The 225,739-nt window shown below is 64.4% G+C and carries 218 protein-coding genes, 3 tRNA genes and 3 pseudogenes (2 of these 224 cut by a window edge); 106 read left to right on the forward strand and 118 right to left on the reverse strand.

Annotated features, from left to right (window positions below; genetic code table 11):
- On the reverse strand, window positions 1–470 hold the 5' end (the start) of the coding sequence (locus ALTAJ2_RS18570; protein WP_160163688.1) for an O-antigen ligase family protein. 1,228 nt of this gene lie to the left of the window's left edge; only the first 470 of its 1,698 coding nucleotides appear in the window; its start codon is at window positions 468–470; its stop codon lies beyond the left edge, outside the window.
- A 152-nt stretch (window positions 471–622) separates the two neighbouring features.
- Here ALTAJ2_RS18570 and ALTAJ2_RS07945 point away from each other — a divergent pair, with 152 nt between their 5' ends.
- The 3 genes from ALTAJ2_RS07945 to ALTAJ2_RS07955 all read left to right on the forward strand — a co-directional run bounded on the left by ALTAJ2_RS07945 (window position 623) and on the right by ALTAJ2_RS07955 (window position 3,964).
- Entirely contained in the window at window positions 623–1,822 is a 1,200-nt protein-coding gene (locus tag ALTAJ2_RS07945) for a glycosyltransferase (RefSeq protein ID WP_007109143.1), read from the forward strand.
- 60 nt (window positions 1,823–1,882) lie between these two features.
- Complete coding sequence (locus ALTAJ2_RS07950; RefSeq protein ID WP_081603349.1) at window positions 1,883–3,331, forward strand: oligosaccharide flippase family protein; 1,449 nt, start codon at window positions 1,883–1,885, stop codon at window positions 3,329–3,331.
- Window positions 3,332–3,706: 375 nt separating this feature from the next.
- Window positions 3,707–3,964 (forward strand): hypothetical protein, encoded by a 258-nt coding sequence (locus tag ALTAJ2_RS07955; RefSeq protein ID WP_239647713.1) that lies wholly within the window; start codon window positions 3,707–3,709, stop codon window positions 3,962–3,964.
- A 12-nt stretch (window positions 3,965–3,976) separates the two neighbouring features.
- Here the strand turns inward: ALTAJ2_RS07955 and ALTAJ2_RS07960 are convergent, their stop codons facing one another.
- From ALTAJ2_RS07960 to ALTAJ2_RS07995, 8 genes are all read right to left on the reverse strand, one after another.
- Window positions 3,977–6,433 carry a hypothetical protein gene (locus ALTAJ2_RS07960; protein ID WP_007109140.1) on the reverse strand — a complete coding sequence of 819 codons (2,457 nt, stop codon included), beginning with the start codon at window positions 6,431–6,433 and terminating at the stop codon, window positions 3,977–3,979.
- Between the two features lie 104 nt (window positions 6,434–6,537).
- Entirely contained in the window at window positions 6,538–7,365 is an 828-nt protein-coding gene (locus ALTAJ2_RS07965; protein ID WP_007109139.1) for an undecaprenyl-diphosphate phosphatase, read from the reverse strand.
- Between the two features lie 77 nt (window positions 7,366–7,442).
- Window positions 7,443–9,245 carry a glutamine--fructose-6-phosphate transaminase (isomerizing) gene (gene glmS / locus ALTAJ2_RS07970; RefSeq protein ID WP_007109138.1) on the reverse strand — a complete coding sequence of 601 codons (1,803 nt, stop codon included), beginning with the start codon at window positions 9,243–9,245 and terminating at the stop codon, window positions 7,443–7,445.
- Between the two features lie 2 nt (window positions 9,246–9,247).
- Window positions 9,248–10,426, reverse strand: a complete 1,179-nt coding sequence (locus ALTAJ2_RS07975) for a sugar phosphate nucleotidyltransferase (RefSeq protein WP_007109137.1) — start codon at window positions 10,424–10,426, stop codon at window positions 9,248–9,250.
- 116 nt (window positions 10,427–10,542) lie between these two features.
- Complete coding sequence (locus ALTAJ2_RS07980) at window positions 10,543–10,959, reverse strand: hypothetical protein (RefSeq protein WP_007109136.1); 417 nt, start codon at window positions 10,957–10,959, stop codon at window positions 10,543–10,545.
- A 116-nt stretch (window positions 10,960–11,075) separates the two neighbouring features.
- Window positions 11,076–12,104, reverse strand: coding sequence for an NAD(P)H-dependent flavin oxidoreductase (locus tag ALTAJ2_RS07985; RefSeq protein ID WP_007109135.1), 1,029 nt, complete (start codon window positions 12,102–12,104; stop codon window positions 11,076–11,078).
- A complete protein-coding gene (moaC, locus tag ALTAJ2_RS07990; RefSeq protein ID WP_144240225.1) occupies window positions 12,101–12,622 on the reverse strand; it encodes a cyclic pyranopterin monophosphate synthase MoaC in 522 nt (173 codons plus the stop codon). The genes ALTAJ2_RS07985 and moaC overlap by 4 nt, the downstream gene beginning before the upstream one ends.
- Complete coding sequence (locus ALTAJ2_RS07995) at window positions 12,615–14,042, reverse strand: bifunctional ADP-dependent NAD(P)H-hydrate dehydratase/NAD(P)H-hydrate epimerase (protein ID WP_007109133.1); 1,428 nt, start codon at window positions 14,040–14,042, stop codon at window positions 12,615–12,617. The genes moaC and ALTAJ2_RS07995 overlap by 8 nt, the downstream gene beginning before the upstream one ends.
- Before the next feature lie 98 nt (window positions 14,043–14,140).
- Here ALTAJ2_RS07995 and ALTAJ2_RS08000 point away from each other — a divergent pair, with 98 nt between their 5' ends.
- A complete protein-coding gene (locus ALTAJ2_RS08000; protein ID WP_007109132.1) occupies window positions 14,141–14,638 on the forward strand; it encodes a hypothetical protein in 498 nt (165 codons plus the stop codon).
- Between the two features lie 107 nt (window positions 14,639–14,745).
- Here ALTAJ2_RS08000 and ALTAJ2_RS08005 read toward each other — a convergent pair whose 3' ends face one another.
- Window positions 14,746–15,024 (reverse strand): acylphosphatase, encoded by a 279-nt coding sequence (locus tag ALTAJ2_RS08005; RefSeq protein ID WP_007109131.1) that lies wholly within the window; start codon window positions 15,022–15,024, stop codon window positions 14,746–14,748.
- A 311-nt stretch (window positions 15,025–15,335) separates the two neighbouring features.
- Here ALTAJ2_RS08005 and ALTAJ2_RS08010 point away from each other — a divergent pair, with 311 nt between their 5' ends.
- Window positions 15,336–16,553, forward strand: coding sequence for a COG1361 family protein (locus tag ALTAJ2_RS08010; RefSeq protein ID WP_049900204.1), 1,218 nt, complete (start codon window positions 15,336–15,338; stop codon window positions 16,551–16,553).
- 34 nt (window positions 16,554–16,587) lie between these two features.
- Here ALTAJ2_RS08010 and ALTAJ2_RS08015 read toward each other — a convergent pair whose 3' ends face one another.
- Window positions 16,588–17,469: a DNA-3-methyladenine glycosylase family protein gene (locus tag ALTAJ2_RS08015; protein ID WP_007109129.1), complete on the reverse strand. Its 882-nt coding sequence runs from the start codon at window positions 17,467–17,469 to the stop codon at window positions 16,588–16,590.
- 142 nt (window positions 17,470–17,611) lie between these two features.
- Here ALTAJ2_RS08015 and ALTAJ2_RS08020 point away from each other — a divergent pair, with 142 nt between their 5' ends.
- Entirely contained in the window at window positions 17,612–18,100 is a 489-nt protein-coding gene (locus ALTAJ2_RS08020) for a DUF555 domain-containing protein (protein WP_007109128.1), read from the forward strand.
- Window positions 18,101–18,316: 216 nt separating this feature from the next.
- On the opposite strand, the gene ALTAJ2_RS08025 is transcribed toward ALTAJ2_RS08020, so the two are convergent.
- The 4 genes from ALTAJ2_RS08025 to ALTAJ2_RS08040 form a co-directional block, all read right to left on the reverse strand.
- On the reverse strand, window positions 18,317–18,553 hold the full coding sequence (locus tag ALTAJ2_RS08025; RefSeq protein ID WP_008453476.1) for a UPF0058 family protein: 237 nt from the start codon (window positions 18,551–18,553) through the stop codon (window positions 18,317–18,319).
- Between the two features lie 287 nt (window positions 18,554–18,840).
- The gene (locus tag ALTAJ2_RS08030; RefSeq protein WP_007109126.1) at window positions 18,841–19,020 is read right to left on the reverse strand and encodes a DUF7836 family putative zinc-binding protein; all 180 of its coding nucleotides are present in this window, start codon (window positions 19,018–19,020) and stop codon (window positions 18,841–18,843) included.
- A gap of 110 nt (window positions 19,021–19,130) precedes the next feature.
- Window positions 19,131–20,111, reverse strand: coding sequence for a transcription initiation factor IIB (locus tag ALTAJ2_RS08035; RefSeq protein ID WP_007109125.1), 981 nt, complete (start codon window positions 20,109–20,111; stop codon window positions 19,131–19,133).
- 214 nt (window positions 20,112–20,325) lie between these two features.
- Window positions 20,326–20,613, reverse strand: coding sequence for a DUF357 domain-containing protein (locus ALTAJ2_RS08040; RefSeq protein ID WP_007109124.1), 288 nt, complete (start codon window positions 20,611–20,613; stop codon window positions 20,326–20,328).
- A gap of 123 nt (window positions 20,614–20,736) precedes the next feature.
- On the opposite strand from ALTAJ2_RS08040, the gene ALTAJ2_RS08045 reads away from it, so the two are divergent.
- The 3 genes from ALTAJ2_RS08045 to ALTAJ2_RS08055 all read left to right on the forward strand — a co-directional run bounded on the left by ALTAJ2_RS08045 (window position 20,737) and on the right by ALTAJ2_RS08055 (window position 26,488).
- Window positions 20,737–22,062 (forward strand): FAD-dependent oxidoreductase, encoded by a 1,326-nt coding sequence (locus ALTAJ2_RS08045; protein ID WP_007109123.1) that lies wholly within the window; start codon window positions 20,737–20,739, stop codon window positions 22,060–22,062.
- Between the two features lie 316 nt (window positions 22,063–22,378).
- The gene (locus ALTAJ2_RS08050) at window positions 22,379–24,001 is read left to right on the forward strand and encodes a COG1361 S-layer family protein (RefSeq protein WP_007109122.1); all 1,623 of its coding nucleotides are present in this window, start codon (window positions 22,379–22,381) and stop codon (window positions 23,999–24,001) included.
- Between the two features lie 3 nt (window positions 24,002–24,004).
- Window positions 24,005–26,488 carry an efflux RND transporter permease subunit gene (locus ALTAJ2_RS08055; RefSeq protein WP_007109121.1) on the forward strand — a complete coding sequence of 828 codons (2,484 nt, stop codon included), beginning with the start codon at window positions 24,005–24,007 and terminating at the stop codon, window positions 26,486–26,488.
- 609 nt (window positions 26,489–27,097) lie between these two features.
- Here ALTAJ2_RS08055 and ALTAJ2_RS08060 read toward each other — a convergent pair.
- The 3 genes from ALTAJ2_RS08060 to ALTAJ2_RS08070 form a co-directional block, all read right to left on the reverse strand.
- A complete protein-coding gene (locus ALTAJ2_RS08060) occupies window positions 27,098–28,654 on the reverse strand; it encodes a DUF7827 domain-containing protein (RefSeq protein WP_007109120.1) in 1,557 nt (518 codons plus the stop codon).
- Between the two features lie 511 nt (window positions 28,655–29,165).
- Window positions 29,166–31,655, reverse strand: coding sequence for an HVO_2072 family ArtA-dependent S-layer glycoprotein (csg, locus tag ALTAJ2_RS19430; RefSeq protein ID WP_050031447.1), 2,490 nt, complete (start codon window positions 31,653–31,655; stop codon window positions 29,166–29,168).
- A gap of 477 nt (window positions 31,656–32,132) precedes the next feature.
- Window positions 32,133–32,738, reverse strand: coding sequence for a TetR/AcrR family transcriptional regulator (locus ALTAJ2_RS08070; RefSeq protein ID WP_007109118.1), 606 nt, complete (start codon window positions 32,736–32,738; stop codon window positions 32,133–32,135).
- Window positions 32,739–33,002: 264 nt separating this feature from the next.
- Between ALTAJ2_RS08070 and ALTAJ2_RS08075 the strand changes: the two genes are divergently transcribed.
- Window positions 33,003–34,613: a COG1361 S-layer family protein gene (locus ALTAJ2_RS08075; RefSeq protein WP_007109117.1), complete on the forward strand. Its 1,611-nt coding sequence runs from the start codon at window positions 33,003–33,005 to the stop codon at window positions 34,611–34,613.
- Window positions 34,614–34,616: 3 nt separating this feature from the next.
- On the forward strand, window positions 34,617–37,154 hold the full coding sequence (locus tag ALTAJ2_RS08080; protein ID WP_007109116.1) for an efflux RND transporter permease subunit: 2,538 nt from the start codon (window positions 34,617–34,619) through the stop codon (window positions 37,152–37,154).
- Between the two features lie 170 nt (window positions 37,155–37,324).
- On the opposite strand, the gene ALTAJ2_RS08085 is transcribed toward ALTAJ2_RS08080, so the two are convergent.
- Window positions 37,325–38,182: a hypothetical protein gene (locus ALTAJ2_RS08085; RefSeq protein WP_007109115.1), complete on the reverse strand. Its 858-nt coding sequence runs from the start codon at window positions 38,180–38,182 to the stop codon at window positions 37,325–37,327.
- Between the two features lie 106 nt (window positions 38,183–38,288).
- On the opposite strand from ALTAJ2_RS08085, the gene ALTAJ2_RS08090 reads away from it, so the two are divergent.
- Window positions 38,289–38,684, forward strand: coding sequence for a CopG family ribbon-helix-helix protein (locus tag ALTAJ2_RS08090; RefSeq protein WP_007109114.1), 396 nt, complete (start codon window positions 38,289–38,291; stop codon window positions 38,682–38,684).
- Window positions 38,685–38,783: 99 nt separating this feature from the next.
- On the opposite strand, the gene ALTAJ2_RS08095 is transcribed toward ALTAJ2_RS08090, so the two are convergent.
- A complete protein-coding gene (locus ALTAJ2_RS08095) occupies window positions 38,784–39,695 on the reverse strand; it encodes a helix-turn-helix transcriptional regulator (protein ID WP_049900194.1) in 912 nt (303 codons plus the stop codon).
- Between the two features lie 149 nt (window positions 39,696–39,844).
- On the opposite strand from ALTAJ2_RS08095, the gene ALTAJ2_RS08100 reads away from it, so the two are divergent.
- Entirely contained in the window at window positions 39,845–41,281 is a 1,437-nt protein-coding gene (locus ALTAJ2_RS08100) for an FAD-binding oxidoreductase (protein WP_007109112.1), read from the forward strand.
- Between the two features lie 729 nt (window positions 41,282–42,010).
- Here ALTAJ2_RS08100 and ALTAJ2_RS08110 read toward each other — a convergent pair.
- Window positions 42,011–42,751: a TlpA family protein disulfide reductase gene (locus ALTAJ2_RS08110; RefSeq protein WP_007109110.1), complete on the reverse strand. Its 741-nt coding sequence runs from the start codon at window positions 42,749–42,751 to the stop codon at window positions 42,011–42,013.
- 131 nt (window positions 42,752–42,882) lie between these two features.
- Here ALTAJ2_RS08110 and ALTAJ2_RS08115 point away from each other — a divergent pair, with 131 nt between their 5' ends.
- On the forward strand, window positions 42,883–43,536 hold the full coding sequence (locus ALTAJ2_RS08115) for a helix-turn-helix domain-containing protein (protein ID WP_007109109.1): 654 nt from the start codon (window positions 42,883–42,885) through the stop codon (window positions 43,534–43,536).
- Between the two features lie 238 nt (window positions 43,537–43,774).
- Here ALTAJ2_RS08115 and ALTAJ2_RS08120 read toward each other — a convergent pair whose 3' ends face one another.
- Both ALTAJ2_RS08120 and ALTAJ2_RS08125 read right to left on the reverse strand, forming a co-directional pair.
- Window positions 43,775–44,110, reverse strand: coding sequence for a chorismate mutase (locus tag ALTAJ2_RS08120; RefSeq protein WP_007109108.1), 336 nt, complete (start codon window positions 44,108–44,110; stop codon window positions 43,775–43,777).
- Window positions 44,107–44,979, reverse strand: coding sequence for a shikimate kinase (locus ALTAJ2_RS08125; RefSeq protein WP_007109107.1), 873 nt, complete (start codon window positions 44,977–44,979; stop codon window positions 44,107–44,109). The genes ALTAJ2_RS08120 and ALTAJ2_RS08125 overlap by 4 nt, the downstream gene beginning before the upstream one ends.
- A gap of 336 nt (window positions 44,980–45,315) precedes the next feature.
- Here ALTAJ2_RS08125 and ALTAJ2_RS08130 point away from each other — a divergent pair, with 336 nt between their 5' ends.
- Together ALTAJ2_RS08130 and ALTAJ2_RS08135 are read left to right on the forward strand one after the other, a co-directional pair.
- Window positions 45,316–45,747, forward strand: coding sequence for a DUF5796 family protein (locus tag ALTAJ2_RS08130; protein WP_007109106.1), 432 nt, complete (start codon window positions 45,316–45,318; stop codon window positions 45,745–45,747).
- Window positions 45,747–45,992: a DUF7508 domain-containing protein gene (locus ALTAJ2_RS08135; protein WP_007109105.1), complete on the forward strand. Its 246-nt coding sequence runs from the start codon at window positions 45,747–45,749 to the stop codon at window positions 45,990–45,992. The genes ALTAJ2_RS08130 and ALTAJ2_RS08135 overlap by 1 nt, the downstream gene beginning before the upstream one ends.
- Window positions 45,993–45,995: 3 nt before the next feature.
- On the opposite strand, the gene ALTAJ2_RS20255 is transcribed toward ALTAJ2_RS08135, so the two are convergent.
- Complete coding sequence (locus ALTAJ2_RS20255) at window positions 45,996–46,130, reverse strand: DUF7128 family protein (protein ID WP_007109104.1); 135 nt, start codon at window positions 46,128–46,130, stop codon at window positions 45,996–45,998.
- Between the two features lie 85 nt (window positions 46,131–46,215).
- Window positions 46,216–47,118: a ribonucleotide-diphosphate reductase subunit beta gene (locus ALTAJ2_RS08145; RefSeq protein WP_007109103.1), complete on the reverse strand. Its 903-nt coding sequence runs from the start codon at window positions 47,116–47,118 to the stop codon at window positions 46,216–46,218.
- 86 nt (window positions 47,119–47,204) lie between these two features.
- On the opposite strand from ALTAJ2_RS08145, the gene ALTAJ2_RS08150 reads away from it, so the two are divergent.
- Together ALTAJ2_RS08150 and ALTAJ2_RS08155 are read left to right on the forward strand one after the other, a co-directional pair.
- Window positions 47,205–47,843, forward strand: coding sequence for a helix-turn-helix domain-containing protein (locus tag ALTAJ2_RS08150; protein WP_007109102.1), 639 nt, complete (start codon window positions 47,205–47,207; stop codon window positions 47,841–47,843).
- Window positions 47,844–47,927: 84 nt separating this feature from the next.
- The gene (locus tag ALTAJ2_RS08155; RefSeq protein ID WP_007109101.1) at window positions 47,928–50,162 is read left to right on the forward strand and encodes an AAA family ATPase; all 2,235 of its coding nucleotides are present in this window, start codon (window positions 47,928–47,930) and stop codon (window positions 50,160–50,162) included.
- Window positions 50,163–50,441: 279 nt separating this feature from the next.
- On the opposite strand, the gene ALTAJ2_RS08160 is transcribed toward ALTAJ2_RS08155, so the two are convergent.
- The gene (locus ALTAJ2_RS08160; RefSeq protein ID WP_006184308.1) at window positions 50,442–52,670 is read right to left on the reverse strand and encodes a CDC48 family AAA ATPase; all 2,229 of its coding nucleotides are present in this window, start codon (window positions 52,668–52,670) and stop codon (window positions 50,442–50,444) included.
- A gap of 210 nt (window positions 52,671–52,880) precedes the next feature.
- Here ALTAJ2_RS08160 and larC point away from each other — a divergent pair.
- Window positions 52,881–52,982: pseudogene (gene larC, locus ALTAJ2_RS20425) on the forward strand (nickel insertion protein); the annotation flags it as partial.
- A gap of 114 nt (window positions 52,983–53,096) precedes the next feature.
- Here larC and ALTAJ2_RS20430 read toward each other — a convergent pair.
- The 4 genes from ALTAJ2_RS20430 to ALTAJ2_RS08185 all read right to left on the reverse strand — a co-directional run bounded on the left by ALTAJ2_RS20430 (window position 53,097) and on the right by ALTAJ2_RS08185 (window position 57,129).
- Window positions 53,097–53,708 carry a hypothetical protein gene (locus tag ALTAJ2_RS20430; RefSeq protein WP_007109100.1) on the reverse strand — a complete coding sequence of 204 codons (612 nt, stop codon included), beginning with the start codon at window positions 53,706–53,708 and terminating at the stop codon, window positions 53,097–53,099.
- A 1,011-nt stretch (window positions 53,709–54,719) separates the two neighbouring features.
- Window positions 54,720–54,938, reverse strand: coding sequence for a hypothetical protein (locus ALTAJ2_RS08175; RefSeq protein WP_007109098.1), 219 nt, complete (start codon window positions 54,936–54,938; stop codon window positions 54,720–54,722).
- A gap of 427 nt (window positions 54,939–55,365) precedes the next feature.
- Window positions 55,366–56,133, reverse strand: coding sequence for a hypothetical protein (locus ALTAJ2_RS08180; protein WP_007109097.1), 768 nt, complete (start codon window positions 56,131–56,133; stop codon window positions 55,366–55,368).
- A gap of 543 nt (window positions 56,134–56,676) precedes the next feature.
- On the reverse strand, window positions 56,677–57,129 hold the full coding sequence (locus tag ALTAJ2_RS08185) for a hypothetical protein (protein WP_007109096.1): 453 nt from the start codon (window positions 57,127–57,129) through the stop codon (window positions 56,677–56,679).
- A gap of 743 nt (window positions 57,130–57,872) precedes the next feature.
- Here ALTAJ2_RS08185 and ALTAJ2_RS08190 point away from each other — a divergent pair.
- The gene (locus tag ALTAJ2_RS08190) at window positions 57,873–59,390 is read left to right on the forward strand and encodes a hypothetical protein (protein WP_007109095.1); all 1,518 of its coding nucleotides are present in this window, start codon (window positions 57,873–57,875) and stop codon (window positions 59,388–59,390) included.
- A 160-nt stretch (window positions 59,391–59,550) separates the two neighbouring features.
- Here ALTAJ2_RS08190 and ALTAJ2_RS08195 read toward each other — a convergent pair whose 3' ends face one another.
- Window positions 59,551–60,318: a hypothetical protein gene (locus ALTAJ2_RS08195; protein ID WP_007109094.1), complete on the reverse strand. Its 768-nt coding sequence runs from the start codon at window positions 60,316–60,318 to the stop codon at window positions 59,551–59,553.
- Between the two features lie 96 nt (window positions 60,319–60,414).
- Here ALTAJ2_RS08195 and radB point away from each other — a divergent pair, with 96 nt between their 5' ends.
- Window positions 60,415–61,146: a DNA repair and recombination protein RadB gene (radB, locus tag ALTAJ2_RS08200; RefSeq protein WP_007109093.1), complete on the forward strand. Its 732-nt coding sequence runs from the start codon at window positions 60,415–60,417 to the stop codon at window positions 61,144–61,146.
- Window positions 61,147–61,290: 144 nt separating this feature from the next.
- Here radB and ALTAJ2_RS08205 read toward each other — a convergent pair whose 3' ends face one another.
- Window positions 61,291–62,448, reverse strand: coding sequence for a CBS domain-containing protein (locus tag ALTAJ2_RS08205; RefSeq protein WP_007109092.1), 1,158 nt, complete (start codon window positions 62,446–62,448; stop codon window positions 61,291–61,293).
- Window positions 62,449–62,553: 105 nt separating this feature from the next.
- Between ALTAJ2_RS08205 and ALTAJ2_RS08210 the strand changes: the two genes are divergently transcribed.
- The 3 genes from ALTAJ2_RS08210 (at window position 62,554) to ALTAJ2_RS08220 (ending at window position 64,624) form a co-directional block, all read left to right on the forward strand.
- Window positions 62,554–62,865, forward strand: a complete 312-nt coding sequence (locus ALTAJ2_RS08210) for a lycopene cyclase domain-containing protein (protein WP_007109091.1) — start codon at window positions 62,554–62,556, stop codon at window positions 62,863–62,865.
- A 114-nt stretch (window positions 62,866–62,979) separates the two neighbouring features.
- Complete coding sequence (locus ALTAJ2_RS08215) at window positions 62,980–63,723, forward strand: CAP domain-containing protein (protein WP_007109090.1); 744 nt, start codon at window positions 62,980–62,982, stop codon at window positions 63,721–63,723.
- Window positions 63,724–63,841: 118 nt separating this feature from the next.
- Entirely contained in the window at window positions 63,842–64,624 is a 783-nt protein-coding gene (locus ALTAJ2_RS08220) for a YihY/virulence factor BrkB family protein (protein WP_007109089.1), read from the forward strand.
- A gap of 115 nt (window positions 64,625–64,739) precedes the next feature.
- On the opposite strand, the gene ALTAJ2_RS08225 is transcribed toward ALTAJ2_RS08220, so the two are convergent.
- Both ALTAJ2_RS08225 and ALTAJ2_RS08230 read right to left on the reverse strand, forming a co-directional pair.
- Window positions 64,740–65,654, reverse strand: a complete 915-nt coding sequence (locus ALTAJ2_RS08225) for a hypothetical protein (RefSeq protein WP_049900186.1) — start codon at window positions 65,652–65,654, stop codon at window positions 64,740–64,742.
- Between the two features lie 2 nt (window positions 65,655–65,656).
- On the reverse strand, window positions 65,657–66,736 hold the full coding sequence (locus ALTAJ2_RS08230; RefSeq protein WP_081603356.1) for an eCIS core domain-containing protein: 1,080 nt from the start codon (window positions 66,734–66,736) through the stop codon (window positions 65,657–65,659).
- 726 nt (window positions 66,737–67,462) lie between these two features.
- Here ALTAJ2_RS08230 and ALTAJ2_RS08235 point away from each other — a divergent pair.
- A complete protein-coding gene (locus tag ALTAJ2_RS08235; RefSeq protein ID WP_007109086.1) occupies window positions 67,463–68,164 on the forward strand; it encodes a prolipoprotein diacylglyceryl transferase in 702 nt (233 codons plus the stop codon).
- A 114-nt stretch (window positions 68,165–68,278) separates the two neighbouring features.
- A complete protein-coding gene (locus ALTAJ2_RS08240) occupies window positions 68,279–68,488 on the forward strand; it encodes a hypothetical protein (RefSeq protein WP_007109085.1) in 210 nt (69 codons plus the stop codon).
- Window positions 68,489–68,637: 149 nt separating this feature from the next.
- Here the strand turns inward: ALTAJ2_RS08240 and ALTAJ2_RS08245 are convergent.
- Window positions 68,638–68,712, reverse strand: a tRNA-Val gene (locus ALTAJ2_RS08245).
- 188 nt (window positions 68,713–68,900) lie between these two features.
- Between ALTAJ2_RS08245 and trpD the strand changes: the two genes are divergently transcribed.
- Genes trpD through trpG form a run of 4 tightly spaced genes read left to right on the forward strand, consistent with a single transcriptional unit; the run spans window position 68,901 to window position 72,899 of the window.
- A complete protein-coding gene (gene trpD, locus ALTAJ2_RS08250) occupies window positions 68,901–69,917 on the forward strand; it encodes an anthranilate phosphoribosyltransferase (protein WP_007109084.1) in 1,017 nt (338 codons plus the stop codon).
- A complete protein-coding gene (locus ALTAJ2_RS08255) occupies window positions 69,914–70,564 on the forward strand; it encodes a phosphoribosylanthranilate isomerase (RefSeq protein ID WP_007109083.1) in 651 nt (216 codons plus the stop codon). Before trpD ends, ALTAJ2_RS08255 begins: the two co-directional genes overlap by 4 nt.
- A 2-nt stretch (window positions 70,565–70,566) precedes the next feature.
- Window positions 70,567–72,255, forward strand: a complete 1,689-nt coding sequence (gene trpE / locus ALTAJ2_RS08260) for an anthranilate synthase component I (protein WP_007109082.1) — start codon at window positions 70,567–70,569, stop codon at window positions 72,253–72,255.
- A complete protein-coding gene (trpG, locus tag ALTAJ2_RS08265) occupies window positions 72,252–72,899 on the forward strand; it encodes an anthranilate synthase component II (RefSeq protein WP_007109081.1) in 648 nt (215 codons plus the stop codon). Before trpE ends, trpG begins: the two co-directional genes overlap by 4 nt.
- A 106-nt stretch (window positions 72,900–73,005) precedes the next feature.
- Here the strand turns inward: trpG and ALTAJ2_RS08270 are convergent, their stop codons facing one another.
- On the reverse strand, window positions 73,006–73,191 hold the full coding sequence (locus ALTAJ2_RS08270; protein ID WP_049900182.1) for a hypothetical protein: 186 nt from the start codon (window positions 73,189–73,191) through the stop codon (window positions 73,006–73,008).
- A gap of 415 nt (window positions 73,192–73,606) precedes the next feature.
- On the opposite strand from ALTAJ2_RS08270, the gene ALTAJ2_RS08275 reads away from it, so the two are divergent.
- Together ALTAJ2_RS08275 and ALTAJ2_RS19655 are read left to right on the forward strand one after the other, a co-directional pair.
- On the forward strand, window positions 73,607–76,774 hold the full coding sequence (locus tag ALTAJ2_RS08275) for an adenosylcobalamin-dependent ribonucleoside-diphosphate reductase (RefSeq protein ID WP_007109080.1): 3,168 nt from the start codon (window positions 73,607–73,609) through the stop codon (window positions 76,772–76,774).
- 114 nt (window positions 76,775–76,888) lie between these two features.
- Entirely contained in the window at window positions 76,889–77,065 is a 177-nt protein-coding gene (locus tag ALTAJ2_RS19655; RefSeq protein WP_007109079.1) for an HVO_2523 family zinc finger protein, read from the forward strand.
- A gap of 54 nt (window positions 77,066–77,119) precedes the next feature.
- On the opposite strand, the gene ALTAJ2_RS08280 is transcribed toward ALTAJ2_RS19655, so the two are convergent.
- Window positions 77,120–77,833 (reverse strand): TVP38/TMEM64 family protein, encoded by a 714-nt coding sequence (locus tag ALTAJ2_RS08280; protein WP_007109078.1) that lies wholly within the window; start codon window positions 77,831–77,833, stop codon window positions 77,120–77,122.
- A gap of 237 nt (window positions 77,834–78,070) precedes the next feature.
- Between ALTAJ2_RS08280 and ALTAJ2_RS08285 the strand changes: the two genes are divergently transcribed.
- A tRNA-Leu gene (locus ALTAJ2_RS08285) sits at window positions 78,071–78,155 on the forward strand.
- A gap of 168 nt (window positions 78,156–78,323) precedes the next feature.
- On the opposite strand, the gene ALTAJ2_RS08290 is transcribed toward ALTAJ2_RS08285, so the two are convergent.
- Entirely contained in the window at window positions 78,324–78,800 is a 477-nt protein-coding gene (locus tag ALTAJ2_RS08290) for a GNAT family N-acetyltransferase (protein ID WP_049900179.1), read from the reverse strand.
- Window positions 78,801–78,975: 175 nt separating this feature from the next.
- Between ALTAJ2_RS08290 and ALTAJ2_RS08295 the strand changes: the two genes are divergently transcribed.
- Window positions 78,976–79,539, forward strand: coding sequence for a DUF420 domain-containing protein (locus ALTAJ2_RS08295; RefSeq protein ID WP_007109076.1), 564 nt, complete (start codon window positions 78,976–78,978; stop codon window positions 79,537–79,539).
- Window positions 79,540–79,590: 51 nt separating this feature from the next.
- Here the strand turns inward: ALTAJ2_RS08295 and ALTAJ2_RS08300 are convergent, their stop codons facing one another.
- Window positions 79,591–79,788, reverse strand: coding sequence for a DUF5800 family protein (locus ALTAJ2_RS08300; RefSeq protein WP_007109075.1), 198 nt, complete (start codon window positions 79,786–79,788; stop codon window positions 79,591–79,593).
- Window positions 79,789–79,935: 147 nt separating this feature from the next.
- On the opposite strand from ALTAJ2_RS08300, the gene ALTAJ2_RS08305 reads away from it, so the two are divergent.
- From ALTAJ2_RS08305 to ALTAJ2_RS08330, 6 genes are all read left to right on the forward strand, one after another.
- Window positions 79,936–80,793, forward strand: coding sequence for a polymer-forming cytoskeletal protein (locus tag ALTAJ2_RS08305; RefSeq protein WP_007109074.1), 858 nt, complete (start codon window positions 79,936–79,938; stop codon window positions 80,791–80,793).
- Between the two features lie 254 nt (window positions 80,794–81,047).
- On the forward strand, window positions 81,048–81,914 hold the full coding sequence (locus ALTAJ2_RS08310; RefSeq protein ID WP_007109073.1) for an electron transfer flavoprotein subunit beta/FixA family protein: 867 nt from the start codon (window positions 81,048–81,050) through the stop codon (window positions 81,912–81,914).
- A gap of 1 nt (window position 81,915) precedes the next feature.
- Window positions 81,916–83,427 (forward strand): electron transfer flavoprotein subunit alpha/FixB family protein, encoded by a 1,512-nt coding sequence (locus tag ALTAJ2_RS08315; protein WP_007109072.1) that lies wholly within the window; start codon window positions 81,916–81,918, stop codon window positions 83,425–83,427.
- Complete coding sequence (locus tag ALTAJ2_RS08320) at window positions 83,420–85,093, forward strand: FAD-dependent monooxygenase (protein WP_007109071.1); 1,674 nt, start codon at window positions 83,420–83,422, stop codon at window positions 85,091–85,093. The genes ALTAJ2_RS08315 and ALTAJ2_RS08320 overlap by 8 nt, the downstream gene beginning before the upstream one ends.
- A gap of 1 nt (window position 85,094) precedes the next feature.
- Window positions 85,095–85,496, forward strand: coding sequence for a hypothetical protein (locus ALTAJ2_RS08325; protein ID WP_007109070.1), 402 nt, complete (start codon window positions 85,095–85,097; stop codon window positions 85,494–85,496).
- Window positions 85,497–85,668: 172 nt separating this feature from the next.
- The gene (locus ALTAJ2_RS08330; RefSeq protein ID WP_007109069.1) at window positions 85,669–86,274 is read left to right on the forward strand and encodes a plastocyanin/azurin family copper-binding protein; all 606 of its coding nucleotides are present in this window, start codon (window positions 85,669–85,671) and stop codon (window positions 86,272–86,274) included.
- 39 nt (window positions 86,275–86,313) lie between these two features.
- Here the strand turns inward: ALTAJ2_RS08330 and phoU (ALTAJ2_RS08335) are convergent, their stop codons facing one another.
- The 11 genes from phoU (ALTAJ2_RS08335) to ALTAJ2_RS08385 all read right to left on the reverse strand — a co-directional run bounded on the left by phoU (ALTAJ2_RS08335) (window position 86,314) and on the right by ALTAJ2_RS08385 (window position 97,212).
- Window positions 86,314–86,985: a phosphate signaling complex protein PhoU gene (gene phoU / locus ALTAJ2_RS08335; protein ID WP_007109068.1), complete on the reverse strand. Its 672-nt coding sequence runs from the start codon at window positions 86,983–86,985 to the stop codon at window positions 86,314–86,316.
- Between the two features lie 128 nt (window positions 86,986–87,113).
- A complete protein-coding gene (locus ALTAJ2_RS08340; RefSeq protein ID WP_007109067.1) occupies window positions 87,114–87,605 on the reverse strand; it encodes a metal-dependent hydrolase in 492 nt (163 codons plus the stop codon).
- A 155-nt stretch (window positions 87,606–87,760) separates the two neighbouring features.
- The gene (gene pstB / locus ALTAJ2_RS08345) at window positions 87,761–88,630 is read right to left on the reverse strand and encodes a phosphate ABC transporter ATP-binding protein PstB (RefSeq protein ID WP_050031448.1); all 870 of its coding nucleotides are present in this window, start codon (window positions 88,628–88,630) and stop codon (window positions 87,761–87,763) included.
- A gap of 2 nt (window positions 88,631–88,632) precedes the next feature.
- Complete coding sequence (gene pstA / locus ALTAJ2_RS08350) at window positions 88,633–89,520, reverse strand: phosphate ABC transporter permease PstA (RefSeq protein ID WP_007109065.1); 888 nt, start codon at window positions 89,518–89,520, stop codon at window positions 88,633–88,635.
- Window positions 89,520–90,449: a phosphate ABC transporter permease subunit PstC gene (gene pstC, locus ALTAJ2_RS08355; protein ID WP_007109064.1), complete on the reverse strand. Its 930-nt coding sequence runs from the start codon at window positions 90,447–90,449 to the stop codon at window positions 89,520–89,522. Before pstC (ALTAJ2_RS08355) ends, pstA (ALTAJ2_RS08350) begins: the two co-directional genes overlap by 1 nt.
- Window positions 90,446–91,420: a PstS family phosphate ABC transporter substrate-binding protein gene (locus ALTAJ2_RS08360; RefSeq protein ID WP_049900170.1), complete on the reverse strand. Its 975-nt coding sequence runs from the start codon at window positions 91,418–91,420 to the stop codon at window positions 90,446–90,448. The genes pstC (ALTAJ2_RS08355) and ALTAJ2_RS08360 overlap by 4 nt, the downstream gene beginning before the upstream one ends.
- 517 nt (window positions 91,421–91,937) lie before the next feature.
- Complete coding sequence (gene phoU, locus ALTAJ2_RS08365; protein WP_007109062.1) at window positions 91,938–92,654, reverse strand: phosphate signaling complex protein PhoU; 717 nt, start codon at window positions 92,652–92,654, stop codon at window positions 91,938–91,940.
- Complete coding sequence (gene pstB / locus ALTAJ2_RS08370) at window positions 92,654–93,565, reverse strand: phosphate ABC transporter ATP-binding protein PstB (RefSeq protein ID WP_081904732.1); 912 nt, start codon at window positions 93,563–93,565, stop codon at window positions 92,654–92,656. Before pstB (ALTAJ2_RS08370) ends, phoU (ALTAJ2_RS08365) begins: the two co-directional genes overlap by 1 nt.
- A gap of 1 nt (window position 93,566) precedes the next feature.
- Window positions 93,567–95,204, reverse strand: a complete 1,638-nt coding sequence (gene pstA / locus ALTAJ2_RS08375) for a phosphate ABC transporter permease PstA (RefSeq protein ID WP_007109061.1) — start codon at window positions 95,202–95,204, stop codon at window positions 93,567–93,569.
- A 46-nt stretch (window positions 95,205–95,250) separates the two neighbouring features.
- Window positions 95,251–96,192, reverse strand: a complete 942-nt coding sequence (pstC, locus tag ALTAJ2_RS08380; RefSeq protein WP_007109060.1) for a phosphate ABC transporter permease subunit PstC — start codon at window positions 96,190–96,192, stop codon at window positions 95,251–95,253.
- A gap of 42 nt (window positions 96,193–96,234) precedes the next feature.
- Complete coding sequence (locus ALTAJ2_RS08385; protein ID WP_007109059.1) at window positions 96,235–97,212, reverse strand: PstS family phosphate ABC transporter substrate-binding protein; 978 nt, start codon at window positions 97,210–97,212, stop codon at window positions 96,235–96,237.
- 533 nt (window positions 97,213–97,745) lie between these two features.
- Between ALTAJ2_RS08385 and ALTAJ2_RS08390 the strand changes: the two genes are divergently transcribed.
- The 3 genes from ALTAJ2_RS08390 to ALTAJ2_RS08400 all read left to right on the forward strand — a co-directional run bounded on the left by ALTAJ2_RS08390 (window position 97,746) and on the right by ALTAJ2_RS08400 (window position 100,248).
- A complete protein-coding gene (locus ALTAJ2_RS08390; RefSeq protein WP_007109058.1) occupies window positions 97,746–98,741 on the forward strand; it encodes a PhoU domain-containing protein in 996 nt (331 codons plus the stop codon).
- Window positions 98,742–98,851: 110 nt separating this feature from the next.
- Window positions 98,852–99,514 (forward strand): class I SAM-dependent methyltransferase, encoded by a 663-nt coding sequence (locus ALTAJ2_RS08395; protein ID WP_007109057.1) that lies wholly within the window; start codon window positions 98,852–98,854, stop codon window positions 99,512–99,514.
- A gap of 104 nt (window positions 99,515–99,618) precedes the next feature.
- Entirely contained in the window at window positions 99,619–100,248 is a 630-nt protein-coding gene (locus ALTAJ2_RS08400; RefSeq protein WP_007109056.1) for a phosphoribosyltransferase, read from the forward strand.
- A 52-nt stretch (window positions 100,249–100,300) separates the two neighbouring features.
- Here ALTAJ2_RS08400 and gdhB read toward each other — a convergent pair whose 3' ends face one another.
- The 7 genes from gdhB to ALTAJ2_RS19665 form a co-directional block, all read right to left on the reverse strand.
- Window positions 100,301–101,620, reverse strand: coding sequence for a glutamate dehydrogenase GdhB (gene gdhB, locus ALTAJ2_RS08405; protein WP_050031449.1), 1,320 nt, complete (start codon window positions 101,618–101,620; stop codon window positions 100,301–100,303).
- A 2-nt stretch (window positions 101,621–101,622) separates the two neighbouring features.
- The gene (locus tag ALTAJ2_RS19140; RefSeq protein ID WP_007109054.1) at window positions 101,623–101,769 is read right to left on the reverse strand and encodes a rubrerythrin-like domain-containing protein; all 147 of its coding nucleotides are present in this window, start codon (window positions 101,767–101,769) and stop codon (window positions 101,623–101,625) included.
- A gap of 112 nt (window positions 101,770–101,881) precedes the next feature.
- Window positions 101,882–104,878, reverse strand: a complete 2,997-nt coding sequence (locus ALTAJ2_RS08410; protein WP_007109053.1) for a bacterio-opsin activator domain-containing protein — start codon at window positions 104,876–104,878, stop codon at window positions 101,882–101,884.
- Window positions 104,879–105,154: 276 nt separating this feature from the next.
- The gene (locus ALTAJ2_RS19660) at window positions 105,155–105,328 is read right to left on the reverse strand and encodes a DUF7556 family protein (protein ID WP_007109052.1); all 174 of its coding nucleotides are present in this window, start codon (window positions 105,326–105,328) and stop codon (window positions 105,155–105,157) included.
- A 134-nt stretch (window positions 105,329–105,462) separates the two neighbouring features.
- Entirely contained in the window at window positions 105,463–105,669 is a 207-nt protein-coding gene (locus ALTAJ2_RS08415) for a DUF2196 domain-containing protein (RefSeq protein ID WP_007109051.1), read from the reverse strand.
- Window positions 105,670–105,768: 99 nt separating this feature from the next.
- Entirely contained in the window at window positions 105,769–106,167 is a 399-nt protein-coding gene (msrB, locus tag ALTAJ2_RS08420; RefSeq protein WP_007109050.1) for a peptide-methionine (R)-S-oxide reductase MsrB, read from the reverse strand.
- Between the two features lie 106 nt (window positions 106,168–106,273).
- Window positions 106,274–106,435 (reverse strand): hypothetical protein, encoded by a 162-nt coding sequence (locus ALTAJ2_RS19665; RefSeq protein ID WP_162831893.1) that lies wholly within the window; start codon window positions 106,433–106,435, stop codon window positions 106,274–106,276.
- A 211-nt stretch (window positions 106,436–106,646) separates the two neighbouring features.
- Here ALTAJ2_RS19665 and ALTAJ2_RS08425 point away from each other — a divergent pair, with 211 nt between their 5' ends.
- The 3 genes from ALTAJ2_RS08425 (at window position 106,647) to ALTAJ2_RS19670 (ending at window position 109,535) form a co-directional block, all read left to right on the forward strand.
- Window positions 106,647–108,242 (forward strand): bacterio-opsin activator domain-containing protein, encoded by a 1,596-nt coding sequence (locus ALTAJ2_RS08425; RefSeq protein WP_007109049.1) that lies wholly within the window; start codon window positions 106,647–106,649, stop codon window positions 108,240–108,242.
- 117 nt (window positions 108,243–108,359) lie between these two features.
- On the forward strand, window positions 108,360–109,313 hold the full coding sequence (locus ALTAJ2_RS08430) for a phytoene/squalene synthase family protein (protein WP_007109048.1): 954 nt from the start codon (window positions 108,360–108,362) through the stop codon (window positions 109,311–109,313).
- Window positions 109,314–109,382: 69 nt separating this feature from the next.
- Window positions 109,383–109,535 (forward strand): hypothetical protein, encoded by a 153-nt coding sequence (locus ALTAJ2_RS19670; protein WP_007109047.1) that lies wholly within the window; start codon window positions 109,383–109,385, stop codon window positions 109,533–109,535.
- Between the two features lie 32 nt (window positions 109,536–109,567).
- On the opposite strand, the gene ALTAJ2_RS19675 is transcribed toward ALTAJ2_RS19670, so the two are convergent.
- The 4 genes from ALTAJ2_RS19675 to ALTAJ2_RS08445 form a co-directional block, all read right to left on the reverse strand.
- Entirely contained in the window at window positions 109,568–109,729 is a 162-nt protein-coding gene (locus ALTAJ2_RS19675; RefSeq protein WP_007109046.1) for a hypothetical protein, read from the reverse strand.
- 82 nt (window positions 109,730–109,811) lie between these two features.
- Window positions 109,812–110,714, reverse strand: coding sequence for a bisanhydrobacterioruberin hydratase (gene cruF / locus ALTAJ2_RS08435; protein ID WP_007109045.1), 903 nt, complete (start codon window positions 110,712–110,714; stop codon window positions 109,812–109,814).
- Window positions 110,707–111,579, reverse strand: coding sequence for a prenyltransferase (locus ALTAJ2_RS08440; RefSeq protein ID WP_007109044.1), 873 nt, complete (start codon window positions 111,577–111,579; stop codon window positions 110,707–110,709). The genes cruF and ALTAJ2_RS08440 overlap by 8 nt, the downstream gene beginning before the upstream one ends.
- 109 nt (window positions 111,580–111,688) lie before the next feature.
- Window positions 111,689–113,179, reverse strand: a complete 1,491-nt coding sequence (locus ALTAJ2_RS08445) for a phytoene desaturase family protein (RefSeq protein ID WP_007109043.1) — start codon at window positions 113,177–113,179, stop codon at window positions 111,689–111,691.
- 158 nt (window positions 113,180–113,337) lie between these two features.
- On the opposite strand from ALTAJ2_RS08445, the gene ALTAJ2_RS08450 reads away from it, so the two are divergent.
- Window positions 113,338–114,036, forward strand: coding sequence for an SDR family NAD(P)-dependent oxidoreductase (locus ALTAJ2_RS08450; protein ID WP_007109042.1), 699 nt, complete (start codon window positions 113,338–113,340; stop codon window positions 114,034–114,036).
- A gap of 290 nt (window positions 114,037–114,326) precedes the next feature.
- Here ALTAJ2_RS08450 and ALTAJ2_RS08455 read toward each other — a convergent pair whose 3' ends face one another.
- From ALTAJ2_RS08455 to ALTAJ2_RS08505, 11 genes are all read right to left on the reverse strand, one after another.
- Window positions 114,327–114,611 (reverse strand): translation initiation factor eIF-1A, encoded by a 285-nt coding sequence (locus ALTAJ2_RS08455; protein WP_081603348.1) that lies wholly within the window; start codon window positions 114,609–114,611, stop codon window positions 114,327–114,329.
- Between the two features lie 131 nt (window positions 114,612–114,742).
- Entirely contained in the window at window positions 114,743–115,252 is a 510-nt protein-coding gene (locus ALTAJ2_RS08460; protein ID WP_007109041.1) for a YkgJ family cysteine cluster protein, read from the reverse strand.
- Window positions 115,253–115,390: 138 nt separating this feature from the next.
- Complete coding sequence (locus ALTAJ2_RS08465) at window positions 115,391–116,152, reverse strand: fumarylacetoacetate hydrolase family protein (RefSeq protein WP_007109040.1); 762 nt, start codon at window positions 116,150–116,152, stop codon at window positions 115,391–115,393.
- A gap of 125 nt (window positions 116,153–116,277) precedes the next feature.
- The gene (locus tag ALTAJ2_RS08470) at window positions 116,278–116,718 is read right to left on the reverse strand and encodes a hypothetical protein (protein WP_007109039.1); all 441 of its coding nucleotides are present in this window, start codon (window positions 116,716–116,718) and stop codon (window positions 116,278–116,280) included.
- 26 nt (window positions 116,719–116,744) lie between these two features.
- Complete coding sequence (locus tag ALTAJ2_RS08475; protein ID WP_007109038.1) at window positions 116,745–117,533, reverse strand: adenosylcobinamide amidohydrolase; 789 nt, start codon at window positions 117,531–117,533, stop codon at window positions 116,745–116,747.
- Window positions 117,530–118,588, reverse strand: coding sequence for a pyridoxal phosphate-dependent aminotransferase (locus ALTAJ2_RS08480; protein ID WP_081603355.1), 1,059 nt, complete (start codon window positions 118,586–118,588; stop codon window positions 117,530–117,532). Before ALTAJ2_RS08480 ends, ALTAJ2_RS08475 begins: the two co-directional genes overlap by 4 nt.
- Window positions 118,578–119,630, reverse strand: coding sequence for a nicotinate mononucleotide-dependent phosphoribosyltransferase CobT (cobT, locus tag ALTAJ2_RS08485; RefSeq protein WP_007109036.1), 1,053 nt, complete (start codon window positions 119,628–119,630; stop codon window positions 118,578–118,580). The genes ALTAJ2_RS08480 and cobT overlap by 11 nt, the downstream gene beginning before the upstream one ends.
- A 1-nt stretch (window position 119,631) precedes the next feature.
- Window positions 119,632–120,219 carry a GTP--adenosylcobinamide-phosphateguanylyl transferase gene (locus ALTAJ2_RS08490; RefSeq protein WP_007109035.1) on the reverse strand — a complete coding sequence of 196 codons (588 nt, stop codon included), beginning with the start codon at window positions 120,217–120,219 and terminating at the stop codon, window positions 119,632–119,634.
- A complete protein-coding gene (cobS, locus tag ALTAJ2_RS08495) occupies window positions 120,219–120,977 on the reverse strand; it encodes an adenosylcobinamide-GDP ribazoletransferase (protein ID WP_007109034.1) in 759 nt (252 codons plus the stop codon). The genes ALTAJ2_RS08490 and cobS overlap by 1 nt, the downstream gene beginning before the upstream one ends.
- Window positions 120,974–121,975 (reverse strand): adenosylcobinamide-phosphate synthase CbiB, encoded by a 1,002-nt coding sequence (gene cbiB / locus ALTAJ2_RS08500; protein WP_007109033.1) that lies wholly within the window; start codon window positions 121,973–121,975, stop codon window positions 120,974–120,976. Before cbiB ends, cobS begins: the two co-directional genes overlap by 4 nt.
- Before the next feature lie 39 nt (window positions 121,976–122,014).
- Window positions 122,015–122,662 (reverse strand): HAD family hydrolase, encoded by a 648-nt coding sequence (locus ALTAJ2_RS08505; RefSeq protein WP_049900165.1) that lies wholly within the window; start codon window positions 122,660–122,662, stop codon window positions 122,015–122,017.
- A gap of 188 nt (window positions 122,663–122,850) precedes the next feature.
- Here ALTAJ2_RS08505 and ALTAJ2_RS08510 point away from each other — a divergent pair, with 188 nt between their 5' ends.
- Window positions 122,851–123,285, forward strand: coding sequence for a helix-turn-helix transcriptional regulator (locus ALTAJ2_RS08510; RefSeq protein ID WP_007109031.1), 435 nt, complete (start codon window positions 122,851–122,853; stop codon window positions 123,283–123,285).
- Window positions 123,286–123,345: 60 nt separating this feature from the next.
- Here ALTAJ2_RS08510 and ALTAJ2_RS08515 read toward each other — a convergent pair whose 3' ends face one another.
- Window positions 123,346–123,957, reverse strand: a complete 612-nt coding sequence (locus ALTAJ2_RS08515; RefSeq protein WP_007109030.1) for a translation initiation factor IF-2 subunit beta — start codon at window positions 123,955–123,957, stop codon at window positions 123,346–123,348.
- A 493-nt stretch (window positions 123,958–124,450) separates the two neighbouring features.
- Between ALTAJ2_RS08515 and ALTAJ2_RS08520 the strand changes: the two genes are divergently transcribed.
- Entirely contained in the window at window positions 124,451–125,407 is a 957-nt protein-coding gene (locus ALTAJ2_RS08520) for a PGF-CTERM sorting domain-containing protein (RefSeq protein ID WP_007109029.1), read from the forward strand.
- A gap of 408 nt (window positions 125,408–125,815) precedes the next feature.
- Window positions 125,816–126,043, forward strand: a complete 228-nt coding sequence (locus ALTAJ2_RS08525; protein WP_007109028.1) for a hypothetical protein — start codon at window positions 125,816–125,818, stop codon at window positions 126,041–126,043.
- Between the two features lie 111 nt (window positions 126,044–126,154).
- On the opposite strand, the gene ALTAJ2_RS20270 is transcribed toward ALTAJ2_RS08525, so the two are convergent.
- Window positions 126,155–126,286 (reverse strand): hypothetical protein, encoded by a 132-nt coding sequence (locus ALTAJ2_RS20270; protein ID WP_275039504.1) that lies wholly within the window; start codon window positions 126,284–126,286, stop codon window positions 126,155–126,157.
- 210 nt (window positions 126,287–126,496) lie between these two features.
- On the opposite strand from ALTAJ2_RS20270, the gene ALTAJ2_RS08535 reads away from it, so the two are divergent.
- A complete protein-coding gene (locus ALTAJ2_RS08535; protein ID WP_007109027.1) occupies window positions 126,497–126,931 on the forward strand; it encodes a hypothetical protein in 435 nt (144 codons plus the stop codon).
- A 124-nt stretch (window positions 126,932–127,055) separates the two neighbouring features.
- Window positions 127,056–127,466 carry a hypothetical protein gene (locus ALTAJ2_RS08540; RefSeq protein ID WP_007109026.1) on the forward strand — a complete coding sequence of 137 codons (411 nt, stop codon included), beginning with the start codon at window positions 127,056–127,058 and terminating at the stop codon, window positions 127,464–127,466.
- Between the two features lie 157 nt (window positions 127,467–127,623).
- Here the strand turns inward: ALTAJ2_RS08540 and ALTAJ2_RS08545 are convergent, their stop codons facing one another.
- Entirely contained in the window at window positions 127,624–127,974 is a 351-nt protein-coding gene (locus ALTAJ2_RS08545; RefSeq protein WP_007109025.1) for a thioredoxin family protein, read from the reverse strand.
- A 222-nt stretch (window positions 127,975–128,196) separates the two neighbouring features.
- Here ALTAJ2_RS08545 and ALTAJ2_RS08550 point away from each other — a divergent pair, with 222 nt between their 5' ends.
- Together ALTAJ2_RS08550 and glnA are read left to right on the forward strand one after the other, a co-directional pair.
- A complete protein-coding gene (locus tag ALTAJ2_RS08550) occupies window positions 128,197–128,550 on the forward strand; it encodes a hypothetical protein (protein ID WP_007109024.1) in 354 nt (117 codons plus the stop codon).
- 231 nt (window positions 128,551–128,781) lie between these two features.
- Window positions 128,782–130,137 carry a type I glutamate--ammonia ligase gene (gene glnA, locus ALTAJ2_RS08555; RefSeq protein ID WP_007109023.1) on the forward strand — a complete coding sequence of 452 codons (1,356 nt, stop codon included), beginning with the start codon at window positions 128,782–128,784 and terminating at the stop codon, window positions 130,135–130,137.
- A gap of 48 nt (window positions 130,138–130,185) precedes the next feature.
- Here glnA and ALTAJ2_RS08560 read toward each other — a convergent pair whose 3' ends face one another.
- Window positions 130,186–130,416 (reverse strand): helix-turn-helix domain-containing protein, encoded by a 231-nt coding sequence (locus ALTAJ2_RS08560; RefSeq protein WP_007109022.1) that lies wholly within the window; start codon window positions 130,414–130,416, stop codon window positions 130,186–130,188.
- Between the two features lie 168 nt (window positions 130,417–130,584).
- On the opposite strand from ALTAJ2_RS08560, the gene ALTAJ2_RS08565 reads away from it, so the two are divergent.
- Window positions 130,585–130,893, forward strand: a complete 309-nt coding sequence (locus ALTAJ2_RS08565; RefSeq protein ID WP_007109021.1) for a hypothetical protein — start codon at window positions 130,585–130,587, stop codon at window positions 130,891–130,893.
- A 31-nt stretch (window positions 130,894–130,924) separates the two neighbouring features.
- Here the strand turns inward: ALTAJ2_RS08565 and ALTAJ2_RS08570 are convergent, their stop codons facing one another.
- The 4 genes from ALTAJ2_RS08570 to ALTAJ2_RS08585 form a co-directional block, all read right to left on the reverse strand.
- Window positions 130,925–131,752 carry a hypothetical protein gene (locus tag ALTAJ2_RS08570; protein WP_007109020.1) on the reverse strand — a complete coding sequence of 276 codons (828 nt, stop codon included), beginning with the start codon at window positions 131,750–131,752 and terminating at the stop codon, window positions 130,925–130,927.
- Between the two features lie 144 nt (window positions 131,753–131,896).
- Complete coding sequence (locus tag ALTAJ2_RS08575) at window positions 131,897–132,733, reverse strand: metallophosphoesterase (protein ID WP_007109019.1); 837 nt, start codon at window positions 132,731–132,733, stop codon at window positions 131,897–131,899.
- A gap of 10 nt (window positions 132,734–132,743) precedes the next feature.
- Complete coding sequence (locus ALTAJ2_RS08580; RefSeq protein ID WP_007109018.1) at window positions 132,744–134,519, reverse strand: hypothetical protein; 1,776 nt, start codon at window positions 134,517–134,519, stop codon at window positions 132,744–132,746.
- The gene (locus tag ALTAJ2_RS08585; RefSeq protein ID WP_007109017.1) at window positions 134,516–135,790 is read right to left on the reverse strand and encodes a Single-stranded DNA binding protein; all 1,275 of its coding nucleotides are present in this window, start codon (window positions 135,788–135,790) and stop codon (window positions 134,516–134,518) included. Before ALTAJ2_RS08585 ends, ALTAJ2_RS08580 begins: the two co-directional genes overlap by 4 nt.
- Window positions 135,791–136,131: 341 nt before the next feature.
- Between ALTAJ2_RS08585 and ALTAJ2_RS08590 the strand changes: the two genes are divergently transcribed.
- Window positions 136,132–137,196: a pyridoxal-phosphate-dependent aminotransferase family protein gene (locus ALTAJ2_RS08590; RefSeq protein WP_007109016.1), complete on the forward strand. Its 1,065-nt coding sequence runs from the start codon at window positions 136,132–136,134 to the stop codon at window positions 137,194–137,196.
- Between the two features lie 253 nt (window positions 137,197–137,449).
- Window positions 137,450–139,288: a carbon starvation CstA family protein gene (locus tag ALTAJ2_RS08595; RefSeq protein WP_007109015.1), complete on the forward strand. Its 1,839-nt coding sequence runs from the start codon at window positions 137,450–137,452 to the stop codon at window positions 139,286–139,288.
- 73 nt (window positions 139,289–139,361) lie between these two features.
- Here ALTAJ2_RS08595 and ALTAJ2_RS08600 read toward each other — a convergent pair whose 3' ends face one another.
- Window positions 139,362–139,970: a hypothetical protein gene (locus ALTAJ2_RS08600; protein ID WP_007109014.1), complete on the reverse strand. Its 609-nt coding sequence runs from the start codon at window positions 139,968–139,970 to the stop codon at window positions 139,362–139,364.
- Window positions 139,971–140,183: 213 nt separating this feature from the next.
- Here ALTAJ2_RS08600 and ALTAJ2_RS08605 point away from each other — a divergent pair, with 213 nt between their 5' ends.
- A complete protein-coding gene (locus ALTAJ2_RS08605; RefSeq protein ID WP_049900157.1) occupies window positions 140,184–140,420 on the forward strand; it encodes a hypothetical protein in 237 nt (78 codons plus the stop codon).
- 33 nt (window positions 140,421–140,453) lie between these two features.
- Here ALTAJ2_RS08605 and ALTAJ2_RS08610 read toward each other — a convergent pair whose 3' ends face one another.
- Window positions 140,454–140,690 carry a hypothetical protein gene (locus ALTAJ2_RS08610; protein WP_007109012.1) on the reverse strand — a complete coding sequence of 79 codons (237 nt, stop codon included), beginning with the start codon at window positions 140,688–140,690 and terminating at the stop codon, window positions 140,454–140,456.
- Between the two features lie 135 nt (window positions 140,691–140,825).
- Here ALTAJ2_RS08610 and ALTAJ2_RS08615 point away from each other — a divergent pair, with 135 nt between their 5' ends.
- Entirely contained in the window at window positions 140,826–141,158 is a 333-nt protein-coding gene (locus ALTAJ2_RS08615) for a hypothetical protein (protein ID WP_007109011.1), read from the forward strand.
- Between the two features lie 178 nt (window positions 141,159–141,336).
- Window positions 141,337–141,540, forward strand: coding sequence for a hypothetical protein (locus ALTAJ2_RS08620; RefSeq protein ID WP_007109010.1), 204 nt, complete (start codon window positions 141,337–141,339; stop codon window positions 141,538–141,540).
- On the opposite strand, the gene ALTAJ2_RS08625 is transcribed toward ALTAJ2_RS08620, so the two are convergent.
- A complete protein-coding gene (locus ALTAJ2_RS08625) occupies window positions 141,541–142,788 on the reverse strand; it encodes a CobW family GTP-binding protein (protein WP_007109009.1) in 1,248 nt (415 codons plus the stop codon).
- A 73-nt stretch (window positions 142,789–142,861) separates the two neighbouring features.
- Between ALTAJ2_RS08625 and ALTAJ2_RS08630 the strand changes: the two genes are divergently transcribed.
- The 3 genes from ALTAJ2_RS08630 to ALTAJ2_RS08640 all read left to right on the forward strand — a co-directional run bounded on the left by ALTAJ2_RS08630 (window position 142,862) and on the right by ALTAJ2_RS08640 (window position 145,506).
- Window positions 142,862–143,158, forward strand: coding sequence for a hypothetical protein (locus ALTAJ2_RS08630; protein ID WP_007109008.1), 297 nt, complete (start codon window positions 142,862–142,864; stop codon window positions 143,156–143,158).
- Window positions 143,158–144,144 carry an ArsA family ATPase gene (locus tag ALTAJ2_RS08635; RefSeq protein ID WP_007109007.1) on the forward strand — a complete coding sequence of 329 codons (987 nt, stop codon included), beginning with the start codon at window positions 143,158–143,160 and terminating at the stop codon, window positions 144,142–144,144. The genes ALTAJ2_RS08630 and ALTAJ2_RS08635 overlap by 1 nt, the downstream gene beginning before the upstream one ends.
- A gap of 162 nt (window positions 144,145–144,306) precedes the next feature.
- Window positions 144,307–145,506: a redox-regulated ATPase YchF gene (locus ALTAJ2_RS08640; protein ID WP_007109006.1), complete on the forward strand. Its 1,200-nt coding sequence runs from the start codon at window positions 144,307–144,309 to the stop codon at window positions 145,504–145,506.
- 238 nt (window positions 145,507–145,744) lie between these two features.
- On the opposite strand, the gene ALTAJ2_RS08645 is transcribed toward ALTAJ2_RS08640, so the two are convergent.
- Window positions 145,745–147,703, reverse strand: coding sequence for a hypothetical protein (locus ALTAJ2_RS08645; RefSeq protein ID WP_007109005.1), 1,959 nt, complete (start codon window positions 147,701–147,703; stop codon window positions 145,745–145,747).
- Between the two features lie 235 nt (window positions 147,704–147,938).
- On the opposite strand from ALTAJ2_RS08645, the gene ALTAJ2_RS08650 reads away from it, so the two are divergent.
- Window positions 147,939–149,612: a spermidine synthase gene (locus tag ALTAJ2_RS08650; RefSeq protein WP_007109004.1), complete on the forward strand. Its 1,674-nt coding sequence runs from the start codon at window positions 147,939–147,941 to the stop codon at window positions 149,610–149,612.
- Window positions 149,613–149,642: 30 nt separating this feature from the next.
- On the opposite strand, the gene ALTAJ2_RS08655 is transcribed toward ALTAJ2_RS08650, so the two are convergent.
- On the reverse strand, window positions 149,643–150,437 hold the full coding sequence (locus tag ALTAJ2_RS08655; protein WP_007109003.1) for a helix-turn-helix transcriptional regulator: 795 nt from the start codon (window positions 150,435–150,437) through the stop codon (window positions 149,643–149,645).
- 237 nt (window positions 150,438–150,674) lie between these two features.
- Between ALTAJ2_RS08655 and ALTAJ2_RS08660 the strand changes: the two genes are divergently transcribed.
- Window positions 150,675–151,655, forward strand: a complete 981-nt coding sequence (locus ALTAJ2_RS08660; RefSeq protein WP_007109002.1) for a DMT family transporter — start codon at window positions 150,675–150,677, stop codon at window positions 151,653–151,655.
- A 71-nt stretch (window positions 151,656–151,726) separates the two neighbouring features.
- Here the strand turns inward: ALTAJ2_RS08660 and pth2 are convergent, their stop codons facing one another.
- Together pth2 and ALTAJ2_RS08670 are read right to left on the reverse strand one after the other, a co-directional pair.
- Window positions 151,727–152,065: a peptidyl-tRNA hydrolase Pth2 gene (pth2, locus tag ALTAJ2_RS08665; protein WP_007109001.1), complete on the reverse strand. Its 339-nt coding sequence runs from the start codon at window positions 152,063–152,065 to the stop codon at window positions 151,727–151,729.
- Window positions 152,066–152,123: 58 nt separating this feature from the next.
- Complete coding sequence (locus ALTAJ2_RS08670; protein WP_007109000.1) at window positions 152,124–152,939, reverse strand: hypothetical protein; 816 nt, start codon at window positions 152,937–152,939, stop codon at window positions 152,124–152,126.
- A 218-nt stretch (window positions 152,940–153,157) separates the two neighbouring features.
- Here ALTAJ2_RS08670 and dcd point away from each other — a divergent pair, with 218 nt between their 5' ends.
- Together dcd and ALTAJ2_RS08680 are read left to right on the forward strand one after the other, a co-directional pair.
- Window positions 153,158–153,760, forward strand: coding sequence for a dCTP deaminase (gene dcd, locus ALTAJ2_RS08675; RefSeq protein ID WP_007108999.1), 603 nt, complete (start codon window positions 153,158–153,160; stop codon window positions 153,758–153,760).
- A 182-nt stretch (window positions 153,761–153,942) separates the two neighbouring features.
- A complete protein-coding gene (locus tag ALTAJ2_RS08680; RefSeq protein WP_007108998.1) occupies window positions 153,943–154,734 on the forward strand; it encodes an alpha/beta fold hydrolase in 792 nt (263 codons plus the stop codon).
- 53 nt (window positions 154,735–154,787) lie between these two features.
- On the opposite strand, the gene ALTAJ2_RS08685 is transcribed toward ALTAJ2_RS08680, so the two are convergent.
- Both ALTAJ2_RS08685 and ALTAJ2_RS08690 read right to left on the reverse strand, forming a co-directional pair.
- The gene (locus ALTAJ2_RS08685; protein WP_394295507.1) at window positions 154,788–156,086 is read right to left on the reverse strand and encodes a YihY/virulence factor BrkB family protein; all 1,299 of its coding nucleotides are present in this window, start codon (window positions 156,084–156,086) and stop codon (window positions 154,788–154,790) included.
- A gap of 268 nt (window positions 156,087–156,354) precedes the next feature.
- Window positions 156,355–157,476 carry a tRNA (guanine(26)-N(2))-dimethyltransferase gene (locus tag ALTAJ2_RS08690; RefSeq protein ID WP_007108996.1) on the reverse strand — a complete coding sequence of 374 codons (1,122 nt, stop codon included), beginning with the start codon at window positions 157,474–157,476 and terminating at the stop codon, window positions 156,355–156,357.
- 118 nt (window positions 157,477–157,594) lie between these two features.
- On the opposite strand from ALTAJ2_RS08690, the gene ALTAJ2_RS08695 reads away from it, so the two are divergent.
- The 6 genes and pseudogenes from ALTAJ2_RS08695 to ALTAJ2_RS19885 form a co-directional block, all read left to right on the forward strand.
- The gene (locus ALTAJ2_RS08695; protein ID WP_007108995.1) at window positions 157,595–157,951 is read left to right on the forward strand and encodes a hypothetical protein; all 357 of its coding nucleotides are present in this window, start codon (window positions 157,595–157,597) and stop codon (window positions 157,949–157,951) included.
- A gap of 103 nt (window positions 157,952–158,054) precedes the next feature.
- A pseudogene (locus ALTAJ2_RS08700) lies at window positions 158,055–158,345 on the forward strand (IS5/IS1182 family transposase); the annotation flags it as partial.
- Between the two features lie 184 nt (window positions 158,346–158,529).
- Window positions 158,530–159,300 (forward strand): Imm49 family immunity protein, encoded by a 771-nt coding sequence (locus ALTAJ2_RS08705; RefSeq protein ID WP_049900147.1) that lies wholly within the window; start codon window positions 158,530–158,532, stop codon window positions 159,298–159,300.
- 374 nt (window positions 159,301–159,674) lie between these two features.
- Window positions 159,675–160,208, forward strand: a complete 534-nt coding sequence (locus ALTAJ2_RS08710; protein ID WP_007108992.1) for a DUF7342 family protein — start codon at window positions 159,675–159,677, stop codon at window positions 160,206–160,208.
- 8 nt (window positions 160,209–160,216) lie between these two features.
- Entirely contained in the window at window positions 160,217–160,651 is a 435-nt protein-coding gene (locus tag ALTAJ2_RS20435) for a hypothetical protein (RefSeq protein WP_007108991.1), read from the forward strand.
- A 29-nt stretch (window positions 160,652–160,680) separates the two neighbouring features.
- Window positions 160,681–160,941, forward strand: a pseudogene (locus ALTAJ2_RS19885) (helix-turn-helix transcriptional regulator); the annotation flags it as partial.
- A 193-nt stretch (window positions 160,942–161,134) separates the two neighbouring features.
- Here ALTAJ2_RS19885 and ALTAJ2_RS08720 read toward each other — a convergent pair.
- The 5 genes from ALTAJ2_RS08720 to ALTAJ2_RS08740 all read right to left on the reverse strand — a co-directional run bounded on the left by ALTAJ2_RS08720 (window position 161,135) and on the right by ALTAJ2_RS08740 (window position 164,126).
- A complete protein-coding gene (locus tag ALTAJ2_RS08720; protein ID WP_050031451.1) occupies window positions 161,135–161,599 on the reverse strand; it encodes a hypothetical protein in 465 nt (154 codons plus the stop codon).
- 104 nt (window positions 161,600–161,703) lie between these two features.
- Window positions 161,704–162,366 carry an imidazole glycerol phosphate synthase subunit HisH gene (gene hisH, locus ALTAJ2_RS08725; protein ID WP_007108989.1) on the reverse strand — a complete coding sequence of 221 codons (663 nt, stop codon included), beginning with the start codon at window positions 162,364–162,366 and terminating at the stop codon, window positions 161,704–161,706.
- 263 nt (window positions 162,367–162,629) lie between these two features.
- A complete protein-coding gene (locus ALTAJ2_RS08730) occupies window positions 162,630–163,226 on the reverse strand; it encodes a uracil-DNA glycosylase (protein ID WP_007108988.1) in 597 nt (198 codons plus the stop codon).
- Window positions 163,227–163,373: 147 nt separating this feature from the next.
- On the reverse strand, window positions 163,374–163,946 hold the full coding sequence (locus tag ALTAJ2_RS08735) for an endonuclease dU (RefSeq protein WP_007108987.1): 573 nt from the start codon (window positions 163,944–163,946) through the stop codon (window positions 163,374–163,376).
- A gap of 3 nt (window positions 163,947–163,949) precedes the next feature.
- The gene (locus tag ALTAJ2_RS08740) at window positions 163,950–164,126 is read right to left on the reverse strand and encodes a DUF5786 family protein (protein WP_006185562.1); all 177 of its coding nucleotides are present in this window, start codon (window positions 164,124–164,126) and stop codon (window positions 163,950–163,952) included.
- Between the two features lie 207 nt (window positions 164,127–164,333).
- Between ALTAJ2_RS08740 and ALTAJ2_RS08745 the strand changes: the two genes are divergently transcribed.
- Window positions 164,334–165,050 carry an MBL fold metallo-hydrolase gene (locus tag ALTAJ2_RS08745; RefSeq protein WP_007108986.1) on the forward strand — a complete coding sequence of 239 codons (717 nt, stop codon included), beginning with the start codon at window positions 164,334–164,336 and terminating at the stop codon, window positions 165,048–165,050.
- A gap of 232 nt (window positions 165,051–165,282) precedes the next feature.
- Window positions 165,283–166,131: a bacteriorhodopsin gene (locus ALTAJ2_RS08750; protein ID WP_007108985.1), complete on the forward strand. Its 849-nt coding sequence runs from the start codon at window positions 165,283–165,285 to the stop codon at window positions 166,129–166,131.
- Window positions 166,132–166,216: 85 nt separating this feature from the next.
- Here the strand turns inward: ALTAJ2_RS08750 and ALTAJ2_RS18585 are convergent, their stop codons facing one another.
- Both ALTAJ2_RS18585 and ALTAJ2_RS08755 read right to left on the reverse strand, forming a co-directional pair.
- A complete protein-coding gene (locus ALTAJ2_RS18585) occupies window positions 166,217–166,366 on the reverse strand; it encodes a 50S ribosomal protein L40e (protein ID WP_007108984.1) in 150 nt (49 codons plus the stop codon).
- Between the two features lie 98 nt (window positions 166,367–166,464).
- A complete protein-coding gene (locus ALTAJ2_RS08755; RefSeq protein ID WP_007108983.1) occupies window positions 166,465–166,983 on the reverse strand; it encodes a DUF367 family protein in 519 nt (172 codons plus the stop codon).
- Between the two features lie 157 nt (window positions 166,984–167,140).
- Between ALTAJ2_RS08755 and ALTAJ2_RS08760 the strand changes: the two genes are divergently transcribed.
- The 4 genes from ALTAJ2_RS08760 to ALTAJ2_RS08775 all read left to right on the forward strand — a co-directional run bounded on the left by ALTAJ2_RS08760 (window position 167,141) and on the right by ALTAJ2_RS08775 (window position 170,376).
- A complete protein-coding gene (locus ALTAJ2_RS08760; protein WP_239647715.1) occupies window positions 167,141–168,046 on the forward strand; it encodes a redoxin domain-containing protein in 906 nt (301 codons plus the stop codon).
- 44 nt (window positions 168,047–168,090) lie between these two features.
- Complete coding sequence (locus tag ALTAJ2_RS08765) at window positions 168,091–168,438, forward strand: nuclear transport factor 2 family protein (RefSeq protein ID WP_007108981.1); 348 nt, start codon at window positions 168,091–168,093, stop codon at window positions 168,436–168,438.
- Window positions 168,439–168,509: 71 nt separating this feature from the next.
- Complete coding sequence (locus ALTAJ2_RS08770; RefSeq protein WP_007108980.1) at window positions 168,510–170,027, forward strand: stage II sporulation protein M; 1,518 nt, start codon at window positions 168,510–168,512, stop codon at window positions 170,025–170,027.
- 115 nt (window positions 170,028–170,142) lie between these two features.
- Window positions 170,143–170,376 carry a hypothetical protein gene (locus tag ALTAJ2_RS08775; protein WP_049900281.1) on the forward strand — a complete coding sequence of 78 codons (234 nt, stop codon included), beginning with the start codon at window positions 170,143–170,145 and terminating at the stop codon, window positions 170,374–170,376.
- Between the two features lie 26 nt (window positions 170,377–170,402).
- Here the strand turns inward: ALTAJ2_RS08775 and ALTAJ2_RS08780 are convergent, their stop codons facing one another.
- On the reverse strand, window positions 170,403–171,776 hold the full coding sequence (locus ALTAJ2_RS08780) for an MFS transporter (RefSeq protein ID WP_007108978.1): 1,374 nt from the start codon (window positions 171,774–171,776) through the stop codon (window positions 170,403–170,405).
- A gap of 189 nt (window positions 171,777–171,965) precedes the next feature.
- On the opposite strand from ALTAJ2_RS08780, the gene ALTAJ2_RS08785 reads away from it, so the two are divergent.
- The gene (locus ALTAJ2_RS08785; RefSeq protein ID WP_007108977.1) at window positions 171,966–172,679 is read left to right on the forward strand and encodes a DUF502 domain-containing protein; all 714 of its coding nucleotides are present in this window, start codon (window positions 171,966–171,968) and stop codon (window positions 172,677–172,679) included.
- A gap of 267 nt (window positions 172,680–172,946) precedes the next feature.
- Here the strand turns inward: ALTAJ2_RS08785 and ALTAJ2_RS08790 are convergent, their stop codons facing one another.
- From ALTAJ2_RS08790 to ALTAJ2_RS08800, 3 genes are all read right to left on the reverse strand, one after another.
- Complete coding sequence (locus ALTAJ2_RS08790; protein WP_007108976.1) at window positions 172,947–173,882, reverse strand: branched-chain amino acid transaminase; 936 nt, start codon at window positions 173,880–173,882, stop codon at window positions 172,947–172,949.
- Window positions 173,883–174,013: 131 nt separating this feature from the next.
- Window positions 174,014–174,736, reverse strand: a complete 723-nt coding sequence (gene ribB / locus ALTAJ2_RS08795) for a 3,4-dihydroxy-2-butanone-4-phosphate synthase (protein WP_007108975.1) — start codon at window positions 174,734–174,736, stop codon at window positions 174,014–174,016.
- Entirely contained in the window at window positions 174,733–175,440 is a 708-nt protein-coding gene (locus tag ALTAJ2_RS08800; protein WP_007108974.1) for a DUF120 domain-containing protein, read from the reverse strand. Before ALTAJ2_RS08800 ends, ribB begins: the two co-directional genes overlap by 4 nt.
- A gap of 285 nt (window positions 175,441–175,725) precedes the next feature.
- On the opposite strand from ALTAJ2_RS08800, the gene ALTAJ2_RS08805 reads away from it, so the two are divergent.
- From ALTAJ2_RS08805 to ALTAJ2_RS08830, 6 genes are read left to right on the forward strand one after another with little or no spacing between them, the layout of a single operon-like run.
- Window positions 175,726–176,889 (forward strand): glycosyltransferase, encoded by a 1,164-nt coding sequence (locus ALTAJ2_RS08805; protein WP_007108973.1) that lies wholly within the window; start codon window positions 175,726–175,728, stop codon window positions 176,887–176,889.
- Complete coding sequence (locus ALTAJ2_RS08810) at window positions 176,886–178,070, forward strand: glycosyltransferase (RefSeq protein WP_007108972.1); 1,185 nt, start codon at window positions 176,886–176,888, stop codon at window positions 178,068–178,070. Before ALTAJ2_RS08805 ends, ALTAJ2_RS08810 begins: the two co-directional genes overlap by 4 nt.
- Window positions 178,067–179,161, forward strand: coding sequence for a glycosyltransferase (locus tag ALTAJ2_RS08815; protein WP_007108971.1), 1,095 nt, complete (start codon window positions 178,067–178,069; stop codon window positions 179,159–179,161). The genes ALTAJ2_RS08810 and ALTAJ2_RS08815 overlap by 4 nt, the downstream gene beginning before the upstream one ends.
- Entirely contained in the window at window positions 179,158–180,648 is a 1,491-nt protein-coding gene (locus ALTAJ2_RS08820; RefSeq protein ID WP_007108970.1) for a sulfatase-like hydrolase/transferase, read from the forward strand. The genes ALTAJ2_RS08815 and ALTAJ2_RS08820 overlap by 4 nt, the downstream gene beginning before the upstream one ends.
- Entirely contained in the window at window positions 180,645–181,766 is a 1,122-nt protein-coding gene (locus ALTAJ2_RS08825; protein WP_007108969.1) for a sulfatase-like hydrolase/transferase, read from the forward strand. Before ALTAJ2_RS08820 ends, ALTAJ2_RS08825 begins: the two co-directional genes overlap by 4 nt.
- Window positions 181,763–182,680, forward strand: coding sequence for an alkaline phosphatase family protein (locus ALTAJ2_RS08830; RefSeq protein ID WP_007108968.1), 918 nt, complete (start codon window positions 181,763–181,765; stop codon window positions 182,678–182,680). The genes ALTAJ2_RS08825 and ALTAJ2_RS08830 overlap by 4 nt, the downstream gene beginning before the upstream one ends.
- Window positions 182,681–183,034: 354 nt before the next feature.
- Here the strand turns inward: ALTAJ2_RS08830 and ALTAJ2_RS08835 are convergent.
- Window positions 183,035–183,109, reverse strand: a tRNA-Met gene (locus tag ALTAJ2_RS08835).
- A gap of 259 nt (window positions 183,110–183,368) precedes the next feature.
- Here ALTAJ2_RS08835 and ALTAJ2_RS08840 point away from each other — a divergent pair.
- The 3 genes from ALTAJ2_RS08840 (at window position 183,369) to ALTAJ2_RS08850 (ending at window position 187,413) form a co-directional block, all read left to right on the forward strand.
- Window positions 183,369–184,379 carry a hypothetical protein gene (locus tag ALTAJ2_RS08840; RefSeq protein ID WP_007108967.1) on the forward strand — a complete coding sequence of 337 codons (1,011 nt, stop codon included), beginning with the start codon at window positions 183,369–183,371 and terminating at the stop codon, window positions 184,377–184,379.
- A gap of 91 nt (window positions 184,380–184,470) precedes the next feature.
- A complete protein-coding gene (locus tag ALTAJ2_RS08845; protein WP_007108966.1) occupies window positions 184,471–185,880 on the forward strand; it encodes a sulfatase-like hydrolase/transferase in 1,410 nt (469 codons plus the stop codon).
- A 96-nt stretch (window positions 185,881–185,976) separates the two neighbouring features.
- Window positions 185,977–187,413, forward strand: a complete 1,437-nt coding sequence (locus ALTAJ2_RS08850) for an oligosaccharide flippase family protein (RefSeq protein WP_049900275.1) — start codon at window positions 185,977–185,979, stop codon at window positions 187,411–187,413.
- Here the strand turns inward: ALTAJ2_RS08850 and ALTAJ2_RS08855 are convergent.
- The 3 genes from ALTAJ2_RS08855 to ALTAJ2_RS08865 all read right to left on the reverse strand — a co-directional run bounded on the left by ALTAJ2_RS08855 (window position 187,410) and on the right by ALTAJ2_RS08865 (window position 189,735).
- The gene (locus ALTAJ2_RS08855; protein ID WP_007108964.1) at window positions 187,410–188,228 is read right to left on the reverse strand and encodes a hypothetical protein; all 819 of its coding nucleotides are present in this window, start codon (window positions 188,226–188,228) and stop codon (window positions 187,410–187,412) included. The genes ALTAJ2_RS08850 and ALTAJ2_RS08855 overlap by 4 nt on opposite strands.
- Window positions 188,229–188,315: 87 nt before the next feature.
- Window positions 188,316–189,347 carry a 4-demethylwyosine synthase TYW1 gene (gene twy1 / locus ALTAJ2_RS08860; RefSeq protein WP_007108963.1) on the reverse strand — a complete coding sequence of 344 codons (1,032 nt, stop codon included), beginning with the start codon at window positions 189,345–189,347 and terminating at the stop codon, window positions 188,316–188,318.
- A 52-nt stretch (window positions 189,348–189,399) separates the two neighbouring features.
- On the reverse strand, window positions 189,400–189,735 hold the full coding sequence (locus ALTAJ2_RS08865) for a hypothetical protein (protein WP_007108962.1): 336 nt from the start codon (window positions 189,733–189,735) through the stop codon (window positions 189,400–189,402).
- 112 nt (window positions 189,736–189,847) lie between these two features.
- Here ALTAJ2_RS08865 and ALTAJ2_RS08870 point away from each other — a divergent pair, with 112 nt between their 5' ends.
- Complete coding sequence (locus ALTAJ2_RS08870; protein WP_007108961.1) at window positions 189,848–190,213, forward strand: hypothetical protein; 366 nt, start codon at window positions 189,848–189,850, stop codon at window positions 190,211–190,213.
- A gap of 35 nt (window positions 190,214–190,248) precedes the next feature.
- On the opposite strand, the gene ALTAJ2_RS08875 is transcribed toward ALTAJ2_RS08870, so the two are convergent.
- From ALTAJ2_RS08875 to ALTAJ2_RS08890, 4 genes are all read right to left on the reverse strand, one after another.
- Entirely contained in the window at window positions 190,249–191,154 is a 906-nt protein-coding gene (locus ALTAJ2_RS08875; protein WP_239647716.1) for a hypothetical protein, read from the reverse strand.
- Window positions 191,155–191,712: 558 nt separating this feature from the next.
- The gene (locus ALTAJ2_RS08880) at window positions 191,713–192,300 is read right to left on the reverse strand and encodes a helix-turn-helix domain-containing protein (protein ID WP_007108958.1); all 588 of its coding nucleotides are present in this window, start codon (window positions 192,298–192,300) and stop codon (window positions 191,713–191,715) included.
- 87 nt (window positions 192,301–192,387) lie between these two features.
- Window positions 192,388–193,071: an HAD-IIB family hydrolase gene (locus tag ALTAJ2_RS08885; protein WP_007108957.1), complete on the reverse strand. Its 684-nt coding sequence runs from the start codon at window positions 193,069–193,071 to the stop codon at window positions 192,388–192,390.
- A gap of 132 nt (window positions 193,072–193,203) precedes the next feature.
- Window positions 193,204–193,590, reverse strand: a complete 387-nt coding sequence (locus ALTAJ2_RS08890) for a hotdog family protein (RefSeq protein ID WP_007108956.1) — start codon at window positions 193,588–193,590, stop codon at window positions 193,204–193,206.
- A gap of 301 nt (window positions 193,591–193,891) precedes the next feature.
- On the opposite strand from ALTAJ2_RS08890, the gene ALTAJ2_RS19145 reads away from it, so the two are divergent.
- Window positions 193,892–194,029, forward strand: coding sequence for a DUF7557 family protein (locus ALTAJ2_RS19145; protein ID WP_160163687.1), 138 nt, complete (start codon window positions 193,892–193,894; stop codon window positions 194,027–194,029).
- 651 nt (window positions 194,030–194,680) lie between these two features.
- Here the strand turns inward: ALTAJ2_RS19145 and ALTAJ2_RS08895 are convergent.
- Window positions 194,681–195,757 carry a hypothetical protein gene (locus ALTAJ2_RS08895; RefSeq protein WP_049900141.1) on the reverse strand — a complete coding sequence of 359 codons (1,077 nt, stop codon included), beginning with the start codon at window positions 195,755–195,757 and terminating at the stop codon, window positions 194,681–194,683.
- 2 nt (window positions 195,758–195,759) lie between these two features.
- Window positions 195,760–197,301: a glycerol kinase GlpK gene (gene glpK, locus ALTAJ2_RS08900; RefSeq protein WP_007108953.1), complete on the reverse strand. Its 1,542-nt coding sequence runs from the start codon at window positions 197,299–197,301 to the stop codon at window positions 195,760–195,762.
- Between the two features lie 302 nt (window positions 197,302–197,603).
- Here glpK and glpA point away from each other — a divergent pair, with 302 nt between their 5' ends.
- The 5 genes from glpA (at window position 197,604) to ALTAJ2_RS08925 (ending at window position 205,359) form a co-directional block, all read left to right on the forward strand.
- Complete coding sequence (gene glpA, locus ALTAJ2_RS08905; protein WP_007108952.1) at window positions 197,604–199,313, forward strand: anaerobic glycerol-3-phosphate dehydrogenase subunit GlpA; 1,710 nt, start codon at window positions 197,604–197,606, stop codon at window positions 199,311–199,313.
- Complete coding sequence (gene glpB, locus ALTAJ2_RS08910; RefSeq protein ID WP_007108951.1) at window positions 199,314–200,618, forward strand: glycerol-3-phosphate dehydrogenase subunit GlpB; 1,305 nt, start codon at window positions 199,314–199,316, stop codon at window positions 200,616–200,618.
- Between the two features lie 79 nt (window positions 200,619–200,697).
- A complete protein-coding gene (locus ALTAJ2_RS08915; RefSeq protein ID WP_007108950.1) occupies window positions 200,698–202,029 on the forward strand; it encodes an anaerobic glycerol-3-phosphate dehydrogenase subunit C in 1,332 nt (443 codons plus the stop codon).
- A complete protein-coding gene (locus ALTAJ2_RS08920) occupies window positions 202,029–203,195 on the forward strand; it encodes a Cdc6/Cdc18 family protein (protein ID WP_007108949.1) in 1,167 nt (388 codons plus the stop codon). The genes ALTAJ2_RS08915 and ALTAJ2_RS08920 overlap by 1 nt, the downstream gene beginning before the upstream one ends.
- 88 nt (window positions 203,196–203,283) lie before the next feature.
- Window positions 203,284–205,359, forward strand: a complete 2,076-nt coding sequence (locus ALTAJ2_RS08925; RefSeq protein ID WP_007108948.1) for a hypothetical protein — start codon at window positions 203,284–203,286, stop codon at window positions 205,357–205,359.
- 74 nt (window positions 205,360–205,433) lie between these two features.
- Here the strand turns inward: ALTAJ2_RS08925 and ALTAJ2_RS20275 are convergent, their stop codons facing one another.
- Both ALTAJ2_RS20275 and ALTAJ2_RS08930 read right to left on the reverse strand, forming a co-directional pair.
- Window positions 205,434–205,568: a DUF7503 family protein gene (locus ALTAJ2_RS20275; RefSeq protein ID WP_007108947.1), complete on the reverse strand. Its 135-nt coding sequence runs from the start codon at window positions 205,566–205,568 to the stop codon at window positions 205,434–205,436.
- Between the two features lie 706 nt (window positions 205,569–206,274).
- Window positions 206,275–209,187, reverse strand: coding sequence for an oligosaccharyl transferase, archaeosortase A system-associated (locus ALTAJ2_RS08930; protein WP_007108946.1), 2,913 nt, complete (start codon window positions 209,185–209,187; stop codon window positions 206,275–206,277).
- 166 nt (window positions 209,188–209,353) lie between these two features.
- Between ALTAJ2_RS08930 and aglG the strand changes: the two genes are divergently transcribed.
- Window positions 209,354–210,313, forward strand: coding sequence for a glucosyl-dolichyl phosphate glucuronosyltransferase (aglG, locus tag ALTAJ2_RS08935; RefSeq protein ID WP_049900272.1), 960 nt, complete (start codon window positions 209,354–209,356; stop codon window positions 210,311–210,313).
- A 12-nt stretch (window positions 210,314–210,325) separates the two neighbouring features.
- Here the strand turns inward: aglG and ALTAJ2_RS08940 are convergent, their stop codons facing one another.
- Window positions 210,326–211,492, reverse strand: a complete 1,167-nt coding sequence (locus ALTAJ2_RS08940) for a glycosyltransferase (RefSeq protein WP_007108944.1) — start codon at window positions 211,490–211,492, stop codon at window positions 210,326–210,328.
- A gap of 460 nt (window positions 211,493–211,952) precedes the next feature.
- On the opposite strand from ALTAJ2_RS08940, the gene ALTAJ2_RS08945 reads away from it, so the two are divergent.
- From ALTAJ2_RS08945 to aglJ, 6 genes are all read left to right on the forward strand, one after another.
- A complete protein-coding gene (locus tag ALTAJ2_RS08945) occupies window positions 211,953–213,359 on the forward strand; it encodes an oligosaccharide flippase family protein (RefSeq protein WP_007108943.1) in 1,407 nt (468 codons plus the stop codon).
- A gap of 1,165 nt (window positions 213,360–214,524) precedes the next feature.
- On the forward strand, window positions 214,525–215,649 hold the full coding sequence (locus ALTAJ2_RS18600) for a glycosyltransferase family 4 protein (RefSeq protein WP_239647717.1): 1,125 nt from the start codon (window positions 214,525–214,527) through the stop codon (window positions 215,647–215,649).
- Window positions 215,650–215,957: 308 nt separating this feature from the next.
- Complete coding sequence (locus ALTAJ2_RS08955; RefSeq protein ID WP_239647718.1) at window positions 215,958–217,094, forward strand: glycosyltransferase family 2 protein; 1,137 nt, start codon at window positions 215,958–215,960, stop codon at window positions 217,092–217,094.
- 495 nt (window positions 217,095–217,589) lie between these two features.
- A complete protein-coding gene (aglF, locus tag ALTAJ2_RS08960) occupies window positions 217,590–218,324 on the forward strand; it encodes a UTP--glucose-1-phosphate uridylyltransferase AglF (protein ID WP_007108938.1) in 735 nt (244 codons plus the stop codon).
- A 97-nt stretch (window positions 218,325–218,421) separates the two neighbouring features.
- Window positions 218,422–219,711 (forward strand): UDP-glucose 6-dehydrogenase AglM, encoded by a 1,290-nt coding sequence (aglM, locus tag ALTAJ2_RS08965; protein ID WP_007108937.1) that lies wholly within the window; start codon window positions 218,422–218,424, stop codon window positions 219,709–219,711.
- 105 nt (window positions 219,712–219,816) lie between these two features.
- On the forward strand, window positions 219,817–220,824 hold the full coding sequence (aglJ, locus tag ALTAJ2_RS08970; RefSeq protein WP_007108936.1) for an S-layer glycoprotein N-glycosyltransferase AglJ: 1,008 nt from the start codon (window positions 219,817–219,819) through the stop codon (window positions 220,822–220,824).
- Window positions 220,825–220,894: 70 nt separating this feature from the next.
- On the opposite strand, the gene ALTAJ2_RS08975 is transcribed toward aglJ, so the two are convergent.
- Window positions 220,895–221,224, reverse strand: coding sequence for a DUF5789 family protein (locus ALTAJ2_RS08975; RefSeq protein WP_007108935.1), 330 nt, complete (start codon window positions 221,222–221,224; stop codon window positions 220,895–220,897).
- 154 nt (window positions 221,225–221,378) lie between these two features.
- Between ALTAJ2_RS08975 and ALTAJ2_RS08980 the strand changes: the two genes are divergently transcribed.
- On the forward strand, window positions 221,379–221,588 hold the full coding sequence (locus tag ALTAJ2_RS08980) for a ribbon-helix-helix domain-containing protein (protein WP_006186097.1): 210 nt from the start codon (window positions 221,379–221,381) through the stop codon (window positions 221,586–221,588).
- A 228-nt stretch (window positions 221,589–221,816) separates the two neighbouring features.
- Here ALTAJ2_RS08980 and ALTAJ2_RS08985 read toward each other — a convergent pair whose 3' ends face one another.
- On the reverse strand, window positions 221,817–222,239 hold the full coding sequence (locus ALTAJ2_RS08985) for an MPN domain-containing protein (RefSeq protein ID WP_007108934.1): 423 nt from the start codon (window positions 222,237–222,239) through the stop codon (window positions 221,817–221,819).
- A gap of 75 nt (window positions 222,240–222,314) precedes the next feature.
- A complete protein-coding gene (locus ALTAJ2_RS08990) occupies window positions 222,315–222,998 on the reverse strand; it encodes a hypothetical protein (protein ID WP_007108933.1) in 684 nt (227 codons plus the stop codon).
- A gap of 157 nt (window positions 222,999–223,155) precedes the next feature.
- On the opposite strand from ALTAJ2_RS08990, the gene ALTAJ2_RS08995 reads away from it, so the two are divergent.
- Complete coding sequence (locus ALTAJ2_RS08995; RefSeq protein ID WP_049900134.1) at window positions 223,156–223,842, forward strand: VOC family protein; 687 nt, start codon at window positions 223,156–223,158, stop codon at window positions 223,840–223,842.
- Window positions 223,843–224,096: 254 nt separating this feature from the next.
- Here ALTAJ2_RS08995 and ALTAJ2_RS09000 read toward each other — a convergent pair whose 3' ends face one another.
- Window positions 224,097–224,387: a DUF5779 family protein gene (locus tag ALTAJ2_RS09000; RefSeq protein WP_006186092.1), complete on the reverse strand. Its 291-nt coding sequence runs from the start codon at window positions 224,385–224,387 to the stop codon at window positions 224,097–224,099.
- A 205-nt stretch (window positions 224,388–224,592) separates the two neighbouring features.
- Window positions 224,593–225,048 carry a ferritin-like domain-containing protein gene (locus ALTAJ2_RS09005; RefSeq protein WP_007108931.1) on the reverse strand — a complete coding sequence of 152 codons (456 nt, stop codon included), beginning with the start codon at window positions 225,046–225,048 and terminating at the stop codon, window positions 224,593–224,595.
- A 460-nt stretch (window positions 225,049–225,508) separates the two neighbouring features.
- On the opposite strand from ALTAJ2_RS09005, the gene ALTAJ2_RS09010 reads away from it, so the two are divergent.
- Window positions 225,509–225,739, forward strand: partial view of a LeuA family protein gene (locus ALTAJ2_RS09010; protein WP_239647719.1) — the beginning only. Its footprint extends 1,026 nt past the window's final position; the window shows 231 of its 1,257 coding nt (coding positions 1–231); its start codon is at window positions 225,509–225,511; the stop codon falls past the right edge of the window.

Genomic DNA, 225,739 nt, shown 5'->3' on the forward strand with positions numbered 1-225,739 from the left:
GTGCTAACGAATATCCAGATAACAAAGCATCCGAATATGATTTCAAGAGACGTTATCGGTAGTTTCCGATACCAATCTTTCCAAATAGAGATGAATAAAAGTATTACTAATGGGATTTGAAAAGCGAAGAGTTTCGGCCCCTGATGGCCGGAGAGCATTGCGACTGAGTCCGAGGAAAATAAGGGAATATACGGTTCAGTAAGTGGTATTTTTAATGCGATTGTTGACAAAAATACTAGCGAAATTACGATACCTTGTAGTTGAGACTCAGACCAGTAGAGGAGAAATATATAGACGATACCGATAAGAGAAACACCAATAAGAGATGGATACGGAACAGAAACCGATAGGACTGAAATGATCTTGGAGAGAAGAGGCGTCAAGATAAAAAGTCCACTAAAAAGAACCGACCAGTATATATAATTTTCATCGTTTGTCGATGGGAAATCACACAGGATTGAGAACGCCATTATCCCCTTTTGAGAGGGGACCATCTATTAAAAGTTCTGTTCTTCTATGAGTATTTATTGAAACTCTTCCACCATTTGTGAGTTTTCATTTGAGAATATCAGACGGCGATCAACCAATCGTATTTAGTGAGTCCATACAAGATACGATACCGATGGAAGAACTAGGAGTTCTCTACTATGTCGACTCATTCCCAAAATTATCGGAAACATTTATTTTAAATGAGATTTATGAGCTTTATCAGAGGGGGTATAATGTTGCAGTATTCGCTCAGAATAATCCAGAAGAAGATATCTCTCACACAGAATATAGAGGTATCAACATTCCAGTCTACTATGTTGACACCTCGTGCACCAGTCTTCACCAATTGTTCTCTAAAAAATCCATCCAAATGGCCAAGAATACTCCAATAAGCAGTGTCTTTAGCAACCTATCGTTAAAACAATCTACTTACAATTTCTTCTTAGGAAATGAGTGCAGAAAATTTATTGACTCACTTGACTTCGACATAGATATTATTCATGCGCACTTTGCAAGCACTACCAGAATTGGTGGACTGCTTGCTGCGCGGTACCATGATATTCCGTGTACTGTTACTGCCCATGCGGTCGAAATATTCAAGAATCCAAATCCTGATGAAATAAAGTTTATTTGTGATAGTATGAATCACGTCATTGTTCCTTCCAAGTACAACTACCGATATCTACGTGACGAAATTGGTATTGATAATGATATAACTGTTGTCCCTGCGACAACACGCATTGAGAAATTTGAACCATCAGCGTCTCCTGTTAAGAACCGTCTCCTAACTGTGGCTCGTTTAGTTGAGAAGAAGGGATGTAGTTACGGAATTGAGGCAATAAATGACCTAGTTGAGAAGGGGTACAATCTCGAATATCATATTATTGGAACCGGCGATAGAGAAGATCTATTACGACAGCAAGTCCAGAAGTATGGCATCGGTGACCACGTTAAATTTTTGGGAAATGTCTCAGATGAAACTCTTCAGAAAGAACTGAATGATGCTTCTATATTTTTATTGCCTTGTGTTATTGCTGATGACGGTGATCGAGATGCAATGCCAGTTGTTTTAAAAGAAGCCATGGCATCAGAAACAGCATGTGTGTCAACAACTGTTTCTGCTATCCCAGAACTAATAACAGATGGACACGACGGACTGTTGGTACCCCAAAAACAGTCGGAAGAGTTGGCTGCCGCAATTAGGCAACTTCTTGATAAGCCCCAACAGAGAAGACGTATAGCAGAAAACGGACGAAAAACGGTACACAATAAATTTGATATATCTGGGTCTGTTGACACTCTAACTGAGATATTTAATTCAGTACAAGTGTGATGAGCAGATAATGACTTATAATACAGGCAATAAAATATTAATTAAAACTGATAAAATGCGATGACATCTCTACTTCGATCAATTCTTTCGGTCTCTTCTGGGAAGATAGCCGGTATATTAATCAGTTCGATATTCACTCCAGTCCTTGTTCGATTGATCACTCAAGCACAGTATGGCCTATATGCAAGTGTTTTAGCAGCGTTTAGTATTGTAGCCCTGATCTCGAAAGGAGGATTGTTTGATGCAACCAGGAAAACTATTGCCGAACATGCTAGTCAATCGGACGAAGTCTCATCTATTCTCTCCGTTTCTTTGCTTCTTAGCACAGTATATGCAATCTTGATCATGTCTCTTATGCTTTTCACCCTTCGAATAGGATTCATTCCTTCGACATATGTTCCATATATCTTAGTATTAACTGGGGCAATTCTTTTTGAGAATATATTTACTATTGTCCGTGGTACTTTTTATGGCCTCAAGAAAGAATCGATTGCTGAGGTTTTAAACATCAGCCGACGGTTTGTATACCTGGTTTCTGGGTTGGCACTTGCGTATGTTGGATATGATGTGTTAGGTGTATTTACCGGTTATATGGTGTCATTCTTTGTATTGTGTATATTGGGTCTGATTGCACTTATGAAGCATTCTTCTTACAGACTTCCGAAGGTGAGGGACATAAGGAAATACGGGAGAAAGATCGCCTCATTCGGTGGCTATCAACTCATCGGTGGTCTGAGCGCGGTGTTATTATATAGGGCTGATATTCTTCTTGTTGGGTATTTTCAGGGGTCTACATCAACAGCCCTCTATCAAAGTGCAATAGTACCGGCCGAAATGATTTGGTTCCTCCCTTCGGCGATTCAACTCGCGTTTCTACAGCACACTGCAACTCTTTGGAGTGATGGGAAAATAGACGAAATTAATGAAAATATCAAGATAGGTGTTAAATACGCAGTCTTATCACTTACCCTGTTTGGAGTGGGATTATTTGGACTCACTGATCCGTTTCTTCACGTCTATTTCGGTCCAGAATACGCAAGTGCATCAACAACGTTGCAGGTACTCATTTTCGGAACATTCTTTTTCGGTATTACACGTGTAGTAGTTCCAGTATTACAAGCGACGGGTTGGGTACGGCATACAGAACTTATAACGGTTGGTGCACTTTTCCTCAATCTTCTACTGAATCTCATTCTTATCCCGAGATACGGAATCATCGGTGCTGGAGTCGGAACCGGAATTTCCTATATCTCTATATTTATTGGGAACACCGCCGTTTGGAAGCGCTCACCGTTTGAGTTGGTCTCTTTAATATGGGTCTGTAAGCTAGTGACCGTCCAGGGTGTTTTTGCAGTCCTGTTTTTAACTACTGTTTCATTATTGAATTTTTCTCCACTTATTTCACTTCTCCTGTTCCCTCCAGTTGGTCTTCTTATGTTTCTTGCAATCAATATGATTGCTGGATACGTACCGACCGAACGAGTATTACCTACGGTCAGTTGGTGGTGATCTATCCTAGTCTGTTCGGCACTGTCCGATCGGTTGACCAGAAGTATTAGTTTCATATCCTACAAATTATGGCGAAAACCCAGAGACAGATAATGTCTTTAGTTCGTCCACTAATATCGATCATGGTCAATACTGACAACAACGTGCCACTGCTCACGATGGCGATAAAACGAGTGAGTCGGTGTTGCCCCACCGTGTCCACGGTAGCTCCCGTCCACATCCACGGAAGCTATGTGCGACAACGATCCACGGGATCTTGAAAACCCCGACCGATCACCTGCATCGTCACGAGATGGAACCTCCTCGAACCGGACTGACCACTCAGACAACCGTGCGGCCGGCTACCGCATGGCTCTTACCCGGATCGATCGTCTGGTGAGTGGTCTCCTCACCCACCTCGAGCGGGACGACGAACTCGACGACGAGGCGACCAGGCGCTGCAAGCGCCACGTGCGCGAGATCAGGGCCGAGGCCGACGCGGTGCGCGTGCTGGTGCCCGTCGAACCGCGGCCGGAGAACGAAGCCATGCCGATGGTCGTCGATCGGGGGCCGGGGACGGTGTCCCAGCGCGGACCCGAGCCGGACGCGTTCGAGCGACGACGGGAGCGGTCCGACTCCGACGGACCCGAGTGAGAAAGGGGCCGCTTACGCTCCGACTGCGACCGAGCGCCCGTCCAGCACGTCGTCTTCGGTGACGGTCGCCGTTCGGTCGCCGACCGCGTACTCGCCGGCGTACGGGACCGTCACCGTCGCCTGTCCGCCGTCGCCGACCGTCGCCCGCCGTTCGTACGTGATCGTCTCGTCCGAGACGGAGACGTCCGTCTCGACGGTCACGGTCGTCCCCGACTCACCGGACACTGTAAGCGTCGCCCCGGGGACCACCGCGAACGCTGCGACATCGTCGGTGACGGAGAGTGCCTGGTAGTGGGCGACCCCGTCGGTGCCGGCCCCGCCCGCGCCCTGGTTCTCGAGCAATCGTGCCTGCGCGCTATCGTCCGGGATATCCTCGTCGTTGGACTCGGTCACGACGACGTAGCCGACCCGACCATTGAATTTGTCGTACCAGCCGTCCGGATCGGTACCGGTGACGAACGCCTCGTAATTGTTCCGGGCATACGAGTATCCCTGGGACTCGCCGTTGACGAAGTGGTTGTACATCCGGTTGTCGCCCCACTCGCTCAGCACGAAGGTCTCGGGATAGGTTCGGTTCGCCGCGTCGGCGTGGTCGTCGATCGCGTCGACCGCCTCGAGCTGGGCCTCGCTGTAGGTCACGTCCGCCGTCAGGGTGGGGACGTAGACGAGGCTCAGCCCGAACACCAGCAGGCCGATGCCGAGCAGGTAGGCGAGCCGCCGGCCGTCCGGCATCGCGATTGCCGGCTCGAGCCCGCCGTCGGCGGCGACCGTCGGGTCGGCTTCGAAGCGTTCCGACCGACCCGGTTCCGAATCACGGACCGAAACGGGCGGCCGGGCTAGATCGACGACCGCGAGCAATCGGACGAGCCCCAGGCCGGTGAGGACGGCCAGCGGAATCGCGAGCTGGCCGGCGAACCGCACTTGAATGCCCGCGAGTACGAGGAGGGATCCCGCGTAGGTACCGACGAGCAACCAGCCGGGTTCGTACCGCCGGGAGACGAGCCACGCGACCCAGCCGAGCACCGCCAGCGCGATGTAAAACCCCATCCCGAGCTGGTAGAGCGGCCCGAAGATGACGAAGTACTCCGTCGAGAACAGCGAGGCCGTCTCGGTCGCACCGCCACGGCCGAACAGATCCTCGACGCGAGCCATCGCTGCCGCCCAGTCCGCCGGCTGCAGCTGTCGGAACGCAAACAGCCCCGCAATGGCGACGCCCCCTTCGAGGGCGAGCAACCCTCCGAGATGAACGGGTAGCCGCCGCCACAGTTCGCCGAGCGCGGCCACGGCGATCGAGCCGCCGAGCACCAGCGCGGGCGTCGTCGCGACGAACTCCGCGTGCCAGCCCCAGCGGTGGTGCAGGGCGAGCGAGAGGGCGCTCCCGACGGCCAGCCCGGCGAGCAACGGTAGATTCGCGCGCATCGGTGAGAGGCCGGCTCGAGCGTCCATCGCGACCCGTAACGCGACGTAGCCCGCGAGCGGGACCAACAGGAGCGGCGAGCCGCCCCAGGCGTGAACCCCGGCGGTCACCGAGAGCCCGAAGGCCGCGGCGACGAGCCACGTCGCGGGGGCCCGGAGGTGGTCGCGAACGGCCGTCCGCCCGTCACCGCCGGTCTCGAGTCGCTGCTGGAGGTCGACGGCGAGTCGCGTCAGCGTCAGGATCGTGATGCCGAGCCAGAAGTACTGATGGAGCTGATGATCCAGAAAGCCGAGCCCCGTGTAAACCGCATTGATCGGCGTGACGGCGAAGACGAGGACGGACGCGACCCCGACGCGAGCGTCCCGGGTCAGCGAGACGGCACACGCGTAGATCGCGACTCCGAGCGCGACCGACGCGACGACGGGGAGCCACGCCGCGACGGTATCGGCCGCTCCCTGTCCGCCGCCGAGCAACTCGGCGACGACCCAGTTGGTCGCGTGTGCGAAGGGGCGCGTCCCGAAGACGCCGGCCGGCGAATCCACGAGGACGCCGTAGTCCAGCGGTCCCGAGGCGTCCCCGACCAGCGTTTCCATCCAGTAGCGAAAGTAGTAGGGATCGTTGCCAGGCGAGACGACGCGGCCGCGCTGAAAAACGGCCCGAAACGCCGTCGCTCTGGCACCGGCGACGACGATCAATGCCCCGAGCAGTGCGAGCATCGCTCGCGGCTCGACGGCCGTCCGGAGCCGTTCGAGTCCGACTGTGCGGTCGTCCGGCTCCGTCTCGCGGTCCGCCTCGAGTTCGTCCCCCGCCAGGGATGCCTCGACGGCCGCGGGGTCCGCGACGTGATACCCGCCGTTGGCGTTTTCGACGATGCCGCGTGAAACGAGTTCGCCGAACGTCCCCGAGTCCAATTCGATGTCGTCGAACGTCCAGGTGGCGTGTTCGCCGTCGGTCGCGAGGACGGTCTCGAGCACGCGGTCACCGTCCTCTTGGGCCTCCAGGAAGGACGCCGTCGCGTCGGCGATCGCCCTCGAGTCGCTGTCCTCGGCCATTGGAACGCAAATTCGGGCAGGAGGCAATGATAGTTACGCTCTATCCGAACCGGCAACGGAGGTCGGGCGATCCCGCTGTTCCACCATTGGTTACGTACAGGTTCTTAGACCAACGCGGAGACGATGCCGCCGCCGACGATCGCGAGTCCGCCGAGGCCGAAACAGACGACCCAGAAGGGTACCCGGTCGACGACCCGCATGAGGGCGTCGATCGTCCAGTAGCCGACGACCGAACTGACTCCGAGCGCCACGAGGGCTGCTCCCGGCGAAATACCCGGTAAGCCGCCGGCTTCCGCGACGGTCAGCGCGGCTGCGCCAAGGCTCGCAGGGATCGATAGCAGGAACGAGAGCCGGAACGCCGCCGGCGGATCGTAGCTCCGGAACAGCAACGCGCTCGTCGTCGTCCCCGAGCGGGAGATCCCCGGCAGGATCGCGACGCCCTGGACGGCCCCGACCAGGATCGAGTCGAGCAGCGTCGGCGCGTCCCGGCCGCCCATCGAGACCGATTCCGAAACCAGTTGGAGGAACCCCGTGAGGACCAGCAGGACGCCGATGAGCGCGATGAAGACGCCACCGGAGACCCGGCCAGCCAGATCGACCGCGGTCAGGTACAACGGGATGCCGACCACTCCCGTCATGACCGACGCCACGACGACGTACGAGGGGATGGCGTTCTCGCCGCTGTAGGCCGTCCCGGGCCGCCACCCGGGCACTGCTCGGAGGGCCGTCGCGATGTCGTCCCGGTAGTAGAGCGTCGCCGAGAGCGTCGTCCCGACTTGCAGGAACAGCGCCAACTGTACCGCGTTCGCGGGGTCGGTCCCCGCGACCGTCAGAAACAGCGAGAGGTTCCCCTGGCTCGAGACGGGGAGCCACTCGACGATTCCCTGGACGATGCCGGCGAGTATCGCGACGACGAGCTCCGCGCGGTTCACTGGTGGAACTGGGAGAACGCGACTACATAAATCGGACTCATTCGACGTGGGACTCGACGACCGCACGCTCGTACGGGTTACTCGACGGTGACGCTCTTCGCCAGGTTCCGCGGTTTGTCGATCGAACGGCCGAGCAGGTTCGCGACCCAGTAGGCGACGAGCTGGAGTTGTACGTTCGCGAGCACCGACGCGCCGAGGTCGTCGACGGCGGGAATCTCGAGGACGTGGTCCGCGTACCGCGCCACGTCGGACGTGCCGTCGGTAATCGCTACGACGGGCGCGTCGCGAGCCTCGACCTCTTTGACGTTCCCGATCGTCTTCCGCGCGGTCTCGCCATCACCAGTGACGACGGCGAACACGGGCGTCCGCTCGGTCACGAGCGCGAGCGGGCCGTGTTTCAGTTCCCCGGCGGCGAACCCTTCCGCGTGCCGGTAGGTAATCTCCTTCATCTTCAGCGCGCCCTCGAGCGCGACCGGGTAGTGATACCCCCGTCCGACGAAGAAGTAGGCGTCCGCGTCGACGAACGTTTCGGCGACCGCTCGGGCGTCCGTCGTCTCGAGGACCGTCTGGACCTGGCCGGGGATGTCCCGAAGCGCCTCGAGTTCCCCACGCGTCGGCTCGTCGCCGAGTTCGAACGCCAGCAGCGCGAGGGCGAGTTGCTGGCTCGCGAACGTCTTCGTCGCCGCGACGCCGATTTCGGGACCGGCGCGGATGTAGAGGGTGTGGTCGCACTCCCGTGCGGCGGAGCTCGCGACCGTGTTCGTCACGGCGAGCGTCGTCGCACCGGCGCGGTCGGCCTCGCGTAGTGCACGCAGCGTGTCGGCCGTCTCGCCGCTCTGGGTGACGCCGACGACGAGCGTGTCCTCGTCGACCGGGACGCGATCGCTCGCGTACTCGCTTGCGAGAAACGCGTGTGCGTCCACACCGCTCGTTCGCAGTCGCTCCGCGCCGAACAGCGCCGCATGATACGACGTGCCACACGCGACGAACTGAATCGGACCGTCGTGGTCGATGGCCTCGAGTTCCGGGAGATCGACCGTCCCTTCGAGTTCGTCGATCCGACCGCGGAGACACTGACGCAGGGAGGACGGCTGCTCGTGGATCTCCTTGAGCATGTAGTGGTCGTAGCCGCTTTTCTCCGCGTCTTCGGCATCCCACGCGACGGTGTCCGTCGCCCGATCGACGCGACGACCTTCGGCGTCGGTGACGACCGCCGAATCGGCACTCAGCCGGGCGATGTCGCCGTCCTCGAGGTAGCGGACCCGGTCGGTGTGCTCGACGAACGCGGGGACGTCGCTCGCGAGATACGTCCCGCGGTCGCCGAGGCCGACGACCAGCGGGGAGTCCTGGCGCGCCGCGTACACCGTCTCCGATCCCTCGACGACCGCGGCGATCGCGTAACTCCCCTCGAGATGATCGACCGCCAGCCGGAACGCCTCCTCGGGGTCCGCGCCGCGATCGAGATAGCGCCCGATCAGGTGGGGGACGACTTCGGTGTCGGTCTCGCTGCGGAACGCGACGCCCGCCTCGACGAGATCGTCGCGCAGTCGCTGGTAGTTCTCGATGATCCCGTTGTGGACGACGGCGACCCGACCCGCTTCGTCACAGTGTGGATGGGCGTTGTCGTCCGACGGCGCGCCGTGCGTGCTCCAGCGCGTATGCCCGATCCCGACGGATTCGCCCGCGAGTTCGTCCCGCGACACCGTTTCCTCGAGCGCCGACAGTTCGCCGGCGGCCTTGGAGACCGTCATCTCGGGGGTCGGGATGGCCACTCCGGCGGAGTCGTAGCCGCGATACTCGAGCGCCGAGAGCCCGTCGAGGACGACATCGATAGCGTCGTTTCCGCCGGTCGCGCCGACGTAGCCGACGATTCCGCACATCGTTACTGCACCTCGGTTTCGGTTTCGATCGTCCCCCGAACGGTCGTCCCGGCGTTGACGACGGCATCGGAGCCGACGACCGTTCCCGGCTCGTAGGTCACGCCGCCGCGGTCGCGAACGCGGTCGGCGAGCAACGCGCCCAGTCGCTCGGCTTCATGGACGCGGTCACCGACGCGGACGTCTCCGGGGCCGCCGACGACGGTCGAGCCGGTGCCGATCCGAACGTTGCGACCGGTAACGCAGTCGACGAGCGTCGCTCCCGACCCGACGCGCGTATCGGCGTCGACGACGCTGTCCTCGACGACGGCGTTCGCACCGACCGTCGCGTTCTCGCCGAGTGCGACGTTCGGGCCGACGACGGAGCCGGGGCCGACGACGCAGTCCGCCGAGATCGCGACCGGTTCGACGATCGTCGCCGACTCGTGGACCCGCGCATCCGCCGAGACCGAGCTTTCGACGCCGTCCGCGTGCTCGAGGAGCGTCGCCGTCACCTCGAGGAGGTCCCACGGGTACGTCGCGTCGATCCAGATGCCGTCGGAGGTGACGCCGCGGACGGTCGCCCCGGCGTCGATCGCGTTCGCGATGCCGTCGACGAGCGAGTACTCGCGCAACTGCGGTTCCGGGCCGCGGAGATACTCGAATAGGGCCGGTTCGAACGCGTAGACGCCCGCGTTGAGCTGATAGGTGCGGTCGTCGCGGGGGTGCTCGACGATCTCGGCGACGTGGCCGTCGTCCCCGCAGATCACGCCGCCGTACTCGGCGACGTTCTCGTCCCGAATGAGGCCGAGCGTGGCGACGGCATCGCCGTCGTCGTGAGCAGTGCGGACGTCCTCGACGATTCGCGGGGCCACGAGTTGATCGCCGTTGAGGACGAGTCGCGGCTCCGAGACGTCGGATTCGGCCGCCAACAGAGCGTGTCCGCTGCCGAGTTGCTTGTCCTGGCCGACGTACTCGAGGCTCGCGTCGCGGTACGTCGATCCGAAATGGGACTGGACGTGCGTCCGTCCGTAGCCGACGACGACGGTGATCTCCGTGATGCCGGCCTCGACGAGCGCATCGAAGACGTATTCGATGATGGGCTTGGTCGCTGCGGGAAGCATCGGCTTCGGTCGATACTTCGTCAGCGGCCGGAGGCGAGCCCCCTCTCCCGCCGCGAGGACTACCGCAGAACGGATCGTCATAGCGAGACTGAGAGTAATCGAGTCTTATGAGTCTTGTGTCTCAACCGGCGGAGTCCGGTGCCAGCACGTCTCTCTCGTGACCCGACGACAGCCGCGCCTGACGGCGCGGCGGTCCATTAGAACCGGTTGGCGAAACGAGCGCCCCCGCCGGGGTCATAACAGATGATAGCAACGACGGGGACGAAGACGAGCACCAGCGGAACGAAAGCCAGTAGTTGCGTCACCGGATCCGGTGGCGCGACGAGCGCCGAGACGATGGCCGCGGCGGTGCCGCCGATTCCGAACGCGCCGAGTCGGCGTTCGAGTCGTGCGGGCGGGTCGTCACGCGCGGGGAGGCGCGTCCTGTACATCACGTAGGCCGGACCGGCGATCGGCAGGAGGAACACGGAAAACAGCGCCCAGCCGACGCCGCTCGCGCCGCGAGCGGCCGCATCCGCTCCGATGATATAGCAGAGACAGATCGTCGACGAGAGCGCCAGGAGACCGCCGAACAACGCGATTGCGATCCCTAGCAGGGGTGTGATCGAACTCATTCCGTCCGTCCGGATACGAGCCCGGCGGGGAAATAAGTAATTGTACGATCACTCTTCCGACGGAACGAAGCCGTCGCGAGAACCGCGAGCGAACGCCGGCCATCCTTGGTTCCGACTTAGCCGTCCTCCCGTCGTCGACCCGGGAACGCATCGATCGCGTCTCGCGTTTCCGCGGTGAGCGTCGCGACGACGCTGCCAGCGGGGCGGACAGTCTCGGTTAGCCCGACGCTCTGGCCCGCAAACAGCGCCATCGACTCGACGTCGCCGTCGACGTCCGGCGTCGCGAGCGCCTCGTCGTAGCGCTCGATCCGGTCGCCGCCCCCGGTGGTCGCGACGATGTCGGTCTCGCCCGGCCGCTCCCCTGCGGGCGGACGGCCGTCCCCGTCCCACCGCTCGAGCGTCTCGTTTCGCAGGACGCGATGCGGCGTGCCGGGCCAGCCCTTGTCGAAGAGCGTCGTGTACTCGGTGTCGGTCTCGTCGCTCTCACGGAGGCGGCGCTGGTAGGTGTCGTGGACGGCCGCTTCCTCGGTCGCCACGAACCGCGTCCCCAGCCACGCGCCGTCGGCACCGAGCGCGAGCGCGGCCGCGATCCCCCGGCCGTCGGCGATCCCACCCGCCGCGACGATCGGGACATCGTCCCCGACGGCGTCGGCGACGCGCGGAACCAGTGCCGTCGTCGCGATCTCGCTCTGGACGTGGCCGCCGGCCTCGAGACCTTGCGTGACTACGATGTCGACCCCCGCGTCGACCGCCGTGCGGGCTGCCTCGGCGCTGCCGACGGTCTGTGCGACGAGCGCGCCCGCCTCGTGGATCCGGTCGACGTAGGGGGCAGCATCCCCGAACGAGAGGCTGACGACATCGACACCGGTTTCGAGGATCGTCTCGAGGTGGGTCGCGGTGTCCACGACGGTCGTCGCGTCGTCCAGCACGAGGTTGACCGCGAACGGTTCGTCGGTCAACTCGCGCGTATCGCGGATCACCGCGCGCGTTTCCGCCGTGTCCCGCCACGTGACCGCGAGGTGGCCGAGGCCGCCGGCGTTCGAGACGGCGGCCGCGAGTTCCGGGGTCGTCGCGCTGCCGATCGGTGCCTGGACGATCGGCGACTCGATCCCCAGCACCTCACAAAGTGGGGTCCGCAGCGTCATCGGCCACCCGGATTGGCTCGTCGCTTCTCCTTCTCGAGGACGCGGACGTTCTCGATCCCCGTGTCCGGGTACTGCCCGTCGTCGTCCTTCTCGATGGCCTTCACCATGTCCCAGACGACGTTCAGGCCGGTCGTCACGCCCTCGAGGGCCTCCATCTCGCAGCCCGTTTTGCCGGTTGTTTCGACGGCGACCCGGAGTTCGATCCGGTCCTCGGCGAGCGAGAAATCGGTATCGACGTTCGTGATCGGGATCTGGTGGCACATCGGGATCGTCTCCCAGGTGTGCTTGACCGCCTGAATCGCGCCGACGCGGGCGGTCGCGAGCACGTCGCCCTTGCCGACCCGATCGTCCCGGATCGCCTCGATCGTCGAGGGCCGGAGGTGAATCTCCCCGACGGCGACGGCACGACGTTCGCTGTCCGGTTTGTCGCCGACGTCGACCATCTGGACGTCGCCGTCGGCCGTGGTATGGGTCAGTTCGTCGGCGGTCGCCGACTCGTCCTCGGACTCCTCACGCATCGCGATCACCCCAGAGGACCGCCGGCAGTTCCTCGACGACGTCCGACGCGAGGAAGCCGAACTCCTGGGTTTCCGCGAGACGTTCGCCCGCGATACCGTTGACCTGTGCGCCCGCCGCGGCGGCCTCGAGCGGCTCGGCGTGTTCCAGCAGCGCCGCGACGACGCCGGCGAGCGTATCGCCGGTCCCCCCGACTTTCATCCCGGGCGTTCCGGACCGGCTGATTCGCGTCCGTTCCCCGTCGGTAATGACATCGTTTGCGCCCTTTGCGAGGACGACGTGGCCCAACTCGGCCGCAAACGACTCGATCTCGTCGGCCGCCGCGGCCAGATCGTCCGCGTCCGGGCCGCCCATCCGCGCCAGTTCGGCCCGATTGGGCGTACAGACCAGCGTGGCGTCGGTCTCGACCGACGGCACGATCTCGAGGGCGTCCGCGTCGACGACCGCCTGCCCCGTGTACGAGGCGAGGAACTGCCGGACGGCCCGGCGGGTCTCGTCGGCGGTGCCGAGTCCGGGGCCGATGACGACGACGTCGTCGTAGCGCTCGGCGGTCTCGAGGAGGTCGTCGGCCACCGCGGGCGTGAGCACGTCGTTCTCGTAGGGCTGGACGATCAGGTCCTCGCCGTAGCCCTGGATCTCGCCGGCGACGGCGTCGGGTGCGGCGACGAAGGCGAGTTCCGCGCTGGTACGTAGCGCGGCCTGAGCGGCCAGCGCCGGCGCGCCGGTGTAGGGACCGCCGCCGATGACGTACGGCCGTCCCTCGCGACCGTCGGGCCGCGCGAGGGCGATATCGCCGGGCCCGACGAACCGCTCCGCCGCGGCCGGGATGCCGATGTCCGCGACGGTGACGTCCGCGTCGAGGTTCGCGAGTCCCGGCTTCGCGTCGTGGAAGGTGACGACGCGGTCCGCCTCGACGCCGTTGGCCGCGTGGTCGCCCCCGTCGGCGTCGAAGCCGGAGGGGACGTCGACTGCCACGACGGTCGCGTCGGCCGCGTTGATTTCCGCGGCCGCGGTCGCCGCCGGCTCTCGGAGGTCGCCGCTAATCCCCGTCCCCAACATCGCGTCGACGACGACGTCGCAGTCGGGGAGATCGAAGCCACTCGAGTCGGTGATCTCCCGGGTGTCGTAGCCGGCTCGCTCGAGGGCGGCCCAGTTCTCGCGAGCGATCTCGGTTCCGATCAGTTCCGCACGGCCGAGCAGCAGCGTCGTCACGTCGTAGTCGTCCAGAAAGCGGGCCGCGACGAAGGCGTCGCCGCCGTTGTTCCCACGACCCGCGACGATGACGACCCGAGCGCCGGGATCGGCGACCGCACGGATCGCTCGAGCCACCGCGTGCCCGCTCGACTCCATCAACTGCTTTCGCGGCACGCCCAGCGCCGCGGCGTTCGCGTCGACGGCGGCCATTCGCTCGCCTGTGATCATGGCTGGCAGTTCGACGGGCCGTCCGTTCAACGTTGCGGACACCACCGGCAAACATCGATAGGCAGCAGACCCAACCCCTTCGGGTCCCGTGCTCCGGTATGAACGTCTTCTGGCTCGACGAGGACCCGCGACTCGCCGCGCGCTATCACTGCGACCAGCACGTCAACAAGCTGTTGCTCGAAGCCGCGCAGGTCCTCTGTACCGCGGCCCGGGAGAACGGCCACGAGGCCGACTACCTCTACCGAGCGACCCACGTCGATCACCCCGTCACGAAGTGGGCCACCGAATCCCGCGCGAACTGGCTCCGCCTGCGGGAGCACGCCGCGGCGCTGAACGAGGAGTTCGTCGAGCGTTACGGGAAAGACGACGACCACGCCTCCTGGCAGGTGATCGAGCGCATCGATCCCGCCGCGATTTCGTTTCCCGCCGACGAGCCGACGCCCCGTCCACAGGCGATGCCCGACGAGTACACGCGGGCCGACGACCCCGTCGCCGCTTACCGCGCCTACTACGCCGGCGAGAAGGCCGACTGGGCCGAGTGGAAGTACACCGACGAACCGCCGTGGCTCGAGGCCTTGCTCCCGGAACGCGAGTGAGGGACACCCGCCTCCCATGCGGTTTCTCGCACGACCACGGCCGTACGCGAATTTACTGATTCGTCGATCCGCCGAGGTGACGACGGTCGTCTCGAGCGACGGCCGACTCAGTACCTGATCTCGAACCCGTCCTCGCCTCGGGGTTCCTCGTACTCGACCGTGACATCTTCGACGTCGGCCGCGGGACTGCCCGTGTAACACCACTCGACCATCCCTTCGACGGCGTCCTTCGAGCCCTCGAAGACTGCCTCCACTCGTCCGTCGTCTAAGTTCTTCACCCAGCCGTCGACGCCCATCTCTTCGGCCGTATCACGGGTGTTCGCGCGGTAGTAGACGCCCTGTACCGTCCCCGAAACGAAAACGTGTGCACGGGTTCGTGTCGCCATGTGAGTGGCATCGATCGCGACCGTGAAAAATCCGCTTCCGATCACCACACGGCGGAAGTAACGGAGATACCTCGACCGCCCATTCCGGTAGCGGGACGGCATCGCGACGGGGTTCGTTTCGACCGATACGAATGACGGTCGTCCCTCGTCATTGCGTTCACTCCCGTCTCGGACCCTCGGGAACCGGATGCGAGGAGGACGACGAGTAGCGTCCGTCCGTGATTTGACTCGTCGCAAGGGTCGGACACACCGCGATTTAGGCCGACCTAAATAGTAAGACGTAAGTTGTTTTAGGCGGGCCTAAAAGTCGTATGCCACGATCGAAACGAAGCGGTTCGACTCGATTATTGACGGTGCTCGTTGCTGGACTGCTCTGTTGTTCGCTGCTCGGCGGAGTGGGAGCCGTCACCGCCTCCTCCACCTCGAACGTCTACGTCACCGTGTCGGATATCGCCGTCTCGGATGACGATCCGACGACCGACGACGCCATCACGGTCACGCCGACGATTCGACACTCGAGCGGGCACGACGGCGGCTTCCAGGTCACGCAGGTCGTTCTGGAGGCCCCCGACCGAGGCAAGGTCGACGACGCCGACGATCTCGGCTCGATCGCCTCCGGGGAGACCATCGACGTGCCCCTCCAGACGACGTTCGACACGGCGGGGGAAAAGCGACTCATCGTCAAAGTACGCGGTATCAAGGAAGACGCTGACGGGAACACCCAGCAGGTCGGTGTCATCGAGCGGCCCGTGTACGTCAGCGTCTCCGAACCCTCGTCGGACTCGGCGACGGACCCGCGGCTCCGGATCGACGCCAACCGCGCGGTCGCCGGCACCGAGATCCCGGTGACGGTCACGGTCTCGAACGGCGACGACGAGGCCCTGACCGACCTCGTCGCTCACCTCGACGGCGACGGCACCGTCGAAGAACCGACTCGAATTCACCCGACGCTCGAGGCCGGGAACATGACGACCTTCGATTTCCGCGTCCGGGCCGACGAAGCCGGTCAAAGCAGCCTCGAAGCCGCATTGGAATACGACGACGGCAACCGAGTGGAGACCGTCCAATCGATCCGAGTCGAACCGCTGCGCGAGGACGTCGATCTGTACGCGTCGGTTCTCGAGCGTAACGAATCGACGGTGCTGCAGTATCGCGTCACCAACCGGGGGAACGCTCCGATCGACGACGTAAGCGTCTCGGGCCAAACGGGGAGCGAGCGGTTGCCGGGCGCGACGATCGCGACCGTCGACGCTGCTTCGGCCGAGACGGTGTCCATTCCCATCGACGAGACGCTGACCGGGACTGCCGAGATCGAGGCGGCGTACACGATCGACGACCGCAGGAATCGGACGACCCGGACGATCGAAATCACCGGCGCGACCGCGACCGAGTCCGACATCGCTTCCATCGGTGGACAGTCGATTATCGCCGCCGGCGCGTCGGGCGCGGGATCGTTGTTCGGGGCGGTAATCGTCCTTCTCGGCCTCGGTGGGATCTCGTTCCTCGGCTATCGCCAGTGGAATCGGTAAGCAAGTCGTAACGACGGGACTCCGTCGTCCCGCGCTATGTACCCGTTCTGAGGTGGTGAAAGACGTACGTCTGTGCGTAGCCGGCGTACTCACCGCCGAGTCGGTCGCGAAGCGCTCGCGAGGTCTCGGCGTAGGAGCCGCGATCGCACTCGGGATAGTACTCCTCGATCGCCGACTTGATCCACGTATCCAGCGGGACGGCCTCGTCGAAACCCAGCGAGAACAGGAGCACGCAGTCGGCCACCTTGTCGCCGACGCCGACGAACTGCGTCAGGAACTCCCGCGCGGCTTCGTACTCGAGGTCGCGTGCGTCGGCCGGATGGGCGTTGCCGCCCGCGACCATCTCGGCAGTCCGGACGACGTAGGGAGCACGATACCCCAACCCGAGGTCGCGGAGTTCGGCCTCGGTGGCAGTCGCGAGCTGGTCCGGCGTCGGGAACGCGTGATAGGTTGCCCCGTCGAACGCGATCGGACTGCCGTATTCCCGCGCCAGCGCCGTGACCATGGTATGAATGCGGCCGACCCGCATCTGTGCCGAGCAGATAAACGAGATCAGACAGCCAAACGGCGGGTCCCGAACGAGTCGCATTCCGGGATGGGCCTCGTAGGCCTCCCGAAGCAACGGATCGTCCGGCCCGGCCGCGGCGATCGCCTCGAGATCGTCCTCGAGACGCAACAGGCGACGAACGGTCGGCTCGGCGTCGGCCGTCGATTCCCATTCGAGGCGTCCGTCGCGGGTCCGAACGCGAATCGCCTCGCCGTCGACGACCGTCGCGTACCACACGCCGGGGGCCGGCGTGTCGGTATACATCTCGCCGTCCTCGCGCCGCCAGAGGTAGCTCTGGCCGCTCTCGAGCGTTCGATACAGGTCGAGTCCCCCACCGAGATCGTCGATCGGGATGGTCCCCGTCTCCATTCGGTCGGCCCTTCGGGCGTGTGGGTCCTTTGCCTTTCGAAGCGAGCCGCCGTGGGACGGCCGCCGAACGGAGACGGCCCGTCGCGACGGCCCGACCGCCACGAGGCGAACCTTCTTACTGTATGCGATACAACGTCTATACATGAATTGCAGGGTCGTCGTCGAAGCTGCCGTGCCGGTATTCGACGTTGAAACGGAGGACGAGGCGATCCGTATCGCCATCTCGAAGACGGGCGAGATGCTGAACCCTGACCTCAATTACGTCGAGATCAACATGGGCGAGCGAACCTCGCCGTCGGGCGAGGAACTACCGCCCGCGTTCATCGCGGCCGACGAAGCGCTCGTCGCGCTCGAACTGGAGATGACCGTCTTCAACGTCGAGCGCGAGGAACACGCCTCGCGTATCGCCCGGAAAGAGATCGGCCAACTCCTCGAGAACATCCCGCTCGAGGTCAAGCGGGTCGATGTCCTGGAAGACGAGGACGGCGACGAAGTGGCGGAGACGGGTGACGACTCGGCGGACGGCGATCATGCGGACGAGCAAGTCGACACGGCCGGCGCCTCGGACGCCGAACCCGACGAGGAAGACGACGAGGAGATCCTTCCCGAGTTCGAGGACCTCGTCGAGTAATTCCGACCGGCAGCCCCGTCGATCGGATCGTCGGCCCGCCCGAACGAGTTCTGACGCTTCGTAGCAGCCACCTACTGAGCGGCGAGTACGGCGATCCCAGCCGATACTTCGGCTCGTCGTGTTCGGCGGCGGCCGCCAACAGAGACGGCTGGACGAGTGACGGAAATGCGTCTCACTGGTTGGTATAGCGATCTATCGGAGGATGCGACGAGTTGCTCAGTCTGCAGTTGCGGCGACTGCTTCCTGCTCCCCTTCCCGCATGTTCTTCGTAATTCCCCCGGCGAGTGCAAAAACAGCGGCTTTGTGGTCGGTTTTCGATTTGTGGATCGATGTCGGTCGAATACCCCGCGACTCGTATTCTTCGAGGTCGATCTGACAGTCCTCCCACGCTGCACACTGATTGGATACCTCTGCGAGAAGGCCGTGAAGGTGAATGAGCTCCTGCTTCTTCATAACCATCTGCTCCTATCCACTGCAGGGTTATATTATTATCTTGAGTCGCGTTAACACACCTTCAACGTTGTACGTCTGATGTATCACTGTAGAAGATACTTCGAATGCTGTCCCTACACGAGGAAAACCGCACGACGTAGCGGGGGTACGATTCTATTTACGCGCATAATAACTGCTTTCTTTCCAGCTTCCGATACGCTGCGTTCGGAGAGTTAAACCGTGGCTACTACTGGAACGACGGTGTGAAAATGTTAGTTGGGGTATCAGACGGGAGCGCGATTTCGACGCTACCCGAGCTGTTTCAGCGTCTGTAGATCACGGTCGGTTCGCATGAACTCGGCGGTCCGACGGGAGGCATGACAGTTCGGACAGTGAAACATCTCGGCGGCCGCGGGGAGGTCGTCCGGAGAAGTCTGCCAGTCCTTCGTACACTCGGGACACAACAGTTGGACGGTCGTTCTATCCATGTCACATTCTTTCACATGAGCGGTAAAAAACGTTGTCGCGGTTCCAGACGACCGAAAAAGACCACCCGCGTCATCACGACGCGACAGACACGGCCGCAGACTCGGCCGATTTAGGCGGGTGCGGCCGTGTCCGAGGCCTCGAGCAGTTCCTTGTACCGGTTGCGGATGGTCACTTCGGAGATGCTCGCGACCTCGCTGACCTCGTTTTGGGTGACCTTCTCGTTGGTCAGCAGGGCGGCGGCGTACACCGCTGCTGCGGCGAGGCCGACCGGGGACTTCCCGCTGTGGACGCCCTCCTGACGGGCCGATTCGAGCAGTTCGCGGGCCATGCGCTCGGTCTCGTCGGAGAGATCGAGATCGCTGACGAACCGCGGCACGTAGTGTTCGGGATCGGCCGGTTTGACCTCGAGGCCGAGTTCCCGGATGATGTAGCGGTACGTGCGGGTCAGTTCCATCTTCTCGACGCGGGAGACCGCGGAGATCTCGTCGAGACTGCGCGGCGTCCCGGCCTGGCGGGCGGCGGCGTACAGCGAGGACGTCGCGACGCCTTCGATGGAGCGCCCCGGAAGCAGGTCCTCCTCGAGTGCGCGTCGATAGATGACTGACGCGGTCTCGCGGACGTTCTCCGGGAGGCCGAGCGCGCTGGCCATCCGATCGATCTCGCCGAGCGCTTGCTTCAGGTTCCGTTCCTTGGAGTCGCGGGTACGGAAGCGCTCGTTCCACGTGCGCAGGCGCTGCATCTTCTGGCGCTGGCGACTCGAGAGCGACCGGCCGTAGGCGTCCTTGTCCTGCCAGCCGATGTTCGTCGAGAGTCCCTGGTCGTGCATCATGTTGGTCGTCGGCGCACCGACGCGGGACTTCTCGTCTTTCTCGGCGGCGTCGAACGCACGCCACTCGGGACCGCGGTCGATTTCGTCTTCCTCGACGACGAGGCCACAGTCCGTACAGACCGTTTCGGCGTGTTCGTCGTCCGAGATCAGGCGCCCGCCACATTCGGGGCAGTGTTCCTGTTCGTCGGATACCGCCGTGTTTTCCTCCTCGGTTTCGGGCTCCCGCTCGTTCGTGTAGGTTCGGATGCTTGTGTCTGTCATAGCGTATCGGGTGGGTTACTCGGGGCTCCCGGGTGGGGTAACCAGAAGAAACCCGGTCGCCTCGGCTAACATAGGGTAAGGTCGTAAGGCATATAAACCTTTCGCCTACTTTATAAATTGACTGGGTTTTCTGTTATATAGGTTCTGGTTATATACTTATTAATCGTTTGAAATGGTACGGTGAGGACTCAGACTTCCCGGCGAACGGACCCCGCTACTCGACGGTAAAGAGGTGGCCGTCCCTCGGTACGTCGAACAACCCGATGCGGGCACCGGCGTCGAGCCACGCGTGTCCGTAGGAGAACGACGCGAGCGCGTTGACGGGATCGCCTTGCTCACGAAAGTGCCTCCCGTCCTCCAGATAAGACGCCGCCATCTCGTAGCAATCGGCGGCGGCCTCGGCCATCGGCGTCCCGTCGGGCGGCGCGATCGTTGCCGCTTCGAGCGCCGCTGCTAACAACTCGCCGTACCGGTTCGTCTTCTCCTCGAGATCGGCAGCCATGGTCGACTCTCGTCGCTCGGCCCCGTAAGTGCGTCGGCGTCCGTGGCGACCGGACCCGCACAGTAAGGAGGAGAGATTGCTGAGAGCGCAAGGCGTTTAGGCGCTCTATCCGAAATGAGGGACATGAGCGACCAGCCACGCGTCGAGATTTATACCAAGACGGACTGTCCGTACTGTGAGATGGCCAAAGACCTCTTCGATAGCAAAGGCATCGAGTACGAGACCTACAACGTCACCGACGACGACGACCGCTTCGAGGAAATGGTCGAGCGTGCGGATGGCCGCAAGACGGCCCCCGAAGTGTTCATCGACGACGAACTCATCGGCGGCTGGGACGACACCAGCGCGCTCAACGAGACCGGCGAACTCGACGAGAAGCTCGGCATCGCCACCGCAGACGACGGCGAGATCGTCGAGCACCGGACACTGATCATCGCCGGGACCGGCATCGCCGGGCTGACCGCCGCGATCTACGCCGGCCGCTCGAACAACGAGCCCCTGGTCATCGAGGGCGACGAACCCGGCGGCCAGCTCACGTTGACCACCGACGTCGCCAACTATCCCGGCTTCCCCGAGGGAATCGGCGGTCCGGAACTAGTCAACAACATGAAAGAGCAGGCCACGCAGTTCGGTGCCGACCTGAAAAACGGCATCATCGAGTCCGTCGACGACTCGAGTCGGCCGTTCCGCGTCGAGATGAAAGACGGCGACATCTACACCGCCGACGCCGTCATCGCCGCTTCGGGTGCCAGCGCACGGACGCTCGGTGTTCCCGGAGAAGACGAACTCATGGGGTATGGCCTCTCGACGTGTGCGACCTGTGACGGCGCGTTCTTCCGCGGCGAGGACATGCTCGTCGTCGGCGGCGGCGACGCTGCCATGGAGGAAGCGACCTTCCTGACGAAGTTCGCCGACACCGTCTACATCGCCCACCGCCGCGAGGAGTTCCGCGCGGAGGACTACTGGGTCGACCGCGTCCACGAGAAGGTCGAGGACGGCGAGATCGAGATCCTGAAGAACACCGAACTGACCGAGATCCACGGCTCCCAGGAGGACGGCGTCGACCACGTCACTCTCGTCGAGAACGACAAGGGCCATCCCACCGACCGCCTCGACGACCCCGAGACCGAGACGTTCGACTTCGATGTCGGCGCGGTCTTCTACGCGATCGGCCACACGCCGAACACCGACTATCTCGAGGAAACCGATGTCCGGACCGACGACGAGGGGTACCTGAAGACCACCGGCGGCGACGGCGGCGGCCAGACCGAAACCCACGTCTCGGGCATCTTCGGTGCCGGCGACGTCGTCGACTACCACTACCAACAGGCCGTGACCGCCGCCGGTATGGGATCGAAGGCGGCCCTCGACGCCGACGAGTACCTCGAAGACCTCGAGCGAGCCGACTCGAGCGCGGAAGAAGTCGAGCCGGCCGCGGCGGACGACTGAGAACCAGGTCCGATCGGTATCGTAGTCGACTATTAACCGTTACCTTCCGACTCGATTCTCACCGGTTTCACCTCGATTCCGTTCTGTCGATCGCTGTCCGTTTCCCGGATCCACTCGGTCTCGACCCGTCGTCGGAACGACAGCGCGCTCGATGACCCCTGTCCAGTGGGCACACTGTCGGGACTCGGTGAGAAACCAATACCCCTATATGAGACGATCACCGTATTCTCTCTTGAATGAGTATTCAAGACCGCTTAGTACGTCGACATAGCGGACAGGACGGGAACCGAATTCCGTACTCGAGACGGGCAGACCAATGAGGACGGGTCGCACACTCGGCTGTCTCCTCGTCGTCGTCCTGATCACCACCGCGGGTATCGGTCCCGCACTCGCCCAGTCGGGGCAACGGTCGGGCCAGGTCGTCGGACAGCCGGATATCACCATCGAATCGTCGGCCGGCGAGCTGACTCCCGGAACGTCGGTCGAACTCCCGCTTTCGATCACCAACCGCGGGCAGATCGACCGTGCCGGCCCGTCGCAGTACGAGCAACGGGTCACGACGGCACGCGGCCTCTCGCTCGATTTCCAGGACGAGAACTCGCCGATCGATGTGGATAGCGGGCCGGTTTCCGTCGGCAACGTTCCGACGGGGACGAGAGGCGTCTCGCCGGTTCGGGTCACGATTCCCGAACACCTCGAGCCGGGGAGTTACGAACTCCCGGTCGAATACGAGTATTCGTACACGCGCGTCGTCGAATACAGTCAAGCGAGCGCGGAGTACAACGACCTGACGCGGACGCGGACGGCGACGCTGACGATCGAAGTCGAAGACAAACCGCAGTTCGAAGTCGTCGGTGTCGAATCGAACGCCCAGGTCGGCGATCGAAACGACGTCTCGGTGACGCTCCGGAATACGGGGACCAAGACGGCACGTGACGCGAGCGTGACCGCCAAGTCCCAGACGGCCGAAATGTCGTTCGGTGCCGGTCCGGAGACGTCGACGGGTTACGTCGGCGAATGGAAACCCGACGAGACGAAAACGGTCACCTACAGCATCGCATTGTCGGACGATGCCCCGCATCGCGGCTACTCGCTCGGTCTCAACGTCGGATACACTGATAGCGACGGTATCGAGCGAACGTCACCTCCGTTGGAGACCGGCATCTCGACTGCCGCCGAACAATCGTTCGCCCTCGAGAACGTCTCCTCGACGCTGCGGGTCGGCGAGGACGGGAGCATCTCGGGGACCGTCACCAACACGGGCCCGAAACGGGTCAACAGCACCGTCGTCCGGTTCACCGACGAGGAGTCGCCGAACGTGATTCCCATCGAGCGCTCCGTCGCCGTCGGGTCCCTCGAGCCCGGTGACTCGGCGTCGTTCCGACTGCCGATCGAAGTGAGTAGCGAGGCCGAAGCCGGCGCGAAATCGCTTAACTTCGCCGTCCGCTATCGGAACTCCGAAGCGGAGATCCGTCAGTACACCAAACTCGACGTGACTGCCGACATCGCTCCCGAACGCGATCAGTTCGATGTCGATGTACAGGAGTCGACGATCACGGCTGGCGGCGAGCGGGCGATCTCCGTGTCGGTCACGAACGAACTCAATCAGACCGTGACCGACGTCGAGGCGCGCATCTTCGCCGACGATCCGCTCGACACCGGTGACGACGACACGGGGTACGTCGAGTCGCTCGAGCCCGGCGAGTCGGTCACGATGACGTTCGAACTGAGCGCGGCGGAGTCGGCGACCGAAAAGACGTACCCGGTCTCGTTTGACTTCCGATACGACGATGAACGGAACAAGAGCCAGCTTTCGAACACGATTCGCGTACCGATGTCCGTTACGGCCGCCGACGGCGGCTTCCCGCTGTCGCTGGTTCTCATCACGGGCTCGCTTCTCATCGGCGCGGTCGGCGTGTTCTGGTATCGGAGGGACTAATCGATGACAGCGGGCGAGCGAATCGAGACTGCGACCGAAACCCTCAATGACGTGATTATCTCCCGATCACGGACGGTCGTGATCGGGTTTCTGGTCCTCACCGTCATCTTTGCCGGTGGCTTCGGCCTGGTCACCACCGACACGGATGCGACGGACTCGTTTACCGACGATCTCCCGGAGCAAGACGCGCTTGACTCCGTCAACGAGGAGTTCGAGGGCCCGTTCCAGACCTCGGACGAGACGACACAGCTCGTCCATACTGGAGAGAACGTCCTGACCAAGGAAGCACTCGTCCGGAGCCTGCTGGTCCTCGAACGCGTCGAACAGGGCGAGGACCTCCGCATGGAGTCGGCGAACGGACCCGCACCGCTGATCGCCCAGACCATCGATCCGACGGCGACCACACCGTCCGAACAGCGGCGGGTGATCGAATCGGCGACGACCACCGAGATTCGACAGGCGATCCGGGAGCAGAGCGACGATCCGACGTTTAAGCGCACCCTCTCCAAGGATTTCAACCCGACGACGGCGTCGGCGTCGGCTTCGATCACGGTGATCTCCCACGACATCCCTAACGAGTTCACCGACGACGACCTGACCGACATCCAGCTGTCGATCAAGTCGATCGCGAGCGACCAGCCGGGCGACATTCGTGCGTTCGGGAGCGGTATCACCGACGCGGAGACCGCGAACGTCATCGGCGACTCGATGACGCTCGTTATGCCCGTCGTCGTCCTCCTGTTGCTTGCCTTCCTCGCCATCTCGTACCGGGACCCGATCGACCTCGCGCTGGGACTACTGGCGCTGCTGATGACGGTCATCTGGACGTTCGGTTTCCTCGGGTACTCCGGGATCCCGTTCAACCAGCAGATGATCTCCGTTCCCGTCTTGTTGTTGGCGGTCGGCGTCGACTTCGGGATACACATCGTCAACCGGTACCGTGAGGAAACCGTACAGGGGTACGAACCGCTCGAGGCGATGCGGACCGCGAACAACCAGCTCATGATCGCGTTCGTCATCGTCACGGTGACGACCGTCTTCGGGTTCGGTGCGAACGTGATCTCGGATCTCGGCCCAATTCGAAACATGGGGATCGCCTCCAGTGTCGGGATCATCTTCACGTTCTTCATCTTCGGGATCTTCCTTCCGGCGGCCAAACTGGAGGTCGACCAACTTCGCGAGCGGTTCGGCATCCCCGAGTTCGGCTCGGACCCGATCGCGTCCGAGGACTCGTCTCTCGGACGCCTCCTGGCGATGCCCGCCAGGGCGAGTCGCCACGCACCGCTCGTGTTCGTCGTCGTGATCATCGTCATGGGCGGTGCGGCGGCCGGGTACGGGGCGGGAGTTGACACCTCGTTCGACACCGAGGACTTCCTGCCTCCCGAAGATCAACCCGCGTACGTCTCATACGTCCCGGCCCCGCTCGCCCCCAGCGAGTACACGGTAACGGAAACGATCAACCTCCTCGAAGACAAGTTCGCCACGGACCAGGACGAGTCAGTCAAGATATACGTCGAAGGATCGTTCGAGGAAGACCACGCGCTCGAGGCTCTAGCCAACCCGAACGACGATCCGCCGAGCAACCTCGCAGTCGGTTCCGGCGGCAAAGCGGAGGCACGGAGCATTATCACGGTCATCCAGAGCCACGCCGCCGAGGATCCCGAGTTTGCCGCACTCGTCGAACGGAACGATCGCAACGACAACGACATCCCCGACCGGAACCTCGATCTGATCTACGACGAACTGTTCGCGTCGCCGGCCGGCTCGCAGGCCGAACAGTATCTGACCGAAGACCGGCGCAAGGCCCAGGTCGAGTACGCCATCGACGGCGATGCGTCCCAGCAAGCGGTGGCCGCGGATGCCGCCGAGTTCGCCACCGACTTCCGCTACGACGCGACGGCAACGGGGAACATCGTCGTCTTCGCAGCGGTGACCGACCTGATCTTCTCGTCGTCGGTCCAGGGGCTGATCCTCGCAATCGGTTTGACAGCCCTGTTCCTCGTCGTTACGTACGCCGCACTCGAGCGAAAGCCGTTACTCGGGATCGTAAACGTGTTCCCGATCCTGATCGCGATCGCGCTGTTGATCGCCACGATGCGGTCCCTCGGCATGTCGTTGAACGCGCTGACGGGGACGATACTGTCGATCTCCATCGGGCTCGGGATCGCGTACTCGGTCCACGCCACGCACCGGTTCATCGACGAGTTCAAAACGGATGACGCGTTCACCGCGCTCACGACGACGCTCTCGGGAACCGGCGGCGCGCTCATGGGGAGCATGCTCACGACGGCTCTCGGAACGGGTGCACTCGCACTCGCGATTACCCCCGTGCTAGGTGACTTCGGCCTGCTGATGGCGCTGAGCGTCGTCTATTCGTTTGCGACGTCGATCGTCGCACTCCCACCCGCGATGCTCCTCTGGGCCAGCTATAACGAGTCCCCGTCGCTGTGGCACCGCGTGGCCACTGCGGTCGGCATCCGTAACTGAACGCCTCCCCCAGCGAACCCCCGGGTTCGACTCGAGGACGGTCGATCGGCCTCACGCGACTGACTCGGACCGCCCACCCGTCGTCGCCTCTCCTCGAGCAGCCCGACGCAGTACGTGGCTGCCCAGACAGACTACACGCGGGCCTCTCGAGATCGCGGCCCTCGATGCCGACGTTCCAGTCGAATACCGCTCGCACCTCGACACACGAGTCACACGTGTCGTGTGTGGAGTCGTTGCTTATCGCACACTCGGGACGCATTCTGACGGCTACGACGACTGTTGGGTCACGGAATCGCCGTAGTTCTGGCCGCCACTGAACGGCAACGCACACCTGATCGTACGACGGCTGTGCGATGGCTGTCTCAGTCGCTTCGGTCGTTACTATCGCAACGCGTCGTCGAGATACCTTCCGCCCGAAAACCAGGTGTCGATTTCACGCTGAGACCATCGCTGAGCGGACTCCGAACGGTTGTGGACCCCATCCCCACTCGGTTGGCCACTTCGGACTCGAGAACCGTGCTCTCGAAACGAGAGTACCTACGCCGAGATGCTCTCAGACCGAGCGCGAGGGAAAGGTGGGCCCAAAGTAGTGTTGCGGACCGCGACGAACTAGCGTTCCGTTGCGTCCGGCAGTTCGTACTGCACCGGCTTCGCGAGTTGCGTCCCGCCTCGTCTAATGGTGACGTTCAGCGGCGATTCGGTATCCGGCAACTCGTACTCGCATGCTACCGACCCATCTCTTTCGACGGTCGCGTTACACTCGAGTAGGTATCCCTTTCGTAACGGATCCGTTTGCACTCGCATCGCGACATCGTTCTCCGGGGCGAGGTTCGTCGTTGCGTTAACGACGAGCGTCGATTCGTTCGTCAGCGTTGGCTCCGACACGGTCGCGGACTGGGGAACGACAACGAACCGTTCGGTCACGACGCTCCCGTCGTCGGAAACGGGTGAATCGTCGTAGACCTGGAACCTGACGGTGTACGTTCCCGGCTCGAGGTGGGTGGTATCGACGTCGGCAACGAGCGTGTCCGTCGTCGAGTTATACGTGGTCGTCAGCGACCCGAGTGGTGCCCCGATCCGCGATCGGTCGTCTGCGGATTGGAGGCGTAAATCGACGCCGTGAGTGAGCGTCCCGAGACTGTCTGCTCCATAGCTGATCTCGCCCGTCTCGACGTACCGATCCGATCCGAATCGAACACGAACGTCGGCAGTCCCCGTCTTGCCGGGATTCGTTGCGGCATACGCCGCAAAGAACGTTTCTGACTCCGAAATCGACACCGGCTCGTCGAATCGAATCGAAATCTCACCGGCGGATGTCGTCCGGACGCCCGATACGGACCCCGTCAATGACCGGTCGATGTGTCCGTCGTTGTCCGTATCGACGCCGAGGATTTCAATATCGTTCCAGGAGAGACTCTGAATGTTCGGGGCGACGCCGCCGGACTCATCGTAGTCGATCGATATCGTTTCCACGTGCTCGATGTTTCGATCGGGCGTCTGCTGGACGCGATGCGTCGTTTGAGCTCCCGGACGACTATCGGTTGCAGTTACTAGCTGGTCACGTGCTGTCGGATCCTGTAGTAGCCCTTCGACACCACTCACGTCGAACTCGGCGCGGCCGATATCGCCCTTTGCGACCGTCGTTTTCCCCGCAGTGGTTTGCATATCGACCCCACTGGCAGCGACGGTCTTCACATCGGTTCCAGGTGCGATCGCCCTGCTTTGACTCTCGCCGACTGTTGGCTCTTCGAGTTGTAACACACCCGCGATACGGGACGTCTCTGTCGATGCGATCATATTGTACCGGCCAGCCTCGAGCATCGGCAGCGATTGGGTCGTCGCGTGCGTGCGAACGGTCACGCTGTCGTCTCCAACGGCAGTGAAGGCCGGACGATTCCCGTGTTCGACTCCGTAAAACGTGTTGAACCGTACGCGGACCGTCCCGTCACCGTCCTCGTCGCGGACCCGGAGATCCGCTCTGAAGTCTCGTTGTGCGGACCGAACCAAGAGACTCGTCTCGTCGGTGTTTGTCAACTCGAGTTGGATCGTCGCGACGTTCCCTCGTTGTTCGGCGACGTTCGAATCGGCAAAGTCGACGGTCTCGTTGATCGGTTGAGGCCCGATCTCGGCACCGGTATCGGCTTCGGTTCCGGATCCGGCACCCACGACTGATACCGAGAAAAGCAGACAGACAGAGAGTACGGCGATTGTTGTCCATAGCAGAGTACGATGCGTCATAGTAGTTGTAGACTACTTCTTTTCTTCCGGTAAGTACTTTCTGGACAGATTCTTGTTCGGTGTCATTATGCGAGACCCTCACCACAACGGTCACACAAGGATGGACGGCCACCAGCCGATGGGAGGGAGATCTGTTTTGAAACATTGTATCGTATTTACATGAGTTAGAGAGCCGACACGCGAATACGAGCAGTATTATTGAACCGTCCGCTCACTATTGGGCCGTCTCGACGGCGTGGGACTCAGTGGCGAGTTGGGAGCCGCCTGCCAATTCTCTTCGGGTTGACTCGACAGGACGATCAGATCCGGTCGCTGGCATCGGATATTCGCTGCAGTCCGTCAGACAGGCAGCGTCGTCACTATCCGGTCAGCACCTCAAAAGAAAGGAACGTTCGGCAAGAACTGGGTAAAGACCCAGTTAACGGTTATCGCTCAGCGCTTAGTTGTCGCGTCGGAGTGCGACCAGCGCGGCGCCGAGCAGTGCGACCAGCGCGACACCGACACCGAAGCCGGGCGTGCTGTCGTCTTCGTCGGAGTCCTGGTTGTCGTCGGAGTCCTGGTTGTCGTCGGAGTCCTGGTTGTCGTCGGAGTCCTGGTTGTCGTCGGAGTCCTGGTTGTCGTCGGAGTCCTGGTTGTCGTCAGAGTCCTGGTTGTCGTCGGAGTCCTGGTTGTCGTCGGAGTCCTGGTTGTCGTCGGAGTCCTGGTTGTCGTCGTCGCCGTTGTCGATTTCGTCAACGATTTCGATGTCTGCACGGTCGGTGGTTTCACCGTCATCGGACTCGATCGTGTAGGAGCCGACATCGATGTTTTCAGTGCTGACCTCGACGGTCCACTGGCCGTCAGTGTCCCACTCGTCCGTGCTGTTGATTTCTTTCGATTCGTCGTTCTCGTCCAGAGCCTCTACCGTGATCGTGTTGTCGTTCGGCTGGAGGTTGGTCGTACCTTCGACGACGATCGTGCCGTCGTCCGAGACGGGGTTGACGCCGTCGGCCTCATTCCCTTTGGGGTAGACCGATTCGATCGTGGTCGAGGCGTCAGTGTAGCGGAACGTTTCCGTGACCATGCGGTCGTCGCTTGCCGACTCGTCGACCGTCTTGTCAGCGAGTTGACTGCGGATCTGTTCGCCGCTCAGGGAGGAGTCACGGGTGTTGAACCAGTTGACCATGTCCTCGATTTCGCCGTTACCCCACGACTCGTCACGGCCATCGGAGAGAACGTGTGCAGAGACGGTTCCCTGCGAGAGGTCACCAAGCGAGATGTCCTCTTCATCGAACGTGTAGTCGTCGCTGTCGACAGAGGCCGCCATCGCACTCGTACGGCCACGTTCGTCGACGAACGCGATGATGACCTCGTCCTCACCGCGTGCAGCACCGTTCACGTCGATATCTCCGTCGACGTCCTGGGAGATTTCGCCGTTGATCGTAACGAACTCGGCGGTCAGGTCACCCTCGACGACTCGGAGTGAGGAACTGGTACTGGTTCCCTGGTTGAAGTCCGAAGTGCCGATGGTGTAGAAGTCCCCTTCGTCGACGTTGGCTTCTTTCCGCACTTCGTCGGCATCGGACTGGTCAATAACACCGAAGCGGTAGGTGCCGGGGAGACTGAAGACGTCCGAACCCTCGTAGTCCGTGTTAGAGAGCGTGATGTCTTCTTCCTCGAACGTATCGTCGGAGTCAACGTTGATGTTCTCTGCGACGAGTTCCCAGTCACTGTTGTCGCGAGCAAAGATTGCGACTTCGTCGGAGCCGGTCGCAGTACCGTTCACGTCGATTTCGGAGCCAACGACGTAGGTACCGTCCGGACTCTCGATCGTGATGTCGCCCGTCTCGACGTCGAGGGAGACATCGTCCTCACTCATTGCGTCGCCGTTAACGATATCGGTGATCTCGGCAGTACGGTCGTCACCAGCAGTGTACGACTCGTACACGTCGATATCGATCGAGGAGTCGTCAAGGTACTGGGTTTCGATCGAACCGACAGCAGTCGTGCCGTCCATTTCGACCTCAGCCCAAGCGAACTCGCCGTCCTCGTATCCAACTGCGTTCGTGTCGTCAACGTTACGGAAGATGTTCTTGGCGTTTGTCTTGTCGAGGTTGTCGCGGAACTCGGACTCCTCGATCACGACGAGGTGGTATTCGCCGTCGGTCCCGCCGGTAACGGTGTACTGAACGTTGTCACCGCGAGTTGCGGTGTCGTCGCTCAGTTCGAGACCAACATCGTTATCGGTGGTCAGCTCAACCGTCGTAGTTTCGACAGCTTCACCGAAGTCGAGGTTTTCCGAACCCTGCGCGGTGATCGTGTATTCGCCAGCGTCCGAATCCGAAAGGTCGATCAGGACACTCTCACCGGAGTCGTCGATCGTGTCGGTTTCGCCGTCCTGAAGGACCTGATTCGTGATGTCGGAACCGTCCTCGTCCTCAACGACAACTTCGAGGAGTTCGGCTTTATCGAAGTTGTAGTCAACGACGACTTCCATCTGGTCTGCGTCGTCAGTCGAAATGCTGGAGCCGTCGATGTCGGAGATGATGTCTCCGTTATCGTCAAGGTTGTTGACGGTCAGATCCGTAACGCGAGCGGTCTGAACGTACACGTAGTCAGCATTGGATTCTCCACCCTTGGAATAGCGACCCGGAGTCTGATCTTCCGGAATCGAGGTCTGGAGGTCGAGGAGTTCGCCCTCAGCGTTACCGCTCACACCTTCGAGGGAAGGCGTATTTGCGAAGTCACCGTTCTCAAGGACGAAGTCGTCTTCGCCCTGGAAGAGCGTGTCTTCCGATACAACCGGGCTATCTGGATTATCGTACCGCTCGTTTACTGCCGCTGCTCCGCCCACGAACGCCGCGGACATCGCAACGACAGAGAGTACCATCATCGCGGTCAGGAGCACTGCGCGTCCCTTCTCGCGATAGGTTATGTTGTCTGTTGTCATATTATATCGTAGTCGTGTGTTCTGCACGGCCACGCTTGCGTTCCGATCGGGCGTTCGGTAATCGGATATTACATCCGACCCCGACTCGTCCGTCGATCCTACTTGCTTGCATGACCATGGGTAGGGGTACAGTACAACCGTTGCGAGGCTCACCATATATGCTTTGTTGTCCACCCCCGGCATTTCAGAATAATTGATCGTGAAGATATGTTCGATTTATCGTATATTACTAGATCGTGCCCTCCGTCGAACCCCGTCTCGAGCGGGAAGATCGCCGTCCGTGACTGCGATTCGACCCGCGGACCCACATCCGCACTTCGGTGATGCACCACTAGAGGTCGTTTCGATCCCGTCTCTCGTCTCGAGTTGGTAATTAGATTTTACCGCAGGTGGGAAATCGAGATCGCTGCATCCAAACGGGTAAGAACGGCTTTCGATCGCTTACTATACTCGGCCAATCGGGAGAAGCGGTCGAAACTACTCCGCGTACACACGCGACTCAAGATATAGTTCGACTTCGTTCGAGACGGCTTCGGCCCACCCATCGGCATCGGTACTGAACAGGCGACTGAGCATCCCGAAGAACACCGTCTGTAACGTTTCCGCGACCGCGTTCGGGTCACACTCCCGGAAGTCGCCGGTTTCGATTCCCGCACGGATGATCGCTGCGATCGTCTCGGCGAACACCTGATCGCTCCGCGTGAAGTGGGCCCGGTAAGCCGGATCGTGGATCGCCTGGACGCGGAGTTCGAGTACCGTCCGGACGAACGGCTGCCGATCGTCGTCGGTGTCGGCCGTTCCGAAACACCAGTCGACCACCTCCTCGAGTCGCTCGCGCGGGTCGTCGATCGTCTCGTAACTGTACTCGTCCCGAAAGTGCTCGAGGAGGTACTCGAGACACGCACGCACCAGTGCGTCCTTGTCCTCGTAGTGGTGGTAGACCAACGAGGGGCTTTGGTCGAGTTCCTCGCCGATCGCCTGCATCGTCAGGTCGGCGTAGCCGCGATCCCTGAGCGTTCGATAGGTCGCTGCGAGGATCTCCTCGCGGGTGTTGACCGGGTTGTCGAAGATGTCGCTACCCACGCGAGTCACCTCGATCGCGAGCCGGTCGTGGGGCCGTCTCTACGACGGTTTCGGACGAATTCTCGTCGGGCGCGTTCATACTGGATGGAGCACGTCGCACCGTCATAATCGGTTTGATTCGATTTCGACGTGAGAAAAGTTATAACGATAGCCTCCGCGTCCTCGAACAATGTGTGACAGTCCGCCCGCTGGACGCGTCGATCACGTGGCTCCGATGGCGATCGGACCGACGGTCACGCTCGGGGCTCGCTCGAGGTGGATGCCGTGAGGACGCACCGCGCTGCCGCCCTCACCCTCGCCCTCGTTACGAGTCTCGGGTTGCTGCTATCGCTCGCCGGACCGGCAGCACTGGCTCAGCAGGCCACCGGTGAGGAGACGAGCGGCGAGCCGATCCTCGAAACCGTCGATTCCAACCCCGAAGTGACCCCCGGGACGGAATCCACGCTCGAGGTCCAACTCAAAAACGAGGGGAGGCTGGGGACCGGTGCCCAGAGCGATCGCGTACTGACTGCCCGGGGTGTGACTGCGAGGATCGACGACGCTGGTCCCTTCGAGTCCGAATCCGGAGAAGTCGGCGTCGGCCCGATTCGCGACGGCGAGATCGCGACGGCACCGCTCGATCTAACGATCCCCGAGAACACTGACCCCGGCGAGTACGAGATCGAAATCGAGGTCGAATACGCGTATACGGCATGGGTTTCCGACGCCTCGGAGTTACAAAAGCGGTTCACGAAGACCGAAACGCTCGAGCTGACGGTCACGGTTCCCGACGAGCCCCGGTTTTCGATCTCGAACGTCAATACGGACGTCGCACCGGGTGGGAACGGCGACATGACACTCGAGATCGAAAACACCGGAACCGAGGCCGCAACCGAGGCGCGCGTCGCCGTGACCGGCTTCGGTGGCGTGACGATCGACGGTGGGACGAGCGAGACCGCCGTCGGCGACCTCGAACCGGGGGAGACGACGACCACGACGGTTGAGGCGGCGATCGCGAATTCCACCAGCGCGGCGGCCAAGTCGATCGAGGCGACGGTCACGTACGAGGATCGGTCGGGCGTCGAACGGACATCGACGCCCGTTCGGTCGACGTTCGCGCCCGCAGGCGAGCAGTCGTTCTCGATGCGAACGCTCGAGGGGTCCCTCTCGGTCGGATACGAGGGAACCGTGACGGGCGAGCTCGTCAACGATGGCCCGCGACCGGTCGACGACGCGGTGTTGATCGTCGAACCGATGAGCGACTCGCTGTTCGTCGAAGACACCCGCTATGCACTCCCCGAACTGAAGTCGGGTGAGGCCGCGACGTTTACCTACCCGATGGAAGTAAGCGGCCAGGCCGACCCGGGTGCCCGGCAGCTCCGGTTTACCGTCGAATACACCGGCAGCGGGGACGCGACCCTGCGGGACGGCCCGATTTCCGAGCGGGTCGTGGTCGACGACCGAACCGACGAGTTCTCGATCAGCGACGACAACGCGTCGGTCCGGCAGGGCGAGACGAGTGATCTCGTCCTCGAGATCACGAATCAGCGGCCGGAGACGGTGACGAATATCGATGCTAGACTGTACACGGAAGGGGAGCTCGACACGTCGGACGACGAAGCCTTCGTCAAGGAACTCGAGCCCGGCGAGTCGGCCACGATTCCGTTCGATATCTCGGCGTCGATGGCTGCGACCGTCGAGACGCATCCGGTCGAGCTCGACTTCGAGTACGACACCGCGCGAGGGGAGACGGTCCTCTCTGACGTCTATACCCACCCGATCGACGTCGAACCCGGTGAAGACGACGGTGGCGGGTTCCCGTCGCTGATCGTCGGCACGCTCGGTGTCCTCGCCGTGACCGGAATCGGGATCGGCCTCTGGTTGCGACGGGACTGACCGATGCCGGACCTCGACGAGATCCGCGACGGGACCGACTCGACGGAACACGAGTCGTCGCTCGGGAGCCGGGTCACTGCAGTGATCACCGACCGACCCTGGCAGGTCGTCCTCGCGTTCGTCATCGTTACCGTGCTGTTCGTCGGTGGCATGGGTGGCGGTGGCGAACAACAGGCCGGAACCGACCAGTTTACTGACGGACTCGAAGAACAGGAGGCCCTCGAGGACATGCAGGACGATTTCCAGGCCGAGGGCCGCGAGAGTGGCAACTCGAGCGCGAACCTCTTCATCACCGACGAGCGAAACACCCTCTCGAAGCCGAGTCTCCGTCGGATGCTCGAGTTCCAAGAGCGTGCGGAAAACGCGGACGGACTCAGGATCGCATCGACGACGAGTCCGGCTTCGCTGGTCGCTCGACAACTCGATCCGGACGCCGAGACGCGCGAGGAACAGCGACGCGCCGTCGAGCGGGCCACACAACGGGACTTGGAGGCGGCGATCGCGGATGCCGACGAGACGGCGGGGCTGCCGGTGAGTACGGACTTCACCCGGGAGTCGGCACAAGCCGACGTCGCTCAGATCGCGGTCACGTACGAGACGCCCCCGAACGCCGATTCGGACGACAGAGCCGAATTACAGACGGGGACCGCCGAGTTAGCGAACGAGATCGACGGCTACGAGACGGGTGAAAACGTCGAGGTGTTCGGCGACGCGATCATTCAGGAAGAGACGCTGCAGTTGCTCGGCGACACCGCGATCGTCGTTTTCCCGGCGGCGCTGGTGTTGATCATGTTCTTCCTGTTGGTCGCGTACCGCGACCCGATCGATCTCGCGCTCGGATTGGTCGCGCTGGTCATGACGTTGATCTGGACGTTCGGATTCATGGGCTATGCGAAGATCCCGTTCTCGGACTCGCTGATCACGGTCTTTCCGCTGTTGCTCGCCGTCGGGATCGACTTCGGTATCCACATTATCAACCGCTATCGCGAAGAGCGGGCGGCGGGAGCGTCGATCGGCGACGCGATGGGGATTACGTCGCGACAGCTCTCGGGTGCGTTCTTGATCGTCACGCTCACGACCGTTATCGGGTTCGCCGCGAACCTGACGAGTTCGCTCTCCCAACTTCGTGATTTCGGCATCGTCGCCGCCGTCGGTATTAGCTTTACCTTCCTCATCTTCGGTCTCTTCCTGCCGGCGGGGAAGGTCGGCCTGGACAGACTCCGTGAGGGGACCCGTATGCCGAACTTCGGGACGAGACCCCTCGGAAGCGAGGACTCGTTCCTCGGACGCGTCCTCCCCGTGGGAACGAAAGCGGCACGGATCGCTCCCGTCATCGTCCTCGTGAGCGCGCTCGTCTTCGGTGCGGCAGCGGCCAGCTACGGGACGGGCGTCGACACGGAGTTCTCCCAGGAGGCGTTCTTCCCGGACGAGGACCGCATCGCTCAGTACGAACGGCTTCCCGAGCCGTTTGCACCCGGCGAGTACACGTTCATGACCGTCCTTGACTACCTCGAGGAGGACTTCGATCAGGGGTTCGTGGGCTCGGTCACCGTCTACGTCGACGACCCCGACGTCAGATCGGCCGCCGCCTTCCGCGAGGTCGACCGTGCAGTCTCCGAGCCGCCCGACGCGTTCGTCGAAACCGACCGGCGGGCAGAAGCGGACAGTCTCGTGAGCGCTCTGGAAGAACGGCAATCGACCGACCCCGAGTTCGCAGCGACGGTCAAGCGAGCCGATTCCAACGGCGACGAACTGCCGGACCGAAACGTCGATCAGGTCTACGACGAACTGCTCGAGTCGGACGCCGCTCACCAGTACGTCACGAGCGACCGGAGCGCGACCCGGATCGTTTACCAGGTGGACGTCGACGCCGATCAGACCGATGCGACGAACGCCGCCGAGGCGGTCGCCGCCAACATGTCTATGGACGCGACGGCCACGGGGAGTCTGGTGGTCAATCAGGCCGTCATCGACCGCATCAGCGAGTCGGCGATCAGGAGCCTCATCGTCGCGTTCGTCCTCACCGCGGGCTTCCTGATGCTGTCCTACTGGTGGCTCGAGGGCCGGATGATCTACGGTGTGATCAACCTCGTGCCGGTCCTCGTTACGGTCGCGATGCTCGCGGCGTCGATGCGGCTGTTCGACGTCCCGTTATCGCCGTTTAACGCACCCATTCTTTCGGTCTCGATCGGACTGGGTGTCGACTACACGGTTCACTTCATGCACCGATTCGTCGACGAGTACGAGGCGGGGGCTGACGTCCACGAGGCACTGGCGGTTACCGTTCGTGGAACCGGCGGTGCCCTGACGGGCAGCATGCTCACGACCGTCTGCGGGCTCGGCGTGTTGTATCTCGCCTTGATCCCCCTGATCATGGAGTTCGGACTCCTGCTCGCGCTGGGGGTCTTCTATGCCTACCTCACGTCGATCCTCCTCCTTCCCTCGACGATCGTCGTCTGGGACCGCCTCGAGCGGCGATTCGGCCCACTCGGTGACGTTCAGTGGCGGGCGTCGGTTCGATCACTGACCGGGAAGCACTAGACGGCTCGACCGATTCGAGACGCGCTTTACCACCGTGTTCGTCTCTGACGGAATGAAGAAGGGCGACACATCGGTCTCCCGATCGTTACCGACTCCGGTTCGGGGACGACGGCGTTCATCCGAGACGGACTACGAAGACAGCGAGGAGGAACGAGTCACGCTAGAACGGTTCAAAATAGTCCCGTAATGAACCCAAGTCCCATGAGGACGAGGACCGACGCCGAAAACGCCGGGAGGTAGGGAGTGTACTGCTCGACTTCGCGTTCGAAGTTCTGATACCCTGCGATCAGGAGCAGCGTCAGACCGACGATCCCGACGACGACCGTCACGGCGTATGCGCTCATCAGTTCGAGACAGTAATTCGAGCCAGCGCACAGCGCGATGATCTCGAACTCCTCCTCGTGAGCGAATCCGAGAACGAACGCGAACCATGCGATTCCGAGGAGGCCACGGGCAGCGGCATCGTCGGGTTCATCGTGCGAACGAGTGTGCGAGGAGTCTCCGACGAACGGAAGACGTCGCTTTAGCCGAGCCAGTCCCCCATCCGACGAATCGATGTCGTGCTCGTGGCCGTGTTCTGCGTGGGAGTGATCGTGGCTGTGGTCGCCGTGGGTGTGACCGTGCTCTGCGTGGGAGTGATCGTGGCTGTGGTCGCCGTGGGTGTGACCGTGCTCTGCGTGCGAGTGGCCGTGGGTGTATTCGCGAATCCCGAGTGCGATAAGCAGTATCCCGGCGACGAGACTCACAGGGCCGCCGATTTGGATGTCGCCGAGAACCGTGAGTGGATCATTGAGTCGCGTGAGGTCGAAGTAGTCCTTCGCGTAGAAGAAGACGGCCACCATTGCGAGGCTGCTGATGAGGTGGCCGATTCCGATGAGCAGACTCGCCGCGAGCCCGTACACCCATTTGTTCGTTTGATCGAGCGCGTACGAGGCGGCGACCGGCCAGCCGTGGCCCGGTTCGATCCCGTGGATCGCACCGAGTACGACCGCACCGACGAGCGGACCGAGTATCTCGTTTGGAACCATCGACTCACTCGACACGCAGAAACCAGCACGCTTAGAGATTGTTAATACCGAATCGGGGGGTTCGTCATAACGACCCTCTTGTATCTGCACGAGTCAGTTGTACCCGATGCGAACGAGTTTCAACATCCCCGACGAAGTAGTCGAGGAGTTCGACCGCGTGTGGCAGGACGAGGGGCTCGAGAACCGGTCCCGGGCCGTCAGAGAAGCGATGCTGGAATTCATCGAAGCCCACTCTCGACTCGAGGATACGATCGGTGAGATCGTTGCGCTCGTGGGATTCGACTACCGTCATCACGACGTGATTCAGGAACTCCACGGCGTCCAACACGAGTATCAGGACGTGATCCTCAATACGAGCCACACGCACCAGGGCGAGTGGTGTCTCGAGTCGCTGTTTTGTCGCGGTGCTGCCGAGCGAGTACGCGAACTCACGTATCGACTCCGTGATTTCGACGGGGTGCGCCGGGTAAAGGTGATGGTCATCCGCGATAATGAGCTGTGACGGAAGAACTACCCGCAACAAACTGGTTGAACACCAATACCGTCGGAGTTCGATCTTCGTCTCTTGAAATCGGGGCTCGACTGAGTAGAACGGTCTCTATTAGCGTGCGTGATCGATTCGTTCGTTGAGCGGTTCGGAATCGTCCCTAATCGAGGCATACACACGTTCGGCCCACTCCCGCGCGATCGGTGCATCAGTATCGACGAACACCCGCATCAGCCCCGTCGTCTCGTCGTAACCACCGATTCCGACGCGTTCATCGAAGAGAGCGAGCCCGTACGGCAGTTCGTCGCGCGTTCGGAGGGTGAGGTGTCCGCTCTCGATTGCTTCCCGGGCACGCTCGGGGTACGTGTCGAAGAGTTTCTCGGCGATGCGTGGGAGATAGATAATTTCGGTGTCGGTTGCATCGAACAACTGCTGGTGGAACCCGCCGAGAACGAGCGGTGCCATGTGCGTCGTATTGAATCCTCGGAACGTCTCCGACTCCCGGACGAGTGAGATGAACCGCTCGATGGGCCGATACGGGTCATCTGGTCTCGCGACGGTAACGGTCGCGTCCACGAACGGTTCGACGACGAACTCCCGGTGGTCCTCACAGATCACATCGAGCAGCGGCGTCAGTCTGTGTGCGGTTTGTACGTTCGCCTCGAAGCGGAGGACCTCCTCCGCGACGACTTCGCCTCGTCCAGTCAATTGCAATCGTCCATCGGTCTTCTTGACGAACCCCTGTTCATCGAGCCACTGCGTGAAGCGGTGGCTCGTCGCCCGCGAAACGTTGAGACGGTCTTCGATCTCCCCACGATCGAGGGGGTCGTTCAGCAGCGCCTCGAGGACCGGACCGTGCCGAACGATGTCGCTGAGCAGGTCCGCGTCCACACGATCCCCTGTTTCGCTCAGGCGCTGGCCGAGCTGGCGACGGCTTCGCGCGTTCTCCAGGATGGCCTCAAGGACCGGCGACCCCGGTTGTGGATGCCTATCGTCGGTCGGTCGTTCGTCTTGATCAGACGTCATGGCGCACCCCTGCTGGAGAATAGATACCTGCGGTAGTAACTCTAGCCCGTCCGGAACCCGTACGCAGTTTCACCGTCTGAAACACTATTCCCGGTGTGGAACGCTGCTCGGTGGGTGAGGCCAAGATCTATCGAAGCGTATCATTTGGCATGTCATCACAGACCATTGGCGACGAGCAACTACACAAGCTCGAGGGGACGTTTCGCGGGACCGTGATCCGCCCCGACGACACGGACTACGATGACGCTCGCGCGGTGTGGAACGGGATGATCAACAGGTACCCGGCACTGATTGCTCGGTGTCGCGGTACCGCGGACGTCATCAGCGCGGTGAATGCCGCCCGCGAGAACGATCTTCCCGTGGCGGTACGCGGCGGGGGCCACAACGTTTCTGGGAGCGCCGTGTGCGACGACGGCCTCGTGATCGATCTGTCGGAGCTGACCAGTGTTCGTGTCGATCCTGACTCGCGAACCGCGCGGGTCGAGGGAGGCGCCACGTGGGCGGATGTCGACCATGAAACGCAGGCGTTCGGGCTGGCAACGCCCGGCGGTGTCGTCTCGGATACGGGCGTTGCGGGACTCACTCTCGGCGGCGGTATCGGCCACCTCCGGTGTAAGTACGGCCTCAGTTGTGACAACCTCCGCTCCGTGGACCTCGTCACCGCGGACGGCGAGTTCCTGACTGCCAGCGAGGACCAGAACTCCGACCTGTTCTGGGGGCTTCGCGGTGGCGGCGGGAACTTCGGTATCGTCACCGCTTTCGAGTTCGAACTCCACTCCGTCGGACCCGACGTAGCGACGTGCTTGGTGTTCTATCCGAGCGACCAGCTGGCCGATTGTCTGCGAGCGTACCGGGAGTTCGTCGAATCAGCGCCCGACGAGGTTAGCACCCTGGTCTTCGCAGGTGAACTGCCCGACGATGACCTGTTCGAGGACGACGACGTCCATCGGCAGAAATCCGCCATCATGGGGTGCTACGCCGGACCAGTGGATGACGGTACGCGAGCGCTGTTGGCCCTACGTGAACTCACAGAGCCGATCGCCGATTTCAGCGGTGTGATGCCCTACACTGAACTCCAACGGATCCTCGACGAGGACTACCCCGACGGGATGCGCTACTACTGGAAGTCGCTGTATCTCGACGGTCTCTCGGAGTCCGCCATCGATCGCATCGCCTACTGGGCCGACGTGGCACCTTCGCCGCTCTCGACGGTCGATATCTGGCAGCTAGGGGGCGCAATTGCCCAGATTGATGCCGAGGCCAGCGCGTTCGCGGGGCGGCACGCTCCCTACTTACTGAGCGTCGAAGCCAACTGGGAGCGTCCGGAGAACGACGGGGCTAACGTCGAGTGGGTGCGTGACTGTCTCGACGACATGCGGCAGTTCTCGGACGGTTCTGTCTACCTCAATTTCCCGGGCTTCCTCGAAAACGGTGAAGAGATGATGCGGACCACGTTCGGACCGACGTACGAGCGATTAGTTGCGCTGAAGGACGAGTACGACCCGACGAATTTCTTCAGCCATAACCAGAACATCGCACCGTCAGGATCCGACCGGACCGACGGCGGAGCCAATACGAACCCGTAAGTCCGAGAGCGAATCGGTGAGTGCCCTGGGGGATCGGCGATCATCCACGTCGTGTCCGTGAGTGCGCTTGGCGCTCGCATCGGGGCGTGACAGCAACACGCGTCATGAGGACGAGACCAAGGGGGTGGTTCCGAACGGTGCTCGTACTGCCTGAACGCCAAAGGAACGGGCACCTGCCCGAAAATCCCGACGCGCTATATCAGCCGTTCAGGTCCCCGCTTTCGGCTACCGACTTTCCCTTTGTTCCACTTTGTTCAGGTAGCTAAAGTCCATGATGTACTTCCGTGAAAATAGGGTGAATTTCGGGTTCAAGGGTGTCGTTATCGATGGGTACAGTCATTGAAACGCATTCGCTTATAAATACTCGATAATGGTGATATGTAAGGAGTCCAGCGAGGCCCGCTCAAACGAACCGAATCGTTCTGTACAGCCAGGATTTTAGCATGGGTGTACTGTGAGAGTCGAGTGTAGATGGAGAAGTTGGCAAAGAAGTACGACACGACAACCCCTCAGCGACTGTTAACGACTCGGGAAGGGTCTGTGACGTTCCCGCAACTGCTCCTTGACTTGCTTCTCGCAATACCGTTCCCCCGACACCGACGACATCCACACCTCCCCATCACCACACTCAACAAATTCACCTCCCGGTTTCCCCTCCGCCATCTCCCCTTTCCAGCGACTCCTCCACGACCGCCGCGTGTCCTTCTCAATCTCTCGCTCGTCCATACCCTATCTTTTCGACTGCTTACTTCTGAACTCTTTTTTCAGATGCATCAGTGCCAGTGCTGGCGCATTCCTGATGAAATCCCAAACAGCCTGTGGGCCTGCATTGGCTAGCACTCTCGTGGCCCCTTTCTTCTGTGTGAAGAATACCGGGCTGCCTCGGTAGATCTCGCGTTCGTAGATTCTGTTCTCGTCCCTATTTTTGAGTACCTCCGTCACTGTCCATACGTTGTTCCAGTCGCCTCTCATCACGACCACGCCGTCGGGGTTCACGATGTGTACCGAGTTCGGCATTCCCCCGTATTTCCTGTGGGCGGTTCCTTCAACGTCGTCCACGAGGACGGTGCGCTCAACGTCGTACTCGGCTGCAAACGTCCGTGCTCGTTCGAGTTTGGCTTCCAACGAGTCGTGAGCCTCGAAGTGTTCTCCTGGATGAGCCTCCCTCGTATACAGCAGGATGAACATCACGTCTTCGAACTGCTTCTGGAGTTCGTCCATCACGTGGACTTTCGAATCCGTGATGGGACACGTGATGCTACCGGTCTCTAGGACGACCCAACTCCCCCTGAAATCCGAAAATTCGACCGTCTCTCCTTCCAGCGTTATAGCTTCGAAATTGGGGGCGTCGTCGCCTGGCTCGGGCCCGTCGAAGCTTCTGAAGTCGTAGTATTCCGGGCTGAAATGCCTGTAGTTATACGACTGATTCGTCGGTTCGTCTCCCGTCGGATCTGTTCGTGACTCAGCCATGGTTCTACCAGTGGGTAGGGTGACGAGACAGGTCTGGAGACTGCCTAGTATTATCGGTAGTATATAAGTCGAAGTGGAGCGAACTATGAGCAATGAATCCAGAGAGCATCGAAACGGAGGCCGACTAGCGCATGCGGGCTGTCACCTTCACGCTTGACCAACCGGACAGTTCACACATCGCATATAGAATGTTCGGTGCGGACTCGGAATTCGAAAGAGAGCAAATCTACCATCTTAACGTCCTCGCGGATGAAACCGTCATCCTGCTTGGTCGGCTCCGAGGTGACCTCGACGAAGCGAGACGATTGTTGGGTGACCACACGGACGTACTCGGGTACAGTATCTCCAGCGAGGAGCCACAGAACGGGCTCGTGTATATACACGCTCGGCCACCGCCTGCCATGAAGCGGTTCTTAGAGCTCCCCCGAATCCACGAGGTGTTCTTCAATTTCCCGATCGGGAGTACCAGCGACGGACGGCTCAGCGTGGAGATGCTTGGCGAGACGAACGATGTGTTACGAGAGGCGCTTGCTGACGTGCCGCCGCAACTCGACGTGACTATCGAGCGTATCGGCCCGTATCCGGACGCAGGAGGACACATCGTAGCCCTGTTGACCGACCGCCAACGAGAGGTTCTGGATGTCGCTCTGTCCCTCGGATACTACGACGTTCCACGGCAGGCGACCCATAGTGATATCGCGGAACAACTGGACTGTTCTGTTGCCACCGTAGGCGAGCATCTCCAGAAAATCGAATCGCGCGTATTCAAGCATATCCGTCCCTGATCCGATTCGATGGACACCCCCTCTGTATGCAGCACGCGACACCTGTCAGCTGAAGGATTCACGGACGTTGATTTTCGTGATGCATCGATCTCTGCCACGTGGGCCCTCTTTGATTCAGTGACCCCGGACGGCTATGGAGCCGTGTCATCTGTCATCGATTGAGGAACGAAAGAGCAACTGCCGGAAGAAGAATCAGCAACCAGACCGACAATAGAAGGTCTGAAATAGTCGAATTCGGCTACCTGCTTTCACGCTGCTCAACTTTGTTCAGCTCGATCAGGAGCCGGAAGATCGCCTTGACGAGGTTCGCGTCGACGTCGAACCGTTCGGCGTTCTCCCCGGCCCGCTCCATGACTTGCTGTTCCTGTGTCTCGTCGGTCGTCGGCAACCCCTGTTCGTCTTTGACCGCCGCGATGGTGTCCGCGACATAGGTTCGCTGGGCGATCAACTCGACGAGTTCCCGGTCGATCGTCCGGATCTCCTCGCGCAGTTCGTCGAGGTCCATCTCCTCGGGTGTCCGTTCCTCCTCGTCGATTCCGCCGTCCGTCGCCGCATCAGTTTGATCTCGAGTCATATCCGTCGTGTGCCGTCCGTTCGCGTTCGCAGTAATCGTGTCGTTCCGTCCCGCTCGGCCCATCGCTCTCGGACCGTCTCGAGCGCGTCTCGCTCCCCGACGGCGACGTAACTCGGGCCGGTGCCCGAAAGCGAAACGCCCGTTACGTCGGGCAAGGCGTCGATCATCGGATCCGTCGAGAACTCGAGTGCGCCACAGAAGGCGAAGCCGTTGACGGTCATGGCCTCGCCGTAGCGGCCGTCGAGCGCGAGTTCCTCGACGAGATCGGCCATCGGGGCGACGCGTTCGCAGGCCGATACGTCGGCGTCGGCGCTGTAGGCCTGTTCGGGCGGCGTGTAGACCAGCGCGTTCCAGTCGACCTCCTCGCGAGCGAGCAGTGCGTCGGCCGTATTGTCAGTTACCGTCACGCCGCCGAGCATGCTCGCGCTGGCGTCGTCGAACGCCCCGGTCGCCGTCACGCCGGCGTCGCGGGCGGCTCGAACGCCCAGTCGGCAGGCGTCGATCCGCTCGACCGCGTCGGCGACTGCGAGGGCGTCCAGCGTCGCGAGCACCGTCGCGTTGGCGGCGGCGCTGGAACTCTTCAGCCCGGCGGCCATCGGCACCTCGCTTTCGGTGTGAACGCGAGCGCCAACCGTGCCGGCGTCTAACCCGGCCCGCGCGGCGTACTCGCTGATCGTCATCGCAGCACAGCGTTCGACGAGCGTCGTATCGGCCTCGGGCTGGCCGGCGACCTCGCCGACGACCTCGCCGTCCTCGGTGAGTTCGACGGTCGCGGTCGTCTCGAGATCGATCGCGAACGCCGACCCGGTGCCGGTCGCGAGCGCGTTGAGTACCGTCCCGGCTGCGGGGGCGACAGCACGGCCATCCATACCCGGACTCTCTCAGAGCGCGTACTTACGGCTGACGGTCTCGTGACTCCGCCGGCGACCGGTCGGTAGCGATCCGGATCCGCTCGGGCTCGTTCGCGACGCTCGACTGCTGTCCGGCTATAGTAGCAACTGCAACGATTCACACACTGATCGCAACGCAGTCGTACGGTCAGGTGTGCGATGACTTTCAGTTGCTACTATATTCTGGCCGGGTTCGAAACGCCGACTCGGCAGCCCGTAGAGAACGGCGTCCGCCAGGACGCGCGCGTAGCGTGACTCGAGATGACGGACCGATAGAGCACACCGCTTTTCCCCGATCCGACCCAACGAGTCGGTATGAGTGCACGCAACGACGTCCCCCCTAGTACGATCGGCGTCGATTTCGTCGACGGTGGCGTGGTCGTCGAGTACCACGACGGTCGAGAGGTGTTCTACCACGGTCCCCCCGAGCCCATCGAAGGACCGCTAACGACCCCGCCGGGGAAGGAGGTCCACGTCCTCGTCACCGATCCCGACGGGGTCGAGGGTGCTATGACGTACGTCAACGATCGGAACACCCACGACGACATCCTCGAGTCGACCGGCGTCGGCCGCGTGATGCTCGACCGCGACGACGAGGCGGAACTGTTTCCGGGCGTGACCGTCGCGACGGACGCCTACTCGGTCCGCGTCGAGGCGGACCTCTCGGTCGTCGACGGGAGGGTGTTCGTCTTCGCCGAGGACGAACTGAGCGAACTCGCCTACGAACTCGTCGAGGACACGGATTAATGCCGCTGCAGAAACCCTGGCGCGACCTCGAGCGCGAGACGGCCGCCGCCGCGCCGGACCGGCCCGGCGTCTACGAACTCGGCGACGGGTCGGGGACGGTACTGGCGGTCGACCACGGCGTTCTCCGGGACGAACTCAAGACCGCGGTCGCCTACGGCGACGGCGATCGGGTCCGCTGGACGGAGACGCACACGCTCGAGGGAGCACGCGAACTCGCGGCCGAGCACCGCGACCGACTCGAGTAGCCGCTACTGGATGTACGTCGGATCGGAGCCGTCACACCGCTTTTCGTGTGCCGCCGCGTCGGACTGCTCGTCGAAGAGAAGCCCGCAGGTCTCACACTCGTACCAGGTGGTGTCGTCGCGCTCTGTCTGGACGACCATGGGAGACGATGGAACACGGACGACAAAAGGCGTTTCTCCGGGCACCGTCGCCGTCGAACGGGGCGTCGGCCCGGACCGATCGCGATCAGGCGTCGAGTTCGGTTAGCTCTTCGACGGCCGGGATCTGCTCGCTCGCGGAGGTGATCTGTTGCATTCGCTGTTCGTGTTTCGTGTACGCGTAGTCGGCCAGGTCGGCGGGGTTCGGGCCGGGGCCGTCCTCGGAACTGGCCCCCTCGTCGCCCGCGATACTCTCCTGGACGAGCGGCACCAACTCGTCGATCGTCTCGCGGAGGAGGTCCGGCTCAACCGCGCCGTCGCTGACGAGTCCCTTGAGTTTCGCCATCCCGAAGCCGACGTGACGGCCCTCGTCGCTGCGAATCAGTTTGAGCCCCTCCACCAGTCCCGGGAGATCGGGCAGTTCGGGCTCGTTCTCACCGTAGGCGAGGGTGAGCCCGTAGTAGCCGGTCTGAGCCAGAATCCCCTCGATCGTCAGGTGATAGTGACAGTATGCACGCGCTCGAGTCTCGGCTGTGTCCTCCTCGAGAAGCCGTGCCATCGCCCGCTCGTTGCGTTCGAACAGTTCGTCGTAGGGCTCGTTGAACCACCGCTCGTCGGTCGGCGAGGAGCGGTCCTGCCCGCGTCGATCCTCTTCGGCGTGGATCACCTCGCGCCAGTAGCGATCGAAGAAGTCGGTGTGTTTCGACTCCTCGTAGAGTTGCGTCGTGATGAACATCTGATCGTCGATGTCCGCCAGCACGATCGCCAGCGGCGCGAGGTCCTCGGTCACCGACTGCTCGCCCGCGCCGAACAGCGCGAGCGACTGCTTGAGGCCCGTAAAGGCGGAATCGGGAAGTTCGGCGACGCCCTCGAGATCCGCCTCGAGATCGATCTCGTGGGGGTCCCAGTGTTTCTCGACCGCGTTTCGGTAGTAGTTGTGCGATCGAATCGTCGTCTCGAGTTGCATCGCGGGGTGGTCGTTGGCGGCCATACTCACCCGAACATATGCGTCGCAGTCCGATGAGCTTATATCTCATACAGTAGGGCGTTTATATAGTCCGCGGTCGAAGGCCCGCTATGGGACTCATCGCCGAGTTTCAGCTCAGCTCCCCCGACCTCCCGCTGACGGACGCGGTAGCGGCCGTCCCGGACGTCACGCTCTACATCGAGCGGATACTCGTCATCGATCCCGATCGACCGGTCGTCCTCTGTCGCGCAGTCGGAGCCGACGACGGGTTTCTCGAGGCGCTCGCGGCGGACCCGACGGTCGACACGTACGCGACGATAGACGACGGTAACGGGGAGGGCAGTGCGATGTACCGCATCAAATTGCGGAACCCGCCGCTCCCGATCTACCGGAAGTACGTCGAACTGGGGACCACCCCGCTTGGTGGCATCGTTACCGTCGACGGCTGGTGGGGGCGGGCCCGGTTTCCCGACCGGGACGCGCTCGCGGAGTACCGCGCGTTCTGTACGGACCGCGGCAGTGCGTTCAAACTCGAGCGACTGACACGCGAGTCGTCGACCGACGATCCGCCGTTCGGGCTTACCGACGAACAGTACGAGGCGCTCGTCACGGCCCACGAAGCGGGCTACTTCGCGGTCCCGCGAGAGGCCTCGACCGAAGTCGTCGGCGATCGCCTCGGTATTTCGGCACCGTCGGCCTCCGAGCGGTTGCGACGCGGGATCGATCGGTTACTCGAGAACGCCCTGTGATCGGTCTCCGCCCCGAATCGGCGGCGACGGGAAACTGCCGGTGAGAGGGCAATTCTCAAGGCGACTGGTCCGAAAGGAACGTGTATGAGTTCGTCGGAATCGGACGGCGTGACGCTGTCGGTCCGCGCTGCGGAGAAAGGTGACGCCGGCCGGGGCGTCGCACGGATTCCCGAACCGACGCGTCGCCAGCTCGGTATCCTGAGCGGCGACACCGTCGTGATCGAGGGCACGGAGACGACGGTCGCAAAGATGTGGCCTGCCGACCAGTCGGTCCCCGAGACCGCCATCCAGATCGACGGGGACACGCGTGCGAACGCCGGCGTCCACGTCGGGGACACGGTTTCCGTTCGCGCGAAGGACAAGTCGACCATTACCGACGCCGACCGGGTCACGCTGGTCGCGCCGCCGGGACTGCCCGAACGCCAGCGGCGGGCCGCCGAGAACGAAGCGACGGAAAAACTACGGAACCGGCCGGTCCGTGCCGGTGAACAGGTTCGGATCGAAGGGATCGACCAACAGCCGTTCAGGGTCACCGACACCGATCCCGACGGCGACGTTCGAATCACGAACGCGACGACGATTCGGATCGTCGACGCCGAGGCGGGACCGGGCGGTATCGCGAGTTCGAGCGGCTCCGGGACGACCGATCGCGGCCGCGACTCGACCGATTCGTCGGGGACGGCAGTCACCGCCGATGCCGGTTCCGAAGGCGGCATCGACGGCCCCGGAACGAACTCCGGCGTCACCTACGAGGACATCGGCGGGTTGGACGAGGAACTCGAACTCGTCCGCGAGATGATCGAGCTCCCGCTGTCCGAGCCGGACCTGTTCCGCCGGCTCGGCGTCGAGCCCCCGTCGGGCGTGTTGCTGTACGGCCCGCCGGGAACCGGCAAGACGCTGATCGCCCGCGCGGTGGCCAACGAGGTCGACGCCAATTTCGAGACGATCTCCGGCCCGGAGATCATGTCGAAGTACAAAGGCGAAAGCGAGGAGCGGCTCCGCGACGTGTTCGAAACCGCCGAAGCGAACGCGCCGACGATCGTCTTCTTCGACGAGATCGATTCGATCGCCGGCACGCGCGACGACGATGGCGACGCCGAAAATCGGATCGTCGGCCAGCTGTTGACCCTGATGGACGGCCTCGATGCCCGCGGCGAAGTCATCGTCATCGGCGCGACCAACCGGGTCGATACGATCGATCCCGCGCTCCGGCGGGGCGGTCGCTTCGACCGCGAGATCCAGATCGGCGTCCCCGACGAGGACGGTCGCCGCGAGATTCTCGAGGTCCACACCCGCGGCATGCCCCTCGCCGACGACGTCGACGTCGATACGATCGCGCGACGGACCCACGGCTTCGTCGGTGCGGATCTGGATGCCGTCGCGAGCGAGGCCGCGATGGCCGCGATCCGCGACCGGCCGACCGATACCGACGAGCGCCGGGACTGGAGCCGGAACCCGACGGTCCGGAAAGCGCACTTCGATGCCGCGCTCGCGTCCGTCGAACCGTCCGCCATGCGCGAGTACGTCGCCGAATCGCCGACCACCGACTTCTCTGACGTCGGCGGCCTCGAGGCGGCGAAACAGACGCTCCGGGAGTCCGTCGAGTGGCCGCTGACCTACGATCGGCTCTTCGAAGAGACCAACACCGAGCCGCCGTCCGGCGTCCTGCTGTACGGCCCGCCGGGGACCGGCAAGACGTTGCTCGCTCGCGCGCTGGCGGGCGAAACGGACGTCAATTTCGTCCGCGTCGACGGTCCCGAGATCATCGACCGCTACGTCGGCGAGTCCGAAAAAGCGATCCGCGAGGTGTTCGAACGCGCCCGCCAGTCGGCCCCGTCGATCGTCTTCTTCGACGAGATCGACGCGATCACGGCCGCCCGGGGCGAGGGCCACGAGGTCACCGAACGCGTCGTCTCACAGCTGTTGACCGAACTCGACGGGATGCGGGAAAACCCCAACCTCGTCGTGCTGGCCGCGACCAACCGCAAGGACCAGATCGATCCCGCCCTGTTGCGTCCCGGCCGACTCGACACCCACGTCTTCGTCGGCGAGCCCGATCTCGAGGCTCGAGAACAGATCCTCGGGGTCCACACCGACGGGAAACCGCTGGCCGACGACATCGATATCGGCGACCTCGCGGCCGAGCTCGAGGGGTACACCGGTGCCGATCTCGAGGCGCTGGTCAGGAACGCCTCGATGCGAGCGATCCGCGAGGTCGCCGACGAGTACGGGCCCGAGGCGGCGAACGAACGGGCGTCGAAGGTCGTCGTCGACCGCCGGCACCTCGAGGCCGCGCGTGAGGAAGTGGACACGGCATAAACCGGGCGGCGGACGACGGGCAACGGGTCGTCCTATCGGCATCGAAGGACCGGTCACGCCTCCTTACACGAACTGCTGCGAGGCTGTCCGTCGGACGCCACGCACACGTTCAGCCACGGGTGATCGGCCCGGCTGATCCGTCGAACACATCGGCCGCCATCGCTGACGATCGTGGCTCCAACGGGTCGGGCACGGATCGCTGGCTCTCGGGGCTCGAGAGAACTCCTCGCCAAAAACGAAACCTACCCTCTGGGCATCGAGGGTGATCGACGACCGCGACTACTGGAATCCGATGCGGCTCCCGCGACGCCCCGTCGGATCGGGGCCGCTCGTGCCGCCCTGGAACTCCTCTTCGATCTGCTCGTAGTAGTCGAGGATATCGTCGGTGATCGTCGGCCGGACGTTCTCCATAGCCTGCCGGAAGTGACGCATCTCGACGATATCGGCTTCCTCGTCCTCGCGCAGGGCTTCGATCGCCGCCTCGCGGGCGATCGACTCGAGGTCGCTGCCGACGTAGCCGTCCGTGATCTCGGCGATCTCGCGCAGCGTGACGTCCGCGGCCAGCGGCGTGTTCTCGGTGTGGATCTCGAGGATGCGTTCGCGGCCGTCGACGTCGGGTTCGCCGATCATGACGAGTCGATCGAAGCGCCCCGAGCGCAGTAGTGCGGGGTCGATCATGTCGGGCCGGTTGGTCGCGCCGATGACCATCACGTCGCCCATCTCCTCTAACCCGTCGAGTTCGGTCAGGAGCTGGTTGACGACCCGCTCGGAGACGTTCGAACCGGTTTCACCGCCCCGGCCCGGCGCGAGCGCGTCGAGTTCGTCGAAGAAGATCACCGTCGGCGAGACCTGGCGGGCCTTGCGGAAGGTCTGGCGGATGGCTTTCTCCGACTCGCCGACCCACTTGCTGAGGAGCTGCGGGCCGCGCACCGAGATGAAGTTCGCGTTGGTCTCGTTGGCGACGGCTTTCGCCATCAGCGTCTTCCCGGTCCCCGGCGGACCGTACAGCAACACCCCGGCCGGCGGATCGACGCCCAGCCGGTCGAACCGCTCGGGGCTCGAGAGGGGCCACTCGACGGATTCTTGGACCTGATCCTTGGCGTCCTGGAGTCCGCCGACGTCGTCCCACGAGATCTTCGGGAGTTCGACCAGGACTTCCCGCATCGCGCTCGGTTCGACCTCGTTGAGCGCGCCGCGGAAGTCCTCGCGTTTGACGATCATCCGGTCGATCAGGCTCGGCGGGATGTCCTCCTCGTCGAGATCGATTTCGGGGAGGTAGCGCCGGAGCGCCTTCATCGCGGCCTCCTTGGTGAGGCTCTCGATGTCGGCCCCGACGAAGCCGTGGGTCTCGTCGGCCAGGTGGCCCAGACTGACATCGTCCGAGAGGGGCATGCCGCGGGTGTGGATCTGGAGGATCTCCTCGCGGCCCGTCTCGTCGGGGACGCCGATCTCGATCTCGCGGTCGAAGCGGCCGGGGCGGCGCAGCGCCGGATCGACGCTGTCGACGCGGTTGGTCGCCGCGATGACGATGACCTGGCCCCGGGACTCGAGGCCGTCCATCATCGTCAGCAGCTGGGCGACGACCCGACGCTCGACCTCGCCGGTGACGTCTTCGCGTTTCGGCGCGATGGAGTCGAGTTCGTCGATGAAGATGATCGACGGCGACTCCTCGGTGGCGTCTTCGAAGATCTCCCGGAGTTGCTGTTCGGACTCGCCGTAGTACTTCGAGATGATCTCCGGCCCGGCGATAGAGAAGAAACTGGCGGAGGTCTCGTTGGCGACCGCTTTGGCCAGCAGGGTCTTCCCGGTGCCCGGCGGCCCGTGGAGGAGCACGCCCTGTGGCGGCTCGATACCGAGCTTCTTGAAGATCTGCGGGTGTTTCATCGGGAGTTCGACCATCTCCCTGACCCGCTGGATCTCGTTTTGGAGGCCCCCGATGTCCTCGTAGGTGATCCCACCACCGGTCTTCTCGAATCCCGAGATCGGCTCCTCGCGGAGTTCGACGTCAGTGTCCTCGGTGATGAGGACCACCCCCTCGGGCTCGGTCTCGACGGCGATCAGCGGGATCGCCTGGCCCGGCGACCGCATGAACGGATGGTTCGTCGAGGACATCACCGGGACGATGTCGCGACCGACGACCGGCCGCTTGAGGATCTGCCGTTTCACCATGCCGGCGGCGTCGGAACCGAACTGGACCGACGCCTCCTCGGGCGGTGCGAGCACCAGTTTGTCGGCTTTCGTCGCTTCCGCCTTCCGGATGGTCACCCGTTCGCCGATACCGACGTCGGCGTTCTGACGGGTGAAGCCGTCGATACGGACGGTGTCCGTGTTCCAGTCCTGCCGGTCTGCACGCCAGACTTTCGCGGCAGTCGTATCTGCACCCTCGATCTCGATGATGTCGCCCGGACTCAGCTTCAGATGCAACAGCGTGTCCGGGTCGAGTCGGGCGATACCACGACCCGAGTCGTTCGGGTACGCCTTCGCAACCTCCAGTTGAACTTCGTTCATATTTTAGGGACGGCGATGTCAATGACTCCGATTCGTGCGCGGATAGGTTTTTTGCTAGTGTGAGTCATTTCCTGTGCTAGTAGCTATCACACACAGATAGGGCCGGACGTTACAAAGATGTACCGGCCTCGGTTGGTTTTGGCCCTATCGCGTCGTCCGGATGCAAACGGTGAGAGATGGCTCTTTGCGTCTTCCGGCCCGAGAACGGACATGCGAACCCTCGTTTTCGACGGCCGAATGGGTGCCAGCGGCGACATGATCCTCGCCACGCTCCTCGACGCCGGTGCCGACCCCGCTGCCCTCGAGCCGGCGGTCGAACGCGACGCGCTCGCGATCCTCGAGCGGGCGGAAGCAGCCGTCGAGCGCGGCCCTCGCTACCCGTCTCGATCGGCGGTCGAAAAAGCGATATCGCGATGGGGAGGCTCCTCAGCCGAGGAGGAGTCCGACCAGATCGGCAATCGCGGACGACGTCTGGGTGTCAGAGTCGGTCGTCGAGTCGACGATCTCGTCGACGGCCTCGTCGATCGTCCCGTTGTCGGGGACCTCGTCGTCGCCATCGGTTTCCTCACCGTCGTCGGCGTTGTCGTCTTCGCCGTCCTCGCCATTGCCGTCCTCGCCATCGTCGTCATCGGCGAAGTCACAGGCAGTCGCCGTGCCGGTGAACGGATAGGTGGACGAGTCGACCGCGTAGTCGCACGTCTCACCGCCGGCGTTGACGCGGACTAGATCCGGGTGGTCGCTGCCGACGTACCCTTCGTACGTCCACTCGACTTCGACCGGGCCGTCGTCGGTGTACTCCGTGGCGGTCAGGGAGACGTCGTCGTTGCCGTCCAGTTTTTCGATCACGAACTCGTCGCCGGTCCACGTCGCCTTGGCGAACTGCTCGAGATCGCCGTCGTCGTTGTAAAACGTGATGGAGTCGATCGCTTCCGCTTCGGTGTCTTCGTTCTCGCCTGCGGTTGCCGTGCCGGCAACACCTGCAACCACCAGGCTCCCGACGAGGGCGACTGTCAACAGTGCGGTGAATATCCGTTTCATAGTGTGTTGAAGTTCGGGTGATCGCACACGTACTCGAACACTGCCCGAGGGGACACGGGTCGTCACGGCTCACCGCGTCGCACGTCGGCCGTGACTCGCTTTTCCATGCAGATCACCCGTCGAAATCGACCGTGTACGGCCATATGAAGGCGAAACACCGTTCAAACTGATAGTCGATATCTAAATTGTGCGGGTTACAGGACTGTATGAAATAGACGACACTAAATCGTTTCAACGTGTACGAATCGGTATTGTAGAACGGAGTTAGGGGACTGATATACCGCTGCTTCCGAATTACAGCGCTCGTATCAGCTTTGACGATCATATCACGAATGTCATAATTCAGGAAGACGGAGAGCGAGTCGGTCGCTTGCCAGTCGGATGGTCACCGATGGAACGAACACGCAACCCCGGCGACGGTCGTCGTTATCACGGTTTTCGACCGATTCGAAGCGAGGACTCGAGACGCGACTCGTCGTCTCGGCGTCGCCGTCGGGACCCGTCGGTCGATCGCGGCGACCCGAACGCCGACTCACTCCCCGTAGTCCCTAACCACGACCTTCCGTTTCATCGTCCGGTCTCTGCCCCGGTCGATCCGATAGCGTACTGGGCTCTCGGTGTGCCTACCGACGGCCGCGACCGGTCGGTAGGAGCGACCGCCTCGAGTGTCCCGGCGGCCGGGCTGGGGCCACCATCGCTCCGAGTCGTGGTCTCGGCATCACCGAATCGCTCTGTACAGGGGGTCTACGAATCACACCCGACTGGTGGCATGCGGTGGCGCGCGCTGTCGGCTGCTGTTTCCGCCGTGGGTGACGGTGTGGCGATCGGAAACGGCTGGACTCGAGGCCCGTTTGCGAACCGACCGGCCGATCGTGTCGACGGGGCGGTGTCGACAGTAGGGTGCGTCGACGGAGTGGTGGTGGTGTCGACAGCAGGGTGGTGTGGTCGTGCGTTCGACTCGCGACGCCGACCGGTCGGCTGACCGCCGGGGCTCGAGCGCCGAGCCCCGAGTTACTCGTCGTCCTCGCACCCGGTCTCGCGGTGGCCGCCGCTATCGCGCTCGCGGTGAACCAGCCCGGGTGCGACCGAACAGCCACAGGGCTCGACGACGCCGGTATGGGGTCCGGTCGACGTCAGCGCGGTAATGGGCTGGCCGCAACTGGGACACGAGAGCAGCGCCGAGTCGTCCACTCGCCGCTCATCACCATCCGTCGGCTCCTCGCTACACATCGCGATCGTACCTCCCGGTCGAGAGCGGCGTCGACACTAGTCGCGTCGGGCGATTCTGTCGTCGTGCGGGACGTTTATATCCCGGTAGAATCAACGTAATCATGGCAACCGAATCCGGCCGTGGATTTGGAAGCCACGTCTCGGGTGACCTGACCACCCGGGGCATTTCGATATAGCCCCCTTGCCGCTGGAGACCGGCTTCCGGTTTTCGGTTTGATGTGTTGTCACTTATATCTACTGTTAACAAGCCGTAAGGATACCGCCTCGAGCGGCGGGGCTCGATGCGACTCCGCGAACGCGAGCGTGAAATCCGCCGTCGCCGTCACTCTGCCTCGAGTCGGGCCGGTCGCGTGGTCGATACGGTCGCGTAGTCGACTCGAGCACGGCGCAAAAAAGCGAAGGTGGAATCGTCCGGACAGCGACCGTCTCAGCCGGCGATGATCGAGGCCAGGTCGCCACTGAAGGCGTCCGCGTTGGCGCTCTGCGTGTTCGAGTTCGACGCGTTAGCGTTCTGCTCGACTAGCTGGTTGACAGTTTGATCACCGGTGGAGTCTTCGATATTGTCGCCGTTGTCACCGTTGTCGCCGTTGTCGCCACCATCGTCAGTGGTACACGCGGTCACTGTTCCGGTAGTGGGGAAGGTAGGCGGCGACCCAAGGTCGGGGACGGTGAAGGAACAGGTCTGGCCATCCGACGTGACGATTGCAGTGTCAGGGGCTTGTCCGGGTGGGAGTCCGTCGTTGAGGGAGTACTCGGCTGCGATCGGCTCATCCTCATCGTTGAACGAAGTCGCCTCAACGGTGATATCTCCTTCTTCAACCGACTGGAGGGACGCGACAAGGACGAACTCTTCATTGTCACTATCCCATTCGAACACAGCAACTGGGTTTGGTCCCTCTGATTGGGTGAACCTGATGGTTTCAATACTGCCTTGCATGTCGCCGTCAGTCCCATCATCGCCATCGTCCATGACGTCGTCGAGGTCGACGTCGACCCCGATCGAGTCCTGATCGGCGAACTGGCTGGCGTTCTGCTCGATCACGTTCGTCTGCGATACGCTTTGGGACTGACTGACGCTCGAGAACGACGCTCGATCGTCGCTGCTGTCGTCGTCATCGTGGTGATGGTCGCCACCTGCGGCAGCCATTCCTGCAAAGCCCACGAAGGCCATGCTTCCGACGAGAGCGAGCGTCATCAGTACCGTTATTGTCCTTTTCATAGTTTGGTAGATCTCTGGTTGTCCGGGTGGGCACACACGGGCCATGCGGGATTTCCGATAGGACACTGGCCATCGAAACACACGACACCGCGTACCGACCGCGTCTCGATTTTCTCCCACATTGTCGTGGTGCCTCGCCCGGTCAGACCGGACCATAGCAGCCCATATGAAGGCAAATCACTGTTCACAGTACTATCCGATTCCTACATTGTACAGGTCAGTATATCATCTAAAATTACAGAATAGCATCGCCACTTGTATTTCGAGCGGAGAATAGTGTTTGTGATCCATCATAGTGCTTCGAACGGTAGTAGAAACCGATACAGATGGCGACTCGAACCGCCGGCTGCTGGCATCGAAATCAGGGCAACACTATCGATCGCTATTCGACTGCTACAGACGGCCTCCTCGCGAGTCGACTCGGAGTCGGAGACTCGAGATCTGTCGGTCGACGGAGTTCGTTTTCCAGTCCACTTCGATAAAAAAGTACTATCGCGAACCGAGCGGTGAGACTCCTCTTTAGAAGTCGTAGTTAACAGCGGACGCACTACCGGTCTGTGAGTTCGTGTTCGACGCTTCGGCCGTCTGGCTGATGTTCTGCTCTATCGTCTGGTCACCAGTAGTGCCGATCTCGAGGTTGAACCCATCGCCGTTTTCCATACCGTTGCTGCTATCGGCCAAACCCTGACTTGTGGCCTGCCGATCGAAGATCGGGAACTCGTTGTCTTCGTTGAAGCTCTCGCTGATCTCGACTCCGAGTCCAGTAGCCTCCTGATCGGCAGTCTGGTTGGCGTCTTGGTCGATGTTGTTAACCTGAGAGACCTCTTGATTCTGGAGGACGGCTGCCGCTGCGACTTGATCGTCGTCCGACGCAACGGATGTACCGCCGGCTGCTGCTGTTCCGGCAAAACCAACCATCAGCAGGCTGGCGGCGAGTACGAGCGTCAGGATCGTGTTTCGTGTCACCTTCATAGTTTCAATCTTTCCGGGAGACACGAACGCTATCGAGTCGGCATGCGACGGATAGCTGCCGCTCGTCGGATGTAACCGCCGTTAGCCTCCCGTTTGCTGCGTGTCTCCCGACTAAGGCACACTTCGGAGATTCATATGAAGACAGGGCACGGTTTCGCTCCATAGTAGCGGTTGACCGTACCGTTTCAATTCCTATCTCGAATTGACCGATCGTTTCAGCGTAGACTCGAGGCTCGAGACTATCGATCGCGTATGGCGTCCGTACCGATCCGAAGCTGGGCCGCACCGATCCCACGGAAGAGGGGATTCCAGCTTGAGACGGGATTTTCCGCCGGTACACCCGATTTCTTGCCGATTCTAACCCAAACTTTCCGCTCCGTAACAGCTACTCGAGTTACCGATCAAATACTCTGACAGTCCCGGCGTCACAATGGTCCTGTAGAAGCGATGCTTCGGGGGTTTCGATCGTCTTTGGGGCCTCTGTGGGACCGAGCTGGGCTCAGAGAGTAATCCGGCGGTCGCGTTTCGAACCATTCTCGAGACCGATCGCGTAAGGACTCCCTTCAGTTCGGTATCAGCCTTCTTCCCCGCAGAAATATACAGATAACAAAGTCTGTAATCGGGATAGAAGGGTTTGCGACGCACAGACCTAGCAAGAAATCACAATCAAAACACAAATCAAACGATCAATGAGAAACAAGACAACGAGACGCTCACGAACTACGACACTCCTTATGGCCTGTATGGTCGCCTTGTCCATGATCGCGGCCGGTGTACCGATGGCAGCTGCAGGGGGCGACGGCGACTTCGAGAACGGAACGGTCCACGCACTCGAGCAGGGGGAGGAGTTGTACCTAGTATTCGGGGCGGATCTCGGCGACCAGTCGCTCGAAGAGTATATCGACGAGCACGCGAAGGAGTCGGCCGACTCCTCGGCTGAAGTCATCCAGTACCAGGATGTCGATCAGGTCAACATCAACGAGCAAGGCTCTGCGGTGTCGATCGCGATCGACGGCGGCGAGGCAACCGCCATCCAGGAAGCCAACCAGGAGAACGATAACGTCCAGAGCGGCGAGGCGATCACCGAGAGCGGCAAGGTAGAGACCGCGACGACTCAGTTCGAGAACGTCGGCGACGTCAACCTCATTATCGGCAACGGCGGCGACCAGCAGTTCGATGGCTGGGGAGTCAAGGACAAGAAGGGCGACGACGAGACGATCACACAGGAAGCGGTCGCCGGCGTCGCTCAGTCCCAGACGGTCGGGCAGATCAACTACAACAACCAGAGTACCGCCTTCGCCTTCGCGATGAACGACAGCGATGCGACCGCGCTCCAGCAGTCCTACCAGCGAAACGAGAACCTTCAGGAGGGGATGGCCAACGCATCGAACGTCTACCTCGGTGACGGCAAGGTCGGGCACAAGAAAGACAAGTCGGGCGACCACGGCGCTGGCTCGAGTACGGGCCAGGACGCCGACGCGCTGCTCGAGCAGTCACAGGACGTCGTCCAGGAGAACGTCAACGAACAGGGCGGTGCGGTCGCCATCGCCATCGGCGAGAACAGTACCGCCACGGCGATCCAGTTCACCGATCAGAGCAACCTCAACGAACAGATCGGGAGCGCCGACGCCTCGAACCTGATGGCGACGGCCACCGGAATGAACGTCGCGACCGCGGGCAATGTCAGCGGTGACATCCTCTCGACCGAGACCCAAGTCAGCGAACCGGACAAGGAGGACAAGAAAGACGGGATCGACGGCGAGCAGGTCGCGACCGCCGGCGTCGCCCAGGAGCAGGAGGTCGAACAGCGGAACATCAACCTGCAAAACACCGCACTAGCCATCGCACAGAACGGTAGCGAATCCACCGCGGTTCAGCTGGCCTACCAGCAAAACTACAACGCACAGGTCGGCTACGCCGACGCCATCAACGTCTACGCGAGCCCCGGCTACGTCACCGACGACGTTACCCGGACCTCGAGTACGACCGTGACGGTCGACGGCAACGCGGGCGAGGCTATCCCCGGTGCGTCGTACGACTACGCCGGGACCGCGAACCAGACGAACGACGCCGAGCAGACCGCGAGCGCGGCAGTCGAGCAGAGCCAACTCATCACACAGGAGAACCTCAACGAGCAACACGCCGCCGTCGCGGTCGCCGAAGACGGCGGCAGTGCCGGGAGCTCACAGATCAGCCTTCAGGAGAACGAGAACGTCCAGCTCACGTCCGTCGCCTCGACGAACGTCTGGGCCGGCGCGTAACTCATCACAGTGTGTCACACGGCCGACGTTCGGCCGCAGTGACCGACAGCTTTCGTTTCTTTCGAACCCACCGCGACCCCATCGGAGCGGCGCGTCCCGTCGTCCCCGACGGACGCGAGTGCGGCCTCGAGAACGGCCGCGCAGCCGGTACGGGAGCCGACTACGACTCGTCCGGGTCGTCCGGCGTCGCCGATCCGTCCCCGTCGTCTCGATGTTCGGCGAGGGCTTCGTCGACCGTCAGGTCGCCGGCGGCGACCCGCCGGGCGAGCACCTCGTCGATCGCCCGGTTGTGTTCGCTTCGCTCGCGCGAGCGGTCCTTGATGACCTGCAGTTCCCCCTCCGTCGGTTCGATCTCGCGTGCGTCGACGACCTCCCCCTCGAGCCGGGCGATGTTGACCGCCGCCAGCACGTCGCCCATTCCCCGCGCGCCCGTACCGAGATAAGGGGTCGTCCCCGTCTCGTCGACGAGTTCGACCTGTACGGTATCGAGTTCGTTGACCAGTTTCGCGCTCTCGAGGCGGGAGCCATCGCCGATCCGGACGACGGGCGACGGGGCCTCGGCGGCCTCGCGCTGGATCACGTCGACCGCGTCGCCGAGGGGGACCTGAAACGTTGCGACGATGGTCTCGCCGGTCAGGACGGCGATCCCGGGTTTCTTTCCCGGATCGACGCCGATGACCGTCCGGCCGCCGTCGCCGCGAACCGCCGCCAGCGCCCGGTCGACCGTCCGCCGAGGGTCGTCGGGGTCGGCGACGATCGTCGGCACGTCCGCGAAGGCGTCGGCGTTGTCGGCGTCGGTGACGACGACAGTTGCCTGCTCGGGGAGTTCCGCGTCGGACTCGATAGTCGTAAACGTCGTTCCGCGGTCGCGGAGTTCGTTGACGACGCCGTGGTATACCTCGAAGTCCGCCGTAGCGACGACGATCACGAATCCGACTTCGCTCCGGTGGGGAATAAACGTACCCGAACCGCGAGCGGGCACCCGTTCCGGGGCCTTTTTGCGCGTCCCACCCCAACTCGAACCGTGATCGACGAGGCGATTCCGACCGGCTGTGGCCCGATCGACGAGTTGCTCGGTGGGGGGTTCGAACGCGGCACCGTCACGCAATTGTACGGCCCGCCGGCCGCCGGGAAGACGAACCTCGCGCTATCGGCGGCCGTGGAAACGGCCGTCGACGGCGGGACCGCGGTCTACATCGACACCGAGGGGGTGTCTGTCGACCGCTTCCAGCAGTTGCTCGAGGCAACCACCGGCCGGTCGTCGCGAGACGGGGCCGAGCCGGACGACATCGAGGCCGTCGCCTCGCGAATCGTCATCGAGGACGTACTGGACTTCGAGGAACAGGCCGAAGCCGTCCGCGACGCCGAGGAGTTCGCCGAGCGCGCGGCCCTGATCGTGGTAGACAGCGCGACCGGCTTCTACCGCCTCGAGCGTACCGCAGACGGTGACGAGGGCGAGGCGCTCCGGAGCGTCACCCGGCAGGTGACGCATTTGCTCTCGCTGGCCCGAAAACACGATCTCGCGGTCGTCCTGACCAATCAGGTCTTCGCCGATCCCGATTCGGATCGCACTAGGGGACTCGGCGGCAACACCTTGGAACACTGGACCGGAACGGTCGTCCGCCTCGAGCGCTTCCGCGGCGGGAAACGACGCGCGACGCTGGAGAAACACCGCTCGAAGCCCGCCGGGGAGTCGGCGCAGTTCCGGATCACCGAGACCGGACTCGAGGGCGACGACGACACGCGACGGGGGTGACACGCGTTTCGGTCCCGTTCCGAAACCGATCGGCGAGTGCGACGATCCCCCGGCCCCCAGCCGATACGACTCGGTTACCGGGCCGTCTCTCCAAAAAAGACGCAACCGCCGGAGACCCGCGAGTTCGACGCGGTGTGAGCCGCCTTAGATCTGGTTGAGTTTCCGCAGGAGCTGGCCGCGGTACTCCTCGTCGCTGGTGACGCCTTTGAGTTCCAAGACGTTGCGCTCGAGTTTGTCGAGCGCGACCCGGAACGAGTTCTCCGCGCCGTAGCCTTCACCGGTGCCGGCGACCTGATCCTTGTTCGTCCGCAGGCGGATCTGACACTGCACGAGCGGCGTCCCACGGAGCTTCTCGTTGTGCTCGTGGAAACGGACGTGGGCGTGCATCACCTGCATGTCGGCGTACTTGTCCGCGACATCTTCGATGCTCTGGACGATCGACTCCCGGGTGATGGTGTCGAGCATCGAGATGTTCGTGATTTGGACGTCCATGTGCTCCTCCTCGGTGAACGTCAGCGCGCGCAGGACGTCCGTCTTGGTGATGACGCCGGTGACGACGCGGTCGTCGTCCGCCGGCGTGACCATCAGCCCCGCGAAATCGTTCTCGAGCATCGTCTCGACGGCGTCCTTGGCGGTGGCGTCGAGCGTCGTCGTCTCGACGGGGCTCGTCATGATGTCGTAGACCGGCACGTCGAGCAGGCGCTGGGTGTCGCCGACCCGGTCGCCGGTCGTCGTCGTGTGGTTCTCCCGGATGACGAAGTCGGCGATATCGTGGGTCGTCACGACCCCGGAGAGGTAGCCGTTTTCGTTCATGATCGGCAGCCGGGAGATGCCGTGCTCGCGCAGGTGGTTGATCGCCTTCCCGACCCCGTCGTCCTCGGTGAGCGTGACCGGATCGGCGGTGTAGATGTCCTCGACGGTCAGCGTGTCGAGGTTCTCCAGGACCGCCTCGAGAATGGCGTCGTCGGTGATGACGCCCCAGAGGTCGCCGTTCTCGAAGACCGGCGCGACCTTGGCGTTGCTCTCGACGAGCACGCGCGCGGTTTCTCTGACGTCTTCCTGCCGGTCGACCTTGGGCGACGGCGTGCTTCGGCTCGGTTTGGTGAGTGCCGCGACCTTGGCGTCGTCCTCGACGTGGGATTGGAGGATCTCCCGCTCGCTGATGACGCCCTCGTACTCCCCGTCGTCGGTGACGATGATTCCCTTGGGGTTGCCGTTCTCGAACATCGAACGGACCTTCCCCATGCGTGTGCCGACGTCGACTTCGATGAACTCCGTGGTGGCGATATCAGCGATATTCATCCTTCTAGGAGTAGCTACTGTCGCAGAGGTATTTAAGGTACTGCCCGTTTTATCGATAGGGGATCACCCAGGGGGTTTTTGTACTAGCCGTTGAATCGGCGGCCGATGCTCGATATCAGCGTCTTCGGTCGCTACACCTACCTCCTCACGGAGGTGGTCTGGGGTACCGTCGCCGTCCTCCTGTTGCGTCGCGCGAACGCGCTTCGGAAGGCGGCGGTGACCGTCCTCGCGCTCTACCCGATCGCCTACGTCTGGGACCGGTACACCCTTGCCGTGGGCGTCTTCGACATCAAACTCCGGACGGGCATCGACGTTGCCGGCATCCCCCTCGAGGAACACCTGTTCATGGCGGTCGTCCCCGGACTCGTCATCGGGATTCACGAGACGATCTTCGGCGACGGAGCCGCGAACCGCTGAGAGACCCGTTTTCCGTTCTCGACGGGGCCTGCTCGTCTCACTACGTGGACACACCGTCTCACGACATGTAAGCGATCGCGACTGTCTTGTACCGGGAGATCAATACCTGAACTAATGGACGGTCCGCGGCCCGCGGCGACGGCACCCGATACGGCGGAGAGCACTGACCGTGCGCTGCTTCGGGGCGTCGCGACGATTCTCGTCGCCGTCGCCCTCGTCTGCTCGCTCGCGCTCGGAACGGCGCTGTTCGCGCCCACCCTCATCGACGGCCTCGGCTTCGAGGACGGACCCTCGCCCAGCTCCGAGCCGCCGCCGGCCGGCGAACGCACCCCCGCGGTGACCGATCCGGACGATCCCGGGAACTCGAGTTACGAAACCGATATCGAGACGATCAGGTCCCCCACCGTCGAGGACTTCGTCCACGCCGAAATCAACGAGCGCCGGGCCGAGCACGACCTCCCCCCTCTCGAGTGGGACGGGACGGTCGCATCCGTCGCTCGCGCGCACGCGTACGACATGGCCCGCAGCGAGTACTTCGATCATACGAACCCCGACGGCGAAGGACCCTACGACCGATTCGAGGACGTCGACAGCTACTGCCGTGGGTACGGCGAGAATATCGCCATGACGTGGGTCGATCGGCGCGTCCAGCGACCCGATAGCAACGATGTCGTCCGCTATCAGACCGCCGAGGCCCTCGCGAACGGGCTGGTCGATCAATGGATGAACTCCACGGACCACCGGCATGCGATCCTCGAAGCGGGCGAGACGCCCCGCTGGGATCGCGCGGGCGTCGGCGTCTACATCGCCGAGGACGGCTCCGTCTACGCAGGCCAGAACTTCTGTCGCGAATGGTGACCGTCGGTCGGACACACCGTCTCGAACGGTGACGGAGACGGCGAAAACGTGGAGGTGACCGGCCGTCGGCACGGCGAACCACGTATACGTTAGTAGACCCGACCGTCGTACGGTCCGTATGGAGTTTCCGGAGACACTCACCGCGATCTATCGGACGGCGAGCGACCGCGATCTCAGCTTTCTCGCAGCTGGCTTCGCCTACTACGCGTTCGTCTCACTGATCCCGCTCGTGTTGCTCGCGCTCGTGGTCGGATCGGTTGTCGGCGGTGAACAAGCGGCCCAGCGGCTGATCACCGCCGCCGGCGATTTCCTCCCGGCGTCGGGCGAACAGTTAGTCACTGACGCGTTGTCGACCGAATCGGGCCGTGCCGAGGCGACCGTCGTCGCGTTCCTCGTCGCTACCTGGGGCGCGCTCAAGGTCTTTCGTGGCCTGAGCCTCGCGTTCGACAAAGTCTACGACGAAATCGCCGAGGATACCCTCGTCGATCAGATCAGGGACGGGCTCACCGTGATCGTCGCCGGTGCAGTCGCCCTCGCCCTCATGATCGGGATCGGCGCGGCGCTCCGGGTCGTCCCCGAGACCGTCCCGTTCGTCGGCCTGCTCGGCTGGGTCGCGCTACTGGCGGGACTCGTCTTCGTCTTCCTTCCGATCTACTACGTCCTCCCGCCGATCCCTGTCACTCTCGGCGAGGTGCTCCCGGGCGCGCTCTTCGCGGCGGTCGGCTGGACGATCCTCCAGTTCGGATTCCAGCTGTACGCGTCGAACGCCGCCCAGTACGAGGCCTACGGGGCCGTCGGGGCCGTCCTCCTGTTCGTCACCTGGCTGTACTTCGCCGGCATCATCATTCTCGTCGGTGCCGTCCTCAACGTCGTCCGCGCCCAGCCGCCGCTCGCCGACTAACGCGGTCTCGCGTCCGATTCCGTCTCGGTCCGCTCGCCGGGTAGAGTCGGCGTTCGTGGCGGCCACCGCCGTCAGGGCTCGGTTGCAGCCGTCGGCGGGACGGAGATCACACCGCTCACCGGCTAAAGAGCGCGCCTTTGATCTGATCGTACAGGGATGTCTCGCTGGTCGGATCGACGAGTCCACCGAGTTCCGCGTCCGAGATGGGGAGTTCGGGCACGAAATCGTGGCTGTAGCCGGGGATGGCAGCGTCTTTGTCGTAGTATTTTGGATAGCAATCGAAGTGCTGGTACTTTCCGGTAAAGCGGTACTGGCCGGGACCCAGGACCTTGTACGTTTCAGGCGGTTCCAGCCCCATCCCGACGTAGCAATCCCGAATCTGACAGCGGAGATTGTAGACGAGGTAATCCCGGAACGGTTCGGGTGCTACGAACGGCGCAGGCGATACTTCCACGCACGCATCGGGGTCACGATCGGGGGTCTCGCCGTGACGAACGGTCGTCCGCTCGCCCCTTGCGACGTAGTAGGTGATCAGGACGCCCGAGACGGCCTCGATGTCGCCAGCGTCGTCAAGATAGAGTTCCTGTTTGTACAGGACCGCATCGTCCGTTCCGATCTTGTCCGCGGGCAGGTCGAACGGACGGGAGACTCCCGCGGTATCCACGTTCGGATCGTCGCGATAGTGACTCAGACTCTGGGCCAGCAAGTCGCCGAACAACTCCTCGATTTCATCGCTCGAGAGTGCCATGAGCGCCTGACGAACGTCCTCGAACCGGTCGGGGCTCAGATCCCACGGGAGCGTGTCGTGCTCCGTCTCCTGAGCGACGTAGTACTGTGCGTATCGGCGGGCCTGTGTGAAACGTTCATCTTCAGTAGTCGTGCGCTCTGACGGATCCGCTGGGATCTCATCTACTGAGTGGTAAACAATCTCTCCATGTAGATACATCTCGATTCTATGCTCAACGCCACTATTGTCGAAGACTTTTATTCCAATTCCTTCGTCGGTTTTGCCTTCAATAGATGCATCCATGTTTATAGAATCCCAAAGTAACTGTCTCCTTCATCACCCTCTTCTTTCGTCTCGAATTCCTGATCGGTGCTAAGATCGAGTAAGTCTCGGAGACGCTTTTGTATTTCGCCGGCAGTGGTATCGCCGAACTTCTTCGCGAAGATGTAGCCGATGGACATGCCGGCGAGTCCGCCGCCGATGGTCCCGGTCGGCCCAGCGAACATTCCCGCTGTCGAGCCCACTTTCCAGCCTCTGATAGCGCCCTTGGGGCCACTACTCATGGAATCCTGTAGCCGACTCGCCGCGTCGATATCGTTCGCCTCGATGTAGGCGGGTAGTTCTTCCGCACTGTCGACCTGTTCGACCAGATCAGTCAGTTGTGCGCGTGTCAGCCTGTAAGTCTTGGTCGTGAGGTCGTCGATCGTCTCCTCGACGAAACCCGGACCCTCGTCCGTCGACAACCGCTCCACATTCGACGGCCCCGCGTTCCAATCCTTCCGCTGGACGTGGATCTCAGTAGTGGCCATCCGCTGAATGCCCAACTCGCCGCCGTTCATGACCTGCTGCGCAGTCTCCTCGGCTTCGCGCTCTAACTGCGGATCCGGATCGATCTCGAGGCCGAGATCCTCTTGGGGAAGCATCGACACCACACCGCCGGTCTGCTGGCGGACGTGTGCGAGTTCGTGGGCTAAGACGTGTTGGCCTTCAGGACTCGAGGGGTCGTACTCGCCGGCATTGAACGCGACGTGGTTGCCGACCGTGAACGCTCGAGCGTTGATCTGATCACACGCCTGCGCAGCCTTCGGCCCGGTGTGAATCCGTACGTCACCCAGCGAGTCGCCCATCCGATCTTCGACTGCCCGCTGGATGGAGGTATCCAGCGACCGGCCGGGTGAGGAGATTACGTCCCGAACTCCCTCCGGGACCTGTGTCTCACCAGCCTTACCGGTCTGTGCTCCGCCTGCCGCACTGCGCTGGAGTGCGCCTGAGGTGCCTCGACCCGATTGGGTGCCAAGTCGAGGACTACTGCCCCTCCGAGATGACCCCGGGCTGTCGGGGCCGGTCTGCTCTTTGACTCGTTGCAGCCGGGCAGCGGCACCCAATCCGCTAGTTGCCGTGAGATCCGTACTCGAGTCGACCTGTTGTTTCGCGCGCTGGAGGCGTGCCGCACCATCGAGCGCGCCGATCGAGTCCGAAGCGGTTTCGGACTGCGAGGAGTTGGCGAGTTCTTTCAGCCGCTGTACTCGCTCGCTTGTTGACCCGAGCGACGCGGGCAACCCGTTCGACGCCGCCGTTGTCCCCTCACTGCTCGTTCGGTCTACCGCACCATTCGGATCAGTGGACTGGTGTCGCTGAACCGAGAACGAGGAGTCGGAGTCCTCGTCGGACGAGCGCCCCGGGCGCGAAGAGTATCGTCCCATCGCTGTACTACTCCGACCGTTTTGGTTCCGGAGCCATAGTGGTTACTATTAATTAGTGTTCGGATTGAGTGAGTCTCGGTGCGGTCTGTGGTTTGCAGCGATGGTTCAACGATTGCGAATTGGCGTGTCGAAAACAGTACAAAATCTGACTGAGCGGACGGTTTCATTCGTTGAACGAATATTAATCGTGCACTAGCCACATGAAAACGAATACCGAACTCAGTAGCTCGCGTAGAGTCTCCTCGCGCTGCACAAAATCGAACACGAGTGAGTTACGATTCCCGCTGAGGCAGCTGATTTCCGGCAGAGGTACCACGGACATTCCGCCGCCCCACCCGTCGATCTACTTTGAACACTGCCCGTGCCCTGGGGGAAGGATTATGTCCCCAGCAGCGACAGAGCATCACGATGAGCGACGAGCAATCGACCTCCACCGCGACCGACGACGCTGGCGCGGCCGACGAGACCGATTCGACGGGCAGTTCCGAACCCGGCGGCGGTCCCCAGCGCGTCGTCTCCGAGGAGAGTGTCGACGACATCCTCGAGTCGCTGGATTCGGCGCCATCGGACTCGACGGCGTCGACCGACGCGGCCGTCACGACGAGCCTCTCGAGCGAGTCCGTCACCACCGTGGCCGACGACGACGGGACGCCCGCAGCTGACGAGTCGACGACCGACGACGGGCAACCGACGCCGGAGCCGACCGCAGAAGCGACCGCCGAAACGGAATCCGCCGACGGCGGATCGGACGAGGGAGCGAACGCAACCGACGGCGCGACGGTCGACGCGGCCGCGTCGTCGCTCCCCGACGACGCCTCGCTCGAGGACCTCGCCGCTCGCGTCGACGACGGAACGGTCACCGGGGCGGACGTCCGCGCATCCGAAGCCAGCGACGGTCGGGAATCGACGCCCGAGATCGACGACGTCGATCTCTCGATGGACGACCTCGAGACGAGCCACCGCGGCGGGGCCGAGACCGAAACGGCGGTGCCCGACGATGCCGGCCCGCTCGCCGGCTCGGTCGACCGGGACGCGGGCACCGAGACGAACGACGACGAGGACGATAGTCCCGGACTGCTCGGTCGGCTCGCGCGACTCTTCTCGAGATAACTGCCCCGATGCGGATGCCGTCCCGGCTCGCCGCCGCTCGAGTCCGAGGAACCGATCGACGGGAGGCTCCGTCCATCGGAACAGTGATGACACCGTATTGAACACTAGTACCCAATGTCATCGGACGACACGCGTGAGTGGGCCAGCCGTCGAAAAACGACGAACCTGCTTCTCGGGACGAACATCGTGGTGCTCGCGGCTGGGTTCATTCGGCTCGGCAACGTCGGGCCGCGGACGATACAAGTCCTCTCGGAACTCGTCCTCGTCCTCGTCATGATCACCGCGGTGCTCCTCGTCCTCGGGAGATTCTTCGGTCACGAGTAACACCGATCGCGGTCACAGCACTGCTGCCCCCATTCGAATCCGTCCGCACCCGGACCCGTAACTCACGAACTCGCTCGCGAGCGAAGAATCGGAGGATGAGTGTAATAGCCGGATTCACCGCTCCGTTCATCGCGTTAGTTCGGCAGAAGTGGGTTGGAGCAGATTTGAACTGCCGGCCTCCTCCATGTCAAGGAGGTGTCGTAACCAGACTAGACCACCAACCCTGGTTTAGCTTTCGTCCGTGGCCGTCGTCGCCACGCTTTCTGACTGCACTCGTTCGTTGTTCCCCACACCAATTGAAGGTTTCGAATCGGCCGCCGTACGGGAGTCGGAACCACGCACCCGGTCGACACGCTTAAGACGATGTACTGATTTGGGCATTACAAGACAACAACGTACATTGGTGTGCACTATGCAGGAATACGTCGAACGAGTCACGGACGGGGAGGATCTCACGCAATCGGACGCTCGAGCGGCTTCGACGGCCGTTTTCGAGGATGCGACGGAGGCACAGATCGGCGCACTGCTGGCGGCGCTGCGCGCGAAAGGAGAAACGGAAGCCGAGATCGCGGGCTTTGCCGAAGGGATGCGCGACGCGGCCAGAACGATCGCGCCCGACCGGGAGCCGTTGGTCGATACCTGTGGCACCGGCGGTGACGATTACGATACGATCAACGTCTCGACGACGAGCGCGATCGTCGCGGCCGGAGCCGGCGTCCCGGTCGCCAAGCACGGCAACTACTCCGTTTCCTCCTCGTCGGGCAGTGCGGACGTCTTGGAGGAAGTCGGCGTCAACGTCGAAGCTGAACCGCCGGCCGTCGCGGAGGCCATCGAGGACGACGGCATCGGTTTCATGCTCGCGCCGGTGTTCCACCCGGCGATGAAGGCCGTCATCGGCCCGCGCAAGGAACTGGGCATGCGGACGGTCTTCAACGTCCTCGGGCCGCTCACGAACCCCGCCGGGGCGGATGCACAGGTCGTCGGCGTTTACGACCCGGCCCTCGTCCCCGTGCTCGCGGACGCCCTCGCTCGCATGGCCATCGAGCGCGCGCTGGTCGTCCACGGTTCGGGAACCGACGAGATCGCAATTCACGGCGAGACAGTCGTCGCGGAGGTCGACGGCGATTCCGTCGAGGAATACGCGCTCGAGCCGGCCGCGCTCGGTCTCGAGGAACACGATATCGCGGCCATTTCCGGCGGTTCGCCGGCTGAAAACGCCGACGACATGCGCGGCATCGTTACGGGCGACGTGACCGGCGCGAAACGCGAGGTCATCCTCGCGAACGCCGGCGCGGCGATCTACGTCGCCGACGAGGCCGACTCGCTCGAGGCCGGAGTCGACGCGGCCCGGGAGGCGATCGACTCCGGCGCGGCGGCCCGAAAGCTCGACCAGCTCCGCGGCGCGACGGTACACGCGGAGGGACAATGACGCGGGTCAAGATCTGCGGGCTGACCAGCGAGGCGGATCTCGAGGCCGCGATCGACGCGGGCGCGGACGCGGTCGGGATCATCTGTGATGTCTCGGTCGACACGTCCCGTGAGGTCTCGATCGACCGGGCCGCGGCGCTCGCGGCGGCCACCCCGCCGTTCGTGACGAGCGTCCTCGTGACGATGCCGGCCGGCCCCGAGGAGGCGATCGAACTGGTCGAGACGATCGAACCCGACGCGATTCAGATCCACAGCGACATCCGGACCGGCGACCTCGCGTACCTGCGCGCGAACCTTGAGACGGACCTCCTGCTCGCGGTCGACGCCGACGACGCGTCGACCGCGGAGACCTACGACGACATCGTCGACGCCCTCATCGTCGACACGCCGGGCGAGGGCGGGGGCGGCGGCACCGGGCGAACCCACGACTGGGACCGGACCCGACTGGCCGCCGCCGACCTCGAGTCGCCGCTGATTCTCGCGGGTGGCCTGACGCCCAACAACGTCGGGGAGGCGGTCCGCACCGTCGAGCCCTTCGGGGTCGACGTCGCGAGCGGCGTGGAAAAACGCGGCGGGGTCAAAGACGCCGACGCCGTCCGATCGTTCGTCGATCGCGCCAAGAACGCCCGCAGACCGGCGGAGCCGTAACCGTGACCGGACACGACTCCGACTCGGTGCCGGCCGACCGGCCGGCGTTCGACGTCGATCGGGAAACCTTCCGCGACCACGCGGGCACGAGCGCGGACCGGGCGGATCGACCCGTCGTCGTCCACGCCGTCGCGACGCTCGAGATCGAGACGACGCCGCTGGCCGCCTACGCCGCGCTCACCGGTCGCTCCGAGGCGACCGATCGCGAACGGTCGCCGTACGCCTTCCTGCTCGAGAGCGCGGAGAAAACCGCCTCGAGCGATCCGGACGGGGCGTTCCGACCCAGCGCTGCGGGGGCCGAACGGCACGCGCGCTACTCCTACGTCGGGTACGACCCCGAGGCCGTCGTGACGGTCGACTCCGGCGCGGCCACCGTCGACGCGCTGTCCGACGACGCGCCCCTCGAGTCGATTCGGACGGACGCCGAGGGCGACACCGTCGACGCGCTTCGGGCCGCGATGCCGGACGTGCGCCTCGAAAACGCGCCCGACCACGACCGCCAGCATCTTGACGGTGGACTCGTCGGCTTCCTCGCCTACGACGCCGTCTACGACCTCTGGCTCGAGGAAGTCGGCTGCGAGCGGCCCGACTCGCGGTTCCCCGACGCGCAGTTCCTGCTGACGACGAAGACGCTCACCTTCGACGAGCGCGATGGAACGGTTTCGCTGGTCTGTACGCCGGTCATCGAGGCTGACGACGACCCGGACGACGTGTACGACGCGCTCGAAACGGAAGCCGCCGCTGTCGCGACGACGCTGCGCGAGGCCGACGAGCCACGGACCGACGGCTTCACCCGCGAAGGCGAGCGTGCCGGACCGAAAGCGGAATACGAGGAAAGCGTCCAGCGGGCCAAAGAACACGTCCTCGACGGGGACATCTACCAGGGCGTCGTCTCCAGAACGCGAGAGCTCTACGGCGACATCGATCCCATGGGCTTCTACGAGGCGATGCGGGAGGTGAACCCGTCGCCGTACATGTACCTGCTCGACCACGACGATCTCACCGTCGTCGGGGCCAGCCCCGAGACCCTGATCTCGGTGCGCGGCCGCGAAGTCATGTCGAACCCGATCGCGGGCACCTGTGATCGGGGCTCGAGTCCCGTCGAGGACCGTCGACTGGCGGGCGAGATGCTGGCGGACGGGAAGGAACGCGCCGAACATACGATGCTGGTCGATCTCGCGCGCAACGACGTGCGCCGCGTCTCGGAGCCGGGCTCGGTCCGCGTCGACGAGTTCATGAACGTCCTCAAGTACAGCCACGTCCAGCACATCGAGTCGACCGTGACCGGGACGTTGGCCGACGACTCGGACGGGTTCGACGCGACTCGAGCCGCCTTCCCCGCGGGAACGCTCTCGGGGGCTCCCAAGATCCGGGCGATGGAGATCATCGACGACCTGGAGTCCGAACCGCGCGGGCTCTACGGTGGCGGCGTGGGCTACTACTCGTGGACCGGCGATACGGATTTCGCGATCGTCATTCGGACTGCAACCGTTGAGGACGACGGCTCGCGGGATCGGATCACGGTCCGGGCCGGCGCGGGGCTGGTCGCGGACAGCGACCCCACCGCGGAGTACGAGGAAACCGAACAGAAGATGGGGGGCGTCCTCGCGGCCCTCGAGGAGATCGAACGCCCGACCGCGGAGCAGACGGCGGACGACGATCCCGACGCGACGGCGGAGGTGACCCGATGAGCACCGCGAGGACCGAGCACGACACGGACGCGACGGCGGACGATCGCGGCGACGCGGACCCGATCACGGTCCTGTTCATCGACAACTACGATTCGTTCACGTACAACCTCGTCGAGTACGTCAGTCAGCAGGCCGGCACCGAGACCGCGGTGTTGAAAAACACCGCTTCGCTCGCGGATGTCCGCGCCGTCGACCCCGACGCGATCGTCATCAGTCCCGGTCCCGGTCACCCGAAGCACGACCGCGATGTCGGCGTGACGATGGCCGTACTACGGGACCTCTCGCCCGAGATACCGACGTTCGGGATCTGCCTCGGTCTCGAGGCCGCCGTCTACGAGTACGGCGGGACCGTCGGCCGTGCGCCGGACCCGATCCACGGGAAGGCTTCCGCGGTCGATCACGACGGCGAGGGGGTCTTCGAGGGCCTCGAGCAGGGCTTTCGGGCGGGCCGCTATCACTCGCTCGTCGCGACCGCGGTGCCGGACTGTTTCACGATCTCGGCGACCGCCGAACACGGGGATGAGACGCTCGTCATGGGCGTCCGCCACGAGGCGTTTCCCCTCGAGTGCGTACAGTTCCATCCCGAGAGCGTCCTCACGGCGAACGGCCACGACGTGATCGAGAACTTCCTTTCACGGGTCTAATGAGACCTCCTTCGGGTCGCCTTCGAGACGGGAAGTGAAAACACAGCGGGTCCGGCGCGGGGGTGGACGCCGCGCCGGTAGTCAGTCACTGGCTGCGCCGGACTCGTTAGACGCCGGGGAGCAACTCGAGTTGTCCGACCGCGTAGAGGGCCGCGAGAACGACTGCGGCGGCGATACCGACTCGAACGGCGAGTTTGATCGCGATTCGGAGCGCGATGACGGCGACCGCGAAGGCGGCAAGTAGGGCCAACACCAGCAGAATCGGTGGTGCCGACGTTAGTGCATCGAGCATATGCCAGTACCCACGCCCCAGGGACGTAACCTTTCTGGATATCGTGACTGATCCGCGGCGACGACTGACTCTCGAGAAACCATTGGTAAAAGAGAAAATCACGGGACTGCGACCCCATCTCGTCGGTTACAGTCACTTTCAGTCCGGTCTGAAAATCGTTAAGACGGTCCGCGACGTAGCTATCGTTGACCACACAGGCGGCCGTTTCGGCGGTCGTGGGAGAATGGATCACGATAGGTTACAGAGATATCTCTACAACCATATTTGTACTACTACAAGAAAAGTAGGACAACAACACCACGTTTTATGATGGATGCATGAATACCGAACCTTCGTCACGAATGATGAGCGCACGGAATCCGACTCACGCCAGAATCGACGCGCGGAAGCGGTATAGCGACGAGGTGACCCGCACATGAGCGATGCCGAACTTTCCGCGGCGGATCTCACTCTCCCGATCAAACGCTCCGACGGGGAGACGCTCGAGGAGCGATTGACCGCCAACGCCTATCACAACATTCTGCCCGCCCGTTATCTCCGCAAGAACGCCGACGGCGACCTCATCGAGGACCAGGAAGATCTCTTCGACCGCGTCGGCAAGAACATCGCGCTGGCCGAAGCCGTCTACGAAGCCGAAAACCGCGACCGCGAAATCACGGTCACGCCCGACCAGCTCAAGCCCGACCACCCACGACGGGACGAACTCGCCGCCGAAGTGTTCGGTGCGGGGACGACCGTCGAGGACAGCGAGGGGTCAGAGACCCCTCGAGCAGACGGCAAAGCCGTCGACGACGCCGAAACCACGCTGTCTATCTACAACGTCAACAAGTTCGCCTACGACACCGTCGTCCCCGAACTCCCCGACGAGATCCGCGATCACGTCGAGGACATCGCCGATGAGTTCCAGGGCATGATGGAGAACCTCGATTTCATGCCGAACTCGCCGACCCTGATGAACGCCGGCGACGAACTCCAGCAGCTCTCGGCGTGTTTCGTCGACTCCCCCGAGGACGACATCGACGACATCCACCAGACCGCCAAGGAGGCCGCACAGGTCTTCCAGAGCGGCGGCGGCATGGGCTATGCGTTCTGGCGGCTCCGCCCCTACGGCGACGCAGTCGGTTCGACCGGCGGCATCGCCAGTGGCCCGATCACGTTCATGCGCACGTACGACCAGATGTGCGAGACGATCGCTCAGGGCGGCGCGCGACGCGGCGCACAGATGGGCGTCATGCGCGTCTCCCATCCCGACGTCATCCAGTTCATCCACGCCAAGAACAAGGACGTCTCGCTGGCTGAGACGCTGCGCCTGAACGACCCCGACGACTACACGCACACCTCCTTCCAGGACGCCCTCGAGGAGGCTCGTGAACTCATCGACGACGAGGGCCGAGTCCCCAAACACCTCCGCAACGCCGTCGAGGGCCACCTCTCGAACTTCAACATCTCCGTCGGCATCACCGACGACTTCATGGACGCCGTCAAGAACGGCGAGGAGTTCACGTTCACCAATCCCCGAACGGGCGAGCCCCATATCGCCACGGCGGAGACGAAAGAACTCTACGAGATGTTCGGCCTCGGCGACCACGTCGAGGTCGGCGCGGAACTGTCGATCCCGGCCGAGGAGCTCTGGGACGACATCGTCGAGGGCGCCCACGAGAACGGCGAACCCGGCGTCATCTACCTCGAGCGAGTCAACAAGCAACACTCCTTCGACGTCGAGAAACACCCCGACCACCGTATCCTCGCGACCAACCCCTGCGGCGAGCAGCCCTTAGAGGAGTACGAGGCCTGTAACCTCGGCCACATCAACCTCTCGACGCTCGCGGATCTGGAGGCCCCCGACTGGCGCGTCTGGTACGACGACCACGGCGACGAGTACGAGTCGCTCGAGGCCGCCGTCGACGCCTTCCTCGAAGAAGCGATCGACTTCGAGGAGTTCGACCGCCGCATCGAGATGGGCACGCGCTTTTTGGAGAACGTCGTCACGATGAGCGATTTCCCGGTCGAGAAGATCGAGCAGAAGGTCCGGGAGATGCGCAAGATCGGCCTGGGGATCATGGGCCTGGCACAGCTGTACATCCAGCTCGGCATGGAGTACGGCAGTGAGACCTCAAACGAGGTCGCACGCCAGCTGATGCGCCACATCAACCACACCTCGAAGTGGACCTCCCACGAACTCGCCGAGGAGCGGGGCAGCTTCGACGAGTGGGACAAGTCCAAGTACGCGAACCCGACCGAGTACCGCGAGTGGTTCGAGAAGCAAACCGGCCTCGATGCCGACGACTGGGCGGACGGATTCGCCATTCGGAACCACAACACGACGACCATCGCGCCGACCGGCACGACCTCGATGGTCGGCAACACCACCGGCGGCTGTGAGCCGATCTACAACGTCGCCTACTACAAGAACGTCTCCGACGACGTCCAGGGCGACGAGATGCTCGTCGAGTTCGACGACTACTTCCTTCGCGTTCTCGAGGACAACGACATCGACGTCGACGCGGTCAAGGAAGAGGCCAAAGAGCAGATGGCGACCAACCAGTTCGACGGGGTCGAGGGGCTCTCGACGGTACCCGACGCCATCGGCGAACTGTTCGTCACGACCGGCGATCTCTCGGCAAAAGAGCACGCCGGCGTCCAGGTCGCCTGTCAGGAAGGCGTCGACTCCGCGATCTCGAAGACGGTCAACGCGCCCAACGACTCCACGCTCGCGGACGCCAAAGACGTGTTCGAGTACATTTACGAACACGGCGGCAAGGGCGTCACCTACTACCGCGACGGCACCCGCAGCAAACAGGTGCTGACGACCCGCGCGGACAACGCCGACTTCGCCGACGAGACCGAAGCCGCACAGGCCCTGGTCGAGCAGATCGACGAAATCTTCGGCGGTCTCGAGGCCTTCCTCGAGAGCGACGAAGTCGGGGACGTTCTCGACGCGGATGTCGGCTCGCTGGCCGACGACGATCGCCAGCCGGTCGAGATCGACTTCACCGAAAAGCGAGAGCGGCCGGACGCCTTACAGGGCGTCAGCCAACGCATCGACACCGGCTACGGGAAGATCTACGTGACGATCAACGAGGACCCCGAGACCGGCCAGCCGTTCGAACTGTTCGCAAACATCGGCCACTCCGGTGGCTTTACGAACTCCTTTACCGAGGCGCTGGCGAAGGTCATCTCGACCTCGCTGCGCTCGGGCGTCGACCCCGAGGAGATCGTCGACGAACTCTGCGGGACCCGATCGCCGAAAGTCGCCTGGGACAAGGGCGAGCAGATCCAGTCCATCCCGGACGCCATCGGCACCGCGATGCGCCGCTACCTCGACGGCGAGATCGACAAACCGTACCCGAAACAGCAGACGCTCGAGGAGTCGGCCGACGCCGAAATCGCCGACTACGACGGTCCCCAGACCGACGGCGGCGCGTCCGCCACGCAGGGCGGTGCACCCGCGGACGCCGACGACACGACTCAGGACCTCATCGACGCCGGCGAGTCGCCGGAGTGTCCCGACTGTGGCTCGATGACGCTGTACTTCTCCGAAGGCTGCAAGACGTGCGAGTCCTGTGGCTGGAGCGAGTGCTGAGCGCTGACTGAGGCCGTTTCGACGCCGTTTTTCTCGGTCGTGTTTCCGTTCGGGTCGCACGCGACGACTCGCCGAGACGCCACACTTAGCATCGGTCGGCGCGAACGCCGTCGTATGACTGCCGACGGCGGGCGGGGAGCGGACGGTGGCGTCGGGACGGACGGCTCGAGCGATCGGACGGCCGCCGGCCCGCGCTGTCCACACTGCGATGCGGCGATGTACAAGCGCCACTGCAAGTACGTCTGTCCCCAGCACGGAGTCATCATCGACTGTAGCGATCCCTTTCGCTGAGCGCCCGCTCTCGAGACCTGACGAACGGATGGCGGCGACGAGTACTCGGCGTCGTTAGCTGTCCGTCGATCGCCCCGTCCCGTCCGTCGGCGACCCGCTCTCCGTTCGAATCCGGCGGTAGGCGGGTCCGGCAAGGAGGAGGACGGCAGCGGCGGCACAGGCCAGCGAGAGCGCCACGCCGATCCCCTCGAGCCCGCCCGCGGTGACCGTCGCTGCCGAGGCACCGACGACGACCGCGGCGACCGTCCACGGGAGTTCGCCGACCACCGTCCCGAGCACCAACTGGCGACACCCGACGCCGCTGACCGCCGCGGCACACGTCGCGACGTCCGAGGGAATCGGTGCCAGCCGGGAGGCGGTGACGCCGCGCAGCGGGCCCGCCGTCTCGTAGTAGCGCGCGACGGCCGTGCCGGCTCGCTCGAGGAGGGCCGCGTCAGCGTCCTCGCCGGACGCGCCGGCGGCCAGCCAGCGCGCCGCGACGAAGACGGGGAAGACGGTCACCACGACGCCACAGAGCGCGATGGGGACGCCGACGGGGACGCCGAACCCGTAGCCGACGACGGCCGCGAGCGGCGTCGTCGGCCACGCGAGGAGGGGACGCACGAGGTAGAGTCCGGCGACGAGGAGGCCGAACAGGATCGGGTCCGCCGCGACGGCGTCGACGGTCCCGACGATCGTCGACGGCGAGACGAGCACGCCCGCGGCGACCGCGCCGCTGGCCACGACTGCCCCGATGAGCGCACGGGTTCGAACCGACCACAGCGACATCAGCCGACGATTCCCCTCGAGTATTGAAACCTTTGTGTCTCTCGTGAGGCGGCGGTCGCTCGGACGGGCCGACGGAGCGTCGGCGGGGCAGCGCCCGTCGCCCACTGGCAGACGAGTGACGGAAGTGACGGGCACTCGCGGGTCCGGTTCCCGTGGGACCCGGCCGCAGTCGCCGACCTAAAGGAAAGGGCTTTTATAATCACACTGGATACGAATGAGTGCAGACAGAGACCGCGAGCGTGGGTAGCCAAGCCAGGCCAACGGCGCAGCGTTGAGGGCGCTGTCCCGTAGGGGTCCGCCGGTTCGAATCCGGTCCCACGCATCGCATCGGTGGACGATCTCCACCATTACGATGCAGGTGATCTCCCTCCGAGGACATCACCCACGCATAATCCTTTCCGACGCTACGACCGACGAGCGATAGCCCCGTTGATCGGTACGCTATCGCGCCCCTGTGGTTTCTACTGACGATTCCTCCCAAACGGGCTACTTACCGGCTGTCGACGGGCATCGTCATCCGACGGCGATCCGTTTCGAAGCCTCGTTTCTCGTAGAAGGCGATGGCACGATCGTTATCGACGCCGACCTCGAGTACGAGTTCCGTACACGTCGCCTCCCGCGCCCGCTTCGTGACGCGGTCGATCAAGTCGTGGGCCAGACCGGTACCGCGGTAGGGCTCGCGAACGTAGATGTCGGTAACGACCAGGCGATCCGGTCGGTCGAAGACAGGTGGCGACTCGTCGATCTCGGTCGCCACGAAGCCGGCGAACTCGCCATCAGCGAGGGGTCGATCGCCTGATTTCCGGCTACAGCACCCATCGACGGCGATCCACGTCCGATAGTCCGCCGTCTCGAGGCGCTCGAGTCGGAACGCGACTTCCACGGCAACGAGGTCCATGGCGTCGGTGTCGGCGAGGGCGTGGGCGTCGACGATCGTTTCGAGTTCGCGGTGAGACGGAAGCCACAGTTCGTCGACGTAGCGACGGACGGCGGCCTCATCAGCCGGAAGCGAGTAGAACTATCTGATTTCGACCTGATGAGAAGCTATTAGCCGTGGCGATTGTAAAACGGCTGCACCCGGTCGCTATCGGTAATCGGTCAGAGACGGTAATCCCTTTGCCGATGCACTCGAACGAACAGCTATGGAATACGTCTCTCGAGAGCGCGTGCGCCTGCTCACCGGCGTCCTGAGCGTCGTGTCGCTGGCGGTGGTCTTTGCGGCCGCCGGCGGCCGGATCCCCTCCTCGAGCGTGCCGGCGGCTCCGGCGTGGGTTATCGAGACGATCCCGCTCGTCAACGCCGTGCTCAGCGCGGCCGCGATCGGCACGATTACGCTCGGCTGGCGGGCGATCCGACGCGACGATATCGAACGCCACCGCGTCGCGATGGTCGCCTCGTTCGGGCTGTTCGTGGGTTTTCTCACCCTCTATCTCTACCGGCTGACCGTGACCGGCGGCCCGCAGCCGTTCCCCGGGCCCGATTCGGTCTATCAGTTCGTCTACCTGCCGCTGCTGGCGATCCACATCTTCCTCGCGATCGTCTGTATTCCCCTGCTCTACTACGTGCTCTTGCTCGCGCTCTCCCGTCCGATCGCGGAGCTACCCGAAACAAGCCACGCCCGCGTCGGCCGCGTCGCGGCGACGCTGTGGCTGATCTCCTTTTCGCTCGGGATCGTCGTGTTCGTCCTCCTGCACGTCGTTTACTGAGCCGGTCGCCCGAACCCCGAACGGCGACCGTCTCTGATCCCGCAGGACGGCTCAGTCGAGGATGTCACCGATCCGTCGGGGTTCACCCTGTAGGTTCGGCTGTTCGGCGACGATCTGGAGGACCTCGTGGTCGGTCACGTCGTAGTAGGACTTTTCGGTCGCGTCCTCGATGAGGGCCTGCTCGAGGCGGAACTCGGTGCCTTCGTAGACGACGTCGACGCCCTCGTCGTCGAATGCGAGCGTTGTCATGGTCGGACGTACGCAGTGGGATACTAAAAGCGAGGCGACTGTGGTCGGTGACTGCTGGGTGCGAGCGCCGACGGCGACGGACGGGCGTCTGACGGACGACTGACGACGCGCGAGGTTTATTAGGCGGTACTCCCTTTGAGCCCGAGTGTGGCCTTCAGCAGGGATCCGCTCGACGAACTCGTCGTCCCCGACGGCACGGAAGCCCAGGAGCGCGACCTCGTTACCGACGGGGACGTCCTCGTCGGCGGGCGCTCGAGCGTCGAGTTCGGCGTCCGCGGTCGGAACGTGCTGGCCGGCGAATCGGCCGAGTTCGGCGGCGGGATCGAGGCCGAGGGCGACTGCCGGCTCGACATGTGGTGTGATGTCGCCGAGACCGTCCTGGTCGGCGAGGACGCGTACATCGGCGAACGCGTCCACATCGGCGGCCGACTGAAAGTCGCCGGCGACCTCGACATCGGCGACGATGTCGAGATCGAGGACGGGTTCGAAGCCAACGGCTGGATCGTCATCCGGAACCCGATGCCGACGATCGTCTTCCTGTTTGTCTACCTCAAACACCTCCTCCTGCTCGGCGAGGAAGACGCCGCCCAGCGGCTCATCTCCGAGATGGTCGACGAGGAGGACGACGAACCCGACACGGAGCCGCTGGTCATCCCCCGGAACGCGACTGTCGGCGACGACGCCTGGCGCGTCTCGACGCCCGCGACGATCGGCGACGACTGTCGACTCCACGGGAACGTCCGCGCCGAGACGATCGACATCGGTGCGGACTGCAACATCTTCGGGAGTCTCCGGGCACGCGGCGACGTTTCCGTGGGCGAAGACACCCGCATCCACGGCGACGTGACGACCCGCAACGGCGATGTCGTCATCGACCACGACGCCCGCGTCCTCGGTGACGTCTCCTGTGCGGACCTCGAGCTCGGCCCCGACGCGGAGGTCGACGGCACGATCCGGGCGGACGGCGAGATCACGATGCGGACGACCGAACGCGAGCGCGAGTAACGCGATCCGATTTACCCCGACCGATTCTCCCGACACAGCGTTCGAGCCGTTCGCGTCGCCGCGCTCGAGCCTGAGCCGGCTCCGCCGAGATACGACGCTGTGACGACGCAGTCGGTTCCGTTCGTCCGAACCGAATACGGCAGTCACGACGCCGCCGCTATCTATCGGCGAGTTTGACCCCTATTCTTAATACTGATAATCTGATAGGGTGCGACAGGCATGCTAAATATAGACATATACCGACGGGAGGAGTCATGCGATCGATCGTCCTGACGAAAGGCGTCCCGGACTTCTCCGAGGGGGCCGTCTCGTTCGACGAGGACGGTCACCTGGAGCGGGGGAAGACGCCGACAGTGATGAATCCGAACGACGAGTTCGCGCTGCAAGCCGCGCTCCAGACGACGGTCCGCCACGGCGGCCACGTCAGCGGCATGAGCATGGGGCCCCCGGGGTACGGCGAGGTCCTACAGGAGGCGATGGCGTCGGTCTACACCGACGACAGCTACCTGCTTTCGGATCGTGAACTCGCCGCCTCCGACACGTGGGCGACGGCGATCACGTTGAGCGCCGGCCTCGAGACGTACCAGGAGGAAGTCGCCGACATCGACCTCGTCTTTGCCGGGTTCAAGACGGCGGACGGCGAGACGGGTCAGACCGGCCCGCAGACGTGCTGGGCGATGGAGTGGCCGATCGTCACGCACGTCATCGCGCTCGACGTCGACCCCGACGAACGGACCCTGCGCGCGAAACGGCTCGTCGAGGGCGATCTCGACGAAATCGAGACGGTCGAAGCGCCCTTGCCCTGTTTCGTCGTCACCGATCCGGAGTTCGAGCCGACCTATCGGAAGGCGTCTCATCGGTTGACGCACAAAGCGCTCCGAGCGGAAACCGAAGAGCGGGCCGCCGAGCACGACGACCACCTGACGACGTGGGATCACACCGATCTGAACCTCGATCCCGACTATATCGGGCTCGACGGCTCGCCGACGATCGTCTCCTCGGTCGACCCGATCCCCAAAGCACCATCCGAACGGGAGGCGACGATGATCGATCCCCACGACGAGGGCATGGGTGACGTACTCGAGGTAATGCAACCGTACGCCGCCGAGGTAGGTGAGTAACATGACGGAACTCGATCCGGACGACCACACTGTCGACGAACTGACCGCGGCACTCGAGACGATCGACGACGCGGACGACCTGCAGTCGATTCTCGAGGCGGAACGGGCCGGCCAGGACCGAGCAACGGCTCGCGAGGCGGTCCACCGGCGGCTCGAGGAGATCGGTACCGCATCGGACGCCGAGAGCACGGACGGTGACGGCGGTGACACCGACGACGCGGAGAGCGAGCCGGACGAGGCAGACGGTGAAGACCCGGAGGAGGACGACGCCCTCTCTCATCCCACCCGTGACAAGAAACACGTCCGGGCGCTCGAGGACGGCGACTACGCGGACATGTGGATCTTCTGTGAGACGCAGGGCGGGGAGTTGCTCGACGTCTCGCGGGAGATGCTCGGCAAGGGCCGTGAACTGATGGATCAGTTCGAGGCGGACTACGGCGATCAGGAGGCGGTCGTCGCGTTCCTGATGGGCGACGACTGCGAGGATCTCGCCGAGGAGTGCATCGCCTACGGGGCCGACGTCGCGGTCTACCACGAGGACGAGCGCCTCGAGCGGTTCCTGCACGACCCCTACACCGAGATCGCGGCCCACATGGCTCGGGGAGAGGGAACCGTCGAGAGCACCGACTGGCGCGAGTACGACGAGCCGCGCTACATCCTGTTCCCGGCGACGAACAACGGCCGCGATCTCTCGGCGAAGGTCCAGGCCGAACTCGACTCCGGACTCGCCTCGGACTGTTCGGACCTGTTCATCGAGGAAAGCGAGGTTTCCAACCCGGTCAAGACCGGCGAACCGGGGGTCAAGAAGACCGTCGAGAAGGTCCTGCACATGAAACGACCCGACTTCTCCGGCTTCGAGTACTCGACGATCCTCTGTCTCGACAACCCGAACCGGGACTTCCACCCGCAGGGGTGTTCGGTCATCCCGGGTAGCTTCGACCCGATGGAGCCGGACGCCGACCGTGACGGGCTGATCGTCGAACACGACATGGAACTGGCCGACGACTGGTTCCGCGTCGACATCACCGAACACGACCGGCTCGAGGCCGGAATCGACCTCACGGGTCACGACGTGATCGTCTGTCTCGGCCGCGGGATCGCCGACGATCCCACCGCGGGGATGGAACTGGGTCTCGACCTCGTGGACGCGTTCGAGGACGCCGCCCTCGGCATCACGCGGGGGATCGTCACCTCCTCCTACCAGTTCGAGGGACACGTCGAGGCGTACTCGGCGGAGGAACGCCAGATCGGCGAGACCGGCCAGGTCGTCGCGCCGGATGTCTACATCGCCGCCGGCGTCTCCGGCGCGGTCCAGCACAAGGTCGGCATGGACGAGTCGGATACGATCGTCGCGATCAACACCGATCCCGACGCCCGCATCAGGGACTTCAGCGATTACTTCGTCGAAGGTGACCTCTTCGAGGTCCTGCCGCGGCTGACCGAAGCGATCGAAGCGGGCGAGACCGACCTCGAGCCCGAGGCCGTCGCCGACGGGGGTGAGGACGATGACTGACGATCACGAACACTACGAGGCCGTCGTCGTCGGCTGTGGACCCGGTGGGGCCGCGGCGGCCGCGCGGCTCGCCGACCACGGCGTCGAGACGCTCGTCCTGGAGCGGGGTCCCGAAGCGGGCTCGAAGAACGTCTCCGGCGGATTGATTTACGCCGAGGAATCCGCGCCGTACACGCTCGACGACCTCTTCGATGGCTTCCGGGAGGCGGCGACCGAACGGCCCGTCACGGACTACTACATCCACAACGTGGCCGGGAACTCGGTCAAGACTTACGACCTGACCGACCTCCACGAGCACGACACCGACTGGTGTGATGCCGTGCTCCGTCGTGACATGGACTCCTGGCTCGAGACGCGGGTCCACGAGCAGACGAGCGAGACCGGTGGCGGCGTCCTGACGAACGTGCGGGTGAACGGCTTGCTCCGCGAACACGGCGAGATCGTCGGCGTCACCTGCGACGAACTCGAGCCGATCGAGGCGGACCTGATCGTCGCGGCCGACGGCGTCAACTCCGAACTCGCCCGCGACGCCGGACTGATGGACTGGGCGGAGCCCGAGGAGTGGTTCCAGGGGGTCAAGGCCGTCGTGGACATGCCCCCCGACGCGATCGACGACCGGTTCCACATCGGCCCCGAGGAGGGGGCCGCCCACCTGTTCTCGGGCGACCTCTTCGAGGACGTCCGCGGCGGCGGGTTCCTCTATACCAACGAGGACTCGCTGTCTATCGGGACCGTCTTCCACCTCGACAGTCTCGTCGAGCAGGCGGCCGAACCCCACGAACTGCTCGACGCCCTGCTGACCCACCCGCTGCTCGCCGGCTGGTTCAAAAACGAGTATCAGGAGCGCGAGTACGCGGCGAAGCTCGTTCCCGACTCGAAGAAGGTCGCCCACCGCCGGCCCTACCGCGACCGCCTCGTCCTCGTCGGCGACGCCGCCGGTCAGATGCAGGCCCAAGGGCCGATCATCAAGGGAATGAACCACGCCGTCACCGCCGGCGCGCTCGCGGCCGACGCCTTCGCCGTCACCCGCGGCAACGCCGACCCGGCAGCCGCCGGACGGCGCTACACTAAACTGCTCGAGGACTCCGGCACGATGGCCAAACTCCGGCCCCGCCGGTACGACCTCGCCCGAACCGTCGGCGAGCGCGACGCCGTGACCGACGCCGTCGAGCGAGTGCTCGCCTCGCCGCTCGGCTCGCTCGCGGTCGGGAACCCGATCGCGGACCGCCTGCTGCAGCGAGCGTACAACTCGCCGTTCCTGGTCTCGATGCTGCCGGATACGAAAACCGGCTACGTCTCCCTGCCGACGCTGATCGCCGAGGAACACGGCAAGACGATCCACTGGGAGAGCGACATCGAACCGCCGACGCTCGAGGAGCGCATCGGCGACCTCACCTACGATACCGACGTCGGCAATCCCCACATCGAACTCAGAGACGAGTCGGCCGAGGCCAGCGGCGCGGCAGTCACCGCCTGCCCGGTCAGTGCGCGGGACTTCGGCGGCGGCTGCTACCGCTCGGAGGCCGTCAAGACCAACGGGACCGAGGAGACGCTGGTCAGTCTCGACACCCAGCCCTGCGTCGAGTGTGGGACCTGTGCGATCGTCGCCGACACCGAGTGGGAACACCCCCGCGGCGGCAAGGGCGTCGAGTATCGCGAGGGGTAGAATGAGCCGGTACGGACCCCGCATCGCCGCACTCGCCCGCCGCGCCGAGCGCGATCGGGCGGCGTTCGACGACCACGGGTCCGACGAGTCGGCGGACACGGTTCCGGCCCACGATGACGCCGAGATCTACCTTCGCGAGGGTGCTGGACCCGCCATCTGGCTCTACGTCGAGGCCCGGACCGGCGGCCGTATGGTCCCGTTCACGCGACCCGAACTCGCCGCGCTCGAGGATGCGATGAACCGTTGGCTCGAGTGTTATGCGCGCTGTCACGGCGTGGCTCTCGAGGCCGAGTTTACGGTCCGCGAGGCGGCCGAACTCCTGCTCGAGACGCGCAACGTCGTCGATACGGCCCAGTTACTGACCCGCGTTCCGGAGCGACATCGGCGGTCGACTCCAGACTGACGACCACCCTTGTTCTCCCGAGCGGCGCGCGCCGATCGCAATCGGAAACGGGCGAGAGGCCGCCCCAAACCGCCCCGTACTTGACTCCCACGCAGTAGACGGGTATTCGACTATTCCCGTTGAGCGCAAAGTCAACTCGATGGCACGAGACGATCGGTTATCACGACGGCGAATGCTTCAGTTGACCGGTGTTGCGGCGTCGACGGCGTTCATCGCAGGCTGTGGCGGTGGTGGCAACGGCAATGGGAACGGTAACGGCAACGGCGGTGGCGGCGGTAACGGCGACGGGTTCGAGATCGAACCCGGCACGACGATCGATTTCAGTGGCGAGACCAGCCACTGGGAAGGACTCGCCCCGTCCGCTATCGAGGGCGAAGAGAACCCGACGCTCATCCTACAGGAGGGCGAAGATTACACGATCGGCTGGTCGGAAGGCAACGGGCAGCCACACAATATGGAAATACGGAACGAAAGCGACGAAGTGATCGGCGATCTCTCGACCGAAGTGGTGTCCGAGCCTGACGAGAATCAGATGCTCGACATCACGGCGAGCAGCGAGATGTACCAGTACGTCTGTCAGCCCCACGAGGCCCAGATGCGCGGCGATATGGAGATCGCGGGCGGCACCGGCGGCGGTGGCGGCAACGAGACTGCCGGCAACGAAACCGGCGACAACGAGACCAGCGGTAACGAAACCGGCGACAACGAAACCAGCGGTAACGAGACTAGCGGCAACGAGTCCGACGGGAACGAAAGCGGCAACGAAACCAGCGAGTGAGACCGGTCGGCGTCCGACGGGACGCCGTCCGCGACTCCCTCAGTAGATGAGTTCGTCGTCGTTCTCGACCATATACAGGGTCCGCGCAGCGATGTTGACGGTGTGATCGCCGACGCGTTCCAAGTCACGGATCGTCAACAGGAGCCGCGAAACGTCCTGTAGAATCCGTTCGACCTCCTCCGTCGACTCGAGTTCGCGCTCGATGAGGTCTCGAACGACGATCTCGCTGGCCCGTTCGGCGAACTGGTCGAGTTCGTCGTCGCGGGCGGCGAGCGCTCGACAGCTGTCGGTATCCTCGGTGTCGTAGGCGAGCATCGCGTCCTCGAGCATGTCGAGGGTCAACTCGCCCATCTCCTGAACGTCGACGTCGGGGAACAGGTCCCGCTCGGCGTCCATCGTGTACTCGCCGAGGTTGGTCGCCAGGTCGGCGATCCGCTCTAGGTCGGTGATGATCTTGAACGAGGCGGCGATGAACCGCAGGTCGCTCGCGACCGGCTGCTGCAACGCGAGCAGGTCGATGCAGTCCTGTTCGAGATCGAGATACATCCGGTTGATCTCGCCGTCGCCCTCGATCACTTCGCGGGCGAGGTCCTCGTCTTTCTGCTCGAGGGCGTCCATGCCCATTCGAAGCCGTTCCATGACGACCTCGCTCATGTAGAGGACGTCCTCACGGAGGTCCGTGAGCTTTTCCTGGTAGGATTGTCTGGCCATACTGGTTGCAACCTGCCCATCCGTGATAAAGACTGCGTGCGATACCACCTCGATCGCCGTCCCGTCGAGTCCGTGCTCGGCGTCTCCGACGGTCCCGATTGGCGGTTCCACCGGCGGACAGCGTTTGGTTATCGGAACCATTCGAGTATCGGCTCCGCGGTATCCGACCGGGTTCCGGTCTCGAGGCCGTATTTCCTGCCGATTAGACCGCCGAGAATGACGGTTACGGCGAACGCCGATGTCAGCGCGTTCAGAAGTAGCCAATCGAACGAAAGTCCGTACAGCGTTCGATCGAAGGGGGCGAGCAGTCGGACACCACCGGAGAGGAAATCGAAGCCGACGTGGGAACCGAATCCGATGGCAGCGGGTCGCCGAGGGCCGACGGACGAGAGGAGGGCGATCACGACGATCCCACCGAGCAGCGAGTGTGTAAGTCCCCGATGGGCCCACAGGACGCCCCCAGCGTAGCCGCTGTCGACCAGCGGCCGAAACACGAACGTGTCGCTATCGGGGACGGCGGCGGCGAGCGCCCCGACGAGGTACGGTTCGGCTCGTCCCGGCCGACGGAGAACCGAAATCAGTGCCAGACTGAGCAGGATGTGGACCCCGGTGGCGACCATGGGTCTCGAGACCATGCGATACCCGACAATAAGCGGCATGGTCAGCCGGAGATAATTAGTCGACTGCTCGAGGGTCTCGATCGAGAGACTCCCACCCTCGCACGGATCGACGCGACGATGACTCGATCGAGACCGGACGGCACGCGACGAGCCGGTTATCCGAACTTGCCGGTGATGTAGTCCTCGACGCGGTCGTGCTCGGGGTTCTCGAAGATTTTGTCAGTGTCGTCGAACTCGACGAGTTCGCCGCCGGTCAGGAAGACCGCCGTCTTATCCGAGATCCGGGCCGCCTGTTGCATGTTGTGAGTGACGATGACGACGGTATACTCCTCGGCGAGGTCCTCGATCAGGTCCTCGATCTTCGAGGTCGCGATCGGGTCCAGCGCGGAGGCCGGCTCGTCCATCAGAATCACGTCCGGGTCCGGCGCGATCGCCCGGGCGATACAGAGGCGCTGTTGTTGGCCACCCGAGAGGTCCAGTCCGCTCGAGTCCAGTTGGTCTTCGACTTCATCGAGCAACGCCGCCCGCTCGAGGGCGGTGTGTACTTTCTCGTCGACGTTGTCCTTTTTCCCCTGGACTTTGAGCCCGTAGGCGACGTTGTCGCGGATGCTCTTCGGGAAGGGATTGGGCGACTGGAAGACCATGCCGATCTTCCGGCGCAGGGCGACGGGATCGACGTCGTCGTCGTAGACGTTCTTCCCGTCGAAGCGCAGTTCGCCCTCGACGCGGGCGCTGTCGACGAGGTCGTTCATCCGGTTGATACACCGGAGGAACGTCGATTTCCCACAGCCCGACGGTCCGATGACCGCCGTGACTTGCTTTTCGGGGATCTCGATGTCGACGTCGGAGAGCGCTTGTTCCTCCCCGTAGTAGACGCTCAGGTCTCGCGCCTCGAGCAGGGTCCGGTCGGTCGTCGTTTCCCAGCCGGAATCGGCAGTGTCGGCGAGGCCGTCGGTGCCCGGCGTCGGGGTGGTCTGGTCGTCGGTCGGTTCCGTTTCCGAGGGAGTCATCTGTTCGTTAGTCATTGTCAGGTGCGCTGTTGATACCGGTTCCGGATGACGATCGCGATCGAGTTGATCGTAAGCAAGACGACGAGGAGCGTGACGACGCCGGCGGCGACGACGCCGTACTGGAACTCCGTCTGTGGATAGGACGCCCAGTTGTAAATCTGGAGCGGCATGGCGCTGACTTTGCTGAAGAAGCTGTTGGGCAGTCCGAACACCGTCGTCGGCGCGGCGATCATGATCAGCGGTGCCGTCTCGCCGATCGCGCGGCCGAGCGCGAGGATCGTCCCGGTCATGATGCCGGGCATCGCGCGGGGCAACACGACGTTGCGGATCGTCTGCCACTTCGTCGCGCCCATCCCGTACGACGCCTGTCGCTGGGAGTCGGGGACGGCCCGAATCGCCTCTTGGGCGGAGATGATCACGATCGGCAGGATGAGCAGGGCGATGGTAAACGCGGCCGCCAGTACCGTCCCGTAGCCGATGTTGAACAGGCCCACGAACAGGCCCAGTCCCAACAGGCCGTAGACGACCGAGGGGACGCCTGCGAGGTTCGCGATATTGAGTTGGATGAACCGCGTGAGGTAGCCGTCGTCGGCGTACTCCTCGAGGTAGACCGCGGCCCCGACGCCGAGCGGGAAGGTGACGAGCGCGATCATCAGCATGATCGCGATCGAGCCGACGAGCGCGGGCAGGAACCCGGCTTCGTAGGGGTCGGGGTGTGGCGGGTTCGTGAGGAACTGCCAGTCGAGCCAGCCGACGGCGTCGACGGCGACGTTCAACAACAACGCCGCGAGTGACACGATGCCGATCAGCGTCGCCGCGAGCGCGAGCAGGCGGAACGCGACGTCTTTCGTCCGACTGACGCGCCCGAAGCCGTCGGCGGGCGTCTCTCCGGTGTCGGCCGCCATCAGCGATACACCTCCCGATACCGCGACGCGACGAGTTCACTGATCAGGTTCATGACGAAGGTGATGACGAACAGGGTCAGACCGACCGCGAAGAGGCTCTTGTACGCCGGGCCTTGCCCGACGATGTCGCCGGTGCCGATCTGGACCATCGCGGAGGTCATCGGCTGGATCGAATCGAGGAACATCCCCGCCGGGTCGGTCAGGTCGATCATCCGCGGCGTCTGGCCCGCGGCGATGGCGACGATCATCGTCTCGCCGATCGCCCGCGAGAGCGCGAGGATAAAGGAGGAGAAGATCCCCGATAGCGCCGCCGGCACGACGACCGACGTCGAGACGGTGAACTTCGTCGCGCCGAGCCCGTAACTGGCCTGCCGCAGCGAATCCGGAACGGCGCTCATCGCGTCCTCGCTGATCGAGGACACCATCGGGATGATCATGATGCCGACCATGATCGAGGCCGACAGCGCGTTGAACGTCGAGAGATCGACCGGCAGGATCGCATCGATCGCCGGCGTGACGTAGACCAGCGCGAAGTAGCCGTAGACGACCGTCGGGACGCCGGCGAGTACCTCGAGCGCCGGTTTGAGATAGGCCCGCTGTCGATCGGAGGCGTACTCGCTGAGATAGATGGCGGTCAGGAGTCCGATCGGGAGTGCGACCATCGCCGACCCGATCGTGATGACCAGCGTCCCCGAGATCAGCGGGAGGACGCCGAAGGCGATCGGCTCGTTCGTCGGACTCCAGCGCGTGCCGGTGAGGAAGTCGACGAGCGAAACCTGCGCGAAGAAGTCGACCGCGTCGAGCAACAGCGTCAGAATGATCGCGACGGTCGTCAGGATCGACAGGAGCGCACACAGCATGAAGAGATAGCGGAACGCGGTACCCCGCGCCGTGCGGATCCCGTCGTGGGAGAAGTCCGGCTGGCTCATGCCGTCACCTCCGCGATCGCGGTCTCGAGTTTCTCTATGTTCTCGTCGCGTTTCTCCTCGGTGATCGGCACGTAGCCGACCTCCGAGACCAGGTCCGTCGCGGCCCGCTTCATGTAGAACCGGACGAAGTCACGGACGGCTTCCTTCTCGAGCGACTCCTTGGCGACGTAGATGAATAGGGGTCGCGAGAGGGGCGTGTACTCGCCGTTCATCGCCGTCTCGATCGACGGCTCGACGCAGCCGTCGCCGTCGTCGACCGAGATCGCCTTGATCGAGTCCGGGTTCTCGCTGTAGTACGAGAAGCCGAAGTAGCCCATCGCGTACTCCGATCCCTGCACCCCTTGGACGATCGTTCGGTCGCGCTCGGTCGCGTGGTAATCGCTGCGGTGGTTTTCCTCCTCGCCGATGATGGCCTCGTTGAAGTAGTCGAACGTGCCGGAGGTCGTCGCGGCCCCGTACAGTTCGAACGGTTCGTCGGGCCACTCCCCGTTGATATCGCTCCAGTGAGTCGCGCCGTCGGCGCGCCAGATCTCGCGGAGCTGTTCGACGGTGAGACAGTCGATCCAGTCGGCGTTGGGGTTGGCGACGACCGTCAGCGCGTCGGTCGCGACCTGGAACTCGATCGGCGTGATACCGTTGTTCCCGCACTGTTCGATCTCGGCGTCGGCGATCGCCCGACTCGCGTTGTTAATGTCGGTTCGTCCCGCACAGAAGAAGTTCCCGAACCCACCGCCGGTTCCGGTCTTACTGAGCGAGAGGTTGACGGTGGGGTTCCGCTCGGAAAACGAGGAGGCGATCGCCTCGGTCACGGGGAAGACGGTACTGCTCCCCGCGATGTTTACGTTGTTGCCCTCAGTGGCGAAAACGCCGGCACAACCGGCCAACCCGCCGGAGAGGCCAACACTTGCCGCGGCGAGAAAATCACGCCGACCGAGTCCGGCCGGCAAAGACGCCGTGGAATCTCTCGACATCACCGAATCGAAGCCACAGAGCGGATAAGTATACTACTATGATCCCTATATAGTGCTATATACTGTCTGCCGGCGCTGATGGGGACACGTCGAGTACCGACAGCGGTCCAGGGAACGCGTACATATGCCAATAGTTACCGTTCCGTTTATTCGGACCCCGCGAACGGAAAACATTCCGGACCGGTTGCGAGCGGAATAACGACGACATATATAGATTCGATCGCCGTACCACGGGCAGCCGACTACGCGACGCGAGGTTCGTCCGAGAGCGCACCGCTACTCGAGGGGGACCGTGACGAATTCGTGGCTATCCGTGCACCGGACGGTCTCTTCGGAGGGAAATGTCGAGCGGCCGGGCCACTGAAGCGAGGGACTTCGGGTACTGTCCGTGAAAAGAGGGGACGACGAGGAATCGATAGCGACTCGTAGGACTCCGGGGATCGAGCCGATCCACTGTTTGGGTGCTCGTGGTACCGACTCGACGCGACGGACGCTCACCGAGAACCGAGAGCGGCCGTCAAACGAGCAACTCCTCGCTGTTCTCGAGGGCGTATACCGTGCGTGCGGCCACGTTTACCGCGTGATCGCCGACCCGCTCGAGGTCGCGAACGATCACGAACGTCCGCGAGACGTCCGTAATCACGTCCTCGACTGGTGGTCGACTGTCACCGTCTCGGAGCCAGCCGCCGTTTCTCCTACCGTCTTCGATGCGCCGCTCGATGAGCGTCCGTACGATACGCTCGGTGACGCTGGCACAGCGCCCGTCCAGTTCGTCGTCACGGTCGGCGATATCGAAACAGGCCTCCACGTCATCCGCGACGAACGCCTCGAGTGCCCGCTCGACCTGCTCGAGGGCGAGCGCGGCGAGCCGTTCGAAATCGACATCGGGGAGCGGGGGAGACGACCCGGTCGAATCCAGCGTGTATGCCGCGAGATTGGTCGCGAGATCGCCGATCCGTTCGAGATCCGTGACGATCTTGAACGCGGCGACGACGAACCGGAGGTCGCCGGCGACGGGTTGGTGAAGTGCGAGCAGGTCGAGACACTCCCGCTCGAGTTCGAGGGACCGGTCGTTGACGGCGTCGTCGCTCGCGATCACCGCACGTGCGAGCGCACGGTCGTCGGTAAACAACGCGGTGACGGCGTCGTCGAGTTGCGCATGGACCCGGTCGCCGATCGCGACGACTGCGTCGCGAAGCCGCTCGAGACGCGCCCGATAGTCCTCGCGGGTCATTACCCGAACTTGCCGGTGATGTAGTCCTCGACGCGGTCGTGTTCGGGGTTCTCGAAGATTTTGTCGGTGTCGTCGAACTCGACGAGTTCGCCGCCGGTCAGGAAGACCGCCGTCTTATCCGAGATCCGGGCCGCCTGTTGCATGTTGTGGGTGACGATGATCACCGTGTACTCCTCGGCGAGATCCTCGATCAGGTCCTCGATCTTCGAGGTCGCGATCGGATCGAGCGCGGAGGCCGGTTCGTCCATCAGGAGCACGTCCGGATCGGGCGCGATCGCCCGGGCGATACAGAGGCGCTGTTGTTGGCCACCCGAGAGGTCCAGTCCGCTCGAGTCCAGTTGGTCTTCGACTTCATCGAGCAACGCCGCCCGCTCGAGGGCACGATGCACCGTTTCGTCGACATCGCCTGCTTTGTCCTGTACCTCCAGTCCGAACGCGACGTTGTCGCGGATGCTCTTCGGGAAGGGATTGGGCGACTGGAAGACCATGCCGATCTTCCGGCGCAGGGCGACGGGATCGACGTCGTCGTCGTAGACGTTTTTCCCCTCGAATCGGAGTTCGCCCTCGACGCGCGCAGCATCGATGAGATCGTTCATTCGGTTGATACACCGGAGGAACGTCGATTTCCCGCAGCCAGAGGGGCCGATGAGCGCCGTGACGCCGTTTTCCGGGATCTCGATAGTGACGTCCTGTAGGGCCTGGACGCCGTCATAGAAGACGTCGAGATTCCGCGTCTCGAGCACTGCATCGGCATCCCCGGACAGGGACCCGCTGGTGACGTCGAACGAGTCGTCGAGCAGCGAGTCGCTCGTCGCGTCGGGTCGTGTGGTCGGTTCGGAGACGGCCGGTCCGCTGCCGTCAGTTCGCTGTTCGTCGCTGTCGTCGGCTTTCCGTGTATCGTTTCGAGTCATCTCAGTCACGTCTCTGGTACTTGTTGCGAAGCAGGATCGCGGTGCCGTTCATCATCAGGAGGACGACGAGCAAGACGAGGACGCCGGCCGCAAGGACGCCGTGATAGAAGTCCGGCTTGGCCAGTTGCGCCCACGAGTAGAGCTGTCGGGGCATCGCACTGAACAGTCCGAAGAACGACCTCGGGGAAATCCGGACGACCGCTGCGACACCGACCATCAACAGCGGTGCCGTCTCGCCGATCGCGCGGCCGAGCGCGAGAATGGTTCCGGTCATGATGCCGGGCATCGCTCGCGGCAAGACGACGGTCCGCACCGTCTGCCATCGCGTCGCGCCGATCCCGTAGGCTGCCCGCCGCTGGGAGTCGGGCACCGCCCTGATCGCCTCCTGTGCGGAGATAATGATGATCGGCAGAATGAGCAGCGAGACGGTCAGCCCGCCAACGATGACGATTCCGGGCCGCAACTCACCCACCTTGACGAACAGCGCCAGGCCGAGTAGTCCGTAGACGACCGACGGGACGCCGGCGAGATTCGCGATGTTGATCTCGATGAGTTCGACGATCGATCCGCTCAGTCCGCTCGTCGGCGCGTACTCCTCGAGATAGATCGCGGCCCCGACACCGACGGGAAACGCCGCGAGTGCGACGACGATGATCATCATCACCGACCCGACGAGCGCGGGATAGATACCGGCCTCCCGCGGCGTTCGATTGTGAGCGCTGGTCAGGAACTCCCAGTCGATCCAGACGTCAGGTCCGGCGAACCCGGCCGTTTCGACGATGACAGCGCAGACGACGACGCCGGCCGCGAGTGCGACCGGCAGCGCGAGTCCGGAAACGCCTTTCCCACCTCTGTAAACCCGCTCGACGTACAGTCCGACGGGAACACCGACGACCGTCGTCAGAACGAGCCACGTCGTCCAGGAGACGCCGACGACCGGTCCGGCGACGGCACCGATGGCGGCCGCGGCGACAGTCACCCCGCCAGCGATCAGACCCGCACGGTCGCTTTCGCGGGCGCGACGGACGGACCAGCCGGCTCCCACTCCGATCGGAACTACGAACGTTCCCAGAAGCGCCAGCGGGGCCATCGGGAGGACCGGAAGCGAGAGGAGTAGCGTCCGGAGGCTGGGAACGAGTCCGGGAACGCCGACGATCGTGAGTCCGATCACGGCCGCACCGACCACGACTCGCTCGAGTGCCCCGGCATCCCGAGCCCGACCATGGAACTCGAGTGCGCCGTACGCCACGAGCGAAGCGACGACGAGCGCGAGCCACTCGTGTGGGCTCACGATGTGTCTGAAAACGATGCTAACGCCGCCAGCGAGCAGCGTCGCGGCGACGGGCAATCCAAGCGCCGTGTACGCGACTTCACCCGCCCGGGGAGCGAAACGATAGTAGTAGATCGAGAGGACGATTGCCGGACCCGCGACGGTCGTCGCGACCGTCGCCCACCACGCCGGATCGGCCGTTCCGGGTTCGATCGCGTCGATCGCTACGTAGACGAGAAAGACGAACACGAGAAACAGCGCGAGCAGCGTCGCGCCGAGGCAGCCGGCTTTGAACAGTAGCCCACGGAGCTGGCTCACCTGTCCGTCCGCGCCGAACCAGGTGCCCGTCGACTCGTCGGTCGTGGCCATCAGCGACCCACCTCCGTTGTGACCGCGACGGTGACGGTGGTCCGAGTCATTGGTATTCCTCCCGATACCGAGCGGCGATACGGTTGCTGAGCAGGTTCATACTGAACGTGATGGCGAACAGTGTCAGTCCGATCGCAAACATCGAGTAGTACCCGGCGGTTCCGCCGGACAGGTCCGTCGTCACCGCCTGTACCATGGCAGCGGTCATCGTCTGCCCGGAGTTGAGAAGGTTCGCGAACGGCTCGGACGGATCGAACATTCGAGCGCGGCTGCCGCCGGCAACCACGACGATCATCGTCTCGCCGATCGCCCGCGAGAGCGCCAGAATGTACGAGGAGAAGATTCCCGAGATCGACGCGGGAATGACGATCTTCGTCGACACCTCGAACTTCGTGGCCCCGAGGCCGTAGCCCGCCTGGCGCAGCGAGTCCGGGACGGCGCTCATCGCGTCCTCACTGATCGAGGACACCATCGGGATGATCATGATGCCGACCATGACCGACGCGGACAACAGGTTGAACAGGCTCACGTCGAGGCCTAATCCCTGAAGCCATGGCGTCAGGTACACGAGCGCGAAGAACCCGTACACGACAGTCGGAATCCCCGCGAGGATCTCGAGTGCCGGTTTCAACACCGACCGCATCCGATCGCTCGCGTATTCGCTCAGATAGACCGCGGCCGCCGTACCGACCGGGATCGCGACGAGCGCCGAAACGATCGTCACGATGAGGGTGGCGGTTACCAGCGGCAGAATACCGAGAATCGGGTTCTCGCTCCGCAGCACCCACTCCGTACCGGTGAAGAACGCGTACGGATTGACGCGTCCGAAGAACTCGAGGGCGTCGATCGCCAGCGTGGCGACGATGCTAATCGTCACGAAGACTGTCAGTGCCGCACAACAGAACAACAGCCCGTGGTACAACCGTTCCTTTGCGATCCGTCCGTTCGCCGATCGTGTGAGATCGGCTTCTATTGATGTATCACTCATTCTCTATTCGGTTTCCTCCGGAAAATCGACTCCGTTGCCGCGTTACTCGCCCGCTGCGTTCTCGAGTTTGGTCATATTCTCGTCGACCATGTCCTGATTCGCGGGGACGTAGCCGACCTCGTCGGCGATCCAATCGGCGCTCGTGTTCTCGAGGTAGAACTTGACGAACTCGTAGACCGGTTCGCGCTCGAGAGCGCCTTCCGCGGGGTAGATGAACAGCGGTCGGGCCAGCGGATACGTTCCGTCGCTTGCCGCCTGCAGACTCGGGGCGGAGGGATCGTCGCCTTCGCTCTCTGCGATCTCGAGGGCTTTGACGCGATCCTTGTTTTCGGAGTAGTACGCGTAGCCGAAGTACCCCATCGCGTACGGGCTGTTCTCGAGGCCCTGAATGATGGTGTTGTCGTCCTCCGTACCCTCGTACTCGGTCCGGTGGGTGCCGCCGTTGACGTTCTCGGTGAACCAGTCGTAGGTCCCTGAGGTCGTGTCGGGGCCGTAGAGCTTGAGCTCTTCGTCGGGCCAGTCGGGATTAACGTCGGACCACGTGGTAGCGCTGTCGTCGCCCCAGATCTGGGCCAGTTCGTCGAAGGTCATGCTATCGACCCAGTCGTTCTCGGGACTGACAGCGACCGTGAGCGCGTCGCCCGCGATATGCATCTCGATCGGCGAGACATCGTTTTCGGCGCAGTGATTCTTCTCCTCCTCCTTGATCAGCCGCGATGCGCCGTTGATGTCGGCGTTCCCGGGGCAGAAGTGATTCTCGAAACCACCACCGCTCCCGGTCGGGTCGACCGTGACGTTGACCTTCGGATGGTCGTCCATGAATCGCTGGGCCATCTCGTCCGAGATGGGGAAGACGGTACTCGATCCCTTGACGATGACCTCTCCGGAGAGCTCGTCCCCGTTTCCGTTCCCGTCACTCGTCTCGCTGCAGCCTGCGATGGCTGCGACACTGACGGCACCCGTCCCGGCGATGAACTTCCGTCGCGATACTGCGTCGCGTCCGAACTGGTTGTCTGCCATCACGTGATTGATTCGATGGGGTATAAAAAAGGGATGCTATGAGCCATATATATGGATCAGTGACCACATATGTCTATATAGCACAATCGACGTGGCGGCGATGGGAACCGGAATCGGTGCCGTCGGCCGGAGAACGGCCGAAGGTGGTCCGACCGACTCGAGCAGCACCGTACGCTCGAAACGACCGCCTGGACGTCGAACGTCGGCAGTATCGTTCGAACCGCCGGCACCGAACCACCCCGCTAGCCGGTCGAGACGAGACCGGAGTCGTCAGGGTTCGGCGATTGCGTTCCGACTGCGGACATCCGAAGTTCCGGCCGACAGTACCGGGGATATCGGGTCGCAGTCGAAAACCGATCGCCGCCCCTTAGCTATGAATGACTATATATTACACAGACATTATCGATATTTCTCTGCACGTCTCCTGCCCGGAATCAGTCGAAAACGAGACGGTAGCGGAGGATATACGCATCTACGGACCTTGCTCTATAGTTCCACCTGTATTTATATTCTGCCGGCCGAAACCCCGCTCCATGGAGACGCGCAAGGTCCAGGTGACGGGCGGATCGACGTACACCGTCTCGCTACCCAAAACGTGGGCGACGGACAACGACGTCACCGCCGGAACGACCGTCGAGTTCTATCCCGAGGACGACGCGCTCTTGTTGACGCCCAAGAGCGAAACGGACCGGCAGGAGGGTACCCTCGACATCTCGAGTCTCGAGGGCGAGCGCCTGACTCGGGCCGTGATGACGATGTACGTCAGCGGCTTCGATCTCATCCGACTCGAGGCGGGGCGGATCACGACGGATCAGCGGCGGGCGATCCGCGATGCGACGCAGGGATTGGTCGGCGTCGAGGTGCTCGAAGAGACGACCGACAGCGTGGTCATTCAGGACCTGCTCGATTCCTCGGAGCTGTCGATCGTCAACGCCGTCACGCGCATGCGCCTGATCGCCCAGTCGATGCTCGAAGACGCCGTCCGGGCGCTGATCGAGAACGACGACGACATCGCCCACGACGTGATCGAGCGCGACGACGACGTCGACCGCCTCTGGCTAGTCGTCTCACGGATCTTCCGCGCGACGCTGCGCTCGCCCCGGGCCGCCGAGGAACTCGGCGTCCCCCGCGAGGACTGTTTCGACTATCATTCGAGCGCCCGCCAACTCGAGCGCGTCGCCGACCACGCCGCCAAGATCAGTAACATCGCGCTCAAACTCGACGAGATTCCGGAGCCCGTCGCCAGGGGACTCGAGGAACTCCAAGTCGACGCCTCGACGGTTCTCGAGAAGTCGATGGACGCGCTGTTCGCCGACGGGACCGCGGAGGCGAACCGCCTCGGGCACGACGCCCGCGAGGCCGTCCTCGAGATCGACGAACACACCCGCCAGATCGACGACATGCTCCGGGACCTCGAACCGGTTCAGGCCCAGTCGCTGGGACTGATCGTCGACTCGCTGTCCCGAAGCGCCGACTACGGGGGGAACATCGCCGAAACGGCGCTGCAGAAGGCCGCACCGCGGCCCTGAGAAGCGATCGGTGACGGTGGGAGCCGTCCCGACGCCGCGCGTCGGGGATGCAAGCGCCGACGGGGAAACGGGTTTCACGCGGGTCGTCCTAACGTAGGACGAGTGACACGATGGCAGACAGGACTCCACGGTGTGCCGCGGGCGATCGGACGATCTCCCACCCCGCGTTCGCCGCGCTGTACGATCGGTTCGTGCCGGATCGGTTTCTGATCGGCCCCCACCGCGAGTATCTCGCAGCCGACCTCTCCGGACGCGCTCTCGAGATCGGCGCGGGAACCGGCGCGATGATATCCTACGCGGCCGACGCCGGCGACGACCTCGAGTACCACGCGATCGAACCGGACCCGCACATGCGACGCCGGGCCGCCCGCGAGGCGGCGGGAACCGACCTGCAGGTCTCCCTCCGGGACGCTCGTGCCGAGTCGTTGCCCTACGTCGACGACGCCTTCGAGGCCGTGCTCTCGAGTCTGGTCTTCTGTACCATCGGCGACCCCGACGCGGCGATGGAGGAGGTCGCCCGCGTCCTGACACCCGGCGGCGAACTGCGATTCCTCGAGCACGTCCGCAACGACGGCTGGCGCGCGCGGGCGCAGGACCGGCTGAATCCGATCTGGGAACGCGCCGCGGGCGGGTGCCAGTTGACCCGCGAGACGGTCGAGCGGTTCGTCGGACACGACGCGTTCGACGTCCTCGAGGTGGAGCGGGTCGACGTCGGGGTGTTTCCGGTGACGCCGATCGTTCGCGGGCGGCTTCGACGCCGGCGGGACCCGTAAGTGTCGCCGCGAGCGGCGGGGCCGCGTTCCGGATCGGTTCGCGTCCGCCCGGCGTGTGCGACGTAAACCCATAGTGTACCGCCGTCGTACGCTCGGGCGGAACCATGTTCGACGACAGAACCGACGCGGGCGAACGCCTCGCGGCGGAACTCGAGGCCCGCGACCTCGCGGTCGACGTCGTCCTCGCGATTCCCCGCGGAGCCCTGCCCGTTGCGCGGCCGGTCGCCGACACGCTCGACGCCGACCTCGACGTCGTCGTCGCGCGCAAGATGGGGGCACCGCAGAACCCGGAGGTAGCGCTCGGCGCGGTCGCCAGTGACGGCAGCGTCTGGTACAACGACGACCTGATCGATCGGCTACATCCCTCCGAGGAGTACCTCGAGGAGGTTCGGGCGGCGGAAGCCGAGAACGCGCGTGAGAAGGCCGACCGCTACCGCGAATCGGGCGGCGTGCCGGACCTTCGGGGCGAGCGAGTCCTGCTCGTCGACGACGGCGTCGCGACCGGCGCGACCGCGACGGCCTGCCTCCGCCAGGTCCGGGGGGCCGAAGCCGACTGGGTCGGTCTGGCGGTCCCCGTGGGCTCGCCGCGGGCGATCGACGCCCTCGAGCGGGAGGCCGACGCGGTGATCGCCTTGCAGACCCCCGCGGACTTCCGTGCCGTCGGCCAGTTCTACCGGACCTTCGACCAGGTGAGCGACGAGGAGGCCCTCGAGTACCTCGACCGAGAACCCTGAGTCGGGCGTCGAGTCGATCCGTCCGACCCTGGGAGCCGACGCACCCGCTCCCTTAGGGCCAGAGCCCGCGCATCTCGTGGGAGTCTCCGATGCGGTCGAGCGCGACTGCATATGCAGCGTCGCGCCACGTCACGTCCCGGCGTTCGACGTGGTTCTTGAGCGCGTTCCAGGCCGTCTTCATTTCGGCTTCGAGTTCCTCGTTGACCCGCTCGAGGGACCACTGGCGGCGGTTGATGTCCTGGAGCCACTCGAAGTAGCTGACGGTGACGCCGCCCGCGTTCGCGAGGATGTCCGGGATCACGTGCACGCCGCGTTCCTCGAGGATGGTGTCGGCGGCGAAGGTCGTGGGGCCGTTCGCGCCCTCGACGACGATATCGGCGGCGATCGCGTCGGCGTTGTCCGCGGTGATGACGTTGCCGACCGCGGCCGGGACGAGGACGTCGACGTCGAGTTCGAGGAGGTCGTCGTTCGAGATGCGGGATACGTCGTCACCCTCGTCGAGTTCGGTCGCGAACCGCGTGACCGCTTCGGGCTCCTCGTCGTGGGAGGGAATCGCCGAGACGTCGATCCCGTCGGGGTCGTATACCCCGCCGTTGACGTCGCTGACTGCCACGATCGTCGCCCCCCACTCCTCGAGCAGGCGGGCGGCGTTCGCGCCGACGCTCCCGAAGCCCTGCACGGCGACGGTCGTCTCGGCGAGCGGGTAGTCGTAGTAGTTACAGGACTCCCGGGTCACGATGGCGACGCTCCGGCCCGGCGCTTCCTCGCGGCCGTAGGAGCCGCCGATGACCGGCGGCTTGCCCGTGACGACGCCGGGGATCGTCTCGCCCTCCTGCATGCTGTAGGCGTCCATCAGCCAGGCCATCGTCTGCGGGTCGGTCCCCATGTCGGGGGCCGGGATGTCCGCGTTCGGCCCGATCACGTCGCGGATCTCCTGTGCGAACCGGCGGGTGAGCCGCTCCTTTTCGCCGTCGCTCAACGACTTCGGATCGACGACGATCCCGCCTTTCGCCCCGCCGAAGGGGAGGTCCATCACGGCACACTTCCAGGTCATCCACATCGAGAGGCCGACGCACTCGTCGCGGGTCACGTCGGGATGGTATCTGAGCCCGCCCTTGTAGGGCCCGCGGACGCTGTCGTGTTGGGCCCTGTATCCGGTAAAGACCTCGACGCTGCCGTCGTCGCGCTCGAGGGGCACCGTCACTTCGTGGACCGCCCGCGGGTGAGAGAGGCGTTCGATGACGGCATCGTCGACGTCGAGCTGTGCGGCGACGCGGTCGAGCTGTCGCCGCGCGGTCTCGAGTGCGGTCTCCGACGGGGTCGATTCGGCCGTCGCTTCCCGGGTCGTCGTCGAACGGTGCTGAGAGGCCATGATTACTCGATCGGTGTGCGTCGATTCCGCATCTCGGCACCGCACTCGGGACAGGCGTCCGGCGCTGTCGCACGGACGACGGTTCCACAGTCGAAGCATTCGTAGGTCGATTCCGTTTGAGGATCGAGTTCCGCGTCTTTCTGGTTCATTGGAGAGACAACGAGCGGTCGTGCTCGCGGTGATTGCGCACCTAGGAATACTAGGGATATTAGGATGAGCCTATCCGTCAGATAACTAGCGGCACCGAGCAGAGCCCGTTCACTATTCAACCCCCATCGACGCCTTTGCCGGAACTCCGATTTCGTCGAACACGACGTCGAAGAGCACCCCCTGGACGGTCCGGATATGACGGTAGAACGCAGCCGGCGAGATATCGAGTGTTTCGGCGACGTCTTCCCCCGAATTCTCGCGCGGTGATTCGAAGTAGCCGCCGTAGTACGCGAGCTGAACCACCTCGAGCTGGCGGTCGGTCAGTCGCTCGCGCAGTTCCGACCGGAAGTCCCGTGGCGCCGTCCGCTCGACGGTCCGTTTGGAGCGCAGTTCGGCGTCCGAGAACGCCGTCGAGACGAGCTCGGCGCTCCCTCTCGCGTCGGCGGATCGCGGTACGTCGACCACGAGCCGAGTGCTCGAGGCGGTCGCCTCGATGCCCCGCAACACCACTCCGTGATCCGCGAATTGCTGGGCGAGGAGCGGCCGCGAGAGGTCCAAGCGGATCGCCCCGCCGAGGTCGGCGTCGTCGCCAGCGTCGTCGGTCGCCCCGTCGTCGTTCCCACGGCTGGCTCCGCCGGTAGTGACGACCTGTGCGCGCTCGACGCCGACGAGTGCGTCGGCCGCGGTCACGACGGCGTCCGGGGACGCACCTTCGACGGTCGCGAACACCGTCGTCCCGTGCTCATGGTGGCGAATGCCGCCATCGAAGGAGAGCACGCAGTCGACCTGGCGGGCAAGTCGGGCGAAGACGAACGAGTCGTCGGCCACGTCGAACTCGAGTCGCGTCCGCGCGTCGGCGACCAGTGCACGCTTGCGCTCGACGGCGGCGATCGCCGAGGCGATCGTCTCCCCGAGTTCCGCGAGGACGGCACGGATCATGTCGTCGAACGCGTCCGGCCGGTCGGCGTAGACGGTCAACGCCCCGTACGCGAACTCGTCGTAGGCCAGCGGGACGCTCACCGCGGACTGGTACTCCCTGGCGAGCGCCGCCGATCGCCACGGCTCGTCACGGAGCCCGTCGGCGACGTTCGAGACGACGGTCACCGACCGGTCCGTCGCCGTCCTGACGGCGGGTTCGCTCGAGTCGGCGAGCGAGAGCGAGACGGCGTCGAGATACGCTGCCCCCTCCGCCGGGCCACCGTGAGCGCGCGACTCGAGGCGGTCGCCGCCGACGTCGGCCCGACCGATCCACGCGAACGAGAACCGATCGGCAGCCGTGAGCCGATCACAGACGGCACGTTCGATCTCCTCGCGGGTCTCCGCGCGAACCAGCGCTTGATCGAGATCCCTGATGATCTCGTTGACGTCGTTGAGGCGGGTGAGCTGTCGGTTCCGGCGCTCGAGTTCCCGATCCCGTTCGCGCAGCGTCCGCTCGCGCTCGACCCGATCGAGCGCGGCTTCGGCGGTCGCCGCCAACAGGTCGGTCAGTTCTCGGGACACCTCGTCGAACGCGTCCGACTCCGTCGAGCCGACGACGAAGACGCCGTGATCGCCGAGCGGAACGTACGCGGCGCTTCGCAGGTCGGTCCCGGGATTCGAGAGAATCGGGGAGTCGTGCACGTCGGCGAAGAACCGACTCTCGCCGTCGACGAAGACGTGTCCCGGGATGCTGTCGGTCGTCGCTCGGTGGTCGCGAGTCGGGCCGTGTAATCGCTCCATCCCCGTGGAGGACGCGGCGGGCCGTAACACGTTCTCGTCCGTATCGAACAGGTACACGGCGCTCGCCTCGCAGTCGAGGACGCCCGTCGCGTCGTCGACGGCGAGGGCAGCGATTTCGCGATCGGTTTCGGCGTACAGCAACTCGCGAGCGGTCCGGTGGAGCGCCGTCAGCGCCTCCTCGCGGCGCTTTCGCTTCGTGATGTCCCGACAGCTGTAGAGGGTCGTCCCGCCCTGGATCGAGACCTCGCGGACGTTGACCAGCAGCGTGTGCTCGCGGCCCGCCCGATCGGTCGTCGTGCACTCGATGTTCGTGAGCACGCCCTCCCGCTCGAGGGCCTCGCGGTCGAAGAGATCCGGTCCGAGCAACTCGTCGATCGTCCCGAGTTCGTGGATCTCGTCCTCCGAGTAGCCGAAAATGAAGTGGACGTTCGGACAGACGTAGGTGAACGCGCCGTCGTCGTCGGTGATGAGGACGGTATCCGTCATGTTGTTGAGCGTCACCCGGTGGAGTTCCTCGGACTCGCGTAACTCCCGCTCGAGTCGGGCGCGGTCGGTGATGTCGGTCGCCCGTGCGAGCAGCGAGGCGATGTCGCCGGACTCGTCCCGGATCGGTCGGACGGTTACCTCGAACGTGTGGGTCTCGGTCGCGTCTGCACCTGCGTTCGACGGGGCGGTCGCGTCCGGGTCGGCGGACCCAGCGCCATCGGTGCGGACCCGCGTCAGTTCGCGGTGTGCGACCTCGCCGGCCGCCGCCCGTTCGATCGCGTCCCCGATCGCGGCGCTCCCGTCGGCGGTACACCGCCACCAGGGCAGGTCCCGTAACGGCCGGCCGCGAACGTCGCTCGCGGCCGCGTCGATCGCCTCGAGCGCGGACTCGCTGGTCCGTCGAACGGTGCCGTCCGTCTCGAGTACCCACGAGTACGTTTCCGGATCCTCGAAGATCGCGTCGAACCGGCGAGCGCGCTCCCGCCGGCGGCGTCGCTCGCGGCCCGTCGACAGCGCCCGCTCGATCGCCGCGCGGCAGTCCGCGATCGAATCGTCGCCGGGTTCGTCGCGCGGCACGTACGCCGTGACGTCCGCGGCGATCGCCGCGCTGGCCAGCGACTCGTCGCCGTCGGCCGGGGCGAGCACGACCGGGAGATCGGGATCGCGCTCGCGAACCGTCTCGAGGAGGTCGAGCCCGGTCGTCGCTGCTTCCGGCAGGGAGTGGGTGGTCAGGAGACAGTCGACGGGGCGGTGCTCGAGGTGCTCGAGCGCAGCGGCCGCGGTCGAGACTGCGGTCACGGCGTGCGTCTCGTCCGCCAGCGCGTCCGGCAGGCCGGCGGCGCTCCGATCGGGCGGTGCGACGACGAGGAGCCGGGCGTCGTCGAGCGGGCGTGCGGAAGCCATTCGTCCCCGATACGACCGCCTGCGGATAGAACCCATCGGTCCGGTTGCGCTCGCTGCGGCAACGCCCGGTCACCGCTCGAGCGCGATACTGCGCGTCCGCGTCGCGACCGACGTCGAACGCGAGACGCGGCGACGACCCCGTTGATCGATGGGTTGCGGGACCGCAGACGACGGGATCGGGTGGATGGGATGACGATACGTCGCGGTATCGTCCGCGATGGCGGTTCCGATGGCAGAAGGAAAGCGCGGCTAGCGGTCAGTACGGTTCCGAAGCGATTACCGCCACTCGTCGAGCGCGGCCACGTCGGTCTCGGTCATGGCGATCCAGCGCTCGTCCCGTGCGATATCAGCGACGACGAGGTGCGGGGTCCCGTCGATCTCGTCGACCGCCGCGACGACATCGGCTGTATCGCTCGATCGGCTGCCGATCGAGTCTGCTTCGGGCACCATACTCGGGAATAATACTCTGCCGACTATGAATGTATCGATATAGCCCGAATACGTGATTGGATATTAAACTGAAATCGACATATTTCTGTATTTTTTAAATCACGTGTCGGCGGCGGTCGATGCGATCGAGCGGTCTACTCGTCGGGAGCGACCGAGCGAACGTGACCGACGACGCCGCTTTTCAGTTTCACGTGGGGTCCGTCGGGTTCGTCACCGTAAACCACGCCGATCTCGCCGATGATCGGCTCCGTGTCCTCGGAGCGGGGGTCCGCGTCCTCCTGTACGATCTCGACGGTCATTCCCTGTCGGAGTTCCTCGGCGGTCGGTCGTTCGGCGGACATGACTGGTGGTGATTCGGGTGTCTTCAAAACCGTGGTGCCTGCATTCGCTAGCTCGGCCGAGCGTTTCTCCGCCGTACGCCCTCGGTCCGAACGCCGGCGCTACTCGTCGAACTCGAGGGCGACGGAGTTGATGCAGTATCGCTTGCCGGTCGGCTCGGGGCCGTCGTCGAAGACGTGACCGAGATGGCCGCCACAGTTCGCACAAACGACTTCGGTGCGGCGCATGCCGTGGCTGGTGTCGGTTCGGGTTTCGATCCGATCGTCGTCGGCGTCGTAGAAACTCGGCCAGCCACAGCCGGAGTCGAACTTGGTCTCCGAATCGAACAGTTCGGCCCCGCAGCCGGCGCAGGCGTAGGAGCCGTCCGCCTTGTGGTCGACGTACTCGCCGCTGAACGGGGTCTCGGTGCCTGCTTCGCGAAGGATGCGGTACTCCTCGTCGCTCAATCGTTCGCGCCACTCCTCGTCGTTCGTCGGGACGTGATCCGACTCGTCGCTCATGGGCGTTCGTAGGGGAGAGACACTCAAGAGTCTGTCTGCACGGTCGCCGATTCCGGCAACGTCGACCGGAAACGGTCGCACCGATGTCGGTACCTGGGCGTCGCAGTCACCGGCTGGTAATGATATCCGTGCTCTCGCAGTCGGGACACTGGGTCATCCGGCCCAGTTTCGGGACCTCGATCCGCCGCCACTCGTCGTCCCCGCCGGGCGCTTCGAAGCCGCAGTTCCGACACCGTGATCGTTCGTGTGTCATCTGGTCGCTTCCCATGTCTCGACATATGCTATAGGGTTACATAGTCGTTTGTTCAGCCATCAAAGAGCGTCACGAGTGCCAACGGGTCGTGCGACCGTTGGCGACGGGAGGCTCGGTCACAGGCACGCCATCGGTGATGGGGTGAGCGTGGACGACGCGACTCGGTCACACCGCACCGCCCGTTGTGCCAATCGTGTTAAGCCACAGCAGACCGTACGTCCGAGCGATGGTTTCCCGGCAGGAACTCGCCGCAGCGACGCTCGAGACGCTCCCCGTTACCGTCGCTGTCATCGACGACGAGGGTGAAATCCTCCTGACGAATCGATCCTGGCGCGACTTCGGCCCGGGACCCGATGACCACGTCGGCGCGGATTACGTCGCGACAGCCGCGACTGCGGACGACGAATACGCCCGGCAGGCGACCGCGGGAATCGAAGCCGTTCTCGCGGGCGAGCGGGACTCCTTCGAGCTGGAGTACCCGTGTCACTCGGCGGACGAGAAACGCTGGTTCATGATGCGTGCCAGTCCCTTTACCGACGACGGCCAGCGACTGGTCTCGCTCGTTCACCTCGAGATCACCGAGCGGAAACTGGCCGAGATCGCCGCCGAAGAGAACGCCCGCCAGGTACGCGACGAACGGGAGGCACTGGAACACGTCCTCGAGCGCGTCGACGGTCTCGTCCGGAACGTCACCGACGCCGCCGTCGGCGCGGGAACCAGAACGGAGATCGAACACGAGGTCTGTGCGTGTCTCGCCGAGACGGACCCCTACGTCCTCGCCTGGATCGGGCGCGCGGACGTCACGGCACAGCGGCTCTCACCCCACGAGTGGGCCAGTCAGGGGGACGTTCCCCTGGAGGACGACGAACTCGTCATCGGGACCGACGAGGAGCACCCGGCCGTTCGGGCGTTCGTTGACGGCGAGCCAGCGGTCATCCAGGACCTCGAGTCGGTCGCGGACGCCAACCGGTGGTGGCCGACCGGGGCCGGCGGTGCCGTCCGATCGGTCACCGCCTTGCCGCTTTCGTACGGCGACCTCACCTATGGCGTCCTCGTCGTTTTCGCCGAGGACGCCGACGCCTTCGACGATCGGGAACTCCTCGTGCTCGAGTCGCTCGCCGGAACGATCGCGACCGCGATGAACGCCCTCGAAGTCAGGCGCATGCTCACGACCGAGACCGTCGTCTCGGTCGAGGTCGCCATCGAGGACCCGTCGCTGTTCGTCACGGCCCTGTCGGCGACGCTCGAGGCCGCGATCAGCTACCGCGGCGTGACCTACGACGGGGACGGAACGCCGCATCTCTACCTCCATGCCGATCGGGCGATCGCCCCCGAAGACGTCCTCGACGCGTCCCCGGACGGCGGCGACGTGACGATCCTCTCGAAAAACGACGGGCGGGCCATCCTCGAAGTCACCACCGACGACGGACTGGTGGCGGCTCTGAGCGAGCACGGCGCGGTGATTCGGGAGCTGACGGTCGCCGATACGGTTGCCGACCTCACCGTCGAGCTTCCGGACGGCCGCTCCGCTCGCTCGGCGTACGACCTGCTCGAGCGTCGATACGACCGCGTCGAACTCGTCAGCTACCACGAGACCGACGAGCCGACGCCCACTCGAGAAAGCATCACGACGCGCCTCGAGTCGTCGCTGACCGACCGCCAGCTCACGGCGCTCCGGAAGGCCTACTACGCGAACTACTTCGAGTGGCCCCGCGACATGTCGGGCGAGGAGTTAGCCGAGTCAATGGGCATTTCGCGGTCGACGTTTCACCAGCACCTCCGAACCGCCCAGCGGAAACTGCTCGACGAACTCCTCGAGTGACGCTGTCGCCGACGGACCGCCCCGGCCCGGCTGAACATAGTGAGGGGGGGTTATTTTATATGCATCTGTCGTAGTGGAGACATCCGATCACCGTCGGTAGGGTCTACGGGACAGAGAATGCAACAGGAACACATCGACGCAGGCAAGGCGATACAGAAGCGAACCGGGAAGACGTTCTATCTCGCGACGCGGTTTCTGCCCGAGCGAGTGCGACACGCGACCCACGTCCTCTATGCGTTCTTCCGCATCGCGGACGAAGTGGTCGACGACGCTGACGACGTCGATCCGGCGACACAGCGGGCTCAGCTCGAGTCGCTCCGGGCGCAGGCGGTAGGCGAGCAAGCGCCCGACGACCCGGTGCTCGAGGCGTTCGGGGAGCTCAGAGAGCGGTACGGGATCGACGACGAGGAGATCAACACGTTCATCGACGCGATGGCGACGGACATCGAGACCAGCCGATACGAGACCTACGAGGACCTCGAGTCCTACATGCGCGGGTCGGCCGCGTCGGTCGGCGTGATGATGACCGCGATCATGGAACCCGATGCCGAGGACATCGCCATCCCCCACGCCGTCAAACTCGGCGAAGCGTTCCAGATGACGAACTTCCTGCGGGACGTCCGCGAGGACATCCGCGACCGCGACCGGATCTACGTGCCACAGGAGACGCTTCGGGACCACGGAGTCGACCCGGCACAGATCGAGCGACTCGAGTACTCCGAGTCGTTCGCGGGGGCGATGGCCGCCGAACTCCAGCGCACGGAAGACCTCTATCGCGAGGGCGTCGCCGGGATCAGGTACTTACCCGAGGACTGCCAGCTCCCGGTCCTGTTGGCGGCGGTTCTCTACGCCGAACACCACACCGTCATCCGCAACCAGGGGTACGACGTGCTCTCGCGGGAGCCGTCGCTGTCGACGGCCCGGAAGCTGTGGTGTCTGGCGAAGACGCGCTGGCACTGGCACTGGAATCGGGACCCCGAAGCCGTGTTCCAGCGGGTCTCGGCGGTGCCGACGACCGACCGTGACCATCGACACCCGGAACACGGGGACGGCGTGCCGACACGATCCTGACCGGCAGTTTATCAAATCCCACGATATAGTGGCCCGACTTTCGTAGCCACTGCGTTCGAAGCCCAGTGTATGCCCACAGAGGCGAACTCGGATATCGTCGACGAAGAACGTCAGATGGGCCGAACGACCGCGATCGGACTCGGCGTATGGCTCGCGCTGATCGTCGCCGCCGCGATTCTGTTGTTCGTGTTCGGCGACGCCATCTCGAGCCTGTTCGTCTGAGCGGACCGGCAGCGAGTGGTCACCGCACGTCGTTACTCGGAGACGTCTTCGTTCGTTTGCACGGTCGTTTCCGCGACGATGAACTTCGCGAGTTTCCGTTTCGTGTGCGTGGACACCAGGTGCTCCTCGAGTTGCTGGTTGGTGGCCGGGGGCTCCCGGCAGACGGGGCACTCGATCGAGTTACGCGTTGCCATAGCAATGGCAGGGCGGTCACGAGCAAAAGTGACGTGCCGGCATGTTCGTCCCGTTCCTCGCAGGGAACCGAACTGCCGTCGGTCACCGACCGCGCCACCGCTCGGGGAGCGCCGTCGAAAGCATCGCGAGGTCGTAGCGGTCGGTCCGGAACAGGCCGAGACAGAACAGGCCGGCGACGCCGGCCGCCAGCCAGTTGCCGTAGAGCACGTTGATCGCCCCCCACAACAGGACGAAACTCACCAGATCGTCGAGTGCGAACTCGCAGGTCCGGACCCGCTCGAGCAGGACCGCGCGATCGAACGCGCAATCGACGAGGACGACGGCGACGGTCCCCGAGAGGAGCCACCCCCAGTAGTTCGAGCGGGGAACGCCGTAGTAGTCGCCCGGCGGAACGTACTCCCAAAACCCGATGGCGACGGCTCCGGGGTCGAGAACCAGATCGACGGCGATGATAGCGACGATCGCCGCGAGCAACCGGGGAACGACGCGTCCGGCTCGGTCGCGAAGCACTAGCACCGTCAGCAGGGTGGCGTTGAGCACTAGCGGGACGAAAAACAGCGGCAGGGCCAGGGGCACGTCGCCGCCCAGCATCGGCCCGAGTCGAATCCCGTATTCGAACGTCCCGTAGGGCCAGCCCGTCCGGACGCCGACGAGTTCGATGGCGTAGGTGTAGCCCGTCAACACGCCGAGGAACGCGACCGCCCGTCGATCGATCGTCGGCAGCAAGGCGACGATCAGCGGCGACCGCATCACCAGCGTTCCGAACAGAATCAACAGCGGATTGTACGCGAGCGGTGCCGGGAGCATCCCTTCGGCGCTGCCGACCAGCGTCACCGCGCCGACGACCGGGAAGACCACCGCGACGGTAACCCGGTTCTCGCGGACGAGCGCCTCGAGTCGCCGCTGTACCGTCTCCCGTGCCGTCCCGCTGGTCACTTCCGCGGTCGGACGCGATGGCGGGTCCGCCGACTCGCCGCTATCCATAGAGGAGCCTCCAGAGGCCGCCCATGGTCAGGAGCGCGCCGACGACGGTGTTGATCGCCGGGAACCACCAGTAGGCCCGATCGACGGCGACACTCGCGGTCGCGATCGCGGCGACGAGCCCCGGATACACGAGCATGAGTGCACCAAGTCGCCCGTCGAGCGCGCCGAAGGCGACCGCACTCGCCAGCCAGCACGCGCCACAGTAGGCGTAGGTCCGTCGCTCCCCGAGCACCGTCGCCGTCGTCCGGGTCCCGGTTTGGCGATCGGGCTCGATATCGGGGATCGCGGAGAACGTGTGCATTCCCATGGCCCACAGCCAGCCGCCAGCGATCGTCAGTACGGGCGGCTGGGAGCCAGCGACGGCGGCGTACGCGGCCACACCGGGCGTAATGTAGAGCCCGTTGGAGACCGAGTCCAGCACCGGCGTCGTCTTGAATCGGGCCGGTGGGGCGCTGTAGGCCGCACCGAGGGCGAGAAAGGCGACGAGCCACGGGATCGCGGCCGCCGCGAGCAACGGCGCGAACAGCAGCGGCAGGGCCGCACAGAGGGCGACGGCGACGGGAACGGATCGCTGTCCCCGATAACGCGCCTCCCGATCGTCCTTTTTCGGATTCGCCGCGTCGATCTCCCGGTCGTAGATATCGTTGATGCCATAGAGGAAGACGTTCGCGGGGAGGAGGAAGTACGTGAACAGGACGGCCGTCGTCGGCGTGAACAGGTCCGCGACCGACCCCGCGGCGTAGGCGACGCCGACGAGGACCGGCCCGGCCAGATAGAGCCAGAACCGCGGCCGCGAGAGCGTCAGCAGGTACGACAGCTGTTCGCCGACGCTGGCCTCGCCTCCCCCCGTCGGCTCCCCCCTCATCGCTGGCGTCTCGAGCGGGCGGGTGTTCGGATGCGGACGGTCATTTCGGTTCCGGAAGCAGGTCGGTTCAGTTGCTCGTCTCGAGCCGTCCCTCGCGGTTCCGGCACGGTCAGCCCTCGATTCCGTGATCCTCGAGCACTTTCTCCGCCGTCAGGTCGCCGCTGATGAGACACATCGGGACGCCGATCCCGGGTGTGGTATCGCCGCCCACGAAGTAGAGTCCGTCGACTTCCGCCGACCGGTGTGGCGGGCGGAAGAGGGCCGTCTGGCGGAGGGTGTGGGCCAATCCCAGCGCCGTCCCGCCGTAGCTGTTGTACCGGGCCGCGAAGTCCGCGACGGAGAACCGCTCCTCGAGGACGATCCGGTCCCGGAGGTCCGTCCCCGTGTTTTCGGCGATATCGTCGAGGACCACGTCCCGATACTCGTCGCGGATTTCGGGCGTATCCTCGAGACCGGGCGCGACGGGCACGAGGACGAACAGGGCGCTGTGGCCCTCGGGGGCAACGTCGTCGTCGGTCTTGGAGGGGACACACAGGTAGTAGGCCGGGTCGTCCGGCCACTGGGGGTCCTCGAAGATCTGATCGAAGTGGTCCTGCCAGTCGGTCGGCAGCACGAGCGTGTGGTGGGCGAGGTCGTCGACGTCGCCCTCGACGCCGAGATAGAGGAGGAACGCGGAGGGCGCGTAGGTCCGGTCGTCCCAGTAGTCGGCGTCGTGGCCGCGCCGTTCGGGGGTCAGCAGTTCCTGCTCGGTGTGGGCGTAGTCGGCGTTGCTCACGACCAGATCCGACTGCAGGGGGCCGGCCGGCGTTTCGACCTCGAATCCGCCCGTGCGGCCTTTGATCTCCGTTGCCGGGCGATCGGTGTCGTACTCGACGCCGAGTTCCGCGCCCAGGTCCGCGATGCCGTCGATGACCGCGCCGATCCCGCCGTCGGGGTACCAGACGCCGAGGTTGAAATCGACGTGGCTCATCAGGTTGTAGAGCGCCGGCGTGTTGGTCGGCGAGCCGCCGAGAAACACCAGCGTGTACTGCATGATCTGCTGGAGCTTCGGATGGTCGAAGTAGCCCTCCACGTGACCCTGCATCGAGCCCAGCAGCGAGAGGCCCCGCGCCTGTCGCGCCACGTCGAGGTCGAGGTAGTCCCGCAGGCGCTCCCGGTCCTCGTAGACGAAGTGTTTCATGCCGACTTCGTAGTTCTCCTTGGATTTCTCGAGGTACCGCTCTAGGGCCTCGCCCGCACCCGACTCGTACTCCTCGAAGACGGCTTTCGTCCGCTCTAAGTCGGGCGTGACATCCACCCGATCGCCGTCCTTGAAGAAGATCCGGTAGTGAGGATCGAGGTGCTCGAGATCGTAGTAGTCGCCCGGCGTCCGGTCGAAATCAGCGAAGAAGCGCTCGAAGACATCGGGCATCAGATACCACGAGGGACCCATGTCGAACCTGAAGCCGTCCTTCTCGAGGCGGCTCGCTCGACCACCGAGCTGTTCGTTCTTCTCGATGACCCGAACGTCGGCACCCGCGTCGGCGAGGTAACAGGCCGTCGAGAGCCCGCCGATCCCGCTCCCGATCACGACGACCGACTCACCGGCCAGCGATTGCATAGTCGACCGTGAGTATCGGACCGCTGTTAAACGTGTCTCATACATAGGTAGGGAATCCGACCGGTCGTCGGCGCGGCGGGCGGCGTCGAGTTCGCCACGAGCCCGGCGGTCGTCCCCCCGTCCGGTAGGTTCCTGTGGATCGCGGCCGTACGGTGCGTATGGACGGCCAGACAGTCATCGTGACCGGCGGAACACGCGGCATCGGTGCTGCCGTCGCCGAGGCGTTCGGTGCGGACGGTGCGACCGTCGTCGTCGGGGCTCGAGACGCGGACGAAGTCGACGCGACCGTCGACGCGCTCGAAGACGCGGGGACCACCGCGGCGGGGCTCAGAACCGACGTTCGCGACGAGTACGACGTAGAGCGGCTGACGGAGACCGCCTCGCGGGCGGGCGAGGCGGCCGGTATCGATGTCGTCGTTCCCGCGGCGGGCGTGTATCACGGCGAGGCGGGAGCGACGCCGACCGACGACGAATCGTATTCCGCGTTCGACGACCACTGGCGGACCAACGGACGCGGCGTGTACGCGACGATCCGTGAGTCGCTGCCGCACTTAAACGACGATGCGCGAGTGCTCGTTCCGACGGGCTCGGTCGCTCGAGACGGGACGGCGGGCTACGGTTCCTACGCGATTTCGAAGGCGACGGCGGAGGCGGTGACTCGCGGCTTCGCCGCCGACACTGACTACGTCGTGGGCTGTCTGGACCCGGGGATCGTTGCAACGGGACTGTCGGGAGAGACCGGCCGCGATCCGGACGCCGTCGCCCCGATGTTCGTCTGGGCGGCGACCGAAGCGGACCCAACGGCCGTCGACGGGGCGGTCGTCGGACTGCGCGAGTGGAAACAAGCGACGCGGTAGTCGCGTCTCCCGTCGGCTCACCGACTATGCTCGACTCGTGACGTACAGTTCGCTCTCCGGAGGGACGGGAGACGTGACGGCGCGCGGGCGCTCGCGCCGTTCAGCGGGCATAACGTGGCTCCGGGCTCACAGCGTCTCGACCTGTCGGACCTCGAGGAGTGTGCGGCATCGGCCGTTTTCCGCTTCGTCACTCGAGTGTGGCTAAACGGACGGTTACAAGCGCCGACGCGGCCGCTACGGGCGATCTATCGGCAGTAAAATCTAGTAGTTACCGGAGCCGCGACCGGGGTTCAATCGATGTGGCCTTCGCGACGCAGTTGATCTGCGTCCTGGCCGGTGTAGCGCCACTCGATGGTGGCCTTCTCGTCTTGCCAGTCCCACGGTTCGGCGACGACGATATCGTCTTGCTCGATCCAGGTCCGGTATTTCATGCGACCCGGGATGCGGCCGAGTCGCTCCTCGCCGTCCTCACAGCGGAGGCGCACGTGGTTGCCGCCGAGGTGTTCGGTTACGACGGCGAATACTTCATCGCTGTTGGGCATACGGAGGTTCCGTCGCCCGGAGTCTTCTGTCACAACTTAACTATGTGCGGCAGACGTTTAAACGCTTGGAAAGACGTGGTATCCCACAGCATAGTATTGTCTATCTATATAGCAACCGGTCATCTCGACTGACATTCGTCGTCGGCCGACCGATCGCTACCGGCCTAGAGTTCGCGGTCCGAATCCGGATTCTCGAGGTCCCACAGCAGTTCGGGCAGAAAGGCCTCGAGGTTGTCGATGACCGACCGCTCGCTGACGTTCAGCCCCTCGCAGTGGTCGTGGGCCGAGTCGCGGATATCGACGTGGAGGTCGCCGTCCTCGAGCCAGACGGCGAGCGGAAAGACCGAACACCGGGTGGGTTTCCAGTCCGCGTCCAAGTGCAGCGAACAGAGGCCGTCCTCGCGCAGAAAGGCACACGCGTGGCCGTCCTCGGCGACGTGCTCCTCGCGGTCTTTGGCCTCTCGAGTGACGAACTTCTCGCCGCGGAAGTCGGTCGTCGTCTCCGCGAGGTTGGCCCGCTGGGCCAACTCGAGGAGGTCCCGGTCGTAGAGGAGCACGCCGTGGTGACAACACCACGTACAGTCGTCGACGCACTCGAAGGTGAGATCGGGATCGAACTCGACGACGACCTCGCGGTCGGGGTAGACCTCGACGCGTCGGGTGTCGGCGCTCACGTGTCGTCGGTGGGCGGTCGCCGTGAAGTGCCTTTCTACCCCGGATTTGTGGGGGTAGTTCGAGTCGACGTTTCGGCCACGCTTTCAGTCCCGCCCGGCGGTGGGTCGGTGGGGTTGCTGTCGCGCGTTCGAGGCCACCTATGCGCGAACCGGGTCCGCCTCGAGCGGGAGGTTCTCGCGCTCGCTCGCGTCGACGACGGTGTTGCGGAGCGTCCCGACGCCCTCGTAGGTAATCTCGACGGTGTCGCCGGGTTCGACGAGGCCGGGGTTGGCCGGACTGCCGAACGAGACTACGTCGCCGGGCCGGAAAGTGACCCGCTCGGAGAGGTGCGAGATGATCTCGTCGGGATCGAACAGCATGCGGTCGGTGGTGGCCTCCTGGCGGCGCTCGCCCGCCACGTCGGTGTACATGTCGATCCCGGTGGGGTCGACGGCGGTCTCGATCCACGGTCCGAGCGGGCCGGACGCGTCAAACGCCTTGCGGGCCGTGCGGCCGTTCTGGTCGAGCGCGTCCAGATCGTTCAGGATCGTGTAGCCGCGGACGACTTCGGACACCTCGTCCTCGGCGAGGGTCCGGCAGGGGTCGTCGATGACGGCCGCGAGTTCGCCGGCATAGGTCACCTCGTCGCTGAAACCGGGCGAGGGAACCGGGTCCCGGTGGCCGACGAGCGATGCGGGCGGCTTGATGAAGAAGTCGGGTTCGTCGGGCCGTTCGTACGCCATCTGGTCGAGCGTCGTCGCGAAGTTCCGGCCGACGCAGTACAGTGCCGAAGGCTCGCAGGGCGGCAGGAAATCGGCGTCCGTACCGACCTCGTAGACGCCGTCCTCCGCGTGGACGACACCGTCCTCGTACCGTCCCGCGACCGGGCCGTCGTCCGTTGCGATCCGCGCGAGTTTCATTAGCGGGCGTCTCGAGTCCGAGCGATTAGTGGTATCGATTCGTCGGCGTCCCGGCCCGGCCGACCCCGTGTTTCACGCCGCGAACAGCAGGGACGGTCGGCCGCTGCGCGGTGCTCGCGGCCTCGCTAGCCGAGCGTCTTGAGGTCGACGCGGTGCGTTCCGTCGTCGGTCTCGAGCGTGATCGAATCGGCGATCGCGTCGCGTGCCCGCGTTCGCCACTCCGCGACGGCGTCGGCGTGGCGGTCGCGGAGCCGGTCGTCCGCGGCGGGGTCGTCGTCGGCCTCCGCCAGCGCCGACTCGAGGTCCGGGTACGCCGCGAGGACATCGTCCGCGATGACGGTTGCGGGGGAAAGGTGCACCGCACCGGTTAGTTCGGCGTCGTCGACGTGGTAGACGTGGATCCGGGCCCGCATCCGGCCGTGAAACGGCGGCGTTACCCGGAGGACGGCCTCCCCCGGGTTTTCCCGCCCGTAGACGTAGGCGTCGACGGCGTCCTCCGGCGAGAGCGCGATCGACCGAATGGCTGACGGACCGTCGGCTTCGGCTGACGGGTCGTCCTCGACCATCGGCCGACGGTTGGACTCGCAACGGATTAACTGTCGGGTTGGGAGCGCTCGCTCGCGAGCATCGGCTGAAAAACGTCGGCCCGACGGGTGGTCGAAACACCGTACGTCGCATCGTCGACCGCTGCCGGCAGCTCCGCGTTGGCGGTCGCGTAGTGGGCGCTCAGCGACGCCCGGACGGCCTCTCGGACGCAGGCACGCACCGCCGCGCCGACGTCGGTGCCGCTGCCCGAAAACGCCGCCGACGACCCCGACGGGTCGTGGCCGACGATGATCGCGTCCGTCGTCGTCCCCGGGAACCCGGTCTCGGCGAGCAGCGTCGCCGCCTTCGCCTCCGCGGCGACCGCGATCAGGTTCTCGAGCGCGCCCGACGCGAGCGCCCGCGTCGTTCCGACGATGACGTTGACGGTCCCGCGCCCCTGCCCGGGTCCCGCATCGTCGGCTTCGACCGCAGTCGACTCCGACGGGTCGGTGGGAGTCGGTTCCATCGGTAACGCGGCGGGGTTCGAGATGCCGGCCGTCGCGTAGGCTGTCACGGACCCGCACCGAGCACCGCGAGCATCCGCGATGTCGACGCCGGTCAGCAGCGCCGGGCCGGCCACGTCCCCGGCAGTCGACTCGAATCCCGCCCGCTCGAGGCGGTCGCCGATGTAGGGTCCGAGTGACGTTCGTTCCCATCCTTCCGGGACCGAGATGTTGTAGGCGCAGTCGGCCGTCCGGCGGCCGCCGTTCCAGCCGGTCGAGAGCCATTCGGTGTCGGGTCGGCGAACGCGAAGCACGCCCGCCCGCCGAACCGCGTCGTAGGCCGGGGCCGTCATCGCTCCGTTTCCGGATCGTCGGCCGCGCGCTCGCGAACGCCCAGCGCGGCGAGCAGCCGGTCGTTGGCCGTTCGGTCCTTGACCGCGACACGGACGTGAGAATCGAGCGTCCGGAACGTCGTCGCGTCGCGGATCGCGACGCCGGCCGCACGCGCGTCGGCGATCACTGTCGCCACGTCCCGGTCGCCGACGTCACAGAGGAGGTACGGTGCGTCCGAATCGTGGACGTCGAACCGTTCCTCGAGCGCCTCGCGCAACCGCTCGCGCTCGCTGGCGACGCGGGCGCGCGTTTCGCGGACGAACGCCGTCCGTCGCAGGCAGTGTGTGCCGACCCGAGCGGCCGGCGTCCCGAGCGACCACGCGCGGCGAGCCGTTGCGAGCGTCTCCCGCCGGTCGCCGGTCGCGACGGCGAAGCCGGCCCGAAGCCCCGGCAGCCCGAACAGTTTGGTCAGCGAGCGCGCGACGACGACGTGCTCGCGGTCCAGGGTCGCCATCGACCGGCGATCGGTAAATCCCAGGAACGCCTCGTCGACGAGCAGCGTCGTCTCGGCGTCCGCACAGCGGGCGGCGAACGACGCGAGCGCGTCCGGATCGATCGCGTCGCCGGTCGGGTTGTTCGGCGTACAGCACACGGCGAGCGCACACGGCTCGAGCACAGTCGGGCCGAGTTCGGTCAGGTCGTCATAGCGAACGAACCGCGGCGTCGCCCCCTGTAATTCGACTTCGCGGGCGTACTCCCCGAAACTGGGGTACGGGACGAGCGCCTCGTCGCCCGGCTCGAGGGCGGTCTCCATCGCGAGCCGGATCGCGGCCAGTCCGCCGGGGGTCGGAACCACTCGTTCCGGCTCGCAGCCGACGAAGTCGGCGGCGGCGGCGCGAAAGGCCGGATAGCCGTCGTCCGGGTAACGCCGGGACGCCTCGAGCGCGGCCGCGTACGCGTCGCCGACGCCCGCGGGGGTTCTGGGGTTCGTGTTGGCCGAGAAGTCAAGCAGGTCGCGGTCGGTCTCGCCGCCGTGGGGCACCCGTTCGCCGGCGCTGATGGCGTCAGGGTCCACGACCACCCTCCGTCGGACCGTCAGTGTCTACACCGTCCTCGGCGCTCGAGTCGGCGTCGCCCTCGATTCCGAGCCGGCGACAGACCGTCTCGAGGCGATCCCTGACTGCCGCCATCTCGCCGTCGGGGACGAGCGAGAGCGCGCCCCCCATCCCGACGCCCTCCTTGGCCTCGCCGGCGCAGTAGCGGTCCATCGCGACGTGGTCGCGCTCGTCGAAGCCGGGATCGGTGACGGTCAGTTCGCAGTCGAACCGCTCGCAGGCGTCGGCGAGCCGATCGCCCTGTTCGTCGGCCACGAACGAGGTCGTCGCGACCGACAGCGTCGCGTCGATGCCCGCGTGGCGCAACACGGCGGCAACGGCGAGCATCTGGGTCCCACCGGCGAGCGTCACCGCGGTCCCGGTCTCGAGCGCCCCGGCCGCGATCCCGGCGACCGTCGGCTGGACGGGATCGCCGACCGCTTCGATCGCCGCGAGCGGCGTCCCCTCGCAGTCGCCCGGCTCGAGGTCGCTCGCGGTCAACGCCTCGTCGACGACGCGCCGTTTGCGCTCGATCGGGTTCTCCGGGAGCGACGAGGAGACGCCGGCCGGCTCGCCGAGCGCGGTCAGAACGCCCAGTGCGGTCGTCGTCCCCCCGGGAACTGTCTCGCCGATCAGCAGTTCGTCGTCCGGCAAACTCGCGCCGTAGTCGAACGCCCGGTCGAAGGTCGCGTCCGCGTCGGGCACGGCGACCGCTTCGCGAACGTCGTTCCCGGGGCCGCCGCCGAGGTCGACCGTCGGCGCGGCCGTCGACTGCGTGAGCCCCGCGTCGATCACCGACACGTCGAAGCCGACGACCTCTCTGACCGCACGGGTCACGGCAGCCGGCGTCGGACAGCCGTTCGGGCTCACGGGCGTCACCGGCGACATGATCGGCGCGCCGTGTTCGACGATTTCGACGTCCGCCGAGGGCGTGTGTTCCATCAGCTCCGGTGCGGCCCCGGCGGCGCTGATGCCGTCGATCAGCGCGGTCTCGGTCGTTCCGGCGGGCAGGACGACGCGCATCTCAGCGCTCCTCCGCGGTGCGATCGCGCAGCATGTCGGCTGCGACACGGGCGTCTTCGCGTCGGTTCACGTTCACCGCAAGTCGTGGATCGTAGTGTACGTCGGTCATCGTCGTGGATTCGTCCGTGGTGCCGACCACGTTGACCCCGGTCGGCGCGAGGTGGTCGTCGGGCTCGAGTCGCGCCTCGGTGCTGACGCCGAGCCGCCGTTTGAGCGCCGCGGGAACGCAGACGGTGCGCGAGGCCTCGGCGTCGCCGTGGGCCGCGAGTATCCGGTCGACGACCGCCGCCTCGAGCAGCGGCAGGTCCGCGGCGACGGTCAGGAGCGGCGGCGACAGTTCGGGCCGCTCGAGGACGGTCAGTAGATCGGTCACGTAGCCCTCGCCGGCCGTCTCGATCGTCGCGATGCCGTCACGCTCCTCGAGGTGGGTCCGCGTCGCCGGTGCGTTCGGCGAGACGGCGGCGGCGATCGTCTCGACCCGGCTCGCCTCGAGCGCCGCACGAACGCGGTCGACCATCGCGGTCCCGTCGATCGGGTGCAGGGGCTTCTCGTGGGGGCTCTCGAGGCGGGTGCCTTTCCCGCCGCACATCACGAGAGCGTCCACGCGATCACCCCCACGTGAACGCCGGCGATGCGGCCGATCTCGTTGACTGCGCCGAAGATGTCGCCGTTGATGCCCCCCAGCGAGCGATCCGCCCAGTACCAGGGGAGTGCGATGCCGGCGACGGCACCGGGAAGGGCGACCACACCTGGGTGAGGCCAGCCGAACACGGCTGCCGGGAGGACGATCGTTGCGGGCGCGAGGAACGACCCGGCAGTGCTCACGTCGGTGAACTGCTCGCCCATTCCCTCGTAGGCGGCACGCCCGAAGCAGGCCATCGCGGCCATCCCGAGTTTCGTCCCCACTTCGGCCCCGATCGCGATGCCAACCGCCGCGAGGACCGGCAGGCCGGCCAGTCCGAGCCCGCCCAGTGCCAGCGCGGCGACGGTAAGTGCCACCGCGAGCGACGCGCCGACGCCGGTCGTCGTATCCGTCAGTACCTCGCGGCGGCGCTCGACATCGCCGTGGACGACCAGCGCGTCGCCCAGATCGGCGATCCCGTCGAGGTGGTGGATTCCCATCACCGCGTAGACCGAAAGCAGGTAGCCCAGCGCGACGGTCGGCGCGGGCAGCGTGTCGGCAGCGAGCAGCGGGACCGCCGCCAACGATCCAGCCACGAGACCGACGACGGGGAACGCGGCCGGCGTCGTGCGGAACGCGTCCCAATCGCCGTCGCGGTGCCCGACCGGCAGCCGCGTCAGAAAGCCGAGCGCGCCGCGAACGGCACCGATCCAGCGGCCGATCACGGTCCCGCTCGCACCCCCGCGATCGAACCCGTACTCGAGGCGATCATCGACTGCCAGTACGTCCCGAAGCCACCTGCAAGCTCCGGAACGGCAATCGACAGCGCGATGGCAACGAGGATCGAGACGACGGCCGCTCGCCCGACGAGGCTGACGGCCCGCTCGCCCTCGGCCAGCGTCGGGCGGTCGGCATCGGGATTGAGGACGTAGACGTCCCCCTTTTCGAGCCGAACGCCGAGGGCGCAGGCGAGCGTCGCCATCGGCCACCCGGAGTTGGGCGACGGCGGTGCGCGCGCCCACTGCCGGGCACGCACGATCGCAACCGGATCGACCGCGGCGACGGCGATCGCCCCGGCGGCGAGTCGGGCGGGCAGATACATGACGAGGTCGTCCAGCCGCGCGCTCGCGGTGCCGATCGGTTTCGAGGGGTAGCCAAGCATCGAGTCGAGCGTGTTGACCCCCTTGATCCATGCGGCGGCGGCCGCCGCGGCCGGAAGCGAGATCGGCGCGAGTATCGCGAACGGTATCAGGGTCGCGACCAGCCCGTCCGCGAGGTTCTCGGCCGCGCTCTCGACGGCCGCGCTGCGAAGCGCACCGGCCGAGAGCGTCGCGGTCTCTCGACCGACCAACCCGCGGACCCGGTCGCGAGCCAGTTCGAGGTCGTCGCCCGTCGCCCCGACGACGTCCTCGGTAAGCTCGAGCAGCGACCGCAGACTGGTCGTCAGGAAGAGGGCGATCGCGGCGGCGATACCGCCGGCCATCGGTCCGATCGAACCCGCCGCGAGGACGCCGCCGCCGACGACGACGGCGGGACCGAGCGGCGCGAGCACGGCGATCGCGACGCCGGCGAGGCGCTGGCGGCGCTCGTCGTCGCTCCACGGCCGATCGACCGCATCGACGAGGCGGCCGAACCACGCAACCGGATGCGCCGCGGTCGGCGGTTCGCCGAACAGCAGATCGAGGCTGAACGCCAGCCCGACGACCGCGAACGTCCTCAACACGCCGCCCTCGCCTCCATACTGTCGTCCGAATGGGGTCGCTCAGTCATTACTGCTGTGTTCGTCGGGCGTCGCCGCTGCCAGTCGCGCCGGCACGGCCGCGAGCGACAGGTCCTCGAGTAGCACCGCCGTACCGCCCGCGGTTTCGATCCCGCCGTCGGTCCGAGGGTCGTCGCCGACGTGGACGAGGTCGGCGGTGGCGACGCCGAGTTCGGCGGCGGTCCGGTCGAAGATTTCGGGGGCCGGTTTGCGCCAGCCACAGCCGACGCTCGTGACGATCGCGTCGAAATCGTCGCGCTCGAACGCCGATCTGACGAGCGTGCGCCCGACCAGTTCCGGGACGCTGCAGTTCGAACAGATCGCCACTGGCCCCCGCTTTCGGGCGGCGTCGACCGCCTCGATCGCCCCAGGCCTCGTCTCGACGGTCGGGTCGAACGCCGCGACGACGGCCCGTCTGGCCGCGTTGTGTTCGGCATCTACACCACGACTCGCGAGCGCACGCGAGACGTGGGCCGGAAGCGGGACCTCCGCGCCCTCCGGTGCGTCGACGTGTGGCTCCGCGTAGGCCGCGGCCCAGTCGTCCGGGACCGCGACGTCTCGCTTTGCGAGTTCCGTCGCGACGGCGTCTGCCGGATCGTCCGGCCGGTCGGCGGTCACCAGCGTCCCGAAGAGGTCGAACGATACTCCCACACCAGTGTGACTAGCACAACCTACCTTTAATTTCGCGGTATCCGGGTGGGGGTTGTTTGGACGGTTTTGTGCATACCCCTTTGTTCACATGGCCGCCAGAACGGAATACAATGTACGGACGACGGAGTGCGAGCGGTTCCCGGCTCGTAACTGCTGTCAAACGAACGGTTCGGTCCTGCGTCGCTACGGTGGACTCGAGCGGCACGAACCGACGTGCCGAGCGGTCGGCGATCGGTTACCGCGGACGGTGCGAGGAGCGACCGGACCGTTTCGTGGCCGCTGTGGCCCGTTCGGCCGACGACCCACCCAGTGATACGTCGGCGACGGGAGCGGACAAGGACCGATCACCCACGGGAGATCTCGTCGATCCCGACAACGGTCCCACGAACAGGAGCGATCTCCTCGAGTACGGCGTCACGCCCGAGGAATACGTTCGCGCCGTCCTCATCGAACACGGCGGCCGGATCAAACAACGGCGGTTCGCCGAGCGATACGGCTGGGCACACGCCACGCTCAGCCGCCTCCTCTCGGAACTCGAGGAGCGCGACGTCATCGACCGCTATCGACTCGGGCGGGAGAAAGTAGTCTGTCTGCCGGATGCGATTCCAGAAGCAGCGCGCTGACGCCCGCGTCGCCGTGCTTCCGTCGCGAGTCGTCTGCCGCGCCTCCGAATCGAACCGCGGTCAGTCGAGGCGGGCGAACGCCAGGTTGCCCGAGATGTTCTTGATGTAGATGTCCACGACGTCGCCCTCCTCGGCACCGGGGACGAAGATCGTGTAACTGCCCTTCTCGGCGACGCCGTCGCCCTTGCGACCCGTGCCGGTGATCTCGACCGTGTAGGTCTGGCCCTCCTCGACGGCGTCTTGCTGTTGTTGCTGCTGGCTGCTGGTCGAGCGCTTGGTGACGGGGCGGAACGCACCACAGGCGTCACAGCGCAGCATCGGCGTTCGGTCCTCGCGGACGAGGCGGGTGTCCGGCAGGCCACACTCCGAACAGAGGACGTACTCGTCGACGTAGGCGTCGATCGCCGCGTCGAGGTCCGTCTGTGAGAAGGTCCCGTTGTACCGCCCGCGGCCGTCCTCGAGTTTGCCGCTGGTCCCCAGTTCGCGCTGGATGAACCGGTGGAGGTGTTCGGTATCGCGCGAGAGGACGTCGGCGATCTCGTCGAGGTTCGTCACTCGCGTGAACGCGCCGTCTTTCTGTGGCTGCGGGTCGGGGATCTGCAGTCGCTGTTCGTCGCCCCCGATATCGGGGACGTCCTCCATCGCTCGGTCGAGACTCGATTCGTAATCCATACGCGAAAACAGGTGACGCGAACGTAAATCCGTTCTGCTATCACAATCCGCCCGACAGCACGGCGTTCGGGCGGGAAACGGCGACCGTCGAACGGCCGGCCAGCCGATTGAGGCTGCCCCCAGCGACTCCGTCTCGGTGGGCCTGTCGGTCGACTCGAGCCTCGACGCAGTCGGAGCCACGTACGGTCGACACTGGTGCCCCACAACCGGCGGGTCGACGGACTCGTTTTGCACGTGTCGGAACCGATAGGTGTTGCTCACGCCGTCACAGGAACTCTTCGTGAAACCGGTCCCGACGTGGGCCGCGATGATGGGCGGAAACGACTGCCTACCCCGCGTAACGACTTGCTACTCCACGGGTACGCTGCTCATATATACGACGGGGAATCCGGTACCTCGGATCGATGACCAGTACTGTCACACGACAGTCGTCGTTACAGAACGGTCGTCCGATCGAATCACTCGGTATCGAAACGGGGGCGGAAGCGTGACCATGTCCGGCGCACGTGGGTCACGAAGACCGGTCCCGAAGGGCTGGCGGAGGCTGCTCGCGCTCGGGTTCGGGCTGGCGGTAATCGGCAGTCTCGTCGCGACGGGTGCCGGAGCGTCCGCGAGTCTCGTCGATCCGGAGTCGAACGGGTCCGTCTCGGAGGCGGAATACGTCGAGCCCACGCCCGAACCGGGCGATCCCTACTTCGAAGCGGCAGCGGAAGACGGGAGTTGGATCAGCTACGAGAACCCGCGGGACGAGTATCGGAGCCCGTACCTCGGCGAGGGCTCCGGAAAGATCTGTGTCTCGCTGCTCAACGAAAACGGCGATCCCGTCGTCGGCGAGTCGGTCCCGAACACGTCCGTTACGATTCCGACGAACGACGCGACGAGCTGGCACTCCAAGGCGAATCCGATGACCGTCAAGTTCCCCATGACCGACCACTATGACCGGCCGCTCGACGGCGACGAGTTCGGAACGAGCCCGGAGATGTCCCAGGGCGACGGCTACCTGGATTCCCACTGTATCGAGCTGCACGGGCAGCCCGAAGACGCGACCATCGAGTACGGCGAAGCGGAGATCAGCGGCGAACACGCCGACAAGATCGACGTCGTGGGGTACATACAACAGGTTCCCGAAGGTGACGGCTGGGACTCGGATATCGATCCGGTCGCCGCCGCGGAGCCCTACGAAGAAGTCGGTGGCAGCTGGACCTACGAACCGGGGGCCACTCACGGACAAGTCAGCGTCATCCTACAGCTCAATGCAGCGCCGGGCGGCTCCGCGACCCCGTCCGATCCAGCCGGGAACGGCTCGAGCGGCACCACGAGCGGGACCGATCAGGAACCCGACGACGGCGACGAGACCGAGGACGGGAATCCGATGCCCGGATTCGGCGCGCTCGCGGCCCTCGTCGCGCTGTCGGTCGCCGTCATCGCCCGCCACCGCAACCGCGGATAAGACGGTCCGGAGCCGGTCTCGATCAGACTCCGAACCCGGTCCGGGGACGACCGCCATGACGGCGTCGTCACTCGGCGGGAACTGATTCGGTCCGAAAGACAGGGAACGGCTACGGATGTAGCCGGGAACCATGGAGCTCCTCGCACGTCATGACGGGGCGGACGGATCGGGTGGACTGCCCCACCGACAGACTGTCGTACCCCCCGTCTACCTGACTGTTCGCTCGAACCACAATAATACTGCTGGCCAATTCGCGGGGAAACCGGCGAAAACGGACGGAAGATTTCCACGGTGGAAGTGTGGTATGATATCATGAGACAACTTCGATACGCGGACCGAACGGCGACTCGGATCCGCCCGTCGGCCGAACCAATCAGGTTTTATCGGTCGGCGCGAGATATCCGACAAATGACGAACACAAGCGAGTCGGACGGGGATGCGCCGCGCGTTCCGGTCGTCTGTCCTGACTGTGACACGACTTCACGCGTTCCCCTCTCGGACGTCGCCGACGCCGTCGAACGGCACAACGACCAACTCCACGACGGCGACGACGTCGCCGAAGTCGATCCCGACGTCGCCGACCGCATCGCGGATCTGGTCGCCACCGAGCTCGGTCTGCTCGAGGACGGCGACTGAGACGGGCCGCTGTCAGTTCGGACCGCCGAACCCACTACCGGGTCGTCGGTTCGCCGGGCAACCGGGACAGCAGACCGGATGAACACCCTCGAACCGGTCGCATACCTCGATTTATCGACTGAAGTACTCACGGAACCTGTCGACGAGCGAGCGGACGGATCGCTGCTCTCGGTTCCGTTTGGTGACGAGACCGTCCTCGTCGGGCTTGTCGTCGAGTTGGACGTCGGGCCGTTTCGAATCCATACCGAACGGCTACACTAGTCGCTGGAACACGTCTTGCCCCTGCAATCGTACCCGACAACCGAGTCGTCGATGCTCCTCGCTCGATGGGGGAGCAATCCGGGACGCGTTCAAAATTTCGCCGACGTTCCGCTCGAGACGTTATATTTCACCGAATCGAACCGTTGGTTCAGTGAGAAGGCTTATGCTGTCATACCCGACTCTACCCACCATATGGCACGCGAGAAAGCGACAGCGGCTCCCGATACTGGAGTCGGGACAGCCGACGGCGAGGCCGAGGACGCGTCACCGCTCAGCACCGACCCGACCGCGATGGCGACGATCGCAGCGACGCGGGCGGGAGCGGACGCTGGCGGTGCGACCGCCCTCCCGAACACGCTAACGATCATCGGACAGGGACTCCCCTCGAGCGTCGAACTCACCGTCGACGGCGAGATCGAACCGGCCGGTGAGGACGGAACGAGCGACGTGACCGTCCTCTCGGGGACGACGGTGGAGGGAACGGTCGAGGACGGTACGGTAACGGTCCGCTTTAGCGGCGAGTTGACCGACGTGACGTTCGTCGATCGCGGGATCACCGGCCGGACGCCGGCGACGACCCCGAACGTCCACGTCGATTACGGCACGCCGGAACGATCGCGGTCGTAGTCGACCGAGGCGATTTCGTCACGGCGTGGTTCGCCGATCGGGACCCGAGCGGCCGCTCCCGACCGGACGCTCCCGGCGATCCGAGACGTAAACATACTCCCGGGCGGGAATCTAACGTCACCACATGGACGACCACACACCCGACGCCGACGCGGAGAGCGACACCGGTGTCGAGGCAGACACCGATGTCACGGTCAAAACGGAGGCTCACAGCCACACGGAAGGAGGACACACCGTCGAGACGAAGGCTGGAGCCCCGATCTATGCAGACGCCGGATCGGAAATCGACGCCAGGTGGATGGAGGCCGCCGACGGGCGCATTCTCGAGTTCATGCAGTCGGAGGACGTCTTCGAGCCGCGCCAGCTCGAAGAGGAGGGGATCTGCCCGGGCCGGTTCGCGGCCTACCGCTGTCGGGAGCTATCCAAGTACGGCCTCCTGAAGCGGCACATGCCCGGCGTCTACGAACTCACCGACGCGGGCGAGCGGTATCTCGCGGGCGACCTCGATCCGAGCGAACTCGAGCCCGACGAGTAGCGATCCGAGATCGAGACGGGTGGTCGACGCTCGTCTCGAGCGTGACGGAGTCACAGCGGCGGGCCAAAGTTCCGCCCCGCCTTCGGATATCACCGCGGCAGACGAGTGAGCGACACGACGGATGTAGCCGCTCGATCGCCGTGCCACGCTCTCCGACTCAGTCGGCGTCGACGGCGTTCGGAACGTGGTTTTCGAGGAAGTCGGTCACCGCGTCGCCGCCCTGGAACCCCTTCGCCAGCCGCGCGGTCTCCGCTCCGTCCTCGAACAGGATCAGCGTCGGGACCGACCGGATGTCGAACCGATCGACGAGGTCGATGTCGTCGCCGGGATTGACCATTCCGATCGCGACATCCGTTGCGCGGGCGACGTTACCGAGCACCGGTTCCATTGCCTGACACAGCGCACAGCCGCTGGTGTAGAACTCCACGAGCGCGATCTCGTGGCTCGCCACGAACTCGTCGAGTTCGTCGCCGGTCTCGAATCGACTCGGTTTGCTGGTCACGGCCATAGAACGGCTACGCGTCCGCGATAGAAACCCCTGACGGACGCAGCAGGCCTCGAACCCGGAACTCTCGTTAGCCCGGTCTCGTGTTCGGGAATCGGAATCACGATCCCGTCTCGCACGTTCCGATTTGGATGATGGTGTCGTATCGAGGATTCATCGGTCGGCTGCATTGTGTGAATGGGACACGGAGTGTGACTTTATAGCTGGATTCTGTACCCACGCCCGATGACTCGACCCGCAACTGACCGCGACGACGGTGTGCCGGTCCAGCGGAAAGCGACGCTGTTCTGCTGGGAGTGTGACCACTCGAGTCCGGTCGACGGCGACTGGTCGGTGGAGCCTCGTGGCCGGTGTGTCGCGTACGTCTGCCCCGAGTGTGAGACGACGCTCACGAAGCGGCCGCGGTCGATCGAGCCGTCACGCGACCGGGCAGCGACGGGACCGCTGGCGGCGTGGCAGCGAACGGTCCGCGCATCGGCGATGCTCTGGCGGGCGAGCGTCGACGTCGGGGTCTCGAGTCTGGCCGCGTTCGTCGGCGTCGAGGCGACCGCCGATATCCAGGGACGTCCCGACCCGTAGCCGATTCGTCGAACGGCATCGGCACCCGACTGTAGGCACAATTACTGACGGTGTATTCGGAGCTTCCGAAACGATCTTTTACTTTCACCGTTGTTTTTTGTCCAATACCAGATCTCGATCGCCATATGCGATCGAGAAAATACATTTGGACATTCCTGGAGAGATTTGCGGATATTCGCCAACAACAATAGAGCTTTAATAGTAGAATCCGTTTGAGTAGTCGAGTAGAAGATGACGAACGGGAACCCAACCGCTGCGGAAGAGGAGGTACTGGACGAAATCGAAGCGGAAGACATCGATTTCCTTCGACTGCAGTTCACCGACATTCTGGGAACTGTGAAGAACGTCTCCGTGCCGGCCAGACAGGCCGAGAAAGCGTTCACCGAGGGCATCTACTTCGACGGGTCGTCGATTGAGGGCTTCGTTCGCATTCAGGAGTCGGACATGCGCCTCAAGCCCGACCCCGAGACGTTCGCGGTACTGCCATGGCAGAACCGCGAGGACGGGGCGTCCGCCCGGATGATCTGTGACGTCATCGACACCTCGACCGGCGAACCCTTCGAGGGCGATCCGCGCCGCGTGCTCAAGAACGCGCTCGAGCGCGCCGAAGAGATGGGCTATACGGTCAACGCCGCCCCGGAGCCGGAGTTCTTCCTGTTCGAGGAGGACGAGGACGGTCGTGCGACGACCGAAACGGGTGACCACGGCGGCTACTTCGACCTCGCGCCGAAGGATCTCGCGAGCGACGTTCGCCGGGACATCATCTACGGACTCGAGGAGATGGGCTTCGAGGTCGAGGCCAGCCACCACGAGGTCGCCGAGGGCCAACACGAGATCAACTTCGAGTACGACGACGCGCTCTCGACGGCCGACAACGTCGGTACCTTCCGAACGGTCGTCCGCGCCATCGCTGCCCAACACGATCAGCATGCGACGTTCATGCCCAAGCCGATCCCGCGGATCAACGGCTCGGGAATGCACACCCACCTCTCGCTGTTCACCGAGGACGGCGAGAACGCCTTCCACGACGAGGACGACGAGTTCGATCTCTCGGCGACCGCACACGCCTTCATCGCCGGCATCCTCGAGCACGCGCCGGCGATCACGGCGATCGCGAACCCGACGGTCAACAGCTACAAGCGGCTGGTGCCCGGCTACGAGGCACCCGTCTACGTCGCCTGGTCCGATCGCAACCGCTCGGCGCTGATCCGCAAACCGGCTGCTCGCGTCCCTGCGGCGTCGCGCGTCGAGTTACGCTCGCCGGACCCGTCGTGTAACCCCTACCTCGCCCTGGCCGTCATGATCCACGCCGGACTCGAGGGGATCGAAAACGACCTCGAGTGTCCGGACCCGGTCCGGGAGAACATCTACGAGTTCGACGAACAGAAGCGCGAGGAGTACGGCATCGACACGCTGCCGTCGAACCTCGGCGAGGCAGTCGCGGCCCTCGAGTCGGACGAGGTCATCTACGACGCGCTTGGCGACCACGTCGCGCCGAAGTTCGTCGAAGCCAAACAACAGGAGTTCCAGGACTACCTCGTCGACGTCTCCCAGTGGGAACTCGACCGCTACCTCGAAACCTTCTGAGGAACCTGCGAACGGCGATTTGGCTCTCGTGTCGGCACCGCCGACGGATCAGTTCGCGACGTACTCCGGGCCCGTTCGTTCCACGTGGCCGGCGCTCGAGAGCGAACGCAGGACGCTCAGGACGTTGATCTTCTTCATCGCCAGTATCTCCCCCAGTTCGTCGACCGTCGCACCCTCGGTCACGTCGAGATAGATGTACACCAGCTTCGCACGGGCCGATTCGAGGTCGTCGGGAACCGGCTCGAGCTGCGTCGCGGGACGGTGCTCTTGTGAACTCATTGTCAGCAATAGCCACCTCGTTCGTGTATATAAATCCACGCGTAAGTTGAGTACCAATGGATACTAGGACTTGATATGTTCCATGATACCGCACTCCGGTTCGCGGGCTCGAAGCCCGGCTCGGGCCGAACAACGAGTTTTAGGGATCGGCAGTTCCCAGCAGCGAGTATGACCGCGGACGAGCGGCCGAGCCTACCGGCGGAACTAGACCGCGTTGGCCACGAGGCACTCGACGAACTCGCGACCCGGGAGCCGGCGGCGCTCCGTGCCGCGAGCGAGTACCTCGAAAACCTAGCGGCGTGGAAAGAGGCGGAGGGGGAAGACGTGCTCTCCCCGGACGACGGCGAACCGGTTACGTATCCCGACGGCGTCCCCGAACGGGCGAGCGTCTCGGTGACCGAGATCGCCGGTACCGAGTACTACTATTATCAGTGGCGCGAGGGCGACGAGATCAACTCGGAGACGGTCCGACGGTAGGCGGCGGTCCTCGCGTGACGGCCGAGAATCGTTAGTCGGCCGCCGATGCGGACTCGAGGACCCGTTCGAGCGCGTCCGCGACACGGTCCGGGTGTGCCATCGTCGCCGTGGCACACCTGATCGGGAACGGCCACGGAAGCCCGCGTCCCACCTCGAGACGGTCGGCAGCGAGATCGACCGCCCGTAACTGCGATCGGGGAACGAACTGGTAGTTGATGGTCTTGGACCGATGGACGCACAACCCGCTGTCGAACAGCGTGTAGGTTCGATACCGGCCGACGGTGATCGCCTGTCCGATCACGGCACCGCCGAACGCGGGCAGCGGATTGACGCTCGTCTCGAGGGCGAAGACGAGTGTGAATCCGACGACGAGGCAGCCGCAGCCGAGAACGAGCAAGCCCGCCCGAAGCAGTCGTCGATAGCGGGCGTCCGGTCGGGCATGCCATTCAGCCAGCACTGATTCCCGTTCGCGGAGCGCGGTGACGTGGCGATTTATCGTGACTAGATAGACGACTGCGCCGCCGAAACTGAAGACGACGATTTCCACGACCCACGTTCGTAGCCACGGCTCGACGCCGTGCACTCCGATCGTCGTGAGGACCGAGACGATGACGGCTCCGAGGACGATCACCGCGAACGCGAGGGCGTACAACCGCGTTCGGACGAGGGTCGCCGCGGGCGTGGGTCGGGTATAACACTGGCCGGCCGCAACCAGCCCGGCACACGCACCGATCGCGACGGGCCATAGCGCCGTGTATTCCACACCGAGCACGCGACTGGCTACACACAGCGTGAGCAACCCGACGTATCCACCGAGGACGACGGAAAAGAACGCAGCCGATGGTTTCCGGAGGGACATCTCTCGTTGGGCTTACCTCCCGATAATAGTTATACAATTGAATCGTTTTTGGTCGGACCGCGGTGGTACCGCTGCGAAAAGCGTGACGAACTCCGTCGCTTGGATGGGACGACCGACTGGAGACCAGTCAGAGCGCACCCGGGTTCAGACGAACTCGTAGGGACCGAGCCGCGTTCCGTCCAGCAGATAGGCCTCGCCGTCTGCAACTCCCGACGGAAGAAACGGGGAGAGAAACGACTGTCCGGACACGTTGATCCAGGTCCCCCCGACGAGGTCGTTGAACGCCGGCACGACGATCGCCGCCGGGGGCGATTCGTCGGCACGCTCGAGCCACGAAACGCCCTCGTATTCGGGCCGGTCACGGAACGGGGCCGGATCGAGTCGCCCTCGAAGCCACGCACGTTCGACGCGGCTGCCGCCGACCGCGTCCTCGAGTCGCACGCAGGGGTGTTCGTGGCCCAGACAGAGGACGTCGCTCTCGAGGGCGGCCCGCGAGGGCCACGTGTGGCCGTGACAGACGCCGACGTCGCCGAGTGCGACACCCCCGCCGGGAACGACGTCGACGGTCGCCTCGACAGCGTCGCTCTCCGCGAGCCAGGTCTCGATCCGACCGTCGTGGTTCCCTTTGACGACCGTGACCGCGAGGTCGCTGGCGAACGATTCGAACAGCACCTCGAGCTCGCCGCGCTCGGCCCCGCCCGGGTCGCCGATCGAGTGCATGAGGTCGCCGAGCACGACCAGTCGGTCGGGGTCGGTCCGCTCGAGCAGCGCCGCGAGTCGCTCGCGGCGGTCGGGGGCCCGGCTGGGAACGTCGACGCCGCGCTCGTATCGCAACCCGGACTCGTAGCCGGCGTGATAGTCGGCCACGAGCAGGGCACGTTCCGAGCCGATCGCGGCAGTCGCGGCCGGCTCGCCCGGAACGGGCTCGACTCGAGTCGGCGACGCCGACCCGGCCGCGGTACGTCGTGGATCGTCTCGCATCGTCGCCCGATCAGATCGCTTTCAGCGTCTCGTCGTCGGGCTCGTAACACTGACCGCCCATCAGGGCGTCCTGGATGGCGTTTTCGACATCGTCGGCGGAGGCCTCGGTGTCAGCGGCGACCCGCTCGATCACCGCCGTCCGCTCGGCACCGTCGCCGTCGTCGAGTTCCGCCATCGTCTCGACGACGTACGCCTCGAGATCGATGTCGGCGGCCGCCTCGGTTTCGGCGTCGTCGGCGTCGCCGGCATCCGGTTCCGACGTTGGCTCGCCTTCGGTTTCGAGTCCGGACTCGGGCGGCGCGCCGGGATCGCCGGCCGCTCCGGTGTCGGTCTCACCGGACCCATCGTCGGCCGCGGGCTCGTCCCCGTCCGGTCCCGATTCGGCCGCCGGTGCGTCGCCGTCGACACCCTCCGGTTCGGGAACGTCGATATCTGCCTCGCCGGGGTCCTCGACCTCGGTGCCGGTCGTGAACTCCGCACCGAACTCCTCCTCGAGTTGTTCGCGCTCCTCCTCGTCCATCTCGTACATGCTGTCGTCGATGTCACCGGCGTCGAAATCGCCGAGTTCGTCGTCGCCGTCGTCGGACGCCGACTCGGCGACGTCGTCGGCTGCACCGCCGGCGTCACTCGTCGCCGCTGCGGGCGCGGCCTCGAGCGCGTCGTCGGAGGTCGTCCTGTCACCGACCGGTTCGGAGTCGGCCGCTGGTTCGTCGGCCGTCGTTTCGGCCGCGCCGGCGGCGGTCTCCGGCTCGTCGGTAGCGTCGGTGACGGCCGGGTCGTCGGCACCGCTCGCGTCCGCCTCGCCGGGCTCGATCGCGTCGGGGTCGGCCTCGGATTCGACGTCGACCGCGGCAGTTTCGGTCGCGTCGCCGGTCGCCGTTCCGGCTGCAGAGCCCGAGTGGGCATCCTCGGGGTCGGTCGCCGCGCCGCCCTCGCCGGCCGCGACCGGTTCTGTCGGTGCTGAGTCGGCGTCGGCACCGGGCTCGGCGGCGGCAGCCCCGAGCGACTCGGTATCGACGCCGTCGAGATCGGCGAGCGAAGCGACCGTCGCATCGAACTCGGGACTCGTCGCGTCCGGCGCGATCTCGAGCCCGCTCACCTGATCGCGATCGCCCGCGACGACTTCGCAGGCCTCGAGCGCACAGTTCCGGAGCGCCGCGAGGTACGACGGCGTCGTCCCGTAGTGGTCCTGCGCGAGCGGAATCCCCGCCGCCAGACCGGCGTCGACGCCGGCCTCGAGCAGGGCGTCGGTCAGCGCCTCACCGCGTCCCTCGAGTTCGAGTTGGGCGGCCCCGGCATAGGTACCGATACGGTCGATCGTCCGTTCGGCCGCGCTGACGACCCAGCGATCCCGGGTGTCGGCGTCGACCGTCGCGATGCTCTCGGGGCGGATCGAGGTGTAGACCTGGTCCGAGTCGTCGGGCTGGAAGGTCCGCGCTTTGCCCGTTACCGCGACGAATGCAGGCGGTTCGGTCTGTTCTAGGAAGGCCAGTTCGTCGGGCTGGTACTGGCCGGCGTAGACGACGAACGCGCCCGTGGGATCGACGACGCGGGCGCGGACCATCTCGTCGTTGACCGACGTGACTTCGGTCAGCGTCCCGACGACGAAGACGCGGTTGAGCCGCGCGCCGGTGGGCGTGATCACGTAGTTGGGTGCCCGTTCCTCGTCGCTCTCGGCGTAGGAAAGCGAGGCGTCGTCGTACTCGGCCGCGAAGAGCCGGTACGCGAGCTCTCGCCCCGGCACCTCGTCGTCGCTCTCGCCGTTTCCGTTGCCGTTCGCGCTCATGCGTCCACCTCCTCTAAGAAAGCCGTCGCACGGGCGGCCGGATCGTCGTCGCTCTCCTCGAAGCGCTCGGCGTCGAGGTTCGCGCCGTACTCGTCGACCGAGAGGTGACCGCGCACGCGGTACTCGCGGCCGACGATGCGCTCGCGGATTCGATCCGCGACGACTTCCTGATCCATCGCCTCCCGGGCCTGCTCGAGGGCGTCGTCTAAGCTACCGCCGTAGACTCGCTCGGTGAGTTCGTCGTCGAGGACGACGGTGACGGTCCCGGTGCCGTCGTCGAGGATACCCTTGACGCGCATGTCGTCGATCCCGTCGACGTCGCCGTGGGTCCGGCACTGTCCCTTCTGGATGACGCGGTAACACTCCGGACAGCGTTGGATCAGTCCCGACCCGTCGCGAACCGCGAGCAGGTTACCGACGACTTCCACGTCGTAGATCCCGCCGGTGGCGACGGCGTCGCCGATGTCCATCGTCGAGGTGTTACTGCCGACATCGATCTCCCGGTCGAGCGCGGTGACCGTCGAGAACTCCGAGACGTTGACTTCGGGGACGCCACGGAACTCCTGCACGTAAGCGTTCTCGATGCGAACCGTGCCGCCGTCTTCGATCTCGGGAGCCGGCTCCCAGTTCGTGAAAGGGAGCCGTCCGCTCTCGTCGCCGACGACGCCGCTCAGGATGTCCGTTTCGCCGTCGCGACCGTCGATCGTCTTGCGCTCGCACTCGAGGATCGAGACCTCGATCGTGACTGCCCGGTCGCCAGTTCGCAGGTCGGCAAGCTGTGCCTCGCCGCCGACCTCGTAGGGCACCTCGAGCGCGTCACCCTCGAACGACAGCGAGGTACTCTCGCCGAGGTTGAGTTCGGGTTCGCCGTCCCACTCGCGGACGCCCGCGTTGCCCGCGGTGATCGCGTCGCCGGGCTCGAGGCCGAAGTCCTCCCACGCAGTGTAGTCGATGACGCCGGTCTCGTCGGCCAGTCGGCCTTCGACGATGACGTGATCGGAGCCCTGATACCGGATCGATCGCTCGCCCGCCGTCAGGACGACGCCCGTCACGGTGACGTTGCTCTCGTCGGGCGTGATCTCGGCGATGTCCTTCGCTGACGGCGTGGCGCCACCGCCGCTGGACCCGTCGCCGTACTTCCGTCGGAGGCTCTGTTTGGCCTCGTCGACCGGGACGCTGTACTCCACGAGGTTCTCCAGGTCGTCTGTGACCTCCTCTTTGTCAACACCGAGGTCGGAGGCGAGATCCTCGGCATGATCGTCGAGTTCCATCACTTGCCCTTCGAGTTAGGGCTTAAAAAACGTTCCCGCAGGAGGGTGAAAGTGAACCGCCTCGGGGTCGAGCACCGCGGCATTCGCCTCGACAGCCTGTCAACACGTCGGTTGCCGGCTCGGATCGCTGCCTCTCGACGGCGGCTCCCTCGGAAGCGCACGTTCCGTCTCACTCGCCGACCCGCTCCGTTTCGAACTGGCTCGCCCGGACAGCGCCACTCCGTCGCGCATCCCCCACGGCAGCCACAACGGGGCAACGATTCGAGACGGGACCGAAAAACGCGTTCGAAACCCGATCCCCCTCGAGTAGCTTTATGCCCGAACGGCCCGGTACCAGCCGTATGACCGACGATCGACTGCGCATGACGCCCGGTCCGACGGCAGTGCCGGCGGCCGTCCGCGAACGGATGAGCGAACCGACGCCCAACCCCGACGTCGAACCCGCGTTCTTCGACTTCTATCGCGACCTCACGGGTAAGCTCGAAGCGCTCTACGGCGGCGACGACATCGTCATCCTCGGCGGCGAGGGGATCCTCGGGCTCGAGGCCGCCATCGCGTCGCTGGTCGAACCGGGGGATCGGGTGCTCTGTATCGCGAACGGGCGCTACGGCGAGGGGTTCGCCGAGTTCGTCGAACTGTACGGCGGCGACGCGGTCGTCTGTGACGTCCCGTGGCGCGACCCGCTCGATCGCGCGGCCGTCGAAGCCGCGCTCGCGGACGGCTCGTTCGACGTGGCGACGCTGGTCCACTGCGAGACGCCGACCGGCGTCCTGAACGACATCGAGCCGGTGCTCGACGCCCTCGCGGACCACGATGTCATCAGCGTCGTCGACGCGGTCTCCTCGCTCGGCGGAGTCCCGGTCCCGACCGAGCGGATCGACGTCTGTCTGGGCGCGTCACAGAAGTGTTTCAGCGCGCCGCCGGGACTAACCGTCTGCTCCGTCAGCGACCGCGCCTGGCGGAAAATCGAGTCGTTCGAGACGGACGGGTTCTACACCGACCTCGAGCCGTGGCGCGACGCCGCCGACGAGGAGTGGTTTCCCTACACGCACCTGTCGTCGAACCTGTACGGACTCGACACCGCGATCGACCTGCTGCTCGAGGAGGGACTCGAGAACGTCTTCGAACGCCACGAGACGGCTGCGACCCGGTGTCGCGAGCGAGCTGACCGGCTCGGGCTGTCGATCTACCCCGACGCGGCGCGGTCGTCGCCGACCGTGACGGCGCTCGAGGTCCCCGGTCGAGCGGCGCCCCTCCAACGGACGCTGGCCGAGGAGCACGACATCGTCCTCGCGACCGGCCTCGGCGATCTCGAGGCCGACGTGCTCCGGATCGGCCACATGGGCCACAACGCTCGCTGCGACCGCGTCGACCGGACGATGGACGCGCTCGAGGCCGTCCTGTAGCTGCCGGGCAACTCGCTGTCCCCCGAGTCGCACGTCGACCGGTCCGCCTGTCCGCCGTGCTCGCTTTCGCACCGTTTTCGGCCCGGCGAGGAGTAAAACCGAATAGAGACGTTCTCGTGTCCGTTATTCCCCGTTCGGTGCGTCTCCCGACGCTATTCATGTCCACAGACGATCGAAAGCGACGGCTCGAGGCGCTAATCACGACAAATAACAATTAAGGTCACTGGTCTCCCTGGATTTGTGTAGACGTAGCATGACACAGGTTATCTGGATCATCGCGGCAGTACTGGTGACCTTCACCGTCGGTTACGTGGGGTACTCGCGGTATCTCACGCGCTTCGTCGAACTAGACGAGGACGCCGAAACGCCAGCACACAAGTACGAGGACGGGCAGGAGTACGTTCCGTCGAAGAAACCGGTGTTACTGGGGCATCACTACTCGAGTATCGCGGGTGGAGCGCCGATCGTGGGGCCGATCACGGCGGGTGCCATCTGGGGATGGGTGCCCGCTTTGCTGTGGATCGCCCTCGGGAATCCGTTGATGGGTGCCGTTCACGACTTCGTTTCGCTGTCGGGGAGTCTCCGACACGAGGGGAAGTCGATCGGCTACATGATCGGCGAGTACGTCGGGAGGAGCGGCAAGAACATGCTGTTGTGGTTCGCGTTCCTGACGATCATGCTGGTCGTGGCAGTGTTCGCGCTGGTCGTGGGGATCGTCTTCAACAAGTATCCACAGGTGGTCACGGCGTCCCTGCTCTACATCGGACTGGCACTGGTGTTCGGGGTCTATCTCTACCAGTTCAACGGCCCGTTTATCCCCGGGACGGTGCTGTTCGTCGCAGGGGTCTTCGCGGCCGTCTGGGTGGGGCTCCAGTACCCGCTGGCGTTGTTCGCCGGGGACTACCCGGCCGGGACGATCGTACTGCTCGGCGGTGACGGGAGTTGGGTGCCGGGAGCGGCCGCGCTCGGCGGTAATACGGCGGGGTGGATTCCGGTCGTCATGATCTATGCCGCGGTCGCGAGTGCACTCCCCGTGTGGGTGTTGCTCCAACCACGTGACTACCTGTCGTCGTTCCTGTTGTACACCGGCGTCGGCGGGGCGGTCGTGGCGATCATCGTCGGAACGGTCCTCGGAACGTCGACCGACCCGCTCGTCATCGACAGTTCCATCGGCGCGTTCGAAGGGTTCTGGGGCGTCGAAGGCGCGGGATTAGCGCCGCTGTTCCCGCTGCTGTTCATTACGATCGCCTGCGGGACGATCAGCGGGTTCCACTCGCTGGTTTCTTCCGGGACGACCGCCAAACAGCTCAACAACGAGACCGACGCCCGGCTGATCGGCTATGGCGGGATGCTCGGCGAAGGGCTCCTCGCGGCAGTCGCGCTCTCGACGCTCGCGGTGGCTGGCTTTGCCGATCCCGAAGGCGGGATCGGCGCTGCGTTGCCGAACTTCGCCGAAGGCGGCGGTATGATCCTGACGAGCCTCGGCGTTCCCGCGACGGTGGGGGAAGTGTTCATGGCGCTGGTCCTCTGTAGCTTCCTGCTTACGTCGACCGACACGGCCGTCCGCCTCGGGCGGTACATGATGGAGGAAATCGTCGGCACGCCCGCGGGACGGACCGACACGGGACTGAACCTCAGCATTCGCTCGATCGTCCGCGGCCGGTACACGAACCCGATCGTCCAGATCATTCCCGCGTACCTGCTGGTCGTCTCCGGCCAGTGGGTCGTCCTCTGGCAACTGTTCGGCGGTGCGAACCAGTTGCTCGCGGCGCTTGCACTGCTGACCGCGACCGTCTGGCTCGCCAACTGGGACGACAACAAACAGCTCGTCTCCACTGGTGTGCCGATGGCGATCATGGTCGCGATCACCGTCCTTGGGCTCTCGATCCTGGTGTTCTACGAGAACCTCTACCTGAACCTGATTCAGGGTGGCGCGGCGACCGTCGGTGCCACGATCTCTTCGGGAGTACAGATGCTCCTCGGACTGGTGCTCATCGGGCTGGCGCTCGCGCTCGTCAGGCTGGGCTACAAGAACATCCGGACCGTCCGCCGTGGCCCCGAGCCGTCGGCCGTCGAACCCGGCGACGACTAACGGCACCCGACCGCCGCCGTTTTCGGTCGGCCGCTGACCGGGACCGGTCTCGGTGATCCGAACCGACCGTCACCTACCGCCAGAACCGCTTTGCGAACCGCGACAGCAGTCCCTCCTCGGGTTCGCTCACGGTCTCCCAGAGGGTAAACGCCTCCACGACGTCGGCGGCCTCGCTGCCGACGTACGCCTCGGACTCGGGATCGACGACGACGAGATTGATCTCGTAGTGGCCGTGATACCCGAACTTCAGTAACGTCCGGTCGCGGAATCCGGCAACGAACTCGCGAACGTCGTCGGGTATCCCGTCGGCGACGAGGACGAACGTCACGTCCGTCCCGAAGTGTTCCTCGTCGGCGACGACCCGGTCGTCGGCGAGGTCGTGACCGAGGGCGACGAGTCGCTCGAGTTCCGCGACCGTCGGCCGGGAGTCGCGTCGAACGAAGAGGTACTCCTCGGCTTCGTGGTCGGCATAACTCAATGCCGGATGGAAGAACTGTTTCTGGCTGCGCACGCGCAACTCCCCGTAGAGGTCCCACCGTTCGCCGCCGCCGCGGTGGTCCTTCTCGAGGTCGTAGCTGTACAGCAATCGGTCGGACACCCGATCGAGATACTCGTCGTCCCAGTCGGGCACCGCCTCGCGGATCTCCGCCGGCAGTTCCGCCGGCCGTGCGTTGTCGCTCATCGTACGTCGGTGGCGCGTGACTGCGATCGGTCACGACCCGGCAGCGGTTCCGTGCGATCGCGGCCCATGTCGCGTTCACTCATACCATCGGTTACCGTCGTGGTATCAAATAATCGTCGGTGAACCGGGATCGAGACCTCACCGATCGTCGCCGCGCGCCGACAGCCGGTAGGTTTTAGCCGTCGGGGACGCACTATCGTGCAAGGGGTTCGCATGGGTGGGAAGCAAACCGAAGCCTGCGGCCGGTGTTCCATGTCCGCGGTCGTCGACATCGCCTCGTCCGGCGACGAAGACGAGGGAGCCGACGGCGACGCGGGCCGGGACCCGTTCGGCGAGGCCGCCATCGAGGTCGACGACGACGAACTCCGACGGGTCTCGCCGGGTGCCTGGGCCGGACGCATGACCGAGCGACTCGACGCCCTCGGCCGGCGGCTCATTTACGGCCGGTAGGACTGCTGCCGGTCGCAGGCGACGCGGTCGCGCTCACGACATCGTTACGAGATACGTCATCGCGAACAACAGTATCGCGGCCGTCGCGACGTTGACGAACCCGAATTCGAGAACGTCCAGAAACGACAGTCCCCAGACGACCGCCCACGCGAACAGCGCCGACAGCACGGCGTTCATCGCGATCAACACGCGGGGATCGCCCTGCGAGGCCGAAACGCCAGCCTCGAACCCGTCCCCGGCACCGTCACGATCAGTGTCACCGTCGCTCATACAAGGAGAGGTCGATACCGCCACTTATACTGTTCGCTGTCTCTACCCGGCACGCCCACCGATGGGGCCGGGAAACGCGGACGACCGTGACGGCACACGGTGTCGTTCTTTGTCGTTCGGCGGGGAAGGGGTCGTATGTACCTCCGAAACCGTCACGGCGTGCGGATCGACCCCGTACCGTTTGTCGTGGTCGTCGGGCTCGCGTTCATGTTTCTCCTGTCGTTCGGGCCGCTGTACGGGCAGGCGCTGGGACTCCCCCTCGAGGTCGCGATCGCGCTCTCCGCGGCGGTGTGTACCGTCGTCGCCGTCGTCGCGTTCTATCGACAGGTATGGACGTGTCGGCCGAACCACGTCGGGACCGTGCCGGCCGCAGTTCGCGCCGAACGACTGTTTCAGCTCATACCGATCCTCGCGGCGCTCCTCGTCGCGCTCGCGATTCCGCTCGTCGTCGGCTATAGTAGCAACTGAAACGATTTACATACTGATCGCAACGCCGTCGTGCGATCAGGTGTGCAATGACTTTCAGTTGCTACTATAGGTGATCGGTCCCGTAACAGACGGTTCCCCGCCCATCACGCGTCATCGGTCGGGAAACTATGTCACACAGACACATACTGTTATTGCCGTCCCCGGCGAACCGTCGACTATGGGTCTCATCGAATCGGTGAAATCGGCCCTCGCGTCGCCCTCGCCGAACGGCCGTCCCGACGACGGCTCCACGGGTGCCTACTGGTGTGACGACTGCGCCGTCCGGATCAGGGACGTCGATCTCGAGGGCGAGCCGGTCTGTCCGGACTGCGGCGTGGCGATGCGCTTCGAACGCTCGACGGGCCGGGACTGCGCGTGCTGATCAGGGCTCCCGAACGACGGTTTCCGCACCCTGCGTCGTGGGGAAGGGACCGCCATCGAACGCCGTCTCCCACTCCTCGTCGGTGACGAGTGCGTCCTCGAGCGCCGCCCGGAGCGCTCCCTCATCGTAGTCGGTGCCGATGACCACGAGTTCCGTCCGTCGGTCGCCGTGCTCGTCGTGCCACTCGAGGTCGGGCCGGTTCGACCGGTACATGTCGCGCTCGACCTCGGGCAGGCTCGCGATCCAGGGCCCCTGTGCGGTCGCCCTGACCGATGGCCCGGCCTGCGCGATCGAGAGCCGCATCTCGGTGCCGGCGAGCCAGGCTGTCCCCTTCGAGCGGACGATCGATCGCGGCAGGGTCCGGAGGACGGATGCGAACCGTTCCGGGTGGAACGGCCGGCGGGATCGGTAGACGAACGACGAGACGCCGTACACGTCCTCGGGGTGGTGATGATCGTGGCGCTCCCCCGTCTCGGCCCGCTGGCCGTCGTGAGCGGCGTGCTCGCTCTCGTCGTGGTCGTGATCCGCGGTCGCCTCGAGCGCTCGCCGCCAGCCCGGTCGATCGATCACGCGCCCGGAACCGAACAGGCCGGCACCGAGCAGGCGGTCGGGGTCGACCGCCGAGAACGTCGTCGAAATCGTCTCGGCCTCGGGCTGGAGCGCGGAGACGAGGTCATCGGCCGTCTCGAGTTCGGCGTCGGAACACAGATCGGCCTTGTTGAGCAAGACGAGGTTCGAAACCTCGACCTGTTCGACGAGCAGATCCGAGAGCGGCCGGTCGGCCTCGTCCCCTCGCCGCGTCGGCCGGTCCTCGCCCGCGAAGGTCTCGAGGAACGCGGGCGTATCGAGGACGGTCACGAGCGTATCGACGTCGTAGCGCGCCGCGACGCGGGACTCGGTGGTGAACAGCCGGGCCACGGGTGCGGGCTCGGAGATGCCGGACGACTCGACGACGAGGTGGTCGAACGAGCGATCCCGGGCCAGCCTGACCACGGCGGTCTCGAGATCGTCCTGCAGTTCACAGCAGATACAGCCGTTCGAGAGTTCCGCGACACCGTCATCGATCTCGAGGTCCGAGCCCTCGGCGACGAGTTCGGCGTCGACGTTGACGTCGCCCATGTCGTTGACCAGCACCGCCAGCGTCCGGTCGGCGCTCGAGAGCAGGTGATTGAGCAGCGTCGTCTTGCCGGCACCCAGGCTCCCCGAAAGGATCGTCACCGGGATCGCCCCGTCCGTATCCGTCTCCATACCGAGTACTGGGATCGGAGCGCCTTGAAAGCGAGCCACGAGGGTTTTTACCGTTCGATACACAGATACTGCCATGGATCTGGCCGATCGGATCGACGCGTTTCGCGAGCGACTCGACGAGTGGCTGCGGGGCCTCTATCACGGCATGATCTCGCATCCGGCGTACGAGAAGATCGAGAAGGAAGCTGAAGACGCCGAGGACGCGTTCGTTCTGGCGTGTTTTCCGGACGCGTTCGGCATCCCGTCGCCGGTGTCCTACTACACCGCGGAACTGCTCCCCTACCTCGAGGACGAGTTCGAATCGTGGGAGCGGCGGCTGTGGGACCGCGGCACGTACCTCGAACGGAAAGGGCAGCAGTATCACTTCTGATGGAACCGTTCGTCTTCTTCGGCGGCAAAGGTGGCGTCGGCAAGACGACCGTCTCGTGTGCGTACGCGCTCCGCTGTGCGCGCGACGGCCAGCGAACCCTCGTCGTCTCGACCGACCCGGCCCACTCCGTCACCGACGTGTTCGACCAGCCGTTCGACGACTCCCCGCGATCGGTCGACGGGATCGACGGACTCGACGCGGTGGAGATCGATCCCGAAGACGAGGTAACGCGCCACTTAGACGAGATCCGACAGGACCTCTCCGAGCAGGTGTCCGCATCGATGGTCAACGAGATCAACCGCCAACTCGAGATGGCACACGGAACCCCCGGGGCCTACGAATCGGCGCTGTTCGACCGGTTCGTCGACGTAATGCGGACTGCGGAACCGTACGACCGCGTCGTCTTCGACACCTCGCCGACGGGGAGTACGCTCCGGCTGCTCGGCCTCCCCGACCTGCTGGAAGGTTGGATCGACCGACTGATCCACAAACGACGGACGAGCATCGACCTCTTCGAGAAGGCCGCCGTCGGGAACACCGAACCACGCCGCGTGATGGAGGGCGATCCCGTCCTCGCGCGCCTGCAAGACCGCAAGGAGTTCTTCGAGTTTGCCGGGTCGGCGCTGCACGACGATGCCGCCTTCTTCCTCGTCTTGAACCCGGACGAACTCTCGTTGAACGAGACCGAACGGGCGATCACTGCCCTTCGGGAGGAGGACCTCGCGGTCCGCGGTCTCGTCGCCAACAAACTCACGCCGTCGCCCGATCCCGACGAGAACGGCCGCGGCGCACGCTACCTCCGCGACCGCGTCGAGACAGAAGCGGCCCGTCTCGAGACCATCCGTTCGGAGTTCGACCCGCCGCTGGTCGCCGAGATCGGCTGGCGGAGTGCGGAAGTCACGGGCGACCTCCTGGCCGACGTCGCCGACGAACTCGACATCGAGACGGCCGCCGAGCCGCCGACGCACGTCTCTAGTGGGCACTGAAACGAGTGACACGCTGATCGCGATGCCTGTCGGACGATCAGGTGGCACTGACTCCCAGTTGCGACGCTCGCTCGAGCCGGCCACGCGGACGTGCCACGCCCACCCATACCACTTCGCCCGCGGACAGAAACCCGTTTAGGCGGGCCGCGCCACCGACGGATAATGAGTACGAGTTACCGGATCGGGCTCGTCGGCAAACCCTCCGTCGGCAAGTCCTCCTTTTTCAACGCAGCGACGATGAACGACGTTCCCGAGGGGGCCTACCCGTTCACGACGATCGACCCCAGCGTGGGCGAGGCCTACGTCCGCGTCGACTGTGCGGCACCCGAGTTCGACGAGGAATGCACGCCGAACGTCGGCTACTGCGACCACGGGACCCGCTTCGTCCCGACGAAGCTCGTCGACGTGGCCGGGCTGATTCCCGGCGCACACGAGGGCAACGGGCTTGGCAACCAGTTCCTCTCCGATCTCAACGAGACCGACGTGCTCGTCCACGTCGTCGATTTCTCCGGGAAAACGGACGCCGAGGGCGAACCCACCGAGGGACACGACCCGCGGGACGATATCGCATTTCTCGAGGAGGAACTCGACCAGTGGTATCTGGGCGTCTTGGAGAAGGGCATCGAGCGCTACGAGACCGGCTACACCACCGAGGACGACGCCATCGAGGCGGAACTCGCCGAGCAGATGAGCGCGTTCAAGACGACCGAAGACGAGATCAAACGGCTCATTCGACGCGTCGGCGTCGGCTTCGATCCCGACGCATGGGACGGGGACGACCAACTCGAGTTGGCCCGCGAGATCCGCAAGGAGACCAAGCCGATGGTGATCGCGGCGAACAAGATGGACACGCCCGAAGCGAAGGCGAACTTCGAGGCGATCACCAACGATCCCGACTACGACCACCTGACGATCGTTCCCTGTAGCGCCCACGCCGAGAAGGCCCTAAAGTCGGCCGACAAGGCCGGCGTCGTCGACTACCGGCCGGGCGACGGGGAGTTCGAGATCACGGGAGACGTCTCCGGTGAGCAGCAACAGGGATTGGAGCAGATCCGGGACTTCCTCGAGGAGTTCGGTGCAACGGGCGTCCAGGCGGCCCTCGAGACGGCGCTTTTCGACGTCCTCGGCGTCACGCCCGTGTTCCCGGGCGGCGCGAACGGACTGGGGAACGAACAGGGCGAAGTGCTGCCGGATTGTTACCTGATTCCGCCGAACTCGACCGCGGAGGACTTCGCCTACAGCCTCCACTCCGACATCGGCGACGGCTTCCTCCACGCGATCGACTGCCGGACGAACCGTCAACTGGGCAAGGACTACGAGGTCGCGTCTCGTGACGTGATCGAAATCATCACGACGAACTGACCGACCGCAGTTGGCGACTCCTGCGGGACCGTCCGCACGTCGCCGGCCCGGCCTGCCGGGGCAGAGCCAGTACGCGTCCCCGTTCGGGGCGACCACGGACGACAGCGGAGCTGTCACGCACCTCCTCCGACGACCGACCCGGCTACCGCTGCGGTCCGGCGACGCCCGACAACAGACGCGGCGAGGTCGGTGGTACGCGGCGCGGATCGCTCACGGATGACCGCGGGAATCGTTACTCCTACGATAGAATGACGTGACCGACTGAACCACCGTTGATGCCGTCGTACAAGAGCATCGCGTGCCGGATCTCGTCGGCGTCGGCATCGACGGAAACGGTATCGCCCTGTTCGAACTCACCGTCGATTTCTTCGCCGAGGTCGATCTCATTGAAGCCGTTTTCGGTCATGACCCGGAGGGTAAGCTCCGACGCGGAGACCGAATCGCCGCCGACGTGTTCGATCGCACCCTGGTCCTCGTCGAACTCGAGTTCGATCCGCGGTCGCGGATTCGTTCCGCCGACACGGACGTCGTCGTCACCCCAGACGACGGTGACATCCGCCCCGACCTCGACATCGTCGACTTCGATCGTCGCCCCCGAAGAGACGGTGTCCGCCTCGTCGGCCCACTGCGTCTCGGCTGACTCGTCGTCGATCAGCAGTTCGTACGCGTCGGCCGGGCGCTCGCGTTCGCCCTCGAGTTCGAGCGTCGCCGAGAGCGTCTTGCGCTCGAAGTCGTAGTCGAAGGTCACGGTCCCCGGCGGCCGGGCACGGAAGTGTGCGATACTGTCGTCGGCGGCCGTTCCGTCCCAGCAGACGAGGACGGTGTCACCCGGGCGGATGTCCTCGAGCGTCGTCCCGTCGCCCGAACGCATCGTTCCGGACCACGGCTGAGCGGTGGTTCGTGGCTCGATCTCCTCGTCGGGGGCATGAAACCACGGTCGGTCGTCGTAGACGGCGATGGAGACTCGCCCGCCGTCGAGCGGGAACTCGTCCGCGTACTCGACGGTGAGCGTTCCGGCGTCGACGTCGTACTCGAACTCGAACTCGAACCGATCGAGGATCGACGTCCCGCTCGTGCTGCTCCCGGCCGCGTGGTCGTGGGTGAGGGAGATCGACAGGTTCGGCTCGACGTCGTCCATGTCGATGACGATCGTATCTCCCTCTTCGAGGGTACTGTGGCCGTTGGTCCAGATATCGCGGTCGTACTCCTCGTCGTCCACTTTGAACGTGAGCTCCTCGACCGGGGTCGGATCGCCGCGTCCGATCTCGATCTCGAGTTCGTCGTCCTCGAGATCGATGTCCTCCTCGGGCCGGAGACTGCCCGGGCTCTCGTGGTCGTTGGCTTCCCGTTCGGCAGCGAGATCGCGCTCGGCGGTGATGGTGACGAGCGACCCGTCCCGTTCGACCGTCGGCTCGCCGGTGAGTGCCATGTAGTTCAACTCGCTCGTGAGCGCATCGACCAGTTCATCGGTGACCTCCGTGGCGTCCTCGAAGGCGACGCCGATGGTCACCTCGAGGGTATCCGGATCGAGGACGGTCGTTGCTCGGGCTTTGTATTCGATAGCGGTCTCGTCGGTGAGTTCGGGGAACTGATACCCCTCGCCGATCTGGACCGTGTAGTCGGCATGCGCCCCGTCGAAGAGGCCGAACGCCTCCTCGAGCAGGGGTTCGGCGTCCAGCAGCCGCTTGGCCTCGCCCGCGTTCGCCGCGAACGCTTCGCCGATCCGCTCGTCGTCTTCGGCGGCGACGACGACCGTCTCGGTGACGGCGGCGACCATCTCGTTGTCTTCGCGGCGCTCGTACTCGACGCCGCCGTCGGTCTCGCGAATGTCACCGTCGTCCTCGAGTTCGAAATCGCCGGCGACGACGACGATCGGCATCGAGAACTCATCGTCGCCGGTCGCGTAGACGTAGGCCTGCTTCGAGATCGACTCGGGGTCGATCCCAAGCCCTCCGCCCGTCGACATGTTCCCGTAGGGTTCGTTGGCCTGTCGCTGCTGCTCGAGATCCCTCGTCACAACTGCCATCGAGTCCGATCCGGCCGAGGCCGGGAAATAGTCGAAGAGGGAGTCGAACGCCGGCTCGCCGGGGTCGCTGGTGGACCGTTCGTCAGTCGCGCTGACGGCGTTTCCTGCCAGTGCGACGGTCATCGTCGTGCCGATGCTGCCGAGGAGGGTACGGCGGGGACACTGTGGCATACGATCCGGATTTCTTCCCAGCAGTACAAGTAGGTTTTCATCACATTCTGTTTCGGTAACTGCTCCCGTCGGCTGGATAGAAAATCGCCACGAGAGTCCCTGAAGACGGCATCTCGGCTCGATCCTGCTCACGACTCACCGGTAGCTTGACGGCGCAGCGAAGAAGGCGACGCGAGTCGCGGTGACGACGAAGTGAGGCGACAGGTTCTCGGCGGCGGCTCACTACTGTCCGATAATGAGTGTGCGGCAGCCCTCCGCCTACCGGCCGACCAAGCCCGATATCGCGGTGTTCGTGTCCGGCGTCACGAGTATGGGGCTGGAGATTCTCGCGGGCCGGATCATCGCCCCCCAGTTCGGGAGCAGCATCTACACCTGGGGCAGCATCATCACCGTCTTCCTCACCGCGTTGAGCCTCGGCTACTGGCAGGGCGGCAAACGGGCGGGAGAGGCGTCGAACCGACGCATGTGCTGGCTCATGCTGGGGACCGCGGGCTACGTTGCGATCGTCGTCTACGGGAGCGATCAACTGTTGCTCTCGGCGTCCGCACTGCCGTTGCCGGCCCGGTACGCCTCGCTGCCCGCCGTGCTCATCCTCTTCGGGCCGCCGACCTACCTGCTTGGATTTATCAGCCCGTATGCGGCCGAACTCTCCGCGAAGGAGGGCACCGGTGAGGCGTCGGGCCACGTCTACGCGCTCGGAACGATCGGCAGCATCGTCGGCGCGGGCGCGACGACGTATTTCCTGATTCCGGCGCTCGGGATCGACGCGATCGGCCTCCTGTTCGGCTTCGTCCTCGTCGGCACCGCACTCGCGCTTACGCTTCCCGCTCTCGCCCCGACACCGGCGGCGGCGAGCGTCGCCATCGCACTGCTGCTCGTCGTCGCGGCCGGTATCGGCCCGGTCGCGTTCGACCACCGCGGTGACGTCGTCTACCAGACCCAGACGGCCTATCAGGAACTCGAGGTCATCGACAACGGGGACGAGCGGACGCTGTACTTGGACGGTGCGCGCCACAGCGCGATGGATCTCGGCGACCCCGACCGACACGTCTTCGAGTATACGCGGTACTTCCACATCCCCATGTTGATGGTCGACGACCCCGACGAAGTCGAGAACGTCCTGTTCATCGGCGGGGGCGGGTACACCGGCCCGAAGGACTACGAACGGACGTACGACGTCGACGTCGACGTCGCCGAACTCGACCCCGAGGTCTCGCAGGCCGCCAAGGACTACTTCCGCCTCGAGGAGAGCGAGAACATGACGGTACACACGAAAGACGGCCGGCAGTTCCTCCGAGAGACCGACAAGAACTACGACGTGATCGTGCTGGACGCCTACCAGAAGGACCAGGTCCCGGTTCACCTGACCCAACTCGGATTCATGGAACTGGCCGCGGATCGGCTGACCGACGATGGGGTGTTCCTCGCGAACATCATCTCCGCGCCCAGCGGTGCCGGCTCGGACTTCTATCGCGCGCAGTACAAGACGATCGACGAAGCCTTCGCCTCGACGTACAGCTACCGCACCTCGGACTGGGGGTCGGTACAGAACATCGAGGTGGTCGCGACGAAAGCGGACACCGACTTCACCGAGGCCGACCTCGCCGAGCGAAACGAGCGCCGGGACCTCGGACTCGACCTGCGTACCGAGATCGACGCGTCACTGGACCCGCCCGAGACCGACGACGTGCCGGTGCTGACCGAGGACCACGCGCCCGTCGAGAACCTGCAGGCGTCGACGGTCGGGCAGGAGTACGTCATCGAACGGACCGGAGAGGAGGAGACGAAGCCGGAACCCGCGTCGATCGCAGTCGGCTCGGAACGCTACGACCGCGCGCGGCCCGCGCCGACCCTCGACTTCGAGTCGAGCGTCCCCGGCTCGGGGCCGCTCGGGTCCGCCCCCGCGTAGCGCCTCGAGCGGTGTTCCGCCGCTCGCTGCTCACTCGGAGAGCGTCCCGGGCTCGAGTGGCGTCGCCGTCCGCCAGTAGTGATCCAGCGAGTCCTCGGCCCACGCCCGCACCGCGTCGTCGTCGGTGTCGACGGAGGCCCGTAGGACCCCGTTCCCGTCGCGCAAGAGGAGATAGACGACGCCGTCGACGATCATGATCGCGATCGGGACGCCCTCTTCGCGGACCCTGATCTCGGCGTCCCCGGCGGCGAGCAGCGCCTCGAGTTGCCGTCGGAGCTCCGATTCGTCGGCGAGTGCTTCGATCGCGCTCCGGCCGAAGACGCCCGTGAATCGCTGGTCGCCGGCGGTGACGCGCTCCCGGACGACCCGCAGCGCCTGCTCGTTGAACGTGTGGGAGAACGCACGGACTTCGTCGGCCTCCCGGAGGAAGCCGAGCAGCCGTCCGAGCGGCGCGTTCGGGCGCGTCGCGCTCGGGACCGTGATCGTCGCGTCCGAGAGCCGGCGGAGATCGAAGTCCATCGCGTGCGTGGGCAGGTAGTCCACGATCCCGCGGAGTTTGGCCTCGGTCTCGAGGATCTCTTGGAGATCGGTAAACCCCTCGGCGACGAGCCGGCCGGTCGCGGTCGCGACGTACTCGCTGCCGTCGTGTCTGATCCACGAACGATCCTCGAAGTCACTCAGGATCCGTCCCAGGGTCGCCTGCGAAGCCCCGGTCGCGTCCGCCAACTCGGTGCGCGTACAGCGCCCCGCCGCGAGCAGCCCCAGCACCTCGACGCGGTTCGACGAGAGCGCGAGGAACTCGATCTCCTCGAGCGCAGATTCCATACGCCCGCTCGTGTCCCCAGTGATAAACGAGTTTCGTACCGTGAAACTATTGCAGAGTCTGCAACGCTGTCGCGTGCGCTAACTCTTTCCCGCGTTGCTTCGGTTTCTTCCCGTGAAATATTTTCTGAACGAAACTATAACCCCGGCGCTCGTAGGGGAGAGTACGATGATTTTCGCTATCCACGCGTCGGCCGTGATCGGCTCGACGCGGACGGTTCCGACGGGGGTGACGGCGTAGTGGTCGCTCGCCGCACCGCCCTTTTCTTCGCCCTCTCGAGTCTGTTCTTCGGCGGCACGTTCGTCGCAGCGAAGGCCGGCCTCGCGTACTTCCCGCCGCTGCTGTTCGTCGCTCTCCGGTTCGACGTCGCGGCCGTCGTCATGCTGGCGTACGTCGGTCTGACGACGTCCCGCTCGGAGTTGTTCCCGCGGACGCGCGGCGACATCGGGGCCGTCCTCGCGACCGGCGTGCTCGCCATCGGGTTGACGAACGCCCTGCTGTTCGTCGGCCAGCAGTACGTCACCAGCGCCGTCGCCTCGATCATGTACAGCCTCAACCCCATCATGACGCCGATATTCGCCGCGCTCTTGCTCTCCGACGAGCGCCTCTCCCCGCGTGGCGCGGCCGGCATGGGACTCGGCCTGCTCGGCGTCGGCCTCGTCGTCAGCCCCGATCCCGCGAACCTGCTCGGCGGTGCCGTCGGCAAGGGCATCCTGTTCGTCGGCGCGCTCGCCGCCGCGCTCGGGGCCGTGCTGATCCGCCGGGCCGACAGCGACCTCTCGAGTACGGTCCGCGTCGCCTGGGGACTCCCCTTCGCCGCGGCGCTGTGTCACCTGTTGGCCTGGTCCGGCGGCGAGTCGGCGACCGCGATCACGTGGACCACCGAAGCGGTCCTGGCGCTCGGCTACGTCAGCATCTTCGCGGGCGTGCTCGCGTACATCGCCTACTTCGGACTCATCGACGCGGCCGGTGCGATCCGCGCGAACCTGATCTTCTACGTCGTGCCCGTCGTGTCGACGCTCGGCGGCTGGGCACTGCTCGGCGAGACGATCGACGCGCTGGCGGTCGCCGGCTTCCTGACGATCTTCGCCGGCTTCGCGGTGCTCGGGAGCAAATCGATCGACATCCGCTCGCTGTCCCCCGGTATCGTCACCGACGCGCCCCTGCCCGACGAGGAGTCGCCGGTCAGGGAGGAACCGCGGGGCTACCGCTCGGACTAACGCGTCCCGTTCCGTTCGTGGGTCTCGTCCCTGCCTCGGTGCCGTTCCGCCCGAGGACCGTCCCGTCCCGATTAGAAGAGCGACAGTTCGCCGGTCACGCTGTCGACGTGGTCGTCCCCAGCCGGCCCGACGGCCAGCGCGGTGACGGTCCCGGGCTCGAGTTGGGTGTGGCCCGCGTCGCGAATGATCGCGTTCGGTATCCCGTCGCGGTCCGCGATTTCGGAGAGTTCGTGCAGTTGGCGTTCGCTCTCGCCTTGCAATACGACTTTCTTCTGGCCGCCTTGCTTCCACTGGCGCTGTCGTTGGCTATCGGCCTTTTCGTAGGCGGACAGCGACGCGTGGGCGACCTGTGCGGCGAGCTTTCCCTGTCCCATGCCGATGTCAGTGCGGGCGACGATGGCCTGTTTCATGACCGGGACGAGAACGGGGAACCCTTTAGCCGTACCTATACGGCCGCGCTCGGTCCCATTAGTGGATGACGTCGCTCTCGAGGCGGAACGTCCGTTCCGTCCGTCGCGCCTCCGGGCCCGCTTCGACGAGGGTCGGCTCGCTGATGGACTCGGCAAACCGATCGGGGTCCGGCTCGACCCGCTCGAGCATCGCCGAGAAGACCGAGCCGCGTCGGCCGCTCGCCGAGACGATGCCGCCGTACTTGCGCTCCTCGAACGACGTGTCGTCGGGGTCGGGGAACTCCTCGCGGATGATCGCGGCGCTTTCCCTGAGGTAGTCCGCCGCCTGCTGCTGGGAGTAGAGGCTCTCTTCGTAGTAAGTTTCGGTATGCTCGTCGTCGAGTTCTTCCGAACAGTGGGCCGGCGATTCGTAGCGGACCGACTCCGTCGTCGTGTAGCCGCTGGCAAACCGGATGTTCGTGGTGAAACTGTCGGGATAGCGGAGAATCAGCGGGGCGTACAACATGTCCGTAATGGTCGCTTGCTGTTGGGCTCGCCAGGCACCCTCGAAATAGTACGCGGCGAGCGCACCGATCTGATCGTCCCGTTCACCGCGGTTGTACGCCATCGCGACCTCCTCGTAGTCGTCACCGACGGTCCGTCGGAGCCGCCGCTCGAAACTCTCGGCGATGTGATCGAACTGGACTTCGTACGCGTCCAGCACGGACACGGCCGGATCAGCGAGCAGGTCCGCTTTTCGCTCCCGGGCGACCGCCACGTTCATCATGTTCTCGTGGAAGACCCGCTCGGCTTCCCGGTCGGGAAGCGGGATTCTGACGGCGCGCTGGTGCAGAACCCGCGTGTTCCCGTTAAATCGGTCCTGCGTCCCGTCCATGCGGTCGGCTTGGCGATGCAGCCGTATAACGGATTAGGCCGTCCGAGAGAACATTTCGAATCGATAATATCCGGTTCCAGCGTCGCCCGAGCGGACGCGACCCGCCGTGACACCGCCGGCCCCACCGACGTCCCGCGAGCGGGCGGGTTCCGACTGCTCGCCGCGCCGTCCGAACGCGGACCGAGGAATTTAGGACCCCGTGCTCGCTCCTACTCGGTATGATCCTCTCCGATGCGGACATCCTCGAGCGCCTCGAAGCCGGCGACCTCGTCGTCGAGCCCCTCGACGACCCGGAGCTACAGATCCAGCCCGCGAGCGTCGACCTCCGACTGGGCCGAGAATTCCTCGAGTTTCAGCGGACGAACATCCCCTGTATCCATCCCAACTCCGAACGGGAGGTCGACGAGTACGTCACCGAAACCGTCGTCGACGAGGACGACGATTTCATCCTCCATCCCGGCGACTTCGTGCTCGGAACCACCCACGAGCGCGTCGAGATCCCGGCGGACCTGATCGCCCACGTCGAGGGTCGCTCCTCGCTGGGCCGGCTCGCCGTCGTCGTCCACGCGACGGCCGGCCTCTGTGACCCCGGCTATCGGGGCCAGATCACCCTCGAGCTGTCGAACCTCGGTTCCGCACCGGTCGCGCTCACGCCCGGCATGCGCATCTCGCAGCTCACCTTCACCGAACTCAAGACTGCGGCCGAACGGCCCTACGGCAGCGAGCGCGGGTCGAAGTACCAGGATCAGAGCGGTCCACAGGCCTCCCGCATCGAGAGCGACGACGAGTTCGGCGGCGACCAACTCGAGCGCGAGGACTGACGCCACCGACGAGCGGCCGTCGACACGGTTGCAGAGGGACGGCATCGAAACCGGAACCGACGAGAGTTCCCCAGCACGAGCCGCCGCTCGACAGCGACACGCTCGAAGTCTGGCGTAGCGGTCCGTCGCTGTGACTGGCCGGGTAGGCTACTAAGGCCGTGCTCGTGAGACGTTCAACGGCTATGAACTTGCCAGGCGAGACCGGCGACGAGGGTACCGATATCGCCGGCCAAGCGGACGCCCAGTCGATCGTGTTCGTCCACGGCGCGATGATGACCCGGAAACTGTGGCTGCCCCAAACACGGGGGCTCGCCGCGGAGTATCACACCGTCGCCCCCGACTTACCGGGCCACGGCACCCGCGCCGGGAAGCCGTTCCGAATGGAGCCGGCGATCGATGTCCTCGAGTCGGTTTTCGAAACGGACGTCGACGGCGCGGCGGTCCTCGTCGGACTCTCGCTGGGCGGCTACGTCGCGACGGAGTATGCCTACCGCCATCCCGGGCAGGTCGACGCGCTGGTGCTGTCGGGGAGCAGTGCGAACCCGGTGCACACGCTTCGACTCGGCACGCGACTGAGCGGCGGGCTGGCGCGGCTCCTGACCAAGCCGACCCTCGGGAAACGCGCCGGCGAGAGGCTCGCGGCTCGCTGGGTACGCAGCCGGGAACTCCCGCCGGACATCGAACGGGAACTCATCGATTCGGGGTTCTACCTCACGCAGTTCGGCGACGCGGCACCGGCCATCGCGGGCGAGGACTTTCGGGCGAAACTCTCGAGCTATCCCGGCTCGACGCTGCTCCTCAACGGGGAAAACGACACTCTCATGCGTCGCGGCGAGCGGGCCCACGCCGAGGCCGCACGGGACGGCCGCATCGAAGTACTTGCCGACGCCGGCCACATCTGCAACCTCCATCGGCCGGCGACGTACACGGACCGGGTTCGCCGGTTCGTCCAACGGACCGTCCCCGCACAATAGTACGCGGTTCGCCGGGACCGTTCGGATCGGGACCGACTCGAGGGCGGGCCGTCTCAGGAGCGTCGCTCTCCGACCAGGTTTCGGAGCCGGCCGGGAATCCCCAGCAGGGAGAGGCCGAACCCGAACAGAACCATCAGGACGTAGACGCCGAGCGTCGACGTCCAGACGACCAGTAGCGCGAGGATCGCCCAGCCGCCCTTCAGGAAGTAGAACGCCGCGATCGACATCGCCGTCCCGTACAGCAAGACGAGATACGGCCCCCAGTCGCGGGCGTGGCCACGGCGGACCCGTCGGCGCACGTAGCGTTTGAGGTCGCCCTCGAGCGACTCTCTTCGAACGGTCCGGTCCTCGACATCGTCTTCGAAGGCGTCCACGCGGTCGCGCAGTCGCTCGATCTCCTCGCGGAGGGCCGCGGCGTCGCTCGCGCGATCGCGCGTCCGGGCACTGGCGCTCCTCGCGGTCGCACGGTCGCTCTCGCGGTCCTCCGTGGCTCCCTCGTCGGCCCCCGTAGCGTCGTCGGTCATCGCTTCTGTCGAAATCTGTCGGTGTCCGGGACTTTGTAGCTGCCGATCCACTTCACGGGTGACGAGGACCGCATTGAGAACGGCACCGAAGACGAGGATGATCGCGCCGACGTACAGCCAGACGAGCACGAGAAAGACGGCCCCGAGCGCGCCGTAGACCGCATACCCGGTGACGAGGTCGGTATACAGCCAGAAACTGCGGCTCAGTGCGTACCAGCCGATGGCGGCAACGATCGTTCCGGGGGCGGCTTCGCGGAGCCCGACGTTTGCACCCGGAAAGACGACGTACAGCGGCAGAAACGTCGCGACCAGGCCGAGCACGACGAACAGCTGTCCGACGACCGAAAGGCCGTATCCGGGAAGGAACCGGATCGCGACCTCGAGGAGCCCGACGATCACGAGTCCCAGCGAGATACCGATGAACACGATCATCGCGTCCCAGACGGTGTCGAGCAGTGACTTCTCGCCCGCAGTGCCGTACACCCGCGAGAAGGCCCGATCGAGACCGCGAAGGACCCGACTCGAGCCCCACAGGAGCCCGAGAATGCCGACGACGGTCGCCCCCTGCCGACCGGTGTCGTCGACGATCGTCTCCGCGAGCAGTTCCCGGGCCGCCGGCGTGAGCACGTCGCTGGCCGCCGCCGTGAGCCGGGCCGCGAGCGCTTCGCCGCCGATCGATGCGGCGATGCCGAGTGCAAGCAGCATGAGCGGCACGAGCGAGATGAACCCGTAGAACGCGACGCCCGCCGCGAGCAGCGTTAGCTGTTCGCTGCGAGCGAGCCGAAACGCCGCTCCCGCTACCGCCACGCCCCGTCTGGGGTCGAGCACGCGCGGTGCTTCCACGCGGGCCGCTATATGTCATCCCGTCGGACAGGCCCCATAACGGCGGCTTACGCTGGGGGACTCGGCACGGCGTCCCCGACTCGGTCCGAACGAACTCCCGTAATCGTCCCTTTCGATCGGTGAACCGCCGGCCATCGCGACCGGGAACCGCGACGGACTGGTGGGGGATCGACCCGACACCGACGCCGAAACTGCAGGGGGGTCTGGCCGAACGGCGGGACGGGCCCCGTCCGCCGACGGAGACTGACCGCGATCAGTCGAGGTTTCCTTCGGTCGCCGCGCGGATCTCGCCGACGCTGGCGTCCGTCTTGAACGTCGTCCCGCCGTAGTGGGCCCGCGAGGCCTCGTAGCCGACCGCACGCAGGTCCGCGAGGAACTCGTCCATCGCGTTGGCCGGCACCCCCCAGTTCCGACAGAGCTTGTGCTGGTCGTAGTGGGTCGGTTCGTCGAGCTCCGCCGCGAGCGTGTCACAGAGCTCTCGAGCCTCGGGTGCAGTGTCGAACGTGTAGGGGATTTCGTCGCGAACCGCGCCGATGAACGTCGGGTCCTGCACGGGGCCGAGCCAGACGGGGCCGGCGGTGAGCATCCGATTGCCGCCGCAGTGGGGGCACGTCTCGACCGGATCGGCGATCAGTCCGGGATCGGCCTCGCGGTAGAGGCAGTCTTCACAGTGATAGCAGTGGCCTAACTCGTCGATCGCTGCGTCGGCCGCCGTGGGCTTGTGGGTCAGCTCGAGGTACGTCCGGACGTAGTGGCTGGTCGCGTGGGTGAGGATCGGCTCGATACCGACGTCGAACCGGGCCGCGCTGCGCGCGAGCGCCGAGACGAGGATTCGCACGCCCATCTCGGCGTGGTAATCCGTGTTGCGGGGCACCGCGGAGTATGAGCGGACGCCGCTGTTGAAGTGCGCGCCGCACAGCGGCGCGGTGTCGGTCGCGGTGACACAGACCAGATCTCGGCAGTTCGCGAACGCGGCGTCGGCGAACGGCATCGGCGTCCCGTAGGGATCGAGATCGATCACGTCGAACGGCTCGTCGTGCATGAGGGCAGTGACGTTGCGGTGTTCGACCGACGCGTCGGCCGCCAGATCGTTTCGCTCGAGGTTCGCCCGCGCGAGGTCGACCGCCGCCTCGTCGACGTCACAGCAGGTGACGTCCCAGCCGTCGGCAGCGGCACGGACCCCGCGGACGCCGCTTGCAGTCATCGCGTCCAGATACGACGTGGCCCGCTCTTCACGTTCGCGGTAGGCCCGCAGCGTCGCGATCGTCAGATCCCGGTTCAGTTCCTGTCGCGGGTTGTAGAAGACCGCCTCCTCGATGCCCTCCGTCTGTTCGCCGGGGACCTCGAGTTCGATCCCGCCCTCTGTGACGCGCATACCTCGTCTCGTCGGTACCGGGCGAAAAACGGTGTGGTCTCGAGCGGCCGACGGTCGACTCGCGCGGAGGTCGATGGACAACCAAACCGATTTTACAGTCCGATGCACAGTTTCAGTTGTGTCGGAGGCCAACCCCGTCGAGCGATGGCAAGCAACTCTCGAGGAAGCCGGCGAACTCACGCCCGAGATCGTCGGCCGGATCACGGATGTCCACGGTGACCGCGGGGTTCGGGCCATCGAAGCGGTCGGCGAAAACCGCGTGAAGTCCTATCGTGATTTTACGATCGTCGTCGGCTACGATGACGAGTATATCGTCGAGGACGGCGGCTGTACCTGCAAGGACAGCGAGTACAACCTGGATGCCGACGACCCGACCGAGCGCTGCTGGCACTCGCTGGCCGTCGCGATCGCTCGCCGGGTCGGGCACGTCGACTACCACGACATGTGGTACTCCGACGTGCGCGAACTGCTGTAGTGCCCAGCGATCGGTTCGGTTCCTTCGGCTGTGTTGAATCACTAGACAGCGTCGGGATAGGTCGCTAAATCAAAGGAGTTGAAGCGGGAGGCTGCGAGTGTCTATGACGCAAATCCCCCGCTTCATTGGGAAAGTTGTGCCGGTCGCTCAAAACGGTACTGACGATGGAGACGAATCCGCCGCCCCGGAAGGTAGCGGCGGATTCGCCGACTATGCTCTTGTTTCCCTGCACTGTCTGCGGATTTACCTCGATACGTCCTACCGAATGACGATTGACCTGCTGAAGGAGATGCCACAAATAGCCGGGGAGATCGGCCTCAGCGCGGCCGATCTTCCCTCTCCGTCCACGTTGTGTAAGCCCTTCGACCGGATCAGTATGAGCGTCTGTCGAGTCAAGAGTTCCGTGAAATCGCCTTGATGTGTGTCGTTTATAACATCAAGCAGACCGTCAAACAGTGAAACAACGCCGTATGGCGATTCAACACAGCCGTCGCGTGGGATGTCACACCGGCTGAGGCCGTCAGAGCACTCAATATTGGTGAAAATAGGAAACGTATTCCGCGGGATAAGCTGAGATAATGATAGACATACAAACTTTCATCAATGAAGAGCGAGGAAAATTGCTCGACGGAAAAGACGGTATTAAAGAAGCTATAATCACTCGTCCAACCAAAGGGCAGACTGTCGCTATCGGCCTATTGGCGATGGAGGATGTCGGTCAATCGAAAGAATGGTTCGATGCACTCACCGATGAGTGGATTCACACCATCGATGTCCGTTGGAACGGATCGTATAAAAAAGAACCAAGACAATCCGCTCAGATGGGGCCCTGGAACGAGTGTATCGATGGGATTTATAATGCGGTTTTGGGGAAATCAACCGTAGAAGAAGTTGCAGCAGAAGTCAACGAGCGTGCTACGGCAGCATTCATCGACGACCTCGAAAACCGGTCTCTGGCCCACCGCATCGATCTGGCCCGCGCTCTGAGTAGTTATCTCCTTGACACCGGAACGGTCGAGGAACACGCGACGGCGCTCGAAAATGCCGTGAAAGAGCAGGACAAACCGTGGGCTGTCGCGCGGTATCTACCCTACGTCAGGGTCCTCCGAGGACTCAACAGTACCGATGTCTCCGAGGTCAAAGCCGGCATTGAACGACTTCTCAAGTTCCATCGGGACCACGTGGCCAGCGCCCGAGACGCCGACGCCGTCCAGAAAGCCGTCGCCCTCGACGCGACAGCGATGCTCGCACTCGCGCGCCGCGAGGGCATGGCCATCACTGTCGAGGACGAGCTCATTCCCGACGCGCTGAACGACGACGAACATTATCCAGTAGGGAACGGAAGATAACGAGCATTGGTCTTTAGTTAGGCCTCAGTCTTCGGTTGTGTAGCGGTAGCGAGCCTCTCTTGGAGTATCTCGCTCTCCACAACATCAAAAAGACCGCTACAAAGCTATGATCGTACTGCCGTACCGCATTTTCAATAGAGCAGAAATCACTGATACTGAACGACAGTAGTATCGTGTTTTCTACTTTCTGCAATTTGTGACGGGCAGATACTAATCACTCCTCCCTGTATTTGTCATGAGCTTCACGAGCCGTTCAAAATAAGTCGCAAAAATCACGGAGAATACTGTAAAAGTGATACGGATACTCGGACTCACCCAATCAGGAAACTATTCCTCGAAGTAAGAATTATATCGGTAGCCGCGCAAGATCGAGTATGTCCAATACAGAGTCTCCAGATGGCCCCCCATCTTTTGAGGACGCGTTTCGTGACGATGATGTTGAACAGCGTATTTACGGGACGATCCTTCAGACCCGCGAGCCTGCAACGGCGAGCGCTATCGCAGAGCAGGCCGAATGCGACCCCAAGACAGCCCGAAAATATCTGGGGTGGTTCAGTGACCTCGGGATCGTCACGCGTCACGACGGCCATCCGACGACTTACGAGCGCAATGATGCATACTTCCAGTGGCGGCGCATCAACCAACTTGCTGCCGAGCACACCATCGACGAACTCCAAGAGCACGTCCGCACGCTCACGACACGGATTACAGAGTACGAAGAAACGTACGATGCCACAACGCCGGCAGCCGTCGACGCCGTCGATGCTGCAGAGACGAGCGACGAACGGACGATCGACGATGTGTATAGTGACCTTGCCGACTGGGCGACCGCTCGAGATGAGCGCAAGCGCTACGAACGCGCCCGTCAGCAACGTGCTGGCGCTGAGACCGACCAAGCATCCGGGTAATCCCATCGATGACGCCGCCTGCAGGAGATGGACGTAGCCCCGCGCCTATCGACCGCCCAGTGCTCGAGTTTCTTCAGACACGCCTCCAAGCCACGGCACAGGCCGCTCGAGCGACGATCACGGATTCGAGTGGACATCTCGAACTCTATGTGACACTTGCACCATCGTACTATCCTGAAACCATAGAGGAGGCGAATCTCACTGTTCGCTGGTACACGAACGACGATTTCAAAATCCATTACCGAGAGGTGCATCCTGATCACGCCTGGGAGTGCCGGTGGGACCGACATCCGAACCCTCACAATACGCGAGACCACTTTCATCCTCCGCCCACTGCTCCGACACCCGGTGAGGACAGTTCGTGGCCAAGCGATCATCGGGATGTACTGCGGGTCGTCCTTGACAAGATCGAAGAACGAATTACCAGGTTGTGGGACGAGTAAGCCATCAGTGATGGCCGTTTTTCTGCGCCATAGTGGATTCATCCGCTTCCAGCGTTGGCATCTCGTACGTGATCACCGGCCGGGACGGTCCTCAGGACCCCTCGATCAAAGGTGAACTCGAGGAGTACTACGAGAACGAGATCCACCCTGGGCGGCTGTATCCGAATCTTGATACGGTCATCGACAAAGGGCTCGTCTACAAAGGCGAGGCCGACAAGCGAACGAACCACTACACGATCACAATGCGTGGTCAACACGAATTCGAGGCAACAGTCGAGCAAGAGGTCCAAGCAAAGGTGGATGCGAACCACCCAGACGGGATCGTCGATACAGATGATGAGCGGATCCACGGCGCGACCCTCGAACAGGAAGAGCGGATTCGAGCACGAGAGGATGAACTCGAGCGAATCAGTGCCGTTCGTTCCGGATACCGTTCGAAGCGTCGGAGTCGTCCACGGAACCACGGTCCGAATCGGCCCCGGCTCAGAACGGCACTGCACGCACGGCGAGGACAGTTATCACCGACTGTATAAGAACCCGTAACAGCCCCCGCACTGACGGTTCGACGGGATCGTCCGCCGACGGCTCGGATCGAAGCCGGAGTGCACCGTATACCCCGAACGAACCGGCTAGCAGAACACGGATGACCGGGTTTAGCCATGTGTGCACTCCGGTCGCCGCTGGAGTCAATAGGGATGCTCCGAGACAGACGAAGCCGAGGCCCTGGATCTGCCACCACTCGAGTCGACGGTCACCGACCCTGAGCCGATCTCGGCGGCCCGCGATCACGAAGGCGGTCGCCCCGAGCGCCATCCACCCGCTGGCGACGAGAGCGACGGGGGTGGGTGCGCCGACGGTGGACTGATAGCTGGTCCAGGTCATCCAACCACACACGACGAAGAGCAGGCACCCGAATCCGATGCTACTCCGTCGTTCGGACCACGCCATATTCGAAACGTGTGGGATAGAAATAATAAACGATCCGGTCGACGGAACGCGAAGCGGATGAACGGGGCCAGTCCCGGTGGCCGACCGCCGTCACCGTCGTCGCGTTACGCGTCGGCGCAGATCTCGACGAAGTTCCGCAGGATCTGTAGTCCCGTCTCACCGCTCTTCTCGGGGTGGAACTGCGTCCCGAAGACGGTGCCGGCCTCGTTCGCGACGATCGACGGGAACTCGCGCTCGTAGTCCGTCGTCGCAACCGTCGCGTGCTCGTCGTCCGGGGCCGCGTAGTAGGAGTGGACGAAGTAGGCGTAGTTGCCGTCCACGCCATCCACGAGCGGGTGCTCGCGCTGGACGTGAAGCTCGTTCCAGCCCATGTGCGGGACCTTCTGCCCCTCGGCGAACCGGACGTTCGTTCCGGGGATCAGGTCCAGTCCTTGGACGGCCGACTCGCCGTCCGTGTCGCCCTCCTCGCTGGTCGTGAGCAGCATCTGCATGCCGAGACAGATCCCGAACAGGGGGGTTCCGCTCTCGGCCACCTCGAGGAGGTCCTCGCGGAGCGGGTCGGCGTTCTCGACGCCCTCGCGGAACGCGCCGACGCCCGGGAGAACGACGCCATCCGCCGTGGCGAAGGCGGCCGGGTCGTCGGTGATCTCGACATCGGCACCCGCCCGCTCGAGCCCGCGCGTGACGCTGCGGAGGTTCCCGAGGCCGTAGTCGACGACGACGACGGAGGCGAGGGACTGCGCCTGTGGAGACGAAGCGGTGCTCATACGCGTACTCGGCGGGGCGCGTTGAAGTGAATTGCCTTTCGGGCAACCGACTGTTGCTCGCCCGTCGAGCATTCGCCGGTCGACGAGTCGGTCGATCGGTGTCCGTCGCGACCGCCGTTGCCGGTGCCGCTGAGAGTCGTTGCGACGAACGTCCTGCTCGCTAGCAGCGGGCGTGTGGTCTACACCGCCACGGTAAAGAGGACGTGTCCGAACTGACAGTAACCTGTACTCCGTCCTATCTGGACACCACGCGCGAGGCGCGATCAGAAGCCATCGAGGCGCGACTGTCCGCCCTCGCTGTCCGCAACGCCCGCGAGTTCGGCCGCGCGCTGCAAGGCGTTCTCGAAGGTCTCCGCTTGACTCCGGTCGTACAGCGTCGCCGCTGGATGCACGGAGATCAGGAGTCGCCGCGGCGCGCCGTCGATCCGGACCTCCTCGAGGTCGCCCGCCTCCTTGGTCACCGCGACCGATCGCTCGAGCAGGTGCTCGCTGGGCACCTTCCCCAGCGTGACGATCACTTCCGGATCGACCGTGGCGAGTTCCCGCTCGAGATAGCTCCGACAGTTCGCGAGTTCGTCGGTTTTCGGATCGCGGTTCTCCGGGGGCCGACAGCGAACGCAGTTGGTGATACGGATGTCGTGTCGGTCGAGACCGGCGGTCCGGAGGGCGTCGTCGAGAACGGACCCGCTGCGACCGACGAACGGCTCGCCGTGCTCGTCCTCGTTGGCTCCGGGTCCTTCACCGACGAACAAGAGGTCGGCGTCCTCGGGGCCGACACCGTTGACGATCCGGCTGCGCGAGTCGACGAGCGCCGGACAGCGCGTACACTCCGTGACACAGCAGTCCTCCATCGTGCCCATACAGGTGGCTCAAGCGGTCGCCTCCTACGTCTTTCGGGACGCAACCGTCGGTCGGGAGACCGGCTGGCACCTCGGCCCCTCTCGGTGGGCTGTGGATAACCGAGATGCGACCGCACGCTGCTCTCGGTCGGCCGACGCGGAGCGGTTTCACTCGACCGTCCGAACGTACGAATCGGCCGCTCGAGCCGCCAGCCGCGCGATTCGAAGCGGCTCGGGACGGCCGCCCTCGGGCGTGAACGCTCGGACGACGTCGTCGGCTTCGGCGGGCTCGAGGCCGACGTGTCTCACGTAGACGGTCTCGCCGTCGACCGACAGTTCGCGCCGCTCCGGCAGCGCGCGGTAGGTTCGGAGGCGGTCCTCGAGTTCGGGTCCGGAAAAGGCGTCTCGGAGGCCGGCCTCGAGGCCGTCGCTGGCCTCGAAGGTGACGGCGATGACCGGCCGGTCGACGGCCTCCCGGATGCGCGAAAGCGAGAGGACGTTGTACCACGCGGGGGCGATGGCCCCGAGCAGGACGTACCGGACGTCCGGACGGTCGAGATCGGCGACGAGATCGATGACGGCGTCGGTTCCGTCGGTGCCGCCGACGCGACAGGTACCGTACGCGAGTCCGTCACAGACCCGGTCGGCACGGACGACGGCACCGGCGAGCGTACTCCGCGTTCGATCGTGATCGCCGCGGTACGATTCGGCGATGCCCAGCGCCCGTACCCCGGCTTTCATCCGTCAGTCGCTCTCGTCTTTGATCTCCTTGAGCCGGTCGAGCAACTCGTCGCTCGACGCACCGTTTTCGAACTCGATGGTTCCGTCGTGGCTGTTCTCTCCCGACTTGACCGCGTCATCGTCGTCAAAATCAGCGTCGACTTCCTGTTGCTCGGATTCGTCGTAGCTCCCGAATCCCATACAGTAATCCCTACGGTGTTCCGATTGAAAAATTCCGCGGTTACCGGTTTATTACTGTTCCCCAACCAGCCAACGCGTTCGGGAGCGCCGCTGGAACGGGGTGGACGCCGATCCAGTATAAAATATCCGCCATATTGTGCGTGGGACGAGGTCTCCGTCCCGCGGTCGAGGGGACCGTTTTTGCCGACGGCTACCGACGGTCCGCGTATGGAAGTCCACCACGTCACCGAGGCCGCGGAGACGTTCACCTGCAACGCCTTTCTCGCCGTCGGCGACCGGACGACGCTCGTTGACGCCGGGGCGATGGACGGCATCGTCGACGAGATTCGCACCCACACCGACGAACTCGAGGCCGTGGTCATGACCCATCAACACGGCGACCACGTCGCCCAACTCGAGACCGTCAGTGACGCGTTCGATCCGGACGTGTACGCCTACGACGACCACCCGGCTCGCACCCACGCGATCGACGACGGCGACACGGTTCGGATCGGCGACGAGGACTTCGAAGTCGTCTACACCCCGGGTCACGCAGACGATCACGTCTCGTTCGTCTCCGAATCGGCGCTGTTCTCCGGCGACGTCGTCGTCCACGACGACGGGGCCTTCGACTACGGCAGCTTCGGTCGCACCGACAGGGCCGGCCAGTCCCGCGAGCGACTCATCGAGAGCATTCGGGACCTGCTCGAGCGCATGCCCGACGGCGGGAGTTACGAGGAACGCAGTCCCTCGGCCCGTTCGAACGGGCATAGCCCGCGAGACGCGGCTGCGAGCACGGCTTCGGGGGCCGACCGAAACCGGTCTGCCGGCGTCGAACACATGTACCCGGGTCACGGCGGTGTCTTCCACGGCGACGTGCGTGACGTGGTACAAACCGCGCTCGAGCGGGCGGAGAACCGGGAGCCGAAGTACCCCGACCAGTAACCGGGCCGGAAAGCCGACGTTTCTCCCTTCGGTGGCCCGCTCGCGAGGGCCGTCGCGAACGAGTTTCCGCTCTCGAGACCGGAGCAGGGCGCGGGGCCGAGCCCGGTGTCGCCGGCACGAGTTCGTGTTCGCCGGCGTCGAACGCCGACCGACTACCGGAGCCGCGAAAAGGCGACATAATCCAACACTATGTGGTCAAGAACTTACCACGATCACCCGGTGTGTGGGGGGTATGAGAGTCGACGGACCGACCGCGATCGCGACATGGACGCTGGGTCCGATACAGACGACACGGGGCGAGGTGGCGACCCAGATCCGGACCGACACGCTGTTGCATTCATCGCTGTGGGTGAACATCGCACTGGCGGGCCTCTCGATCCTGTTGTTTCTGTACATGGCCCGGAACGTCCGAGCGAATCGGGCGCGACTGATCGTCGGCGCGACGCTCATGATCCCGTTGGTGTCGTTATCGAGTTACCTGGGTCTGGTCTCCGGGCTCACGGCCGGTCCGATAGAGATGCCCGCCGGCCACGCGCTGGCCGGCGAGGACGTACTCAGCCAATGGGGGCGATATCTCACGTGGACGCTGTCGACACCGATGATCCTATTGGCGCTCGGGTGGCTGGCGGAGGTCGACTCCGCTGACCTGTTCGTCGTCATCGCCGCCGACATCGGGATGTGCGTCACCGGTCTCGCGGCGGCACTGACCACCTCGTCGTACGCGTTCCGGTGGGCGTTCTACCTCGTCAGTACCGCGTTCTTCGTCGTCGTCCTCTATGCCTTGCTCGCGAAGTGGCCGAGGAACGCCGAAGCTGCCGGCACGGGAGATATATTCGGCACCCTGCGGGCGCTGACGGTGGTCCTGTGGCTCGGCTATCCGATCGTGTGGGCGCTCGGAGTCGAAGGCGTCGCCCTCGTCGACTCGGTCGGACTCACCTCGTGGGGCTATTCGCTTCTCGACATCGGCGCGAAATACCTATTCGCGGCCCTGCTTTTACGCTGGGTCGTCAACAACGAACGCACGATCGCGTCGGCCACCGATCCGGCCGCCGTCGGCGTCGGGGACCCCGCCGACGACTGAGCGCGCTCGCGGAACCGATCGACCGCGAACCGCGGCTGCCACTACGGGAACACCATCTCGAAAACGAGCCGGCCGAGTCGGCCGATTATGCGGCGCGCGCTTCCTTCGCCTTGGGACGAAGCTTCTTGTAGCCGCACTTGCGACAACGGGAGGCTCGCTTGGAGTTGCGAGCGTTACAGCGCATACAGATCATCTTCTCGAGCATCCGTTTCTCAGCTGCGTCGAAACTGGCCATACTCGCCCTTTGCTCGTGGTGCATTTAATCGCTGTGATCCGGCTGACCCGCGCGGGACGTCCCCGATCCGGGCGGTCACGGAGACGCCGCCGTCCGTACTACTCCGCGTCTTCGTCGTCCTCGTCGGCCAGATACTCCTCCTGGACCGCCACGACTTCGCTCGAGTCAGCACACTCGCTGTACCGTCGCAGCGGTTCCTCGTTGAGCGTCAGGAAGGTCTCGCCCCAGCGGAACGGCTCGAGCAAGTCCGCGGCCCGCTCCCGCTCGTCGAAGATACAACAGGCACCCGCGAGCGCCTCGACGGTGGTCAGCCGGAACGGGCGGCCGTAGTTGATGGGGTTCGCGGCGACGAGAAAGGGGAGCGCCCGGTGAACCCCGCGCATCTGAAACGACGCCTCCTCGGCGGATTCCCACGAGCAATCGAGGGCGACCAGCGTCCCCAGTCCCGCCTCGCGGTCGGCCGGCGAGAGCGCCTGCTCGGCGTGGGGATTGAGGACGACCCCGTAGGGCACCTGCCCCATCGACCGATACAGGGTCGCCTTGTCGAACTTCTCGAGGCGACGCGCGGTACACTTCTCGGGGTCGTCGTCGCCCTCGTAGTAGACGTGACACTCCACGCGGGGAGCTAGGCGGCACCGGATCAAAAGGGTCGTGGAACCGGCCCGACCCCGACGGGAGCGGACCGGATCGTGGACCGTGGCCGACGGCCACCGGCTACGCGGCGGCTCTCGTTCGATCGGTGCACATATGCCGCTCGTGTTCCGAACCAGTAGCATGCTTGAGACGGGGGAGACCGCACCGACGTTCGACGGTCCCGCGGCCATCGACGGGGACGTTCGAGAGGTCACGTTCGAGGAGCTGATCGGCGACAGCGGCGTCGTCTTGTTGCTCTTCTACCCGGCGGACTTCAGCCCGAGCTGTACCGAGGAACTCTGTTCGCTTCGCGACCTCGATCTGTTCGGCCTCCAGAACGACGTTTCGATCGTCGGCGTCTCGACCGACACCGCCTTCAGCCACCGGGCGTTCGCGGCCCAACACGATCTCGGCTTTCCGCTCGTTTCCGACAGCGACGGCTCGATCGCCGCGACCTACGGCGTCCTCGAGGACGAACTGTTCGGCGGCCACCCGGACCTCGCCAGGCGATCCGTGTTCGTCCTCGACGGGGATCGAACGATCCGGTACGTCTGGTCGGACGAGGACCCGCTCCAGCAGCCGGATCTCGAGGGGATCCGCGAGGCGATCGAGACCGTCTCGGACGACGACGCGGCCGTCGAGCGCTACCGGATCGCGACCACGCACTATCGGGACGGACTCGACGACTACGAACGGGGACGCGAGGCGGTCGCGACCGAGGACTGGGTGACCGCGGCCGCCGCGTTCGACGATGCGGTCGGCCCGCTCACCGACGCGCTCGAGGCTTTCGACGCCGCCAGACGGTACGCCGACGACGACGCGGTGAGTCGGGCCGCGGAACGCGCGAACGAACAGGCGACGGATCGACGCAACGCGGCGAAGTGGTACGCGGCGGCGGCGGACCACTACGGTCGAGGCGACGAGGCGACGGGTGACGACTACCGGACCGACGCCGATCGCGCCCACGCTGCCGCCGTCGACCGGGAGGACCTGCCCGCACCCGACGATCTCCCCGAAACTGATGCCGACGGGACGGCGGACCCCTGAGACGGGAGTCGGACGCTTTTGCCCGTGGGGACGAAATGACCGATATGGACACGGAACCGAACGAGACCGCCGACCGCCACGACCTCGTCCGCCGGTACTACGACGCGCTCGACGAGCACGACTACGCCGTCCTCGAACGGCTGCTCTCGCCAGCGTTCGTCCAGTGCCGTCCCGATCGGACGTTCGAGGACCGCGAGGCGTTCGTCGCGTTCATGCGCGACCAGCGGCCGAACCCGGACACGAACCACGATCTCGAGTCGATCGTTGCCGATGGCGATCGCGTCGCCGTCCGCGGCCGCGTGGTCGAGGAGGGCACCGTTCTCTTCGAATTCGCGGACTTCTTCCACATCGAGGACGGTCACATCGACCACCTCGAGACGTATTCACGGTGACTCGGGCCGAGCAGTTGTTCGGCCGCGAACGCAGAGGGTTCATTTAACTGATATGGTGCCCAACGGTCCGTATGACCCTCTCCGATTTCGTCGCCGCCGTCGTCGCAGTCTTCCGCCGCCGCCCGGGCGATCTCCTGCCGATGTACGTCCTCGCGATCGCGATCACCGGGATCGTGCGCGTCGTTCCGTTCGCGGCGATCGCAATCGCCACCCTCTATCTCGCGACGACCGGCCGACTGGACACGGTTCGGACGGCGGTGGCCGATCTGGAGCCACCGCCGACCGACCCCGAGGCGTTCGACGCGTGGGCCAGCGGCCTCGAGCCGCTGTTCGACCAGATACTGACGCCGCCGCTCCTCGCCCTCGCCGCGGTGACGGTCGTCGTGAGCATCGTCCTGTTCGTACTACTGTCGGCCGCCGTCGCTGCGGGACAACTCGCGGCCTGTTACGGACGGTTGCGAAGCGATCGCGGGCTCGTGGCCGGGCTCGCGGGAGCCCGCCGATACTGGCTGCGGTTCCTCGGGCTCTTCGTGCTCGAGGTGGGCTGCTGGAGCCTCGTGCTCGTCGTCGTCGGCATCGGGGCCGCGCTGTTGGCCGGCGCGGTGTCGCTCGCGACCGGCTCGGGAGTAGGCCCCGCCCTGGTCGCGCTGTTCGCGGGTCTGCTGGCGGTCGTCCTCCTCGTCGCCGTCCGGGCGCTGTTCGCGTTCGCCCCGGTCGCGATCGTCGTCGACGATGCGGGCGTCTTCGGCGCGGTCCGACGTGCCGGCGGCTTCGTCCGGGCGCGGCCGGTTGCGGCGATCTTCTACTACGTCGTAGCGTTCCTGGCGTTCGTCGGCCTGGCGACGATCGCCGGCCTGCTCTCGCTGGTCGACGTCGTCGCGCTCGAGTCGTTGCTCTCCGTGTTGGTCCTCTTTCCGGTGCTAGACCTGTTGAAAACGGCGGTCTACTGCGATTACCGGGGGCGACTGCGGCCGCCGGACCCGCCGGCACGCTCGCTTCGCGGCCAGCTTCGATCCGGGCTCCGACGCGGCTGGGCCGAAATGACGACGTTCGTTCGAGCGACGCCGGGGACCCACGCGCTCGTCGTCGCCCTCGGCGTCCTCGGGTTCTGGATCGGCTGGGCGGCCGCCGGCTCCGTCGCCGGCGGGTTCGAGACGTCGATCGCGGCCCGGCTCGAGGGGTGGCTCCCGCCGGCGATGGCAGTCGAACTGTTCGGCAACAACTGGCTGGTCGCCCTCACGACGGCCTACGCCGGCATCGCCCTCGCGGTCCCGGCGATCGTCTCGGTGCTGTTCAACGGCGTCGCCCTGGGGTTCACCGCCCGGCTCGAAGTCGCTCCGCTCGAACTCGCCGCCTTCGTCGTCCCGCACGGTGTCATCGAGATTCCGGCGATCCTGGTCGCCGGCGCGCTCGGGGTTTCCGTCGGCGGCACCGCCTGGCGGACGTGGCGGGGTCACGTCGGGGTACCGGTCCTCGCGGACGCGCTCGAGCGCGCGTTCTGGGTGCTCGTCGGCGTCGCCGTTTTGCTGGCGATCGCGGCCGTCATCGAGGGGTTCGTGAGCCCGTACTACTATCGGCCGTTCCTCTGAGCCGCTTCGAACACGGTCGCTGTGGTCGTTCCACCTCGACGCGATCCCCCACGGCTCGGGGCCGATACGGACGAAAGGGGCCACGACTATGCTCGTGGCGGCCCGACGGACGCCCGTGTTTCGAGCGCTTCTCGAGCGGGTCGCCACCGCGTTGCTCGGCCGGTTCCTACTCGCGGTCGCACTCGTGGTGCCGGCACTCGGCGTCGCGCTCCTCTTGAGCGGCGGTACGGAGGTGTTGCTGACGGTCGGGTTTTCCAGACGCGTCGCCGGACCGATCGCTGCGGGAGCGGCGACGATCGGGAGCGTCGTCGGACTCGCCGCGTTCGGCTACTTCGTCGTCGAGTGGTGACTACCGGCCGACTGCATCGCAATCGACTACCGGTACGCCTCGAACTCCGTCCCGAACACCAGGAAGTAGGCGGTGCCGACGAGCCCGATCGCGGTCGCGACGCCGAACGCGACCGTCGGATCGCCGGCGACCAGTTCGCCGCCGGTCACCGGGTTCGAGACGCCGCTCCACAGCACGCCACCGAGCGCGGCGCTCGGAATGACGAGCAGGTTCCGCAGGAGGTAGTACGCCCCCGTTACCCGGCCACCGGCCCCCATCTCGGCGGGACCGACGATCAACGCCTTGTGCGCCGGCAGCCCGGCGAACCGCAGCCCCGAGAAGGCGAACAGTCCCGCGAGGACGGCCGCGTCCTCGGGCGCGTTGATCAACAGGATCGGGAAGATCGCGTAGACGGCGAAACCGAGCGCGACGACGGGCTTGAGACCGATCCGTTCGGCGGCCTTGGCAGCGGGCAGCATCGTCAGGAGGGCGACGAGCATTTCGATGCCCAACAGGAGTCCGAAGTACGACTGCGGCGAGAGGGTCACGGTGCCGACCGTCGGCAGGGACAGGGTGAGCCCCACCTCGAGAACCCGAGTCACGACGATGACGAAGAAGACGTAGACCATTCCGTTGGCGAAGCGGACGAGCGTATCGCCGACCAGCAGGGGCCGGAGTTCGCCCGGCATCGAGCGGAGATCGGCGAGCAGCCGGGAGACGCCTTCGAACTCCGTGCCGACGTCGTCGTCGGGCCGGTAGAGGCGGTGCTGGATGACCGTGCCGAGCGCGCCGACGACGACCGCGACGAGCAGGATAAGCTGAAAGGCGGTGACGATCTCGCCGTCGCTCGAGCCGAACGGATAGAACAGCGCCGCGGCGAACAGGGGGCCGACGAGAAACGCCGTCCGGCGGAACGTTTCGGTGCTCGCGAAGCCGGCGGCCAGTTGCGAGGGCGGCACCGCTTGCTTGACGATGGCGAACGTCGCGCCGAGTCCGAACGACTTCCAGGCCTGCGCGAGGAGCACGCCCAGAAAGATCGCGACGATCGCTAGCGACGTCGGACCGACCGAGACGTCCGCGAACGCGGGCGCGATCAGCCAGATCCCGAACCCGACCGTCGAGCAGCAGCCGAACGCGGTCAGGGCGTACCGCGATCCGATCCGGTCCGAAATCGCCCCGCCCGGATAGGGGTAGACGGCGCTGATGACGTTGCCGAACGAGCCGAACAGGCCGATGACGACCGCCGACGCGCCCAGTGCCGACATGTATTCGGCCATATATCGATTGGTCATCTGAAAGCCAAGGCTGAACGCGAACATCGCCGCCGAGAGGACGAGCACGTCCCGCTCGAGTGCGAGGAACTGCCGAAACGGGTCCAGCGGATCGGCCGCGTCGTCCGCCCGTTCCTGCTCGAGGCTCATACGCCCCGGTTCGGAGTGACTGGGCTTGAAATTTGGTCTTACCCACGTCTCGGACTCGGCCGACACTGATCGCGGCAGCGGGCGGTGATCCCTCGAGACTGGCACACCCGCTGGCCGTCGACGACCCGTCCCTCGAGCGGGATGTGACAAAGGGAAGCGCTCATTAGCCAGTAGTGTGAGTTTCGGGACATGGCTTCGTGGAAACGGGATTTCGCGAGCGGATTGATCGTCCTGGTCCCGATCCTCATTACGCTCTACGCGGTCTACTGGCTCTACGGGCTCGTTGCCGGCATCACGCCCGGGATCATTCTCGATGAGGCCGTACTCAAAGAGTTCTTCCCCGGCTCCGGTGAGAACGCGCTCCAAACCCGCAAGCAGATCGCACAGTTCATCCGCGTGATCGTCGCCATGACGGTGTTCGTCATTCTGACGTTTTCCGTCGGCTATCTCATGCGGACGACCGTCGGCGGGCTCATGGAACGGCTCGTCGACAACGTCGCGAACCGCGTGCCCGTGGTTCGGGTCGTCTACAACGCGTCGAAGATGGCCGCGGAGACGGCCTTCGGAGAGCAGGAATCGCTGCAGAAACCGGTCAAACTCGAGACCTGGGACGGCCTTCGAATGACGGCGTTCAAGACGGGCAAAGTGGCCGACGACGGCCGCGTAGTGCTTTTCTTACCAACCTCGCCGAACATCACGACCGGCTACGTCATCGAAGTCGAACCCGAACGGATCACCGAACTCGACGAGGACGTCGAGGACGCGCTGACGCGCGTCCTGAGCGCCGGCTTCGGGGACGCCAATCATCGCGGGATGGACGCCGGAATCTCCATCGACGTGGTCGACGAGGCCAGAACCGACGGTGGGGACGGAGCCGACCAGTCGAATCGCGGCGACGACTAAGAACGATACGGCACGCTGGGTCTGTGACGGTCGTCGTGCCGTCGCGCCCTCCTCGTTCGCTCGCGGCGATTCTCGAGACCGCGCCTGCTCTTCCGCTGTCCGAACGCGTGCAGCCGCGCTGGTCACGAGCGTCTGCCCTTCGCCGGATCGCGTGACTCCCGCGGTGCTCGAGAGGGGCCCCGCGACGATCCCGCTCCTGAAGACCGGGAACGCAAGCGGGGAAGAACGTATTTCGCGGCCGATCAGTCGCGGCCTACGGCCGGCTTCTCACATGTCGACGTACTCGAACCACTCGTCGTACTCCGCGGGAGCCCCTTCGACGATGTCGAAGAACCGCTGTTGGATCGCTTCGGTGACGGGGCCGCGGGACCCGTTCCCGATGACGACGTTGTCGACCTTCCGGATCGGCGTGACTTCGGCGGCGGAGCCGGTGAAGAACAGTTCGTCGGCGGTGTTGAGTTCGCCACGCGAGATGGAGACGTCGTCGTGGACGGTGTAGCCCAGTTCCTCCGCGATCCGAATGACCGAATCGCGGGTGATGCCGTCGAGGATCGACTCCGACAGGCCGGGCGTGTAGATCTCGTCGTCGCGCACGAGGAAGACGTTCTCCCCGGGACCTTCGGCGACGTTGCCCTCCTTGTTGAGGACGATCGCTTCCGCGTAGCCGTTCCGCCGGGCCTCCTCGCCCGCGAGCATGCTGTTGACGTAGAGGCCGGTGGTCTTGGCGTTGGTCGGAATCTGGCTCGAGGCGTGTTTCCGCCACGAGGAGATCATCACGTCGATGCCGTTTTCCAGTGCGTCCTCGCCGAGGTAGGCCCCCCACGGCCACGCGGCGATGGCGGTCCGAGTGGGACAGTCCGAGGGACTGACGCCGAGCGAGTTGTAGCCATAGTAGGCGATCGGTCGGACGTAACAGGAGGGCAGCTCCTGGCGCGAGATGAGTTCTTTCGTCGCCTCGGTGAGGTCCGCTTTCGTGAACTCGATCTCCATGTCGTACGGTTTCGCGGACTCGTAGAGCCGATCGAGGTGTTCCTCCCAGCGGAACAGCGCCGGCCCGTTTTCGGTATCATAGCAGCGCACGCCTTCGAAGACGCCCGACCCGTAGTGGAGGCCGTGCGTGAGCACGTGAATCTCCGCGTCGTCCCAGTCGACGTACTCGCCGTCCATCCAAATCGTGTCGACATCCATCTCGTCGAATCCCATGATCGGGATTGTTACAAGCCACCGTACTAAGTGTTCGCGGTTCTGCTCGCCAGTTGCGACAAAAACACGTCGGCTGCCGCCTTGAGAACCGGGGAGCACGCGGCTCGTCATCGGCCGCGAGCGGCCGGATGTTACTGACAGCGGTCGAGAACGTCGCTCCCCTCGAGATAGGTGAAGCCGTTGCGATCCGCGTAGGCGCGGGCGTCGGCGGGCGTCAGTGCCTTGCCGGTTTGGTCGTCGAGCATCTCGCAGACGACGACGGCCGGCGAGAGGTCGGCTGCGCCCGCAAGCGCGAGTCCGAGTTCGGTGTGGCCCTCGCGCTGGGCGAGCAGGTCGGGTGCGGCTTTGAGCAGGTGTACGTGGCCGGGAACGCGGAACTCGTCGGTGAAATCGATCGTGCCGGGCGCGGCGGCGGCTTCGCCCAGCGCCTGGATCGTCGTCGAGCGGTCGGCGTCAGTGATTCCGGTGTAGGTGTCCCGGTGGTTGACCGTCAGCGAGAACGACGAGCGGTCGTCGTAGCCGAGTTCGTGGTCGGCCGTCGCGGGATGGTCGACCGCGTCAGAGTAGAACGGGAGGTCGAACGCCTCCGCCACATCGTGACCGAGCGCGACGCAGACCAGTCCGCCGGCGTCGTTGCGCAGTCGGGCAACGGCCGCGGGCGACACGGCGTCGGCGTGGTAGATCAGGTCCGTCTCACCCTCGCGGTCGGCCGCGTCGTGGACGAGGACCGGGTCGCCCGCGCGCAGCGACTCGAGGGCGTGTTCGAACGAGTGCACCGACGGGTTCGCACTCGCGTTCGAACCCGCCGTGGTGCCGTCGGCGTTCGACTGTGGCCCGGCGTGGTGGCCCGTCATTCCCGATCACCCACCGAGACGGTGACGTGGTCGCCGTCCTCGAGGGCGAGTTCCTCGCGCAGTTTGTCGGGGGCGATGACCTCGAGCTGGTCGTCGTCGTGATGGGTGCGCTCGGGGGCGATAGTGTAGGCGTCGTCGTAGGTCGCGCCATCGGCGGTCTCGATCGTCGCGGGGTAACAGACGGCGGGGCCGTAGGTCCGGTCGTCGGACTCCCAGCCGTCGATCGGGACGGGCTCGAGCGAGGCCATGGCGCTGCGCCGGCGGACGCTGTCCTCGCGGAGGTCGACGTTCAGCGTGCCGGGGAACGGCTCGTAGCCGAGTCGGTCCTCGAACTGGCGCTTGTAGCCGGGCAGGGAGATGTAGTGGCGACCTTCGCCCATCCCGCTGGTGACGGTGCCCTCGAGTGCGACCTGCGCGTCCGTCTCGAAGATGCGACGGTAGTCCTCGTACTCGGCGTGGAGGGTTCGCTCGCCGGTCTCCGTGACGGCGACCCACTGGCCGTCGTTGACCGTATCGCGTTCGAGCAGGCCGGCGCTCTCCAGACGCTGGAGTCGTCGGGAAGCGGTCTGGTTCGACGCGTCGAGGCGGTCCGCGAGATGGGAGCAGGAAATCTTGACGTCGCCCTCGAGTCCTCCCTCGAGCGCGAGGAGTTTGAGCACGGCGAGTTCGTCGTGCCCGACGGCGGACTCGGCTAGCACAGACATACACGTCCGTATTCCCTAAGCCGGTAAAAGCATATCGAAAGTGGCATGCGTCACGGAACTGTGACGGGGTTCACGAACGTTTATCGCGTACTCGAAGGTGTCGAGCCGTGGCCAAAAGGCCACCGATCCTGCGAGTTCCGCCCGGCGGTCACCGATCGCGGACTCGTGGCGTGCCCCGCAAGCGACGGCACCAGTCCGGATCGATGACAGTCACAGTCGTCTCACCGTGCACAATGCAAGCCGACGGGCTTTGCAGCGGACCGTTGAGCGTTGAGGCGTACTCGCATGAAGCGTCTCCTCGAGGTCCTGTTCGGGGTCGTCGCGCTGACCGGTTTGCCGTATCTGATCTACCTCGGCGTCTACTATCTCCGGCGGCCGTCGGGAACGCCCGCCGAGACCTGGCCGCGAGAACCCTCGGTGAGCATCGTCCTGCCGACGTACAACGAGGCCGCGATCGTCGAGTCGAAACTCGAGGAACTCGTCGAACTCGACTACCCGATGGATCGGGTCGAGATCGTCGTGGTCGACTCGAGCGACGACGGAACGGCCGACCTGGTCGAGACCTTCTTCGCCGGCCGCCGGGAACCGAAGCTGACGCTCATCCGCGAGGACGAGCGTCGGGGGTTGGCACCCGCGCTGAACGAGGCCTACGCCGCCGCGGCGAACGAAGTCGTCGTCAAGACCGACTGCGACTCCCGGATCGCAGCGGACGCCCTCCGTACGGCCGTCTCGAATCTGGCCGACCCGTCCGTCGCGGCGGTGACGGGGCGCAATGCGGACGTCATCGGAGAGAGCGAAGTCGAGCGCGGGTACCGCGACATCCAGACGATGATCCAGGTCTTGGAATCGCATATCGACTCGACGCTGATCTTCCACGGGCCGTTCTCGGCGTTCGAGCGCGACGCGATCGTCCCGATCGACGAGGACTCGATCGCCGACGACACCGAACTCGCCCTCAAGATCCGGCGCAACGGGGGCCGCGTCGTCTTCGATCCGGCCATCCGCTACAAGGAAGCCGCCCACTCCGAGTTCGGCAAGCGCCGCGAGCAAAAGGACCGGCGCGCGATGGGGCTGCTCCGGCTCCTGTGGCGACAGCGCGACGCGCTCGGCCGACACGGGGCCTACGGCCGCGTCGTCCTCCCCTTCAACTGGTGGTTTATGATCGTTTCACCGTGGCTCGTCGCGACCGGCATCGGCGTGGCGACGATCGGATCGCTGGCCGTCCTCGGCCCGCTCGGGCTGGCGACGCCCATCGGCGTCCTCGCGTTCACGGCGCTCGGTTCTCGCGACGCGCTCGGCCCGGCCCAACCGCTGTACGCGCTGTTCGACAGTCAGATCTCGCTGTTTCGGGCGAGCGTCTCGCTCCTCCGCGCCCGCGCCACCGGCAACGAGGAGACCCATGACGGTACCTGGTCGCCCGACCGGGAGCTCCGGGAGGTGTTACAGTGACTGACGTGGCGATCCTCCACGACCGCTTCCCCGGCATCGGCGGCGGCGAGGAGTTCGCGATCGAGGCCGCCAGGGTGCTCGACGCCCCGATCTACACGACCTACGTCGCCGCGGACACGGAACTGCCCCCCGATATCGAGGTGATCCCGTTCCAGCAATCGAAGTACACGTCGCTCCCGTGGCGCCCCTTCCTCGAGTGGAAAAACGAGGGTCTGAACCCCCTCGAGACGCTGAACGTGGCGCTCGACCTGACCGACGCTCACCCGGCCCTCACGGAGTACGACGTGGTCCTCGAGAGCGCGCCGCTGTCGAAGTACTACGTCCCCGACGTGGGCCAGCGGATCGTTCACTACCCACATAGCCCGCCGCGATGGCTGTACGATCTCTATCGGGACCGGCTCTCGTCGTTCCAGTTGCCGTTCGTCGGGATCGGTCTCAAGGCGTACGCGAAGGCGTGGCGCGCGCTCGACAAGGAGGCCAACGACTACGTCGATCGGTTCGTCGCGAACAGCGAACTGGTCCGGGACCGCATCCGGCAGTTCTACGACCGCGACGCTGCGGTGGTCTACCCGCCGGTCACCGGCGACTGGCGCAACGAGGGTGACGACGGCTACTTCGTCACCTGGTCCCGGCTCGCCCCCGAGAAGCGGATCGATCTGATCGCGACGGCGTTTGCGGGGCTCGACGAACGCCTCGTGATCGCCGGCGACGGCGAACAGCGCGACCGACTCGAGGCGGTCGCCGCGAACTCCGACAACATCGAGGTCCGGGGCTACGTCGAGGACATCGAGTCGCTCGTCGCGCGAGCGACCGCGGTCGTCTACGCGCCGAAACGGGAGGATTTCGGCCTCGTCGGGGCCGAGGCCATGATGGCCGGCAAGCCACTGCTCGGCGTCGACGAGGGGTTCACGCGGTATCAGGTCCGGGAGGGACGAACCGGGCTCTGCTTCGAGCCGACGGTCGCGTCCGTCCGCGAGACGGTCCGACGGTTCGATCCCGACGACTTCGACGCCGACGAGATCCGCGCTGCGGCCCGCCGCTACGAGTACGACCGCTTCGCGGCGGGGCTTCGCGAGGTCGTCGCCGAGACGGCGGCCGTCGACGCTCCCCCGGACTCGGACCGCGCGGACGACGCCCACGGACCCGAACGGCGGCGTCCCGAGGGGGTGCTCGATCCGTGACGACGAGGACGACCGCACCCGATCGAGGCGGTAACTCAACGACTCGAGCGCCGACCGAGACGCCGCGTCCGCGGCGAGGGGCGACGAGCGATCGGTGTCTGCTCTATCAGAACAGCGACGCACACCCAGCCCACCGGGTCTTCGCCGACGCCGTGAGCGCCGATCGCCGCCACTTCGAAACCGGCACTCGACCGCCCGAACCGGGCGGCAACACCAACCGGACTCTCGACCGGCTTCGAACCGCCGGGACGTTGCCCGCCTACGAGACTGTCATCGCGGAGGGGAGCGCCCCGCTCCAGACGGGACTCGCCTACAAACTACGCCATCCGGGGACGACCCTCGTCTACCTCGCCGCGGACGAGACCTTTTATACGCTCGCCGAACGGCCGACACGACACCTCTGGCGCGGCCTCAGACCCCTCACGAACCGGCTGCTCGACGGCGTGATCGCGGTCGGCCGCGACGCCTCCCGCTGGGCGCGGCCGTACATCGGCGACGTCCCGGTCGCGTACGTTCGGCCCCCGATCGCCGACGCGAAGTACGAACGGCTCGCCGCGCTCTCCCCGCGTTCGCCCGCGGACCCGTTTACCGTTCTCTCGGCGGGCGAGGCCAAACCCGCGAACGGCTACGATCGGCTGGCTCGAGCGGTCGAGCGGGTCGCCGGGGTCGTCGAGGTCGACGTTCGACTGGTCGTCCTCGGAGCGGGCCACGACGAGCAGCCGTACGCGGCACTGCCCCGCGTCGTCACGCCCGGCTTCGTCGATCCGGACGCGTTCGCCGACTGGTTCGACCGCGCGAGCGTCTACGTTCAGTCCTCGCGGGGCGACGCGTTTCCCGTCGCCGCGCTCGAGGGGCTCCTCTCGGGAACGCCGACGATCGTCACCGAGGCGACCGGGGTCCGAGAGCTACTGCCGGCTCGACAGGTCGTCCCGCCGACCGAAGCGGGCCTGTTCGACGGGCTGGTGGCGTTCGCCGACCTGTCGCCCGCGGCGCGGCGGTCCGTCGCGAGCGACCAGCGGAGCCTCGTCACTGACCTGACCGAATCGAACCAGCGAGACCGCTTCAGTGTCGCACTCGAGCGATTCACATGACTGGAGACGCCCGTCCGAACGTCGTCGTCCTCTGTCTTGACACCGTCAGGAAGGACGTCTACGACCGGTACGCCGCTCGCCTCCGGGAGATGGCGACCGTCCGGTTCGAGGGCATGCGGGCGCTCGCCGGCTGGAGCGTCCCGAGCCACGCCGGCCTCCTGACGGGCTCGGTCCCGTCGGAAACGGGCGTCCACGCCCACCAGCGCCGGTTCGACCCGATCGACGCCGCGGACACTTGGATCGCGGCACTCGAACGGCAGGGATACGAGTCGGTCTGTGTCTCGTCGAACATCTACGCCAGCCCCGTCTTCGGGTTCGACCGCTTTTTCGATCGCACGGTCCCCATCTCGCCGAGCCGCAGGCTGCCAGCCGGAATGGATGTCCAGCGCCACATCGCCGATCGGTCGACCGACGGCGTGGAAGCCTATGCCGGTTTCGTCCGGCAGGCCCTCGCGCACGACCACCCGCTGCGCTCGCTGGCCAACGGCGTCCTCCTCAAACTGGACGACCTGAGCCGGAGGTTACCGGTCGAGAAACCGACCGACTTCGGCGGCCGCGCGATCGCTCGAACCCTCGAGCGGGCGGTCACCGAACCCGACGGGCCGGTACTCGCCTTCGCCAATTTCATGGATGCCCACGGCCCGCACACGCCGTTTCGCGGGTTGGACGACTCGATCCACGGCGTTTCAGCCGACTTCCACTCGAGTTCGTTCCGCGATTCGGACGTAAACGCCGCGGACGGCCTCGGCGAGTTCGGTGCGGCGGTCGAACGCGTCCGGCGGCTGTACGCGGCGACGGTCGACTACCTCGATCGAGTCGTGGCCGACCTCGTGAGCGCCCTCGAGAGCGGCGACGACCGCGAATCGATCCTGATCGTGACGGCCGACCACGGCGAGAACCTCGGCTACGAATCGGACGGCTACCTCATGAATCACATGAGCAGCCTCTCCGAAGGGCTGTTGCACGTCCCGTGCGACATCATCGCGACCGGTGATCGCCCCCTCGACCTTGCGGTCGACGAGACTCGAGCCGACGACCGGAGCGCGGTCCCTGGCGACACTGCCCGTCCGGTCGACGTCGACGGGCTCAGTTCCCACGCCGACCTCGGGAGCGTGATCCGAGCGCTCGCGAGCACGGAGCCGTTCGATCCGTTCGCCTTCGAGCGCGAGCGCGCCCGGGCCGAGATCGTCGGCTCGGGCTCCGGCATCCCGGAGGGCAGCGACGAATCCTACTGGGACCGGGGCCAGCGGGTCGTCTACCGTGGTGACCGGAAGTACTACCGCGACCAACTCGGCACCGAGGCGGTGTACGACGTCTCCGGGCCGCCGTCGAAGCAGGCCGAACGTCCCGACGAGACGGTCCCGGACGGTCTCTTCGCGTCCGCCTTCGGCGACTGGGTCACCGACGGCGACCACGACGAACGGGCGTTCGGCGAGGCGGTAGACGCGGCGAGCCGTGCGCGACTGGAGGACCTGGGATACCTATGACCGATCACACGACGGATACGACACTGTTAGTCACGGTCGACTCGCTCAGAACCGACCACGTCCAGTACATGCCTCGAACCCTAGAATTTCTGGACGCAACTCACGACGCTGCCTTCGCCACGAGCACCGCGACGCCCGGCAGCTTCCCGGCCATTATCGGCGGGGAATACCCGGCCGGTAACGGCCTCGAGTCCGAGGCCAGCGTCGCCCACGAGTTCGAGTCCCACTGCGTCGGGATCACGACGAACCATCTGCTCTCCCAGGAGTACGGCTACGCGGCCGGCTTCGACTCGTTTACGTCGCCGAAAGGCGGCGGCGAGTCGCTGAAGGACAAGGGTGCGATCCTGCTCGAGCGGGGTTCGCTCCCCTACAAGCTCGCCAGTTGGGGCTACAACCGGTACCAGCGGCTCCGGAGCTACGTCGCCGAGACGGCGAAGTCGTTCCGTCCCGCGGCCGCCGTCGTCGACCAGTTCCTGGCCGAGATCGACGGCCACGAGGGGTGGTTCGGCTGGCTGCATCTCATGGAACCGCACCACCCGTACGATCCCGACGGCGCGACGATCGACCGAGCGCGAGCCCAGCGGGTCACCCGCCGAGTCCTCGCCGGGCGCGGCTCCGAGGCGGACGAAGCCCTCGTGCGGGACCTCTACCGCCGGGAGATCGCCGAACTCGACGCGGCCCTCGAGACTCTCTGGAACGCGATCCCGGACGAGACGCGCGTCGTCTTCTGTGGCGACCACGGCGAGCTGCTCGGCGAGGACGGGCTGTGGGGACACCCCGGCGAAATGCGACCCGAACTGCTGAACGTTCCGTTCGGCACGCGGAACGCCCCCGATCTCGGAGAGGTCGTCTCGCTGGTCGACGTCCCGACGATCCTGACGGGGACCGAACACGGCGTCGGGACGCTCGATCGCGAGGTCGCCTTCGCCGCCTACGGGGACCAGAAAGCCGCCATGACGGCCGCCCACATCGCGACCGGCGACGGCACGTCTCGACTCGAGGACGGCGAGAAGGTGGCGGACCCCACCCTCGAGCGAGAACTCGAGCGGTTCGATCCCGCCTACGTCGTCAAGGAAGACGCGTTGCAGGAGGATCTGGAGGACTTGGGCTACGCATGACGGTCGTCGTCCTCGCGCTCGACGCGCTCGATGCCGGGTTGGTCGACCACTTCGACCTCGACGCCGTCCGCCTCGAGTCGGGTGGCGAGATCGAGACGTTCGCGAACACGCAGGCGGTGCCGTACACGCCGGAGGTCTGGGCGACCGTCGCGACCGGGCTCGAGCCGGCCGAACACGGGATCACCGGCGGCGGCACCAGCGAGTGGGCGAACCCGGCTCTCGATCTCGCGTCGACGGTCACCGGTCGCCTCGACGAGTCGACTCGGGGCACGCTCGGCAAACTCGTTCGGTCGCGGACCGGCACGCGCGAGCGCATCGGCGAGACGGATCGGGAATCGATGTTCGACGCCGACGACGCGGTCGTCCACAACTGGCCGGGCGTCCACGACGGCCGGCCGCTCCAGCGAGCCTGGGACCTGATGAACGCCGTTGCGGAGGGGATGCCCCGTCACGAGTTCGAGCGCGAACTGTTCGGGCTCTGTGCCCAGCAGTTCGGCTGGGCCCGCGAGATGCTCGTGCATCCAGTCTCGATCGCCGGCGTCCACGTCCACACGCTGGATGCCGCGGGTCACGCCTACGCCGACGACGAGGCCGCACTGGCACGCGCCTACGACCGCGTCGGCGGGTTCGTCGACGAAATCGTCGCCGCCCTCGGCGAGGACGACGACCTCCTCGTCGTCAGCGACCACGGCATGCGAACCGAATTCTATCCACCCGACGCGGGCGAGAAGCCGGCGAGTCACTCCTGGCGCGCGTACGCGAGTTCCACGGCGGAGACATCTCCGAAGTCGGTCTACGACGTGCGCCGGTGGGTCGAGGAGCGCGCGGCGGCGGCCGGCGCGAGCGCGTCCGATGACGACGTGGGAATCGACATGCCGACCGAGCGCCTGCGCGAACTCGGCTATCTCGACTGACCGCTACTGATGCTGTGCTGTGGCGCGCGCTGACGGCTGCCCGAGCGCCAGCGAGGGTAGCCGTCGATACTGCGCGAGGGATGAGCGAACGCAATAGGCGTGAGCGAATCGGTTGGGGAGGGTGTGGCAATTCCCTGCCGCCACGATAGCAGACCACTTCTCGTCGGTGTTCGCACGGTACCGTTCGCTTCCACGTTTGCGTAGCAGCTGCCGTTCGTTTTCAGACGGGATGGTCGCGTTCGACCCCCCACGATCGATTTCAGCGAGGTGCGACCTCGAGTTCACAATCTCGAACAGGAATCGACGCTCACGACACTCGCCGCTTCGCTCCTCGTTGTTGTTCGCGTCGAAAAGTAGCGGGAGGTAGATTTGAACTACCGATCTGCGGGTTATGAGCCCGCCGGAATCTCCTGGCTATCCCATCCCGCTGTCCTCCACTCTCTGCTGCCCACGATTAAGGCTTGGTATTCGCGTTTCGTCTCCGAATCGCGTATCGTGTGGTTCGATACGGAAGCATCAGTGATGCATTACCGTGTGATCGACTCGCAAAACCCGTTCCGGACGACTGTCTACTCGAGACAGTTCGACTCGAGAGCGGCATCTACGATCCCCGTTCGGCGTCGAATCGGACTGTTGTCTGCCCGTAGTCGCCCCATAATTATGGCCCGTTCCGGTGGAGACGGGCGCAATGCGAATCCTGCTTTTGCGGACGTGGACGACGAACATCGGGAACGGGTTCATCGACTACGGGGCGAGGGCGATGCTCGAGCGGGCGTTTCCCGACGCGGAGATCGTCGAGACGGGCGGCTATCCCAACCACGCGGCGGACACCGCGGCGCTGTGGCGCGGGACCCGAAAGTTCGAACGGATGGCGGGCCACGGGGCGGACTACGAGTCGCCGACCCATCAGATTCGGCAAAACACGGTGACCATCAGTGAACTGATCGACGCCGATCTGGCCGTCCTCCCGGGCTGTGTGCTCTCCCGGCCGACGTTCCGGAAGTACTTCGACACGCTCACTCGACTCAGGGAGCGGGACATTCCGATCGTCATCATCGGCGGGGGTGGCGAGGAGTACGACGAGGCCGAGCGCGAGGACGTCGCGGCCGTCTTCGACGCGCTCGATATCGAGGTCCTGCTCACGCGGGACCGAACCGCCTACGAGGCGTACGGCGACCTCGTCGAGTACCTGTACGACGGCATCGACTGCTCGCTGTTCCTGGGCGACGCGCATCAACCGCCCGAGGCGAACCGGGAGTTCGACGTCCACACGTTCGATAAGGGTGAGGAGCCCGATATCGACGGCGCGTCGTCGACGATCATCAGGCCCGATCACGCGCCGTTCGACGAACCGTACCACTTCCCGGTCGGCGAGCGGGCGCGGGAACTGGTCGGCCTCGAGACGCCCCTGTTCGAGCAGGAGAACGTCTTCGTCTCCGATATGGTGACCGATTACCTCTTCCTCTACGCCAACGCAGATGTGGTCCGCTCGGACCGGATCCACGCCTGTCTGCCCGCCCTGACATACGGCAACCGGGCGCAGTTCTACTTCGACACGCCGCGAGCGAACCTGTTCGATCGGGTGCCGATCGACGGCGACGTGACGAACGAGCCGGTCCGGTTCGATATGGACGCCCTCGAGCGCGAGACGGACGCGCAGGTCGCGGCGCTCGAAGAGGCGATCGCGACGGTCCTGTGAGCGTGACGATCTCGCTGCACGGCTGGCTGGCAGCGACCGTTCCGCGGTCGGTCATTGCCGGGGATAGGTTCTTCGGCGGAGGGCTGGTAGGATGAGCGGACACGCGACCATGGGAGACGAGCCATCCATCGCCCTCGTCGTGCTCGACACGCTCCGGGCGGATGCGTTCGACGAACACTTCGACTGGCTACCGGGCGTGCAGTTCACGAACGCGTGGAGCACGAGCCACTGGACGGCCCCGGCTCACGCCTCGCTGTTCACCGGTCGCTACGCGAGCGAGGCCGGCGTGACGATCAGCTCACAGGATTTCGATCGACACACGACGCGCCTCCCCGAACTCCTCCAGAAGCGCGGGTATCGGACGCGGGCGTTCAGTTGTAACGTCAACATCTCCGAACGGCTGGGCTGGCACCACGGGTTCGACGCGTTCGACGGCGGCTGGCGACTCCGCGGTCTCGGCGAGAACGTCTTCGACTGGGACGCGTTCATCGCCGAGCACCAGTCCGACGGCCCCGACCGGTACCTCTGGGCGCTCTGGCGCTGCGTCGACGGCGACTGCGATACGACGCAATCGCTGAAACAGGGTGCCCTGATGAAGCTCCGGGACATGGGGCTCAAGGGACGCCATCGCGACGACGGCGCGGCAGAACTGCTCGAGTACGTTCGCGACCGCTCGTGGGACCGCGATCGGGAGTTCCTGTTCGCGAACCTCATGGAGGCCCACCGGCCGTACGACCCGCCCGACGAGTACCGCACCGATCCGGACGCGGACCCGCCCCATTTCGACGGCGTGAAGGCCACGCTCGAGGAGCCGCCGTACGAACCGGAGCGGATCACGACCGCGTACGACGACGCCGTCCGATACCTCTCGGACATCTACCGGGACATCTACGGGGAACTCGCTGCGGAGTTCGACTACGTCGTCACGCTCGCCGACCACGGCGAGGCCCTCGGCGAGTACGGCGCGTGGGAACACGGCAGCGGACTCTATCCGCCCGTGATGCGGGTCCCGCTCGTCGTCTCCGCACCCGGCTCGCACGCCGGCCACCGGACGCCCGACGCGAGCGGGACGCGAGCGACGCGGGACGCCCTCGTGACCCACCTCGACGTCTACGCGACGCTGCTCGACCTCGCCGGCATCGACTCCGACCACCGCCGGGGCAACTCGCTTCGGCCGCTGCTCTCGAGTGACCCGCCAGCGCTGGAACGCCGGTCGAACGCGCTCTCGGAGTTCCACGGGATTTCCAGGCGACGCCGACTCTCGCTCGAGGCCGACGGCTATGCGGTCGCACGGGTCGACACCGAACGTCACGGGCTCGCGACGGCCGACTGTTACTACTTCGAGGACCTGACCGAGGCCCGGACGATCGGCGACTGCGATCCGGCGGCCCTCGAGGCGGAACTCGATCGGAAGGTCGCCGACCTCGAGCGCCGCGAGGACCTCTCGGAGGCCGACCTCGCCGGTCTCGAATCCCAACTCGAGGAGCTGGGGTATCTGTGACCGCAGGACCGAACCGAGCGGCCGGCCGGAAAACCGTTCGGCCCGACCGTCGGCGCTGTGATCGCCCGACCGATCGTAAACGGGTACCCGGCAGCGATGAGTGACGCGACGACGGTCAGCCTCGGGGGCGAGACGGTCAAGGCGACGGCGGCGAAGTTCACGATGGCCGCGATCGGGTTCCTCGGTACGATCGTCTTCGCGCGGGTGCTCGGCCCGACCGGGTTCGGCGGCTATTACCTCCTCTTTTCGCTGGTGAAAATCGCCGACCGGGCGGTCAACGGGTGGGGAACGGCGGTGAAAAAGCGATACTCGGAGGTCGACGCCCCGTCGGGGGAGCTGATCGGCAGTCAGGGACTGTTCACGCTCGTGTGGATGGCACTCGCCATCGCCGCGGCGGCCGTCGCGTCGAGGTGGCTCGTCTCCTACACGGGACTCCCCGAAGCGCCGATCCTGTTCGTCGTCTTGCTGTTCGCAGTCACGCTCTTCGAGCCGCTCGATCTGATCGTGCAAGCCCGCGGCCGCGTCGGGGCCTCGATGTGGACCGACACGCTCCGGTCGGTACTCACCTTCCCGCTCCAGTTGGGCCTGATCGTGCTCGGGTTCGGCGCGGCGGGAATGGCCTATGGACTCGCCGCCGCGACGTTCCTGACGGTGCCAGTCCTCTGGTATTTCATCCGGACGCGGCCGGTCGTACCGACTCGAGAGACGGTTAGGAACCTCTGGTCGTACGCCAGATACAGCGTTCCGAACTCGTTTCTCGGACAGGCCTACGATCGGTTCGACATCATCCTGCTCGGCTACCTGCTCGCGCCCGCCGCCGCCGGCCACTACGAGGTCGCGCTCAAGCTCACGGTCCCGGCGACGTTCGTCACGATGGCCGCCTCGAGCGGGCTGATGGCCCGCGTGAGCCACCGCCACAGCGAGGGCGAGCCGCTCGGCCCCGACATCTCGAATACGCTCTCGTTTACCAGTATCATCGCGATCCCGATGTTCTTCGGTGCCGTCGCCATGCCGGAGCAACTCGTGGTGACGCTCTTCGGGCCCGGGTACAGCGCGGCTGCGACGCTGCTCGTCGGCCTCGCGGCCTATCAGGTCGCCAAAACCCAGGCCGGCGTGCTCACGAGCGTGCTCTACGGGATCGACCGCCCGGACAGCAACACGCGGATCTCGGCCGTGACGCTCGCGATCAACGTCGTCCTCGGCGTCGCACTGACGCTCGCCTCCGGCGCGATCGGCGTCGTCGTCGCGACGGTCGTCGCGGAAACGCTCCGCTACGCCCTTTCAGCCGCCGTCGTCAAGCGAGAACTCTCGACGGTCGTCCTGTTCCCGCGGACGCTGGGCGAACAGGTCGCCGCCGGTCTCGTGATGGTCGCCGTGATCGTCCCCGTCGAGCGCGCCGTTGCCATCGACCACTGGTATCAGCTCCTCGCGATCATCGCACTGGGCGCGGCGGTCTACGGGGTCACGCTGGCGGCCATCAGCAGAAAACTCCGCGTGACGATCAGGGGCGTCGTCCGCAGTTCGCGACTCTAGAGTTCGCGAGCGATGTACGCGTCGATCGCTGCGACCCGATCCGGGTCGTACGTCCAGAACCCGTCCCAGGTCCGCGGCTCCGTCTCGAGGCAGACGAGCGCGACGGGACCGCTCGCCGACTCGGCAGCGGCGGCCGCTCCCGCCCCGGTCGGATCGTAGACGACGAACCAGGCGTCCCGATACTCGCTTCCCGGGCCGGTGTGGGCGGTCACGTCGAGATCGACCGTCGCGCCGTCGTCGATCCCGTAGACGTGCGTCTCGACGTCGGTCGCGGCGAGTTTCGCGTAGACATCCCGCGTGCCGATCTCGTCGCCGATACGCGAGAGGCGCTGGAACGCCGAGCGAAGCGTGCCGTGACCGGTTGCCCAGGCGCGCTGTTCGATGTACCGGGAGACGATGATCAGAAGGAGTTTCTCCTTGTCCGAGAGGGGGTAGCCACAGAGCCGGAGTCGCGTCTCGTCGAGGTTCGCGAGGACCGCCGGCAGTTCGATCTCGCCGACGCCGCGCGCGCCGGTCACGAACAGGTCCGAGTTGATCGCGAGGATCGAATCGTACAGTTCCAGCATCGGCGAGGCGGCGACGGGCTGGCCGTCCTCGAAGAGCACGGCCGTATCGCCCGCCGCCTCGAGCGCGCGCTCGATCTCGGGTCCGATATCGGAAGCCGCCGGGATCGTCACGTTCGATTCGACGCCGACCGGTTGCTCCGCGAACGTCTCGGCGAGCATTCGCTCGAGAGGCCCCGTCGTGTCGTCGCTGATGACGGCGATCGTCCGGTCGGGAGTTCCGATCTCGTCGATGAACGATCGCAGGGACACCTGTGGACCTTCCGTCGTTCGGTACGTAAATGTTCTCGCCGCCGCCGGGCGACGGCGTTGCGCCCATCACGGACCGGGCCGTCCGGCTCAGTCGCCCGTGACCGGGTCGCGCTCCCAGAATTCGCTTCCCTTCTGTAGTTTCGGGACCCACGTGTCGTTGGTCTTCGAGACGAGGGCCACGCGGGAGGCCGGCACACCCATCACTTCGTCGAATTCAGGCATGTGTTCCCGAACGTCCTCGGCGAACGCGACGACTTCCTCGTGGTCGGGCATCGCGGATCGGTCGAGTCGACCCCGCGAGTGGCCGACGTGCATGTACGCTTTCAGTTCGATGAAGTCGGGATCGGCCTGCTGGTAGAACCCGGCGTACCAGTCCGGATTATGCATGTTCTCGCCCTCGACGAGCGTCGTCCGGAGCACGGTTCGGGTATCGTCTTTCTCCGCGAGGACGTGCATCGTCTCGAGGAGGTTCTCCCAGGCGTCGTCCTCCATCGCGCCGACGACCCGATCGAAGGTGTGGCGTTCGGGGGCGTCGACGCTGACGTAGAGCTGAGTCGGGTCACAGTCCCGGAGCATCTCGGGACGGGTCCCGTTCGAGACGAGGAAGGTGGTGATATCGCGGTCGTGGAAGGCCTCGATGAGTTCGGGGAGATAGGGATACAGCGTCGGCTCGCCGTCCAGCGAGATGGCGACGTGACGGGGCTCCATCGCCTGCTCGAACACCTCGCGTGGGACCTCCTCGTTGCCGCCAAAGCCCGAGAGCAGTTTCTTCTGGAGGTCGATCGAGGCGTCGACGACCGCTTCGGGGTCGTCCCACGCGACGTCGTCCATCTCGTAGGAGTGGCCCTGGTGGTCGCGCCAGCAGAAGACACAGCGCTCGTTGCACCGGACGACCGGCGTCATCTGGATGCAACGGTGGGACTCGATGCCGTAGAAGATGTTCTTGTAACACTTCCCCTCGCCGCGCAGGGCGTTTGCCGTCCAGCCGCAGGTCTGGGCGGCCGTGTGGTTCTCGCTGTGATACTCCGGGCTCGAGACCTGTGCCGGTCCGCCGCCGTCGCCCTCGGCGGTGGCGTCGCCGCTCGCTCCGTCGGCCCCGGGATTCGCGGAGTCGCTCATGATGCCTGTCGTTGGGCGGGCGCGGGCAAAAGGCCAGTGGTGTCCGGGCCACCTACTCCTCGTTTCGGCGCTCGTTCGCGCCGTCGCCGCCCGGGCCGTCGGGAAGCGCGTGGGGATCGGCGGGTTCGTCGCCGTGTCTCGCGTCGTCGCGTTCGAAGAGGTACAGCGCCGGGCCCGCGATCACCATCACGAGCAGCCCGGGGATCGGCACGTTCGGCGGTCCCAGATACGTGGCCAGTCCACCGCCACAGGTGACGGCTACGAGCCCCGCCCACAGCGCCGGCCGCGAGATCTCGAGCCGGACCGCGTCCCTGTAGACGGCGGCGGCACAGCCGAGGACGACCGCGAACCCGACGACGGCGACGGCGATGACCTGCAGGGAAACCATATCCGGAGTTATCCCGCCGGCTGTAAGTCAGTGTCGCGATTCGCCGGCCGTCCGCGCTTCGCTTCCGTACGAAAGCCTCGCGCTCTTGCCCGTTCCGGCCGACCAGTCATGTATGATTGGTGCCTATACGATCGGCAAGAAGGCGGTCACTTTCGGCTACAAACGATACGGCATTCCGGGCGCGGTCGCCTCGGGCGGCGCGGCACTGGTGGGGTATCTGATCGTCCGACGAGCGCTCGAGTCGTCGACGAACGACGGGACCGTCGAGTCGGCGATCGACGCCGGCGAGATCCGGTCCGCGGTCGCGGAGACGGGACTGAGCGCCGTCACCGAGAAAGAGACCCTCGAGCGGGCCATCGACGAGGAGCAAGTCGACACGGGGGTCGACATGGACGACGTGCAGTCGTCGGTCGCGGACGAAACCGACGAGTTCGCCGACGGCACGGGCGGGGACGACTCGAACGCGGGACAGAGCTAGCATAGCGAGTGCGCCGTCGGCCGCAGCGGCCGCTCTCAGGGCTCGTAGTGTTGGCGGTGGACGATCCGTTCGTCGTCGCCGTCGATCGCGGTCACGACGATCTGGTCGCCGTCCGGGTTCAGTTCGACGCTTCCGCTTGCACCCGCCCAGGTCGACGAGAGGTCGCCGTGTTCGTCGTTGTAGAACTCGATCTCCGTGCCGGCGATCGTCGATTCGATGCGAACGGTATCGGCGTCGACGCCCGGCGAGTCAGTGAGATGGACCCGCGCCCACTCCGTCTCCTCGCCGAGGTTGTCCTGGTCGAACTCCCAGTCGATCCCCGCGACGACGTCGTTCTCCTCGTCCTCGATGGGGTCCTTGAACGCCTCCGTCGGGTCCTCCGGCGTCTCGTCTTCGGTCCCGATCAGGAATACCTTCCATGCATTACCCTCCGTCACAAATACCCACACGTCGAGCTCTTCGGCCGCGAGGTCGTCGGACGCAACCTCGACGATCGCAATGTCGTTCGATCCGATCGCCGTCGAGAGTTCGTCGTCCTCGAACCAGAAGTCGGCGGTCGCCAGGTCGAGGACGTCCTCGACGGCGGCGTCTTCGATCACGCGTTCGATCTCGTAGCCGTCGACGTCCTCGTAGGCGTCACCCTGGAACTCCCAGCCCGCTTCTTCCCAGCCCTCCGGATGAAGCGGACTCGAGCCGTGGGTACGCGTCGCGATCGTCTCGGTGTCTTCGGCGGCGGCCGCATCGAGATAGTCGTCGATGAGCGGCCGCAGTTCGTCCTCGAGCGCCGCCGATTCGTCGCCGTCCGTGCCGCCGCCGTCGGTGCTCGTCGACTCGCCATCGCCGCTGCTCGAGTCGCCGGCAGTGAGCGTCTCGCCCAGGCAGCCGGCAGTAGTCAACACTGTCGTAACCGCACCGCCCTGGAGGACGCGCCGCCGGCTCACGGCGGTAGTCGTCGTCGATGACTCGCTCTCGCATTGTCGGGGGGACCGATTTCGGAGTCCGAACATTGCAATCGTCTCGAACAATCACGGATAGGTAAACCCGGGCACGAATTTCGCGGCCACGAACTGCCCATTAGCAGCCGTGAAACGGCTATTCATCCGTTCGAGCCGAATTCCCCCTCGACCGGAAGCGTCGCCGCTGTGAGGGTGCAGTTCGGACCGAAACGGGACCGCTGACTGCCGGGACAGCGATGGGTCTGGCGGGTGTCGGCCGTACTGCCGGATGGACCGGATCGAAACGGATACCGATCGTGCTCGAGGGGCGAGCGGCGGGTGCGGACTCACCGACCCGTTCGTGCCTTGTCCTCGGACACTCGTTCGTCGAGACGGGGAGACGAAGCCGGCACCGACGTTCCCGGCAACGAAAGCCCGCGGATGAACGGCGATCCCGGCGAACGAGCGGTCAACGAGCAGTTCCGGTCCGGGATTCGGTGTCGGCGCGGTCGAGAACCCGGTCTCGTGTCGCAACCGGTACCGCCAGTCGGGCAGTTCGTCGATTCAGTCGCTCGAGAGCGCGTCCGGTAGGACATCCCGGGACCGCAGCCAGCGTGCCCCCCGTTCGGTGAACAACAACAGGAAGCTGATCCCGAACAGGTCGGCGGCCGTATCCCAGAGGACGATATCGCTCTCTATACCGATGTCCGCGCCCACAACGGTCAGTCCACCGCCGAGCGCGAACGCCACGAGCGTCAACTGAAACCCGGCGAGCACGAGCGTTCGGATGCCGGCTGTATCCCGCATCGTGAGAAAGTCCCGCGTGGAGAGCCGATCCAGCGGGGAGTCGGTCACGAGCGCCCGTTTCCCCTCCGGCGACAGGGGCCAGTCCGACGCCGGGTAATCGATGTAGTACAGCGTCACTGACTCCGGATACGTCTCGGTGGCGACGACATCGATCTCCTGGAGTTCGTGGAGGCGGTTTCGAACGGTCGCCTTGCTGATATTCGGCTTGACGAGCGCTTGCAACTGTCGAATCGAGAAGAACGGCCGCTCGGACTCGAACATCGTCTCGACGACGTGGCGTTGGGTCAGGGTGTTGTCGAGGTTCCGGTCGATCCGCTCGTCGATCCAGTTCGGAAGGGCGGACACGGTAGTTCGGACTGTCGCCAGGAACGACATAAAAGTAGGAGCGCATTTCACGGCCGTGAATCGGCGATTCGCGGCTCCGAAACCGTGTTACCTCGTGCCACGAACCCGCTCGAGGACGGCGAGCGTCCCCTCGGCGTGGACGCCGTCGAGCACCTCGTCCGCGGCGGCTTTCGCCGCCTCGTCGGCGTTTGCGACGGCGAACCCGCGACCGACGGTCTCGAAGGTCGAGACGTCATTGATCGAGTCGCCGACGGCGACGCAGTCCGCGGGATCGATGCCGACGTGATCGGCGATCCGGACGATTCCCTCGCCTTTGTTCGGGTCGGTGTCCTTGACGTGGTAGGCGTAACCGGTGTCGATCACTTCGAGGCCGTGTTCCGCGGCGATCTCGCGGAGGGGCTCGAGTGGTTGGTCCAGGCTGACCGCGATCTCGGTCTCGCGCCAGCGGTTGACCGTGTCCGCCGCGCCCCAGCCGAGGTCGTAGCCGGCGGCCCGGTAGTCCTCGACGACCGCTCGAGCGGCCTCCCGATCGGCGGTGAAGAAGACCTCGTCGCCGGGATAGACGACGCCGCCGTTCTCGGCGACGACGAGTTCCGGAATCCCGATGAAGTGACAGAGGGCGATAGGGTAGGGGAAGGCCTTCCCGGTGGCGATCACGATCGGCGCGTCCCACTCGTACAGCGGCTCGAAAACGCGGGGATCGATCCCCCAGCCCTCCGGGCGGGTCAGCGTGCCATCGATATCGAGGACGAGCGGCGGCTCGGCGGTCATAGGTATCACTCGAGGGCTGGGCGACCTAAAGGGGTCGGGTCGGACCGGATCGAGACCGACGGCGCAACGGAGGCGGTTCCTCGACAACGTCGTCGCGAGTCAGCCCGCGAGACGCGGGCGACCACCCCGTCGTCAGGAGTCCTTCTGGATGATCCCCTCAGTCACTGCGGTCAAGACGACCTGCCCGTCCGCGTTCTCACAGACGACATCCGACGTGAACTCGTAGCGGTCGTCCCGTTCGACGACCGTGTCGTACGTCGATCGACAGGTAATCGGCTCGCCGGTATAGACCGGCCGATGAAAATCGATCTCCATCGTGCTGGCCAACACTTCGCTATCGCTTCCCAGTTTCGTCGGCAGGGTCGCCGTCAGCAATCCCTGTACCATCACTCGTCCGTCCGCGTCCGGCTCAGTGTGTCGGGGCTGGTCGTCACCGGTGAGCGCCGCGAACTGCTGGACGTCGTCGACCGTGAACGTTCGCTCGTACGTTCGCGTCTCGCCTTCGATTGGCTCCGTCATCTGTTTCTGCCCCGTAACTGACACGCCGGAATAATAAGCGTGTGCTTTGCGTTCAATGCACAACTATCGATGGTTCTCGGCACTCTGAATAGCCAGCCACACGCCGCCCAAACTCATCACTGATGAGCCGATCCGAACTTGGGTCCAGTTCGGTACTCCTATACGTTTGACCTGTGAGCGTCAGGTCCGTTTATCGCACCCATACACACCATCACCTCATGAAATAATAAAAAATTAGATAACGAGGCAATTAAGTCATGATATGCTGGATGCTTTGAAATCGGAGTTTCATAGCCATACCATGGCCGATGAGACGACAACAGTAACGGTTTCGACGGAGACCTGGAAGCGGCTTACATTGCGGAAAGACCCGGGTGACAGCTTTGACGACGTGATAACGGAACTGCTTGACGAAGTCGAAGAGGGAGACGAAGACTAACGGTAGTCAATAGCGCCGTCTCCTGCATCGTGGCTCTACCTGTGGTCACCGCTACCCGCTCGAGCGGTCCGAACGATGGCAGAAGCGGGTGAAAAACGGAGAGCCGACTGACTCGTGTCTCACTTCGGACCGTTGCAGGGTTCACACGGCTTTCGTATTGATACCGTTGCAGAAGTCGGTTACGCGTCCACCGGCGTCGCATCGATCTGCGTCGTCTCCGGTATCCCCTCTGGAGCGCGGTGTGTCGACCAGAGAACTGCGGGCGGGGGTGTACAGAGCGCTGTGATTTCGTGGCGTTGTCCCCTCGGCGACACAGCTATCCATCTGCGATGACGATCTCGTCGGAATTCGCGTCTGCTTCGAGTCGTCGAATCGCCTCGTTGACTTCCTCCTGGGTCGCTTCATCCATCGACTATCCCCGTACTTACCGCAGTAGGCGCGAACTCGGTAAAGGGGTCTCAGCGTATTCAGGGTGAGAAAATACCGCCCCGGTGAGCACGACCGCTATCGGGACACCTGAACCGATCGAGACACTGATCACACAGCCGTCGGCCGATCAGGCGTGTCGTAGCTTGCGGCAGCTACGAATGTCCCAGTTACAGCGGTTGCGAAGCGAAACCCCACGGCGTTAGCCGTGGGACGAAACCGACATCACAGGCTGAGATAGCCCGCGTTGGGCAACAGTCCGGCCAGGTAGAGGAGACCGAGTACGAACATGAACGCCGCAATGGCCATCGCCGGCGGGTCAACGTGCGTCCCGGAGTGGGAATAGAACACGCGCTGACTCAGCTCGCCGATGAGACCGCTGATCGCGCCGAACGCACCGGCGACGAGCAGGGCGGCCGGCTCGCTGCCGATGGCCGGCATCGCGATCATCGCACCCACAGTGCCCAGCAGCGTGATGTGGTGGGTGACCGGAATCTTCTCGACGCCGAGGTTGAGGAACAGCAGGCTCATCGCGGAAATCGCGTAGCCCAGGAAGATGCTCCCGGTCTTGAGCCAGATGAAGCCGCCGAGGAGACCGCCGACGAGACCGATCGCGGTCACGCCGGACCACTTGTACTGGTGTGGCAGCCAGGGCTCGGTCGCCAACCGATCGGTCTCGGTGCCGCCGTCGGCCGCCACGCGCGGTTCCTCGCGCTCGAACGGCGACATGTCGAGGATGCTCGAGCCGCCGACCTTGCCGACGATCGGGTAGCCGAACACGATGCGGGCGAGGAACGCCGTCGCGACGACCGAGAGCGCGATGTTGTCCGTCGGGAATCCCAGGCCGCCCATAACCTGGGTGACGAGCATTCCGACGACGCCGAAGATCGCACCGACCGCGAGGATATCGGGTTTGGTCCCGAACGCGTACAGGATGTCCTTCCCGAAGTGGTAGTCCCAGTCGTCGGGCTCCATCTCGGGATACTTCCGGCCGGCGTAGGCCGTCGCGGCGACGCCGCCGGCGAAGGCGATGTGCGGACCGGTGACCGCGCCGAAACCGATCGTCCCGGTCACACCGGTGGCGATATCCCCTGCTCCGGCGACATCGAGGCTACTCCCGATCTCTCGCTGAAGAATGGCGATCCCTTCGCCGAGGAAGACCACGAACCCCGTGAAGACGAACGAGGGCAGCGCGCCGAGGGCCGCGCCGAACGCGCCGCCGGCGAGGGCGGCGATGAACAGCACGGCGAACTTCTCGAACTCCATGCCGATGACGGGAACCTGCAGTAGCACCTCTATCATGGTTACTCCTCCCCGTCCCGCGCCCAGTCACGCGATCGTTCGACGGCGTCCGACCACCGATCGTATCGTTGGTCCGCGACCGCCCGATCCATCTTCGGTTCGAACTCCGCGTCGACCTGCCAGTTGCTCCGTAACTCGTCGGGATCGCTCCAATACCCGACGGCGAGACCGGCCGCGTACGCGGAGCCGAGCGCCGTCGTCTCATCGACGACCGGGCGGACGATCTCCGAGCCGATGATATCGGACTGCAGCTGACAGAGGAAGTTGTTCTTGACCGCGCCGCCGTCGACCTTCAGCGAGGTCATCTCGATGCCCGAGTCGGCTTCCATGGCCTCCGCCACGTCCCGGGTCTGGTAGGCGATCGACTCGAGGGTCGCACGAACGACGTGTTCCTTCCGCGTGCCGCGGGTCATCCCGACGATGGTGCCGCGTGCGCGCTGATCCCAGTGGGGTGCGCCCAGCCCAGTGAAGGCGGGGACGACGTAGACGCCGTCCGTCGAGTCGACGCTGCGGGCGAGCTCCGCCGTCTGGGCGGGATTATCGATCAGGGACATGTCCTCGAGCCACTCGATCGCCGCGCCGGTGATGAAGATCGACCCCTCGAGTGCGTACTGGACGTCCTCCCCCGAGCGCTGGAAGCCGATCGTCGTCAGCAGGCCGTGGTCGGATTCGACGGCCTCGTCGCCGGTGTTCATCAGGAAGAACGAGCCGGTGCCGTAGGTGTTCTTCGCGTCGCCGGCGTCGAAACAGGTCTGGCCGAACAGGGCCGCCTGTTGGTCGCCGAGCGCGCCCGCGACCGGGACCTCGGCTTCGAGGAACCCGTCCGGATCGGTCGAGCCGTAGGTCGCGTCGTCGCTCGAGGGGCGCACCTCGGGGAGCATCGCTTCGGGAATATCGAACTCCGCGAGCAGGTCGTCGTCCCACTCGAGATCGTGGATGTTGTACAGCATCGTCCGCGAGGCGTTCGTGACTTCGGTGATGTGCTCACCGGTGAGGTTGTAGATCAGCCACGTGTCGATGGTCCCGAAGAGGACCTCGCCTTTCTCCGCGCGGTCGCGAATGTCCTCCGGCCGGGAGCGCTCGAGTTTGATCGGGTCGGCGTTATCGAGCAGCCACTCGGCTTTCGTCGCCGAGAAGTAGGCGTCGGCCTCGAGCCCGGTTTTCTCGCGGATGGTCTCGACGAAGCCGTCCTCCTCGAGCTGTTCGACGCGGTCGGTCGTTCGACGGTCCTGCCAGACGATGGCGTTGTGGACCGGCCGACCGGAGTCGGCATCCCACAGCAACGTCGTCTCCCGCTGGTTGGTCACGCCGATGGCCTCGAGCTGGTCGGGGCTGACGCCCGCCTGTCCGAGCGCCCGTCGAATGACGTCTTTGGTGTTCTCCCAGATTTCGGTCGGGTCGTGCTCGACCCAGCCGGGTTCCGGATAGATCTGTTCGTGTTTTTCGTACGCGTTCGCGACGACTTGCCCCTCGTGATCGAACACGATGAAGCGTGTGCCGGTCGTTCCCTGGTCAACCGCACCGACATAGGTATTATTTGTCATAGGTGGTCACCCATGCTCCCACGGGCCGATTTACTGGTGGAAGCGTGCTACTGGTAAACAACTCCTACGATCATTATAAATGTTTTCAAATTCATAAGTTACGTTTCATGAGGGAAGTGACGGCCGTCTTTCAGACTATTTGAAATGGCTGTTTTCGGCGGGTTGGCGACATCGGCCGCAGTGCCGTCGGGCGTTCGAGCCCCCGGTCGAGACGCGGGCTGTTCGAAACCATCAATTGTTATGGCCGTTATCGGATCGCCGATAAAATAAAGATGGAGGTGTCCGTAGAGGGTAGTGACAGAATGCCACGGGATACCGGGGTCCTCGTTCTCGGCGGCGGCTCGACCGGCTGTGGCATCGCCCGCGATCTGGCGATGCGCGGCCTCGAAGTCACGCTCGTCGAGCGGGGGAACCTCACGGACGGAACGACCGGTCGAATGCACGGCCTGCTGCACAGCGGCGGGCGGTACGCCGTCTCCGACCAGGCCAGCGCGACGGAGTGTATCGAGGAAAACGAGATCCTTCGGGAAATCGCCGGCCACTGCGTCGAGGAAACCGGCGGGCTGTTCGTCCAGCGACCCGAGGACTCGGACGAGTACTTTCAGGAGAAACTCGAGGGCTGCCGGGAATGTGGAATTCCCGCCCGCGTGCTTTCGGGCACGGAAGCCCGCGAGGTCGAACCGTACCTCGCGGAGGACGTAGCGCGCGCGATCGAGGTCCCCGACGGCGCGGTCGACCCGTTCCGGCTCTGTGTCGCGAACGCCATCGACGCCGAGAACCACGGCGCGCGGGTCGAGACCCACGCCGAGGTGGTCGACCTCTTGCGCGACGGCGACGACATCTACGGCGTCGAGGTGCGCCACGAGTCCGGTCCCGGCAAGCGCACGCACGCCGCGCCCGGCACCACCGAGGAGATCACCGCGGACTACGTGGTCAACGCGACCGGCGCGTGGGCCGGACAGATCGGCGCGATGGCCGACCTCGAGATCGAGGTTCGCCCGTCGAAGGGCGTCATGACGATCATGAACGTCCGGCAGGTCGACACCGTCATTAACCGCTGCCGGCCGAAGGGCGACGCCGACATCATCGTCCCCCACGAGACGACCGCGATCCTCGGGACGACCGACGAGGAGGTCCCCGACCCCGACGACTACCCCGAGGAGCAGTGGGAGGTCGACCAGATGATCGACACGCTCTCGGAACTGGTGCCGATCCTCGAGGAGGCCCGCACCATCCGCTCGTTCTGGGGCGTCCGCCCGCTCTACGAGCCGCCGGGAACCGGCACGCAGGACCCGACCGACATCACGCGGGACTTCTTCCTGCTCGATCACGCCGACCGCGACGGCGTGGCGGGGATGTCCAGCATCGTCGGCGGCAAGTTCACCACCTACCGGGCGATGGCCGAGGAGATCGCCGACCACGTCTGTGACAAACTCGGGGTGACCGCCTCGTGTTCGACCGCGGACGAGCCCCTGCCGGGCAGCGAGAACATCGAGACGCTCGAGGCGGGGATGGACGACTTCGGGCTGCGCTCCCCGGTGGCCCGCCGGAGCATGCAACGGTTGGGGAGCCGGGCGAGCGAGGTGCTCGAGACGGACGAACCGAACCCGGTGATCTGCCAATGTGAGGGCGTGACCCGCGCGGAGATTCGGGACGCGATTTCGCAGTCGGGATCGGACCTGAACGCGGTTCGCATCCGGACGCGGGCCTCGATGGGCAACTGCCAGGGCGGGTTCTGCTGCCAGAACATGGCGAACGAACTCCATCCGACGTACGACGAGGAGACGGTTCGCGAGGCGCTCGACGAACTCTTTCAGGAGCGCTGGAAGGGCGAGCGTCACGCGCTGTGGGGCGAACAGCTCTCGCAAGCGATGCTCAACTACGCGCTCCACGCGACGACGATGAACCGCGATCGCGATCCCGCGAGCGCGACGGGAGACGTCGACTTCGCGGCGTTCGACGGCGGCCGGGCGGCGAGCGATCGGGTCGACGGAACCCGGGGGGCCGACTGAATGGCGATCGAGGACGACGTCCTCGTCGTCGGCGGCGGACTCGCCGGAACGACTGCCGCACTCGCCGCCGCGGAGCGGGACGTGCAGGTACGACTCGTCTCGTACAGACAGAGCACGCTTCGTAACGCCAGCGGCCTGATCGACATCCTGGGCTACACGCCGGCCGGTGACGGCCCGCTCGTGGACCCGTTCGAGGCACTCGACGACCTCCCCGCGGGTCACCCCTACGAACGCGTCGGCAGCGAGGCGGTCCGCGAGGCCCTCGCGTTCTTCGACGGGATCGTAGGCGACGCCTACGCCGGCGCGCACACGGACGCGAACGCGCTCGTCCCGACCCACGGCGGCACCGTCAAGCCGACCGCGCGGTATCCGACCTCGACGGCGGCCGGCCTGGCGAGCGACGACCGCGACGCCCTGCTCGTCGGCTTCGAGACGCTACCCGACTTCGAGGCCCCGCTCGCGGCGTCGCATCTCGAGGCGGCCGGCGCGCCCTTTACCGCCCGTGGCGTCACGGTTCGGTTTCCCGGTATCGGCCGGGACGACGCAAAGGTCACGCGGTATGCACACCTCCTCGATCACGACGAACCCGTCGAGACACCGGCCGGCGAGACCACCGCTCGCGAGGCGCTCGCCGAGACCGTCCGAACGCATCTCGAGGGGGAATCCCGCGTCGGCTTCCCCGCCGTGCTCGGTGACGACCGCGCCGACGCGGTCAGGGCCGACCTCGGCGACCGGCTTGGCGTCGACGTCTTCGAGGTCCCGATGGGACCGCCGAGCCTGCCCGGCATCCGCCTCGAAGACCTGCTCTACGAGGCGCTCGAGGCGGCGGGTGTCCGGGTAACGACCGGCGTGCCGGTCGTCGACTACGAGACCGACGGCGAGGGAGCGGACGCGACCGACCCCGAACGGATCGACCGCGTCGTCGTCGATCGCAACGGGGCTGAGGTCCCCCATCGTGCGACCCAGTACGTCCTCGCGACGGGGGGACTGGTCGGGAAGGGGGTCCAGTCGGAGCGCGACGGAGTGTTCGAGCCGCTCTTCGACTGTCACGTCCCGCAGCCGGCGGACCGTTACGACTGGTTCGTCGACGACGTCTTCGGCGACCAGCCCTACGCGCGGTTCGGCCTGCCGGTCGACCGCGACCTCAGGCCGCTCGACGCCGCCGACGACCCGGAGTTTTCGAACCTGCGCGCGGCGGGTGCGGTGCTGGGCGGGTACGACTTCGCGGCCGAGAAATCCGGCAGCGGCGTCTCGCTCGCGACGGGCTACGTCGCCGGCCGACGCGCTGCGGAGGGGTGTCGATGACGGCCGACCGACCCCGCTCGCGGAGTGGCATCGACCACCGAACGACCGAGACGAGCGACGGATCGACCTACGTGATCCCATGAGTGACGCAGAACAACCGACCGACGACGGCGTACCGGGCGACGACGAGTTCGAACCGATTCAGGTCTTCCCTGAAGCCGAGGAGATGGATCTCCGGCCGGGCGCGGACAACTGCTACAAGTGTTCGACATGCGACACCAACTGTCCAGTCGCCGAGGTCGACGACGAGTTCCCCGGCCCGAAGTTCCAGGGGCCCGAGCAGTGGCGACTCAAACGCCAGGACGACCAGGACATCGACGACTCCGTGATGAAGTGCTCGAACTGCATGCGCTGTGACAGCGCCTGTCCTTCCGATGTCCCCCTGTCGCAGATGCACAACACCGCTCGCGGGGAGTACGTCGAGGAACAGATGAACACGTTCTCGCGGGAGTACGTCCGCAACCGGATCCTCGCGAACTACCGCCGGCTCGCCCCGCTGGGTTCGATGTTCCCGCGGACGACGAACTTCGTGATGGGACTGTCGGCGACTCAGTGGCTCGGCGAGAAACTCCTCGGCATTACCGGTGAGCGGGAATTCCCCGAGTTTGCGACCGAAACGTTCCGCGAGTGGTGGACGAAGCGAGGCGGCGCAAAAGTCGATAATCCCGACAAGCGAATCGCGTACTTCCACGGCTGCTATTCGAACTACAACACGCCCGAGGTAGCCAAGGCGCTGGTCCGCGTCTACGAACACTTCGGCTACGAGATCATGGTGCCCGACCAGCACTGCTCGGGGACGCCGATGTTCGCCAACGGGATGCTCGAGGACGCGCGCCGGTCGGCCGAGACGAACGTGCGGGAACTCGCCGCGGCGCTCGAGGACGGCGCGGATATCGTAGCCTCCTGTAGCTCCTGTTCGATGTCGCTGCGCCAGGAGTACCCCGAACTGTTCGACTTCGAGGGGACCGAGGCGGTCGCCGAAAACACCTGGGACGCCGTCGAGTATCTCCGGGTTCACGAGGACCTCGAAGGCGAACTCGAGGGAACCTCGGTCGACGAGTTCGACGACTTCGCCTACCACGCGCCGTGTCACGCCCGCAATCAGGGACTCGACGGCCAGACGACGGAAGTGTTGGCCCCCATCGACGGCGTCGCGGCCCACGACGTCGGCGACTCCTGTTCGGGTATTTCCGGCACGTATGGCTGGAAGGCGGAGAATTACGAAACCTCCATGAAAATCGGGGAGGAAATGTTCGATCACATGGAGGAGTCGGAGGCGAATACGGGACTCACGGAGTGTCCGACCTGTTCGATGCAGATGGAACACGGAACCGGCTACGAGATCTCACACACCCTCGAAGTGCTCGAGGCGGCGCTCGTCGGGGACCGGACGGAGGCGGCCGCACAGTAATGGACTTACAGGAGCGCATCGCTCGTCGGCGATCGGCGCGACGGGGCTCGCGCGTCGTCGTCGACCGCGAACAGCTCAGCCCGGTCGTCCACCGACCGGAGCCAGTCGGTCGCGGCCCCGTCCTGGAGCAACTCCTCGACGCGCTCGAGTCGGTCTTCGACGGCGAACTCCCGCCGCCGGTCGCGGTAGTCGGGCCGTCGGGAGCGGGCACCTCCGCGATCGTGACGGCGCTGTTCGACGCGTTGAACCAGCAGTTCGGCGGCTCGGACCGAACCATCGCCACGACGACGCGGGGCGGGAGCACCGAGCCGGTCACGTGGTTCGTCACCGTCGACGGCCGCCACGTCGAGAGTCCGTTCGCGTTCTACCGGGCCGTCCTATCGGGAATCTCGAGCGAGCGGGTCCCCGAGAGCGGCGTCGGGACCGACGACTTGCGCGAACGCCTGTCCGACAGGCTCGCCCGCACCGATCGTCGCGCAATCGTTGCGATCGACCACCACGACGAACCGGAGACGCTCGGCGCTGAGCGCGTCCACGAACTGCTGACACCGGTCGAGGACTGTACCGCTACCGTCGCGGTCGGACAACGAGCGCCCGACGACCATCGAGGCCCCACGGTCACCGTTCCCGCCTACCGCGACCACGAACTCGTCGACATCGTAACCGATCGTGCCTCGACGGGGCTGGCCGCCGGCGTGCTCGATCACGACGCCGTTCGGGAACTCGCCGGCTGGGCCGACGGGAACGCACACGACGCGCTCGCGGCCCTGTTCGGGGCGGCCGTCCTCGCGAGCGAGGCCGACGCGGACCGGATCGAACCGGCTCACCTCGAGCGAGCGTGGGCCGACGTGCCCGACGACGGCGTCCACGTGAGCCGAGCGCTCGCGCTTTCGAAGACCCGCCAGCGGGTACTGATAGAGCTGGTCGATATCGGGCCGGGCGAGCGGTCGATCCGCGAGATCGCGACCGCGATCGCGGAGCGGTCGTCGCTGACCACCGGGACGGTCAAGCGGTTCCTCTACGAACTCGCCGACCGCGGCGTCATCGAACGGCTCCCGCTCTCGACGGCCGACAACGGTAGCGGTCGCCGGCCGAGCACGGTCGCGGTCCGGTTTCCGACGATCGCGTTCCGAGCCTTGAGCCCGATCGGGCGGGAATCGCCGTGATCGAACCCCGTCAGCGAGCGCGAGGCGGAGTCTCGGCGGATGGGCAATCTATTTTGTTGGTCCCCGATAACGGTAGTGGTAACCGGGTATGACGATCGAGTTCACTGAGACGGCAGACGAGACCGGGCTCGAGGTATACGACTCGATCGAACAACGCCGCCTTCACATCGGGACGCCATCGCCCGTCTCGCCGGCCGTACTCGAACCCGATCGGTTCCGTTTCCCGATCGACAAGAAGTGCGCTATCGAGACGGACGCGCTCGTCTTCGACCAATCGTACTCCGTCACCGTTCACAACAGCACCGGGCAAACCGAAACGAGCCTCGACGCCGGAGAGACGGTTCGACTCGAGGAACGGACCCAGTTCGTCGGGCTGAGCGGCCCGATCAGACTGTACTGCCGGATCGATGCCGCCGGCACGATCGATATCGGGCTCACGTCGATCCGGATCACGTTCGACGAGGCGACCGACGTCGAAGTCGGTGCCCGGTCGCCGCACGACCGACCGGCAGCGACGATCACGACGCCGCCGGATATCGAATCGATGATGGAGGCCGTGTCGGCGCTGCCGTCCGCTTTGAAGACGACATCTCCCGAGCGGACGTGGCCGACGCTGCGTGGCCATCCGCCGCTGATCGAACTCGGGGATCGACTTCGGATTCCGGACACCGTCGACCGACCGGACGACGACATGATCCTCACGGTGCCGCCGGAACGCAGTGCCCTCTATCAGGCGGCCCCGCTGGGATTCTTCCTCGGGGCAACGATTCGACCGGGCCGAGAGCCGACCCTCGAGACGCCGCGGTTCGAACACCCGCTGACGGCCGAGCACTCGTTCGAAGACGCAGTCGCCAGACTGCTGAAACGGTTCTTCTTCCTCGACTGCCTGACGCGAACGGAAGGGTTCTACCGGTACGAACTCCACGAACGGCAACTGCTCGAGGACGAACTGCCGTACGATCTCGCGGAGATGTACGCGGCGGACCTCTCGGAGCGACTCGACCGGTATCTCGACATTCCATACGACCAACTGGCGTCGCACATGCCGCGCTGGCCGCTGACCGCACACGTCCCGGCGGAGCCGGACACCATCGAACTGTTACCGTTCATCGTCAACGAACTCGGCGTCGTTCGCGACGTGGGTGGAAAACCGCCCAAAACGGTTCCCGATTCCGGCAACGCGGCGGGACTCGTCCGGTCCGTGAGTCGGACCCGCGACTCGTCACGGACGCCGCAACCCGACCGGTCGTTCGTCGTCCCCGACATCACGGACGAATCGGTCGAGCACGCCTGGTTCGGCGACGACATTCCGCAGCAGGCCTCGAAGGCGACGCTCGAGGCGTACCGCAATCAGCTCGCACGCGACGCCAGAAACGAGTCGACCGAAATCCTGCTCGTCTGTAACGATGCGCGGATGCTCGGCGAACACGATGCGCTCGGTAACGTCTACGGGAACCGAGAGGCCCTGCCGTTCGAGATTCACTCGGAATTCGGCGTCGATACGGACCGCCTCGCCGACCTGCTTACCGATGGCAGCTACGACTTCTTCCATTACATCGGTCACGCGACCGAGGACGGACTTCGCTGCCCCGACGGCGAACTCGACGTCCGATCCCTCGAGTCGGTCGATCTCGGCGTCTTCTTCCTGAACGCCTGTCGATCGTACGAACAGGGGCTCGCGCTCACCCGTCGGGGTGCCTTCGGCGGCGTCAGTACGTACGCGGACATCGTCAACGACCGGGCCGTCGAGGCCGGAGAGACCATGGCTCGGTTGCTCAACCGGGGGTTCCCGCTCCGGGCCGCGCTCGAAATCGCGCGGACGCACTCGTCGCTCGGGAAGCAGTACTTGATCGTCGGGGACGGGTCGGCGGATATCGCACAGTCCGACGGCGGTGCACCCATGATCGTGGACCTCGAACGCGACGGGGACGAACCGTTCGACTTTGCCGTCCAATCGTATTCGACCAAGGAGTTCAAACTGGGAACGGCGACGGAATCGACGCTTCCGACGGTCGCGGACCGTCACTTGAGTCCCGGCCGAACGTCGTTCTCGCGGGCTGACAAGGACGACGTTCGGGAGTATCTCATCTGGAACGAGGTTCCGATTCGTGTCGACAGCGAACTACTGTGGAACGACGGCATCGGGTCACCGATCTTCGAGTAACCGGTCGCGAGAGAACAGGAACGGGTCGTACCGTGTCGTTCGGCAAACGCTTTTTCGCGAAACGAATCGGTCGATTACGGCCCGATCTGGGACGAACTTCCTGCGACCACCGTTCCGGCCTGGCTGAGCAGGACGAACATGGTGAACAGCGCGCCGATCATTCGTGGATTCTGTGCGAGATAGTCCTTCATGCTGTCTTTCGCGGACATTGCAATCCAACAGTTGTGGCCGTTGGAAATAAATTTATCTAATACTTACATATATGAATTATAACGCCAGAAGTGAGATCCGATACAGGACGGAGGCTCCGATCACATACCAGCTTTCGAGTACGGGAATGGCTTACGGGACCGAAGTCACAGTCTCGCGGCGAGCGAGTCGCCGTCAGTACCATCGCCGGTCTCGAAATCACCCACGGCCCCAGCCTTCGATCTCGACCACGCCGCCGCGAGTCGGCACCGCTCTTCGAACACGCAACTCTCTGTAGTACCATCGAAGCGGGTGTGATTGCCACCGAAACGATTTCACACCGCTCACGACGCAGTCGTGCTATGGATACGATGACCCCCGACGGCCACTCTCGTCCCGCTCGGGAACTCGTCGGACGGCGTGTCGGCGCAGTGTCGGACGACGGCATCGATCACTATCGGACCCAACACCCCGATCCGTCTCACAGTCGAGACGCAAGGACGGCGTTCGATTCGTGACCCGTCGATGTCCCCCACCCATCTCGGTCGGTGTCGCCACTCGGCCGAGCGGCGACTCGAGAATACACGAAAACGTTACTTCCGCACTGCGGAGACGCTGCCGATCGACTCGACGAACACTCCGACGAACGACGTTGACTCGCCCGAGACCGAGCGAACCTTCATGAAAGCCCGCTTGCGTCTCCCGCCGACCGCCGTTCGCGACGGCTTAGTGGGCCGGCTCGACCGCAACCGCGGAGATCGATTCGGCCGATCCGTTCTCGGCCGATCCGTCGTCCGCCGCTCCGGCGTCGCTCGAGTCCGCAGTCCCGTCGTCGGCGGTTTCGTCGCCGGCCGTTTCGTTGCTCTCGTTGCCGTCGGGCTGTTCCGCGGTCTCGACTTCCTCGAGACTGACGTCGACCGTGTCGCCGTTGACGACGGCGGTTTCGGAGACGGTCGTCTCGCCGTTGTACCGCGTCATGCCGTCGTCGCCCGATACCACCGCGCCGACGGTGTAGTTGCCGGTTGCCTCGACGCTGCTGTTGGTGTAGCCGTCGTCGACGCCGAGTGCGTCGTCGGTCGCGTACGGAACGGTCAGCTCGAAGCTCCCGTCCGCAGCGGGGTCGGCCTGCTGCGTGTACGTGAACGTTCGGCCGGTGTCGGTCTCAAGTTCGACTCCGGCTCTGACCGTCGCGTTCTCGGGATCGATTCCGTTCGCGCCGTCGATGCTCCCGGTGATGGTGGCACCCTCGACGCGCTCGAAGGTCTTCACCGACGAGACGACGTGGGCGTCCCACATCGGGGTTCCGAGGCCCTGATACACCTGATCGTTACTGCGGGCTGCGGCGAGTTGCGTCTGGAGCGATTGGGTCTGATTACTCCAGCCGGAGCCCCTGAGCGAGACCGAGTTCCGGGGCAACAGACCGCCGCGTCCTCGCATCCCGCCGACGACGGAATACTCGTCGCTCTCGTGAACGAGTCGGTACTGTTCCATCCCCGCGGCGTCTTGGAGGTACAGCGACGCCATCGTCGTGTTATCGTAGTTGTCGTTTACGGTCGGTGCCGCTACCGTTTCGTTCCCGACCTGGAACTGTTGGTTCTCGACGTACGAGCCGTAATCGGGGCCGGACCACCGTGTGATCGCTCCGAACTTCCCGCCGGCCATCTCGTCGTCGATCATGACGTATCGGATCTCCTCGTCGGTCTCGTTCCCTTCGACGATCGCCTCGAGCTCCGCGGACGACTTATCCGCGACGGAGCCGCCGGCGGCGATCCCGTCGAGGATCAGTTCCGCTCGCTCCTCGGACTGGGCGGTTAGATACGCCGACGACGACCGCGCGTTCTGCTGGAACGGGTTCGAGTGGGGAATCCGTTCGGCCTGGGTCGTCACCAGGTGGCCGTAGTCCCACCATGACATGACCCCGTACGAGCCTTCGGGATAGTCGTAATCGCCGTCCTCGGGGGTGTACGTGCCGTAGTAATCGAGCTGACTAGCGTTATCGGCACCGCCGTAGTTGCCGACCGCAGGCGTGTTCTCCTGTAGCCACTCGTTCGATCCCTCCCACTTCATCGAACTCGACTGCGGCCCGGTCTGTTCCGCCTGCCCCCAGGCCGTCGCGGTTGCCAACGGCGGCAACAACGGGGCAAACAGGAGCAAAACGACCAGCGCGATGGCGATGACCTGATAGGGTTCGACCGATCGCAGCGACTCGAGACCGCCCGTCAGATCCAGACTGAAGAGTCGGATGAGTTCCGCGACGAACGCGGCGTTGACGATCGCGACCGCGAGCAGGAGGTAGTACGAGAAGCGGATCTGGGTCGCCGCCATGCTGATCAGGAACACCGACCAGACGACGACGAGCGTGTGTTCGGCGCGGAACTTGCGGCCCAGCAGGGGACGAAGCAGGAGGAACGCCAGCCCGGCAACCATCGTGACGAACGCGCTCCCGAACTCGGCGAAGGTGTGGGGCAGGAAGTTCGCCGGCGGGGACGCCTCCTGAATGGTGGTGTCGGTAGTCGCCTCGCCGAATGGAATCATCCGTCGCGTCGCGTTGCCGATGATCGTATCGAACAGGTCGGGGAGAGCGAGCCACATCACCAGGAACGTCGCGGCGATGAGCCCACCGACCGCGACGGGATAGTACCGTCGCTCGAGGTTCCGATCGTTCCACTGTCGGGCGAGCCAGGCCATGAAGACACAGCCGGCTGCCACGAGGACGGCGGTCAAGGGCTGGAGGAGACCGAAACTCGTCGAGCCGGTACTCCCCGGTGCTTCGATGAGCAGTGCGGTCAACACGGCAGTCACGCCGAGACTCACCGCACCGACGAAGGCGACGTGATCCGGCGAGATCCCACGCAGGTAATCGAGAGAGAGTTGGACGGTAAAGAACACCGCGAGGATCCCGATCAGTAGGACCGCAGACGGCCAGATCCAGATGTAGAGCGTGAGGGCGAGTCCCGCCAGCCCGCTGTAGATGGCGGGCGTTCGGAGTGCGTTCCAGTCCCGATCGGCGACGAGTTCGTAGATCGGTTTTTCGCGTTCGGCGACGGTGACCGCGACCATCATCGCGAGGATCGCGAGTCCCATAAACAGGACCTCGGCGACGTGGTGGTCGAGTTGCCCGACCGTCGACCGACTCAGGAACTGGCCCCGCGAAAGGGCAAGGACAAGCACCGAGACGATCCCACCGATCGTGCCGCCGAGCCGGCGCCCGGCGTAGAAGACCGGAATCGCGACGAGTGCGGCCATGACCGGGATCGAAAGCAGTGAGACCGTATACAGCGTTTCGGCCGACGGATCACCGAGTCCGACGATCATCGCCACGGTGACGATGAGTTGGTCGAACAGCGTCCCGAACTGGCCGACGTAGGTGCCGGTCGGGAACCCGGTCCAGACCTCGTAAGGCATCGTGTGCGGATAGTTCTCCGCCGTCCAGCTGATCGTCCGCCAGTGATACCACGAGTCGATACCCGCCAGCGCGGGCGTTCCGTCTTCGGTGACGAACCGGCCGTACGACTGGGTTCGCAACCAGACCATAAACAGCATCACGACCCCCAGAACGGGGAGGTGATACCAATCTCGGAACGACTCGAGGAGGGATGCTTCGGTCCCGTCCTCGACGCGTTCGGTGTCGGTACTCATTAGCTTGCACCAGACCCAACCCAAGAATAAGTCTTATTATATACACGCGGCCGTTGGAGGTCGGGTCTCGAACCGCCTCGATCGCGCGTCTCACCCCGGCGTGGCCGTCACGACGACCCCGTTCGAACGAAAAAGCTTATTCGCGACTCACCGAAATCCGACGGCAATGAAGGTTTCCGTCGTCGTCTGTACCTACGCGATGGACCGCTACGATGTTTTTTCCGCGTGCGTCGACAGCGTCCTCGCTCAAACCTATGAACCGCTCGAGATCGTCCTAGTCGTCGACGGGAACGAGGCGGTTTTCGAGCGGGTTCGGGAGGACTACGGTGGCCTCGATGACGTCGTCCTGCACTGTAACGACGAGAATCAAGGGATTTCCTACAGCCGAACGCGAGGCGCGAAGATCGCGACCGGGGACGTCGTCGCGTTCATCGACGACGACGCCGTCGCCGAGAACGACTGGGTGGCGGAGTTGGCTCGCGTTTACGAAGAGACCGACGCCATCGCGGTCGGCGGCCATGTCGCTCCCGACTGGGTGACCGACAAGCCCGACTTCTTCCCCGCGGAGTTCTACTGGCTCGTCGGCTGTGACGAGCGCGGGATGGGCGACCACATGGCGGAGTTGCGGAACACGTACGGTTCGAACATCTCGTTCCGGCGAGACGTGTTCCTGAACGTCGGCGGATACGACGAGAACACGGGCCGCAAGGGGGACCGTCACATTCAGGCCCACGAAGCGCCGGTCTGCATCAGAATGGCGAACGCGTACGGGAAAGGCGTGATCTACAACACCGATGCGGTCGTCCACCACAAACTGTTCGACTACCGCGGTGACTTCCGGTGGCTCGTGTTCCGCTCGTTCTGGCAGGGGTATTCGAAACGGATCATGGACCTGTTGTTACCAGAGGCGTCGGGAGACAAAAACGAATACCTGCAACAGCTTCTGCTCGAGTTCGTCCCGAGTCGGCTGTCGGATCTCGTCCGGCGCCCCTCGAGTGCGAAGGTCCAACAGCTCGTGACCATCTTCGTGTTCACTGCTGCGGTCGGCTTCGGCTACCTCTACGGGCTTGCCGAGGTAGATCGGGCGGAGCTGACTGCCGAACGCGAGGCCCCGAGCGGCGCGTAAGCCCACGGCGGATCAATCGCCGGCCTCGTACTCCTCGTACCACGGGGGCGTGATGTCGGCGCTCGAGACGGCCGCATCGACCGCCGCCCGCATCCCCTCGTGGAACGCGTTGACGGAGAACCGATCGGCGAAGGCGGCGATCTCCGACGGCGACCAGTCAACGCCCTCGGTTTCGAACCGTCGAACCGTCTCGACCAGCGGCGGACCGCCCTCGCCGGCCCGCGTGTGGGTGTAGCCGTTCTTTCCGTCGACGACTTGGAACTGCGTCATCCCCTCCTCGACGCCGAGCAGCGGCGTGCCGGCCGCCAGCGCCTCGACCGGGGCGATCCCGAAGTCCTCGTTGCGACCGTTGAACACGAAGGCCTTCGCACCCGCCAGCAGGCGTCGTTTCTCGACTTCGTCGACGTAACCCAGGAACTCGACGTTGTCGCCGGCCAGCCGCTCGAGGCGCTCGCGTTCCGGGCCGTCGCCGGCGACGAGCAATCGACTCTCGAGATCATTGAACGCCCTGACGATCCCGTCGATATCCTTGTGCCAGTCCAGCCGCGAGAGGGTCACATAGTACTCGCCGGTCTCCTCGTCGTTCGGGTCGTACTCGTGGGTGTCGACGGGTGGATAGACGACGCTGATCTTCTCGCTTGGTACGCCCCAGTAGCGCTCGACGCGGCGCTTGACGAGTTCGGAGTTGACGACGTAGCGGTCGGGCCGGTGGGTGTTATGATCGAACAGGACTCGGATCGCGTAATGAAGGAGCAATCGGAGCCGGGAGAACCGGGCAGATTTGACCTCGCTGATCTGGTCGGACTGTCTGCGGTTCGTGTGATGGATGTAGGCAACCCAAGTCTGTTCGGTCGGGGCGACGTAAAACAGCGGCTCGTTCCCGCTCGTGACGAGGACGTCGTACTCACGGAGCGGTTCGGCGAGTTGCCACCCTACGAGATGCGCAAGCTGTCGCGCCAGCCCGCCCCGCTCGAGGGCGCGGTTCAGTAACCGGCCCTGAATGAGCTGTTCGGCCCTGATATCAGCCGGCTCGATCGACTCGTCGCGCCAGCCGACGTAGAAGGGTGCGTCCTCGAAGACGCGAGCGAGTTCCCAGGCGAGGCGATCACCGCCACCGTTGGCGTGTTCACCCCAGTGGGCGATAGCAAGGTTCGAGCGAGGGTCGGGGTCGTTTGCCATTTCTCGTGGCTCCCTCCTCTAGGCGCATATTGTTCACGGATCGAACATCCATCACAGCGCACACTGACTTTCAGTGGCGCTATGGCACGGCACTGTCGATCCACACACCACGGAGGCATAGCGCCTCGCATTATCGTAGGATTTTGAGGATGAGAACGTTGATGGCTGGTTACCGATGGGAAGACACGACATCGAGAAACCTCGAGTCGGAGAATACTGGATCCTCTCGTAATACTTCCCTCTGATCAATCACGGCTGACGATGACGGGTACCGTTGGGATGATAAGCCGAGTTTTGATATACAATAGAACACCATTTTGTTAAATTCCGCCTCATATTGGAGATTTATAGGAAGCTGTTTCTCTCCTATTGTGGGAATCGGGGTATTGATACAGTAGGGGTAGAAATCGTATCAGTAGCTTAGAAGCGTGTGACCACTATGAGACACGGCCGTACTTCGATGATAGATTTCCTGTCGCGGCTGGCAATGTCGTTTTCAGGGTTCGTCGCTACTATTGTTCTCACTAGAACGCTCGGTCAAACACGATACGGCGCGTACGTGGTCGTCATTTCAGTACTGGCTTGGGTTACGATCGCGAGCAATCTCGGTCTCGAGCAAGCGATCAAGAAGCGAGTTAGCGAAACCACCGATGGGAACTATGTCGTCGCCGGAGCGATCATACAGATCGGGCTGTACGCGATCGTTGCTGTCTGTCTCTGGCTTGCCGGTCCATACCTGAACGCGTACATGGGGATTGACGCGACACTGATACTCATTGGACTCCTCGCAGCTCGCCTAATTGGGGACTTCGTTCAGACCATCCTCGACGGTCAGCATCTCGTCCACGTGTCCAGTCTTCTTTCGCCGATCGAGTTGACGAGTCGGAGCATTGTTCAGGTATCCCTCGTCATCGCCGGATTCGGTATCACTGGAGCGGTCGCTGGATACGCGATCGGTGCCGTCGTCGCTGCCCTTATCGGTTCGTATTTCGTTTCTTTTGATCCATCCCTGCCATCCCGCCAGGACTTCGCCCGCCTCAAGTCGTACGCCCAATTCTCGTGGCTCTCGTCAGTGAAAGGACGAACCTTCCTTTCGATGGATACGCTCGTCCTCGCGCTCTTCGTCTCGAACAGTCTGATTGCAGTTTATGAGATTGCTTGGAACCTCGCGTCACTGTTTGCAATTTTTGGCTCATCGATCAGCAGAACGCTCTTTCCGGAGATCAGTAAACTCTCCTCGGAGGAGGGTGTCAGCGGTGAAGTCGTCGAATTACTCCGCGTTGCACTCACCTACGCGGGGCTTTTCATCATTCCAGGTCTAGTTGGAGGCGCACTGGTCGGCGATATCGTTTTACAAATATACGGTCCAGGGTTCGATACGGGATACTACATTCTCCTCATGTTAACGTTTGCGCGCCTGCTGTATGGCTACCAAAGCCAATTTCTCACCACGCTCGACGCAATCGATCGGCCTGATCTCACGTTTCGAATCAACGCAGTGTTTGTGGCAGCCAACCTCGTACTGAACCTTGCCCTCACTTGGCGGTTCGGCTGGTACGGGGCGGCGGTTGCGACCACGCTCTCGGCTGCGCTCGGTCTAACGCTTAGCTACTATTACGCCTCGAGAGTCATCACCGTCGTCATTCCGTTCGATGAAATCAGCAAACAGGCCGTCGCTGCGGGCATCATGGCCGCGGTTGTCTATGCACTTCTGGCTCTCGTTGGCGACTCGCTGGCCCTTGTTTTGGTATTCGTCGGGGTCGGGGCTCTCGTCTACTTCTGTGCGTTGGTCGTGATTTCCCACGAGTTCCGGACGACGGTTGTGGACAATCTGCCACTCAGGGTGCCAACGTTGGTGGGGAGTTGACTACAGATAGTAATTTGGCGCTGTTCAGATTAGAGTTTGAAAAATAGAGACAGTAGAACCCGTGGCTCTTATGCCAGAATTCAGACGCTTCGTCGGATCTAGCATTGAGATCCAGTTGAATTTTGTGGAGTATAATCAGACACCGCGCGAGCTGACGCAGTTGCGTATCCGACTCAACTGCGTGGATTATCACTTTCGGATACTAGTTCTATCATAGAGAGTTTCGGTTCGAAAAGGGGTGATCGATCGTCCATAGCTGGGTGTAGAAAGCCGATCACATCCGATTGCTGGAAAATAGTCGGCATCACGTCGCAGTCGACGAACCTGTGATCCAACTCGGCGATCAGCGCTATTAGCTGTACGATACCATTACTCGGGACAAACATATTTCTCCATGCTAAGCTGTTTTCGATTCGGAATGATGGTGTTTTCTCTCAGGACTCACTAACTTTGCCCCGTGGCTCAAAGCAGCACTCTACCAACATAGACTCCGTTTTCGATACGAAGAACATGGAAATTGGAACGCTATCGAACGTATCTTCAGAGAAATAAAACGCGGAACTATCGCCTTTCCAAACTGCTTGAGCAACCCTAAAACCAAAACAGCCGCCGACTGACTCATAGCATTCATCTTATCTGAATACAATGTTGAGTAGAATCCGAGATATTGATACAGTAGGGGTAGAAATCGTGTGGATAGTTTAGGAGCGCGTGACCACTATGAAATGCGACCGTCCTTCGATGGTGAATTTTCTGTCGAAGTTGGTGATGGCGTTTTCCGGGTTCGTCGCCACGATCATTTACACTAGAACGTTAGTCAAGAACGATTCGGCACGTACGTAGTTTTTATAATGGTGAAAAACCAGTCGACCCGCTCGGGTGTCAGTTTAAAACTAAGTGGCCGAAGTGTGTTTTAAATAGTGTTAAGGTTATTGATTGATGACGAACCAAATCTATGTTGTCCGATACAATGGTGAGAAAGAGTTTTCACTAGTGTATGGGAAAAGGAGTGCAAGACTAAACCAGAAGTAAAAAAATGATGAAAATACAATCAGAAACACTTCCTATTATTCGAGAAATATTGAGTAAGTATGCCGGTGGAGGATCCTAAATGAATATATTATATTATCTAGACGTATTTCCGAAAGTATCTGAGTCATTTATATTGAACGAAATATACGAGTTGGAAAAGAGAGGGCATAATGTCGCCGTCTGTTCGCTCAAAGAGCCAGATAGTGAAGTCAATCATGATGAATATGAAGATTTAAACGCATTAATTCATTACGTAGATGATCCAACCTATACGGATATCATAGAGGCGTTCCAGCCAGAACTATTGAAATCAATTGCTGGGCCGGAGTTGCTGTATCGGACTACCCCAAAACACCACGCAGCAAATCTAATCCGAGCGAAAAGGAGTATCCAATTTATTGAAGACATTAACTGGGACATTGATCATGTCCATTCTCACTTTGCTAATGTTTCGAAGTTCGGTGGGAAACATATTGCAACATATTACGATGTTCCGTTCACCATAACAACGCATGCATATGATATCTATAGGAAGCCCATCGGAAAATACACAAAGAAACTCCTAAATATCGCTGATCGAGTGATTACAATATCTGAATATAATAGAAAATATATGAAAAAGGAAATGGGGGTGGAAACAGCAGTTGATATTGTTCGTGCAGGGATCAAACCAGAGAAATTCTCCCCAAACCAACCGGTGAGAAAAAACAGGGTTTTGACTATAGGAAGGTTTGTGGAGAAGAAAGGGCTTCCATATGCATTGGAAGCTATAGCGAAAGTTGCAGCGGTTCTTCCTAATGTGGAGTATCATATAATTGGAGCCGGTGAACAGATAGAACCACTCAAACGGAAGACCGAAGAATTGGGGCTTACAGAAAATGTATCATTCTTGTCCAATGTTAGTGACGAGAGATTACTTACCGAATTTGATCAAGCACGATGTTTCTTATTACCTTGTGTCATTGCCGATTCTGGGGACCGGGACGGGATACCTGTAGTTTTAATGGAATCTATGGCTATGCAAACCCCTCCCGTCTCTACCGCTATTTCAGGAATTCCAGAATTGATTGATAATGGGGAAAACGGGATTTTAGTTGAGCCAAAAGATCCAGAATCCGCAGGGAAAGAAGTAATACAATTATTGAAAAATGATAATAAATATTCAAAACTTTCCAAAAAGTCACGTGAGAAAATCATCAAGGAATTCAATATAGAAAAGGAAGCAGAGAAATTAGAAAGCATATTTGTCAATATATAACAATATATAAACAAAGATATTGTGAATTAGTGGGGTATTGATTCTCCGCGAGCGTATCGAGCATCACAGAGTTGTTTTAATACATATTATATGATTAAAATCCAATGGGGCGAATGTAAGATACTACGACAGGAACTTCTTGACACTGCTTCGCTGGATGTAAGACCAGTCGCAGTATGATGCGGCGCTCATTATGTCGTGTATACTTGCGAGACTTTCGACCATGTGGTGGTCGATAGAGACGTGCTAACTACGGTTGTAAACGCCATCAAACAGAACGAACTTGATCCACTAGACTATACTGCTACGTGAAGAGACAGGTCAACATGTGGTACGCGTCTCGAACATGGCCAAACGGTTCATCGAGAACGACACCCACTAGGGAAGCCCTCGGCGTCGAGGAAGTCAAACGTCAACGATGGCTCGAGAATCTGGGGGACAGTTCAGCCACGGACATCACCAAAACCGGTACACGGCAGTTTCAGACGGAACAAATTCCAAAGAACATGAGTCAGACACGGTCAGAGAGGAACGAGCCAACTATCAGCGTCGTCATTCCAGTCTACGAACAACCCCAGCTACTCGCCGAAGCGCTAGAGAGTGTGAATGAGCAGACAGTTGATGACATCGAGGTAATCGTCGTCGACGACGCCTCGGACACGGATTTTAAACCAATTGTCGACCGACATGGCGACCGAGTACGACTGCTTCGGCACGCCGAAAACAGGGGTGCAGCGGAGGCCCGAAACACGGGTATCGATGCCGCCCACGGCGAGTACGTGGCGTTCCTCGATGCCGACGATAGATGGACTCCGACGAAACTCGAAAAGCAACTCGAAGTATTCAAACGAGACGATGCCGATCTCGGGCTCGTTTATACAGGGTTTGTGCAGTATCAACTGGACGGAACCGAATGGGAACGATATCCAGACGCAAGAGGGGATATCTACCGTGAAGAGTTAGTACGAGATCGCGTCCATCCGACATCGACGGTGATGGTTCGCTTGGAGTGTTTGAAGCGGGCCGGTGGATTCGATCCGTCATTACCGAGCAGACAGGACTATGACCTCTGGATCCGGATTGCAGAACACTATGAGGTCGATTACGTGGACGAAATCCTCGTGGACAAACGCGAACAGCCTGACAGTATTTCGAAAGACTTCGACAGCAGGATCGAAGGAGATCTTGCTGTCTTCGAGAAGGTAAAAGACCGGGCGGCGGATCTAGGGATGGTAACGCGGAGCCGAATTTTCTCGTATCATCACCACGTGATCGGTCGAGATTACGGATCCAATGGCAAACGGTGGAAGGCCTTGCAACACCTCGGACTTGCCATTATTCGATATCCATTCCGCCCGATATCGTGGGCAATGTTCGTGATCACGTTATTCGGTATCGACCGGAATGGTCCGCTGCTGACGTTCGCAAAGCAGTTTATTCGATAGGGAAGTGATCTACCGGAAGAAGTACAAGTACATTAGATTCACCTTCCCAAATGGCTTCCCCGTCACCAAAGATAGGGCATGATTTAAATTAGCTGATTCCAGCAGTATGCATAGCTCTGCACCGCTGTTTCGGCCGTTGTCGTATTCGCAGTACTTCATATGGTAAAATTCGTTCGTGTTGAAATTGATAGCATCATATAGCCCGCTGATAAGTGGATTGGGTCACGGGTTCGTCGAGCGCAACGTGATGCTACTGTTTTCAGACTGTCGGCTGTAGATCGGCTTTCTGCACTCAATTATGAATTGTCGACCGCGACCGTTCGATACCGCACGGCTCCAAAACAGAACCAGTATCCGAAAGAGACAATCTGAACCGATGGTGATCGAGATCGGTTTCTGCTATGAACTATTAGCAAATCGCACCCATCCTCATCTGAACAGCCTCCGATAGTGATCCCCGAAGACATATACTGCTCAAGTGTAATCGGTTGGCACATGCAAGCAGTCGTTTTAGCCGCCGGGAAGGGAACCCGCCTCCGGCCGCTCACCGAGGACAAACCGAAGGTCCTCGTCGAAGTCGACGGCAAGCCGCTCATCGAGGACGTCATGGACAACCTCATCGAGGTCGGGGCGACCGAATTCGTCCTCGTCGTCGGCTACATGAAGGAGAAAATCATCGAGCGCTACGGCGACGAGTACGAGGGTGTTCCGATCACGTACGCTCACCAGCGCGAACAGCTCGGGCTCGCTCACGCGATCCTCCAGGCCGAACCGCACGTCGATGACGACTTCATGCTCATGCTCGGTGACAACGTCTTCCGGGCGAACCTCGGCGACGTGATCAACCGCCAGCGGGAAGAACGAGCCGACGCCGCGTTCCTGGTCGAGGAAGTGCCCTACGAGGAGGCCTCGAGGTACGGCGTCCTCGACACCAACGAGTACGGGGAGATCGTCGAGGTAATGGAGAAACCGGAGGACCCGCCGTCGAACCTCGTCATGACCGGCTTCTACACGTTCACGCCCGAAATCTTCCACGCGTGTCATCTCGTCCAGCCCTCGGACCGCGGGGAGTACGAACTGCCGGACGCGATCGACCTGCTCATCCAGTCCGGCCGGACCATCGACGCCATCCGGATGGACGGCTGGCGCATCGACGTCGGTTACCCCGACGACCGGGACCGCGCCGACGAACGGATCGCGGAGCAGGAAGCCGAACCGATCGGGCAGTAGTCCCGTCGGAACTCGAGCGACGGGGCCGTCCTCACGTCGGTCCCCGGTTCGAGGACGACCCAAAAGCGACTAATCACCGCCCGTCCTCTCACGCCACATGAACGTCTCCATCATCGGGAGCGGCTACGTTGGCACCACCGTCGCCGCCTGTCTCGCGGACCTCGGTCACGACGTCGTCAACGTCGAGATCGACGAGGAGATCGTCGAGACGATAAACGCCGGCGAGGCCCCGATCCACGAGTCGGGACTCGCGGAACGGATCGCGGAACACGCGGGGACGACGCTCCGCGCGACGACGGAGTACGACGCGGTCCGCGAGACGGAGGTTACGTTCCTCTGTCTGCCCACGCCACAGACGGACGACGGTAGTCTCGACCTCGCGATCATGGAGGCCGGCGCGGAGTCGCTCGGTCGCGCACTCGCCGCGACGGACGACGATCACCTCGTCGTCGTCAAGAGCACGGTTCTCCCCGGAACGACCGAGGGCGTCGTCGGCCCGATCCTCGAGCGGGAGTCCGGAACCGAGATCGGCGACGGGATCGCGCTCGCGATGAACCCCGAGTTCCTCCGGATGGGAACGGCGGTTCGGGACTTCCTCGAGCCGGACAAGGTCGTCTTCGGAACGGCCGACGACGAGGCCGCCGCGACGCTACGAGAGCTCTACGCGCCGATCCTCGAGCGAGCCGGGACGGACCTCGTCGAGACCGATATCCGCGAGGCCGAACTCATCAAGTACGCGAACAACGCCTTCCTCGCGTCGAAGGTATCGCTAGTCAACGAACTGGGGAACATCGCCAGGGAGTACGGCGCGGACGCCTACGAGGTGCTCGAGGCGGTCGGGCTCGACGAACGGATCTCGGAGCGGTTCATGCGGTCGGGACTGGGCTGGGGCGGCTCCTGTTTCCCCAAGGATGTCAACGCTCTACGGGCCGGTACTCGCGAGCAGGGGTACGACCCCGAACTCCTCGATGCGGCCGTCGCGGTCAACGACGAGCAACCGCGACGGCTCGTCGGGCTGCTCGCGGACCACGTCTCCCTGTCGGGGGCGCGAATCGCGGTGCTGGGTCTGTCGTTCAAGCCCGGAACCGACGATGTCCGCAAGTCCCGTGCGCTCGACGTGATCGCGGAGTTGACCGAGCGCGGTGCGGACGTCGTCGCGTACGACCCGGTGGCGATCGAGAACGTCCGGCCCGACTACCCCGGCATCGAGTACGCCGACACGGCCGAGCGTGCGCTCGCAGGCGCGGACGGTGCCGTCGTCGCGACCGATTGGCCGGAGTTCGACGACCTCTCGTTCGACGGGATGGCTCGTGCGGTGGTCGTCGACGGACGTCGGATCGACGTGGACGAAGACGCTCTCGACGTTTACGAAGGGCTGACCTGGTGATCCGACTCGGGGTCACGCCCCATGAACTCGCCTCGGACCGCGCGTAAAAACCCGACAGTGGGCAATCAGTAACCTTTTGCAGTTCGATAGGGGAGTTACTCCCCGATGGAAGACGACGCGGTCGACACGGGCGTGAGCGTCCGCTCGAACGGCGGCGAGACGGTCGCCGCCACCGAAGTGGCGAGCGAGATCTCACCCGAGGAGGTCTGCGTTCTCATTCCGACGCTCAACGAGGCCGCCACGATCGCGGACGTGATCGAGGGCTTCTACGACCAGGGATACACGAACGTCGTCATCGTCGACGGCGACTCGAGCGACGACACCCGTGAGATCGCCCGCGAGCACGGTGCGGAGGTGTTGGTCCAGTCCGGCGACGGCAAGGGCCAGGCCGTTCGCGAGGCCCTCGAGTACATCACGGTACCGTACGTGGTGATGCTCGACGGCGACGGCACGTACGATCCGGCCGATGCCGACACGATGCTCGAGCCACTCTCACGGGGCTACGAACACGTTATCGGAAATCGGTTCGCCGATATGGACGACGACGCGATGCGGGCGCTAAACGGCGTCGGGAATCGGCTGATAAACCGCGCGTTCGGGTTCGTCCACGGGGCCAACTACGAGGATATTCTCTCGGGGTATCGGGCGTTTACCGCCGACTCGTTCAGGCGCTTCTCGCTCGATTCGGACGGGTTCACGATCGAAACCGAACTCGCCGTCGAGTGTGTCAAACACGGGGTCGAGACGACGGTCGTGCCGATCAGTTACAGCGCCCGTCCCGACGAGTCCGAGACCAACCTGCATCCGGTCAAAGACGGCGGGACGATCCTTCTGGCGCTGTACTCGCTGGCGAAGACCAACAACCCCCTGTTCTACTTCGGGAGCCTCGGGATGGCCGGGATCGTCTCCGGTGGCTTCATCGCGGTCTACGTCCTCTGGGAGTGGCTCCGCTACCAGCAGGGCCACGAGATCATGGCGCTCGTCTCGGCCGCCGCGATTCTGCTGGGCGTCCAACTGCTCATGTTCGGTGTCCTCTCGGACATGCTCGTGACCTTACACCGCGAACAGCGCCGACGCCTCGAGCGAATCGCTCGCGACGAGCGCGACGAGTGAGTGCGCGGGCGCTCGGAAACGCAGAAACGTGACGACGGCGTCCCAACCGAGCGGGCGTTCGAAGTCGTCCTCAGAACGGGAGCAGGGAGCGGACCTGCGCGACGACGCCGCCCGAGTTGTTCCGGCGGTACGCTTCGAACGGGTTGTGGAGTTGGTTCAACAGTTCCTGCCGGGAGTCGAACTCCTCCGTCGGCACTTCGGCGAGCATTTCGCTCAGCGCCACGTCGTTCCCGTGTACGTCGTAGGGAATGCGCTCGTGGCCGAGTTCGGCCTCGATGTCGTCTTTCGTGGCCGGAAAGGACAGGTCGGCGTCCCTGAGATGAGCGTCGACGGCAGCGATGCCGAACTCGATACTGTCGGGTTCCTCGTTGTCTCCGCTCGATGGTGGCCGGACTCCCATGCCTGTACGTCTCGCTACGGAGCCGACTATAAAAATGGCTTGGACGCGACCGGCGGGGGACGGCGGTTGCCGTGGTCGGTACCGACCCGGCCGCCGAGTACCGTCGCCGCCGTCCTGTCGACACTCCTTTGGGTACCGCGCCGGAGTATGGCATATGACCGAGTACACCACGGTGTCGATCCCGAAGGACCTCGCGGATCGGGTCGAAGAGACTATCGAGGGGACGAGCTTTCAGAGCACGAGCGATCTCGTCCGGTTCCTGTTGCGCAGCATCGTCATCCAACACCAGAAGGAAGGCGAACTCACCGAAGCGGAGTTCGAAGAGATCACCGAGCAACTCCGCGGCCTCGGTTATCTCGAGTAGGCGCTCTCGTGATGGGGGATCGGGGGGCGAGCCGCCGCTGTGGAGTTCCCCTCCCGGGACGGCGCTTTTCCGCTTCGAAGCGAGAAGAACCGACTGGCGGTCCGGACAGCTGCCGTAGAGTCCGGACTTCCCGTCACGGGTCGATCTCACCGTCGAGCGGTTCGATCGTCGGCCGTGAACGGTCTCGATCGCCGCTCGCCGCTCGCGTCTCGAGGACGCCGCGTCGTTTCAGTCGGTCAGCGACTGTCCCGGCGGCGAGGCGTCGATGATCTCGAGGGGCTGGCGCTCGCCGCTGCGGTCGAACGCGCCGAAAGACCGGTCGTCGACTTCCCAGGGCGGCACGGCCACGAAGATGACCTCCGCGAGATCGTCCCGCCGCGTCACCTCGAGTTCGCCGACGGGGTGGGAGACGAACCGGCCCTGTGCCTGTCGGGCGGGCGTCGAGAGGTCGACCCCGAAGACGGCGTTGACCGGGTTGCCGGGATCGGGGAGGAAGAAATCGGTGAAGACCGGCGTATCGGGTGGCAGCCCGTCGGCACCGTCGAGTTCGATCGCGGGGACCACCGAGACGCCGGTCGTCACGTCGTCGGGATCGGCGTCGCTGGCGAGCGCCAGCAGGATATCGACGAGCCCGCGGGTTACGTAGACCACGGGTGTGCTATGAGTGGCCAGTAGTTAGATGTATGGCCATCGACGACTCGAAACGAGCGGCCGACACCGGGAGCCTCAGATCGGAAGCATCTCCCACGCCGTTTTCGCGTACAACCGGGGCGCTCGCTTGCGGGACCGGGAGAGTGCTGCCTCGAGAACGCGCGTGGCGTCGTCCATGACGCCGGCACCGTGGCCGACGAGCACGCGTTCGGGTGCGACGCCGCGGAGGGCCCTCCGAGGTGGGTTCAGTCGCAACATCGGATGGACGCCGAGTTGCTCGTCGCCGGTCAGGAAGTAGTCGACCGCCCCGACGGATTCGGGAACGACGAACGTCCCGTCGGCGGGGTTATAGAGGGCGACCTCCTGCCAGAAGCGGCTGTCGAGCACCGGGATCGCCCGGATGCCGGTATCGGAGAGTTCGTCGTCGAACCGGGCGACGGCGGCGTCGATCTCGTCGGTGACGCCCTCGAAGAAGTCCGGGAGATAGACGGGGACGTTGTGGCGGTTCGCGATCGCGGCAGCGTCGCGTTTGTGCCGGTCGAGTCCGACCACGACGCCGGCCACGTCGCCGAACTCGGCGACGAGTTCGTCGATTCCCTCGGCATCGACGGGATCGACGAGCCAGACCTCGCCGTCCACTGCGATCGCGTGGCTGGCGCGTTGCATCCGTTCGTCGGGATGGGCGATCCAGCCGACGCCGCCGTCGAAGCGGTCGATCTCGCGAAAGTCGGTCGCACGCTCGTCGGCACGAAAGCTCATGTCGACCGGTATGGTCGCTCAGTCCATAAACGTGGGTAAACGGTACGTCGTGCAGTCGCCGTTGTCGACCCGTAACTGTCGCCCCGATGACTGCTCGTGGCTCGGTGCAATCGCGTCGGGCGACGCTTCTATGCACGCCCTCCGCGTACAGCCGCCCATGCTAACCGGGCTGGACTGGCTGGCGCTCGAGGTGAAAGCCCTCGAGCCGGCACGGGAGTTCTACGCGGAGCGGCTCGGACTAGCCATCCGCGAGCAGCGATCGGACGAACTCGTCTTCGCGGCGGGCGGGACCGACCTTGTGTGCCGCCGCCCCGATTCGCTCCCGCGGGGCGGGTTGCACACCCACTACGCATTCTCGATTCCCGCCGGCGAGTACGACGACTGGTGGGATCGGCTGGCCGCGGCGTCCGATCTCGAGGAGGCCCGATTCGGCTCCGCGCGGTCGCTGTACCTGTACGATCCCGACGGGAACTGCGTCGAACTCGGCCAGCGGGACGTGGCCGGCCCGGGTATCGACGGGATCTTCGAAGTCGTTCTCGAGGTCGAGCGCCTCGAGCGTGCGCGGGAGTTCTACGAGGATCTGGGCTTCGAGACGGTCGACGAGGGTGACGACCGCACGCGCGTGCGATTGCACGGGCCGATGGCGCTGGAACTCTGGGAACCGCACCTCGGTATCGCCGACGCTCGCGGCGGTGTCCACGTCGATCTCGGATTCGAAACGGACGCTCCCGAAGCGGCGCTCGACTCGGTGGCCGATCGCGTTCGCTCGGTCGAGCGAGCGAGCGACGACGCGGTCGTCGTGCGCGATCCCGACGGTCACTTCCTGACGTTCGCGTCGGCGTGATTGACGGCGACTACAACGCGGCGAGAAATGTTTGCCTTCGGTTGTTCGCTTTCCCATCGGGCAAACGTCCCGATGGGTTGGGCAACGGTCAGCTTGCCCCGAAGTCGGGGACGTTGAACGTGAGCGACACATCCAGTGTCCACTCCAGTTTGGAGTTTGAACGGGAGTCCACCGACAAGCCCACCGCTTCAGCGGTGGGTCGCTGACTCCGGCCGCGCCCGAAACGCTCGGACCGACGACCGGTCGGATCGCGATTAGAGCCGCTCCGTACTCACGTCGACGCCCGGCGGCGTGACGATCAGAAAGCCACGGAAGTGGACGAGTTCGCCGCCCGATTCCTTGATGTCCCGTGCGAACCCGGCGGCCAGCTCGTTGACATCGCCGTCGACGTTCAGGATGAGAACGTTGCCGTTTGAAATCGTCTCGAGCCACTCGTCGGCCGGCGTTTCCCCGTCGAGGACGCCGAGAACGAGGCTGCCCTCGAGATCGAGTTCGTCGTCGATGTGTTCCTCGACGGCCCGAAGATCGAGGTCGAAATCGCTCATACGGGGTGGGTCGAACCGGGGCGAGAAAAACGTTCGCCTCCGAACCTTTGGGCTGCGGGCACGCCGGAGGCGCGCCCGCGGTAAAATCTCGAGAGCGCGAAGCCCTCTCGGACCTCGCTGATGCCACTCCCCGATCTGCCTGCTCACTGATTCGCGGCCGTTAGACGGTGCTACGTGCCACGCACCCGTTCGCTCGCGGATACGCTCAGTCCATCGGGAACTCCTTCTGGAACCCGCGGAACTCGGTGCGGTGGGCCTCCTCGTCGGCCAGGATCGTCACCGCAACGTCCTCCGTGACGGGATCGTTCGCCTCGGTCGCGGCCTCGATCAGCGACCGATAGGTCTCGATGGCGGACTCCTCGGCCTCGAGGACGCCCTCGATGACCGACTGCACGTCGGTCGTATCCGCGGGCGGCTGGAGGCCGTGTTGGTTGGCCTCGAACGATTCCGAGCCGGGTGGCGACGCGTCGAGTTGTTTCAGCCGTTCGCCGAGCAGCCGTGCGTGGTCGAGTTCCTCCTGAATGTCCTCCTCTAAGCTCGTCTTGACCTCCTCGGCGTGGATGCCGTCGAGGACGATCGCGTTGGTCTGGTAGTTCATCGCGGTCTCGAATTCGTCGATGTACGCCCCCGTCAGCAGATCGGTGATTTCATCGGTCGTCATAGACGCCCCCTACCACGACCAGTTACAAAACACTCACACGTGGTCTGGCTCATCCGCTCCGCCGACGGAGAGCATTCACCGGTTCTATCGTGACTCGAGGTGACGGGATCATGAGCGTTCCGGCGTAGGTCTAATCGACACTAGCTCCTGGGCGGATGGGCAGTTAGATCTCCATAAGCAACTCGAATGTCTATTCTGCAGGCTGACAAGGGGGAAAGGATGACCGAACGTCTATCGACGACCGCGCGCCAGCGCTCGAGGGTGCCGGCCACGGCGGAGCGGAGTATAATTCGCGGTGAGTTCGGGGGAATCGAGTCGAACGGCGAAGTCCATCTAAACAGTACTAGGAGATACGGTCAGATAATAGGCCGACGCAGTCGTGCGGTTTTGTAACCATCACGATTGATTATGTCTAACACGACGGCCGATCATCGTTGGTCGCAGCGGTAGTTTTATATACATGGTCGCACCTCGGGTTGAGACACAATGTCTTCACAAGACAGCCCATCCTCTGATACCAATCAGGGGGGTCGAGTTCTTCCAGGGCACGTTAGATTCAACTGACGAAATAGAGTCAGCACGTGTCTTCGATACGACCCTCCGGGACGGCGAACAGTCGCCCGGCACTTCGTTCTCATACGACGACAAACGGCAGATCGCGTCCGTTCTGGACCAGATGGGAACCCACGTC

The sequence above is a fragment of the Natrinema altunense genome, from assembly GCF_000731985.1.
Taxonomy (GTDB): domain Archaea; phylum Halobacteriota; class Halobacteria; order Halobacteriales; family Natrialbaceae; genus Natrinema; species Natrinema altunense.

Bases quoted from the DNA above. Each gene is read 5' to 3' on its own strand.
- ALTAJ2_RS07945 (WP_007109143.1), top strand. From the start codon at position 623: ATGGAAGAACTAGGAGTTCTCTACTATGTCGACTCATTCCCAAAATTA.
- ALTAJ2_RS07950 (WP_081603349.1), top strand. From the start codon at position 1,883: ATGACATCTCTACTTCGATCAATTCTTTCGGTCTCTTCTGGGAAGATA.
- ALTAJ2_RS07960 (WP_007109140.1), bottom strand. From the start codon at position 6,433: ATGGCCGAGGACAGCGACTCGAGGGCGATCGCCGACGCGACGGCGTCC.
- glmS (WP_007109138.1), bottom strand. From the start codon at position 9,245: ATGTGCGGAATCGTCGGCTACGTCGGCGCGACCGGCGGAAACGACGCT.
- ALTAJ2_RS07975 (WP_007109137.1), bottom strand. From the start codon at position 10,426: ATGACGATCCGTTCTGCGGTAGTCCTCGCGGCGGGAGAGGGGGCTCGC.
- ALTAJ2_RS07980 (WP_007109136.1), bottom strand. From the start codon at position 10,959: ATGAGTTCGATCACACCCCTGCTAGGGATCGCAATCGCGTTGTTCGGC.
- ALTAJ2_RS07985 (WP_007109135.1), bottom strand. From the start codon at position 12,104: ATGACGCTGCGGACCCCACTTTGTGAGGTGCTGGGGATCGAGTCGCCG.
- moaC (WP_144240225.1), bottom strand. From the start codon at position 12,622: ATGCGTGAGGAGTCCGAGGACGAGTCGGCGACCGCCGACGAACTGACC.
- ALTAJ2_RS07995 (WP_007109133.1), bottom strand. From the start codon at position 14,042: ATGATCACAGGCGAGCGAATGGCCGCCGTCGACGCGAACGCCGCGGCG.
- ALTAJ2_RS08000 (WP_007109132.1), top strand. From the start codon at position 14,141: ATGAACGTCTTCTGGCTCGACGAGGACCCGCGACTCGCCGCGCGCTAT.
- ALTAJ2_RS08005 (WP_007109131.1), bottom strand. From the start codon at position 15,024: ATGGCGACACGAACCCGTGCACACGTTTTCGTTTCGGGGACGGTACAG.
- ALTAJ2_RS08010 (WP_049900204.1), top strand. From the start codon at position 15,336: ATGCCACGATCGAAACGAAGCGGTTCGACTCGATTATTGACGGTGCTC.
- ALTAJ2_RS08015 (WP_007109129.1), bottom strand. From the start codon at position 17,469: ATGGAGACGGGGACCATCCCGATCGACGATCTCGGTGGGGGACTCGAC.
- ALTAJ2_RS08020 (WP_007109128.1), top strand. From the start codon at position 17,612: ATGAATTGCAGGGTCGTCGTCGAAGCTGCCGTGCCGGTATTCGACGTT.
- ALTAJ2_RS08025 (WP_008453476.1), bottom strand. From the start codon at position 18,553: ATGAAGAAGCAGGAGCTCATTCACCTTCACGGCCTTCTCGCAGAGGTA.
- ALTAJ2_RS08030 (WP_007109126.1), bottom strand. From the start codon at position 19,020: ATGGATAGAACGACCGTCCAACTGTTGTGTCCCGAGTGTACGAAGGAC.
- ALTAJ2_RS08035 (WP_007109125.1), bottom strand. From the start codon at position 20,111: ATGACAGACACAAGCATCCGAACCTACACGAACGAGCGGGAGCCCGAA.
- ALTAJ2_RS08040 (WP_007109124.1), bottom strand. From the start codon at position 20,613: ATGGCTGCCGATCTCGAGGAGAAGACGAACCGGTACGGCGAGTTGTTA.
- ALTAJ2_RS08045 (WP_007109123.1), top strand. From the start codon at position 20,737: ATGAGCGACCAGCCACGCGTCGAGATTTATACCAAGACGGACTGTCCG.
- ALTAJ2_RS08050 (WP_007109122.1), top strand. From the start codon at position 22,379: ATGAGGACGGGTCGCACACTCGGCTGTCTCCTCGTCGTCGTCCTGATC.
- ALTAJ2_RS08055 (WP_007109121.1), top strand. From the start codon at position 24,005: ATGACAGCGGGCGAGCGAATCGAGACTGCGACCGAAACCCTCAATGAC.
- csg (WP_050031447.1), bottom strand. From the start codon at position 31,655: ATGACAACAGACAACATAACCTATCGCGAGAAGGGACGCGCAGTGCTC.
- ALTAJ2_RS08080 (WP_007109116.1), top strand. From the start codon at position 34,617: ATGCCGGACCTCGACGAGATCCGCGACGGGACCGACTCGACGGAACAC.
- ALTAJ2_RS08085 (WP_007109115.1), bottom strand. From the start codon at position 38,182: ATGGTTCCAAACGAGATACTCGGTCCGCTCGTCGGTGCGGTCGTACTC.
- ALTAJ2_RS08090 (WP_007109114.1), top strand. From the start codon at position 38,289: ATGCGAACGAGTTTCAACATCCCCGACGAAGTAGTCGAGGAGTTCGAC.
- ALTAJ2_RS08095 (WP_049900194.1), bottom strand. From the start codon at position 39,695: ATGACGTCTGATCAAGACGAACGACCGACCGACGATAGGCATCCACAA.
- ALTAJ2_RS08100 (WP_007109112.1), top strand. From the start codon at position 39,845: ATGTCATCACAGACCATTGGCGACGAGCAACTACACAAGCTCGAGGGG.
- ALTAJ2_RS08110 (WP_007109110.1), bottom strand. From the start codon at position 42,751: ATGGCTGAGTCACGAACAGATCCGACGGGAGACGAACCGACGAATCAG.
- ALTAJ2_RS08115 (WP_007109109.1), top strand. From the start codon at position 42,883: ATGCGGGCTGTCACCTTCACGCTTGACCAACCGGACAGTTCACACATC.
- ALTAJ2_RS08120 (WP_007109108.1), bottom strand. From the start codon at position 44,110: ATGACTCGAGATCAAACTGATGCGGCGACGGACGGCGGAATCGACGAG.
- ALTAJ2_RS08125 (WP_007109107.1), bottom strand. From the start codon at position 44,979: ATGGATGGCCGTGCTGTCGCCCCCGCAGCCGGGACGGTACTCAACGCG.
- ALTAJ2_RS08130 (WP_007109106.1), top strand. From the start codon at position 45,316: ATGAGTGCACGCAACGACGTCCCCCCTAGTACGATCGGCGTCGATTTC.
- ALTAJ2_RS08135 (WP_007109105.1), top strand. From the start codon at position 45,747: ATGCCGCTGCAGAAACCCTGGCGCGACCTCGAGCGCGAGACGGCCGCC.
- ALTAJ2_RS20255 (WP_007109104.1), bottom strand. From the start codon at position 46,130: ATGGTCGTCCAGACAGAGCGCGACGACACCACCTGGTACGAGTGTGAG.
- ALTAJ2_RS08145 (WP_007109103.1), bottom strand. From the start codon at position 47,118: ATGGCCGCCAACGACCACCCCGCGATGCAACTCGAGACGACGATTCGA.
- ALTAJ2_RS08150 (WP_007109102.1), top strand. From the start codon at position 47,205: ATGGGACTCATCGCCGAGTTTCAGCTCAGCTCCCCCGACCTCCCGCTG.
- ALTAJ2_RS08155 (WP_007109101.1), top strand. From the start codon at position 47,928: ATGAGTTCGTCGGAATCGGACGGCGTGACGCTGTCGGTCCGCGCTGCG.
- ALTAJ2_RS08160 (WP_006184308.1), bottom strand. From the start codon at position 52,670: ATGAACGAAGTTCAACTGGAGGTTGCGAAGGCGTACCCGAACGACTCG.
- ALTAJ2_RS20430 (WP_007109100.1), bottom strand. From the start codon at position 53,708: ATGAAACGGATATTCACCGCACTGTTGACAGTCGCCCTCGTCGGGAGC.
- ALTAJ2_RS08175 (WP_007109098.1), bottom strand. From the start codon at position 54,938: ATGTGTAGCGAGGAGCCGACGGATGGTGATGAGCGGCGAGTGGACGAC.
- ALTAJ2_RS08180 (WP_007109097.1), bottom strand. From the start codon at position 56,133: ATGACGCTCGCTCTCGTCGGAAGCATGGCCTTCGTGGGCTTTGCAGGA.
- ALTAJ2_RS08185 (WP_007109096.1), bottom strand. From the start codon at position 57,129: ATGAAGGTGACACGAAACACGATCCTGACGCTCGTACTCGCCGCCAGC.
- ALTAJ2_RS08190 (WP_007109095.1), top strand. From the start codon at position 57,873: ATGGTCGCCTTGTCCATGATCGCGGCCGGTGTACCGATGGCAGCTGCA.
- ALTAJ2_RS08205 (WP_007109092.1), bottom strand. From the start codon at position 62,448: ATGAATATCGCTGATATCGCCACCACGGAGTTCATCGAAGTCGACGTC.
- ALTAJ2_RS08210 (WP_007109091.1), top strand. From the start codon at position 62,554: ATGCTCGATATCAGCGTCTTCGGTCGCTACACCTACCTCCTCACGGAG.
- ALTAJ2_RS08215 (WP_007109090.1), top strand. From the start codon at position 62,980: ATGGACGGTCCGCGGCCCGCGGCGACGGCACCCGATACGGCGGAGAGC.
- ALTAJ2_RS08220 (WP_007109089.1), top strand. From the start codon at position 63,842: ATGGAGTTTCCGGAGACACTCACCGCGATCTATCGGACGGCGAGCGAC.
- ALTAJ2_RS08225 (WP_049900186.1), bottom strand. From the start codon at position 65,654: ATGGATGCATCTATTGAAGGCAAAACCGACGAAGGAATTGGAATAAAA.
- ALTAJ2_RS08235 (WP_007109086.1), top strand. From the start codon at position 67,463: ATGAGCGACGAGCAATCGACCTCCACCGCGACCGACGACGCTGGCGCG.
- ALTAJ2_RS08240 (WP_007109085.1), top strand. From the start codon at position 68,279: ATGTCATCGGACGACACGCGTGAGTGGGCCAGCCGTCGAAAAACGACG.
- trpD (WP_007109084.1), top strand. From the start codon at position 68,901: ATGCAGGAATACGTCGAACGAGTCACGGACGGGGAGGATCTCACGCAA.
- ALTAJ2_RS08255 (WP_007109083.1), top strand. From the start codon at position 69,914: ATGACGCGGGTCAAGATCTGCGGGCTGACCAGCGAGGCGGATCTCGAG.
- trpG (WP_007109081.1), top strand. From the start codon at position 72,252: ATGAGCACCGCGAGGACCGAGCACGACACGGACGCGACGGCGGACGAT.
- ALTAJ2_RS08270 (WP_049900182.1), bottom strand. From the start codon at position 73,191: ATGCTCGATGCACTAACGTCGGCACCACCGATTCTGCTGGTGTTGGCC.
- ALTAJ2_RS08275 (WP_007109080.1), top strand. From the start codon at position 73,607: ATGAGCGATGCCGAACTTTCCGCGGCGGATCTCACTCTCCCGATCAAA.
- ALTAJ2_RS19655 (WP_007109079.1), top strand. From the start codon at position 76,889: ATGACTGCCGACGGCGGGCGGGGAGCGGACGGTGGCGTCGGGACGGAC.
- ALTAJ2_RS08280 (WP_007109078.1), bottom strand. From the start codon at position 77,833: ATGTCGCTGTGGTCGGTTCGAACCCGTGCGCTCATCGGGGCAGTCGTG.
- ALTAJ2_RS08295 (WP_007109076.1), top strand. From the start codon at position 78,976: ATGGAATACGTCTCTCGAGAGCGCGTGCGCCTGCTCACCGGCGTCCTG.
- ALTAJ2_RS08300 (WP_007109075.1), bottom strand. From the start codon at position 79,788: ATGACAACGCTCGCATTCGACGACGAGGGCGTCGACGTCGTCTACGAA.
- ALTAJ2_RS08310 (WP_007109073.1), top strand. From the start codon at position 81,048: ATGCGATCGATCGTCCTGACGAAAGGCGTCCCGGACTTCTCCGAGGGG.
- ALTAJ2_RS08315 (WP_007109072.1), top strand. From the start codon at position 81,916: ATGACGGAACTCGATCCGGACGACCACACTGTCGACGAACTGACCGCG.
- ALTAJ2_RS08320 (WP_007109071.1), top strand. From the start codon at position 83,420: ATGACTGACGATCACGAACACTACGAGGCCGTCGTCGTCGGCTGTGGA.
- ALTAJ2_RS08325 (WP_007109070.1), top strand. From the start codon at position 85,095: ATGAGCCGGTACGGACCCCGCATCGCCGCACTCGCCCGCCGCGCCGAG.
- ALTAJ2_RS08330 (WP_007109069.1), top strand. From the start codon at position 85,669: ATGCTTCAGTTGACCGGTGTTGCGGCGTCGACGGCGTTCATCGCAGGC.
- phoU (WP_007109068.1), bottom strand. From the start codon at position 86,985: ATGGCCAGACAATCCTACCAGGAAAAGCTCACGGACCTCCGTGAGGAC.
- ALTAJ2_RS08340 (WP_007109067.1), bottom strand. From the start codon at position 87,605: ATGGTCGCCACCGGGGTCCACATCCTGCTCAGTCTGGCACTGATTTCG.
- pstB (WP_050031448.1), bottom strand. From the start codon at position 88,630: ATGACTAACGAACAGATGACTCCCTCGGAAACGGAACCGACCGACGAC.
- pstA (WP_007109065.1), bottom strand. From the start codon at position 89,520: ATGGCGGCCGACACCGGAGAGACGCCCGCCGACGGCTTCGGGCGCGTC.
- pstC (WP_007109064.1), bottom strand. From the start codon at position 90,449: ATGAGCCAGCCGGACTTCTCCCACGACGGGATCCGCACGGCGCGGGGT.
- ALTAJ2_RS08360 (WP_049900170.1), bottom strand. From the start codon at position 91,420: ATGTCGAGAGATTCCACGGCGTCTTTGCCGGCCGGACTCGGTCGGCGT.
- phoU (WP_007109062.1), bottom strand. From the start codon at position 92,654: ATGACCCGCGAGGACTATCGGGCGCGTCTCGAGCGGCTTCGCGACGCA.
- pstB (WP_081904732.1), bottom strand. From the start codon at position 93,565: ATGACTCGAAACGATACACGGAAAGCCGACGACAGCGACGAACAGCGA.
- pstA (WP_007109061.1), bottom strand. From the start codon at position 95,204: ATGGCCACGACCGACGAGTCGACGGGCACCTGGTTCGGCGCGGACGGA.
- pstC (WP_007109060.1), bottom strand. From the start codon at position 96,192: ATGAGTGATACATCAATAGAAGCCGATCTCACACGATCGGCGAACGGA.
- ALTAJ2_RS08385 (WP_007109059.1), bottom strand. From the start codon at position 97,212: ATGGCAGACAACCAGTTCGGACGCGACGCAGTATCGCGACGGAAGTTC.
- ALTAJ2_RS08390 (WP_007109058.1), top strand. From the start codon at position 97,746: ATGGAGACGCGCAAGGTCCAGGTGACGGGCGGATCGACGTACACCGTC.
- ALTAJ2_RS08395 (WP_007109057.1), top strand. From the start codon at position 98,852: ATGGCAGACAGGACTCCACGGTGTGCCGCGGGCGATCGGACGATCTCC.
- ALTAJ2_RS08400 (WP_007109056.1), top strand. From the start codon at position 99,619: ATGTTCGACGACAGAACCGACGCGGGCGAACGCCTCGCGGCGGAACTC.
- gdhB (WP_050031449.1), bottom strand. From the start codon at position 101,620: ATGGCCTCTCAGCACCGTTCGACGACGACCCGGGAAGCGACGGCCGAA.
- ALTAJ2_RS19140 (WP_007109054.1), bottom strand. From the start codon at position 101,769: ATGAACCAGAAAGACGCGGAACTCGATCCTCAAACGGAATCGACCTAC.
- ALTAJ2_RS08410 (WP_007109053.1), bottom strand. From the start codon at position 104,878: ATGGCTTCCGCACGCCCGCTCGACGACGCCCGGCTCCTCGTCGTCGCA.
- ALTAJ2_RS19660 (WP_007109052.1), bottom strand. From the start codon at position 105,328: ATGGTGCCCGAAGCAGACTCGATCGGCAGCCGATCGAGCGATACAGCC.
- ALTAJ2_RS08415 (WP_007109051.1), bottom strand. From the start codon at position 105,669: ATGTCCGCCGAACGACCGACCGCCGAGGAACTCCGACAGGGAATGACC.
- msrB (WP_007109050.1), bottom strand. From the start codon at position 106,167: ATGAGCGACGAGTCGGATCACGTCCCGACGAACGACGAGGAGTGGCGC.
- ALTAJ2_RS19665 (WP_162831893.1), bottom strand. From the start codon at position 106,435: ATGGGAAGCGACCAGATGACACACGAACGATCACGGTGTCGGAACTGC.
- ALTAJ2_RS08425 (WP_007109049.1), top strand. From the start codon at position 106,647: ATGGTTTCCCGGCAGGAACTCGCCGCAGCGACGCTCGAGACGCTCCCC.
- ALTAJ2_RS08430 (WP_007109048.1), top strand. From the start codon at position 108,360: ATGCAACAGGAACACATCGACGCAGGCAAGGCGATACAGAAGCGAACC.
- ALTAJ2_RS19670 (WP_007109047.1), top strand. From the start codon at position 109,383: ATGCCCACAGAGGCGAACTCGGATATCGTCGACGAAGAACGTCAGATG.
- ALTAJ2_RS19675 (WP_007109046.1), bottom strand. From the start codon at position 109,729: ATGGCAACGCGTAACTCGATCGAGTGCCCCGTCTGCCGGGAGCCCCCG.
- cruF (WP_007109045.1), bottom strand. From the start codon at position 110,714: ATGGATAGCGGCGAGTCGGCGGACCCGCCATCGCGTCCGACCGCGGAA.
- ALTAJ2_RS08440 (WP_007109044.1), bottom strand. From the start codon at position 111,579: ATGAGGGGGGAGCCGACGGGGGGAGGCGAGGCCAGCGTCGGCGAACAG.
- ALTAJ2_RS08445 (WP_007109043.1), bottom strand. From the start codon at position 113,179: ATGCAATCGCTGGCCGGTGAGTCGGTCGTCGTGATCGGGAGCGGGATC.
- ALTAJ2_RS08450 (WP_007109042.1), top strand. From the start codon at position 113,338: ATGGACGGCCAGACAGTCATCGTGACCGGCGGAACACGCGGCATCGGT.
- ALTAJ2_RS08465 (WP_007109040.1), bottom strand. From the start codon at position 116,152: ATGAAACTCGCGCGGATCGCAACGGACGACGGCCCGGTCGCGGGACGG.
- ALTAJ2_RS08470 (WP_007109039.1), bottom strand. From the start codon at position 116,718: ATGGTCGAGGACGACCCGTCAGCCGAAGCCGACGGTCCGTCAGCCATT.
- ALTAJ2_RS08475 (WP_007109038.1), bottom strand. From the start codon at position 117,533: ATGACGGCCCCGGCCTACGACGCGGTTCGGCGGGCGGGCGTGCTTCGC.
- cobT (WP_007109036.1), bottom strand. From the start codon at position 119,630: ATGCGCGTCGTCCTGCCCGCCGGAACGACCGAGACCGCGCTGATCGAC.
- ALTAJ2_RS08490 (WP_007109035.1), bottom strand. From the start codon at position 120,219: ATGTGCGGCGGGAAAGGCACCCGCCTCGAGAGCCCCCACGAGAAGCCC.
- ALTAJ2_RS08515 (WP_007109030.1), bottom strand. From the start codon at position 123,957: ATGGATTACGAATCGAGTCTCGACCGAGCGATGGAGGACGTCCCCGAT.
- ALTAJ2_RS08520 (WP_007109029.1), top strand. From the start codon at position 124,451: ATGTCCGGCGCACGTGGGTCACGAAGACCGGTCCCGAAGGGCTGGCGG.
- ALTAJ2_RS08525 (WP_007109028.1), top strand. From the start codon at position 125,816: ATGACGAACACAAGCGAGTCGGACGGGGATGCGCCGCGCGTTCCGGTC.
- ALTAJ2_RS20270 (WP_275039504.1), bottom strand. From the start codon at position 126,286: ATGGATTCGAAACGGCCCGACGTCCAACTCGACGACAAGCCCGACGAG.
- ALTAJ2_RS08535 (WP_007109027.1), top strand. From the start codon at position 126,497: ATGGCACGCGAGAAAGCGACAGCGGCTCCCGATACTGGAGTCGGGACA.
- ALTAJ2_RS08540 (WP_007109026.1), top strand. From the start codon at position 127,056: ATGGACGACCACACACCCGACGCCGACGCGGAGAGCGACACCGGTGTC.
- ALTAJ2_RS08545 (WP_007109025.1), bottom strand. From the start codon at position 127,974: ATGGCCGTGACCAGCAAACCGAGTCGATTCGAGACCGGCGACGAACTC.
- ALTAJ2_RS08550 (WP_007109024.1), top strand. From the start codon at position 128,197: ATGACTCGACCCGCAACTGACCGCGACGACGGTGTGCCGGTCCAGCGG.
- glnA (WP_007109023.1), top strand. From the start codon at position 128,782: ATGACGAACGGGAACCCAACCGCTGCGGAAGAGGAGGTACTGGACGAA.
- ALTAJ2_RS08560 (WP_007109022.1), bottom strand. From the start codon at position 130,416: ATGAGTTCACAAGAGCACCGTCCCGCGACGCAGCTCGAGCCGGTTCCC.
- ALTAJ2_RS08565 (WP_007109021.1), top strand. From the start codon at position 130,585: ATGACCGCGGACGAGCGGCCGAGCCTACCGGCGGAACTAGACCGCGTT.
- ALTAJ2_RS08570 (WP_007109020.1), bottom strand. From the start codon at position 131,752: ATGTCCCTCCGGAAACCATCGGCTGCGTTCTTTTCCGTCGTCCTCGGT.
- ALTAJ2_RS08575 (WP_007109019.1), bottom strand. From the start codon at position 132,733: ATGCGAGACGATCCACGACGTACCGCGGCCGGGTCGGCGTCGCCGACT.
- ALTAJ2_RS08580 (WP_007109018.1), bottom strand. From the start codon at position 134,519: ATGAGCGCGAACGGCAACGGAAACGGCGAGAGCGACGACGAGGTGCCG.
- ALTAJ2_RS08585 (WP_007109017.1), bottom strand. From the start codon at position 135,790: ATGGAACTCGACGATCATGCCGAGGATCTCGCCTCCGACCTCGGTGTT.
- ALTAJ2_RS08590 (WP_007109016.1), top strand. From the start codon at position 136,132: ATGACCGACGATCGACTGCGCATGACGCCCGGTCCGACGGCAGTGCCG.
- ALTAJ2_RS08595 (WP_007109015.1), top strand. From the start codon at position 137,450: ATGACACAGGTTATCTGGATCATCGCGGCAGTACTGGTGACCTTCACC.
- ALTAJ2_RS08600 (WP_007109014.1), bottom strand. From the start codon at position 139,970: ATGAGCGACAACGCACGGCCGGCGGAACTGCCGGCGGAGATCCGCGAG.
- ALTAJ2_RS08605 (WP_049900157.1), top strand. From the start codon at position 140,184: ATGGGTGGGAAGCAAACCGAAGCCTGCGGCCGGTGTTCCATGTCCGCG.
- ALTAJ2_RS08610 (WP_007109012.1), bottom strand. From the start codon at position 140,690: ATGAGCGACGGTGACACTGATCGTGACGGTGCCGGGGACGGGTTCGAG.
- ALTAJ2_RS08615 (WP_007109011.1), top strand. From the start codon at position 140,826: ATGTACCTCCGAAACCGTCACGGCGTGCGGATCGACCCCGTACCGTTT.
- ALTAJ2_RS08620 (WP_007109010.1), top strand. From the start codon at position 141,337: ATGGGTCTCATCGAATCGGTGAAATCGGCCCTCGCGTCGCCCTCGCCG.
- ALTAJ2_RS08625 (WP_007109009.1), bottom strand. From the start codon at position 142,788: ATGGAGACGGATACGGACGGGGCGATCCCGGTGACGATCCTTTCGGGG.
- ALTAJ2_RS08630 (WP_007109008.1), top strand. From the start codon at position 142,862: ATGGATCTGGCCGATCGGATCGACGCGTTTCGCGAGCGACTCGACGAG.
- ALTAJ2_RS08635 (WP_007109007.1), top strand. From the start codon at position 143,158: ATGGAACCGTTCGTCTTCTTCGGCGGCAAAGGTGGCGTCGGCAAGACG.
- ALTAJ2_RS08640 (WP_007109006.1), top strand. From the start codon at position 144,307: ATGAGTACGAGTTACCGGATCGGGCTCGTCGGCAAACCCTCCGTCGGC.
- ALTAJ2_RS08645 (WP_007109005.1), bottom strand. From the start codon at position 147,703: ATGCCACAGTGTCCCCGCCGTACCCTCCTCGGCAGCATCGGCACGACG.
- ALTAJ2_RS08650 (WP_007109004.1), top strand. From the start codon at position 147,939: ATGAGTGTGCGGCAGCCCTCCGCCTACCGGCCGACCAAGCCCGATATC.
- ALTAJ2_RS08655 (WP_007109003.1), bottom strand. From the start codon at position 150,437: ATGGAATCTGCGCTCGAGGAGATCGAGTTCCTCGCGCTCTCGTCGAAC.
- pth2 (WP_007109001.1), bottom strand. From the start codon at position 152,065: ATGAAACAGGCCATCGTCGCCCGCACTGACATCGGCATGGGACAGGGA.
- ALTAJ2_RS08670 (WP_007109000.1), bottom strand. From the start codon at position 152,939: ATGGACGGGACGCAGGACCGATTTAACGGGAACACGCGGGTTCTGCAC.
- dcd (WP_007108999.1), top strand. From the start codon at position 153,158: ATGATCCTCTCCGATGCGGACATCCTCGAGCGCCTCGAAGCCGGCGAC.
- ALTAJ2_RS08680 (WP_007108998.1), top strand. From the start codon at position 153,943: ATGAACTTGCCAGGCGAGACCGGCGACGAGGGTACCGATATCGCCGGC.
- ALTAJ2_RS08690 (WP_007108996.1), bottom strand. From the start codon at position 157,476: ATGCGCGTCACAGAGGGCGGGATCGAACTCGAGGTCCCCGGCGAACAG.
- ALTAJ2_RS08705 (WP_049900147.1), top strand. From the start codon at position 158,530: ATGATAGACATACAAACTTTCATCAATGAAGAGCGAGGAAAATTGCTC.
- ALTAJ2_RS08710 (WP_007108992.1), top strand. From the start codon at position 159,675: ATGTCCAATACAGAGTCTCCAGATGGCCCCCCATCTTTTGAGGACGCG.
- ALTAJ2_RS20435 (WP_007108991.1), top strand. From the start codon at position 160,217: ATGACGCCGCCTGCAGGAGATGGACGTAGCCCCGCGCCTATCGACCGC.
- ALTAJ2_RS08720 (WP_050031451.1), bottom strand. From the start codon at position 161,599: ATGGCGTGGTCCGAACGACGGAGTAGCATCGGATTCGGGTGCCTGCTC.
- hisH (WP_007108989.1), bottom strand. From the start codon at position 162,366: ATGAGCACCGCTTCGTCTCCACAGGCGCAGTCCCTCGCCTCCGTCGTC.
- ALTAJ2_RS08730 (WP_007108988.1), bottom strand. From the start codon at position 163,226: ATGGGCACGATGGAGGACTGCTGTGTCACGGAGTGTACGCGCTGTCCG.
- ALTAJ2_RS08735 (WP_007108987.1), bottom strand. From the start codon at position 163,946: ATGAAAGCCGGGGTACGGGCGCTGGGCATCGCCGAATCGTACCGCGGC.
- ALTAJ2_RS08740 (WP_006185562.1), bottom strand. From the start codon at position 164,126: ATGGGATTCGGGAGCTACGACGAATCCGAGCAACAGGAAGTCGACGCT.
- ALTAJ2_RS08745 (WP_007108986.1), top strand. From the start codon at position 164,334: ATGGAAGTCCACCACGTCACCGAGGCCGCGGAGACGTTCACCTGCAAC.
- ALTAJ2_RS08750 (WP_007108985.1), top strand. From the start codon at position 165,283: ATGAGAGTCGACGGACCGACCGCGATCGCGACATGGACGCTGGGTCCG.
- ALTAJ2_RS18585 (WP_007108984.1), bottom strand. From the start codon at position 166,366: ATGGCCAGTTTCGACGCAGCTGAGAAACGGATGCTCGAGAAGATGATC.
- ALTAJ2_RS08760 (WP_239647715.1), top strand. From the start codon at position 167,141: ATGCTTGAGACGGGGGAGACCGCACCGACGTTCGACGGTCCCGCGGCC.
- ALTAJ2_RS08765 (WP_007108981.1), top strand. From the start codon at position 168,091: ATGGACACGGAACCGAACGAGACCGCCGACCGCCACGACCTCGTCCGC.
- ALTAJ2_RS08770 (WP_007108980.1), top strand. From the start codon at position 168,510: ATGACCCTCTCCGATTTCGTCGCCGCCGTCGTCGCAGTCTTCCGCCGC.
- ALTAJ2_RS08780 (WP_007108978.1), bottom strand. From the start codon at position 171,776: ATGAGCCTCGAGCAGGAACGGGCGGACGACGCGGCCGATCCGCTGGAC.
- ALTAJ2_RS08785 (WP_007108977.1), top strand. From the start codon at position 171,966: ATGGCTTCGTGGAAACGGGATTTCGCGAGCGGATTGATCGTCCTGGTC.
- ALTAJ2_RS08790 (WP_007108976.1), bottom strand. From the start codon at position 173,882: ATGGGATTCGACGAGATGGATGTCGACACGATTTGGATGGACGGCGAG.
- ribB (WP_007108975.1), bottom strand. From the start codon at position 174,736: ATGACGGGCCACCACGCCGGGCCACAGTCGAACGCCGACGGCACCACG.
- ALTAJ2_RS08800 (WP_007108974.1), bottom strand. From the start codon at position 175,440: ATGTCTGTGCTAGCCGAGTCCGCCGTCGGGCACGACGAACTCGCCGTG.
- ALTAJ2_RS08805 (WP_007108973.1), top strand. From the start codon at position 175,726: ATGAAGCGTCTCCTCGAGGTCCTGTTCGGGGTCGTCGCGCTGACCGGT.
- ALTAJ2_RS08820 (WP_007108970.1), top strand. From the start codon at position 179,158: ATGACTGGAGACGCCCGTCCGAACGTCGTCGTCCTCTGTCTTGACACC.
- ALTAJ2_RS08825 (WP_007108969.1), top strand. From the start codon at position 180,645: ATGACCGATCACACGACGGATACGACACTGTTAGTCACGGTCGACTCG.
- ALTAJ2_RS08830 (WP_007108968.1), top strand. From the start codon at position 181,763: ATGACGGTCGTCGTCCTCGCGCTCGACGCGCTCGATGCCGGGTTGGTC.
- ALTAJ2_RS08840 (WP_007108967.1), top strand. From the start codon at position 183,369: ATGCGAATCCTGCTTTTGCGGACGTGGACGACGAACATCGGGAACGGG.
- ALTAJ2_RS08845 (WP_007108966.1), top strand. From the start codon at position 184,471: ATGAGCGGACACGCGACCATGGGAGACGAGCCATCCATCGCCCTCGTC.
- ALTAJ2_RS08850 (WP_049900275.1), top strand. From the start codon at position 185,977: ATGAGTGACGCGACGACGGTCAGCCTCGGGGGCGAGACGGTCAAGGCG.
- twy1 (WP_007108963.1), bottom strand. From the start codon at position 189,347: ATGAGCGACTCCGCGAATCCCGGGGCCGACGGAGCGAGCGGCGACGCC.
- ALTAJ2_RS08865 (WP_007108962.1), bottom strand. From the start codon at position 189,735: ATGGTTTCCCTGCAGGTCATCGCCGTCGCCGTCGTCGGGTTCGCGGTC.
- ALTAJ2_RS08870 (WP_007108961.1), top strand. From the start codon at position 189,848: ATGATTGGTGCCTATACGATCGGCAAGAAGGCGGTCACTTTCGGCTAC.
- ALTAJ2_RS08885 (WP_007108957.1), bottom strand. From the start codon at position 193,071: ATGACCGCCGAGCCGCCGCTCGTCCTCGATATCGATGGCACGCTGACC.
- ALTAJ2_RS08890 (WP_007108956.1), bottom strand. From the start codon at position 193,590: ATGACGGAGCCAATCGAAGGCGAGACGCGAACGTACGAGCGAACGTTC.
- ALTAJ2_RS19145 (WP_160163687.1), top strand. From the start codon at position 193,892: ATGGCCGATGAGACGACAACAGTAACGGTTTCGACGGAGACCTGGAAG.
- ALTAJ2_RS08895 (WP_049900141.1), bottom strand. From the start codon at position 195,757: ATGATAGAGGTGCTACTGCAGGTTCCCGTCATCGGCATGGAGTTCGAG.
- glpK (WP_007108953.1), bottom strand. From the start codon at position 197,301: ATGACAAATAATACCTATGTCGGTGCGGTTGACCAGGGAACGACCGGC.
- glpA (WP_007108952.1), top strand. From the start codon at position 197,604: ATGCCACGGGATACCGGGGTCCTCGTTCTCGGCGGCGGCTCGACCGGC.
- glpB (WP_007108951.1), top strand. From the start codon at position 199,314: ATGGCGATCGAGGACGACGTCCTCGTCGTCGGCGGCGGACTCGCCGGA.
- ALTAJ2_RS08915 (WP_007108950.1), top strand. From the start codon at position 200,698: ATGAGTGACGCAGAACAACCGACCGACGACGGCGTACCGGGCGACGAC.
- ALTAJ2_RS08920 (WP_007108949.1), top strand. From the start codon at position 202,029: ATGGACTTACAGGAGCGCATCGCTCGTCGGCGATCGGCGCGACGGGGC.
- ALTAJ2_RS08925 (WP_007108948.1), top strand. From the start codon at position 203,284: ATGACGATCGAGTTCACTGAGACGGCAGACGAGACCGGGCTCGAGGTA.
- ALTAJ2_RS20275 (WP_007108947.1), bottom strand. From the start codon at position 205,568: ATGTCCGCGAAAGACAGCATGAAGGACTATCTCGCACAGAATCCACGA.
- ALTAJ2_RS08930 (WP_007108946.1), bottom strand. From the start codon at position 209,187: ATGAGTACCGACACCGAACGCGTCGAGGACGGGACCGAAGCATCCCTC.
- aglG (WP_049900272.1), top strand. From the start codon at position 209,354: ATGAAGGTTTCCGTCGTCGTCTGTACCTACGCGATGGACCGCTACGAT.
- ALTAJ2_RS08940 (WP_007108944.1), bottom strand. From the start codon at position 211,492: ATGGCAAACGACCCCGACCCTCGCTCGAACCTTGCTATCGCCCACTGG.
- ALTAJ2_RS08945 (WP_007108943.1), top strand. From the start codon at position 211,953: ATGATAGATTTCCTGTCGCGGCTGGCAATGTCGTTTTCAGGGTTCGTC.
- aglF (WP_007108938.1), top strand. From the start codon at position 217,590: ATGCAAGCAGTCGTTTTAGCCGCCGGGAAGGGAACCCGCCTCCGGCCG.
- aglM (WP_007108937.1), top strand. From the start codon at position 218,422: ATGAACGTCTCCATCATCGGGAGCGGCTACGTTGGCACCACCGTCGCC.
- aglJ (WP_007108936.1), top strand. From the start codon at position 219,817: ATGGAAGACGACGCGGTCGACACGGGCGTGAGCGTCCGCTCGAACGGC.
- ALTAJ2_RS08975 (WP_007108935.1), bottom strand. From the start codon at position 221,224: ATGGGAGTCCGGCCACCATCGAGCGGAGACAACGAGGAACCCGACAGT.
- ALTAJ2_RS08980 (WP_006186097.1), top strand. From the start codon at position 221,379: ATGACCGAGTACACCACGGTGTCGATCCCGAAGGACCTCGCGGATCGG.
- ALTAJ2_RS08990 (WP_007108933.1), bottom strand. From the start codon at position 222,998: ATGAGCTTTCGTGCCGACGAGCGTGCGACCGACTTTCGCGAGATCGAC.
- ALTAJ2_RS08995 (WP_049900134.1), top strand. From the start codon at position 223,156: ATGCTAACCGGGCTGGACTGGCTGGCGCTCGAGGTGAAAGCCCTCGAG.
- ALTAJ2_RS09000 (WP_006186092.1), bottom strand. From the start codon at position 224,387: ATGAGCGATTTCGACCTCGATCTTCGGGCCGTCGAGGAACACATCGAC.
- ALTAJ2_RS09005 (WP_007108931.1), bottom strand. From the start codon at position 225,048: ATGACGACCGATGAAATCACCGATCTGCTGACGGGGGCGTACATCGAC.